This is a genomic window from Methylococcus mesophilus, assembly GCF_026247885.1.
Classification (GTDB): Bacteria; Pseudomonadota; Gammaproteobacteria; order Methylococcales; family Methylococcaceae; genus Methylococcus; species Methylococcus mesophilus.
Genome location: NZ_CP110921.1, coordinates 1,601,771 through 1,828,624 on the forward strand (window position 1 = coordinate 1,601,771; position 226,854 = coordinate 1,828,624).

The 226,854-nt window shown below is 62.9% G+C and carries 226 protein-coding genes, 5 tRNA genes and 3 pseudogenes (2 of these 234 only partly in view); 90 read left to right on the forward strand and 144 right to left on the reverse strand.

Annotated features, from left to right (window positions below; translation table 11 throughout):
* Window positions 1-434 carry the beginning of a 50S ribosomal protein L3 N(5)-glutamine methyltransferase gene (gene prmB, locus OOT43_RS07400; protein ID WP_266024198.1) on the reverse strand. 532 nt of this gene lie to the left of the window's left edge, so only the first 434 of its 966 coding nucleotides appear in the window; the start codon lies at window positions 432-434; its stop codon lies beyond the left edge, outside the window.
* Entirely contained in the window at window positions 431-1,477 is a 1,047-nt protein-coding gene (gene argC, locus OOT43_RS07405; protein ID WP_266024199.1) for an N-acetyl-gamma-glutamyl-phosphate reductase, read from the reverse strand. The genes prmB and argC overlap by 4 nt, the downstream gene beginning before the upstream one ends.
* Window positions 1,478-1,582: 105 nt before the next feature.
* Here argC and OOT43_RS07410 point away from each other — a divergent pair, with 105 nt between their 5' ends.
* Window positions 1,583-3,925 (forward strand): P-type ATPase, encoded by a 2,343-nt coding sequence (locus OOT43_RS07410; protein WP_266024200.1) that lies wholly within the window; start codon window positions 1,583-1,585, stop codon window positions 3,923-3,925.
* 20 nt (window positions 3,926-3,945) lie between these two features.
* Here the strand turns inward: OOT43_RS07410 and OOT43_RS07415 are convergent, their stop codons facing one another.
* The 22 genes from OOT43_RS07415 to OOT43_RS07520 all read right to left on the reverse strand — a co-directional run bounded on the left by OOT43_RS07415 (window position 3,946) and on the right by OOT43_RS07520 (window position 29,190).
* Window positions 3,946-4,272, reverse strand: a complete 327-nt coding sequence (locus OOT43_RS07415) for an integration host factor subunit alpha (RefSeq protein ID WP_266024201.1) — start codon at window positions 4,270-4,272, stop codon at window positions 3,946-3,948.
* Window positions 4,273-4,276: 4 nt separating this feature from the next.
* Window positions 4,277-6,649 carry a phenylalanine--tRNA ligase subunit beta gene (gene pheT / locus OOT43_RS07420; protein WP_266024202.1) on the reverse strand — a complete coding sequence of 791 codons (2,373 nt, stop codon included), beginning with the start codon at window positions 6,647-6,649 and terminating at the stop codon, window positions 4,277-4,279.
* Between the two features lie 28 nt (window positions 6,650-6,677).
* Window positions 6,678-7,703: a phenylalanine--tRNA ligase subunit alpha gene (gene pheS / locus OOT43_RS07425; RefSeq protein ID WP_266024203.1), complete on the reverse strand. Its 1,026-nt coding sequence runs from the start codon at window positions 7,701-7,703 to the stop codon at window positions 6,678-6,680.
* A 73-nt stretch (window positions 7,704-7,776) separates the two neighbouring features.
* The gene (gene rplT, locus OOT43_RS07430; protein ID WP_169604364.1) at window positions 7,777-8,124 is read right to left on the reverse strand and encodes a 50S ribosomal protein L20; all 348 of its coding nucleotides are present in this window, start codon (window positions 8,122-8,124) and stop codon (window positions 7,777-7,779) included.
* A gap of 38 nt (window positions 8,125-8,162) precedes the next feature.
* Window positions 8,163-8,360: a 50S ribosomal protein L35 gene (gene rpmI, locus OOT43_RS07435; protein ID WP_010960033.1), complete on the reverse strand. Its 198-nt coding sequence runs from the start codon at window positions 8,358-8,360 to the stop codon at window positions 8,163-8,165.
* An 18-nt stretch (window positions 8,361-8,378) separates the two neighbouring features.
* A complete protein-coding gene (gene infC, locus OOT43_RS07440; protein ID WP_449406838.1) occupies window positions 8,379-8,957 on the reverse strand; it encodes a translation initiation factor IF-3 in 579 nt (192 codons plus the stop codon).
* A complete protein-coding gene (thrS, locus tag OOT43_RS07445) occupies window positions 8,930-10,846 on the reverse strand; it encodes a threonine--tRNA ligase (RefSeq protein WP_266024204.1) in 1,917 nt (638 codons plus the stop codon). The genes infC and thrS overlap by 28 nt, the downstream gene beginning before the upstream one ends.
* Before the next feature lie 73 nt (window positions 10,847-10,919).
* A tRNA-Val gene (locus tag OOT43_RS07450) sits at window positions 10,920-10,996 on the reverse strand.
* A gap of 86 nt (window positions 10,997-11,082) precedes the next feature.
* Window positions 11,083-11,781 (reverse strand): hypothetical protein, encoded by a 699-nt coding sequence (locus OOT43_RS07455; protein WP_266024205.1) that lies wholly within the window; start codon window positions 11,779-11,781, stop codon window positions 11,083-11,085.
* Window positions 11,778-13,625: an exodeoxyribonuclease V subunit alpha gene (gene recD, locus OOT43_RS07460; protein ID WP_266024206.1), complete on the reverse strand. Its 1,848-nt coding sequence runs from the start codon at window positions 13,623-13,625 to the stop codon at window positions 11,778-11,780. Before recD ends, OOT43_RS07455 begins: the two co-directional genes overlap by 4 nt.
* Window positions 13,622-17,242, reverse strand: a complete 3,621-nt coding sequence (gene recB, locus OOT43_RS07465) for an exodeoxyribonuclease V subunit beta (protein ID WP_266024207.1) — start codon at window positions 17,240-17,242, stop codon at window positions 13,622-13,624. Before recB ends, recD begins: the two co-directional genes overlap by 4 nt.
* A complete protein-coding gene (gene recC / locus OOT43_RS07470) occupies window positions 17,239-20,667 on the reverse strand; it encodes an exodeoxyribonuclease V subunit gamma (RefSeq protein ID WP_266024208.1) in 3,429 nt (1,142 codons plus the stop codon). The genes recB and recC overlap by 4 nt, the downstream gene beginning before the upstream one ends.
* 110 nt (window positions 20,668-20,777) lie before the next feature.
* Entirely contained in the window at window positions 20,778-21,311 is a 534-nt protein-coding gene (locus OOT43_RS07475) for an REP-associated tyrosine transposase (protein ID WP_266024209.1), read from the reverse strand.
* A 184-nt stretch (window positions 21,312-21,495) separates the two neighbouring features.
* Window positions 21,496-21,924 carry a type II toxin-antitoxin system VapC family toxin gene (locus OOT43_RS07480; RefSeq protein ID WP_266024210.1) on the reverse strand — a complete coding sequence of 143 codons (429 nt, stop codon included), beginning with the start codon at window positions 21,922-21,924 and terminating at the stop codon, window positions 21,496-21,498.
* On the reverse strand, window positions 21,921-22,154 hold the full coding sequence (locus OOT43_RS07485) for a hypothetical protein (RefSeq protein ID WP_266024211.1): 234 nt from the start codon (window positions 22,152-22,154) through the stop codon (window positions 21,921-21,923). The genes OOT43_RS07480 and OOT43_RS07485 overlap by 4 nt, the downstream gene beginning before the upstream one ends.
* Before the next feature lie 56 nt (window positions 22,155-22,210).
* The gene (locus tag OOT43_RS07490) at window positions 22,211-23,149 is read right to left on the reverse strand and encodes an ADP-ribosylglycohydrolase family protein (protein WP_266024212.1); all 939 of its coding nucleotides are present in this window, start codon (window positions 23,147-23,149) and stop codon (window positions 22,211-22,213) included.
* 131 nt (window positions 23,150-23,280) lie between these two features.
* A complete protein-coding gene (locus OOT43_RS07495) occupies window positions 23,281-23,910 on the reverse strand; it encodes a c-type cytochrome (RefSeq protein WP_266024213.1) in 630 nt (209 codons plus the stop codon).
* 2 nt (window positions 23,911-23,912) lie between these two features.
* A complete protein-coding gene (locus OOT43_RS07500; RefSeq protein ID WP_266024214.1) occupies window positions 23,913-25,526 on the reverse strand; it encodes a b(o/a)3-type cytochrome-c oxidase subunit 1 in 1,614 nt (537 codons plus the stop codon).
* Complete coding sequence (locus OOT43_RS07505; protein WP_266024215.1) at window positions 25,523-26,119, reverse strand: cupredoxin domain-containing protein; 597 nt, start codon at window positions 26,117-26,119, stop codon at window positions 25,523-25,525. The genes OOT43_RS07500 and OOT43_RS07505 overlap by 4 nt, the downstream gene beginning before the upstream one ends.
* A gap of 85 nt (window positions 26,120-26,204) precedes the next feature.
* A complete protein-coding gene (locus tag OOT43_RS07510; RefSeq protein WP_266024216.1) occupies window positions 26,205-26,345 on the reverse strand; it encodes a hypothetical protein in 141 nt (46 codons plus the stop codon).
* A 203-nt stretch (window positions 26,346-26,548) separates the two neighbouring features.
* Entirely contained in the window at window positions 26,549-27,721 is a 1,173-nt protein-coding gene (locus tag OOT43_RS07515) for an HPP family protein (RefSeq protein WP_266024217.1), read from the reverse strand.
* Between the two features lie 173 nt (window positions 27,722-27,894).
* Window positions 27,895-29,190, reverse strand: a complete 1,296-nt coding sequence (locus OOT43_RS07520) for a transglycosylase SLT domain-containing protein (RefSeq protein WP_266024218.1) — start codon at window positions 29,188-29,190, stop codon at window positions 27,895-27,897.
* Between the two features lie 221 nt (window positions 29,191-29,411).
* On the opposite strand from OOT43_RS07520, the gene OOT43_RS07525 reads away from it, so the two are divergent.
* Window positions 29,412-29,714 (forward strand): c-type cytochrome, encoded by a 303-nt coding sequence (locus OOT43_RS07525; RefSeq protein WP_266024219.1) that lies wholly within the window; start codon window positions 29,412-29,414, stop codon window positions 29,712-29,714.
* Between the two features lie 287 nt (window positions 29,715-30,001).
* On the opposite strand, the gene OOT43_RS07530 is transcribed toward OOT43_RS07525, so the two are convergent.
* Window positions 30,002-30,538 carry a hypothetical protein gene (locus tag OOT43_RS07530; RefSeq protein ID WP_266024220.1) on the reverse strand — a complete coding sequence of 179 codons (537 nt, stop codon included), beginning with the start codon at window positions 30,536-30,538 and terminating at the stop codon, window positions 30,002-30,004.
* Window positions 30,539-31,260: 722 nt separating this feature from the next.
* Window positions 31,261-31,869, reverse strand: coding sequence for a GNAT family N-acetyltransferase (locus tag OOT43_RS07535; protein ID WP_266024221.1), 609 nt, complete (start codon window positions 31,867-31,869; stop codon window positions 31,261-31,263).
* 636 nt (window positions 31,870-32,505) lie between these two features.
* Here OOT43_RS07535 and OOT43_RS07540 point away from each other — a divergent pair.
* The 6 genes from OOT43_RS07540 to OOT43_RS07565 all read left to right on the forward strand — a co-directional run bounded on the left by OOT43_RS07540 (window position 32,506) and on the right by OOT43_RS07565 (window position 37,488).
* Entirely contained in the window at window positions 32,506-33,648 is a 1,143-nt protein-coding gene (locus tag OOT43_RS07540; RefSeq protein WP_266024222.1) for an ABC transporter permease, read from the forward strand.
* A 14-nt stretch (window positions 33,649-33,662) separates the two neighbouring features.
* Window positions 33,663-34,481 carry an ABC transporter ATP-binding protein gene (locus OOT43_RS07545; protein ID WP_266024223.1) on the forward strand — a complete coding sequence of 273 codons (819 nt, stop codon included), beginning with the start codon at window positions 33,663-33,665 and terminating at the stop codon, window positions 34,479-34,481.
* A complete protein-coding gene (locus OOT43_RS07550; RefSeq protein WP_266024224.1) occupies window positions 34,468-35,457 on the forward strand; it encodes an MlaD family protein in 990 nt (329 codons plus the stop codon). Before OOT43_RS07545 ends, OOT43_RS07550 begins: the two co-directional genes overlap by 14 nt.
* A 5-nt stretch (window positions 35,458-35,462) precedes the next feature.
* Window positions 35,463-36,065: a PqiC family protein gene (locus OOT43_RS07555; RefSeq protein WP_266024225.1), complete on the forward strand. Its 603-nt coding sequence runs from the start codon at window positions 35,463-35,465 to the stop codon at window positions 36,063-36,065.
* A gap of 9 nt (window positions 36,066-36,074) precedes the next feature.
* On the forward strand, window positions 36,075-37,124 hold the full coding sequence (locus tag OOT43_RS07560) for an AI-2E family transporter (protein ID WP_266024226.1): 1,050 nt from the start codon (window positions 36,075-36,077) through the stop codon (window positions 37,122-37,124).
* Between the two features lie 214 nt (window positions 37,125-37,338).
* Window positions 37,339-37,488 carry a hypothetical protein gene (locus OOT43_RS07565; protein WP_266024227.1) on the forward strand — a complete coding sequence of 50 codons (150 nt, stop codon included), beginning with the start codon at window positions 37,339-37,341 and terminating at the stop codon, window positions 37,486-37,488.
* A gap of 24 nt (window positions 37,489-37,512) precedes the next feature.
* On the opposite strand, the gene OOT43_RS07570 is transcribed toward OOT43_RS07565, so the two are convergent.
* From OOT43_RS07570 to OOT43_RS07580, 3 genes are all read right to left on the reverse strand, one after another.
* Window positions 37,513-37,737: a hypothetical protein gene (locus OOT43_RS07570; protein ID WP_266024228.1), complete on the reverse strand. Its 225-nt coding sequence runs from the start codon at window positions 37,735-37,737 to the stop codon at window positions 37,513-37,515.
* A 164-nt stretch (window positions 37,738-37,901) separates the two neighbouring features.
* Window positions 37,902-38,231, reverse strand: a complete 330-nt coding sequence (locus OOT43_RS07575) for a hypothetical protein (RefSeq protein WP_266024229.1) — start codon at window positions 38,229-38,231, stop codon at window positions 37,902-37,904.
* Between the two features lie 495 nt (window positions 38,232-38,726).
* Window positions 38,727-38,813, reverse strand: a tRNA-Leu gene (locus tag OOT43_RS07580).
* An 87-nt stretch (window positions 38,814-38,900) separates the two neighbouring features.
* Between OOT43_RS07580 and queA the strand changes: the two genes are divergently transcribed.
* From queA to OOT43_RS07595, 4 genes are all read left to right on the forward strand, one after another.
* Complete coding sequence (gene queA / locus OOT43_RS07585; RefSeq protein WP_266024230.1) at window positions 38,901-39,944, forward strand: tRNA preQ1(34) S-adenosylmethionine ribosyltransferase-isomerase QueA; 1,044 nt, start codon at window positions 38,901-38,903, stop codon at window positions 39,942-39,944.
* Window positions 39,941-40,384 (forward strand): HIT domain-containing protein, encoded by a 444-nt coding sequence (locus tag OOT43_RS07590; RefSeq protein ID WP_266024231.1) that lies wholly within the window; start codon window positions 39,941-39,943, stop codon window positions 40,382-40,384. The genes queA and OOT43_RS07590 overlap by 4 nt, the downstream gene beginning before the upstream one ends.
* Window positions 40,282-40,647, forward strand: coding sequence for a YkgJ family cysteine cluster protein (locus tag OOT43_RS20540; RefSeq protein WP_394358039.1), 366 nt, complete (start codon window positions 40,282-40,284; stop codon window positions 40,645-40,647). Before OOT43_RS07590 ends, OOT43_RS20540 begins: the two co-directional genes overlap by 103 nt.
* 87 nt (window positions 40,648-40,734) lie before the next feature.
* On the forward strand, window positions 40,735-41,610 hold the full coding sequence (locus tag OOT43_RS07595) for a L,D-transpeptidase (protein ID WP_266024232.1): 876 nt from the start codon (window positions 40,735-40,737) through the stop codon (window positions 41,608-41,610).
* 50 nt (window positions 41,611-41,660) lie between these two features.
* Here OOT43_RS07595 and secF read toward each other — a convergent pair whose 3' ends face one another.
* The 13 genes from secF to OOT43_RS07660 all read right to left on the reverse strand — a co-directional run bounded on the left by secF (window position 41,661) and on the right by OOT43_RS07660 (window position 54,769).
* Window positions 41,661-42,590 carry a protein translocase subunit SecF gene (secF, locus tag OOT43_RS07600; RefSeq protein WP_266024233.1) on the reverse strand — a complete coding sequence of 310 codons (930 nt, stop codon included), beginning with the start codon at window positions 42,588-42,590 and terminating at the stop codon, window positions 41,661-41,663.
* Between the two features lie 11 nt (window positions 42,591-42,601).
* Window positions 42,602-44,452 (reverse strand): protein translocase subunit SecD, encoded by a 1,851-nt coding sequence (gene secD / locus OOT43_RS07605; RefSeq protein WP_266024234.1) that lies wholly within the window; start codon window positions 44,450-44,452, stop codon window positions 42,602-42,604.
* 63 nt (window positions 44,453-44,515) lie between these two features.
* Window positions 44,516-44,866 (reverse strand): preprotein translocase subunit YajC, encoded by a 351-nt coding sequence (gene yajC / locus OOT43_RS07610; RefSeq protein WP_266024235.1) that lies wholly within the window; start codon window positions 44,864-44,866, stop codon window positions 44,516-44,518.
* 45 nt (window positions 44,867-44,911) lie between these two features.
* A complete protein-coding gene (gene tgt, locus OOT43_RS07615; protein ID WP_266024236.1) occupies window positions 44,912-46,024 on the reverse strand; it encodes a tRNA guanosine(34) transglycosylase Tgt in 1,113 nt (370 codons plus the stop codon).
* A gap of 74 nt (window positions 46,025-46,098) precedes the next feature.
* Window positions 46,099-46,183, reverse strand: a tRNA-Leu gene (locus OOT43_RS07620).
* Window positions 46,184-46,203: 20 nt separating this feature from the next.
* The gene (gene secG, locus OOT43_RS07625) at window positions 46,204-46,557 is read right to left on the reverse strand and encodes a preprotein translocase subunit SecG (protein ID WP_266024238.1); all 354 of its coding nucleotides are present in this window, start codon (window positions 46,555-46,557) and stop codon (window positions 46,204-46,206) included.
* Window positions 46,558-46,566: 9 nt separating this feature from the next.
* On the reverse strand, window positions 46,567-47,319 hold the full coding sequence (gene tpiA, locus OOT43_RS07630; RefSeq protein WP_266024239.1) for a triose-phosphate isomerase: 753 nt from the start codon (window positions 47,317-47,319) through the stop codon (window positions 46,567-46,569).
* An 82-nt stretch (window positions 47,320-47,401) separates the two neighbouring features.
* Window positions 47,402-51,268 carry a phosphoribosylformylglycinamidine synthase gene (gene purL / locus OOT43_RS07635; protein ID WP_266024240.1) on the reverse strand — a complete coding sequence of 1,289 codons (3,867 nt, stop codon included), beginning with the start codon at window positions 51,266-51,268 and terminating at the stop codon, window positions 47,402-47,404.
* 39 nt (window positions 51,269-51,307) lie between these two features.
* Complete coding sequence (bamC, locus tag OOT43_RS07640; protein ID WP_266024241.1) at window positions 51,308-52,015, reverse strand: outer membrane protein assembly factor BamC; 708 nt, start codon at window positions 52,013-52,015, stop codon at window positions 51,308-51,310.
* Between the two features lie 10 nt (window positions 52,016-52,025).
* Window positions 52,026-52,901, reverse strand: coding sequence for a 4-hydroxy-tetrahydrodipicolinate synthase (gene dapA, locus OOT43_RS07645; protein WP_266024242.1), 876 nt, complete (start codon window positions 52,899-52,901; stop codon window positions 52,026-52,028).
* Window positions 52,902-53,015: 114 nt separating this feature from the next.
* A complete protein-coding gene (locus OOT43_RS07650; protein WP_266024243.1) occupies window positions 53,016-53,426 on the reverse strand; it encodes an ExbD/TolR family protein in 411 nt (136 codons plus the stop codon).
* Between the two features lie 11 nt (window positions 53,427-53,437).
* Window positions 53,438-54,094, reverse strand: a complete 657-nt coding sequence (locus tag OOT43_RS07655) for a MotA/TolQ/ExbB proton channel family protein (RefSeq protein WP_266024244.1) — start codon at window positions 54,092-54,094, stop codon at window positions 53,438-53,440.
* Between the two features lie 18 nt (window positions 54,095-54,112).
* Window positions 54,113-54,769, reverse strand: a complete 657-nt coding sequence (locus OOT43_RS07660; protein WP_266024245.1) for an energy transducer TonB — start codon at window positions 54,767-54,769, stop codon at window positions 54,113-54,115.
* A gap of 187 nt (window positions 54,770-54,956) precedes the next feature.
* Here OOT43_RS07660 and OOT43_RS07665 point away from each other — a divergent pair, with 187 nt between their 5' ends.
* The 5 genes from OOT43_RS07665 to OOT43_RS07685 all read left to right on the forward strand — a co-directional run bounded on the left by OOT43_RS07665 (window position 54,957) and on the right by OOT43_RS07685 (window position 59,031).
* Window positions 54,957-55,616: a DedA family protein gene (locus OOT43_RS07665; RefSeq protein WP_266024246.1), complete on the forward strand. Its 660-nt coding sequence runs from the start codon at window positions 54,957-54,959 to the stop codon at window positions 55,614-55,616.
* A 43-nt stretch (window positions 55,617-55,659) separates the two neighbouring features.
* The gene (locus OOT43_RS07670; protein WP_266024247.1) at window positions 55,660-56,484 is read left to right on the forward strand and encodes an undecaprenyl-diphosphate phosphatase; all 825 of its coding nucleotides are present in this window, start codon (window positions 55,660-55,662) and stop codon (window positions 56,482-56,484) included.
* Between the two features lie 72 nt (window positions 56,485-56,556).
* Window positions 56,557-57,084 (forward strand): glycine cleavage system protein R, encoded by a 528-nt coding sequence (locus OOT43_RS07675; protein ID WP_266024248.1) that lies wholly within the window; start codon window positions 56,557-56,559, stop codon window positions 57,082-57,084.
* Between the two features lie 25 nt (window positions 57,085-57,109).
* The gene (locus tag OOT43_RS07680; RefSeq protein ID WP_266024249.1) at window positions 57,110-57,595 is read left to right on the forward strand and encodes a peroxiredoxin; all 486 of its coding nucleotides are present in this window, start codon (window positions 57,110-57,112) and stop codon (window positions 57,593-57,595) included.
* A 26-nt stretch (window positions 57,596-57,621) separates the two neighbouring features.
* On the forward strand, window positions 57,622-59,031 hold the full coding sequence (locus OOT43_RS07685; RefSeq protein ID WP_266024250.1) for a PhoH family protein: 1,410 nt from the start codon (window positions 57,622-57,624) through the stop codon (window positions 59,029-59,031).
* Between the two features lie 9 nt (window positions 59,032-59,040).
* Here OOT43_RS07685 and OOT43_RS07690 read toward each other — a convergent pair whose 3' ends face one another.
* Entirely contained in the window at window positions 59,041-60,129 is a 1,089-nt protein-coding gene (locus OOT43_RS07690; protein ID WP_266024251.1) for an AI-2E family transporter, read from the reverse strand.
* A 154-nt stretch (window positions 60,130-60,283) separates the two neighbouring features.
* Between OOT43_RS07690 and OOT43_RS07695 the strand changes: the two genes are divergently transcribed.
* Entirely contained in the window at window positions 60,284-61,186 is a 903-nt protein-coding gene (locus OOT43_RS07695; RefSeq protein ID WP_266024252.1) for an ROK family protein, read from the forward strand.
* A gap of 271 nt (window positions 61,187-61,457) precedes the next feature.
* A complete protein-coding gene (locus tag OOT43_RS07700) occupies window positions 61,458-61,931 on the forward strand; it encodes a hypothetical protein (RefSeq protein WP_266024253.1) in 474 nt (157 codons plus the stop codon).
* A gap of 157 nt (window positions 61,932-62,088) precedes the next feature.
* Here OOT43_RS07700 and OOT43_RS07705 read toward each other — a convergent pair whose 3' ends face one another.
* Window positions 62,089-63,063, reverse strand: a complete 975-nt coding sequence (locus tag OOT43_RS07705; RefSeq protein WP_266024254.1) for an ABC transporter substrate-binding protein — start codon at window positions 63,061-63,063, stop codon at window positions 62,089-62,091.
* Between the two features lie 114 nt (window positions 63,064-63,177).
* On the opposite strand from OOT43_RS07705, the gene OOT43_RS07710 reads away from it, so the two are divergent.
* The 3 genes from OOT43_RS07710 to OOT43_RS07720 all read left to right on the forward strand — a co-directional run bounded on the left by OOT43_RS07710 (window position 63,178) and on the right by OOT43_RS07720 (window position 65,233).
* On the forward strand, window positions 63,178-63,837 hold the full coding sequence (locus OOT43_RS07710) for an MBL fold metallo-hydrolase (RefSeq protein WP_266024256.1): 660 nt from the start codon (window positions 63,178-63,180) through the stop codon (window positions 63,835-63,837).
* Between the two features lie 112 nt (window positions 63,838-63,949).
* On the forward strand, window positions 63,950-64,225 hold the full coding sequence (locus OOT43_RS07715) for a cupin domain-containing protein (protein ID WP_266024257.1): 276 nt from the start codon (window positions 63,950-63,952) through the stop codon (window positions 64,223-64,225).
* Between the two features lie 36 nt (window positions 64,226-64,261).
* Window positions 64,262-65,233, forward strand: a complete 972-nt coding sequence (locus tag OOT43_RS07720) for a helix-turn-helix transcriptional regulator (RefSeq protein WP_266024258.1) — start codon at window positions 64,262-64,264, stop codon at window positions 65,231-65,233.
* Window positions 65,234-65,750: 517 nt separating this feature from the next.
* Here OOT43_RS07720 and OOT43_RS07725 read toward each other — a convergent pair.
* Window positions 65,751-66,347: a hypothetical protein gene (locus OOT43_RS07725; protein ID WP_266024260.1), complete on the reverse strand. Its 597-nt coding sequence runs from the start codon at window positions 66,345-66,347 to the stop codon at window positions 65,751-65,753.
* A 58-nt stretch (window positions 66,348-66,405) separates the two neighbouring features.
* Entirely contained in the window at window positions 66,406-66,792 is a 387-nt protein-coding gene (locus OOT43_RS07730) for a DUF423 domain-containing protein (protein WP_266024261.1), read from the reverse strand.
* Window positions 66,793-66,905: 113 nt separating this feature from the next.
* Between OOT43_RS07730 and OOT43_RS07735 the strand changes: the two genes are divergently transcribed.
* From OOT43_RS07735 to OOT43_RS07765, 7 genes are all read left to right on the forward strand, one after another.
* Window positions 66,906-67,388 (forward strand): TlpA family protein disulfide reductase, encoded by a 483-nt coding sequence (locus OOT43_RS07735; protein WP_266024262.1) that lies wholly within the window; start codon window positions 66,906-66,908, stop codon window positions 67,386-67,388.
* Window positions 67,389-67,452: 64 nt separating this feature from the next.
* A complete protein-coding gene (locus OOT43_RS07740; RefSeq protein WP_266024263.1) occupies window positions 67,453-67,665 on the forward strand; it encodes a DUF4266 domain-containing protein in 213 nt (70 codons plus the stop codon).
* Complete coding sequence (locus tag OOT43_RS07745; RefSeq protein WP_266024265.1) at window positions 67,652-69,103, forward strand: DUF3570 domain-containing protein; 1,452 nt, start codon at window positions 67,652-67,654, stop codon at window positions 69,101-69,103. The genes OOT43_RS07740 and OOT43_RS07745 overlap by 14 nt, the downstream gene beginning before the upstream one ends.
* Window positions 69,104-69,110: 7 nt before the next feature.
* Complete coding sequence (locus OOT43_RS07750) at window positions 69,111-70,037, forward strand: FAD:protein FMN transferase (RefSeq protein WP_266024267.1); 927 nt, start codon at window positions 69,111-69,113, stop codon at window positions 70,035-70,037.
* Between the two features lie 295 nt (window positions 70,038-70,332).
* The gene (locus OOT43_RS07755) at window positions 70,333-71,118 is read left to right on the forward strand and encodes a class II glutamine amidotransferase (protein WP_266024268.1); all 786 of its coding nucleotides are present in this window, start codon (window positions 70,333-70,335) and stop codon (window positions 71,116-71,118) included.
* A complete protein-coding gene (locus OOT43_RS07760) occupies window positions 71,115-71,954 on the forward strand; it encodes a sulfotransferase family protein (RefSeq protein ID WP_266024269.1) in 840 nt (279 codons plus the stop codon). Before OOT43_RS07755 ends, OOT43_RS07760 begins: the two co-directional genes overlap by 4 nt.
* A 218-nt stretch (window positions 71,955-72,172) precedes the next feature.
* The gene (locus OOT43_RS07765; RefSeq protein WP_266024271.1) at window positions 72,173-73,255 is read left to right on the forward strand and encodes a glycosyltransferase family 4 protein; all 1,083 of its coding nucleotides are present in this window, start codon (window positions 72,173-72,175) and stop codon (window positions 73,253-73,255) included.
* A gap of 7 nt (window positions 73,256-73,262) precedes the next feature.
* On the opposite strand, the gene OOT43_RS07770 is transcribed toward OOT43_RS07765, so the two are convergent.
* From OOT43_RS07770 to OOT43_RS07780, 3 genes are read right to left on the reverse strand one after another with little or no spacing between them, the layout of a single operon-like run.
* Window positions 73,263-74,387: a glycosyltransferase gene (locus tag OOT43_RS07770; RefSeq protein ID WP_266024273.1), complete on the reverse strand. Its 1,125-nt coding sequence runs from the start codon at window positions 74,385-74,387 to the stop codon at window positions 73,263-73,265.
* A gap of 20 nt (window positions 74,388-74,407) precedes the next feature.
* Window positions 74,408-75,076: a TMEM165/GDT1 family protein gene (locus OOT43_RS07775; protein ID WP_266024275.1), complete on the reverse strand. Its 669-nt coding sequence runs from the start codon at window positions 75,074-75,076 to the stop codon at window positions 74,408-74,410.
* Window position 75,077: 1 nt separating this feature from the next.
* A complete protein-coding gene (locus OOT43_RS07780) occupies window positions 75,078-76,001 on the reverse strand; it encodes a ZIP family metal transporter (protein ID WP_266024276.1) in 924 nt (307 codons plus the stop codon).
* A gap of 165 nt (window positions 76,002-76,166) precedes the next feature.
* Between OOT43_RS07780 and surE the strand changes: the two genes are divergently transcribed.
* From surE to OOT43_RS07800, 4 genes are read left to right on the forward strand one after another with little or no spacing between them, the layout of a single operon-like run.
* A complete protein-coding gene (gene surE, locus OOT43_RS07785) occupies window positions 76,167-76,922 on the forward strand; it encodes a 5'/3'-nucleotidase SurE (RefSeq protein ID WP_266024277.1) in 756 nt (251 codons plus the stop codon).
* Window positions 76,919-77,578, forward strand: a complete 660-nt coding sequence (locus OOT43_RS07790; RefSeq protein ID WP_266024278.1) for a protein-L-isoaspartate(D-aspartate) O-methyltransferase — start codon at window positions 76,919-76,921, stop codon at window positions 77,576-77,578. Before surE ends, OOT43_RS07790 begins: the two co-directional genes overlap by 4 nt.
* A 4-nt stretch (window positions 77,579-77,582) precedes the next feature.
* A complete protein-coding gene (locus OOT43_RS07795; protein WP_266024280.1) occupies window positions 77,583-80,261 on the forward strand; it encodes a bifunctional acetate--CoA ligase family protein/GNAT family N-acetyltransferase in 2,679 nt (892 codons plus the stop codon).
* Window positions 80,258-80,746, forward strand: coding sequence for a DUF721 domain-containing protein (locus tag OOT43_RS07800; RefSeq protein WP_266024281.1), 489 nt, complete (start codon window positions 80,258-80,260; stop codon window positions 80,744-80,746). The genes OOT43_RS07795 and OOT43_RS07800 overlap by 4 nt, the downstream gene beginning before the upstream one ends.
* A gap of 4 nt (window positions 80,747-80,750) precedes the next feature.
* Here OOT43_RS07800 and lpxC read toward each other — a convergent pair whose 3' ends face one another.
* From lpxC to smc, 19 genes are all read right to left on the reverse strand, one after another.
* Window positions 80,751-81,665, reverse strand: coding sequence for a UDP-3-O-acyl-N-acetylglucosamine deacetylase (gene lpxC / locus OOT43_RS07805; protein WP_266024282.1), 915 nt, complete (start codon window positions 81,663-81,665; stop codon window positions 80,751-80,753).
* A gap of 136 nt (window positions 81,666-81,801) precedes the next feature.
* Window positions 81,802-82,950: a cell division protein FtsZ gene (gene ftsZ, locus OOT43_RS07810; protein ID WP_010961648.1), complete on the reverse strand. Its 1,149-nt coding sequence runs from the start codon at window positions 82,948-82,950 to the stop codon at window positions 81,802-81,804.
* Between the two features lie 46 nt (window positions 82,951-82,996).
* On the reverse strand, window positions 82,997-84,232 hold the full coding sequence (gene ftsA, locus OOT43_RS07815) for a cell division protein FtsA (protein ID WP_266024283.1): 1,236 nt from the start codon (window positions 84,230-84,232) through the stop codon (window positions 82,997-82,999).
* A 131-nt stretch (window positions 84,233-84,363) separates the two neighbouring features.
* On the reverse strand, window positions 84,364-85,185 hold the full coding sequence (locus tag OOT43_RS07820; RefSeq protein WP_266024284.1) for a cell division protein FtsQ/DivIB: 822 nt from the start codon (window positions 85,183-85,185) through the stop codon (window positions 84,364-84,366).
* Complete coding sequence (locus OOT43_RS07825; protein WP_266024285.1) at window positions 85,155-86,084, reverse strand: D-alanine--D-alanine ligase; 930 nt, start codon at window positions 86,082-86,084, stop codon at window positions 85,155-85,157. The genes OOT43_RS07820 and OOT43_RS07825 overlap by 31 nt, the downstream gene beginning before the upstream one ends.
* 24 nt (window positions 86,085-86,108) lie before the next feature.
* On the reverse strand, window positions 86,109-87,026 hold the full coding sequence (murB, locus tag OOT43_RS07830; RefSeq protein ID WP_394358040.1) for a UDP-N-acetylmuramate dehydrogenase: 918 nt from the start codon (window positions 87,024-87,026) through the stop codon (window positions 86,109-86,111).
* On the reverse strand, window positions 87,023-88,441 hold the full coding sequence (murC, locus tag OOT43_RS07835) for a UDP-N-acetylmuramate--L-alanine ligase (protein ID WP_266024286.1): 1,419 nt from the start codon (window positions 88,439-88,441) through the stop codon (window positions 87,023-87,025). Before murC ends, murB begins: the two co-directional genes overlap by 4 nt.
* Window positions 88,438-89,502, reverse strand: coding sequence for an undecaprenyldiphospho-muramoylpentapeptide beta-N-acetylglucosaminyltransferase (murG, locus tag OOT43_RS07840; RefSeq protein ID WP_266024287.1), 1,065 nt, complete (start codon window positions 89,500-89,502; stop codon window positions 88,438-88,440). The genes murC and murG overlap by 4 nt, the downstream gene beginning before the upstream one ends.
* Window positions 89,487-90,683: a putative lipid II flippase FtsW gene (gene ftsW, locus OOT43_RS07845; RefSeq protein WP_266024288.1), complete on the reverse strand. Its 1,197-nt coding sequence runs from the start codon at window positions 90,681-90,683 to the stop codon at window positions 89,487-89,489. Before ftsW ends, murG begins: the two co-directional genes overlap by 16 nt.
* On the reverse strand, window positions 90,680-92,065 hold the full coding sequence (gene murD / locus OOT43_RS07850) for a UDP-N-acetylmuramoyl-L-alanine--D-glutamate ligase (protein WP_266024289.1): 1,386 nt from the start codon (window positions 92,063-92,065) through the stop codon (window positions 90,680-90,682). The genes ftsW and murD overlap by 4 nt, the downstream gene beginning before the upstream one ends.
* Complete coding sequence (gene mraY / locus OOT43_RS07855) at window positions 92,065-93,147, reverse strand: phospho-N-acetylmuramoyl-pentapeptide-transferase (RefSeq protein ID WP_266024290.1); 1,083 nt, start codon at window positions 93,145-93,147, stop codon at window positions 92,065-92,067. Before mraY ends, murD begins: the two co-directional genes overlap by 1 nt.
* 49 nt (window positions 93,148-93,196) lie before the next feature.
* The gene (locus OOT43_RS07860; protein ID WP_266024291.1) at window positions 93,197-94,654 is read right to left on the reverse strand and encodes a UDP-N-acetylmuramoyl-L-alanyl-D-glutamate--2,6-diaminopimelate ligase; all 1,458 of its coding nucleotides are present in this window, start codon (window positions 94,652-94,654) and stop codon (window positions 93,197-93,199) included.
* A gap of 47 nt (window positions 94,655-94,701) precedes the next feature.
* Window positions 94,702-96,429 carry a peptidoglycan D,D-transpeptidase FtsI family protein gene (locus tag OOT43_RS07865; RefSeq protein ID WP_266024292.1) on the reverse strand — a complete coding sequence of 576 codons (1,728 nt, stop codon included), beginning with the start codon at window positions 96,427-96,429 and terminating at the stop codon, window positions 94,702-94,704.
* 29 nt (window positions 96,430-96,458) lie between these two features.
* Window positions 96,459-96,716, reverse strand: coding sequence for a cell division protein FtsL (ftsL, locus tag OOT43_RS07870; RefSeq protein ID WP_266024294.1), 258 nt, complete (start codon window positions 96,714-96,716; stop codon window positions 96,459-96,461).
* Window positions 96,713-97,651 carry a 16S rRNA (cytosine(1402)-N(4))-methyltransferase RsmH gene (rsmH, locus tag OOT43_RS07875; protein ID WP_266024295.1) on the reverse strand — a complete coding sequence of 313 codons (939 nt, stop codon included), beginning with the start codon at window positions 97,649-97,651 and terminating at the stop codon, window positions 96,713-96,715. The genes ftsL and rsmH overlap by 4 nt, the downstream gene beginning before the upstream one ends.
* Complete coding sequence (gene mraZ / locus OOT43_RS07880; protein WP_169602797.1) at window positions 97,651-98,109, reverse strand: division/cell wall cluster transcriptional repressor MraZ; 459 nt, start codon at window positions 98,107-98,109, stop codon at window positions 97,651-97,653. Before mraZ ends, rsmH begins: the two co-directional genes overlap by 1 nt.
* Window positions 98,110-98,487: 378 nt before the next feature.
* Entirely contained in the window at window positions 98,488-100,515 is a 2,028-nt protein-coding gene (ligA, locus tag OOT43_RS07885; RefSeq protein ID WP_266024297.1) for an NAD-dependent DNA ligase LigA, read from the reverse strand.
* On the reverse strand, window positions 100,512-101,246 hold the full coding sequence (locus OOT43_RS07890) for a cell division protein ZipA C-terminal FtsZ-binding domain-containing protein (protein WP_266024298.1): 735 nt from the start codon (window positions 101,244-101,246) through the stop codon (window positions 100,512-100,514). The genes ligA and OOT43_RS07890 overlap by 4 nt, the downstream gene beginning before the upstream one ends.
* 8 nt (window positions 101,247-101,254) lie before the next feature.
* Window positions 101,255-104,767: a chromosome segregation protein SMC gene (gene smc, locus OOT43_RS07895; protein WP_266024300.1), complete on the reverse strand. Its 3,513-nt coding sequence runs from the start codon at window positions 104,765-104,767 to the stop codon at window positions 101,255-101,257.
* A gap of 146 nt (window positions 104,768-104,913) precedes the next feature.
* Between smc and queF the strand changes: the two genes are divergently transcribed.
* Complete coding sequence (gene queF / locus OOT43_RS07900) at window positions 104,914-105,303, forward strand: preQ(1) synthase (RefSeq protein ID WP_266024302.1); 390 nt, start codon at window positions 104,914-104,916, stop codon at window positions 105,301-105,303.
* A 4-nt stretch (window positions 105,304-105,307) separates the two neighbouring features.
* Here the strand turns inward: queF and OOT43_RS07905 are convergent, their stop codons facing one another.
* From OOT43_RS07905 to phoU, 7 genes are all read right to left on the reverse strand, one after another.
* Window positions 105,308-105,943, reverse strand: a complete 636-nt coding sequence (locus OOT43_RS07905; RefSeq protein ID WP_266024303.1) for an MOSC domain-containing protein — start codon at window positions 105,941-105,943, stop codon at window positions 105,308-105,310.
* Entirely contained in the window at window positions 105,940-106,521 is a 582-nt protein-coding gene (locus tag OOT43_RS07910) for a ribonuclease HII (protein ID WP_266024305.1), read from the reverse strand. The genes OOT43_RS07905 and OOT43_RS07910 overlap by 4 nt, the downstream gene beginning before the upstream one ends.
* Before the next feature lie 20 nt (window positions 106,522-106,541).
* Window positions 106,542-107,312 (reverse strand): acyl-ACP--UDP-N-acetylglucosamine O-acyltransferase, encoded by a 771-nt coding sequence (lpxA, locus tag OOT43_RS07915; RefSeq protein ID WP_266024307.1) that lies wholly within the window; start codon window positions 107,310-107,312, stop codon window positions 106,542-106,544.
* Window positions 107,309-107,749 (reverse strand): 3-hydroxyacyl-ACP dehydratase FabZ, encoded by a 441-nt coding sequence (fabZ, locus tag OOT43_RS07920; protein WP_266024309.1) that lies wholly within the window; start codon window positions 107,747-107,749, stop codon window positions 107,309-107,311. Before fabZ ends, lpxA begins: the two co-directional genes overlap by 4 nt.
* A 50-nt stretch (window positions 107,750-107,799) precedes the next feature.
* Window positions 107,800-108,306: an OmpH family outer membrane protein gene (locus tag OOT43_RS07925; RefSeq protein ID WP_266024310.1), complete on the reverse strand. Its 507-nt coding sequence runs from the start codon at window positions 108,304-108,306 to the stop codon at window positions 107,800-107,802.
* A gap of 159 nt (window positions 108,307-108,465) precedes the next feature.
* Window positions 108,466-110,856, reverse strand: a complete 2,391-nt coding sequence (gene bamA, locus OOT43_RS07930; RefSeq protein ID WP_266024312.1) for an outer membrane protein assembly factor BamA — start codon at window positions 110,854-110,856, stop codon at window positions 108,466-108,468.
* Window positions 110,853-111,581: a phosphate signaling complex protein PhoU gene (phoU, locus tag OOT43_RS07935; protein WP_266024313.1), complete on the reverse strand. Its 729-nt coding sequence runs from the start codon at window positions 111,579-111,581 to the stop codon at window positions 110,853-110,855. Before phoU ends, bamA begins: the two co-directional genes overlap by 4 nt.
* Window positions 111,582-111,864: 283 nt before the next feature.
* Between phoU and OOT43_RS07940 the strand changes: the two genes are divergently transcribed.
* From OOT43_RS07940 to galE, 3 genes are read left to right on the forward strand one after another with little or no spacing between them, the layout of a single operon-like run.
* Window positions 111,865-112,875 (forward strand): NAD-dependent epimerase, encoded by a 1,011-nt coding sequence (locus tag OOT43_RS07940; RefSeq protein WP_266024314.1) that lies wholly within the window; start codon window positions 111,865-111,867, stop codon window positions 112,873-112,875.
* Between the two features lie 5 nt (window positions 112,876-112,880).
* A complete protein-coding gene (gene mobB, locus OOT43_RS07945) occupies window positions 112,881-113,432 on the forward strand; it encodes a molybdopterin-guanine dinucleotide biosynthesis protein B (RefSeq protein WP_266024315.1) in 552 nt (183 codons plus the stop codon).
* Window positions 113,429-114,424, forward strand: coding sequence for a UDP-glucose 4-epimerase GalE (gene galE / locus OOT43_RS07950; RefSeq protein ID WP_266024317.1), 996 nt, complete (start codon window positions 113,429-113,431; stop codon window positions 114,422-114,424). The genes mobB and galE overlap by 4 nt, the downstream gene beginning before the upstream one ends.
* A gap of 11 nt (window positions 114,425-114,435) precedes the next feature.
* On the opposite strand, the gene OOT43_RS07955 is transcribed toward galE, so the two are convergent.
* Genes OOT43_RS07955 through OOT43_RS07975 form a run of 5 tightly spaced genes read right to left on the reverse strand, consistent with a single transcriptional unit; the run spans window position 114,436 to window position 117,261 of the window.
* Window positions 114,436-115,020: a CPBP family intramembrane glutamic endopeptidase gene (locus tag OOT43_RS07955; protein ID WP_266024318.1), complete on the reverse strand. Its 585-nt coding sequence runs from the start codon at window positions 115,018-115,020 to the stop codon at window positions 114,436-114,438.
* Window positions 115,017-115,586, reverse strand: a complete 570-nt coding sequence (locus OOT43_RS07960) for an SRPBCC family protein (protein ID WP_266024319.1) — start codon at window positions 115,584-115,586, stop codon at window positions 115,017-115,019. The genes OOT43_RS07955 and OOT43_RS07960 overlap by 4 nt, the downstream gene beginning before the upstream one ends.
* Window positions 115,583-116,080: a CYTH domain-containing protein gene (locus OOT43_RS07965; protein ID WP_266024320.1), complete on the reverse strand. Its 498-nt coding sequence runs from the start codon at window positions 116,078-116,080 to the stop codon at window positions 115,583-115,585. The genes OOT43_RS07960 and OOT43_RS07965 overlap by 4 nt, the downstream gene beginning before the upstream one ends.
* 3 nt (window positions 116,081-116,083) lie before the next feature.
* A complete protein-coding gene (locus OOT43_RS07970) occupies window positions 116,084-116,272 on the reverse strand; it encodes a hypothetical protein (protein ID WP_266024321.1) in 189 nt (62 codons plus the stop codon).
* A 59-nt stretch (window positions 116,273-116,331) separates the two neighbouring features.
* Window positions 116,332-117,261 (reverse strand): LysR family transcriptional regulator, encoded by a 930-nt coding sequence (locus OOT43_RS07975; RefSeq protein WP_266024322.1) that lies wholly within the window; start codon window positions 117,259-117,261, stop codon window positions 116,332-116,334.
* Window positions 117,262-117,379: 118 nt separating this feature from the next.
* Between OOT43_RS07975 and OOT43_RS07980 the strand changes: the two genes are divergently transcribed.
* From OOT43_RS07980 to OOT43_RS07995, 4 genes are all read left to right on the forward strand, one after another.
* The gene (locus OOT43_RS07980) at window positions 117,380-117,838 is read left to right on the forward strand and encodes a YybH family protein (RefSeq protein ID WP_266024323.1); all 459 of its coding nucleotides are present in this window, start codon (window positions 117,380-117,382) and stop codon (window positions 117,836-117,838) included.
* A 245-nt stretch (window positions 117,839-118,083) separates the two neighbouring features.
* Complete coding sequence (gene sodB / locus OOT43_RS07985; protein ID WP_266024325.1) at window positions 118,084-118,668, forward strand: superoxide dismutase [Fe]; 585 nt, start codon at window positions 118,084-118,086, stop codon at window positions 118,666-118,668.
* A gap of 111 nt (window positions 118,669-118,779) precedes the next feature.
* A complete protein-coding gene (locus tag OOT43_RS07990) occupies window positions 118,780-119,475 on the forward strand; it encodes an SDR family oxidoreductase (RefSeq protein ID WP_266024326.1) in 696 nt (231 codons plus the stop codon).
* Between the two features lie 27 nt (window positions 119,476-119,502).
* Window positions 119,503-119,925 carry an exosortase system-associated protein, TIGR04073 family gene (locus tag OOT43_RS07995; protein WP_266024327.1) on the forward strand — a complete coding sequence of 141 codons (423 nt, stop codon included), beginning with the start codon at window positions 119,503-119,505 and terminating at the stop codon, window positions 119,923-119,925.
* A 7-nt stretch (window positions 119,926-119,932) separates the two neighbouring features.
* Here the strand turns inward: OOT43_RS07995 and OOT43_RS08000 are convergent, their stop codons facing one another.
* The gene (locus OOT43_RS08000) at window positions 119,933-120,346 is read right to left on the reverse strand and encodes a gamma-glutamylcyclotransferase family protein (RefSeq protein ID WP_266024328.1); all 414 of its coding nucleotides are present in this window, start codon (window positions 120,344-120,346) and stop codon (window positions 119,933-119,935) included.
* A gap of 53 nt (window positions 120,347-120,399) precedes the next feature.
* On the opposite strand from OOT43_RS08000, the gene OOT43_RS08005 reads away from it, so the two are divergent.
* From OOT43_RS08005 to OOT43_RS08025, 5 genes are all read left to right on the forward strand, one after another.
* Window positions 120,400-122,550, forward strand: a complete 2,151-nt coding sequence (locus OOT43_RS08005) for an AMP-binding protein (protein WP_266024329.1) — start codon at window positions 120,400-120,402, stop codon at window positions 122,548-122,550.
* Entirely contained in the window at window positions 122,547-123,710 is a 1,164-nt protein-coding gene (gene lplT / locus OOT43_RS08010) for a lysophospholipid transporter LplT (RefSeq protein ID WP_266024330.1), read from the forward strand. Before OOT43_RS08005 ends, lplT begins: the two co-directional genes overlap by 4 nt.
* Before the next feature lie 95 nt (window positions 123,711-123,805).
* Window positions 123,806-124,159, forward strand: a complete 354-nt coding sequence (locus OOT43_RS08015; protein ID WP_266024331.1) for a DUF2782 domain-containing protein — start codon at window positions 123,806-123,808, stop codon at window positions 124,157-124,159.
* Between the two features lie 47 nt (window positions 124,160-124,206).
* Window positions 124,207-125,790, forward strand: a complete 1,584-nt coding sequence (gene gshA, locus OOT43_RS08020; protein ID WP_266024332.1) for a glutamate--cysteine ligase — start codon at window positions 124,207-124,209, stop codon at window positions 125,788-125,790.
* 27 nt (window positions 125,791-125,817) lie between these two features.
* Window positions 125,818-126,540, forward strand: a complete 723-nt coding sequence (locus OOT43_RS08025) for a phosphoadenylyl-sulfate reductase (protein ID WP_266024333.1) — start codon at window positions 125,818-125,820, stop codon at window positions 126,538-126,540.
* Between the two features lie 10 nt (window positions 126,541-126,550).
* On the opposite strand, the gene cysB is transcribed toward OOT43_RS08025, so the two are convergent.
* The 3 genes from cysB to OOT43_RS08040 all read right to left on the reverse strand — a co-directional run bounded on the left by cysB (window position 126,551) and on the right by OOT43_RS08040 (window position 128,869).
* The gene (gene cysB / locus OOT43_RS08030) at window positions 126,551-127,525 is read right to left on the reverse strand and encodes an HTH-type transcriptional regulator CysB (protein ID WP_266024334.1); all 975 of its coding nucleotides are present in this window, start codon (window positions 127,523-127,525) and stop codon (window positions 126,551-126,553) included.
* Between the two features lie 87 nt (window positions 127,526-127,612).
* Window positions 127,613-127,936 (reverse strand): ferredoxin FdxA, encoded by a 324-nt coding sequence (gene fdxA, locus OOT43_RS08035; RefSeq protein ID WP_266024857.1) that lies wholly within the window; start codon window positions 127,934-127,936, stop codon window positions 127,613-127,615.
* A 129-nt stretch (window positions 127,937-128,065) separates the two neighbouring features.
* Window positions 128,066-128,869, reverse strand: a complete 804-nt coding sequence (locus OOT43_RS08040) for an inositol monophosphatase family protein (protein ID WP_266024335.1) — start codon at window positions 128,867-128,869, stop codon at window positions 128,066-128,068.
* A 224-nt stretch (window positions 128,870-129,093) separates the two neighbouring features.
* Between OOT43_RS08040 and OOT43_RS08045 the strand changes: the two genes are divergently transcribed.
* The 4 genes from OOT43_RS08045 (at window position 129,094) to OOT43_RS08060 (ending at window position 134,188) form a co-directional block, all read left to right on the forward strand.
* A complete protein-coding gene (locus tag OOT43_RS08045) occupies window positions 129,094-130,791 on the forward strand; it encodes a SulP family inorganic anion transporter (RefSeq protein WP_266024336.1) in 1,698 nt (565 codons plus the stop codon).
* 92 nt (window positions 130,792-130,883) lie between these two features.
* Window positions 130,884-132,365 (forward strand): sensor histidine kinase, encoded by a 1,482-nt coding sequence (locus OOT43_RS08050; RefSeq protein WP_266024337.1) that lies wholly within the window; start codon window positions 130,884-130,886, stop codon window positions 132,363-132,365.
* Entirely contained in the window at window positions 132,355-133,752 is a 1,398-nt protein-coding gene (locus OOT43_RS08055) for a sigma-54-dependent transcriptional regulator (RefSeq protein WP_266024338.1), read from the forward strand. Before OOT43_RS08050 ends, OOT43_RS08055 begins: the two co-directional genes overlap by 11 nt.
* Before the next feature lie 199 nt (window positions 133,753-133,951).
* The gene (locus OOT43_RS08060; protein WP_266024339.1) at window positions 133,952-134,188 is read left to right on the forward strand and encodes a hypothetical protein; all 237 of its coding nucleotides are present in this window, start codon (window positions 133,952-133,954) and stop codon (window positions 134,186-134,188) included.
* Here OOT43_RS08060 and ribA read toward each other — a convergent pair.
* The 10 genes from ribA to OOT43_RS08110 all read right to left on the reverse strand — a co-directional run bounded on the left by ribA (window position 134,156) and on the right by OOT43_RS08110 (window position 146,581).
* Entirely contained in the window at window positions 134,156-135,370 is a 1,215-nt protein-coding gene (gene ribA, locus OOT43_RS20440) for a GTP cyclohydrolase II (RefSeq protein ID WP_317134060.1), read from the reverse strand. The genes OOT43_RS08060 and ribA overlap by 33 nt on opposite strands.
* Window positions 135,371-135,502: 132 nt before the next feature.
* Window positions 135,503-137,542, reverse strand: a complete 2,040-nt coding sequence (locus OOT43_RS08070; protein WP_266024340.1) for a thioredoxin domain-containing protein — start codon at window positions 137,540-137,542, stop codon at window positions 135,503-135,505.
* Between the two features lie 76 nt (window positions 137,543-137,618).
* Window positions 137,619-138,080, reverse strand: a complete 462-nt coding sequence (gene pgaD, locus OOT43_RS08075; RefSeq protein WP_266024342.1) for a poly-beta-1,6-N-acetyl-D-glucosamine biosynthesis protein PgaD — start codon at window positions 138,078-138,080, stop codon at window positions 137,619-137,621.
* Entirely contained in the window at window positions 138,061-139,443 is a 1,383-nt protein-coding gene (pgaC, locus tag OOT43_RS08080; protein WP_266024343.1) for a poly-beta-1,6-N-acetyl-D-glucosamine synthase, read from the reverse strand. Before pgaC ends, pgaD begins: the two co-directional genes overlap by 20 nt.
* Window positions 139,444-139,445: 2 nt before the next feature.
* Window positions 139,446-141,374 (reverse strand): poly-beta-1,6-N-acetyl-D-glucosamine N-deacetylase PgaB, encoded by a 1,929-nt coding sequence (gene pgaB, locus OOT43_RS08085; protein ID WP_266024344.1) that lies wholly within the window; start codon window positions 141,372-141,374, stop codon window positions 139,446-139,448.
* A 120-nt stretch (window positions 141,375-141,494) separates the two neighbouring features.
* Window positions 141,495-142,622: a sodium ion-translocating decarboxylase subunit beta gene (locus OOT43_RS08090; protein ID WP_266024345.1), complete on the reverse strand. Its 1,128-nt coding sequence runs from the start codon at window positions 142,620-142,622 to the stop codon at window positions 141,495-141,497.
* Between the two features lie 13 nt (window positions 142,623-142,635).
* A complete protein-coding gene (gene oadA, locus OOT43_RS08095; protein ID WP_266024346.1) occupies window positions 142,636-144,432 on the reverse strand; it encodes a sodium-extruding oxaloacetate decarboxylase subunit alpha in 1,797 nt (598 codons plus the stop codon).
* A 23-nt stretch (window positions 144,433-144,455) separates the two neighbouring features.
* Window positions 144,456-144,713: an OadG family protein gene (locus tag OOT43_RS08100; protein ID WP_266024347.1), complete on the reverse strand. Its 258-nt coding sequence runs from the start codon at window positions 144,711-144,713 to the stop codon at window positions 144,456-144,458.
* A gap of 129 nt (window positions 144,714-144,842) precedes the next feature.
* Window positions 144,843-145,136 carry a hypothetical protein gene (locus tag OOT43_RS08105; RefSeq protein ID WP_266024348.1) on the reverse strand — a complete coding sequence of 98 codons (294 nt, stop codon included), beginning with the start codon at window positions 145,134-145,136 and terminating at the stop codon, window positions 144,843-144,845.
* Between the two features lie 89 nt (window positions 145,137-145,225).
* Window positions 145,226-146,581, reverse strand: a complete 1,356-nt coding sequence (locus OOT43_RS08110) for a cellulase family glycosylhydrolase (protein WP_266024349.1) — start codon at window positions 146,579-146,581, stop codon at window positions 145,226-145,228.
* Between the two features lie 269 nt (window positions 146,582-146,850).
* Between OOT43_RS08110 and ispG the strand changes: the two genes are divergently transcribed.
* Window positions 146,851-148,074 carry a flavodoxin-dependent (E)-4-hydroxy-3-methylbut-2-enyl-diphosphate synthase gene (gene ispG / locus OOT43_RS08115; RefSeq protein WP_266024350.1) on the forward strand — a complete coding sequence of 408 codons (1,224 nt, stop codon included), beginning with the start codon at window positions 146,851-146,853 and terminating at the stop codon, window positions 148,072-148,074.
* Window positions 148,075-148,080: 6 nt separating this feature from the next.
* On the opposite strand, the gene OOT43_RS08120 is transcribed toward ispG, so the two are convergent.
* Window positions 148,081-148,899 (reverse strand): ferritin-like domain-containing protein, encoded by an 819-nt coding sequence (locus OOT43_RS08120; RefSeq protein ID WP_266024352.1) that lies wholly within the window; start codon window positions 148,897-148,899, stop codon window positions 148,081-148,083.
* A gap of 34 nt (window positions 148,900-148,933) precedes the next feature.
* Window positions 148,934-151,510, reverse strand: coding sequence for a bifunctional aconitate hydratase 2/2-methylisocitrate dehydratase (gene acnB, locus OOT43_RS08125; RefSeq protein WP_266024353.1), 2,577 nt, complete (start codon window positions 151,508-151,510; stop codon window positions 148,934-148,936).
* Between the two features lie 292 nt (window positions 151,511-151,802).
* On the opposite strand from acnB, the gene OOT43_RS08130 reads away from it, so the two are divergent.
* Complete coding sequence (locus tag OOT43_RS08130) at window positions 151,803-152,744, forward strand: histone deacetylase family protein (protein WP_266024354.1); 942 nt, start codon at window positions 151,803-151,805, stop codon at window positions 152,742-152,744.
* Window positions 152,745-152,747: 3 nt separating this feature from the next.
* Here the strand turns inward: OOT43_RS08130 and OOT43_RS08135 are convergent, their stop codons facing one another.
* The 14 genes from OOT43_RS08135 to OOT43_RS08200 all read right to left on the reverse strand — a co-directional run bounded on the left by OOT43_RS08135 (window position 152,748) and on the right by OOT43_RS08200 (window position 166,136).
* Window positions 152,748-153,833, reverse strand: a complete 1,086-nt coding sequence (locus OOT43_RS08135; protein ID WP_266024355.1) for a nucleotidyltransferase family protein — start codon at window positions 153,831-153,833, stop codon at window positions 152,748-152,750.
* Window positions 153,812-154,024: a hypothetical protein gene (locus OOT43_RS08140; protein WP_266024356.1), complete on the reverse strand. Its 213-nt coding sequence runs from the start codon at window positions 154,022-154,024 to the stop codon at window positions 153,812-153,814. The genes OOT43_RS08135 and OOT43_RS08140 overlap by 22 nt, the downstream gene beginning before the upstream one ends.
* Window positions 154,025-154,229: 205 nt before the next feature.
* The gene (locus OOT43_RS08145) at window positions 154,230-155,549 is read right to left on the reverse strand and encodes a UDP-glucose dehydrogenase family protein (protein WP_266024357.1); all 1,320 of its coding nucleotides are present in this window, start codon (window positions 155,547-155,549) and stop codon (window positions 154,230-154,232) included.
* 31 nt (window positions 155,550-155,580) lie between these two features.
* On the reverse strand, window positions 155,581-156,762 hold the full coding sequence (locus tag OOT43_RS08150) for an O-succinylhomoserine sulfhydrylase (RefSeq protein ID WP_266024358.1): 1,182 nt from the start codon (window positions 156,760-156,762) through the stop codon (window positions 155,581-155,583).
* A gap of 12 nt (window positions 156,763-156,774) precedes the next feature.
* Window positions 156,775-158,283, reverse strand: a complete 1,509-nt coding sequence (gene purF / locus OOT43_RS08155; protein WP_266024359.1) for an amidophosphoribosyltransferase — start codon at window positions 158,281-158,283, stop codon at window positions 156,775-156,777.
* A 35-nt stretch (window positions 158,284-158,318) separates the two neighbouring features.
* Window positions 158,319-158,852, reverse strand: coding sequence for a CvpA family protein (locus OOT43_RS08160; RefSeq protein WP_266024360.1), 534 nt, complete (start codon window positions 158,850-158,852; stop codon window positions 158,319-158,321).
* A 3-nt stretch (window positions 158,853-158,855) separates the two neighbouring features.
* Window positions 158,856-159,686 (reverse strand): SPOR domain-containing protein, encoded by an 831-nt coding sequence (locus tag OOT43_RS08165; protein ID WP_266024361.1) that lies wholly within the window; start codon window positions 159,684-159,686, stop codon window positions 158,856-158,858.
* Between the two features lie 8 nt (window positions 159,687-159,694).
* Window positions 159,695-160,975, reverse strand: a complete 1,281-nt coding sequence (gene folC / locus OOT43_RS08170; RefSeq protein ID WP_266024363.1) for a bifunctional tetrahydrofolate synthase/dihydrofolate synthase — start codon at window positions 160,973-160,975, stop codon at window positions 159,695-159,697.
* 3 nt (window positions 160,976-160,978) lie between these two features.
* Entirely contained in the window at window positions 160,979-161,956 is a 978-nt protein-coding gene (gene accD / locus OOT43_RS08175; RefSeq protein WP_266024364.1) for an acetyl-CoA carboxylase, carboxyltransferase subunit beta, read from the reverse strand.
* 14 nt (window positions 161,957-161,970) lie between these two features.
* Window positions 161,971-162,774: a tryptophan synthase subunit alpha gene (gene trpA / locus OOT43_RS08180; RefSeq protein WP_266024365.1), complete on the reverse strand. Its 804-nt coding sequence runs from the start codon at window positions 162,772-162,774 to the stop codon at window positions 161,971-161,973.
* Window positions 162,771-163,982, reverse strand: a complete 1,212-nt coding sequence (trpB, locus tag OOT43_RS08185; RefSeq protein ID WP_266024366.1) for a tryptophan synthase subunit beta — start codon at window positions 163,980-163,982, stop codon at window positions 162,771-162,773. Before trpB ends, trpA begins: the two co-directional genes overlap by 4 nt.
* The gene (locus OOT43_RS08190; protein ID WP_266024367.1) at window positions 163,957-164,625 is read right to left on the reverse strand and encodes a phosphoribosylanthranilate isomerase; all 669 of its coding nucleotides are present in this window, start codon (window positions 164,623-164,625) and stop codon (window positions 163,957-163,959) included. Before OOT43_RS08190 ends, trpB begins: the two co-directional genes overlap by 26 nt.
* A complete protein-coding gene (gene truA, locus OOT43_RS08195) occupies window positions 164,622-165,437 on the reverse strand; it encodes a tRNA pseudouridine(38-40) synthase TruA (protein ID WP_266024369.1) in 816 nt (271 codons plus the stop codon). The genes OOT43_RS08190 and truA overlap by 4 nt, the downstream gene beginning before the upstream one ends.
* 231 nt (window positions 165,438-165,668) lie before the next feature.
* The gene (locus OOT43_RS08200) at window positions 165,669-166,136 is read right to left on the reverse strand and encodes a cysteine rich repeat-containing protein (RefSeq protein ID WP_266024371.1); all 468 of its coding nucleotides are present in this window, start codon (window positions 166,134-166,136) and stop codon (window positions 165,669-165,671) included.
* A gap of 298 nt (window positions 166,137-166,434) precedes the next feature.
* Between OOT43_RS08200 and OOT43_RS08205 the strand changes: the two genes are divergently transcribed.
* On the forward strand, window positions 166,435-167,118 hold the full coding sequence (locus tag OOT43_RS08205; RefSeq protein ID WP_266024372.1) for a protein-methionine-sulfoxide reductase heme-binding subunit MsrQ: 684 nt from the start codon (window positions 166,435-166,437) through the stop codon (window positions 167,116-167,118).
* A 281-nt stretch (window positions 167,119-167,399) separates the two neighbouring features.
* On the opposite strand, the gene OOT43_RS08210 is transcribed toward OOT43_RS08205, so the two are convergent.
* Together OOT43_RS08210 and OOT43_RS08215 are read right to left on the reverse strand one after the other, a co-directional pair.
* Complete coding sequence (locus tag OOT43_RS08210; RefSeq protein WP_394358041.1) at window positions 167,400-167,960, reverse strand: hypothetical protein; 561 nt, start codon at window positions 167,958-167,960, stop codon at window positions 167,400-167,402.
* Between the two features lie 368 nt (window positions 167,961-168,328).
* Window positions 168,329-168,655 (reverse strand): hypothetical protein, encoded by a 327-nt coding sequence (locus OOT43_RS08215; RefSeq protein WP_266024375.1) that lies wholly within the window; start codon window positions 168,653-168,655, stop codon window positions 168,329-168,331.
* A 1,283-nt stretch (window positions 168,656-169,938) separates the two neighbouring features.
* Between OOT43_RS08215 and OOT43_RS08220 the strand changes: the two genes are divergently transcribed.
* Window positions 169,939-170,169: a DUF1353 domain-containing protein gene (locus tag OOT43_RS08220; RefSeq protein WP_266024376.1), complete on the forward strand. Its 231-nt coding sequence runs from the start codon at window positions 169,939-169,941 to the stop codon at window positions 170,167-170,169.
* Between the two features lie 473 nt (window positions 170,170-170,642).
* On the opposite strand, the gene OOT43_RS08225 is transcribed toward OOT43_RS08220, so the two are convergent.
* Window positions 170,643-171,068 (reverse strand): type II toxin-antitoxin system VapC family toxin, encoded by a 426-nt coding sequence (locus OOT43_RS08225; RefSeq protein ID WP_266024377.1) that lies wholly within the window; start codon window positions 171,066-171,068, stop codon window positions 170,643-170,645.
* Entirely contained in the window at window positions 171,065-171,310 is a 246-nt protein-coding gene (locus OOT43_RS08230; RefSeq protein WP_266024378.1) for a type II toxin-antitoxin system Phd/YefM family antitoxin, read from the reverse strand. The genes OOT43_RS08225 and OOT43_RS08230 overlap by 4 nt, the downstream gene beginning before the upstream one ends.
* A gap of 222 nt (window positions 171,311-171,532) precedes the next feature.
* Here OOT43_RS08230 and OOT43_RS08235 point away from each other — a divergent pair, with 222 nt between their 5' ends.
* The 4 genes from OOT43_RS08235 to OOT43_RS08250 all read left to right on the forward strand — a co-directional run bounded on the left by OOT43_RS08235 (window position 171,533) and on the right by OOT43_RS08250 (window position 175,842).
* A complete protein-coding gene (locus OOT43_RS08235) occupies window positions 171,533-171,886 on the forward strand; it encodes a type II toxin-antitoxin system TacA family antitoxin (RefSeq protein WP_266024379.1) in 354 nt (117 codons plus the stop codon).
* Window positions 171,887-172,084: 198 nt separating this feature from the next.
* Window positions 172,085-172,366: a GNAT family N-acetyltransferase gene (locus tag OOT43_RS20545; protein ID WP_394358047.1), complete on the forward strand. Its 282-nt coding sequence runs from the start codon at window positions 172,085-172,087 to the stop codon at window positions 172,364-172,366.
* A 278-nt stretch (window positions 172,367-172,644) separates the two neighbouring features.
* On the forward strand, window positions 172,645-174,786 hold the full coding sequence (locus tag OOT43_RS08245) for a hypothetical protein (protein WP_266024380.1): 2,142 nt from the start codon (window positions 172,645-172,647) through the stop codon (window positions 174,784-174,786).
* Between the two features lie 663 nt (window positions 174,787-175,449).
* Window positions 175,450-175,842 carry a YybH family protein gene (locus tag OOT43_RS08250; RefSeq protein WP_266024381.1) on the forward strand — a complete coding sequence of 131 codons (393 nt, stop codon included), beginning with the start codon at window positions 175,450-175,452 and terminating at the stop codon, window positions 175,840-175,842.
* An 81-nt stretch (window positions 175,843-175,923) separates the two neighbouring features.
* Here OOT43_RS08250 and OOT43_RS08255 read toward each other — a convergent pair whose 3' ends face one another.
* Both OOT43_RS08255 and OOT43_RS08260 read right to left on the reverse strand, forming a co-directional pair.
* The gene (locus OOT43_RS08255) at window positions 175,924-176,157 is read right to left on the reverse strand and encodes an addiction module protein (protein ID WP_266024382.1); all 234 of its coding nucleotides are present in this window, start codon (window positions 176,155-176,157) and stop codon (window positions 175,924-175,926) included.
* 99 nt (window positions 176,158-176,256) lie between these two features.
* The gene (locus tag OOT43_RS08260; RefSeq protein WP_266024383.1) at window positions 176,257-177,054 is read right to left on the reverse strand and encodes a hypothetical protein; all 798 of its coding nucleotides are present in this window, start codon (window positions 177,052-177,054) and stop codon (window positions 176,257-176,259) included.
* A 122-nt stretch (window positions 177,055-177,176) separates the two neighbouring features.
* Here OOT43_RS08260 and OOT43_RS08265 point away from each other — a divergent pair.
* From OOT43_RS08265 to OOT43_RS08285, 5 genes and pseudogenes are all read left to right on the forward strand, one after another.
* Window positions 177,177-177,411: pseudogene (locus OOT43_RS08265) on the forward strand (winged helix-turn-helix domain-containing protein); the annotation flags it as partial.
* Window positions 177,411-177,536, forward strand: a complete 126-nt coding sequence (locus OOT43_RS08270) for a hypothetical protein (protein WP_266024384.1) — start codon at window positions 177,411-177,413, stop codon at window positions 177,534-177,536. The pseudogene OOT43_RS08265 and the gene OOT43_RS08270, both read left to right, overlap by 1 nt.
* A 973-nt stretch (window positions 177,537-178,509) precedes the next feature.
* Entirely contained in the window at window positions 178,510-178,686 is a 177-nt protein-coding gene (locus OOT43_RS08275; protein ID WP_266024385.1) for a hypothetical protein, read from the forward strand.
* 155 nt (window positions 178,687-178,841) lie between these two features.
* Window positions 178,842-179,264, forward strand: a complete 423-nt coding sequence (locus tag OOT43_RS08280; RefSeq protein WP_266024386.1) for an SRPBCC family protein — start codon at window positions 178,842-178,844, stop codon at window positions 179,262-179,264.
* Window positions 179,265-179,421: 157 nt separating this feature from the next.
* Window positions 179,422-180,168 (forward strand): SAM-dependent methyltransferase, encoded by a 747-nt coding sequence (locus tag OOT43_RS08285; RefSeq protein ID WP_266024387.1) that lies wholly within the window; start codon window positions 179,422-179,424, stop codon window positions 180,166-180,168.
* Between the two features lie 142 nt (window positions 180,169-180,310).
* Here OOT43_RS08285 and OOT43_RS20550 read toward each other — a convergent pair whose 3' ends face one another.
* Together OOT43_RS20550 and OOT43_RS08290 are read right to left on the reverse strand one after the other, a co-directional pair.
* On the reverse strand, window positions 180,311-180,724 hold the full coding sequence (locus OOT43_RS20550; RefSeq protein WP_394358048.1) for an addiction module protein: 414 nt from the start codon (window positions 180,722-180,724) through the stop codon (window positions 180,311-180,313).
* Window positions 180,725-180,740: 16 nt separating this feature from the next.
* Window positions 180,741-181,846, reverse strand: a protein-coding gene (locus tag OOT43_RS08290) for an IS3 family transposase (protein WP_394358012.1) whose coding sequence is annotated in 2 segments (ribosomal slippage) — window positions 180,741-181,588 and window positions 181,588-181,846 — 1,107 coding nt in all. Because the reading frame shifts where the segments join, the coding sequence is not laid out codon by codon here.
* A 221-nt stretch (window positions 181,847-182,067) separates the two neighbouring features.
* On the opposite strand from OOT43_RS08290, the gene OOT43_RS08295 reads away from it, so the two are divergent.
* Complete coding sequence (locus tag OOT43_RS08295) at window positions 182,068-182,925, forward strand: tyrosine-type recombinase/integrase (protein WP_266024388.1); 858 nt, start codon at window positions 182,068-182,070, stop codon at window positions 182,923-182,925.
* A gap of 41 nt (window positions 182,926-182,966) precedes the next feature.
* Here OOT43_RS08295 and OOT43_RS08300 read toward each other — a convergent pair.
* Window positions 182,967-183,043, reverse strand: a tRNA-Met gene (locus tag OOT43_RS08300).
* An 81-nt stretch (window positions 183,044-183,124) separates the two neighbouring features.
* Entirely contained in the window at window positions 183,125-183,553 is a 429-nt protein-coding gene (locus OOT43_RS08305) for an Rrf2 family transcriptional regulator (protein ID WP_266024390.1), read from the reverse strand.
* 158 nt (window positions 183,554-183,711) lie between these two features.
* Here OOT43_RS08305 and OOT43_RS08310 point away from each other — a divergent pair, with 158 nt between their 5' ends.
* Window positions 183,712-184,116, forward strand: a complete 405-nt coding sequence (locus tag OOT43_RS08310; RefSeq protein WP_266024393.1) for a group I truncated hemoglobin — start codon at window positions 183,712-183,714, stop codon at window positions 184,114-184,116.
* 25 nt (window positions 184,117-184,141) lie between these two features.
* Window positions 184,142-185,122 carry an FAD-binding oxidoreductase gene (locus tag OOT43_RS08315; RefSeq protein ID WP_266024394.1) on the forward strand — a complete coding sequence of 327 codons (981 nt, stop codon included), beginning with the start codon at window positions 184,142-184,144 and terminating at the stop codon, window positions 185,120-185,122.
* Here OOT43_RS08315 and clcA read toward each other — a convergent pair.
* Together clcA and OOT43_RS08325 are read right to left on the reverse strand one after the other, a co-directional pair.
* A complete protein-coding gene (gene clcA, locus OOT43_RS08320; protein WP_266024395.1) occupies window positions 185,094-186,419 on the reverse strand; it encodes a H(+)/Cl(-) exchange transporter ClcA in 1,326 nt (441 codons plus the stop codon). The two genes, OOT43_RS08315 and clcA, sit on opposite strands and share 29 nt — an antisense overlap.
* Window positions 186,412-187,143, reverse strand: a complete 732-nt coding sequence (locus OOT43_RS08325) for a DUF2490 domain-containing protein (RefSeq protein WP_266024396.1) — start codon at window positions 187,141-187,143, stop codon at window positions 186,412-186,414. The genes clcA and OOT43_RS08325 overlap by 8 nt, the downstream gene beginning before the upstream one ends.
* A gap of 142 nt (window positions 187,144-187,285) precedes the next feature.
* Here OOT43_RS08325 and acpA point away from each other — a divergent pair, with 142 nt between their 5' ends.
* The 14 genes and pseudogenes from acpA (at window position 187,286) to OOT43_RS08395 (ending at window position 197,753) form a co-directional block, all read left to right on the forward strand.
* Window positions 187,286-188,806, forward strand: coding sequence for an acid phosphatase (gene acpA / locus OOT43_RS08330; RefSeq protein WP_266024397.1), 1,521 nt, complete (start codon window positions 187,286-187,288; stop codon window positions 188,804-188,806).
* 475 nt (window positions 188,807-189,281) lie between these two features.
* A complete protein-coding gene (locus tag OOT43_RS08335; RefSeq protein WP_266024398.1) occupies window positions 189,282-189,566 on the forward strand; it encodes a hypothetical protein in 285 nt (94 codons plus the stop codon).
* A gap of 275 nt (window positions 189,567-189,841) precedes the next feature.
* Complete coding sequence (locus OOT43_RS08340) at window positions 189,842-190,180, forward strand: hypothetical protein (RefSeq protein ID WP_266024399.1); 339 nt, start codon at window positions 189,842-189,844, stop codon at window positions 190,178-190,180.
* Between the two features lie 155 nt (window positions 190,181-190,335).
* Complete coding sequence (locus tag OOT43_RS08345) at window positions 190,336-192,036, forward strand: multicopper oxidase family protein (RefSeq protein ID WP_266024400.1); 1,701 nt, start codon at window positions 190,336-190,338, stop codon at window positions 192,034-192,036.
* 141 nt (window positions 192,037-192,177) lie between these two features.
* A pseudogene (locus OOT43_RS08350) lies at window positions 192,178-193,089 on the forward strand (transposase).
* A gap of 41 nt (window positions 193,090-193,130) precedes the next feature.
* Window positions 193,131-193,379: pseudogene (locus OOT43_RS20445) on the forward strand (tyrosine-type recombinase/integrase); the annotation flags it as partial.
* A gap of 250 nt (window positions 193,380-193,629) precedes the next feature.
* On the forward strand, window positions 193,630-194,832 hold the full coding sequence (locus OOT43_RS08360; protein ID WP_266024401.1) for a tyrosine-type recombinase/integrase: 1,203 nt from the start codon (window positions 193,630-193,632) through the stop codon (window positions 194,830-194,832).
* Window positions 194,829-195,260 carry a DUF29 domain-containing protein gene (locus tag OOT43_RS08365; protein WP_266024402.1) on the forward strand — a complete coding sequence of 144 codons (432 nt, stop codon included), beginning with the start codon at window positions 194,829-194,831 and terminating at the stop codon, window positions 195,258-195,260. Before OOT43_RS08360 ends, OOT43_RS08365 begins: the two co-directional genes overlap by 4 nt.
* A gap of 6 nt (window positions 195,261-195,266) precedes the next feature.
* Window positions 195,267-195,530: a type II toxin-antitoxin system HicB family antitoxin gene (locus OOT43_RS08370; protein WP_266024404.1), complete on the forward strand. Its 264-nt coding sequence runs from the start codon at window positions 195,267-195,269 to the stop codon at window positions 195,528-195,530.
* Window positions 195,531-195,705: 175 nt separating this feature from the next.
* Window positions 195,706-195,954, forward strand: coding sequence for a hypothetical protein (locus tag OOT43_RS08375; RefSeq protein WP_266024405.1), 249 nt, complete (start codon window positions 195,706-195,708; stop codon window positions 195,952-195,954).
* Window positions 195,944-196,201 carry a type II toxin-antitoxin system RelE family toxin gene (locus OOT43_RS08380; RefSeq protein ID WP_266024406.1) on the forward strand — a complete coding sequence of 86 codons (258 nt, stop codon included), beginning with the start codon at window positions 195,944-195,946 and terminating at the stop codon, window positions 196,199-196,201. Before OOT43_RS08375 ends, OOT43_RS08380 begins: the two co-directional genes overlap by 11 nt.
* Window positions 196,202-196,414: 213 nt before the next feature.
* Entirely contained in the window at window positions 196,415-196,696 is a 282-nt protein-coding gene (locus OOT43_RS08385) for a helix-turn-helix domain-containing protein (RefSeq protein WP_266024407.1), read from the forward strand.
* The gene (locus OOT43_RS08390; RefSeq protein ID WP_266024408.1) at window positions 196,693-196,962 is read left to right on the forward strand and encodes a helix-turn-helix domain-containing protein; all 270 of its coding nucleotides are present in this window, start codon (window positions 196,693-196,695) and stop codon (window positions 196,960-196,962) included. The genes OOT43_RS08385 and OOT43_RS08390 overlap by 4 nt, the downstream gene beginning before the upstream one ends.
* Before the next feature lie 143 nt (window positions 196,963-197,105).
* A complete protein-coding gene (locus OOT43_RS08395) occupies window positions 197,106-197,753 on the forward strand; it encodes a hypothetical protein (RefSeq protein WP_266024410.1) in 648 nt (215 codons plus the stop codon).
* Window positions 197,754-198,320: 567 nt separating this feature from the next.
* On the opposite strand, the gene OOT43_RS08400 is transcribed toward OOT43_RS08395, so the two are convergent.
* Window positions 198,321-199,426, reverse strand: a protein-coding gene (locus OOT43_RS08400) for an IS3 family transposase (RefSeq protein ID WP_394358042.1) whose coding sequence is annotated in 2 segments (ribosomal slippage) — window positions 198,321-199,168 and window positions 199,168-199,426 — 1,107 coding nt in all. Because the reading frame shifts where the segments join, the coding sequence is not laid out codon by codon here.
* A gap of 566 nt (window positions 199,427-199,992) precedes the next feature.
* Between OOT43_RS08400 and OOT43_RS08405 the strand changes: the two genes are divergently transcribed.
* The 4 genes from OOT43_RS08405 (at window position 199,993) to OOT43_RS08420 (ending at window position 202,274) form a co-directional block, all read left to right on the forward strand.
* A complete protein-coding gene (locus OOT43_RS08405; protein ID WP_266024415.1) occupies window positions 199,993-200,349 on the forward strand; it encodes a hypothetical protein in 357 nt (118 codons plus the stop codon).
* Window positions 200,350-200,562: 213 nt separating this feature from the next.
* Entirely contained in the window at window positions 200,563-200,952 is a 390-nt protein-coding gene (locus OOT43_RS08410) for a hypothetical protein (RefSeq protein WP_266024417.1), read from the forward strand.
* Window positions 200,953-201,062: 110 nt separating this feature from the next.
* Complete coding sequence (locus OOT43_RS08415; protein ID WP_266024419.1) at window positions 201,063-201,563, forward strand: ProQ/FINO family protein; 501 nt, start codon at window positions 201,063-201,065, stop codon at window positions 201,561-201,563.
* Between the two features lie 78 nt (window positions 201,564-201,641).
* Window positions 201,642-202,274, forward strand: coding sequence for an FRG domain-containing protein (locus tag OOT43_RS08420; RefSeq protein ID WP_266024421.1), 633 nt, complete (start codon window positions 201,642-201,644; stop codon window positions 202,272-202,274).
* A 13-nt stretch (window positions 202,275-202,287) separates the two neighbouring features.
* Here the strand turns inward: OOT43_RS08420 and OOT43_RS08425 are convergent.
* Window positions 202,288-203,393, reverse strand: a protein-coding gene (locus OOT43_RS08425) for an IS3 family transposase (RefSeq protein ID WP_394358008.1) whose coding sequence is annotated in 2 segments (ribosomal slippage) — window positions 202,288-203,135 and window positions 203,135-203,393 — 1,107 coding nt in all. Because the reading frame shifts where the segments join, the coding sequence is not laid out codon by codon here.
* 94 nt (window positions 203,394-203,487) lie between these two features.
* On the opposite strand from OOT43_RS08425, the gene OOT43_RS08430 reads away from it, so the two are divergent.
* Window positions 203,488-203,889, forward strand: coding sequence for a hypothetical protein (locus OOT43_RS08430; RefSeq protein ID WP_266024423.1), 402 nt, complete (start codon window positions 203,488-203,490; stop codon window positions 203,887-203,889).
* A 276-nt stretch (window positions 203,890-204,165) separates the two neighbouring features.
* On the opposite strand, the gene OOT43_RS08435 is transcribed toward OOT43_RS08430, so the two are convergent.
* Both OOT43_RS08435 and OOT43_RS08440 read right to left on the reverse strand, forming a co-directional pair.
* Window positions 204,166-204,241 (reverse strand) — tRNA-Thr (locus tag OOT43_RS08435).
* Window positions 204,242-204,343: 102 nt separating this feature from the next.
* Window positions 204,344-204,739 (reverse strand): cupin domain-containing protein, encoded by a 396-nt coding sequence (locus OOT43_RS08440; protein ID WP_266024425.1) that lies wholly within the window; start codon window positions 204,737-204,739, stop codon window positions 204,344-204,346.
* A 165-nt stretch (window positions 204,740-204,904) separates the two neighbouring features.
* On the opposite strand from OOT43_RS08440, the gene mutS reads away from it, so the two are divergent.
* Window positions 204,905-207,469: a DNA mismatch repair protein MutS gene (mutS, locus tag OOT43_RS08445; protein WP_266024428.1), complete on the forward strand. Its 2,565-nt coding sequence runs from the start codon at window positions 204,905-204,907 to the stop codon at window positions 207,467-207,469.
* A gap of 45 nt (window positions 207,470-207,514) precedes the next feature.
* On the opposite strand, the gene OOT43_RS08450 is transcribed toward mutS, so the two are convergent.
* The 9 genes from OOT43_RS08450 to rpsB form a co-directional block, all read right to left on the reverse strand.
* Window positions 207,515-208,264: a DsbC family protein gene (locus OOT43_RS08450; RefSeq protein ID WP_266024430.1), complete on the reverse strand. Its 750-nt coding sequence runs from the start codon at window positions 208,262-208,264 to the stop codon at window positions 207,515-207,517.
* Between the two features lie 35 nt (window positions 208,265-208,299).
* Window positions 208,300-209,658 carry an RIP metalloprotease RseP gene (gene rseP / locus OOT43_RS08455; protein WP_266024432.1) on the reverse strand — a complete coding sequence of 453 codons (1,359 nt, stop codon included), beginning with the start codon at window positions 209,656-209,658 and terminating at the stop codon, window positions 208,300-208,302.
* Window positions 209,658-210,842 carry a 1-deoxy-D-xylulose-5-phosphate reductoisomerase gene (gene ispC, locus OOT43_RS08460; RefSeq protein ID WP_266024434.1) on the reverse strand — a complete coding sequence of 395 codons (1,185 nt, stop codon included), beginning with the start codon at window positions 210,840-210,842 and terminating at the stop codon, window positions 209,658-209,660. Before ispC ends, rseP begins: the two co-directional genes overlap by 1 nt.
* A 32-nt stretch (window positions 210,843-210,874) precedes the next feature.
* Window positions 210,875-211,861, reverse strand: coding sequence for a phosphatidate cytidylyltransferase (locus OOT43_RS08465; RefSeq protein ID WP_266024436.1), 987 nt, complete (start codon window positions 211,859-211,861; stop codon window positions 210,875-210,877).
* A 45-nt stretch (window positions 211,862-211,906) separates the two neighbouring features.
* A complete protein-coding gene (locus tag OOT43_RS08470) occupies window positions 211,907-212,665 on the reverse strand; it encodes an isoprenyl transferase (protein ID WP_266024437.1) in 759 nt (252 codons plus the stop codon).
* Window positions 212,666-212,708: 43 nt separating this feature from the next.
* The gene (gene frr / locus OOT43_RS08475) at window positions 212,709-213,266 is read right to left on the reverse strand and encodes a ribosome recycling factor (protein WP_266024438.1); all 558 of its coding nucleotides are present in this window, start codon (window positions 213,264-213,266) and stop codon (window positions 212,709-212,711) included.
* Window positions 213,267-213,273: 7 nt separating this feature from the next.
* Complete coding sequence (gene pyrH, locus OOT43_RS08480; RefSeq protein WP_218807613.1) at window positions 213,274-213,993, reverse strand: UMP kinase; 720 nt, start codon at window positions 213,991-213,993, stop codon at window positions 213,274-213,276.
* 92 nt (window positions 213,994-214,085) lie between these two features.
* Entirely contained in the window at window positions 214,086-214,967 is an 882-nt protein-coding gene (tsf, locus tag OOT43_RS08485) for a translation elongation factor Ts (protein ID WP_266024441.1), read from the reverse strand.
* A gap of 94 nt (window positions 214,968-215,061) precedes the next feature.
* Entirely contained in the window at window positions 215,062-215,835 is a 774-nt protein-coding gene (gene rpsB / locus OOT43_RS08490; RefSeq protein WP_266024442.1) for a 30S ribosomal protein S2, read from the reverse strand.
* A 233-nt stretch (window positions 215,836-216,068) separates the two neighbouring features.
* Here rpsB and map point away from each other — a divergent pair, with 233 nt between their 5' ends.
* The 3 genes from map to OOT43_RS08505 are packed head-to-tail and all read left to right on the forward strand — an operon-like array spanning window position 216,069 to window position 219,825.
* The gene (gene map / locus OOT43_RS08495; protein ID WP_266024444.1) at window positions 216,069-216,854 is read left to right on the forward strand and encodes a type I methionyl aminopeptidase; all 786 of its coding nucleotides are present in this window, start codon (window positions 216,069-216,071) and stop codon (window positions 216,852-216,854) included.
* Window positions 216,832-219,465, forward strand: a complete 2,634-nt coding sequence (gene glnD, locus OOT43_RS08500) for a [protein-PII] uridylyltransferase (protein WP_266024445.1) — start codon at window positions 216,832-216,834, stop codon at window positions 219,463-219,465. The genes map and glnD overlap by 23 nt, the downstream gene beginning before the upstream one ends.
* 42 nt (window positions 219,466-219,507) lie before the next feature.
* Window positions 219,508-219,825: a DUF6763 family protein gene (locus OOT43_RS08505; protein ID WP_266024446.1), complete on the forward strand. Its 318-nt coding sequence runs from the start codon at window positions 219,508-219,510 to the stop codon at window positions 219,823-219,825.
* 7 nt (window positions 219,826-219,832) lie between these two features.
* Here the strand turns inward: OOT43_RS08505 and ald are convergent, their stop codons facing one another.
* The 8 genes from ald to OOT43_RS08545 form a co-directional block, all read right to left on the reverse strand.
* On the reverse strand, window positions 219,833-220,933 hold the full coding sequence (ald, locus tag OOT43_RS08510) for an alanine dehydrogenase (RefSeq protein WP_266024447.1): 1,101 nt from the start codon (window positions 220,931-220,933) through the stop codon (window positions 219,833-219,835).
* Window positions 220,930-221,361, reverse strand: coding sequence for a host attachment protein (locus OOT43_RS08515; protein ID WP_266024449.1), 432 nt, complete (start codon window positions 221,359-221,361; stop codon window positions 220,930-220,932). Before OOT43_RS08515 ends, ald begins: the two co-directional genes overlap by 4 nt.
* 125 nt (window positions 221,362-221,486) lie before the next feature.
* On the reverse strand, window positions 221,487-222,497 hold the full coding sequence (gene glk, locus OOT43_RS08520; protein ID WP_266024450.1) for a glucokinase: 1,011 nt from the start codon (window positions 222,495-222,497) through the stop codon (window positions 221,487-221,489).
* A 4-nt stretch (window positions 222,498-222,501) separates the two neighbouring features.
* Window positions 222,502-222,954 carry a DUF411 domain-containing protein gene (locus OOT43_RS08525; RefSeq protein ID WP_266024452.1) on the reverse strand — a complete coding sequence of 151 codons (453 nt, stop codon included), beginning with the start codon at window positions 222,952-222,954 and terminating at the stop codon, window positions 222,502-222,504.
* A gap of 26 nt (window positions 222,955-222,980) precedes the next feature.
* Window positions 222,981-223,400 (reverse strand): secondary thiamine-phosphate synthase enzyme YjbQ, encoded by a 420-nt coding sequence (locus tag OOT43_RS08530; RefSeq protein WP_266024455.1) that lies wholly within the window; start codon window positions 223,398-223,400, stop codon window positions 222,981-222,983.
* Between the two features lie 59 nt (window positions 223,401-223,459).
* Window positions 223,460-224,086 carry a DUF1826 domain-containing protein gene (locus OOT43_RS08535; protein ID WP_266024457.1) on the reverse strand — a complete coding sequence of 209 codons (627 nt, stop codon included), beginning with the start codon at window positions 224,084-224,086 and terminating at the stop codon, window positions 223,460-223,462.
* A gap of 141 nt (window positions 224,087-224,227) precedes the next feature.
* On the reverse strand, window positions 224,228-224,644 hold the full coding sequence (locus OOT43_RS08540; protein ID WP_266024459.1) for a YbaY family lipoprotein: 417 nt from the start codon (window positions 224,642-224,644) through the stop codon (window positions 224,228-224,230).
* 37 nt (window positions 224,645-224,681) lie between these two features.
* Window positions 224,682-225,818, reverse strand: a complete 1,137-nt coding sequence (locus OOT43_RS08545) for an ABC transporter permease (protein ID WP_266024461.1) — start codon at window positions 225,816-225,818, stop codon at window positions 224,682-224,684.
* 174 nt (window positions 225,819-225,992) lie between these two features.
* Here OOT43_RS08545 and OOT43_RS08550 point away from each other — a divergent pair, with 174 nt between their 5' ends.
* Complete coding sequence (locus OOT43_RS08550) at window positions 225,993-226,256, forward strand: hypothetical protein (RefSeq protein WP_266024463.1); 264 nt, start codon at window positions 225,993-225,995, stop codon at window positions 226,254-226,256.
* A 45-nt stretch (window positions 226,257-226,301) separates the two neighbouring features.
* Here OOT43_RS08550 and rbbA read toward each other — a convergent pair whose 3' ends face one another.
* Window positions 226,302-226,854, reverse strand: partial view of a ribosome-associated ATPase/putative transporter RbbA gene (gene rbbA / locus OOT43_RS08555; RefSeq protein ID WP_266024465.1) — the final stretch only. It continues 2,171 nt past the right edge of the window; only the last 553 of its 2,724 coding nucleotides appear in the window; the start codon falls outside the window, past its right edge — the gene reads right to left on this strand; it ends in the stop codon at window positions 226,302-226,304.

Here is a 226,854-nt window from a genome sequence, read left to right on the forward strand (position 1 = left end):
CAGCCGCTGCCGGTGCACAGGTCGAGCACGCCGCCGACCGCATCGGGCTCCAGCCAGGGCTGGAACTGGTTTTCGATCAGTTCGGCGATGGGAGAGCGCGGCACCAGAACCCGCTCGTCCACGTAGAATTTGAGGCCGGCAAACCAGGCTTCGTGGGTCAGATAGGCCAAAGGCACCCGCTCCTCGATCCGCCGGTCGACCAGGTGCAGGATGCGCTCGCGCTCTTCGAACGTCAGCACCGCGGAGAAGTAGCCCGAGGGCATGTCGTGCGGCTGGCGGATCACGTGCATGACCAGCGCGGCCGCCTCATCCAGCGCGGTCCCGGTGCCATGGCCGAAAAACACGCCGGCTTCGGAAAAACGCGTCGCACCCCAGCGGATGTAGTCGCGCACCGTGGTCAAGGTTTCGAGAACGGAAGGATGCGTGGTCTTCATGGATACAGGCCGATGGCTTGGAGGCCGGTGGTTTCCTCGAAACCGAATCTGAGGTTCATGTTCTGCACCGCTTGCCCTGCGGCGCCCTTGACCAGATTGTCGATCACCGACAGCACCACGATCTGGCCGCTCCCCCGGGGCTCGAACACCGCGATCTGGCAGCGGTTGGAGCCGCGCACGTTGCGCGTGTCCGGGTGGCTGCCGGGCGGCAGCACGTCGACGAAAGGCTCGTCGCGGTAGCGCTCCTCGTAAAGCCGCTGGATGTCGCCCGGCTCGTCGATCACCGCGGCGTAGAGAGTCGCATGGATGCCGCGGATCATCGGCAGGAGATGCGGCACGAAGGTCAGCCCCACCGGCTCCCCTGCCATCTGCACCAAGCCCTGCACGATCTCCGGCCAATGCCTGTGCCCCGCCACGGCATAAGCCTTGAAGCTCTCGCCGGTTTCGCTCATCAGCAGCGGGATTTCCGCCTTGCGTCCGGCGCCGCTGACGCCGGATTTCACGTCGGCAATGAGCCGGTCCGCCGCCACCAGCCGGTTTTCCAGCAAGGGCAGCAGACCAAGCTGGACCGCCGTGGGATAGCAGCCCGGGTTGGCGATCAGGCGCGCCGAGCGGATCGCATCGCGCCGGACTTCCGGCAGGCCATAGACGGCTTCGTCCAATAGCTCGGGACAGGCATGCGCCTGCCCATACCATTGCGCCCATTCGTCCGCATCCTTCAGGCGGAAATCCGCCGACAGGTCGATGACGACGACGCCCTGCTCGAGCAAAGCCGGCGCCGATTGCATGGCAATGCCGTTGGGCGTGGCGAAGAACACCACGTCGCAGGCGCCGAGATTCTCGGCCGCGGGTTCGCTGAACACCGCATCCACGTAGCCGCGGAGATTGGGATACAGATCGGCCACCGGCCTCCCGGCGTCCGCGCGGGAGGTGACCGCGCGGATGTGCACATAGGGATGCAGCGCCAGAATCCGCAATAATTCCACACCGGTATAACCGGTGCCGCCTATAATCCCGACTTCGATCGGCTTGCCTGACGCCATGTCTGTTCCGGACATCAAAAAACTGGGTATTTTCTCATACTATAACAAACTGCGCGCCAGGCAGGCCGCGCGCCGCCTTCGTTCCCCGACCCCCAGAGACCGAGCATGAACATGCAACCAAAGATCAAGGCCGGCCCGAACTGGCTGCGGATTGAAGACCGTATCAGGCTCGGCAAGGGATCCGTTTCACTGAAGCGACGGTTCGCCCGACGCGTGTTCGCCCTGCCGGAGGTGGAATCCCTCAGCTTCGATCCCGCCGCCGGCTCCGCGTTGGTCCGCTTCCGGCCCGGGGACGACGGCAAGCTGCTCAGCCTGCGCCTGGCCGACGCGGTCAGCGGACGTTGTGTCGAACTCGACGACAGCGCCCTGCCGGTCTGGCCCACCGACGAACGCGCCGAGCTGCACCGCCGCAACGGCGCGATTTCCTGCCTGCAAGTGATCCGGAAAGGTCCGCGCGAAATCGAGTTCCGCCTTCCCGGCTTTTTCACCGATGGCAAACAGGCCGCCCGCCGCATCAGTAGCAGACTGGAAGCCGAGGGCGCCGTGGAGCGCATATCGCTATCGCCGCTCACAGGCCGTCTCCGAGTGCGGCTGAAACCCGGCGCCAACGCGGAGGCCGTGATCCGGCGCACCGAGGAACTCCTACCCGCTACCCGCTTTCAGCATACCGTTCCGCGGTATCGCCCAGTCGCGTTCGGCGCCGCCAACCTCAACATGGCCCTGTGCGGCGCAGGACAGTTCGTGTTTCCGGCCATGATCCCTCTGGCCTCCGGGGTGCTGCTCGCCACCCGCCTGGGCACCTTCCGCGATGCCGGCAGCCAGTTGGCGCGCGGCAAGCTGGGCGTGCCCGTGTTCCAGACCGTCGTGGTCGCCTGCTCCGTCGCGACTGGCTCGCCGATCGCCTCGGCCCTGGCCGAATGGCTCGGCTGCTTTTGGCAGCGGCGCTGGCGCAGGAAAGTCGCCGCAGAAACGCATGCTCTGCTGAACGAGGCATTCCCTCTTACGCCGCGAGCAGTAGCAGTGGACGAGTATGGCGTCGAAACCAACGTCGCGGTCGCCGCGCTGAAACCGGGGGACAGAATCAAGGTGCGGGAAACCGAGCTCATCCCGGTGGATGGTTGGGTGGTGGCGGGCGAAGGACTCGCCGACGAGACCCGCCTTCGCGGCTCGCCCGGCCCTGCGAGAAAACGCCCGCACGACCGGGTCTTCGCCAGCAGCCTGCTGGTCGCCGGCAATCTGACCATCGAAGTCCGGGATACCCAAACCGAAGCGGCCCGATTGGCTGGCGCCATCGCGGACCGGGCCGCCGCCATGTCCGAAGACCGCGGCCTGCGGCAACAGGCAGCCGCGGCAGCCGAACGCAGCGTGCTGCCGAATCTGGCTCTCGCCGGCATCGGACTGGCGACGGGCGGCTTGCACACGGTCAGCGCCATCCTGCACCAGGACTGGATCACCGGGCCGCACGTCGCCTTCCCGACCCAGTCCTTCCGGGACATGCAACTGGCTTTGCGATTCGGCGCGCCGGTGAACTCGCCCACCGCCCTATCGCGCCTGGGTGAGGTGGATATCCTCGTCATCGACGGCGACGTGCCCGCTCTGCTGGCACCGGGCGTGGGGTTGGAGAACGTGCATGCGTCCACGGACGACACGGCCGAACTGCTGCGGCAATGCGCATCGATCGGCGTTTATCTCGGCGATGCGCGGTCCGAAGCGCTGACCGCTGCATGCCGGACTCTCGCTTTGGCCCCGTACCCGGCCGATGGCGTCCAGCTGGGACCGGGCCTGACCCGGGGCATCATCGGGAACCAAACCGTCAGCTTGACCGACGATACCGCGGATCCGTCCAACCCTGCTCCGTCCGTGCGGGTGCAAGTCGATGGCAAGGAGGCCGCACGCCTGAGCTTCCGCCTATCCGCCGACCCGAAAGCCGCGGAATCGCTGGGCGAGCTCAAGGCACTGGGATTGACGATCGTCGTGGTTTCCCGGGAAGACCACCAGAAAGCCGCCGAGCTGTCCAAGCGCCTCGGCGCCGATCTTGGCGGCGGAGAAATGGGAACTGCGGAAAAAATCCGCTTTCTGAAAAAGCTCGCCCAGTCAGGCCGCAAAGCCGCCTATCTCGGCACTGCGGACATTCCCGACGAACTCGCCGCGGTGGCCCACGTAACGCTTGGACTGGGCGGCGCCGCAATGGACGGCAGACCAGCCGATATCAGTCTGATCGGCGCCACCATCGCTCCACTGCCCAGGCTGCTCGAGCTGGGAAAAACCCAGGAAGCCAAGGTCGGCTCCGCCTGCAAACGTGCGCTCCTGCCCAACGCGCTGTGCATCGCGGGCGCTTTCACCGGCGCCCTGAACGGCACGACATCGACACTGCTCGCCAACGTCGGCGTCATGAACGTGGACCGGCGCCAGCGCCGTCTGCTCGACGGCAAGCTGGCGCCGGCCTGACAATCGACCCCGGAAGGCCGTCAGATATCCTCGTCCCCCAGCTCAGGGGACTCACCTTCGTCCTGCAGCGCTTCGACCGTGGCCTTGAGTTTCTGGCCCGCCTTGAAGGTCACCACGCGCCGCGCGGTGATCGGGATCTCTTCGCCGGTCTTGGGATTCCGACCGGGCCTCTGGCGCTTGTCGCGCAGATCGAAGTTGCCGAAACCGGAGAGTTTTACCGAACGCCCGCTTTCCAGCGAAAGCTTGATGACCTCGAAAAACTGGTCGACCAGTTCCTTGGCATCCCGCTTGTTCAAGCCAAGCTCGACAAACAACCTTTCGACCATATCCGCTTTGGTTAGCGCCATTGCCTCATTCTCTCAATTTCGCACCAAAATCAGCCGCCAACCGTTCCACGATCCGGGCCATGACCTCGTCCACCCGATCGTCGGTCAACGTATCCTCCGCATCCTGCAGGGTGACGCCGAGCGCCACACTTTTCTTGCCGGCCTCCACGCCAGCCCCCTGGTAAACGTCGAACAGCACCGTGTCGCGAACCAGGGTGCCGCCGCTCGCGGCGGCAACTTCCAGCAGGTCCGCGACAGGCACCGCCCGCTCTACGACCAGCGCCAAATCCCGCCGCACGTGCGGGAACCGGGACAAGGTCGCAAACCGGGGCAGATCGCGTTGCAGCAGGGCTCCGGCGTCGAGCTCGAACAGGAAAACCGGCTGCTCGAAGCCGAGTTCGCGCTCGATTTGCGGATGCAGCATGCCCAGCCAGCCGGCGCCGTCACCGCCGATCAGGATTTCGGCGCTCTGGCCGGGGTGCAAGGCGTGATGGGCCGCCGCCCGGAAGCGCACCGATGCCCTACCGGTCAAGCCCAGTATAGCCTCGACGTCGGCTTTCACATCGAAAAAGTCCGCCCGCCTGCCCTTCTCCCCCCATTGCTCGCCCAGCGCCGCTCCCAGCACGAGACCGGCCAGGGTGTTGCGCTGCTCCAGGGCGCCGCCGCGCCTTGCGAATTTGAGCCCCGTCTCGAAAATGCGCACCCGCTCCTGCTGCCGGCTTAAGTTTCTCTGCGCCGTATCCAGTAGGCCCGTCCACAGGCTGGTCCGCATCACTGCCAGATCGGCCGAAATCGGATTCAGCAGTGTTTCGGGTTCGAGTTGCGGATCGATCCGCCGCTGCAGATCGGAAGAAACAAAGCTGTAGGTAATGACTTCCTGGTAACCGCGGTCGGCCAGCAGGTCCTTGACCCGATCCAGCCCGAGCACAGTTTCCGATGCCGGCTGCATGGCCGAGGCCACGGCGGGGCGGCGTCGGGGGATGTTGTCGTAACCGTAGACGCGGCCGATTTCTTCGACAAGGTCGGCCTCTAGGGCGATGTCGAAACGGAAGCTCGGCGGGGTGACTGTCCAACCCTGATCGTTGGGAGCGACGTTCATGCCGAGGCGGCTCAGGATGTCCGCGATCTCGTCGCGGGCCAGGGCCAGACCGAGCAGTTGCCCGATGCGCTGCTCGCGCAGGCGGATCGGCGAACGAACCGGCAGCAGATCCTCGCGCACCGCCTCGGTGATGGGGCCGGCCCGGCCGCCGGCGATCTCCAGCAGCAAGGCCGTAGCCCGCTCGATCGCCCGAGTTTGCAACTCCGGATCGACGCCGCGTTCGAAGCGATGGGAGGAATCGGTCGCCAGGCCGTACCGCCGCGCCTTGCCCATGATGAGGGCGGGCGAGAAGAACGCGCACTCCAGAAAAATGTCGGTGGTGGCCTCGCTCACCGCGCTCTCTTCGCCGCCCATGATGCCGGCCAGCGCCAGAGCCTTTTCTTGGTCGGCGATGACCAGCACCTCGGAAGACAAGGTGATTTCTTCCCCGTTCAGCAGCTTCAGCGACTCGCCTTCACGGCCGCAACGCACATGAATCTCGCCGGAAAGCTTCGCCAGGTCGAAGGCATGCAGGGGCTGGCCCAGCTCGAGCAGCACGTAGTTGGTAACGTCGACCGCCGGCCCCAGGCTGCGCAGCCCGCTGCGGCGCAGACGCTCCTTCAGCCATTGCGGGGTCTGTGCCTTGGCGTCGATGCCGGCGATGACCCGGCCGAGATAGCGCGGGCAGGCTTCGGGTGCATCCAGGTGAACGGCGAGTTGCCGATCGGTCGCCGCCGCCGCTCCCGCTTCGACGCCCTGGAACGGCAGACGGTTGATCAGCGCCACTTCACGGGCGATGCCTTCCACGCTCAAACAGTCGGCGCGGTTGGGAGTCAAATCGATTTCCAGAATCCTGTCGTCGAGCTGCAGATAGTCGCGGACGTCGGCCCCCACTGGGGCATCGACCGGCAGTTCCAGCAAGCCCGACGCATTTTCATCGATGCCCAGCTCCTTGGCCGAGCACAGCATGCCGAAGGATTCGACCCCGCGCAGGCGGGACCGCTTGATCTTCAGTGGACCGGGCAACACCGCGCCTTCGGTCGCCAACGGCGCCACCAGGCCGGCACGGGCGTTGGGCGCGCCGCAGACGATCTGCAGAAGCTCGCCTCGACCGGCTTCGACCCGGCAGATCTGCAGGCGGTCGGCCTCCGGATGCGGGGCCGCTTCCACGATCCGGGCTACCACGACGCCGCTGAAATCGGCCGCCGCGGGCTCGGCGCCGTCGACCTCGAGCCCGGCCATGGTCAACTGGTGGACCAGCCCGGCCGTGTCGACCGCGGGATTCACGTATTGGCGTAACCAGGCTTCGCTCAGGCGCATGTCGGCTCTTCGGCGGGAACTTTTGGGATCAGAACGGCTTGAACTGCCGCAGGAACTTGAGGTCGTTTTCGAAGAACAGGCGCAGGTCGTTGATACCGTAGCGCAGCATCGTCAGACGCTCGACCCCGAGGCCGAAGGCGAAGCCGCTGTAGCGCTCCGAATCGATGCCTACCGCCTCGAATACGCGGGGGTGGATCATGCCGCAGCCCATGACTTCGAGCCAGCCGGTGTGCTTGCAGACCCGGCAGCCCTGGCCGTCGCAGATCACGCATTCGATATCGACTTCGGCCGAAGGTTCGGTGAACGGGAAATACGACGGGCGGAACCGCACCGCGCAGTCCTTCTCGAAAAAGCCGGTCAGGAATTCGTACAGCGTCCCCTTGAGATCGGCGAAGCTGACGTTTTGGTCGACCCAGAAACCCTCGACTTGGTGGAACATCGGGGTGTGGGTGAGGTCGGAATCGCAGCGGTAGACCCGGCCGGGCGCGATGATCCGCAGCGGCGGCTGCCCCGATTCCATCACCCGGATTTGTACCGGCGAGGTGTGGGTGCGCAGCAGCGTGTGCTCGCTGAAATAGAAGGTGTCGTGCATGGCGCGGGCCGGATGATGGGCCGGGATGTTCAGCGCCTCGAAATTGTGGAAATCGTCCTCGATTTCCGGTCCCTCGACCACCGAAAATCCCACGCTGCGGAACAGCTGGGTGATGCGGCGCAGGGTCAGGGTGACGGGATGCACCCCGCCGAGCCCCTGACCGCGGCCGGGGAGCGTGACGTCGATGGTTTCGCCGGACAGACGCACCGCCAGGGCTTCCGCCTCCAGGGCCGTCTTGCGCTGTTCCAGCAACTGCTGGAATTCATCGCGCGCCTGATTGACACGCTGGCCGAATTCCTTGCGTTCCTCCGGCGCAAGCGTCCCAAGCGCCTTCATCTGCTCGGTGAACTCGCCCTTCTTGCCCAGATAACGCACCCGGACCTGGTCCAGCTCGGTGACGTTTCCGGCCGCGGCCAACAGGCGTGCGGCTTGTTCCAGGGTGGACTCGGGCGAAGAACTCACGGCGGACTGTTCTTATGGGTAGCGGAGAGGCCCGGCGGAGGCACACCCTCCGCCGGAAACGGCTCGTAAGCAATCAGCCCTGCGCGATGCGGGCCAATTCTGCGAAGGCGTCCTTGTCACGGACGGCCAGATCGGCCAGGACCTTGCGGTCGATCTCGACGGATGCCTTCTTCAAACCGCTGATGAAACGGCTGTAGGACAGGCCGAACTCACGGGCGCCGGCGTTGATGCGGGTAATCCACAGGGCGCGGAACTGACGCTTCCTCTGACGGCGGTCGCGATAGGCGTACTGGCCGGCCTTGATGACCGCCTGTTTGGCGACGCGGTAAACACGACTGCGGGCGCCGTAGTAACCTTTGGCCTGTTTCAGGACCTTCTTGTGACGGGCGCGCGCTATCACTCCGCGCTTGACTCGTGCCATGGCTTATTCCTCTTGCGGTAACTCGGTAACGGGACTGTTCAGGTGTACGGCAGCATGCGAGCCACTGCACGCACATCGGACGGATGCACCATGTCCGGGCTGCGCAACTGGCGCTTACGTTTGGTGGACTTCTTCGTCAGGATATGACGGCGATGCGACTGCACGCATTTGAAGCCGCCGGAGCCGGTCCGCTTGAAGCGCTTGGCAGCGCCGCGATTGGTTTTGATCTTAGGCATTTCGTTAATCTCCAGGTATCAAGCCTTTTTCTTTTTCGGGGCAAGCGTCATGCTCATCTGCCGCCCCTCCAGTTTCGGGAACTGTTCCACCGACGCGTATTCCTCCAGATCCGTCTCGATCCGCTTCAAGAGGTCCATGCCGAGATCGCGGTGGGCCAGTTCGCGCCCCCGGAACCGCACGGTAATCTTGGCCTTGTCGCCGTCGTTCAGAAAGCGAATGAGATTGCGCAGCTTGACCTGGTAGTCGCCTTCGTCCGTACCCGGACGGAATTTGACTTCCTTGATCTGGATCAGCTTCTGCTTCTTTTTGGAAGCCTGAAGCTTCTTGTTCTGTTCGAACCGAAACTTGCCGTAATTCATGACCCGGCATACCGGCGGGTCCGAACCCGGCGAGATCTCGACCAGGTCCAGATCGGCATCGTAGGCCATCTGTCTGGCTTCTCGCGAAGAAACAATCCCGAGCTGTTGTCCATCCGCGCCTATCAGTCTGACGGCGGGGGCCGTGATCTCCTCGTTGAGTCGCGGCTCTTTCTTGTCGTTGGCAGTGATAACCCCAGTCCTCCGATGTGTTAATGACTCACGGCGCGCTTCGTCGATTCCTCAGTGAACTTCACCACCAGATCGCCGATCCCGAAACTGCCGTGATCCTTACCGTCTTGCGTCCGCAAGGTAACGCTTCCCGCTTCGACTTCCTTATCGCCAACGATAAGCAAATAAGGTACCCGCTGCATGGAATGTTCGCGGATTTTAAAGCCGACCTTCTCATTTCTCAAGTCGGCCGCGACTCTAAATCCTTTAGAGACAAACTCTTGGGCGATCCGTTCCGCATAATCGGCCTGCCGGTCGGTGATGTTGAGCACCACCGCCTGCACCGGCGCCAGCCACAACGGGTAGTGCCCGGCGTAGTGTTCCGTCAGGATTCCGACAAATCGCTCCATGGAACCGAGGATCGCCCGGTGCAGCATGACGGGCACATGCCGCGCGCCGTCCTCGGCGACGTAGCTGGCTCCGAGCCGGTCCGGCATGGAAAAATCCACCTGGACAGTGCCGCACTGCCAGACCCGGTCCAGGCAGTCCTTCAGCGAGAACTCGATCTTGGGGCCGTAAAATGCGCCCTCGCCCGGCTGCAGGTCCCAATCGAGCCCCTTCGCGTTCAGGGCCGTTTCCAGCGCATGCTCGGCCTTGTCCCACACCTCGTCCGAACCCACCCGCTTTTCCGGCCGGGTGGACAACTTGATCAGGACGTCGCTGAAGCCGAAATCGGCGTAGACCTTGAACAGCAGGTCGATGAAGCGGGACACCTCGTCCTGGATCTGCTCCTCGGTGCAGAAGATGTGCGCATCGTCCTGGGTGAAGCCGCGTACCCGCATCAGGCCGTGCAAGGCGCCGGACAACTCGTTGCGATGGCAGGAACCGAACTCCGCCAACCGCAGCGGCAGGTCGCGGTAGCTCTTCAAACCCTGGTTGTAGACCTGCACATGGCAGGGACAGTTCATCGGCTTGATCGCGTAGTCGCGCTCCTCGGATGCCGTGGTGAACATCTCGTCCGAGAATTTCTCCCAGTGGCCGGAGCGTTCCCACAGGGTCTTGGACACCACCAGCGGGGTGCGGATCTCCTGATAGCCGTTGTCGCGGAACACCCGGCGCATGTACTGCTCGATCTCCTGCCACAGGGTCCAGCCCTTGGGGTGCCAGAACACCATGCCGGGCGCTTCTTCCTGCATGTGGAACAGGTCCAGCGCCTTGCCGAGCTTGCGGTGGTCCCGCCGTTCCGCCTCTTCCAGCCGCTGCAGATAGGCGGCGAGATCCTTCTTGTCGCCCCAGGCCGTCCCGTAGATGCGCTGCAGCATCTCGTTGCGCGAGTCGCCGCGCCAGTAGGCGCCGGCGATCTTCATCAGCTTGAAGGCCTTGAGCCGGCCGGTGTCCGGTACGTGCGGGCCGCGGCACAAGTCGGTGAAATCGCCCTGGGAATACAGCGAGATGACCTCGCCCGCCGGGATCGCCTCGATGATCTCGGCCTTGTAGGCCTCGCCCATGCTCTGGAAATTGACGATGGCATCCTCGCGCGGCATGGTCTTGCGCTCGACCGGCAGGGCTTGGGCCGCCAGTTCCTGCATCTTGGCCTCGATCGCCTCCAGGTCTTCCGGCGTGAACGGGCGCTCGAAGGAAAAATCGTAGTAGAAACCGTCCTGGACGACCGGGCCGATGGTCACCTGGGCCTGCGGATAGAGCGCTTTGACGGCCTGGGCCAGAAGATGAGCGGTGGAATGGCGGATCACTTCCACCCCTTCCGGATCGCGCGCGGTCACCAGCGCGACCTGGGCATCCGTTTCGATGCGATGGGACAGATCAACGAGCCTGCCATCCACTCGGCCGGCCAGCGCCGCCTTGGCGAGCCCGGGCCCGATGGACTCGGCCACCTGCAGCAACGTGACGGGATGATCAAATTCCCGGCGGGAACCGTCGGGCAGGGTAACGACGGGCATAATATCGACGCTCGCGGTTTGACTCGAACCCACAAACAAAAAAGCATCGCCTTGCGATGCTTCCCGGGATGCTTGGTAGGCGCGATTGGACTCGAACCAACGACCCCCACCATGTCAAGGTGGTGCTCTAACCAACTGAGCTACGCGCCTGTCGTAATTCGACAAGAAGCGGGCATTATAACGATGCATTCGATTCTTGCCAACAATTTTTGTCCTCCATCCGTGTGGGCCTCCACTCAAGGCAGACGCGGGGCAAATCCCAGGACATCCCGTTGATAGACCTCGTGCACTTCGGAAAACGGCAGATTATCGCGCGTGTACAGCACGGCCCGGTGCTCGAGCAGTCCCGCGGGAACGGCCAGCCCGGCCGGAGACCGGGCGGGCGGCTCGGTTCGTCCCGCCACAGCCCAGTTTTCCGGCAGCGGCGACCACAGCAGCCGGGCGGAATAGGTCCGGCGATACGGCTCGAGCGGTGCCACCGCCTTGCCGAACGGTATGTCGGTGGTATCCAACAGCCGGTTCATCTCGGCCGTCAGCCGGGCCGGGACGTACCAGTTGTCCGCCTCGGACAGCACCCGCCCGCCGCATTTGAGCCGGACCCGGCGGTATTTCAGCTCGGCGGCGGACGCCACGCCCAGGCGCTGGAGCTGCTCGGCGTCGGGCGCCTTGTCCTCCCCCCTCGCCCGCTCGGCCACGATGCGCGGCTCGGCGGCCAGCCGGTAGTCGCGGCACCATCTTTCCAGCACCAGCGTCGCGCTGCGGCTCGCCAGAAGCTCGGCGTTGAATGTCTGAACCAGCGCCAGAGCGGCCAGCCGGCCGGTGCCGGTGTCCGGCCAGAACGGAGCCCCTCCCGGATCGGCAGACAATAGGCGAGGGACGACAACGATGACCGCAAAGATGAAAAGCTGCCTTCGGCAGCGCGTGATCCAGTTCATGACGACTCTCCTTTCATGCTTGACGGAATCTCCCCCAGCCGGTCGATCAGACCGGAATGGCGGTCGGTGCGGCGGCGGATGGCCTCCTCCAGGACTTGGGCGCCGCCGATGAGGGACACCGCGCTCCGGGCCCGGGTGATGCCGGTATAGATCAGCTCCCGAGTGAGCACCGGCGAGGTCCGATCCGGCAGCAGCAGCGCCACCTCGTCGAACTCCGAGCCCTGCGACTTGTGCACGGTCATGGCGAAGGCAGTCTCGTGCTCCGGCAGACGGGCCGGCGGAATGGCGCGGAAATCGCCTTCGGTATCGGGAAAGCGCACCCGCAGCTCGCCGGACGGCTCGGGCAAAACGATGCCGATGTCGCCGTTGAACAGCTTCAGCACATAGTCGTTGCGCAGCACCATCACAGGCCGGCCCGGATACCATTCCACGCGATCGTCCGCCGCCAGCCGGAGGCGGCGGCGGAATTCCCGGGCGATCATGCGGTTGACGGCGTCCACCCCGCGCGGGGATTCGCGCACCGCGCACAGGACACGGAAGCGGTTGTAAGCGGAGAACGCGGCCTGCGGCTCGGCCGGGCCGGCTAGCATGACGGCCAGGTAATCCGCGTAGCCCTTCAGCAGCGCCTCGAGCAGGCCCGCGCCAGGAACCGCGGCCGCGTCCTCCCGCCAGGTCACGGTGTCGTCCCCGCCGGCCCGCAAGTCCGCGATGACGGCCTCGGCCTCTCCCGAGTTGACCCGCGCCGCCAGCCGCCCGATCCCGGAATCGCTGCGGAAACGGTAATTCCGGCTGAACCAGGCCACGCAATCCTTGAGCGGGGTGGCCTGGACCGGCGCGGCGGTGACGATGCCGGCGGGATCGGTTTCCGCCAGCGCGGCAAGCTGCTCGATGACCGCCGGCGACAGCCCCGGATCGGCGCTGATTTCGGCGAACACCGCCCCGGCCTCGACCGCGGCGAGCTGATCCTTGTCTCCCAGCAGAATGAGCCGTCCGCTGGCGGGCACCGCTTCCGCCAGCTTGGTCGCGAGCCCCAGATCGAGCATCGACGCCTCGTCGACCACCAGCACATCCACCGCCAACGGATTGTCGGCGTGGTGGCGGAACTGACCGCTGCCGGGAATCACCCCAAGCAACCGGTGGAGGGTGCAGGCATCATCCGGCAGTTTCGCCCGGATGCCCTCCGGCAGATGCGCCGCCCGCTCGCGCAGGGCGTCGAGCATCCGGGCGGCCGCCTTGCCGGTGGGGGCGGCCAGGGCGATGCGGCACTCCGGATTCTGGACGATCAGACAAGCCAGCAGATTCACCACCGTCGTGGTCTTGCCGGTGCCCGGCCCGCCGCTGATGACGGTGAGCCGGCCCAGCAGGGCCAGGGCGGCGGCGAGTTTCTGCCAGTCGGGACCGTCGGACCGCCCCGGAAACAAGGCGCTCAATTGGTCCCGCACCGCTTCGGACGGCGGCGCCAGCCCCTCGCGGCCATGGGCCAAACGCCGCAGCATGCGCGCCAGCCTCCGCTCGTAGTCGAAATAGCGGTAGAGATAGAGCCGGCCGCCGGCATCGAGGATCAGAGGACGGGGCGGATCGGAAGGGCTCCCGACCACGCCGGATCCGAGCAGGATACCCCGCAGCTCGTCCTTGCTCCGCTCCGGAAACGCCTGCGACAGGGCGTCGAGATCGGTGCAGACGTGGCCCTCGGTAGTGGCGAAGCTCGCCAGGAAGGCGGCCCGCTCCAGCACCTCGGGCGGACCCAAGCCCGGCGCCCCGTCGCGCGCCCAGCGCAGGAGGCGGCGGGCGAAGCCGGCGGCGAGGCGATGCTGGGGGGAAAGAGCGGATTCCACGACGCTCATGCCTCGAGCCTCCCGCCGATCAAGGCATCCAGCGCGGCGATACAAGGTTCAGCGGGCCGATGGAAATAGACCCCGGCACCGTTCCAAGCCGGCCGGACTCCGCGCACGAACAGGTAGTACACCCCGCCGAAATGGGTGGCGTAGTCGTAGTCCGGCAGGCGCCGGGCGAGGTAACGGTTCAGCGCGGCGGTGTACAGCAGGTATTGCAGGTGATAGCGCTCCGCGGTCATGGCCTCCGCCAGTGCCGCGGCACCGTAGTCCTCGCGCGCATAGCCGAGATGGTTCGACTTCCAGTCCAGCAGGTAGTACTTGCCCCCGTGACGGAACACCAGGTCGATGGCGCCCTGCAGATAGCCGCTCAGCGTCCGGAAATCCAGCGCGCCGATCGAATAGCCGTGGCCGCCCAGCACCGCGGCCAAGCGCGCCGGGTCCAGACCCTCCGCCGGCATGTGGAAGGACAGTTCGCTCAGCCGCTGCCCGCGGCCGATTCCGCTCAGCCGCAGGCCGTCGCCCAGATCGGCTGACAGCACATCGGCCAGCATGTTTTTCAGCATGGCGGGAAGAAACGGCGCTCCGCCCTGCGGCTGCATCGCCAGGGCGCGCTCGACGGCTGTATCCCAACCGGCCGGATCGGTGAAATCGGCCCGCTCGAACAGGTGATGGATGCAGATGCCGGCCGATGCGCCGCGCGGGAAGCGCAGGATGTCGCTCTCGGGCAGTGTTGCCGACGGCTGGCCCGCCCCGACCGGAGCGCTGAAGGCGTCGTGGTCGCGCCCCTCGGCGCCGGCGTCCATGGCCCGGCTCAAGGAAGTGAAGCTGCCCATGGACCAGCCGATCGGCACCCAGGGCGGCGGCGTCTGCGCCGCCAGCCGGTCGGGGTCCGCTGTCGGCTCGGATGCTGCCGTCCGTGGGATGGCCGGCATGGGCCCGACGCCGAAGTCGGCGCCGACCGAGTCCGCCAAGCCCCGCCAGGCGGCTTCCACCTGTGCCGGTTCGATCCCGGTCTTGGAATCCTGCCATTGCCCGGGCGTGTAGTCTTTCCCGCAGGCCAACCAGTTGAGCATACTGCGGGCGCTTTCGCCGTAGGACACCGAGTTGCCATTCTTGGCGCCGTAGATCCCGGCGAACAGGTAGCAGCGGTAGACCGCACGGGTCAGGGCCACGTAGACGAGGCGCAGGGTCTCGGCGTCGTCTTCCAACCGGCGCAAACCCTTGATGCCGGCGTCGCCCTTCGCCTCCGGACGGTAATCGAGCACCGGCCGGCCCGCCTCGTCGTGGTATTCGATGCCTTCCTGCCCGCCTCTGCTGTTGCGGAATCTATCCCAGAGATAAGGGCAGAACACCACCGGGTACTCCAGCCCCTTGGACTTGTGGATGGTGACGATCTGCACCAGATTCTGGTCGGACTCCAGCCGCAACTGGGCGGCATCCGGTGCCGCGGCGGTGTCGCGCCGCCGGCCCTGCAGCCAACGCAGCAAGGCGTCCGGCGAAGTCAGGTTGGCCTGGGCCTGGTGCAGCAACTCGCCCAAGTGCAGCAAATTGGTGAGGCGGCGCTCGCCGTCGGGACGGGCCAGCGCCCGGCGGGCCACGCCTTCGTCATGCAGGAAGCGGCGGAACATCGGCCCGAAACCGCGCTCCCGCCACAGCTCGCGGTACTCGCCGAAGCGCAGCACAGTATCCAGCAGACGGCTCTCGTCGGCCGAATGCGCGGCGATCGCGGGCCCATCGAAGCCCATGATTTCGGTCGCCAGCGCGCCCCGCAACAGGCGGTCGCGGTTGGGCTCCAGCACCGCCAGCAGGATGCGTTCGATCTCCTCGGCCTCGGCGGCATGGAATACGCTGGCCTGCGACAGCTCGACGCTGCCCACCCCCAGCGCACCCAGGGCCTGACGGATGCGCCGGCCCTGCGCGTGGCTGCGCACCAGCACCGCGATGTCCGAGGCGCGCAAGCCGCGCTCGCCGACGCCGATGCGCCCGGTCCGGCCCTCCCGGATCAATCGCGCGATCTCGGCGGCGGTCGTATCCGTGCAAACCCGCATGGCTTCCGCCCGCAGCACCGGAGAACCCGCCTCGTCCTTCGGCAGCAGCCAGACCTGGAATGGCGCCCGCCGCTCGCTGGCATCGGCGAACGGTTTGCGCGGCTTGGCACCCAGCCGCACCGGATGGTAGTCGAGACCGTCGAGCATGAAGGCCCGCGGGTTGGCGCCGAACAGGCCGTTGCAGGCATCGATCACACCCGCCAGCGAGCGCTGGTTTTCCGCCAGGGTGTATTCCCGGTCGGTTTCGCGGCGGGCGCCGAGGTAGGTGTGGAGATCGGCATTGCGGAAGCTGTAGATCGCCTGCTTGGGATCGCCGACCAGGAACACCGGCCCGGCCTCCGCGCCTTCCGTCATGTACAGGGCGCGGAAGATGGCGAACTGCAGCGGATCGGTGTCCTGGAATTCGTCGATCAGCGCCGCCGGATAGCGGCTGCGCAGGGCCGCCGCCAGCCAAGGGTAGCGGCCTGACGTCAGCGCCTCGTGGACGTTCCAAAGCATGTCGTCGAAGCCGATCACCCGGCGCCGGCGCTTCTCTTCCCGCAGCGCTTGCCCGCCCTGCTCGACCAGTTCGCGGATCAGGCCCAGGCGCGCGGCTGCCAAACGCTGCTGGATGCCTTCTTTAAGCGCCAACAGGCTTTCGGCGGCATCGAAGAAAGGATGTACCGGCGTGGTTTTCCCCTTCTTCGTGCCCTTTTCCAGGGCAGTCGCCCGGTACAGCCTGACCTTGTCTTCTACGGGCGCCTGAGGATCCCGCGTCGCGAACCACGCCTCCCAAGCCACACGTGCCTGCTCGATGGAAGCCGGCTTAAAGGACACGCCATTGAGGTCTGCAAGCGCCGCTTCCAGCAGGCGGACGATGCCGGCCGAAGCCTCCCGCCATAGCGCCTGCGCCTCGCGGAAAGCTTCCGACAACGCCAGTTCGTCCCGCTCGCCCGGTGCCTCCACCGGCTCGGGCCACAGCTGCGGCGACAACGGCTTGGCCAGCGCGCGCTTAAGCAGGCCGGCATAGTACGTGGGCTCGTCGCCCGATTCGACCAGATGGGCGATCATGAGGCGGCTCAGGCTGCCGGCCGCCACGCGCCGGCGCCAGAAATCGTTGGCGACCTCCTGTACCAGCGTCTCGTCACCCTGAACGAGTTCCAGCGTGAACGGAAGCCCGGCAGCGAACGGCGTCCCGGCCAGGGCGCGCTGGCAGAAGCCGTGGATGGTGAAGATCGAGGCCTCGTCGAAACCCAGCAGCGCCCGGTCCAGCCGCTTCCGCATCTCGCCCCGCTCCAACCGTCCTTCGAGGGTCGATACCAGAGCGGGAACGAAGGGATCGCCCGCAGCGCCGCCCGCCCCGTTCAGGAACCCCAGGGTCTCGACGATCCGGCCGCGGATGCGCTCGCGCAACTCGGCCGTCGCCGCATTGGTGAAGGTGACGACCAGGATGTCCCGCACCTCCCGTTCCTGCTCCAGCAGCAGCCGCAGGTACAGGCCGCAGATGTTCCAGGTCTTGCCGGTGCCGGCAGAGGCTTCGATCAGGTTGACGCCAGCCAGCGGACAGCCGAAGACGTCGAGGGGATGTGCCGGGGTCATGGTATGCGCGGGTCGTCCAAGTGGCCCAATAGCGGACAGAATACGGTTTCGGCAGCGAGAAAGAACCCATCGTCCACGGGATCGGCGACACCCCGCAACGCCAGCCGGTAGGCGGGGTCCTCGGATTCGCCATGGCTGAAACCGGAGGATTCCCAGCGCTTGCGCGCCTCGCGCTCCGCGGCCTCCGGTTCTCCCTGCCGCAGCTTCATGGCGCAGGCCCAGGCGCTCTTGGGGAAGAAATGCAGCGGCTGCCGGAGCCCCAGGCGATAGAGGTCGACCAGCTCCTGCAATCGTTCGCGCGCGTCTGCGACCGGCTTGAGCCGGAATTCGCCGTCCCGCGAAACCCAGGTCGTGGCCGGCTCCACGCCTCGGGTAGCCATAGCATTCAGGAACAGGTGGTCGAGCCAGCCGGAAAGATAATCCGCCGGCCGGGTGTCGTCGTAGCGCCAGCGCACCAGCCCGGCCGCGCGGATATTGCCCAGCACGCCGCTCAAGGTCCAGGCTTCGCCCTCGACCCGGAATTCGAACGTACCCGGCAGCGGATCGAGCGGGTCTTCCCGCGTGTACCCGGCGATCCTGCCGGCGTAGTCCCGAATCCGCGCCAGCTCGCCCTTGAGCAGCAGTTCGCCGAAATGGCCGTGGGGGTATTCGTTGCCGGCCTGCGCGGCCGCCTCGATCACCTCCTCCGAAGCACCCGACAGGATCAGCGGCAGCAATCTCGCCGCCACCTCGCCGCGATCGAAATATCCCGGCAGGAACGGCTCATCGTCGGCCAACTCCTCCTCGCCCTCGGCCAGGGTAAGCCCTAGGCGCTGCTCCAACAGATAGCGGCAGGGGTTGCGGAAGAAGCGCTTCAAGCCGTCCAGCGTCAGCTCGCGCCATTCCGGCTCCGGTGCGGCCAGCGGTGCGGGGAAGAAGGGGGAGGGTTCAGGGTCCAGATCGTTCTGTTCCTCCTCGGCGTTTGGACCCGCTGGACCGTGAACCGTCAGTTCCCTCTCCCTCTGGGAGAGGGTTAGGGTGAGGGAATTTTTTTCAGGTTCTTGCAATTGGGCGCCATAAGCCCTCACCCCCCGCCCCTCTCCCAGAGGGAGAGGGGAACGAGCAGCCTGCAAAGCCTCGCAATATTCCGCATTGAAGCTGGCCAGACGCGGATCCTTGGGCAGCCCGGCGTCGAAATACACCGGCGAGAACGCCTGCAGCGGATGTTCGACCACCAGCCGGCGGCGGGCCTCGTCCCGGCTTTCGCCCTCCGCGGCGACCAGCGGCAGCACGTAGTCCAGCAACTCCGACAGCAGCGTCGAGGGCGGCAGGTGACTGTTGTCGCGCACGCTGCGGCCGGTATAGCTCAGGTAGAGCCGCTCCCGTGCCGCCAGGAGCAGGTCGAGGAACACGTTGCGCTCGTCGTGCCGGCGCTGGCGGTCGCCGCCGCGCGGGGCCTGGGCGATCAGATCGAATTCGGCCGGCCGGTCCGGGCTGGGGAACACGCCGTCGTTCAAGCCGATGATGCAGACCACGCGGTACGGCAGGTTGCGCAGGCTGGTCATGGCGGTGAAGGTGACTCGCCCGGAGGGCATGCCGCCCCGGGCCGGGTCGTCCAGCAACGACTCCAGCGCCGCCCGCGCCACTTCCGGCTCGATCGGCCCGGCCACGCCGGCCTCCGCCCAGTGCCGGGCCAGGGTGGCGATGGCCTCGCGGACCTCCTGCAGCGCGGTGATGCCCTCCGCCGTCTCGGCCAGAAAATCGCCCACCAGGGCATTCAGCCGCTCGACCCACCGGTCGGGCGCCACCGGCACACTCCAGGCGCGGTGCCAGTGATCCAGCGTGTCCACGAAATGGGCGAATCCGCCCAGGGCCAGCGCCTCCGACCCTTCCGCATCTGCGGCCGGCAAGCGCCCGTCGAACGGCACGGGGGTCTCCCCCATCGCATAGCCCAGAAACAGCCGGTCCAGGCCGTCGCGGAAACTGTGCTGCTCGATCTCCGGCAGCCCCGCTGCCTTCCGGTGCGCTCCGTCCAGCCCCCAGCGTATGCCCGCCGCCTGGAACCAGTCGTGGATGCGCTCCAGATCGTCCTGGCTCAGGCCGAAGCGCGCATGCACCAAGGGACGCTGCAGGAATTCGTACACCGCACTGGCCTTGCAGCGGGAGGCGAACAGATCGAGCAGGGCCAGCAGCGCAGCCGCCGCCGGATTCTCCACCGCGCTGCGCTGACCGGTGATCGTGTAGGGAATACGCCGCGCCGGCGGCACCGTGCCGAACACCGCGTCGATGAGGGGCGCCGCCTCTTCGAGCCGCGGCGTGACCACCAGGACCTCCGAGACTTTCAGCGCATCGGGCTGGGCCAGCATCGCCAGCAACTGATCGTGCAGCACCTCCAGCTCCCGCGCCAGCGAATGGCAGACATGCACCTCGATGCTGCGGTCCCCCGCCAAACGCGAGCCGCAGCCCGGCTCGGGATCGCGCAGATCGAGGATGGCCGCCTGCACCGTCGCCAGCAGGCTATTCCCGGCAGGGGACTCGAATGCGGCATCGTCGATCACCGCACCCTCCGCCCGGTCGAACAGCAGGTCGATATGCGCCTGGGTCTGCTGCCCCCAGGTCGCCAGCAGGCGGTTGCCGGTCTCGCGGTATAGCGCATCGCCCCGCGCTTCCAGATAGCTCAACCGCTTGCGATCGACGATCTCGAACCAGTACTCCCGGCACGGATTCAGCACGTACAAATGCAGTTCGGTCCAGCGCGCCAACTTGCCAAGGATGTCCAGATACAGCGGCGGAATGGTCGGAAGACAGAACAGGCGGGCCCGCTCCGGCAGCCCGGCCCGCCGCGTCGCTTCCGGGCCCATCGCCTCCACCGCCCGGAAGAACGCCACCGATGGATGCTCCCGCCGAGCGCCCAGTTCATCCATCAGCGCCCGCCACAGCGCCGCCTGCCAAGCCTCGTCTTCCCGGCTCTCGGCCAGCCCGTCGGCCGGCCTCCCTTCCAGCCACGCCGCCAGCCAGTCGGGCCGGTAGGTGATGTACTGCTCCAGCAAACGCGCCACCCGCTGCGCCAGGTCGAACCGCATCGCCGCATCGGCCCGGTTCAGGTAAGCCGCCAAGCGCGGATGCGCCGCAACCAGGGACTCGTCACCCAGTGCCCAGAACACCCGCCAGGCCAACGTCGCCGGCTCGAAAGGCGAGGCCTCCCGCACCTCGATCACGTGGCCGATCTGCGCCCACAGCCATTGCGCCAGATAGCTGAATTCGACGTTCGCGCACACCCCGAAGCGATCCGCGCAGTCCAGCTCCAGCCGCCGCCGGATGCCGACGCTGGGCACGATGAGCTGCTCCGCCACGAATGGATCCGGCGCGGATTGCGCCAGATCGTCGAACAGGCGCTCCGCCAGGGATTCGAAGCGATTGGAGAAAACGATGTTGAGGGGGGCCATGATTACGGGAAAGGGATATTGGGTATTCAACGAAGCGCCGGCAACTCATTAATCGTTCCCACGCTCCAGCGTGGGAACGCAGCCAAGGACGCTCCAGCGTCCCGTTTCCTTCAGCACCACCGGTCGATCTCAATCATTCCTGCCTGTCCGCCATAATTCCGCGCGCTCGAATACCGCCAATGTTCGGGCAAGTCGACATATCCGCGCTTCACCGGGTTTTGGTGGATATAGTCCAGCTTCTCCCGCATCACAGTGTCGCTGAAAACCATTTCGGCATGGGAGCCTTCTTGCCAGAATTGGTATTCCCGATCCTTCTTATGCGCCCGGTTGGCAAATCGCAGTCGGGCCAACAGGCGCTCCGCATTGTGCGCCTCCAGCAGTTCGATGAGCCGGGCGGCTGTGTACGATTTGAAGCTGCTCAAGCATTTATCCAACCACGGGGCCTGGCCGACGAAGTGCAGGTGGTTCTCCAATATCACATAGCCGAAGAGCCGCAAACCGTCGTTCGCGCGTTGATGGGACCAGCTATCGAGGAGTATCTGGACCGAATCCGGCCGGGTGAAGACGGAAAGCGACTCGACAACCGTGCAGGTCAGAAAATGGGGTTTGTCGGGCTCCAGAATCACATAGCGGCTTCTGCCCATGCGGTTTCTCCTTCAGGTCGGGACGCTGGAGCGTCCCCTGGTGGCGTTCCCAGGCTGGTACGTGGGAACGATCATAATGAGCTGGAGCATGACCCATTGGCGGAGGATGGCATCCTTGGGTTCGTTGCGATTGGAGTTTTATGGGGGGAGCGTATCCTGGAAATCGGTCATTCGCTGTCCTGCCTCAGGAAGGTAACCGGAAATCGGCCAGCCAGACGATCCGCCCCAAACCGCATGCCTTGTCGTAATAACGCCGGTCGGCGGTAACCAGCATGGCGCCAGGGGTGCTCAGGGCGACGGCGTGATAAAGCGTGTCGAACAGGTGATGCCGGCAGCGGATGGAAAGATCGATGGCGGTCGCATAGGTATCCAAGGTATCCGCGAAGGCGCATTCGATGCGCAGGAGATCGGCGATGTCGTCCGGGGCTTGTTCCGGCTTTTCTCGCGCGAGGACGGCAGCCACTTCCGAGATGAAGTGGGGTGGCTGGAGCAATTGAATCCGATCCTCGACCACGCCGGCCAAGATCGCCAATGCCAGGTCGCTGTCGGGCTCGTCGTCGCGGGTCCGAAAAAACCATTTGAGCGCGACGCTGGCATCGACCACCAGGATCATTGACGGCCTTCTTCCCGTGCGGCGCGCAGTTCTTCATCCGTAACGGCCGGGGCATGCCTGCGCCGCTCCAAAATCCGGTCGATCGCGTCGGCGCTGCGCTGCTTGCGCGCCGCGCGCTCCACCGCTTCGCGCATCAGCTCGGCGATGATGGCGCTCTTGTTTTGATTCTTGAAGGCTTCGTTGAAGGCGTTCTTGACGTCTTCCGGGACACTGAAATTGACGGTGGCCATGGATGGCCTCGCTTGTTGAAAATTTCAACAAAGTATCGGCCAGGGCTGGGAGAAGATCAATCGCGTGTCAGCCGCTCCAGCAGGCTTTCGACCCGGTCCCGCCCGCGCAACTCGTTTTTCCAGTCCGCCGGAATGCCCGCAATCCCGAACCGGATGCCGGCCAGGCCGCCGGCGACGCAGGCAGTGGTATCGGTGTCGTTGCCGAAACCGACGGCGGCACGGATGACGGCGTCGTAGCTGGACGACTCCAGCGCCCGCAGTGCGCTCCAGAAGGTGTCGACGACGTAGCCGGTGCCGGCGGGATGCGCTCGTTGCGGCGCAGTCATGAGCACGTCGAGTTCAGTCCGCTCGTCGTCATCGAGGAATTCACCAGCCCCACGGGCGACGGCGTCGACCTCGGCGGTTTCGCCTCGCAACAGCCGCCGCGCCAGCAGGCAATACAGTGCGCAGGCCACGCCGCTGCGGGGATGGCCATGGGTGGGCCTGCCCTGCTCGATCGCCAGCCGGACCAACTCCGCATCATCGCCCCCGTGCCAGAGCGCCAGCGGCAACACCCGCATCAAGGCCCCGTTGCCGTTGGCATGTTCGTGTGCGTCGCCGGCCCGGGCCGCGGGTATTCCGGCGCGCATCCGGCTGAATGCGCGGGCGGTCTGAATGCCGATGTCGAACACCTGCCCGTCGGGAGTGTAGGCCCCCTCGTCGCACCAAGCCAGGAGGCGGGCGCCGAAGTCGTCCAGATCGAGCCGGCCGCATTCGAGCAGCGAGTCGAGCAGGGCCAGCGCCTGGGCCCCATCGTCGGTCCAGGTGCCGGCGGGAACGAAGGAATAGGTGGCGGGATAGCCGGACGGCGGCCGCATGGCGATGGCTTCGGGCGGCGGCAGTTCCACGGCCGATTTGAATTCGTAGCAGCGGCCGACGGCATCGCCGACCAGCAGGCCGTACAGCCCGCCGGCGATGGCATCCGGGCGTGGCTGTGCGCTGGGTTCGATGGACATTCTGGACGTTCTCCCGGACCCGGAATCCGGGTACGGGAAGAAGGATACCGCAGGACGGCGACAGCTTTGGTCGCAGGTGAGCACTCGGCGGAGGACGCGCCCGAAGCCGCGTCCTCCGTAATCCCGGACCGCTATTTCAGTTTGGCATAGTAAGCGGCCAGTTGACGGATCTCGGCATCGCTGAGTTTTCCGGCGATCAGCCGCATGCGGCTGTAGATGTCGTTGGCACGCTGGCCGCTCTTGTAGGCCAGCAGGGTCGCTTCGAGATAGGCCGCGCTCTGGCCGGCGAGACGGGGGGTGTCGACCTTTTCGCCCTGCCCCTCCCCGCCGTGGCAACTGGAGCAGGCCGGCTCCATGCGCCGGCCTTCGCCGCGTTGGGCGATGCCGGTGGCATCCGCCGCTCCGCCGGCACCGAGCATCGGCGCCTGTTTGCCGTACCAGGCGGCCAGGTCGGCCATGTCCTGGTCGCTCAAGGCCGATGCCATGGAGTTCATGATCGTGGCCGGGTCCTGTCGGTTTCCGTTCTTGTAGTCCTGCAGCTGGCGGTAAAAGTAGGTCGGCAACTGGCCGTTCAGGTTGGGATTGGTACCGGTGCCGTTGTGGCAACCGGCGCAAGGGGCGGACAGCGCCTTGCCGCGGTCGGCGTCGCCCTTCTTGACGAAGTCGAGCGCCGCCGGAGTCCAGGCCACCTTGCTGGAAGGCTCGGCTTCGGCGCCGGCCGCCAGCGTCATCCCGATCGTCGCGAGTAGAATGGCTTTCATCTTCAGTATCCCCAAGCGCTCGGATTGTAGGTTTTCAAGACGAAGAACTGCAGGATGGGATAGCCGTAGCTCAATACCATCAACACCAGAATCACCCTGTTCCACAGGGTGAACCCGTTCAGCCAGGCGGGGGTCGGCCGAACGGCATCATCCGCCGCTGCCGGCTCGGCTTCCAGCTTTTCCCCGGCGGTCTGGGTCTTGTACAGGATGTAGACGAACTGGCAGGCGGAAATCAGCAGGATGAAACCGCCGATGACCATCAGCGACTCGTAAGGGTCCCAGGACAGGGTGAGGACGCTGTTGTACTGCACCGCCGAGATGCGGCGCGGCTGGCCCAGCAAGCCCAGGATATGCCAGGGCGTAGTCATGACGACCATGCCGATGAACCAGCCCCATAACTGCACCAGGGCCAGATCCCCGGAATACAGCTTGCGTCCGCACAGTTCCGGCCACAGCTTGTAGGCGACGGCGAGATACATGGTGACCACCGTGCCGGCGAAGATCAGGTGGAAATGGCCGGGCACCCAGGCGGTGTTGTGCACCATGGCGTTCATGGCATAGCTGGCATTGACGATGCCGCCGAAGCCGCCCAGCACCAGCATGAGCAGGGACAGGATCGCCGCCAGCACCATCGGGTTTTTCCACGGCAGCGCGCCGATCCAGCCGAACAGCCCGGCACCGCCCTGCCTGCGCCCGGCCATCTCCAGCGAGGCGATGACGGTGAAGCCGGTCAGCAGAGTGGGAATGGCGACGGCGAAGGTGCCGACCATGTGCAGGAATTTCCAGCCCGCGCCCTGCTCGGGGTCCATGTACAGATGGTGAAAGCCGATGGGCAAACCCAGCACCAGAATCAGCACGAACGCCGTGCGCGCCAGCAGCTCGCTGAACAGCTTGCCGCCGGCGGCCTGCGGCACGTAGCAGTACAGCGCGATGTAGGCTGGGATCAGCCAGAAATACACGATCGGGTGCAGGGTCCAGGCGAACAGGGTGCGCGCCAGACCGACGTCGATGGTATCGGTCAAGCCAAGCGCCCACGGCAGCAGTTGGAAGACCGATTCCAGGGCCACACCGACACTGGTCCACAACCACAGCAGAGCGTTGGCGGCGGTCGCGAACATGGGCAACGGCACCGTTTCGCCGGAATGGTCCTTCTTCCAGCGGGCAAGCATGACCAGCATGATCGCGCACCAGAACCACGAGCCCACCACCAGCAGAGTCGCCCCCAGGTAGAAAAAGACGTTGGCCTGGATCGGCGGATAGAACGTATACAGCACCGAGGCCTTGCCGAGCAGCAGCGGGACCGCCGCCAGCACCACCCCGACCACACAGACCCCGTAGCCGGTCCAGGCCAGCCGCGGATTCCACACCGGCTGGCGGAGGCTGTGCACCGCCGTGTAATAGCCGAAGCCCATGATGAAGAAGGTCGTCAGCACGAAGGCCATCAGCACCCCATGGGTGCTGACCGAGGCGAAATAGACGGCGGGCGACTGCAGAAAGGCGAACAGTCCGCTGCGCTCCAGAACCTGGTACATGCCGAAGAAGCAGGCCAGGCCGAATGCCCCGAAGGCCACCCAGAAATTGAAGAGCGTGAGGCGGGTCGTGGTTGCATCGTTCATGGCTGCTCTCCTCCGGTTGCGTGCGCCCGCCAGTTTTCCTGGGCGACGACGGTCACCTTGCTCCACATGTGGTCATGGCCCAGGCCGCAGTATTCGTTGCACAACATGGGATATTCCCCCGGCTTGGGGAAAACGCTGACCACCTCGGACACGTAGCCCGGCACGATCATGGTGCTCATGTTGGTCATGGGGATGTGGGCGCCGTGCAGCACGTCCATGCTGGCCATGCGGAAAACGATCCGGCGCCCGGCCGGCACCTCGATCTCGCGGGGATAGAAGCCGTAGCGGCCGGCCACCAGCCGGACCTGGAGGGAACCGTCGGCAAGCGGCGTGGGCTGCACGCCCAGCCTGTCCTCGGCGAACTCCTGGCTCAGATGCAGACTGGCGGAATCGATGGTTTCGACATGGCTGGGGGGATGTATCCCGTGGCTGACGGCGGTGACGACGATCGCGCCGACGAACAGGCCGATCATGGCGAGGGACACGACCAGCCACTTCCATTCCAGCTCATTGATTTCCAGCTGGGACATTTCTCCCCCCAGCCCGGCCAGTTTTTCGTGGAACCATTTCTTGTCTGGAAAACGTATTTGCATAACCTTTTCCTCTTATTTTTCGTTGACGCGCCTGTTTCGCGCTGCGGGGATGCGTTGCCCCGCCGCCAGGTCTGTTTCGGGATCGCTAACCCACTTGGCCGCGGGGCAGGAACACCCCGAAATAGAGGAACAACCAGGCCGCCGTCATCCCCACAGCCACCAGGCACAGCAACACCCAGGTGCCGCGCGGCATTTCGTCGTGTTCGGAATCGTGTTCTGCAGACATAAGCCCTCTCCAACGCGTTGAAAAAATCGCACCCGCCCTGGCAAGACGATCCTCCTGGAAAGCGCTCGCGGCGGCCGCGACGGCCGACTCCGGCCCGCACGACGAACGGCCGCTAGCAGCCTGCTCAGCGTACCCTACCCCGCGCGATGAGGGCAGCGAATCGAGAACACCCGCGGGAAGCCCTCCGGACTGACAAGGTTCGATCATGAGGCCATCGCCAAGCCCGGGCCGGCGAACCCGGCCGGGATGCTGCGGTACAAGGCTGCGATCAAATCGGTCTGCGTCACCAGACCGACCAGCTTGCCGCGCTCGTCGACGATGGGTACCTGGTGGATGCCGTGTTCGCACAACAGCCGAGCCAGTTCGGCGATATGCACATCCTGGCGGGCGGTAATGGCGGGCGCGGTCATGATCTGGCCTACGACCTCCGGCTTGGTCGAGGTCACCCGAGGCGAGGGCAGCAGGAGCACTTTCAGCCTCGCGCTCAGGCTATCGAAGCTGTCGGCGCGGGCGTGACGGAAGAAGTCCTTGAGCGTGACCATGCCGATGACATGCCGCCCCCGGTCCACCACCGGCAAGGCCCGGACGCCTTCGCGCTGCATCAGCTGCCAGACCGGCTCCAGATCGTCGCCGAACTCGGCGGTCAGGGGCTGGGGCGTCATGATGCAAGCGCACGTGGTCTCGCCGAAGGTGCGGCGGAAGGCCCGGCTGGCGGCGAAGTGGTAGATGTCGCTCAGTTCGTCGGCGCTGACGTCGACGAATACCCCGACGTCCTGCAGGGCCGCATGGAAATCCTCGGCGCGGATGCCGATGCGCTCCAGCGGGCTGGGCGGATGCGGCTCGGTGTTGGGAGCGGGTCTGGCGGCATGCACCCAGCGGTCGTAAAACCGGGATGCCAGCAGGATCACCGCGACGTTCAGCGCCAGTGGCGTCAGCAGGAACTGGAACCCCAGCGCTCGGATGCCGGCGTCCCCCAGCACCGGGATCAAGGCGGACGCACCGCCCGGCGGATGCAGACAGCGCGCGAGTTGCATGGCGAATATGGCCAAGCCCACCGCCAGCGCCGCCGCCGGCCAGGTGTCCGGTACCCAGCGGGCGCACAGGATGCCGATCAGGCCGGAAATCAAGTGTCCGCCGACGAGGGACCAGGGCCGCGCCATGGGACTGTGCGGCACCACGAACAGAATCACCGCCGAAGCTCCCATCGAGGCCATCAGGGTCTTCAAGCCGCCCCCCTCGATGAACCGGCTGCTGATCAGGCCGATCAGGAAGATCGCCAGCCCCGCCGCCAGCGCGGAGCGGAATTGTTCCGGGAAACTGGTCGGAAAGGGCTCGGGCCGCCACAGACGGGGAAACTTCAAGCGTTTGATTTGCATCGAGATCCCTAAGGCTGAACCTAAGCCGATGAATCCGGCCGACCCGCAGGGCATTCTGCAAACACGATAAAGCCCGCGGCAATAACATGCATTACAGGTGCATCTTATTGCGCAGCATACGCATGTCAAGCCGTTCCGGAACGGATCGCGGAGAAATCCGCGATCCACGTTCCTCAAACCGGATAGACCAGCAGCTCCTGGCCGGGTTTGAGGCGGCTGCTGGGCGTCAGGCCGTTCCAGCCGGCCAGAGCCGTTTCGGAAACCCCGACACGCTTGGCGATAACTGCAAGCGTTTCCCCTTTTTTCACCACGACGGTCTTCGCCGACACCAGTTCCGCCCCCTCGAGGCTGGCGGCCATGGCCTGTGCGTTCTTCAGCGGGAGCATCAGGCCGTATTTGCGCTGCGGTGCGTCATGGATGGATTTCAGCGCCGGGTTCAGCAGCTTGAACACCGGCTCGGGCAGACCGGCGGCGCTGCCGACGTCGGCCGGGCGGATACCGGGCTCGATCTCCACCCGCGCCAGGGCCGGCGTGCCCGGCACCGGTTCGAGCTTGAGGCCATAGCGGTCGGGGCCTGCCAGGATGCGCGACAGCGCAAGAATTTTCGGCACGTAGCCACGGGTCTCGGGCGGTAAGGGCAGACTCCAGAAATCGGTACCGCGGCCCGCCGCGCGGTTGCTCGCGATCGCATGCTGCACTGCGCCCTCCCCCGCGTTGTAGGCGGCCAGGGCCAGCAGCCAGTCGCCCTGGAACCGACTGTGCAGATGCTTCAGATAAGACAAGGCGGCGCCAGTGGAAGCGTGAATGTCATAGCGGCCATCGTAGTCCGCCGCCATCTCCACGCCGAAACGCTGGCCCGTGGCGGGAATCAGTTGCCAAAGACCGGCGGCCGTCTTCGCCGAAAGCGCGCTCGGGTCGCATGCGCTCTCCACCATCGGCACCAGCACCAGATCCAGCGGCAACCCCCGCCGCTCGACCTCGCCGACCAAATAATGCAGAAACGGCTCGGCCCGCTTGGCCAGGCCCCGAACCCGCGCCGGCCTGTCCCGAAGCCCCGCCAGCTCCGTTTCCACCGATTCATGGTTCCAGCGGGCGAGTTCGAGACGCTCCCTGACGTAATGCCACAAGCCGTTCTTGTGGGTCTTGGGCGGACCGACGGGAATCACCCGGATGCCCTTGCCCGACAAACGCTGGACCGGCTCGGGCACCGCGTTCTCCGGCGCCATCGCCGTCTGAACCGGGACGGCGTCGGACTCCAGCGACCTGAAGTAGTCCGCCAACAGGGTTTCGATCAGGTCCCCGTCGGCGGACGAATTCAGGCGCGGAATACGGTCGTCACCGGCATCGGCGTCCTCAGCCTCTTCGGCTTCGCTCGTGTCCTCCAACATGGCCAGCCGGAAAGGCGTTTCGGCGCATCCGGCAAGCAGAGACAGCATCACGGCGGCGATCGTGAATCGTGGCAAGCTCATTTCCAGCGGTCCTGTTGTGGTCTGGACGAGATTCGGCACTCATAACGTATAGCAGCGAAGTGGCACCTTTTCAAAAAATCCAAGCCACGGATTCTTGTTGCAAGCGCCGTGGCCATGCCATCATCCGGCGGGCGCGCTCGCACGGCTTGGACACCGCGCAGGACGAGCGCCGCGGTTCACCATCATCCACGTGGAGGAGAACGACCATGCCTAGAAGAACGATGAGCCTCATCCTGTCCGCCGCCCTCGGCGCCGCTGTCAGCTGCCCTGTGCAGGCAAGCGAGGAACTCGCCAAAGCCAAAAATTGCGTCATGTGCCATTCTGTCGACAAGAAAATCCTGGGGCCCGCATTCAAGGATGTCGCCCAAAAATACGCCGGCCAGCAAGGCGCCGACGCCAAGCTCGCAGAGAAAGTGATGAAGGGAGGCTCGGGCGCCTGGGGAACCATGGCGATGCCCCCAAACCCTCAGGTCAGCGAAGCGGAAGCGAAACAGCTGGTGCAGTGGATTCTGAACCTGAAATAGGGCCGATCCGGAATGAGGTTGTGAAAAATCCCCTTGGCGAAAAATCTGGATGCTTAAAACTCAACGGGTCAAACCTCTGTGAATCCCTCGGCAGCGCCGGGGGATTCACCTCGGCTCAGAAATTAAACTAAGGTCACCGGGTTGCCCGTTGCAACGGTTGGTTATCCCTTTTTCGCCTCGGCGATTAGGATAGTTGTTAAAACGGATAACGTCCCGCGTTCAGCGCCCCCCCACGGAACCCGAAAACACCAAGTCGCTCCGTGGCGCGGGTGCGCTGGAACGAGTAGTTAGGCCGCACTATGCAAGGCAATGAGCTCACTTCGACACGCCTCACTAAATACCTTAAGCGGATCGTTGGCATGGGATAGCGCAACAGCGCGGATCTCTTCTGGTGACAAATTGGATCTGTAGTATTGCTCGACGACGCGCTCTAAGGCTTGGCTCGCAGCAGCCACTACTTTGTCGGAAGAACGGAGCCTGATACGATTGAGCAGCGAATATACCTGAAATAGCTTCGCCGATTCTTCGAGGTTGTGATCTAATGCATCAACCGCGAGTTTGGAACTCTCCGCAATGAATTCTGAATAGAGGAGTTCCCGCTGCCTAATTTCAGCGCTGACCAGTTCTCGTCTACCTTGGTACCTTTGAGTAATCCATGCGGTTGCAATTGTTGCCGATCCGCCCACGAGTGACCCCAGAATAGCAGAAAGCGCGCTGACGATTGCCGGGTCCATTGCGATGCCCTTTTGTTGTTGCCTTTCACGGTAGGAACGCCAGTTACCCGGCGCCCCCAGCACAGACCCGGACGTGCAGTTTTCCCGCATCCGGTTCCTCGATTGTACTCGCTTGCGCGTCGAGCAAAGCCATTATGCAAATACCCTATGCCACCGCTTGGGCTCGTTGATCGCCGGGCGCGCTAATCCCCGTCGCTCCAGCGCTCGCGTGAACGAATCTCCATCGTCCCCGCGGGCTGGGATTTCCGCTTAGTTCCATGTCCGGGTTTCCCCTTGCGAGCCTCAATAGCGGCTTTTCCTTCGCGTGCTGTCCCCACGGCGGGAACCTCCTGGGGCTTCCCGAGTTCTACGGCATCTCTCTTCCCACATGCTACAGCCGGAGGACTCCGGCGGACCTTCGACGCGCTCGCCATTCCGGGGGTCTCTCGTGTTGCCTTCGGTGTTCGTTAATACCCTCGGCGTCCGCAACACACTCATCTCGAAGCTGTACCAGCACTTCGGGGCGCGCGCCGCCCCGACGGCCCATGGAACTCCCTGTCTACGCTTAGCCCGCCTTGTTCGCCGCCTTCCGGCGGCTCCACCACGGACCCAAGACTCGGTACGGCTGGGTGGCTGACCCTTGCCCGGCGGGGACTTCCACCCCGCAAGAAATGCCGAGCTTCGCTCGGTGCGATAACGACTGTGTTCAGCGGAAGCCCCGCCCCCGCGGAAACATCGAATCCCCGGAAAAATAGACGGCGGGGTTTTCCGCTGCAACAGCTTGTTAGGCCCGATGAATGCCAGCGATATACCGGCCTTCATGGGTCCAATTACTACGCAGGCTGGCCTAATCTTTCAATATAATGGCGTAATAGCCGGGCTGTCTCAGTTTGTGGCAAAGCAGACAAATCGCCGCCAACGGTCAAGTCCATACGATAAATGCCATTTTCGTATATCCCTACCGCACCAAGCCTACGTAGCCAGCCAATCATAACCGTGTTTTCTGGAAGAACAAAGGCTCGAAGAACATTAATTCCTTTTGTTTGCCCTTTCAGATAAAGAATAGCCATTAGGATTGTCCCCAGACCCCGTTTCTGATAACCATCGATAATCACTACCGCAAATTCGGCAATAGTGGGTTGATCCTGAATTCGGATAAAACGCGCTATACCTAGGCCCGGATGTTCAGGCGTATCATGGGCTAGCGCGATCCATGCAACATGATTATGTTGATCGACTTCTGTAAAATAGTGCAATAGAGTATCTGATAGTTTGGAAATAGGCGTGAAGAAGCGGAAACGGCGCGATCGCACGGATAAAGAAGACATTCCATTTTGTATGGTTTCACGATCATCCTGCCTAACTGGTCTAAAATCAACTAACTCGCCATCCTGCAATGCCAGGGTAAATTCATTGTCAGCATCTAAACATTTATGATTCATAGATCTTCACAATATCTACCGGGGCGATGCCGCCCCGCCTAACAATTGATTGAATGGTTTCGTATAGCTTCCGGCCATTCTTATCACGCCGCCTGCCGCTTGACAACACGCATTGAATTCCCTGGTCTATCTTTCTGTCTATCCTCCCTCTAAATCTGGATAAACTGATTTGGATTGCATGACATGCTGGTCCTTCCAACCAGCCTGATCCTTCTCCACGAGACCCTGCTGGCGCAACATGGCGTCCTTGCGCCACAGCGCCCCGTACCACGTTAAACGACGCCGTTAAATTAAGCCGTCATTCCGGCACGGATTGCCTGACCTATCCGCCGGAAGCGGATCGGCACCGCCGCGCAGGGTGCCGGGCAGGACTGCCTGACATGGATCCAGGGCACCGGGATGTGTTAGGCCTTGACCATCCTTTGTTCCTGGACCCCGGCATTCCCTGCCGGGGTGACGGCCTGGATTTTTCCCGACGGCGGTCAGGCCCCGTTGAGATGCCGGAACTACGATCCGGAAAGGTACGGCTGCCATCCGCCCGTTTTCCTCAGGCCGCGGCCGGCGACATAGCGACCGTCGCCCGATATTGCGATAATCGGCCCACTTCCTGCCTGCTCCGCGCCTGAACCTGTCTGCATGTCCAAGGAACCCGAACCGGGCCGAAAACTGAGCATCGAAAGCCGGGGGGATGCCCTGATCCTCGCTCTGAGCGGCGACTGGACGCGCGAGGGCATTGGGGACGGCGATGTCGGACTCGCCGACATCTTCGAACAAATTCCCGAATCCGCGACGGTATCCTTCCGGACCGACGCCCTGGCGACTTGGGACAGCACGCTCCTCACCTTCCTGATGCGGATCGTCGATACCTGCCGCAAACGCAGTATCGCCGTTGTGCCGGACGGCCTGCCCTCCGGCGTGCAAGGGTTGCTGAAACTGGCTTACGCGGTGCCCGAGCGCCAGGACGCGCGCCGGACCGAGGCCAATCCCGGCTTTCTGGAAGGCGTGGGTCTGCGCGCCCTGACGGTCTGGCACTTGGCAGGCAGCCTGCTCGGCTTCATCGGCGAGGCCTCGCTCAGCGTTCTCCGCCTGTTCGGCGGGCGCGCACGATTTCGACGGGTCGATTTCTGGCTGTTCGTGGAAGAGGCCGGTGCACGGGCGCTGCCGATCGTGACGCTCATCAGCCTGCTGGTGGGCATGATCCTGGCGTTCGTGGGCGCGCACCAGTTGTCGATGTTCGGTGCCGAGATTTACATCGCCGGCGCCGTCGGCATCGGCATGGTGCGCGAGATGGGGGCCATGATGACGGCCATCATCATGGCCGGCCGCACCGGCGCCGCCTATGCAGCGCAGATCGGCACGATGCAGGTCAACCAGGAAATCGACGCGCTCAAGACCATGGGCATCAACCCCATGGATTTCCTGGTGCTGCCGCGCATGCTGGCCCTCGTCCTCATGATGCCAGTCCTGTGCATCTACGCCGACATCATGGGCATCGCCGGCGGCGCGCTGGTGGGGATCAGCACTTACGGCATTTCCCGCTCGGAGTTCCTGAACGAGCTGCAGAAGTTTGTCCATTTCGGCGACATCGCGGTGGGCCTCTTCAAGTGCACGGTGTTCGGCGTGCTGGTCGCGCTGGCGGGCTGCCTGCGCGGCATGGAATGCGGGCGGAGTTCCGCCGCCGTCGGCCTGGCCACGACCTCGGCGGTGGTTACGGCGATCACGCTGATCGTGGCATCCGATGCGGTCATGACGGTGGTCACGACCATCCTTAGACTTTGAGACAAAGCCGGTCCATGGCGAAACCCCATATTCGCGTCACCGGCCTGACCCTGGCCTATGGCGACTTCGTCATCCAGCGGGACCTGCACTTCACGGTCAACCGCGGCGACGTGTTCATCATTATGGGCGGCAGCGGCTGCGGCAAGAGCACGCTGCTGCGGCACATGATCGGCCTGCAAAAGCCGGCCGCCGGCCATGTTTATTATGACGGCCAGGGACTGTGGGACGTCTCCGACGCCGAGCGGGCTCGGCTGATGCGGCACTTCGGCGTGCTCTACCAGAGCGGCGCTCTGTGGAGTTCGATGACCCTGGCGGAAAACGTCGCGCTGCCCCTGGCCGAATACACCCGGCTCGGCCCGGCCGAAATCCGCGAACTGGTTTCGCTCAAGCTGGCCCTGGTCGGGCTGGCCGGCTTCGAAGACTACTACCCTTCGGAAATCAGCGGCGGCATGCAGAAGCGGGCCGGCCTGGCGCGCGCCATGGCGCTGGACCCGGAAATCCTGTTCTTCGACGAGCCTTCCGCCGGTCTCGACCCGGTCAGTGCCAAACTGCTGGACGATCTGATCCTGCACCTGCGCGACAGCCTGGGCAGCACGGTCGTCGTGGTCACCCACGAACTGGCTTCCATCTTCGCCATCGGCAACAATTCCGTTTTCCTCGATGCCGAATCGCATACCATGATCGCCTCGGGCGATCCGCGTAAACTGTTGGCCGAGAGCGACGATCCGCGGGTGCTGGCGTTCCTGACCCGCGGCGAAGCCCAAAGCACGGCCGGTACAACGTCCGAACAAGAAACCCAGGCAGGTCCATGGTATTCCGATGAACAAGGCTAATCCCACCCTGATCGGCGGCTTCGTGGTGGGCGGCATCGTGCTGCTGGTGGTTTGCGTGCTGCTGTTCACCCAGCTCAAAGTCAGCGATGCCATGCGGTTCGTGGTTTACTTCAACGAATCCGTGAACGGGCTGAACGTCGGCGCGCCGGTGAAGGTCAAGGGCGTCGCGGTAGGCAATGTCGTCGACATTCGCGTGCTCGCCGACATGGATGGCAGCCGCGTGCTGACACCGGTGGTGATCGAAGTGGACCCTAACAAGATGGTCGACCGCTCCGGCCATGCGTCGAAAAGGCGCAACCGCAGCATCCAGCCATTGATCGAACGCGGACTGCGGGCCCAGCTTCAAGTGCAAAGCCTGGTGACCGGCCAGCTCTACGTTGCCTTGGATTTCCTACCCTACACGCCCGTCAATCTGGTCGGAAGCACCCTGGACTTCCACCCTTATGAGGAAATCCCGGCCATTCCCTCCAGCAAGGAAAAAATCACCAACACCATCGACGAGGTGGTTTCCGAATTCCGCCAACTGCCGCTGCACGAGATCGCGGCCGCGTTGGTCGCTTCCATCCGGCGGGCGGAGGCGCTGCTCAATTCGCCGAAGATCGAGTCGATACTGACCTCGACCGACCAGGCATTGCAACAGGTCAACGCCACTCTCAAGGAATCACGTGCCCGCCTGGAGCCCATGCTCGCCAACCTCGACGGCGCCATCGGCGATCACCGGCGGCTGACCAACGATCTGGACCGCCAGGTTCAGCCGACATTGAAACATCTGGACGAAGCCCTCCTCGCCGCGACCTCCGCCATGCGCCAGATCGACAGCGCCGCCGGCAGCATCAACGATCCGGTGCTCCAGCATACGGTCGATGCGGCGATCGACGAAGTCTCCCAGGCGGCGCGGGCGATCCGGGTGCTGAGCGACTTCATCCAGCGCAACCCGAATGCCTTGATCGTCGGCAAGCAAAACAACGGAGATTGAGCCCGATGCACCGCTACCGCCAGCCGGTTCCCTTCATGCTGCTCACGCTTGCCGCCTTGTCTGCTGGCGGTTGCCTGCGCAGCACCGAACCGGCCAATTTCTACCAGCTGCAGCCGCTCACAGTGTCCCGGCAACAGCCAGCCGATGTGAGGCCGGTGGTCGTCGGCGTCGGGCCGATCAAGCTGGCTTCCTATCTGGACCGGCCCCAGATCGTGGTCGCCGAAGGGCGGAACCGGCTGCAGCTCGACGAATTCCAGCGCTGGTCGGAGCCGTTGCAGGAGAATCTGACCCGGGTCCTGGCGGAAAACCTGTCCCGCCTGCATCCGGCCGACCATGTCATCATTTATCCCTGGCATCGCAACGACGGGCCTGAGCTGCAGCTCGAAGCCCGGATCGACCGCTTCCATACCGACGGCAGCGGCGCCAGCGTCCTGGACGTCGCCTGGAGCATCTCCAGAGGCGGCGCCACCGTCTACCGCAAACGCTCGAACTACCAGGCCGCCGCACAACCGCGCGACACGGAATCGCTGGTTTCGGCGCAGAGCGAACTGCTGGCCGCCTTCGCCCGGGAGGCCGGCAGCGCCCTGGACACCTTCCGCCAACCCTGACCCCGTCCTATGCCTGCAGACCGTTTTTTCGAACGCGCCATCGGCCTCCTGACGATAGGCCTCCTGATCGCCGCCTGCATCAAGATCGTCGCGCCCTTCACCGGTGCCCTGATCTGGTCCACCATCATCGCCGTCGCCGCCTGGCCGGTATTCGAACGTCTGACCCGACGCCTGGGCGGTCGTGCCGGCATCGCCGCCACGCTGATCACCGTCGCGATCCTCCTGGTGATCGCCATGCCGGTGGCCCTGCTGATCAACTCCCTGGCCGAGCATGTACAGGGGGTCCTGCACATCACGGAGGACGTGTCATCGCTCCGCCTTCCCGGCCCGCCCGAGTGGGTGAACCGTGTTCCGCTGGTCGGACCGGAAATCGAATCGCGCTGGCTGGCGGCGGTCGAAAATCTCGAAACGACCCTGACGAAGATCCGCCCCTGGATCGGCAAGGCCGCTACCTGGACGGTCAGCCAGGGCGCCCATCTCACCTTGTCCCTGCTCGAATTCCTGCTCGCCACCGTGCTCGCCGGCTTCCTGTTCGTGCACGGGAAATCGCTCGCCGGCCTGCTCGAACGGTTTGCATCCGCCATCGCGGGAGAAAGCGGAGCGGGACTGGTGCACACCGCCGGACTGACGATTCGCAGCGTCACCATCGGAGTGATGGGAACGGCGTTGATCCAGTCGGTGCTGACCGCACTCGGTTTGCTGCTGGCGGGCGTACCGGGCGCACTGCTGCTCTGGTTTGCCAGTTTCCTGCTGGCCACGCTGCAGCTCGGCACCGCGCTGGTGTGGATTCCGGCGGCGATATGGCTGGAAATTCAGGACCAGACCGGCTGGACGATTTTTCTGGTGGTCTGGGGGTTGTTCGTCAACACCATCGACAATTTCATCAAGCCCTATCTGATTGCCCAAGGCAGCGGCACGCCGCTGGCGATCGTGTTCCTGGGCGTGATCGGCGGGATGCTGGCCTGGGGCTTCATCGGCATCTTCATCGGCTCTACCCTCCTGGCCGTGAGCCATGCGCTGCTGAAAGCCTGGCTCGATGCCAAGCGTGAACCCGGCTAGGGCCGCATCCGTCCAGCGAGCAATCCGCGGCCAGACTGGCCATCGATGTCTCCCGGCCATAACCCCGTCGCCGGGAGACCGCGTTCAGGCAAGGATCGATTCGTAGCAACCCGGAGAATATCTAGAGTGCATCGGGGAAACCTTCTGTAAAAAACCTACCCGAATGCTGTAGATTGTCTCCATTCCCTCGCCTTGGATTTGTTCAGGTGCACCGATGGTCAACTACGCAATCATCGTAACCGCCGCTCTCGCCGGCATCGTCCTGGTCGACGATGACCCCACCTCGGTATCGGTCGAGGAATGGATTCTTTTCGCCGTGATGATCTATGCCGCGTCATCTTTCATGCGGTTGTATCGGCGGTAAGCACGTCGAAACGCGCAGAGGGTACTACCGCTTTTCCAACTCCGATATCAGCCGCAACGCCTCCATGGCCTGCTTCATGGAGAGGGGTTCATCGATTCCCGGTTCGAACGCCATGCGGACGATTTCCCCCTTCATCGCGATCAGCGCCGCCTCGGCAGTCTCACCGCGCATCCCGCCGTCCGTTTCCCTTCGCCAAGCACTGCCGTCCTCTACCAGACCCAGTGCAAGCAGAAATTCCTCCGTATTCATATGGCTCCCCAGCTCAGGATCACCTTGGCCCCCGGAACGCCACCCGTCCGGATAGTCCCATCATATTCCGCTGCGGCGCCTGAATGAAGAAAACGGGGTCTGGAACCACGCCAGCGACACTGGCTCCGGTTCAAAGAAAATCAAAGAGCCGTCGGGTCGTGGCTTCAATGGATCCGGTCCGGCTGCCCGGGTGACTGCGCTGCCATTACGAGCTGCGCCAAAAGGTCATTCGCTATGGCTTCCCATTTCTGGCATGCGTCAAACAGCTTGCGGATCTGACGACGGCATTCCTCCAGTTCCAGCAGCGCGGCATCGGTCTGATCCTGGGCCTTGTCAGCCAGTTCCTGGGCGCGTTTGGCTTGTTCGGTGAACATTAGCAACGACTCCATCGCGATGCTGAGCTGCTCTCGCTCTGAAACATTGGCAACCGCATCCGGGGACAGCTTCAGCACACTCGCGAGGATTACGGCCGTGCTTTCGGTGCTCTCGGTCATGGCATTTTTCTCCATTCGGACAAAATTACGGCGGGCTCATTAACGGGGGTCACTTGCCCTAATCATCAGATAAGCAAGAATCCGTCCAGATGGCAAACCCGCCGGAATGCCCATTCCGGCCAGTTCCCACCGTGTCAGCAGCCCCACCAAGGCGCCGAAGCAAGCCTCCGTTTGTCAGCTTTCCCTCAGGTCGGACAGATAGAGAACGCGTTCTCACGGAAAACCATCGAGCCGAGACATTTCTCGAACGCCTTCGGCCGCATCTCGCGGGGGCTATGTTGCAGGATCAGGGACAAATCTCCCCGGACTTCGCCCACGATCGACAGGAACTCAACCACATTCGGCAGCCCCGCAGTCCACTTAATTGCACAGGGTTAGACCGGCGAAAGGAATCTAGACGGCGAACCTGCGGCGATCGCAGAAACTGTAGACGCATGAAAAAGCCCGCGTGGTGCGGGCTTCGTGGACGTTGGTGGACGTCCTTGGATGTTCGGATGGTGCCGGGAGTCGGAATCGAACCGACACAGTGTTTCCACTACCAGATTTTGAGTCTGGCGCGTCTACCAGTTTCGCCATCCCGGCAATCAAGATCCTTAAGTATAAGGAACTTCCAGGCTCGGCGCCAGCTCCCGTCGTTTGGCCTCCCTTGAATTCTGTTAACATGAGGCGATGTTGAAAAGTGAGTTCCATTACGACCTGCCCGAAACACTGATCGCCCAATCGCCACTGCCGGAACGGTCCAGCAGCCGCCTGCTCTGCCTCGAGGGCGCGACCGGCGCTCTGGAAGACAAGGTCTTCCGCGATCTCGAGAGGCTCTTGCGCCCGGGCGACCTTCTCGTGTTCAACGATACCCGCGTGCTCCCTGCACGCCTTTTCGGCCGCAAGGAAACCGGCGGCGCCGTGGAGATATTGCTGGAGCGACTCCTCGGCGAGCGGCTCATGCTCGCACAGGTGCGGGCCAGCAAGTCGCCGAAGCCCGGCACTTGGATTTTCCTGGAAGCAGGCCACCGGGCGATGGTGCTCGGACGCGACGGCGATCTGTTCCGTCTCGAACTGGCTGGAGAAGAACTGCTCCAGGCCGTGCTCGAGCGAATCGGCCACATGCCCCTGCCGCCCTATATCACCCGCCCCGATACGTCTGCCGATCTCGACCGCTACCAGACGGTGTACGCGGCGAGGCCGGGAGCGGTAGCCGCCCCGACGGCAGGCTTGCATTTCGATGCAGACCTGCTGGAGCGGCTCGGCGAGGCCGGCGTGGACACGGCTCGGGTGACTCTCCATGTCGGAGCCGGCACCTTCCAACCCGTGCGCGTCGAGAACCTCGAGGATCACCGCATGCACGCCGAGTATTGCGAAGTGGGGCCCGACGTGGTCGAAGCCGTGAGGCGCGCCCGCAGCCGGGACGGCCGGGTGATCGCGGTCGGTACCACTTCAATGCGCAGCCTGGAGACTGCGGCGAGTTGCGGTGAGTTGCGGCCCTATGCCGGCGACACCGCCCTGTTCATCAAGCCCGGATTCCGGTTCAACTGTGTCGATGCGCTGGTCACCAATTTTCACCTCCCGGAATCGACCTTGCTCGTCCTGGTCTGTGCCTTCGCTGGCTATCGCGAAACGCTCGCCGCCTACCGCCATGCGGTTAGTCAGTCCTATCGCTTTTTCAGCTACGGCGACGCGATGTTCGTAAGCCCGAAAGAGCCCGCGGCCGGCCGATGACGACAGAATTCGCGCCGAATTTCGTCCTGCACGAACGCCTTGCGCAGGATTGCCTTCTGCTCGGCCGGTTCCCTCTCTGCCGGCTGCTGCGGATGAATGACAGCAGCTATCCTTGGTTCATCTTGGTGCCGGAGCGCGCCGGCATCCGCGAGGTCTACCAACTCGCCGAGCCGGACCGCGTCCGTCTCTGGGAGGAATCGGCCGAACTATCGACACTGCTGGCCGACATCTACCGGCCGGACAAGCTCAATGTCGCCGCGATCGGCAACCTGGTACCGCAGCTGCACATTCACCACATCGTGCGATACCGGGACGACCGCGCCTGGCCGGGCGTGGTATGGGGCCGTTTCGATCCCGTGCCCTACGCCGACCCCTTCGATGGCAGACTGCGGGAACTGCTGGAACGGTTGCCCCGGTTCGCGGCGAATCCGCTGCCGTGAACTGCCGGCCGGGCTGCGGCGCCTGCTGCATCGCCATCTCGATTTCCAGTCCGATACCGGGTATGCCCCAGGGCAAAGCCGCCGGGGTTCCCTGCGTCCAACTCCGCGACAACATGGAGTGTGCCATCTTCGGAAAACCCGAGCGTCCCGGCTGTTGTTCCGGCCTTCAGCCTTCAGCCGAAATGTGTGGAGACGACCACCTGTATGCCATGGCTTCGCTGGCATGGCTCGAGCGGGCCACTCTGCCCGCCTGTAAGGATTGATCCCGCGAGATGCCTTGAGCAACGCTCCCCCGCATGGGCTAACATAGTCCCAGGGAGTTCCCCGTTGCCAGGGAGCAAATCGTGAGAATGAGGCCGTTCGTTCCGGGTATACAACGAGGCGCGGTATTACTCCTGTTGACCTTGGTGGAACTGGCCTCGCCGTCCGGGGTTTCGGCTGGCGCCTGGGAGGGCTATGGCCGCAGCGTGCCCAAGCCCCGCTATGAACAGGACGAAGGAGCGAATTTTCAGTATAGATTCGGTGTGCACGAAGCCTTTACGCCCTACCGGGACCCGGACAGGAGCGAAGCCGAATCCCTGCCCGATCCGCTGCTCGATCCCGCCTTCAGCAGCTACCGGCTGATCGTCATCGTCAACAAAGCCGACGACGCGTTCTGGGGCAGAAGCCAGACCCTGCGGGTCTACCGGCGGGGAGAGGGGCTCATCTACTACTGGCTGATATCCACCGGCATCCCCGGATTCGAAACGCCTTCCGGCTATTTCATCCCCCAGGGCTTCTCTTACCGGCATTGGTCCGGCCCTTACGATGCGCCGATGCTCTGGTCGGTGTTCTTCACCGGCGGTGTTTCCCTGCATTCCTCGCTGGATCGCGATGCGCTGTACCAGTTGGGGCGGGCCGCCGACTCGCACGGCTGCGTTCATGTCGAGGACCATCGCGCCGAGGAACTCTACCATCTCGTCGGCCAGAGCGGATACGGCTTGATCGACCAGATCGGCCGTCATAACGGGCGCCCTGTGCGAGCGGGAAAAGCCCGGAAAAAAATCAGTGGCTACCGGACGCTCATCATCGTTGCACCGACGGCGCACTATTCACAGGCCGGCGAAATCTCCGATTCCAGCCAGCCCGAGGAACCCGCAGAACCCGCCGGCGCCGTGCAGGCGCCGCCCGAACCCGACGCGCGGGACACGCCCGACCCGCCGGCAAACTATCTCGACCTCTTCTGAAAACAAAGAGGCCGCGCAAGGCGGCCTCCGGGAAGCGGGACGGCTCCGACTCAGGGCCGGTTATCGACCAGCCCTTCCTTCTCGGGCAGCAGCAGATCGGCCCGGCTTACGCCCAGCGCCAGCACGACGGGGCAGGCGACCAGCACCGAGGAATAGATGCCGAATACGATGCCGATGGTCAGCGCCAGGGCGAAGTTGTGCAGGGCGTCGCCGCCGAAAAAGAACATCGCCAGCACCATCAGCTGCGTCATGGAATGGGTGATGATGGTGCGGGACATGGTGGCGGTGATGGCGTTGTCGATGACCTCCGTCACCGCCGCCTTGCGCATCTTGCGGAAGTTCTCCCGGACCCGGTCGAACACCACCACGGACTCGTTCACCGAGTAGCCCAGGATAGCGAGCACGCCGGCAAGCACGCTGAGCGTGAATTCCCACTCGAAGAAGGCGAACATCCCCAGGATGATGACGATGTCGTGCATGTTGGCGATCATCGCCGCGACGGCGAACCGCCAGGCGAACCGCATCGCCAGATAGGCCATGATGCCGGCGGCCACCAGCATGAGCGCCAGTCCACCGCTTTCATACATTTCCTTGCCGACCTGCGGCCCGACGAACTCGACGCGCTTGAGTTCGGCCGTCCCGTCCTGGGCCTTGAGCGCCGAGAATATCTGGTCGCTCTGCCTGGCGCCGGTATCCTCTTGCAGCGGCAGGCGAATCAGGACGTCGCGGGAAGTGCCGAAATTCTGCACGGCGGCTTCGGCGATCTGTTGCTCCTCCAGCGTCTTGCGTATCGCTTCGAGGTCGGCGGGCTGGGCATAGCGGACTTCCATCAGGATGCCGCCGGTGAAGTCGATGCCCAGGTTGAGGCCTTTGAACCCCAATGCCAGGACCGCGAGAATGAAGGTCACCAAGGAGATGGTCGTTGTGAGCCTCCCGTAGCGCATGAAAGGGATGTCACGCTTGATCTTGAAGAATTCCATGGCTGCTATCCTCAGACTGCGATCTTGACCAGCTTGCGCTGCCGGCCATAGGTGAAGTTGACCAGCGCCCTGGACACCAGAACGGCGCTGAACATGGAGGTCAGGATGCCAATGCACAGTACCAGCGCGAAGCCGCGCACGGGACCTGCGCCCAGCAGGAACAGGGCGACGCCGGCCACGAAGGTCGTGACGTTGGAGTCCAGAATCGTGGCGAAAGCGCGTTCATAGCCTGCATGGATGGCGGCGTGGGGCGTGCTTCCCACCCGCAGTTCCTCGCGGATGCGTTCGTTGATGAGCACGTTCGCGTCGATAGCCATGCCCACGGTCAGAGCGATACCGGCCAAACCCGGCAGAGTCAGGGTTGCCTGCAGCAGGGAGAGCACGGCGACCAACAGAAGTACGTTCGTACCCAGCGCCAGGATGGAGAACATGCCGAACGCCCGGTAATAGAGAATCATGAACACCGCGATGGCGATGAACCCGTAGCCGTTGGACTTGACGCCGCGGTCGATGTTTTCCTTGCCCATGCTGGGGCCGACGGTGCGCTCCTCGACGATGTCCACCGGCGCGGCCAGGGCGCCCGCCCGCAGCAAGAGGGCCAGGTTCCGCGCCTCCTCGGTGCTGTCCAGGCCGGTGATCTGGAAGCGCTTGCTGAAGCGGTCGCGGATGGTGGCGATGTTGATGACTTCTTCGACCTTCTTCTTGGTCGTCACCTTCTGGCCATTGACCTCTTTAGTCTCGGACTTGTTCTCGATGTAGACCACCGCCATGGCGCGGCCGACATTTTCGCGGGTGGTGTCGCCCATCTTCTTGGCGCCCACGCTGTTGAGCGTGACGTAGACCGCAGGCTGGCCACCCTGCTGGTCGATGCCGGAAGCCGCGTCCACGACCTGATCGCCGGTGACGATGATCTTGCGTTCGAGCAGGACCGGACGGTTCTGGCGGTCGCGATAGAGGTGCGAGCCCAAGGGCGCTTTCTCGCCCTCGGCCGGCACCGGATGTTCGTTGTCGACGAGCCGGAACTCCAGGGTCGCCGTGGCGCCGAGAATTTCCTTGGCCCGCGCGGTGTCCTGGACGCCGGGCAACTGGACCACGATGCGATCCTCACCCTGCTGCTGGATCACGGGCTCGGCCACGCCGAGTTCGTTGACGCGGTTGCGCAGCGTCGTCGTGTTCTGGGCCACGGCGAAGCGCTTGATCTCACGCCGCTCGACTTCGGACAAGCGCCCTTCGAGCAGATTTTCGCTATCCTTGACGTCGATTTGTAACCCGCGCAGTTCGCGCTTCAGCAGTACCTGCGCCTGCGACAGGGTATTGGAATCCGGCAGCCGGACCTGGATCACACCGTTCTGTTTTTCCACCGACTGGTAACGGATCTTGTTTTCGCGCAGCAGGCTGCGGGCGTCTTCCGCGTAGCGGTCTTCCGCCTGCTTGACCGCGGCGTCCATGTCGACCTGCAGCAGGAAATGCACGCCGCCCCGCAAGTCGAGGCCCAGATACATGGGCTTGGCGCCAAACGCGCGCAGCCAGGACGGCGTCGACGGCGCCAAGTTCAGAGCCACGGTGTAGGCCTCCCCCAGTTTCTCGTTCAGCACGTCGGATGCCTTGAGCTGCGAATCGGTATCGCTGAACCGGATCAGCATCCGCTTGTCGGCCATCTCTAAGGCTTTTGCCTTGAGCCCGACGGCATCCAGCAGGCCCTGCACCTGCACCTTCAGGCTGTCGTCGACTTTCGCCGCACGAACCGCCGACAACTGAACGGATGGGTCTTCACCGAAAAAATTGGGCAGCGCGTAAATGATCCCGAGGATCAACACGGCTGCGACCATCAGGTTTTTCCATAAGGGAAAACGGTTTCGCATGCTCGGAACCTATTTGGAAACGGGAGTATCCGGCGGATTGGCACATCCGCCGGAGAGGCGGGTTTACTTGGATTCGGGTTTGCGCTTGGCCGCTTTGTAAGTGCCCTTGGGCATGAGCGAGGCCACGGCGTTGCGCTGTACGCAGATCTGGACGTTTTCGGCCACTTCCAGCGTGACGAAATTATCGTCGACCTCGACCACCCGGCCCAGAACCCCCCCCGTCGTGACCACTTCAACCCCCTTGACGAGCGACTGCAGCAGCTTCTTGTGTTCCCTCTGGCGGCGGTTCTGCGGCAGCACGAACAGCAGGAAGAACACGGCAAGAACGGCCATGGGCAGAATCAAACCCGCGGCCCCGGGTTCCTGCGCCGCTGGAGCGGCCTCCGCCAAGGCGTCGGCAATAAAGAAACTCATGGTCAACCTCTAGTTCTTATTTGACGAATTCAAAGTTGCGCATTATCACACAAATGCGTTACCCGTGGAGCGGAGGGCATGGAATCGCTCGACGAACCGCTCGAGGGTTCGTTCCTCGATGGCAGCCCGCAGACCTGCCATCAGTTCCTGGTAATAGAACAGGTTGTGGATGGTGTTCAGACGCGCCCCGAGAATCTCGCCACAACGGTCGAGATGGCGCAGATAGGCACGGGAATAGTGACGGCAGGTGTAGCAGCCGCACTCCTCGTCAATCGGCCGCAGATCGTCCCGATACTGGGCGTTGCGGATACGGACCGCCCCGAAGCGGGTGAAAAGATGGCCGTTGCGTGCATTGCGGGTCGGCAGCACGCAGTCGAACATGTCGATGCCGCGCGTCACCGCGTTGACGATGTCTTCCGGCGTGCCCACCCCCATCAAATAACGAGGACGCTCGGCGGGCATCTGCGGCATCAGCGCCTCCAGTACCCGCTGGCGGTCCTCCTTGGGCTCTCCAACCGAAAGGCCGCCGATCGCGTAGCCGTCGAAGCCGATCTCCTGCAAACCCGCGATCGAACGGGCCCGCAGGTCTTCGTACATGCCGCCCTGGACGATGCCGAACAGGGCGGAAGGGTTATCCGCGTGCGCCGCCTTGCTGCGCTCCGCCCAGCGCAGGGAGAGTTCCATCGAGCCGCGCGCCTCGCCGTATTCCGCCGGGTATGGCGTACATTCATCGAAGATCATCACGATGTCCGAGCCCAGCGCGCGCTGGACGGCCATGGACTCTTCCGGCCCCATGAAGACGGGGCTCCCGTCGATGGGCGAGCGAAACAGCACGCCCTGCTCGCTGATCTTGCGCATCGCACCCAGGCTGAACACCTGGAAGCCGCCCGAGTCGGTAAGGATCGGTCCGTCCCAGTGCATGAACCCGTGCAGGTCGCCGTGGGCCCGGATGATGTCCACGCCCGGACGCAGCATCAGATGGAAGGTATTGCCGAGGATGATCTCCGCCCCGCTGTCACGCAGCTCCTCGGGTGTCATGGCCTTGACCGTGCCGTAGGTGCCCACCGGCATGAAAGCCGGCGTCTGCACGCGGCCGCGCGGAAACGAAAGCTCACCCCGGCGAGCCGGACCGTCGCAGCATTTGACAGCGAATTCCATGGATTCTCTGGCCAGAATGAAAAAAGCCGGCCTGAACGTAAACGCGTCAAGGCCGGCTTTAGGGATCTTCAAATTGGTGCCGATGGTCGGACTTGAACCGACACGACTTGCGTCACCACCCCCTCAAGATGGCGTGTCTACCAATTCCACCACATCGGCAGGCTGTTCGGGAACGGACGTTATTGTGCAGGCGGTGCCGGCACGTCGGATCCGCTCTTGGCGGGCTCCGGAGCCACCACTGGCATGTCCGGCTGGGACTGCTGGGCAGCGGGAACGTCCATAATGTCGAGCCGCTTATTATCCACATGCCCAGACAGATAAGCAAGCGTCAGGCTCGTTCCAAAAAACAGGGTGGCCAGAATGGCCGTGGTCCGCGACAGGAAGGACGCCGCGCCGCGCGCGCCGAACAGGCTGCCGGACGAGCCTCCGCCGAAACCGGCACCGGCATCCGCCCCGCGCCCCTGTTGCAGCAGCACCAGCCCAACGATACTCAAGGCGAGCAAAACATGAAAGACAGTCAACGCTTGAATCATAAAAAGCACCTAAACTGAAACTGAATGACAGATCGACAGAAATGCCCGCGCATCGAGCGAGGCGCCGCCGATCAGGCCACCATCGATATCGGGCATCGCAAACAATTCGGCGGAATTCTCGGGCTTCACGCTTCCACCATAAATAATCTGTACCGCTTGAGCCACCTCCGGATTCCACCGGGCGATCAAGCTCCGGATGTGATAGTGCACTTCCTGAGCTTGGCCGGTGGTCGCGCTGCGCCCCGTCCCCACCGCCCAGACCGGCTCGTACGCAATCACCGCGTGCTCCAGGGACTGGACGCCGGCGAATTCGAACACGGTGTCGATCTGTGCCCCGATCACCGCAAGAGTCCTGCCCTGCTCCCTCTGCTCCAGCGTTTCGCCGACGCAGAGGATCGGTTTCAGATGGCCCTGGATCGCCTGTTCGTAACGGGACGCCACCAGTTCGTTCGATTCGCCATAGAGCAGGCGCCGTTCCGAGTGCCCGACGATGGCCAGTTCACACCCGAACTCGCGCAGCATGCCTGCCGATATCTCGCCGGTGAACGCCCCGGAGTTGTGGTCCGCGACGTTCTGAGCGCCCAGCATCACCTTGGTGCCCTTGAGCGTCTCGGATGCCTGGGGGATGTAAACGAACGGCACGCACACCCCGACTTCCGCCTTGCAGTCTCCGATGCCGGACAGGATGTCGTTCAGCAGGCGAGCCACGCTTGCGCTCCTGCCGTTCATCTTCCAGTTTCCAATCACCAGAGGACGACGCATCGATCCGGGCTCCTCGGAAAAATCGATCGATTATACCTTCGGCCAAGACCTTTTCAATGCCGGACCATCATCCCAAGCCTTCCTACCCGACCCACCGCCTGGCGTTGCGGAACATTCGCATCCACGGACCGTATTCGCCCCACCCTCTGGCCCGCCAGGAATTCTGCACGCTGCGGAAGCAGCGCTCCGGATGCGGCATCATGATGGTGAAGCGCCCGTCCGGCGTGGTCAGACCGGTGACACCGCGGGGCGAGCCGTTAGGATTGAATGGGAACGCTTCGCTAATCCGGTCGTAGTTGTCGACGAAGGCCACCGCCACGAGTTGGCCCCCATTGCCTGCTCCGGCACGGGACTCGACACGGCCCTCGCCGTGCGAGACCACGACCGGCAGCCGCGACCCCGCCATGCCATCGAAGAAGATCGAGCGGGAGGGCTGGATTTCCACCATGGCGACCCGCGCCTCGTACTGCTCGGAACGGTTGCGGACGAAGCGCGGCCAGTTCTCGGCCCCTGGGATCAGTTCGTGCAACTGCGAAAGCATCTGGCAGCCGTTGCAGACCCCGAGTCCGAAGGTATCCTCCCGCCGGAAGAAGGCCGAAAATTCGTCCCTGAGCCGTGCGTTGTAGAGAATCGACTTGGCCCAGCCGCCGCCCGCACCGAGCACATCGCCGTAGGAAAATCCGCCACAGGCCGCCAGCCCCCGGAAATCCGTCAGGCCGATCCGGCCTTCCGCCAGATCGCTCATGTGCACGTCGACGCAGGCAAAGCCCGCGGCGTCGAACGCCGCCGCCATTTCCAAGTGACCGTTGACACCCTGCTCGCGCAGTATCGCCATCCGCGGTCGTGACAGATTGAGATAGGGGGCCGCCACATCGGCGTTGGGGTCGAAGCTCAGCTTGGCGTGCAAGCCGGGGTCGCTGTCATCGAAGAGGGATTCATACTGCTGCCGTGCGCAATCCGGATTGTCCCGCAGCGCCTGCATGCGGTAGCTGGTCTCGGACCAAATCCCTTGCAGTTCGGCGCGACCGGCGCTGAACACCGGCACGCCGCCATGATGCACTACGATCCGGCTGTCCGAACGCGGCGCACCGACTACCCGGCTGCAGGCACCCAGGCCGGCATCCTCTAGCCGCACCATGACAGCGGGCAGGTCATCGCTGGCCACCTGGATAACCGCGCCCAGCTCTTCTGCAAAAGCCGCCGCCACCGGATCTCCGAGGTGATCGAGGTGCAGGTCGATACCGGTCCTCGCGGCGAAGGCCATCTCCACCACCGTGGCGAACAGGCCGCCGTCGGAACGGTCGTGGTAGGCGAGGATCAGCCCATCCGAGTTGAGCAACTGCACCGCCCCGAAAAATGTCCGGAACAAGGCCGGATCGTCCAGATCCGGGCAAACCTCGCCCATTTGTCCATAAACCTGGGCCAGCGCCGATCCGCCCAAGCGGTTACGCCCATGACCCAGATCGATCAGAACCAGCACCGAGCCGCCGGCGTCGAGCCGTAATTCCGGCGTCAGCGTCCGCCGCACGTCGGTCACCGGCGCGAATGCCGACACGATCAGCGACAGCGGCGAAGCCATGGCCACATCCTTGCCGCCCTCGCGCCATACGGTGCGCATCGACAGCGAATCCTTGCCAACGGGGATGGCGACACCCAGCGCCGGACACAGATCCAGACCCACCGCACGTACGGTATCGAACAAGCGGGCATCTTCGCCGGGAGCACCGGCCGCGGCCATCCAGTTCGCTGACAGCTTGACGTCCCCCAGCGAGGCGATCGGGGCCGCCAGGATGTTGGTCAACGCCTCCCCCACCGCCATGCGCCCGGACGCCGGAGCGTCGATCACGGCCATGGGCGAACGTTCGCCCATGGCCATAGCCTCGCCGGTGACTGCGCGGAAACCCGATGCCGTCACTGCCACGTCCGCTACGGGCACCTGCCAGGGGCCGACAAGCTGGTCCCGCGCTACCAGGCCGCCCACGGAGCGGTCACCGATGTGGATCAGGAAACTCTTGTCGGCCACCGCCGGCAGACTCAGCACCCGCTTGACGGCGTCGCGCCAGTCGAAGCCGGCGAAATCCAGTGGCTTCGTCGCCGCCGGAAGCCGGGCGACGTCACGCAGCATCCTGGGAGGTTTGCCGAACAGCAGGGACATCGGAATTGCCACCGGATGGTTGGCGAACTGCAGGTCGTTGACCACCAGGTCTTCGTCCGCCGTCGCATGGCCGATCACCGCGAACGGACAGCGCTCGCGTTCGCACAACGCCTGGAAGCGTTCCAGCCGCTCCGGTCGCAGGGCGAGCACGTAGCGCTCCTGGGACTCGTTGCACCAGAGCTGCATCGGCGAGAGGCCCGGCTCCGCGCTCGGAACGTTGCGCAGCTCGAAACGCCCGCCCCGTCCGCTGTCGTGGATGATTTCCGGAACCGCGTTGGACAGCCCTCCGGCGCCGACATCGTGGATCGACAGAATCGGGTTGTCCTCGCCGAGGGCAACGCAATGATTGATGACTTCCTGGCAGCGCCGCTCCATCTCAGGGTTGTCGCGCTGCACCGAAGCGAAGTCGAGGTCTTCGGCACTTTCGCCGGAGGCGACCGAGGAGGCGGCACCGCCGCCCAGACCGATCAGCATGGCCGGACCGCCCAGCACCACGATGGGGGCGCCCGGCAGGATTTCCGATTTGCCGAGATTGACTTCGCGGATGTTGCCCACGCCACCGGCGAGCATGATCGGCTTGTGGTAGCCGTACAGGCTCGCGCCATCCGGCGACAACTGCTGGAAGGTTCGGAAATAGCCGCACAGGTTGGGGCGGCCGAATTCGTTGTTGAACGCGGCACCGCCGATCGGCCCCTCCAGCATGATCTGCAGCGGCGAGGCGATGCGGCCGGGCTTGCCACTGTCGGTCTCCCAGGGCTGGATGAAATCCGGGATGCGCAGATGCGAGACCGAGAAGCCGCACAACCCTGCCTTGCTGTGCGAACCGCGTCCGGTCGCGCCTTCGTCGCGGATTTCGCCGCCGACGCCGGTGGCGGCGCCCGGGAAGGGCGAGATCGCGGTCGGATGATTGTGGGTCTCGACCTTCATCACCAGATGGGCCGGCTCTTCCCGGTAGCCGTAGGCGAAGCTGCCGGGCTCACGGAGCAGCACCTCGGCCCGCGCCCCTCGCACCACCGCGGCGTTGTCGCTGTAGGCCGAGACGATGCCCTCGGGACTCGCCTGGCTGGTGTTGCGGATCATGCCGAACAGAGTCTGATCCTGCGCCTCGCCGTCGACCCGCCATTGCGCGTTGAATATCTTGTGGCGGCAATGCTCCGAATTCGCCTGGGCGAACATCATCAGCTCGATGTCGCTAGGGTTGCGCGACATCGCCCGATAGCTGTCCTCCAGATAATCCAGCTCGTCTTCCGACAGAGCCAGCCCCAGGGCGGCATTGGCCTTGACCAGCGCCCACCGGCCTTCCTGCATGAGCGGAACGTACTGCAGCGGCTCCGGTTCGCGGTGGCGGAACAGCATTTCTTCCTGCCCGCGGCTGAGGACGGTCTGCGTCATGCGATCGTGCAGAAGCGCCCTGACGGCGTCGCGCTGCGTCGAGGACAACTCGCCGTCGAGCTGCAGCGCGTAGGCGATACCGCGCTCGACCCGGCAGACCGCCTCCAGACCGCAGCGGCGGACGATCTCGGTCGCCTTGCTGGACCAGGGCGAAATCGTCCCGATCCGCGGCGTCACCAGGAAGGTTTCCCCCGCCTCCGGCTCGCTCTCGACTGTCCCGTAATGCAAGACTTGCCGCAGCAGCCGGCTCTCGGCTTCGTCCAGGTCGCGCGCCAGCTCCGCGAAATGGACGAATCTGGCGTCGACCTTGCGGACGACCGGAGCGACGGCGCGCAGGGAAGCCAGCAGGCGGTTGGCACGAAAAACGGACAAGGCCGATGGCCCCGGAATACAGACAACCATGGCTATGGCTCGCAGACTGTACAAAAAATGATATCCGCCTTATTCGGCGGGCTTGAGAGACTCTTCCGACTTCCCGGCGTCGCCCTCATTGCCGGACGCCGGCGGAGTGCTTGCGGACTTCTGGAACTGCGCGTGTATCGTCTTCAGCAGTTCGAGCCCCAGCCCCGATTGCTGCGGGTCGTCCCGGCCATCGGTCACGAAAACCTGGGTGATCTTGCCCTTCTGCTCGACATGGACCCGGAACGCCGACGCCGTGTTGTCGCTGCTGCCGCCGAACAAGCCGGAGAACAGCCCCACGTCTTCCGGAGCGCGCTGACCGGTGCCGTTGTAATAGACCTCAAATATGCCTTTCGCCTGGTCCTCCCCGACCACTTCGAGCTTGGCCCGGCCAAGGGCGCGGTTGACCGAGCGCCAGGCGTCCTCGAACGGCGCTTCGACCTCGATCAGGGGTACGTCGCTCAGGTCCTGGGCCAGCGTGGTCTTCGGATCCGGCTCCTCGGGCTCGGGTTCGGAAGCGGCCCGCGGAGCCGAGTCCTCCTTCGGCTGGAGGGCTTCCGCCTGGGCAGCGGAAGTCACCGCCCCTTCGATGGTCGACGAGCTCAGGTCCGGCGGAATTTCCAGCGGCGGAATTTCCGAATGATAGCGGTACTGCTTCTGCTTGTCCGGGAACAGGCTGGCGATATAGGTACAGCCGCCCAGCAGCCAGAGCGCACTGCCGAGAGCCACCCACCTCAATGCATTGCCCATGGAATGCCCCTCAGATCACGCCGGCCTGGCGCAAGGCTTGGCGCACCGCATCCTGGCACGACGCGTCCAGCCAGGTCAGCGGCAGGCGGATACCCTCCTGGATCAATCCCATTTCGTGCAACGCCCACTTCGCAGGTATGGGATTGGACTCGATGAACAGATCGCGGTGCAGGGCTTCGAGCCGGCGGTTGAACGCCTCGGCGCTGGCCCGGTCTCCGGCGATGGCCGCCCGACACATTTCGTGCATGAGCCTCGGCGCCACGTTGGCCGTGACGGAAATCACGCCGTTACCGCCCCTCAGACAGAATTCGCAAGCCGTCGCGTCATCACCGGAATACAAGGCGAAGCCCTCGTGGCACAGTGCCCGGATCTCGGCCAGCCGTTCGAGCTTGCCGGTCGCTTCCTTGATGCCTACGATGCCTGGAACCTGCGCCAGCCGCCCCACGGTTGCCGGCAGCATATCGCAGCCGGTGCGGCCGGGCACGTTGTAAAGGATCTGCGGAATGTCCACCGCCTCGGCCACCGCCCGGTGATGCCGGTACAGGCCCTCCTGAGTCGGCTTGTTGTAATACGGTGTGACGAGCAGGCAGGCATCCGCGCCAACGGCCTTGGCCTTGGCGGTCAGGCTGATGGCCTCGGTTGTCGCATTCGCGCCGGTACCGGCGATGACCGGGACTCTGCCGGCGACCTGCTCCACCACCAAACGGATGACTTCGGTATGTTCTTCTTCGTCCAGTGTCGCCGATTCACCGGTCGTCCCCACCGCCACGATGGCATCCGTTCCCTGTTCGATGTGGAACTCGACGAGTCGCCTCAGGCCGGGGATGTCCAGTCCCCCGTCGGGCTCCATGGGAGTTGCCAGGGCAACGATACTGCCTTGAATCATTCGATGCGTCCGCTAAAAAATGTCGATGGTAGCGTGTCGCCCATATCGCTGACAACACGGGGAAAGGGATTCCGGAACGGCTTGGAACATGCTCCGGACGAAGTGATCAGACCGCTACTCCTGAACCGTGGCCAAGGACAGCCGGTTGACCCCGGCCTTGTGGGCGGCGGCCAGCACCTTGGCGACGACGGCATAGGACACCGCCTGGTCGGCGTGGACGATGTACAGGCCTTCCGGATTCTGCTGCACCGCTTCCCGGAGCTTGGCTTCCAACTGCGCCAGATCGGCGATCTCGGTCTTGTCCAGCACGATGCGCCCCTGGGCGTCGATGCCGATCGGGGTCGATTTGTTGTCGTCCGAGGCGGCCACCGCGCCGGTCTTGGGCAGGTTGACGTTCATGCTCTGGGTCAGCAGCGGCGCCGTCACCAGGAACACGATCACCAGCACCAGCATGACGTCGACCAGCGGGGTGACGTTGATCTCGCTCATCACTTCGTCGTTGTCGCCCCCGGTTTTCATGGCCATGGCGGTCTCCTTCAGCGGTTGGCGGTTTCGGCGCTGACCAGGTGCAGGAAGTCTTCGGCGAAGATTTCCAGCGCCTGCTGCCGGCGGCGCGATTGCCGCATCAGAAAGTTGTAGGCCAGCACGGCGGGCACCGCGACGGCGATGCCGATGGCGGTGGCGATCAGCGCCTCGCCGATCGGGCCGGCCACCACTTCCAGGCTGGCCTTGCCGCTTTTGCTGATGTCCTGCAGGGCCCGCATGATGCCCCAGACGGTCCCGAACAGCCCCACGAAAGGCGCGGTGGAACCGATGCTGGCAAGCACCGTGAGTCCGATGTCCGACAGCCGCGATTCGCGCTCGAGCTGGCGTTTGAGCTTGCGTTCCAGGGTGGCGAGCAGATCGCCCCGGTATTTGAGGGCCGGCGGATGACTCTGTCCGGCGCTGTCGAGCACTTCGAAGCCGGCGCCGACGAGCCGGACGACGGGAGCGGTCTTGCCGGCGGCGATTTCCCCCCGAGCCTCGTCGAGGCTGGAGGCGCTCCAGAACCGTTCTTCGAAACTCCGGTTGGCGAGGCTCTGCCGCCAGTACTGCCAAACTTTGAGAACGATGAGCGTCCAGGTGAGGACGGAAAAGGCAATCAGGACCCAGAGGGTGGCATTGATGATGAGGGTGGAGGAATCGGTAACCATGATTGCGACCGGCTAGGGTTAATGGGAGAGTGAAAATTCCAGCGGCACCACGACCCAGCTTGCCACCGCCTTGCCGCCCTTGGTGGCCGGGACGAAGCGCCAGCGGCGGACAGTTTCCACGGCGGATTCGTCGAGGATGTCGTGGCCGCTGCTGCCTTGCAGCTCAACCTCCGCCGGCAGGCCCGTCGGCAAGACGTGGACCTTGAGCATGACCTTGCCCTGCCAGCGCTGCTTCTTGGCGAACGCCGGGTATTCCGGCACGGGATTGTGCAGATAATTGGCGCTGAAGTTCGCAGGCGTCGAAGGCGGGACGGCCGGCGCGCTTGCTGCTCCGCCTTCCGACCGGGCCGCCGAGGCGCTTTCCGGTGGCGGCGCGCTGGAAACCTCACTCTTCGTCGAAGCTTCCTCGGCCGGCTTGACCGGCAGCGGCTTGGGCAAAGTCTTGGTCACCGGCTTGGGTTTGGCGACGGGTTTCGGCTTGGGCGGAGTCACCGGCTTCGGCGGCGCGGTCGGCGCCGGCGCGGGAGATGCAGCCGGTTCCTGGGCCTTCGGCGCCAGCATCTGCAGGGAAACCTCGATGGCCTGCTGCGGCACGCGCGCCGGCTCCAGCCGCTTCATTTCCCGCCAGGCAAGCCACAGGCCGAGATGCGCCGCGGAAACCAGCAGCAGGATCACTGCGCCCGGTCGATAAAAAGATTCGGTCGTTGGCGGCAAAGGGCTGAGAGCGGGCAAGGGAAGGATCGGAACCACACGAGATGAACTATCATACAGGGTCTCCGATACCGATTCCTAGTCGCGACTCCCCGGCTCAATTCCGCCGTTTCAAGCCTATTTCCAAGACCTTACCCATACTCGGACCATCATGCCTGAATTGACCAGTTATCTGGACTACATCCTCCATCTCAACCGGCATCTGCCGGAGCTGGCAGCGGCTCACGGCAGCCAGATCTACTTGAGCCTGTTTCTGGTCGTGTTCTGCGAAACCGGCCTCGTCGTCCTCCCCTTCCTGCCCGGCGATTCGCTGCTGTTCGCCGCCGGCGCGGTGGCGGCTACCGGCGCCATGGACGTCTCGACCCTGGGCCTCGTCCTCGCCACGGCGGCGATCGTAGGCGATGCCGTCAACTACCTCGTAGGCTATTTCTTCGGATACAAGCTCCACGACCGCAATTTCCTGCGCTTCATAAACCGGAAACACATCGAGCGCACGCACAGCTATTTCGAGCACTACGGAAAGATGACCATCATCATCGCCCGCTTCGTGCCCATCGTGCGAACCTTCGCCCCATTCCTGGCCGGCGTCGGCAGCATGCGGTACGTCGAATTCGCCAGTTTCAACGTCATCGGCGGCCTGCTCTGGGTAGGTCTCATGGTCGGAGCGGGTTACGGCTTCGGCAACATTCCCTGGGTCAAGGACAATTTCAGCATCGTCGTTCTATCAATCATCGCCGTCTCGGTGCTGCCCCTGGTGATCGGCTATCTGCGCGAGCGATCGGCCCAAGCCGCACCCGCGCCGAAAAATTGATCCCTGCCGTTTCCAAATTCCTTCATAGCCATCCGATTCCGCCATGCTGCTTCCTGACTGGCTCAATGCCCTGATCCTCGGCCTCGTCGAAGGCCTGACCGAGTTCCTGCCGGTGTCGAGCACCGGCCATCTCATCCTCGTGGGCGAGTTGCTGAAGTTCAACGACGACCGCGGCAAACTCTTCGAGGTCGTCATCCAATCCGGGGCGATCCTCGCCGTGTGCTGGGAATACCGGCGCAAGCTCATCGAACTGCTGTTCGGCCTCGGCCACAGTCGGCAGGCCCGCCGTTTCGTCATGAACCTCATCATCGCCTTCATCCCCGCCGGCGTCGTGGGATTCCTGGCCGGCAAAGCCATCAAGGCCCATCTCTTCAACTCGGGTGTCGTGGCTTCCGCATTTATCGTCGGCGGCTTCATCATTCTCTGGGTCGAGAGGCGGAGGCGGCCCGTCCGCGTCGATTCCATCGACGACATCGACTGGGGCCTGGCCCTCAAGCTCGGCCTGTTTCAAACGCTGGCCATGCTGTTTCCCGGCACCTCGCGCTCCGGCGCCACCATCATCGGCGGCCTCCTGCTGGGTCTGTCACGGCGGGCGGCGACCGAATTCTCGTTCTTCATGGCCATCCCGACGCTGTTCATCGCCACGGCCTACGACCTCTACAAGACTGGGGGAATCCTCCAGGTGGAAGACATCTCTTCCTTCGGGATCGGCTTCGCGGCCGCCTTCGTCAGCGCCTTCCTCGCCGTGCGCGGGCTGCTGCGCTACATCGGCGGACACGATTTCACCGCCTTCGCCTGGTACCGGATTGCCTTCGGTCTGGTCGTTCTGGCTACAGCCCATTACGGGCTGGTCGCCTGGAGCGCCTGAGCGCCTGAGCGCCGGGCAGGACGTGGTAAACTTTCCGCAAAACTCCTGCACAACGAACCCAACCCTCACCGAATGCAAATCGTCGCAACCCTACTGGGCGCCGACCGCCTGAATCTGATCGCCGAAATCAGCCAGGTGGTGAGCGAGTGCAAATGTACCCTGCTCGAAAGCCGCATGACCGAACTCGGCACCGAATTCGCCGGCCATCTGATGGTGGAAGGCAACTGGAACCACATTGCCCGGTTCGAAAGCGCGCTGGAAAACCTGGCCGCCCGCTATGCGCTCAAGATCCACATGCTGCGGGCCCCCGAAGACAAGCCGCGGGAAGACGACGCGATTCCTTATGCCGTGGACGTGGTGGCCGGAGAGAACGGCAGCCACCTGTTCGAACTCGCGGATTTCTTCGTCGCCCGCAACATCAAGATCCTGGACGTCAGCACCAGCCGCCCGCCTGCACCCTACAGCGGGACGCCGATGTTCATCGGCCACCTGACCGTGATGATCCCGCCGGACCTGAAAATCATCCCGTTGCGGGACGAATTCGTCGAATTCTGCGACCGGCAAAACCTCGATGCCATCCTGGAGCCGGTCAAACGCTGACCCGTTTTTCCACAGGAGCCTCCCCATGAGCACACCGACGATCGGACAACCCGTTCCGGACTTCCGGGCCGAATCGACCGTAGGCCAGCCGTTCCAACTGTCCGACCGGCGCGGCCGCCACCTGATCTTCTACTTCTATCCCAAGGACAGCACACCGGGATGCACTCAGGAAGGCCAGGATTTCCGCGACCTTTACCCCGAGTTCCAGAAGCTCGGCGCGGACATCGTGGGGGTTTCCCGCGACAGCCTGAAATCGCACGAGCGCTTCCGCTGCAAGTACGAATTTCCGTTCGAGCTGCTCTCCGACGGCGACGAAACGCTGTGCCGGCTGTTCGACGTCATCCGCCTGAAAAACATGTACGGTAAACAGGTGCGAGGCATCGAGCGCAGCACTTTCGTGATCGACGCCGAAGGACGGCTCGCCGCCGAATGGCGCAAGGTCAGCGTCAAAGGACATGCCGAGGAGGTGCTCCGGGCCGTCGCAGGGCTCGCCGCGAACACCTCCGCTTGATTGCTTCTCAAACGGAAATCCGCCCCATGACGTCTGCCGCCGATCGCAAGCTGTTCGTGCTCGACACCAATGTGCTGATGCACGATCCCGCCTCCCTGTTCCGCTTCCAGGAGCACGACATCTTCATCCCGATGATCGTGCTGGAAGAGCTCGATCACGGCAAGAAGGGCTTGTCCGACGTGGCGCGGAACGCCCGCCAGGCCAGCCGCTTCCTCGACGAACTGGTCCACCTGACCGCCCTGGACGACATCGACCAGGGCATCCCGCTGACGCGGACCGACTATGCCGGCCGCATCGACGACCGTTGCCAGGGCCGATTGTTTTTCCAGACGCGCCGTCTCGCCGCCTCCCTCCCCGTCAGCCTGCCCGGCGACATTCCGGACAACTCGATCCTGGCAACGCTCCTGGCGCTGTCCGAAGAATGCCCCAACCGGCAGGTGGTGCTGGTGTCGAAAGACATCAACATGCGCATCAAGGCCACGGTGCTTGGCCTTCGGGCCGAGGACTACCACAACGACCAGGTCCTGGACGACGTCAACCTGCTTTACAGCGGCGCCATCGAGCTGCCGCCCGACTTCTGGGACACCCACGGCGGCAAGATGGAATCCTGGCAGGAACGCGGCCGTACTTTCTACCGGGTCCAGGGCCCGCTGGTGAAGGACTTCTTCCCCAACCAGTACGTCTATCTGGCCGACGACTCCCAGTTCGAAGCCATCGTGCGCCGGCGCGAAAACGGCAGCGCCGTCATCGAGCTGGCCCGCGATTTCCGCACGCCGCAGCACGCCGTCTGGGGCATCCAGGCCCGCAACCGCGAACAGAATTTCGCCCTCAACGTCCTGCTCGATCCGGACATCGACTTCGTTACCCTGCTCGGCAGCGCCGGCACCGGCAAGACCCTGCTGGCCCTGGCCGCCGGTCTGGTCATGACGTTGGACCAGAAGCTGTACCGCGAGATCATCATGAGCCGGGAAACGATTCCGCTGGGCGAGGACATCGGCTTCCTTCCCGGCACGGAGGAAGAGAAGATGACGCCCTGGATGGGCGCGCTGCTCGACAACCTGGAACTGCTCAGCAGCCATGAGAACGCCGGCGCCTGGGAACGGGCGGCGACCAACACCCTGCTGCTCAACCGGGTCAAGGTCAGATCGCTCAACTTCATGCGCGGCCGCACCTTCCTCAACCGGTACATCATCCTCGACGAGGCGCAGAACCTGACGTCGAAGCAAATGAAGACCCTGATCACCCGCGCCGGCCCCGGCACCAAGATCGTCTGCCTCGGCAACATCGGCCAGATCGACACGCCCTACCTCACCGGCACCACCTCCGGCCTCACCTACGTCGTCGACCGATTCAAGCAATGGCCGCACGCGGCCCACATCACGCTGCGCCGGGGCGAGCGTTCGCGGCTAGCGGATTTTGCCTCGGATACCCTCTGACCCCCGGGCTTACTGTCCACCGGCGGCGGACATTTCGCCTTCCCCCAACCGCGGCCACGCACTGAGCACAGCCTTCACCAGCGTCGCCAGCGGGATGGCGAAGAACACGCCCCAGAATCCCCACCAGCCGCCGAAGAAAAGGATCGCCACGATGATGGCCACGGGATGGAGGTTGACCACCTCGGAAAACAGCAAGGGCACCAGCATCACGCCGTCCAGCGCCTGAATGATGGCGTAGGCCAGCATCAGGTACCAGAAATCGTCCGAGACGCCCCATTGGAAGAACGCGACGATCATGACGGGAAAGGTCACCAGAGTCGCGCCGACATACGGGATGATGACCGAAAGCCCCATCAGCACGGCGAGCAGCAGGGCGTAGTTCAAGCCCATCAAGGAAAAGGTCACGAAGCTGGCCGCGAACAGGATGACAATCTCGACGAATTTTCCGCGCACGTAGTTGCCGATCTGCATGTCGACCTCTTTCCACACGCGGTTGGACAGGTTGCGGTCGCGCGGAAGGTACTGGGTGAACCAGCCCAGGATGCGGTCCCGGTCCTTCAGGAAGAAGAACACCAGGAGCGGCACCAGGATGAAATAGACCACCACGGTGATGAGGCTGACCAGGGAAGCATAGGAATAGGTCAGCATGGACTGCCCGTAGGAGATCAGCTCCGCCCGGATCACGCCGATCAGATCGTTCACCTGCTCCTGGGTGACGTAGTCCGGATAGCGCTCCGGCAGTTCCATGATCAGCACCTGCCCGCGGTTGACCCAGCTCGGTGCCTGCTCGATCAATTGAAGGGTCTGCTGGTACAGAAGCGGCAGCAGGCCGACGAAAATGACCAGCAGCAGCGTCAGGAACAGAAGATAAACCGCGATGACCGAGACCAGCCGCGGGAGCTTCCTCTGCTCGCCGACCTCCACCAGGCCGTCCAGCAGGTAGGCGATGACGCCTGCGGCGAACACCGGCATCAGCATCTTGGCCAGGCTGACCACGACGATGAAGCCGACTACCAGCAGAATCGCAAATGAGACGGCCTGGGCGTTGGGAAGTATCCGCCTGAACCAGTCGCTGAGCCATTCGCGCAAATGCTGCATATCCCCTCCCTCACATTTTTTTAATTATTGGACGCCCGGCCGGGCTTTTGGCCTGCATGGTACTACACGCCCGCCGGGTCTTCCCTCTCCGCCGCTTGCGCATGAACGCCGGTCCTGGCTACCCTCACGGTTTTTTGACTGACACCTTGACTTCATGAGCTTGCTGCTGGGCGTCGACCTCGGGGGAACGAAGGTCGAACTGATCGCCCTGACCTCCCATGGCCGGGAACTGCTCCGGCGCCGCGCCGATACGCCTCAAGGCAATTACCCGGAAACCATCCGGACCATCGTGAAACTGGTCGAGGAAGCCGAAGACGAACTGGCCGAGAAAGGCACGGTGGGGATCGGCACGCCGGGCGCGGTGTCGGCGGCGACGGGGCGGCTGAAGAACTCCAATTCAGTGTGCTTGAACGGCATGCCACTGCGGGAAGACTTGGCGCGGGCGCTGGGCCGGCCAGTGCGGCTGGCGAACGACGCCGACTGCTTTAGCCTGTCCGAAGCCGTGGACGGCGCCGCGGCCCGCGCCGAAATCGTGTTCGGGGTGATCCTGGGCACCGGTGTAGGCGGCGGCATCGTGGTGCGGGGCAAGCTGCTCAACGGCGCCAACGCCATCGCCGGAGAGTGGGGCCACAATCCGCTGCCCTGGCCGCAAGGCGTCGAACGCCCCGGGCCACCCTGCTACTGCGGCAGGAGCGGCTGCATCGAGACCTTCCTGTCCGGTCCGGGCCTCGCCCGCGACCACGAGCGCCGGACCGGCGAATCCCTGGACGCCAAGACCATCGCCGAACGCGCGGAAGTCGGCTATTCGACCTGCCGCGGCAGCATGGCGCTCTACGAAGACCGGCTGGCCCGGGCACTGGCCCACGTCATCAACATCCTGGACCCGCACGTCATCGTACTGGGCGGCGGGCTTTCCAACTGCGCGCGGCTGTACGCCAACGTACCGCGGCTGTGGGGAAAATACGTATTCTCCGACCGGATCGACACCAAGCTGGTGCCGCCGCGCTACGGCGATTCCAGCGGGGTACGGGGAGCAGCCTGGCTGTGGAAGCGCTGAACTACCGGGCCGGCGCGGACCAGAACAGGATCAGCGTGTAACGCTAGTGGCTGCGCCCTCTGTCGTCGTTACGGTGTTCATCCGGGCTCGGCCCTCTTCAGCGCCAATGCGCTCCAGACAGTTTTTGCTGTCGCTCCGGCGCTTCCGTACCACTGGGCGGCGGGGTTAACTGGTTGATCTTTCTTGCATCTCGTCTAATGTTATCGTTGTTTTTGATCGAGAAATTCAGCGAAGGGCGCTTTTCAACCTTAACCAGAACGAGGGGATGCCAATGAATGACTGGGCCAAGATATTGGGAACGAGCAGCGTCATGGCTGCCTTGGTAAGCTGGTTCGCCGCCTCGTATAAAGTCGATCAGGAATTACGTAGCAGACAAATCGAGGCCGGATATGAATCACTGGTCAAAGCTAATACCCTGGCATGGCAATCACTAGGCCTGAAGGAAGAGGCTGAACGAGAGAAAAATTCGGCGTTGACAGACGAATCGCAGCGGTTAAAGAGAGAGTCAGATGCTTTGTATATCAGCGCTCGACAAACAATAACTGCATTTGGAGATGAGCGTGTTGTTAAAGCTTTGAGTGACTACTACGCCATGTATAAGGGAGCTTCAAAGCCTTGCCCCGATAAGGAGAGATTCATGGTCGACACGAAGATATATAAAGCGATCCGGGAAACATTAGGCGTTGGTGGAAATGTCACGGACGAACAGATAGCCAATCTCATGTATACGTGCAGCCTAAAGTGACGTCGGCCAGCTTAGTGGGTGTTTCAGGGAGTCATTGCCGATCCCGACGGAAACCAGGATCAATAATAAGATCAACCAAACCCTCCTGCTTCTCCGCCGCCGCGCTATGGCGCTTCCAGCGGGGTACGGGGAGCGGCCTGGCTGTGGAAGCGCTGAACTACCGGGCCGGCGCGGACCAGAACACACCGGGCGGCAGCTCTGCTCCACCCTGTGCGAACTCGGCTCCGCCGAACCCGCGCAGCAGCGCATAGACCTTTTCCGCGCTGGCGGTTTGGGCCGCGCCGGTCTCGGTGATCCGGCCCTCGCAGTAACCCTTGCGCAAGGCCGCCAGCACTTCCGGCCTGGATTCGCCGCTCAAGGGAGCGACCTTCGCCCAAGCGTCATCGGAGGTGCAGAGCGCTTCCCTCGCACCATCCATGCCCTTGAGCAAACCATCGAGCGCCGCGCGGTTACGTTGCGCCCAGCCTTCGCGGAACACCAAACCGAGGCTGGCCATCCCCGGATCGACGCCGAGTTCGCGCAAGACGTCCCGGCCGTCGATGAGGCGGCGGAAGCCCTCGCTTTCCAGCCTGGCAGCGAAATGCCAGTAGGTGAGCAGCGCATCGAGCCGCCCCTGCTTGAGCTGCTGCGCCAGCAGCGGCGGGGCGCCGAACACCGGCTCGGCCTGGGTCGCCAGATCGAGGCCATATTTCTGCTGGGCCGCACCTTTGAGCAGCAGCCAGTTCTTGTCCAGGCCGCCGCCGACCACACCCACCCGCTTGTCCTTGAGATCGGCCAGGGTCCGGATTGCGGAATCGGCCTTCACCATCACTACACCCTGATGGCTGGAATAGGGCACGAAGCTGTAATCCGCCCCCTTCGCCCGCTGTCGCGCTACCCAGATCCAGTCGGTCGCGATCAGGTCGACGCTGCCGCCCTGCAAGGCGATCTTGCCAGCGTCGGGCCCTGCCAAAACCGTGATATCCAGCGCAACACCGTTGGCCTTATCCAGCCCGGCGTGGCGCATCGCCGCCATTTCCCAGTTGACGGTGCCGGTGGCGAGGATCCCGATGCGGACGGTTGCCTGCTCGGCTGCGAAGGAAAACGATGCGCCGAGTAAACCGGCAATAAACGTCAGGCGCTTCAGGATCATCGGGCAGGCTCCCAAAAATTGCGCATTATGAGTCCGCCGCCATATTGAAACCATGCCCTCCGACATTTTCGATTACCATGGCCGCGTCCCGCCCACCCGCTCAATCGAATCTCCATGAAAGCCATCATCATCCCCGTCACCGCCTTCCAGCAGAACTGCACCATCCTCGGCTGCGAGGCCACCGGCCTGGGCGCCGTGGTCGATCCCGGCGGAGAGCTGGACCGGGTGATGGCCGCCGCAGAAGATGCCGGCATCACCCTGAGCAAGATACTCCTGACCCATGCCCATGCCGACCACGCGGCCGGCACCGCCGCCCTCGCAACACGGCTCGGCATCCCGATCGAAGGCCCACACCGGGACGATGAGTTCTGGATAGAAACCCTGCCCCAGCAATGCCTGATGTTCGGCCTGCCGCGGACGACGGTCTTCACCCCCGACCGCTGGCTGGAGCACGGCGACACCGTGAGCTTCGGCGCGGAGACCCTGGAGGTGCTGCACTGCCCCGGCCACACGCCCGGCCATGTGGTGTTCTTCCATCGCAGCCAGCAGTTGGCCCTGGTCGGTGACGTCCTGTTCAAGGGCTCGATCGGCCGCACCGACTTCCCCCGCGGCGACTACGACACCCTCATCCGCTCGATCCGCGACCGGCTGTTTCCGCTCGGCGATGACGTAACCTTCATTCCCGGCCACGGGCCGACTTCGACCTTCGGCGACGAACGGCGCTCCAACCCATTCGTGGGAGAGGGCTTCAGCCCTCGATCGGCTGCGGGCTAGAGAGTACCTCTCCGCACATCTCTCCCAACTAAGCCCACTGAAATCTCGACGCACCTGCGACATTTGGGCTAGATTTTCCGCTCCCTCCCACTCGAAGACAGGAGCCGCCCCCATGTCCGCGATCAAAGTCGAAAACAATGCCCCGGAAACCCGCCTCGGCGAACTGGGCGTCAGGCGCTGGCCGACCTGGAGCTGCGGCGTCTCCTCCTTCCCCTGGACCTACGACGAAAGCGAAACCTGCTACATCCTGGAGGGCGAGGTCACCGTCACCCCTGAAGGCGGCGAGGCGGTCCGCTTCGGCAAGGGTGACCTGGTCACGTTCCCCACCGGCTTGTCCTGCACCTGGGATGTGCACATGCCGGTGACGAAGCACTACACCTTCGGCTGAGCCGAAGCAGCCTTCGCGGACCCGGGCTCCGCCCACATGGACCGCACCGAGCGCTTCTACCGGATCGAACAGATGCTGCGCGAGCGGCGCACCGTGCCGCTCGGGGAGTTTCTCGACGTCCTCGGGGTCTCGCGTGCCACCTTCGTCCGCGATCTCGAATACCTCCGCGAGCGGCTCAACGCCCCCATCGAATGGGACCGCGAACTGCGCGGCTACCGGCTTGGCGAACCCGACGGACGGACCGGCCACGAGTTGCCCGGCCTGTGGTTCAACGCCTCGGAAATCCATGCCCTGCTCACCATGCGCCGGCTGCTGGCCGAACTCCAGCCCGGCCTGCTCGAACCGCACGTGCGCCCCCTGCTCGACCGCCTCAACGGCCTGCTGGAACGGGGCGATCGCAGCCTGGGCGAAATCGAAAAGCGGGTGCGCATCATCCAGACCGCCCAGCGCACCGTCGAGCTGCGCCACTTCGAGCCGGTCGCCACCGCCCTGTTCGAACGCCGCCGGCTGAACGTCGGCCATTTCAATCGGGAAACCGGCGCCACCCTCAGCCGGATCGTCTCGCCCCAGCGCCTCACCCATCACCGCGGCGCCTGGTATCTCGACGGCTGGTGCCACCTGCGCGACGCCCTCCGCCGCTTCGCAGTCGATGCCTTGACCACCGCCGAGGCGCTCCCCGAGCCCGCAGTGGACATCGACCCGGCCCGCCTCGACGCCCATCTGGACCGCGGCTACGGCATCTTCTCCGGCCCGGCCGGACAATCCGCCCGACTGCGCTTCACTCCCCAACGGGCCCAATGGGTCAGCCGCGAAACCTGGCATCCCCGGCAGCACGGCGAATGGGACGCGGCCGGTCACTATGTGCTGACGATTCCGTACGCCGACGACCGCGAACTGGTCATGGACATCCTCAAGCATGGCGCCGACGTGGAAGTGCTCGAGCCGCAATCCCTGCGCCGGAAGGTTCAAGACGCCATCGCCGGCATGGCATCGCTCTACCGGGATTGAAAAAATTTTTCACTGCCTCACGCCATGAGGCAGTAGGCGCCGTATCTTCCATCCTGCCTCTTTCCTCAACCAGGAGCAGAACGATGAAAGCCATGTCTTGCAGCCGTGAAATGCTTGTCCCGCCGTACCGTCAGGCCTCCCTTCCCTGTTGCGCCCAGGCCGGCGCAGCGTCGAACCCCAGAGGCTCGAATTTCACCGATCGCTGGAATGACTACGACATCCCGACGTTCATCCGACGCGGGATCCGGCCGGCGTGGCGTGAAGTGGGAGGGATGAGTCGGAGGGCGAGACCGTGACACAACCGCCGATCGCCCATTGCCGGCACGATGAAAACGGCGACCGGCATCTCCACGCTCTAGACGACCACTTGCGGGTATCGGCCGCCTGGCAGACGATTAGCAACTCGCGGAATCTCCCGGCCGATTGCCGGGAGCGGACTCTAACGCCGCGATGGCCCCGCATGGGAAGGGCGGTTCAGCGTATGTCCCCTCTCGGCTACCCAAAGCAAACGGCGTGATCATTGGGTCTTCATAAACGTCGCGCTGAGCAATTCGCTGCCGGTGGCGTCTTTCAATAGGACGACGTCGCCGGGCTTTACGTCGGGGATGGTCTGCTCGGCGACTTCGGTCGCCGTATCCGGATCGCATACGCCGGACTTGATTTGCAGTATGCCGCGCCGATAGAGTTCCTTGGCGGCAAAAACCGCCTGTTTCTTCTTGGCCTGTTTGACGTCGAGGTCGCATTCGGCAAACGCCGTTCCATCGGAGTGCCGGAATTGCAGCAGGAGATCATGGCGATTCTTCGCGTCCTCGGCCGTCGGAAGCTTCAGGGTATCGTTTGGTATTTTGACGGTGAGGGAAGCCTCGATCTGGTCCTTCTTGGCGGACCACCAGGTTCGCTTCACCGTCAGCACCGCCCCGTCCTGCTTCTGTTTGGCCAGGGTTACCAGGGGCTGGGCTTGCGGCTGGGGCGTCGGCGTCGCCACGGGAGTCGTGGCGCTGGCGACGGCGTCGTAAGCCGGGAAGTCCGCCTGCAATGTGCTTGCCGCGGCCAGCAGTGCGGCCGTACCGCTCAGCGGCATCCACAAGCGGCTGATACGCATTGATCGTGACATCGAATTACCTCTTCATCGTGGTTTTACGCAAAACGCCCGCGAGCACCGGAATCCCGCCTCACGGTTGGCGCCAGCCATGAGCCGCTACACAGGCCCAGGCCGCGAGAAAAGCCATGCCGCCGAAGGGTGTGATCACGCCCAGCCAGCGGATGCCGGAGACAGCCAGCAGATACAGGCTGCCGGAGAACAGGACGATACCCGCGAGCATCAGCCATGCCGCCCAGGCCAGCGTCCGGAACTGGGGAGCCTGACGCATCAGGAGGGCGACCAGGCCCAGCCCCAGCGCATGCCAGAAATGGTACTGCACGCCGGTCTGGTAGACCGCCAGCATCTCCGGCGCGATGACATTCTTGAGGCCGTGCGCGCCGAAAGCGCCCATGGCTACCCCGGTGAAACCGGCGACACCCGTCGTCACGAGCCAGCCGTTTGTTCCTCTCTTTTCCATTTCATCTCCTAGGGTCCTGGCCCTTGCCTTGGCGGCAATTGCGCCCTGCCGCAAAATGGTTCAGGCTACTCACCCACAATTTCAGCGCCCCGCTTTTCCGTGCCTTGAATACCATGAACAGACACCTCGTTTGCGGATTTCTCTCCGCCTTTTTCGCCGCCACGGTCTCAGCCAACCCCGCGCCGGACTGCCGGCTGAACCGGTACCAGGACGGAACTCCGCTGAATATCGCCGGTTTCAAAGGCAAAGTGGCCTATGTCGACTTCTGGGCCTCCTGGTGCGGCCCCTGTCTGCAATCGTTCCCGTTCATGGCCGAAACCTACAAGGACTTCAAGCCGAAAGGCTTCGAACTGATCGCGGTCAACCTCGACGAGGAGCGGGAAGGCGCAGACGCTTTCCTGGCGAAACAGCCTGTCGACTTCACCATCGCTTCCGACCCGGCGGGCGATTGTCCCAGACAGTACGACGTCCAGGCGATGCCGTCATCGTTCCTCATCGACCGGAAGGGCAACATCCGCCATGTCCACCTGGGGTTCCGGGAAAAGGACAGGGCGGAAATCCGCGCCCAGATCGAAGCGTTGCTCAACGAACCGTGAAAGCTCTCCAAGAATACGACAACGAAGGCCTTCCCGAGTTCGACAGCAGCGGCGGGCCGCCGCGATGAAACGAGCGATTCTTCTGTCCTGCCACCTCGCGCTTCTGCCCGGCTGCGTGCAGACGGTCGCTCCGTGGGAGCGAGGCACGCTCGCCAAACCGCAGATGGCATTGGTGCCCGATGCCCAACATTCGGCGCTCATGCTACATACCTACAGTTCCAAGGAAACCTCGTCGGGCGGCTATGGCGTGGGCGGTGGGGGCTGTGGCTGCAACTGACCGGCTGGCGGCCTTCACGGCGGCGGCCCTGGCGCTGCCGGGCATGGCGGCCGCGCAAGGGATGGACCTCAGCCCGGAAGCGCTGGCCATCGACGGCAGTTATTCGAACTACCAGGAAAGCAACGGTCGGATGTCGGTGCAGGCGTTCCAGAACGACGCTGCGCTCCGGCTGGGCGAGGACGTCAATTTCCGGGTGAACAGCACGCTGGACTTCATCGGCGGCGGCTCGAATCCGATGAACCTCAACCAGATCGGAGGCGCCTCCCCCACTTTCTACTGGGGGCGGAACAACAACTACGGCAGAAAATATGGCGAACTGGAACTGTCCCAGGCCACCCAGGGCCCGCAGCAGGGCCGGCAGGGCGGGATCCACGACCAGCGCCTGGCCATCGACGGCGCCCTGAACGTGGCGCTGGACGACCTGACCCTGGGCGTCGCCGGCGGCAACTCCACGGAGTGGGACTACATCTCCAACTTCTTCAACCTGGATGCGCGCTGGGACCTCAACCGGAAGGCGACGACCCTCGCCGCCGGCTTCGGCTATGCCTCCGACACCGTGTGGGCGGACGGCGGCAACCAGGGCCGCATCCACCAGCAGTACACCGACGGCACGGTGATCGGCGGCGACAAGAACACCTACCAGGGGCTGCTTGGCCTGACTCAGGTGCTGGACAAGAATTCGCTGATCCAGGTCAATCTGACCGTCGGCAACAGCTCCGGCTTTCTGTCCGATCCGTACAAATCGGCCTGGGTGAACAACGTTCCCGCGGCCCGCTCATCCTCCACCCGCTCCGCTTCGGCGCAGGACGCTCCGGACATGTCGACCCGCAGCGGGGCCAGTGGCGGCAACCCTGAGCCGTCGCCGACGCCCGCTCCCTCAACCGGCCAGCCGGTCGAGGCTCCCGAAACGCTGGTCAACACCTTTTGCCGGCAAAGCGTGCCCTTTTCCTTCCAGGCCAATCTCTGCGCCGACACCCGTCCCGGCTCGCGCATCCAGTCCGCAGTGCTGCTGCGCTATGTGCGGAACATTCCGGAACTGGATGCCGCCGCGCTGCACCTGGACTACCGGTTCTATTCGGATAACTGGAACATCGACTCGCACACCTTCGAAGCCGGCTGGCTGCAGCCGCTGCCCTACGAGACGATGCTGACGTTCCGCCTCAGGTATTACACCCAGAGGTCTTCGTACTTCTATCAAACCGTCTACGACAACCCGACCGCCGACGGCCTGTATTCCTCCGACTACCGGCTCGCCAGCTTCGGCGCGGTCGGCGGTGGACTCCAGTTGAACAAGACCTTCTTCGGGATGCTGCAGATCGGCGGCGGGGTGGACCTGTACCAGCGCACCCAGGGCATGGGCTTCATGGGCGGCACCGGCAGCCACGTGGACAATTTCAGTTTCGCCCTGTATTCGGTCAACCTGAATCTCAAGTTCTAGCGAGCCGTTGAACCTGCATCCCTTCCGCTTCCCGTTCCGGGCGATGGGTTCGCCCTGCCACCTGATCCTCTACGCCGCAAGCGAAACCGAGGCGCAGCCCGTGGCAAGGGAAGTGATCGAGGATGTGCAAGCCCTGGAAGCCCGCTACTCGCGCTACCGGCCGGACAGCCTGCTGTCCAGGGTCAATCGCCTGGCCGGCCGGAAAGGCGGGGTGGTTGTAGACGAAGAAATGGCGGCCCTCCTCGACTACGCCCGGACCTGTTACGAACAGAGCGATGGCCTGTTCGACGTGACCTCCGGCATCCTGCGCCGGGCCTGGAATTTCTCCGGCAGCCGGCTGCCCGAGCAGCGCGACATCGACGCCCTGCTGGAACGGGTAGGCTGGGACAAGCTGCGCTGGGAGCCACCGGTGCTGAAATTCGAAATGCCCGGCATGGAGTTGGATTTCGGCGGCATCGGCAAGGAATACGCCGCCGATCGCGCCGCGACGCGCTGCCTCGAACGCGGCATCACGGCCGGCGTGGTCAATTTCGGCGGCGACCTGCGGGTGATCGGCCCGCACCCGGACGGCACGGCCTGGGAGGTCGGCATCAACCACCCGCGCGAACCCGGAAAGCTCCTTGCCACCCTCAGCGTCCGCTCCGGCGCCGTCACCACCAGCGGCGACTACGAGCGCTGCATCGTCGTGGACGGCAAACGCTACGGCCATATCCTCGACCCCAGGACCGGCTGGCCGGTAGAAGGATTGGCGTCGGTGAGCGTGGCCGCTCCGCACGCCCTGGTCGCCGGCAGCGCCTGCACCATCGCCATGCTGAAGGCATCCGACGGCCCCGAATGGCTGCGGACCCTGGGGCTGCCGGCGTTGTGGATGGATGTGGAGGGTCGCGTTGGCCAACTGGCAGCGAACGCAGGACAGGCTTGGTTCGAAAAGTAAGTCAAAGATTGCTGTCATGCCGGATCGGACTCCGGCATCCAGTTCCCAGGGACGGGATGCCGACCGGGCCGGTACCAATCGAAACATCCGCCGGGCCGTACCGGCGTCTGTGCCAACCCCCAACCTCGCCCTCCCTGGCGCTGGATTGCGGCTCCCCGGCCGGAACGACGGCGATCGTGCCGGACCGGATTCGGGCTACCAGGCCCCGGGCGGGAAACTGGGCGGACTCTGCCGATGCAGGATCAGCGCCTGAAGTAGAATACGCCCCTTCAGAACTGGCGGACTCCCCCACCCCATGTGCGAACTACTGGGCATGAATTGCAACGTGCCGACCGACATCTGCTTCTCGTTCCGCGGCTTCACCCTGCGCGGCGGATGCACCGGCCACCATACCGACGGCTTCGGCATCGCCTTCTTCGAGGAGCGGGGCTGCCGGGTGTTCCTGGACTACGAGCCCTCCGCCGGGTCGCCGATCGCCGAACTGATCCGGAACTATCCGATCAAGTCGACCAACGTCATCGCCCACATCCGCAAGGCCACGGTCGGCGAGACCACGCTCGCCAATTGCCACCCTTTCCAGCGGGAGATGTGGGGGCGGAACTGGATCTTCGCGCACAACGGCAACCTGGAAAACCTGCCCGCATTGCGCCAGCGCTACTACCGCCCGGTCGGCACCACCGACAGCGAACAGGCTTTCTGCCTCATTCTGGAGACCCTGCGCCAGCGCCATCCCGAGCCGCCCGGCAGCGCCGATCTGGTCCGCACGATCGTGGAGGTGACGCGCGAAATCGCCGGACATGGCACGTTCAACTACGTCCTGTCCGACGGCGAGCTGATGCTCGCCCATTGCGCCACCCACCTGCACTACATCGTCAGACAGGCGCCGTTCAGCCATGCCCACTTGGTCGACGAAGATCTCACGGTCGATTTCGCCGATCTCACCACCCCGGACGACAGGGTATCGGTCATCGCGACCCAACCACTGACCGACAACGAAACCTGGACTGCCATGGCGCCGGGCGAATTGATCGTGTTCAAGGACGGGGCGCCGGCGGCTTTTCCGACCCGAGACATCGAATGACCCATCGCATCCACATCGTCGGCTGCTCCCCCCGCAGCGGCACGACCCTGCTCAACGAACTCATGGTGACCTGCTTCGAGATCGGCGGCTATGCCGAGCACGAGCAGAGCATCTACAAGCCGTACGCCTACAGCGACGAGATTCTGCTGACCAAGTATCCGCTGCAGACCGCCGTGGTCGCCCCGTTCCTGGCGGTGGACCCCGACCTGTGGGTGATCTATTTGCTGCGCGACCCGCGCGACGCCGTCTCCAGCCGCAGCCACCGCAAGGACACCCGGCGCTACTGGAGCAACCTCGGCCTCTGGCGCGAACTCCACGGCGCGGCCACGAAGCTCATGCGCCATCCCCGCTACCTCACCGTGCGTTACGAGGATCTGGTGTCCGATCCGGACGCGGTGCAGCGGAACCTGATGGAACGCATGCCGTTCCTGCGCCTGCGCCATCCCTTCAGCGAATTCCATCGCCATGCCCGGCCTTCCCAGGATTCGCTCGATGCCTTGGGGAGTCTGCGGCCGATCGATCCCGGCAGCGTCGGCAATTGGCGCCAGCATAAGCCGCATCTGGCGGCGCAGATGGCGAAGTACGGCGATCTGTCCGATCTGCTGATCGAACTCGGCTACGAAAAGGACAAGGCCTGGCTGGCCGAGCTGGAAGGCGTGACGCCCGACGACAGCGGCGCCCTGGTGCTGCCGGAACGGACCTGGTATTGGCATCTGGGCAAGCGGCTGGACCTTTACTGGCGCGCGGCGATCTATTGGCTCACCCGACAGCCGGCTCTGACCCAGCCCATCTACAGACTACGTACCCGCCGCCGGGCAAAGAAAGCCGAACGATAACCTCAACTTCCTTCTCTCTCTGCGAGCAATGGCGTTAAGTTAAGCCGTCATTTCGGAATGGATTGCCGGAATCCAGCGCACAAGGATATGTGAGGCCGAAACCGTCCCTGGTTCCTGGACCCCGGCTTTCCCTGCCGGGGTGACGAGACAACCCTACCTTAACGACATCGCCTCTGGGAAAAGAGATTGGGACAAACGCCCAAACTGTGGGATATGCGATGAACCAAGCCCCCCTGATCTACCCCGCGCGCTGCCGTTTGCACCGCAACGGCGCCAACCTGATCCAGGCGCTGCACGTGGTCGAAAGCTTCGACCGGATCGGTGTGCCGACCCGGCTGTACCTGCCGCCGGCCAAAGGCGTCACCGTAGCGGCGCGCCTGCGCGACTTCGGGATCGACGAAGAGATCGACCTGAGGTTGGACCCCTGGCTGCACACCCGCTTCGGCCTATGGCCGTTCTTCGTCCGCCGTCTGGGCGAGCTGCGCACGGCCCGCGGCATCTTCACCCACAACCTGATCGTCAGCCGCTGGCTGGCACGGTTCGGGCTGCGCCACGTGCTGGAAATCCACGACGCCGACCGCGACCTGGTCCAGGGCGGCTGGATGGATCACGTGGTGGGCTGCCACCGCAGCCGGATCATCGACTGGCTGGTGCCGGTCAGCCGCGCCGCCGCCAAGGTACTGATGGAATCCGGCGCCGATCCGGAACGCGTGCTGGTCGCACCCAACGCGGTCGACTTGAAGGCCTATGCCAGACTGCCGAAATTCGACCCGGCCCGGCTCGATCACCCGACCTTCGTCTATCTGGGAACGCTGGCCGCGGACCGCGGACTGCATGTCTTCGACGCCCTGGCGCGGCGCGGCATCGGCCAAGCCGTGCTGATCGGCGAGGCCGAACCAGGCTCCGATTTCGCCGTGCCGGACAGCGTGGAATCCCGCCCTTTCGTGCCGCACCACGAGGTGCCCGGCTGGTACGGCCGCACCGATATCACACTGCTGCCCTACCCGCCGCAGCTCGCCACCGCCGATTCCATGAGCCCGATGAAGCTGTTCGAGGCACTGGCCGCCGGCCGACCCATCATCGCCAGCGACCTGCCGGTGCTGCGGGAACTGTTGGAACACGAGAAGACCGCGCTGCTGGTCGACCCGGAAGACGTGGAAGCCTGGATCGCCGCGGTCCGGCGGCTTCAGTCCGACCGCGAACTGGCCGTCCGGCTTGCCGGCGCCGCCGCGGAGCGCGCCCGCGATTTTTCCTGGGAGAAACGGGAAGAAAACATCGCTGGGGCCTGCGGCTGGCTGTGACGGTCCGTCAGGGGAAGAACGTCTCCAGGTGCATCCGGATGCTGTTTTCGACAGTATAGCCCTGCACCGCTTCGCGGAGTACGGCGGGGGGCAAAGGACGATCGAGCGTCGCCGCCATCGCCCCGGCCATCGCCTCCGCCTCGCGCATCGGCACCAGCGGGCCGAACCGGCCGCCCTGCAGGATCTCGCGCGGTCCGCTGCGGCAATCGGTGGCGACCACCGGGGTGCCGACGGCCATCGCCTCGATGAGCACGTTCGGGCAGCCCTCCCATAGCGAGGACAGCACGAACAGACTGGCCCGCGCCATGTAGGCGTAAGGATTGGAGACGAAGCCGGGCAGCTCGAAATCCGCTTCCACCCCGAGTTCCCGCGCCTGTGCTTCCATGCGCTCCTTCTGGCGCCCCTGGCCGAGGATCATCAGCCTGCATGGGCGTTTGCCATGCAGTAAGGCGAAGGCCTTGAGCAGCGTCCCGAAATCCTTGGCCCGCCCCAAACGGCCGGCGCCGAGAATCACCGGCGGCTCGCCGGGCGCGAACCAGGGATGCCCGATGGGCTCCTGAGCCGCCGCCAGGAGTTCCGGCGTGATGGTGGGATTCGGCAGGACCGCGACTCCCTCGCGGGGCAGATCCAGGAACGCCACCAGGTCGTCCGCCACCCCTTCGGAATTGCAGATAACCCCGTCGCAATGGGTGTAGATCTGCCGGAGCCTGCGGCGGTATAGGGCGCGGTTCAGCCGGAACCGGTACTGGTTCGCCAGCCGCACCGACAAGGTGGTGACCATGCGCAGGAAGAAACGCACCCGGGCGTCCTTGAGTTCTTCGCGCACCGCCACGGCGATGCCGTCGTCGCGTTCTTCGGTCGTCAGCACGACATCCGGCCAATGCGCCCGAATGAAGGCCAGCAGTTCGCGCGCCAAGCCCCGGTCGCTCCGGCTCGGCAACACCACTTGGCGCACCTGCGGACACAACTGCTCGGTGAACAGTTCGTTCGGGCGGTTCACCAGGACGCTGACTTCCATGCCGGCCCGGACGAAGCCATTGGCGAGATTGACGATGTCGCGCGCGACGCCCCCTTCGCCGAAGCTCGGGCCGAACAGGACGATGTGGCGGGATTCGCTGGCAAGCGTCTGCATGAGGAAAATCCGCTTAACCTTCAGCGGAAGGCGCGGATGACTTCCAGCGCCGCCGGCATGGCCTCCATGCCCGCATAAACCGCCAGCGCCAGAAACAGAACGCCGCTGAGCCTGTGCAGCCAGACCAGCGGGATTCTCTGAAGGACGGTGCGCCCGGCCCAGATGCCCAGGACGGAAGTGAGAACCAGGGCCAGCGAAGCACCCGCCCACACCGCGGAAGGCGAGGCCGAGGTGCCCAGCCCGGCCACGGCCAGCTGGGTCTTGTCACCGAACTCGGCAAACAGGATCATCAGGAAGGTCGTGACGAAGACACCGTGTCCGGGCTTTTCCTCGACCGATTCATCCTCCGCTTCCTCCCGCGCCAGCACCGATTTCAGGCCGAATCCCAGGAACAGGAGGGCAACCACCCCGGCCACAACGGGCCGCGGCACCCAGTGGACCAAGGCCGCGCCGAACAGCACCGCCGCCAGGTTGAGCAGCCCAAAGGCGACCGTTGCGCCCAGCAGCACCGGCAGGCCGCGGTGGCGGGCCGCCAGGGTCATGCAGACCAGCTGGCTCTTGTCGCCGATCTCGGCGGCGGCGATCAGGGCGAAAGTGGTGGCGGAGGCCGTTGCCCATTCGAGGGCGCCGGACGGCAGCGACGGTGAGCCCACCCATTCCGGCAGGCTCCAGGACCAGAAGCAGGACATGTCAACTGAACAGGTTATCCAGGATCATCATCACGATGAAGCCAATCATGACGGCGAACGTCGCCGCGCGCATCTTGCCGCGGGACTGGGTCTCGGGAATGATGTCGTCGCTGATCACGAACAGCATCGCCCCAGCGGCGAACGCCATGCCCAGCGGCAGCAGCGGGAAAAAGGCCGAGACCATGCCCAGCCCCAGGACCCCGCCGATCGGCTCCACCAGCCCGGTCAGCGTCGCGATAAGCACCGCCTGCCGGCGGTCGTATCCCATGCCGACCAGGGGCATGGCGACCGCCAGCCCTTCGGGAATGTTCTGAAGGGCTACGGCGATCGCCAGGGTGACGCCGTTGTGCCAATCCCCGCCGCCGAAGCTGACGCCGACCGCCATGCCTTCGGGAAAATTGTGCAAGGTGATGGCGACGATGAAGAGCCATATCTTCCGGAGCGAACCGATCAATTCGCCCTTCTCCGCCAGAAACCGCTCATAGGGCAACAGGCGATCGGCGGCTTCCAGGAACAGGGCACCGGTCATCATGCCGAGCGCCACCGCGAAGATGCCTTTGCCCGGCCAGACCTGATTGCCGTACTGGATGCCCGGCACGATCAGGGAAAATGCCGTCGCCGCCAGCATGACGCCTGCCGCCCCGCCCAGCATGATGCAGAGGGTGCGGTGGGAAACGTCGCGGACGAACAGCGCGGGCAAGGCCCCCGCCCCGGTCGCGAGTCCCGCCAGGATGCTGGCGAGAATCCCGCCGGCGATCACCGGGCTGACGTAGATGTAGACCAGGGCCAGAACCAGCGTGAGCGATATCACCGCCGAAGCGACCGCGACCAGCCGCTGCATCAGCGGCGGCAGGGCGCGGTACCGCTGCGCCAGAGGCCAGGTGCCGATACGTTCGCCCAGTTGCTTGAAGACAGTCGCCGCCATGTTCGCCCCCGCCCGATGCGTAAAAATATGGTTGACGCCGAAACACGGCCGCGACGGCCCCCTGCTCCGGTTCCCCGCGGATTATACCTTTATGCCAGGATGCTCAACCGGCATGGGCGTTTTCTGGTTAGAATGAGGATCATTGGTTCGATCCCTCCGCCCTCCATGCACATACTCCTCAGCAACGACGACGGCTACGCCGCCCCCGGTCTTCGCGCCCTGGCCGCCGCCCTTTCCCCGCTCGCCAAGATCACGGTCGTCGCCCCCGAGCGCAACCGCAGCGGCGCCAGCAACTCCCTGACCCTGGAGCGGCCCTTGCGCGCCTCGCGCGCCGAGAACGGCTTCATCCGGGTCGACGGCACCCCTACGGACTGCGTGCACCTGGCCATCACCGGGCTGCTGGACAGCGAGCCGGACATGGTGTTCGCCGGCATCAACCACGGCGCCAATCTGGGCGACGACGTCATTTACTCCGGCACCGTCGCCGCGGCCACCGAGGGCCGTTTCCTCGGGCTGCCTGCGGTGGCGATCTCGCTGGCGGCCCACAACCCGGAGCACTTCGAGACGGCGGCCCAGGTCGCCGTCGAACTCCTGGGGCGCATCCGCGAAAACCCGCTGCCGGCGGACACCATACTGAACGTCAACGTCCCCGACATCCCCCTGGAGGAACTTCGGGGCTACCAGGCCACGCGGCTCGGCGCCCGCCACAAGGCGGAGGCGGTCATCCGCAGCCGCGACCCGCGCGGTCGGGAGATTTTCTGGGTGGGCTGCGCCGGCCCCGAGGCCGATGCCGGCCCCGGCACCGATTTCCACGCCATCCGCGAGAACTGCGTGTCGGTCACCCCGCTGCAGATCGACCTCACCCGCTACGAGCGGCTCAATCAACTGGGCGCGTGGCTGCCCGGCGGAGTCGCCGCATGAATGCCCGCCTGCGGGGCATCGGCATGACATCGCCGCGCACCCGCGAGCGCATGGTCAACCGGCTGCGGGAGCTCGGGATTCGCCACGAGCGGGTGTTGGACGCCATGCTGAACGTCCCCCGCCATATCTTCGTCGAAGAAGCCTTCGCCAGCCGGGCCTACGAGGACATGGCCCTGCCGATCGGATTCGGCCAGACTATCTCGCAGCCCTACACGGTCGCCCGCATGACCGAATTGCTGGTCGAGGCCGGCCCGCTGCGCCGCGTGCTGGAAGTAGGCACCGGCTCCGGGTATCAGACCGCTGTCCTGGCCCATCTGGTCGGGATCGTCTATTCGGTGGAACGCATCCAGGCCTTGCAGGAACGGGCCATCCGCAGCCTGACCGATCTGAGCCTCCGGAATGTGCGGCTGAAGCACGGCGACGGTCATTGGGGCTGGCGCGAATCCGGCCCCTTCGACGGCATCATCGTGACCGCTGCCCCGATACGCCTGCCGGACGCCCTGCTGGACCAGCTCAACCCCGGCGGCGTACTGGTCGCCCCGGTCGGAGCGGGCCGGGAACAGACGATCGAACGCATCGTGCGCACCGGCTCGGGCTTTGACGCGTTGTCCGTGGAACCGGCCGTGTTCGTTCCGCTGCTGGCCGGCATGGCCTGACGGCATGGCGGGCCCCTACCTCGACACACTCTTCCGGCCTCGCGCCGTCGCCGTGTTCGGCGCCAGCGAGCGGCCCGATTCGGTGGGATTCCGCATCTTCGGCAACCTGCTCGAAGGCGGCTTCCGCGGCCCGGTCCATCCCGTCAATCCCAAGCACGAACAGGTCCTGGGCCAGCGCTGCTACAAGTCGCTGAGCGAGATCGACGGCGCCGTCGACCTGGCCCTGATCGCCACCCCGGCACCCACCGTCCCCGCCATCCTGAGAGAATGCGGCGAGCAGAGCGTCCGCGCCGCGATCGTGTTCTCCGCGGGTTTCGGGGATGGCGACAGCCAAGGCCGCCGCCTGTCCCAGGCGCTGCTCGCGGAAGCCGGAAATCAAGGCGTACGGCTGCTCGGACCGAACTGCCTGGGGCTGATGCGGCCCAGCCTGAATCTCAACGCCACCTTCAGCAACAATGTCGCTCTGCCGGGCGGGCTCGCCCTGGTGTCCCAGTCCGGCGCCCTGTGCACGGCAATCGTCGACTGGGCCAGCGCCCACCGGATCGGGTTTTCCGTGGTCGCCTCCATCGGCTCGGCTTACGACCTCGATTTCGGCGACATCCTGGATTACCTGGCGCTGGACCAGGAGACCCGCAGCATCCTGTTGTATGTGGAAGGCATCCGCGATGCCCGCCGCTTCATGAGCGGCTTGCGGACGGCAGCCCGACTCAAACCCGTCATCGTCATCAAGGCCGGCCGCTACGCCGAAGGCTCCCGCGCCGCGGTCTCCCACACCGGCGCCCTGGTGGGCGCCGACGACGTATTCGACGCCGCATTGAAACGCGCCGGCGTGGTCCGCGCCAAAACGATCGAGCAGTTGTTCGCCGCGGCGCAGTTGCTGGCCGGTGCTCACCCCGTCCAGGGCGAACGTCTGGCCATCGTCACCAACGCTGGGGGCCCCGGTGTGATGGCGACGGACGCCGCAGTCGAACGCCGTCTGCGTCTGGCCGAGCTGTCCCAGAGCACGCTGCAGCGCCTCGACCAAGCCCTGCCGGCTTTCTGGTCTCACGGCAATCCGATCGACATTCTCGGCGACGCCACGCCGGAGCGCTATGCCTCAGCGGTCGAAGCCTGCCTGGGCGATCCCGGCGTCGACGGCCTGCTGGTGATGCTCACGCCGCAGGCCATGACCGATCCCACCGGCGCGGCGAAGCGGACGCTCGAAGCCATCGGAGATTCGAAAAAGCCGGTTCTGGCTTGCTGGCTCGGCGAAACCCAGGTCCGGGAGGGCCGGGCGCTGTTCACCGAACATGGCATCCCCTCCTTCCCCAACCCGGAAAGCGCGACCGAAGCCTTCGGCTTCCTCGCCGAACACCATCGCAACCAGCAAATGCTGCTGCAGGTGCCCGGCCCCCTGGCCGAACTCGGACCGCCCGATATCGCCGGCGCCCACCTGATCGTGGAAGGCGCGCTGGGAGACAAGCGGAGCCTCCTTTCCCCGCTGGAAACGCGGGCCATCCTCGGAGCCTTCCGCATCCCCATGCTGCCGGCTCTCCCCGCCCATTCCCCCAACGAGGCCCTGGCGGCGGCGGAGTGCCTCGGATTTCCCGTGGCCCTGAAAGTGCTGTCGCCCGACATCACCCACAAGTCCGACGTGGACGGTGTGGTGCTCAACGTGACGCATGCCGAATCGGTGCGGCAGGCCTACAACGACCTGCTGGCGCGGGTCGGCCGGCGCAAACCGGACGCCCGCATCGAAGGGGTGTCGGTGGAAAAAATGTACACTGGCCGGCACGGGCGCGAACTGCTGGTCGGCGTGATCGACGATCCGGTTTTCGGGCCGGTGATCGGTTTCGGCGCTGGCGGCACGGCGGTGGAGATCAGCCGCGACCGGGCGATCGGCCTGCCGCCGATCAACGCCCACATCGCCCGCACCCTGATCGGCCAGACCCGCGTCTCCGCCGCCCTCGGTGCTTTTCGCAACCTGCCGCCGATCCGTATGGAATCGCTGGTCCAGACCCTGCAGCGGGTATCGGAGATGGTATGCGAACTGCCGCAAATCCGCGAAATGGACATCAATCCACTGATGGCCGACGATACCGGGGTGTATGCGCTGGATGCCCGAATCGTCGTGCGCCACCCACCGCCCGGACGCAGGCGCTACGATCACATGGCGATCCATCCCTATCCCGCGCAGTGGGTCGGCCGGTTTCAGCTCAACGACGGCACCGCCGTCACCCTCCGCCCGATACGGCCCGAGGACGCGGCGATGGAGCAGGAATTCGTCCGCGGCCTGTCGGAGGAGGCCAAGTATTTCCGCTTCATGCAATCGGTCCAGGAATTGAGCCCGGACATGCTGGTGCGCCTGACCCAGCTCGATTACCACCGGGAACTCGCTCTGATCGCGACCGTCGAGACCGGAGAAAGGGAGACGGAGGTGGCGGTCGCGCGCTTTTTCAGCAATCCGGGCGGAAAAACCGCCGAATTCGCCATCGTCGTCGCCGATGCCTGGCAGCGCCGCGGCATCGGTGCCCGCCTCATGACAACGCTGGCGGACGCGGCGCGAGAAAAAGGAATACAGAAGCTGCAGGGCGAGGTACTGGCGGGTAACGGCAAGATGTTGCACTTCATGGAAGCGCTGGGCTTCTCGGCGGCCCCCGCGGCCGAAGATGCCTCGATCGTGCAAGTGTTCCGAAACCTATGACACCGATGAACCGCCCCGCGCAGCCGGCCGAGGAGCGGCCGCATCCTCAGCGGGTTTCCGAACTCGTCCCCAGAAAAGCCCTCGAAGCCTGCCTGGCACGCATCGAAAACCACCGAAGGCTGCTGGAAACGGTACGGCGTCTGCTGCCGCCCCCCTTGGCCGCCCATTGCCGGGAGTGCGTGGCGGGAGACGTCACCCTGGTGCTTTACGCCGAGTCGGCTGCCTGGGCTTCGCAGTTGCGCTTCTACCTGCCCCGGATCATCGAAGAACTGGCGCAGGAAGGCCATGGCCAGTTCCGCCAGGGCAAGGTCAGAACGCTCTCCATGGCCATGGAAGCAACGCACGCCGGCCCGCCCCGACCGGCCCCGCACCGTCCCCTCCCGGCGACGATCGCCGCGATCGAAGCGGCGGCGCGGGCCAGCGAGGGTGAAATCGGAACCGCCCTCGCCCGCCTGTGCGGCACCCTGCGCCGGTTGCCGCGTTGAATGGTCAGCGCGCCGCCGGCGCCGTCCGCATATAGGAGATCGGGGCGTACCCCTCGTCCTCGAAGCTCACCATTTCCCAGGCGTCGCGCGCCTTCAGGAGTTCGCACAGCAGGTGATTGTTGAGGCCGTGGCCGGATTTGTAGCCGGTGAACGAGCCGATCAGGCTGTGCCCCAGGAGATAGAGGTCGCCGATGGCGTCGAGGATCTTGTGCTTGACGAACTCGTCGCCGCTGCGCAGGCCGTCCTCGTTGAGCACCCGGAATTTGTCCACGACGATGGCATTGTCCATGGAACCGCCCAGGGCCAGACGGTTCTTGCGCAGCATCTCGATGTCGCGCATGAAGCCGAAGGTACGGGCACGGGCGATCTCCTTGACGAAACTGGTCGAGGAAAACTCGATGCTGGCAGTCTGCGAGTCCTTGTCGAAAACCGGATGGTCGAAATCGATGGTGAACGTCACCTTGAAACCGTCATGAGGCTCGAACCTGGCCCATTTGTCGCCGTCCTCGACCTGGAGCGGCCGCTTGATGCGTATGAACTGCTTCGGCGCTTCCTGTTCCTGTACGCCGGCGGACTGGATCAGGAACACGAAGGGCCCGGCGCTGCCGTCCATGATCGGCACTTCCGGCGCGCTGACGTCGACGTAGGCATTGTCGATCCCGAGGCCGGCGAACGCGGAAAGCAGATGTTCCACCGTGGAGATGCGCACGTCGCCTTTCACCAGCGTCGTCGACAAGGTGGTGTCGCCGACGTTGTCGGGCCGGGCATCGATCACCACCGGCTCGGCGAGGTCGACCCGTCTGAACTTGATGCCTGAATTGGGTGCCGCCGGCCTGAGCGTGAGATAAACCTTTTCACCGGTGTGAAGGCCCACGCCGGTGGCGCGGATGACGTTTTTCAAGGTTCTTTGTTTGATCATACAGGTGTCCCCCATACTAAGGGGCCGCCGTGCGGCGGCCAATCCGGTAGGTCGTTCGATGCGTCACCCGGGCCACGGTCCGCGTGTTTCCCGGATGAGCTTTTCAGGGCGTGGAAAAAGAACAGGAATTGGAAATTCAATCGGCTTGGCGGCGCAGGAATGCGGGGATGTCGAGATACTCGAGATCCATTTCCTTGCTGGGTTCGCCGCGCGGCTCGTGTTTGGGCTGCTTGCGCAGCACCGTGGGGCGCTGCATCTGTTCGTAGTCGATTTCGCCGGTCTGCTTGTGCACCAGTTTCAGCGGCGCCTCGGAGACCATCTGGGACTGGCCCGAGAGTCCGGTCGCCACCACGGTGACGCGGACTTCGTCCTGCATCTCGGGATCGATCACAGTGCCGATGACGACCATCGCCTCGTCGGAGGCATAGTCCTTGACCGCATTGCCCACTTCGTCGAATTCGCCGATGGCAAGATCGAGACCGCCGGTGATGTTGACCAGGATGCCCTTCGCGCCGGAGAGGCTGATGTCTTCCAGCAGCGGGCTGGCGATGGCCCGTTCGGCGGCGTCGCGCGCACGGGTCGGACCGCTGCCCACACCCGTACCCATCATGGCGACGCCCATTTCCGACATGACGGTGCGAACGTCGGCGAAATCCACGTTGATGAGGCCCGGGCGGGTAATCAGCTCGGCGATGCCCTGCACCGCGCCGAGCAACACATCGTTCGCCGCCGCGAACGCGGCCATCAGACTCACGTCCTTGCCCAACACGGGCAGGAGCTTCTCGTTCGGAATGGTGATGAGGGAATCCACGAACTGGCTCAGTTCCGCGATGCCCTTGTCGGCGACCAGACGGCGCTTGCGCCCTTCGAATGGGAATGGCTTGGTCACGACCGCCACGGTGAGAATGCCGGCTTCCTTGGCGATTTCCGCGATGACGGGCGCCGCGCCGGTGCCGGTGCCGCCGCCCATGCCCGCCGTGATGAACACCATGTCGGCGCCATCCAGCACTTCGAGGATACGCTCGCGGTCGTCGAGCGCGGCCTGCCGGCCGATGTCAGGGTTGGCCCCGGCGCCCAGGCCTTTCGTCAGATTATTGCCCAGTTGGATGACGGTGCGCGCACCGAGGTTGCGCAGCGCCTGGGCATCGGTATTGGCGCAGATGAAATCGACGCCCTCGATCTGGCTGCTCACCATGTGATTGACGGCATTGCCACCGCCGCCGCCGACGCCGATCACCTTGATGACCGCGTTCGGGCTAAACGAATCTACAAGTTCAAATTTCATGTTCCCATCCCCTCTGAATACGGGCTATCCGGAAAAACCGAAAATCTCAGAAATTTCCCTGAAACCAATTCTTCATGCGCAGCCAGATGCTCCTGAAACCGCCACCTCCCAGCATGGGGCGCTCCCCGGAAAACAAATGCTGCCGCCCATGCAACAACAACCCCACTCCGGTGGCGTAGGCCGGGTTGCGAATCACGTCGTTGAGGCCGGAAACCGTATAAGGCACACCTAGCCGCACCGGCATGTGGAAAATTTCTTCCGCCAGATCCACCAGCCCCTCGACCCGCGAACTGCCGCCGCTCAGTACGATACCCGCCGCGATCAGATCGTCGAAACCCGCCCTGCGCAGTTCCGACTGCACCAGCAGAAGCAACTCTTCGTAGCGCGGCTCCACGATCTCGGCGAGATTGAGCCTGGAAATCTGCCGGGAAGGCCGGTCGCCGATACTGGGCACTTCGATCGTGTCCTCGATGTCGGCGAGCTGGGTCAGCGCGCAGGCGTGCTTGAGCTTCAGCGTCTCGGCATGGGGCGTAGGCGTGCGCAGCGCCACGGCGATGTCGTTGGTTACCTGGTCGCCGGCGATCGGGATCACCGCGGTGTGGCGGATGGCGCCGTCGGTGAACACCGCAATGTCCGTGGTGCCGCCGCCGATGTCGACCAGGCACACGCCGAGTTCCTTCTCGTCATCCGTCAGAACGGCCTGGCTCGACGCCAGTTGTTCGAGCACGATGTCGTCGACCTCCAGGCCGCAGCGCTGGATGCATTTCTGGATGTTCTGAGCCGCGCTCACCGCGCCTGTGACAATGTGCACCCGAGCCTCGAGGCGTATGCCCGACATGCCGATGGGTTCCTTGACGCCCTCCTGCCGGTCGATGACGAACTCCTGGGGCAGGATGTGCAGGATCTTCTGATCGGCGGGAATAGCGACCGCCCTGGCGGAGTCGATGACACGGTCGACGTCCCCCTGGGTGACCTCCTTGTCCCGGATCGCGACGATGCCGTGCGAATTCATGCTGCTGATGTGGCTGCCGGCGATGCCCGCGTAGACCGAGTGGATGCGGAAACCGGCCATCAGCTCCGCTTCCTCGACCGCGCGCTGAATGGAATGAACGGTGGTTTCGAGATTGACAACGACGCCCTTCTTCAGTCCACGCGATGGGTGGGTGCCCAGTCCGACCACATCGATCTGGCCATCCTCGTTGACCTCGCCCACGAGACAGGCCACTTTGGAAGTGCCGATGTCCAGCCCTACGATTACGTTCTTGTCAGACTTTTTGCCCATGAAGTGATATTCGAAGGATGTGTCAGACGCATGCCCAGCCTATTGCGTTCAATAGCCGACCCTGCCGTTCCCCGCCCGACCGGGCACGTTGTGCGGAAAAAGATTCCCTATCGCCGATGCGCGGCCGCCCCTCATGCGGGAGGGACCGTCCCAGGCTGCTCGGGGGGAACCTCCACGTCGGGCGGGTATGTTTTCCAAACCACCGCGAAGCCATAAGGATACCTCAAATCGATACTTTGGAGCAGGGCCATCCGTTCTTTTCCCAACAGCGGCAGAAGACTCAGGAGACCGGGGAGGGCCTCGGCCGGCTCCTGGCGCCCGAACTCGATCCGGACGTCCGATTCCAGTCGCAGCGACCATGACCAGCGGTCGGTCAATCTGAGTTCGGCGACCCGCGTTCCCCAAACCTCGAAACGCTCGTCGAGATCGATCAGCACCTTGACCAGCCGCTGTTCCTGGCCATCCGGCCCCGTCAGCAACGGCAGATGCTCGAACCCTTGGGTACTCCCGACACGAAAACGGTCCATCCGGTCGTCGATGAAATCTGCATTTCCCCAGCGTGCCACGGGGCGATGCTCCCGCACCTCCACCTCGATGCGGTCCGGCCACCGGCGTTCCACCGAAGCCTCCGCTACCCAGGGGATGGAGGCCACCGCTTGCCGGATTTCGGCCATGGGGATTCCGAAATAAGTATTGTCGCGGGCCAGCCTGTCCCTGACGAGGTTTTCCACCGCCGCCGGATCGATATAGCGAAAAGCGCCCTTCACACGGACGGTCTGCACCCGTCGCTCGGCAACCCACGACACCCCCCAGCCTACTCCTCCCCATATCAGGCAAAGAGCGAGCAGCGCCGTGAAAGAGGCGCGCAAGCTGCGCCCGCTTGGGACGGCCGCACCGCCGGCGCCATTCCGCCCTTCCGGTTTCAGGCGACGCTGGTTTCCAGGATGTGCCACACCAGCTCCTGAAACTCGATGCCCGCAGCCTTCGCGGCCATCGGAACGAGACTGTGATCCGTCATGCCGGGGACGGTATTGACCTCGATCAGCCAGGGTTGGCCGCTGCGGTCGACCATGAGGTCGACCCGGCCCCAGCCGCCGACGCCGACGATCTGGCAGGCCCGCAGCACCAGCGCCTGAAGTTCGGCTTCACGCCCGGCGTCCAGCCCGCAAGGGCAGAGGTAACGGGTGGTTTCCGCCCGGTATTTGGCCTCGAAATCGTAGAAAGCATGCGGGGTTTCCAGGCGGATCAGCGGCAACGGCACACCCTTGAGCATACCCCCGGTGTATTCGACGCCGTCGATCCAACGCTCGGCGAAAACGGCACAGCCGTAAGCGGAGGCGCGCTCCCAGGCCTGCGCCAGTTCTTCGGCATCGGCCGCACGGCTCATGCCGATGCTCGACCCCTCTTCCGCCGGCTTGACGATCACCGGAAATCCCAGGGCTTGCCGGCAACGATCGAGATCGGCGGACGAACCCAGCCGCAGCCAGGGCGGGGTCGGCAGACCGGCTCCCGTCCAGCACAGCTTGGTGCGCAATTTGTCCATGCTCAACGCGGAGGCCAGTACGCCGCTGCCCGTGCAGGGGACGCCCAGGCAGGCCAGCGCACCTTGCAACACGCCGTCCTCACCGCCGCGTCCGTGGATAATGTTGAACACGCGATCGAAGCGGCGCTCCAGCAACGGAGCGATCATGTCGCGCCCGACGTCGAAACCTTCGGCGTCGATCCCGCCGGCCTGCAACGCATCCAGGACGGCCTTGCCGCTTTTCAACGAAATCTCCCGTTCGGCCGCGGCCCCACCCATCAGGACTGCGACCTTACCGAACTCCGATGCCTGCTGAATCCGTTTTTCCACTCGATTCCTCATTTCTAAGGGTTTCTATACTAGCGACTCGCCCACGATCCGGACTTCGGGCTCGAGCCAAATGCCGGAGAGGAGGGCCACCCGGTTCCGTACCTCCGAGATCAACGTCTCGATGTCAGCCGCCGTCGCTCTCCCTGAGTTGACGATGAAATTGGCATGCTTGGCGGACACTTGAGCGCCGCCCACGGCGAGCCCCTTGAGCCCACAGGCTTCGATCAGGCGTGCCGCAAAGTCCCCGGGCGGATTCCGGAACACTGACCCGCAGCTCGGCTGATGGGTCGGCTGGGTCGCCGAGCGTCGCGCCAGCAGAGCCTTAATGCGTTCCCGCCCGGCGCGTCCGTCACCAGGCGAAAGCTCGAGTTCGGCTGCCAGGAACCACTCGCCTTCCGGCCCGTGCACATGGCGGTAACCCACCTCGAATTCCTCGGGTGCCCGCCAGATCGTCCGTCCGCTGCGGTTCACCGTCAGCGCGCGCCGCACCAGGCTCCAGGTCTCGCCGCCGAAGGCACCGGCATTCATCGCCAGGGCGCCCCCCAAGGTGCCCGGAATGCCGGCCAGAAATTCGGCACCGACCCAATCCCGGTCGGTGCAGAAGCGGGCGACATGGGAGCAGGGAATACCGGCTTCGGCGTAAACGCAGGCAGGATCACGGGCCTCGATGGCACGCAGGCGATTCTTGGTGCAGACCACCGTGCCGCGGATACCGCCGTCCCGGACCAGCACGTTACTGCCAAGGCCCAGCCAGAACAGCGGTTCCTGGGGCGGCAGGGCGCGCAGGAACTCGACCAGGTCTTCGAGGTCAGCGGGCTGATAGAAGCGTTCCGCCGGTCCGCCCACCCGCCAGCTGGTATGCTCGGCCAGCGGCTCGTGTTCGAGCCAGGTTCCGCGCAATGGCACCGCCGGGGCGCCGGCAGCGAACCCCTGGGTGGTCAAGGAATCGGCTCCGGGCCCAGGCGCTCGGGCAACTGCTGGGCGAGCGCGCCGACGCTGCCCGCGCCCAGCGTCATCACGACGTCGCCCGGCTTCAATACGTTCGGCAGGATGTCGAAGACTTCCTCGGGGGTTTCCGCGAAGATCGGATCGATCTGTCCCCGCACGCGGATGGCCCGGCTGAGGGAACGCCCGTCGGCGCCCGCTATAGGCGCTTCACCGGCTGAATAAACGTCCAACAGGATCAGCACGTCGACCCGGGACAGGACCTGCACGAAATCCTCGAACAAGTCGCGGGTCCGGGTATAACGGTGGGGCTGGAATACCACGACCAGACGCCGGTCGGGCCAGGCATTGCGGGCAGAATCCAGGGTCGCCGCCAATTCGCTCGGGTGGTGGCCGTAATCGTCGACGAATGTGATTTGGCCGCCGCCGAAGCTCAGGCTGGCGTTGATCTGGAACCGCCGGCCGATGCCGCGGAACCCCGCCAGCGCCCGCTGGATCACCGCATCGGCAACGCCCAGTTCGGTGGCGACCCCAATCGCCGCCAGCGCGTTGAGAATATTGTGGTAGCCCGGCAGATTGAGCGTGATCTCCAGCGGTTCGGCGCCCTGCCTCAGCACGCTGAACCGGCTCTGCAGGCCGAGTCGCCGGATGCCGACCGCGCGGATGTCGACGCCCTCCCGCTCGCCGTAGGTGCGGTACGGCTTGCTCAGCCGCGGCAGGATGTCGCGGACACCGGGGTCTTCGGCACATAGTACCGCCGCCCCATAGAACGGCACGTGGTGGAGGAACTCGACGAACGCGTCCTTGAGCCGGCCGAAATCGTTGCCGTAGGTGCCCATGTGATCCTGATCGATGTTGGTCACCACGGCGATCATGGGCTGGAGGTGCAGGAACGAGGCGTCGCTCTCATCGGCTTCGGCGACCAGATACTCGCCTTGCCCCAACTGGGCGTTGGCGCCCACGCTGTTCAGCCGCCCGCCGATTACGAAGGTCGGGTCCAGACCCCCTTCGGCCAGGATGCTGGCGGTCAGGCTGGTGGTCGTAGTCTTGCCGTGGGTGCCGGCCACCGCCACGCCGTAACGGAAGCGCATCAGCTCCGCCAGCATTTCGGCCCGCGAAATGACCGGAATCCGGGCGGCCCGGGCGGCATCGATCTCCACGTTGGACTGCGCCACCGCGCTGGAAACCACCACCACGTCCACCGCCTCGACGTGCCGGGCCTCGTGCCCGATCGAGATCACGGCACCCCGCTCCTCCAGGCGGCGGGTATTGGCGTTCTGCTGCAGATCGGAACCCGATACCCGGTAGCCGAGGTTCAGCAGGACCTCCGCGATACCGCTCATGCCCGCGCCGCCGACACCGACGAAATGGATGCGGGTGATTTTCTTCATGCCGTCGGTTCGGGGCGTCATGCGCCGGCCTCCTCCAGACAGACCTTGGCGACGCGGTCGGCCGCATCGTAGCGGGCCAAGTTCCGGGCCGCCACGCTCATTGCCTGCAGCCGTCCGCGCTCGTCCAGCAGGGCGCGGATCTCAGCCGCCAGAGATTCCTCGTCCAGCGTGGACTGGGGCATCAGCACCGCCGCTCCCGCCTCCGCCAGATAGCCACCGTTCGCGGTCTGATGATCGTCGATGGCATAGGGGAAAGGCACGAGTATGGCTGGCAGCCCCGCCGCGGCCAGTTCGCTCACGGTCATGGCACCGGCGCGGCATACCGCGAGGTCAGCCCAGCCGTAGGCCTCCTCCATGTCCTCGATGAATGCGTCCACTTTCGCCGGCAGTCCGAACTGCCGGTACAAGTCTTGGGTTTCCTGGAGCATGGCCTGCCCGGTTTGATGGCGAATTTCGACTGGCTCCCCGCCCAGGACCGCCAGGGCCCGCGGGACGATGCGGTTCAAGGCCTGCGCCCCCAGACTCCCGCCCAGGACAAGCACGCGTCGGGATTCACGGGGCGCATGATGGTGGTGAAAGGATTCTATGTTCTGCCGCAAGGGATTGCCGGTGCAGACCGCGCCGGAAGACGGTTGGAAGGCGCCGGGAAAGGCTTCCAGCACCTGGTTGGCAATATGGGACAAAAATCGATTGGTGGTGCCGGGAATCCGGTTCTGCTCGTGGATCACCAGGGGAATGCCCAGCACCCGAGCCATGAGTCCGCCCGGACCGGCGACGAAGCCGCCCATGCCCAGCACGGCGTCCGGCCTTCTGCGGCGAAGTATACGCAGTGCCTGCAGACAGGCCAAGCCCAGCATGGCCGGGGCCTTCGCCTTGGACGCCAAGCCCTTGCCGCGTATGCCGCTGACGCTGAGCCAGTCGATCGGATAGCCGGCTGCCGGCACCACCCTGGCCTCCAGGCCGGCCCGGGTCCCCATCCAGGAGACTTCGGCGCCCGCGCCGCGGAGCTTGTCCGCGACCGCGAGCGCGGGAAACACGTGCCCGCCGGTCCCCCCGGCCAGGATCGTTACGCGCTTGGCCATACGCCCTTCCGGCCGTTGCCCAGGAAGCTCGCCACCGCCTCACTGCGGATCCGGAACAGCAATCCGATCGCGGCGCAGACCACCATCATACTGCCGCCGCCGTAACTCATCAGCGGCAGAGTCAGTCCCTTCGTGGGCAGCATGCCCATGTTCACCCCCATGTTGATGAAGGACTGTAGGCCCAGCCAGATGCCGATGCCGTAGGCGAGGAAGGCTGCGAACAGCTTGCCGCTGCGCTCGGCGAGCCGGCCGATCGCCAGCGCCCGCCAGACCACGACGGCGAACAGCACGATGACGGTAGTCGCCCCCCAGAGCCCCAGTTCCTCGCCGATGACCGAAAACAGGAAGTCAGTATGGGCTTCGGGCAAATAGAACAGTTTCTGGACGCTGGACCCCAGCCCCACCCCCTGCCAGTCACCCCGGCCGAACGCGATCAACGCCTGGGTCAGCTGAAACCCCGAGTTGAGCGGGTCGGCCCAGGGATCGAGAAAGCTGAGCACCCGTTTCAGCCGATACTCGGCCGTATAGATCAATAACGTCCCGGCGACGGCGACCAGCCCCAGCAGCGAGGCGAATACCCACAGGCGGGCGCCCGCGAGAAACAGCATCCCCAAGGCGGTCGCCATGACCACCGCGGTGGCGCCGAAATCGGGCTCCTTCAGCAGGAGGACCCCGCCGATGGCGAGCAGGCTCAAGGGAAAAATCATCCCCTTTACCGATGTCCTGACGGTTTCCAGATGCCGGCTGATATAGCCGGCCACATAGATCGCCGCCACCAACTTGAAAACCTCGGAGACCTGGACACGAAGCCCGAACAGGTTGATCCAGCGCACGCTGCCGTTCACTGATTTGCCGATGCCCGGAATGAGAACCAGGACCAGCAAGGCGATACCCACCCAGAACAGCGACCTGGAATGCCGCTCCAGCGTGTCCAGCCGCACCTTTGCCGCCGCCCATCCCGCCACCAGCCCCAGCACAATATGCGCGAGCTGATGCTTCGGAAAATAGAAGCTGTCGCTCGCCATCTTTTCGCCGAGATGCAGCGAGGCGGAGGACACCATGACGAAACCGAAAAGCATCAACCCCAAGGACACCGAAAGCAGGATGGTGTCCAGATAGAAGCGGTTGGGGCCCCATTTCAGCACCAGACCCCGGCTGCCGCGAATCGCTTGCGTAGTCATGACATGGTCCTCACCGTTGCGGCGAAATCTCTTCCGCGCTCTTGATAGTCCTTGTACTGGTCGAGGCTGGCGCAGGCCGGTGCCAGCAGCACGGTATCGCCGCGCCGTGCTACCCCGCGGGCGGCCCGAACCGCCTCGAACATCGTGTTGACCCGGATCGTGGGTACGACGTCCTTGAGCACCTGCTCGATCAGCGGCCCGTCCCGCCCCATGAGGACAGCGGCCCGCAGCATTTCCGCCGCGACCGGCGCGAGGGAGGAAAAATCGGCGCCCTTGCCGTCTCCGCCGGCGATGAGCACGGCCTTGCCTTCCAACCCGGAAAGGGCCGCGATGCAGGCGCCGACGTTGGTCGCCTTGGAATCGTTGACATAAGCGACACCGTCGATATCGGCCACCCATTGCATGCGGTGATCCAGCCCCGGAAACGTCCGCAGCACCTGCACGACCGCTTCGCGGTCGAATTTGCACGCGTCTGCGATCGCCACGGCAGCGAGGGCGTTGGCCAGGTTATGCCGGCCCTTGATGCGAACCTCGTCGGCCGGGAGCAGCGGAACCCCTTGCGCCAGAATCCAGGCCTTCCCTTCGTTGAGGCCAAGCGTATAGTCCAAGGCCGCCGCGTTCCCCAATCCGAACCGCACGGCGTGCCTTCCCGGCTCGCGCATTCCGGCGACGAGCGGATCATCCTGGTTGAGCACCATCAGCCCATCGCCGCGAAACACCCGCCGCTTCGCCTCGGCATAGGCCGCCAAGTCGGGATAGCGGTCCATGTGGTCCGGGCTGATATTGAGTACGGTCGCGACGTCCGCCTCGAACAATTCCGAGCGTTCCAACTGGAAGCTCGACAGTTCGAGGACGTACAGCTCCGCAGCCGCGTCCAGCAGGTCCAGCATCGGCGTGCCCAGGTTGCCGCCCACCGCTGCCCGGATTCCGGACGCCTTCGCCATCAGGCCTACCAGGGTCGTGACCGTACTCTTGCCGTTCGCGCCAGTGATGGCCGCTATCGGCGCCCGCGCGCAGCACGCGAAAAGGTCCAGATCGCCGAACACGCGCACCCCGCGCCGCCTGGCTTCGCGGATTTCGTCCCGCTCCAGGGAAAGTCCGGGGCTGACGACGAGATGCGTCGCCGCTGCCAGCGCATCTTTGCTGAACTCCCCGAGAAACAAGGGAACGTCGGGAAATGCCTCGCGCAGTTCTTCCAGGCCCGGCGGAGCGATCCGGCTGTCCATGACCGCGCATTCGAATCCTTGCCGGCGCAGGAAGCGGACGGTCGACAGACCGGTCGAGCCCAGGCCCAGGACGAGCACACGCGAACGGCCGTCCAGGCCGAGACCGGCGAATTCGCAGGGCAGCTTTTCAGCAACGGCGCGGGGGTTCGTGTTCATCAACGCAGCTTCAAGGTTGCCAGCCCGATGAGCACCAGAATGACGGAGATGATCCAAAACCTCACGATCACCCGTGGCTCCGGCCATCCTTTCAATTCAAAGTGATGGTGGATCGGCGCCATCCGGAAAATGCGCCGGCCGGTCAATTTGAAAGACAGCACCTGCAGCATGACCGAGACCGTCTCCATGACGAAAATCCCGCCCATGATCATGAGCACGATTTCCTGCCGGACCAGAACGGCCACCATCCCCAGGGCGGCACCGAGCGCCAGGGCCCCGATGTCGCCCATGAAGACCTGGGCCGGGTAAGTGTTGAACCAGAGGAACCCCAGGCCGGCCCCGACCAGAGCGCCGCAAAACACCACCAGTTCCCCCGCCTTCGGCAGATAAGGAATTCCCAGGTACTCCGAGAACTCGCTGTGGCCGGAAGCATAGGCGAAAATCGCCAGTCCCCCCGCAACCAGCACCGTCGGGAGAATCGCCAGCCCGTCCAGGCCGTCGGTCAGGTTGACCGCATTGCTCGACCCCACGACCACGAAATAGACCATGGGGATGTACAGCCATCCCATGTTCAGTACCACGTTCTTGAAGAACGGCACAATGAACTGGGTTTCCTGCGGCGAACTCGCGGTGTGATAGAGAAACAACGCCACCCCGAGGCCGAACACCGATTGCCACAGGTATTTGTGGCGTGCCGCCAGCCCCTTGCTGTTCTTCAGAACCAGCTTTTTGTAATCGTCGATGAAGCCGATGAATCCGTAAGCCAGGGTCACCAGCAGCACCGCCCAGACGTAGCGGTTGCCGAGATCCGCCCACAGCAAGGTGCTGATGGTGATCGTCACCAGAATCAGCGCCCCGCCCATCGTGGGCGTGCCTGCCTTCGACAAATGGCTTTGCGGGCCGTCATCGCGGATCGTCTGCCCGATCTTGTAGCTTCCCAGATGCCGGATCATCGCCGGGCCGACGATGAAAGAAATCACGAGCGCGGTCAGGACACCCAGGATCCCGCGGAAGGTGAGATAGTGAAAGACCCTGAAGGCGTCGAAATAATGCTCGAGCCAGTTCGCTAGAATCAGTAGCATCGTATTTCCTTAAACTGCTTCCAATACAGGGCGTATCGCCTCTGTGACCTTATTCGGTACCGCGGTGCCGGGCCGACAGCGCTTTCCCTACCTCTACCCGATCGGAAAATTCGCGGGCCACGCCGCCGACGTCCTGAAATGCTTCATGCCCCTTTCCTGCCACCAGGACAATGTCGCCTTCCCCTGCCTGTGCAATGGCCTGATGGATGGCCGCACGGCGGTCGCGCACGACCGTGACGGTGGAACCGGTGCAACCCTTGAGAATGTCCTGGACGATGGCATCCCCCGACTCGAGGCGCGGATTGTCGTCGGTCACGATCACGCTGTCCGCAAGGCGCTCGGCGACGGCCCCCATTTCCGGGCGCTTGCCCTTGTCCCGATCGCCGCCGCAACCGAACACCAGCCGCAGCCTGCCCCGGCAATGGCGGCGCAGGCTCGTCAGCACGTTCCGCAACGCGTCCGGAGTATGGGCATAATCGACGACCGCGGTCACGCCATCCTCGCAAAACCGCTCCATGCGCCCGGCAACTGGACGGACCTTGGCGGCCCGCGAGGCGGCAGCGTCGGCGGAATACCCCAGCCCCAGCAGAACCGCCATCGTCCCGAGCAGATTCTCGGCGTTGAAATCACCATAAACCGGGGCATCCACGTCGACGGAACGCCCCTCCCAATTGACCCGCAAATGCAGGCCCTCAGGCGTCTGCTCCAGGGCCTCAGCATAAATCACGGGAAAGTCCGCCGAACTCCCGCCCTGCAGGCTGTAGCCGACGACCCTCACCCCGGCGGGGACGCTCGCCAGAATGGTATCCACGGAAGGATCGTCAAGCGTGACCGCGACGAACTCCAACGCGGGGTTGGACAGCAAGCCCAGCTTGGCATTCAGATAGGACTCGAAAGTACCGTGATAATCAAGGTGGTCCCGCGTAACGCGGGTGTACAGTGCACCTCGGCAACAGACGCCGTTGATGCGCCCCTGCGCCTGCCCGTGCGATGAGGCCTCCAAAGCCACCAGCCCGATCCCTTGCGCCTTGAGGGTTGCGAGTATGGCATGAATCTCGATGGCATCAGGGGTCGTATGTGCGATCCGCCGCAGCCTTTCGGGCTTTCCCCAGCCCAGGGTCCCGATGACCGCCGCCGGATGTTCATCCCGCAATGCATCGGCGATGAAATGGGTGCAGGAGGTCTTGCCGTTGGTCCCGGTGACCGCGACGACCTTCAGGGTCTCCGAGGGATGGCCGAAAAAACGGGCAGCGATGCTGCCCACGTGGCGTCCCAGATCGGTAACCGGCACGGCGAAACCGGGTTCCGGTTCCGGCGCACAGGCGCCGCCCCCCGAAGAGTCATAGACGACTGCGACTGCCCCCCGCCCTGCTGCCTCTTCCGCATACCTGAGTCCGTGCTCCCGGCTTCCCGACAGCGCGAAAAATGCATCGCCGGTGCGAACCGACCGGCTGTCGAGGCTCAGGCCGAATACCGGAATATCCGGCACGGTCTGAGGGTCGGTCAAGCCATCCAACAGCCTCCGCAGGGAAGCGCCGGCACCATCGCCGCCGCTCAAAAGATTTCGTCCTTCTGGGCTGAAAGGATGGACTGGCCCATGTCCTGATCCGGCAGGACGTTGAGCAACCTCAACCCCGGCTCCATGACGGCGGCAAATGCCGGCGCCGCCACTGCGCCGCCATAATATTCCCCGGCCAAAGGTTCATCGATCATCACGACGGTGACCACCCGTGGATCGGTCGCCGGCGCCATGCCTGCGAACACGGCGATATGGCGCGAGGTCTGATAGCCGCCGCGTCCGGCGCTTTTCTTCACCGTCCCGGTTTTTCCGGCGACCCGGAAACCCGGAATGCTGGCTTTGATCGCCGTGCCATCGGCCGAAACCACGCCTTCCAGCATGTTGCGCACCGTCGCGGCGGTCTTTTTCGACATCACCTGGGTCGCCGCCGCCGGGCGATCCTGCTTCAGCATGCTGACGGCCGGCATCGCGCCGTCGTTTGCCAGCGCCAAGTAAGCCCGCGCCAACTGCAATGGCGTCGCCGACACCCCGTAACCGAAGGAGAGCGTAGCCTGCGCGAACGGCCGCAGCCCCTTCCGGTCCGGCATGCGCCCTTGCGCTTCTCCGGGAAAACCGGTGCCCAGCCCCTGGCCGAACCCCAAGTCGCGGTAAAACCCCCAGAACTTGTCGGGAGGCAAGGCCAAAGCCATCTTGGTGACCCCCACGTTGCTCGACTTGCGCAGCACTCCGGCGACGTCGAGCACGCCGTAGTTGTGTACGTCCTTGACCACATTGGAACCGACGTGCATGACGCCCGGCGAGGTATTGATCACCGCGTTGGCTCGGAATGCCCCCATTTCCAAGGCGCAGGCCACCGCGAACGGCTTCATCGTCGATCCCGGCTCGAACAAATCGGTGACCGCGCGGTTGCGGGTCGAGCCGGGCACGGTGCCGTTGCGGCCATTGGGATTGAAGGACGGCTGATTGACCATCGCCAGCACCTCGCCGGTCTTGGCGTCGAGCATGACCAAGGCGCCCGCCTTGGCCCGGTGCTGCTGCACAGTCTTCTTCAGCTCGCGGTAGGCCAGATACTGCAGGCGCTGGTCGATGCTGATGCTCAGGTCCTTGCCGGCCACCGGCTGACGCACGCTGTCGACATCCTCGATGACCCTGCGCTTGCCGTCCCGGATGATGCGCCTGACACCCTCGATGCCCTTCAAATGCTCATCGAAGGCGAGCTCCAGCCCTTCCTGTCCCTGGTCGTCGATGTCGGTGATACCGAGCACGTGGGCGGCGACCTCGCCGGTCGGGTAGTAGCGCCGGTACTCTTCTTCGGCGTAGACACCGGGCAGGCCCAGCGCCGTCACCTGATCGGCAAGTTCGGGACTGACACGGCGCTTGAGATACACGAAGGCCCGATTGGCGCCGTGGTCGCCGAGGCGCCGTTTCAGGTCGTCCGGCGTATCTCCGATCAGCCCGGCCAAAGCCTCGTACTGCGCTGCGTTTGCCTCGAACTCCTTGGGATTGACCCAGATCGATTTCACCGGACAGCTGGTCGCGAGCAAATCGCCGTTCCGGTCCAGGATCCGGCCGCGATGCGCCGGCACCGGAACCGCGCCCATGTGGCGCAAGTCGCCCTGATGCTTGAGAAACTGCCGATCCACGACCTGCAGGTTGACCGCACGCCCGACCAGGACGAGCATGGCCGCCATCATGCCGATCAGCAATAGCGACCAGCGCGCCCCGTAATCGCTCTCTTTTTGCGGATTCGTTATGTACATCATCGCAGACACCCCCTCATCCCCACATGAGCTCAGGGTTTGATGTAAATGATCGACTCGCGCGCCGGCAGGGTCATCCCCAGCCTGCTGCGAGCCAGACGTTCGACGCGGCCATGCTCGGCCCAGGTGTTCTGCTCCAACTGAAGCTGGCCCAGTTCCACATCGTATTGATTCAGGGCCAGTTCCAGACGCTGAACCTCAGCGAACAGCATGCGCGTGCGGTACTTCGCATAAACCACGCCCAGCGCCGAACAAACGGCAACCACCGACAGCAGGAGTACTCGTGTCATGCCGCCCGCTTTTCGGCTGCGCGCAATATCGCGCTCCGCGCCCGGGGATTGACCCGGATTTCGTCCTCTTCCGCCTTGAGCGGCTTTCCCAGGCCGATGAGGCGCGGCGTCGAGCGGGATTCGAAGATTCCCACCGAAATCTCCCTGCCGCGCGCCTCATCCCGCATGAACCTCTTGACGATCCGGTCTTCGAGCGAATGAAAAGAGATCACCACCAAGCGCCCCCTCGCGGCAAGAACCTCTACCGCCTCGTTCAATCCCCGCTCCAACTCACTCAACTCATCATTGACAGCGATCCGGATCGCCTGGAAAGTGCGGGTCGCCGGATGCTTGAACTTGTCTGCGAATGGAATCGCGGCCTCGATCAACCTGACCAAGTCGGTTGTCGTGGCGATCGGCCGCTGTCTCCGTTCCTCGACCACCGCGCGGGCGATGCGTCCCGCAAAGCGCTCCTCGCCGTATTCCCGCAACACTCGCGCCAGTTCCCGTTCCGGAACCTCGGCGAGCCAATCCGCCGCGCCGGTCTTCTGGCTCGGATCCATCCGCATGTCGAGCGGCCCTTCTCTCAGGAAGCTGAAGCCGCGCCGGGCTTCATCGAGCTGTGGTGAGGACACACCCAGGTCCATCAGGATGCCGTCTACCCGGCCCGCCCATCCTCTCTCACCGACGAATCTGACGAGGTCCGAAAAGCGGCCGTGCTCAATAGCGAACCGGGCATCTCCGGGCAGCCCGGAAGCGCCGGCCGCTGCCACAGCCTCCAGGTCCCGATCGATCGCCAGAAGACGACCCTCCGCGCCCAATCGCCCCAGAATCGCCCGGCTGTGCCCGCCTCGACCGAAGGTGCAATCCAAATAAATGCCGGCCGGCCGGATCGCCAGCGCCTCCAACACCTCGGCCAGCATGACGGGACGGTGTCCGTTTTCGGCTTCCGGCATCAAAACGCCAGCGCCCCGAGCTCCGGCCCCATATCCTCGAGACCTTCCAGGCTCGCTTCTTCCAGCCATTCCTGGCGGCAGCGCTCCCAAAGGCCTTCATCCCAGATTTCGAACTTGTTGCCCTGGCCGATCAGGACGACCTGTTTGTCCAGGCTGGCGAACCGGCGTAACGGCTCGGGTATGAGGAAGCGTCCCTGGCCGTCCAGCTCACACTCGGTGGCATGGCCGATCAGCAGACGTTGAAGCCGCTTCACCTGTTTGTTCAAGGCCGGCAATTTCACCAGCTTCCGTTCCAACTCCTCGAACTCAGGCAAAGGGAAAAGCAGCAGACAGGTATCGGTTCCAACGGTGACCACCAGTTGCCCCTCGCAGGACTCCCGGAGTTCGGACCTGTAACGGGTGGGCACCGCCATGCGCCCCTTTTCGTCCAGGCTGATGGAATTAACGCCTCTGAACAAGCCGCCCCCAAGCTCCACATTCCCCCAAAAAAAACCACTTTCCACCACCTGGGAAGCACTATAGAAACGCGTTCGAGGCAAGTCAAGATGAGTTGCAAAAAAAACTCACGGCATTGTTTGGCAGAGGTTTTTCAGAGCTTTGACGGAGCCGGGAGTGGCGCCGGCCACCCGCTCGGGTGCAGCATCTTGGCATGGAAAATCCGGGGGCAAGGACATCGAAAGCGGGGACGGATCGATTGGAAAAGCACAACGAAACCTGGATTTCCGGACCGGTACGGGAGTTGGAACAGCGACGGCCGGAAATCCGGAGCGAGAGAGGGTGGATGGGGAAGTTTGTTTCAGTCGCGCGGAGCCGGGTATGCTAAAAGAGGAGAAAACTTAAGGCCGTCCGCGTTCGAGCATCGCCAGAAAGGCGTCCTCGTCCAGCACCGGAATGCCGAGTTCTGAAGCCTTGGCCAGCTTGGAGCCCGGCTCCTCGCCGGCGACGACATAGTTGGTGTTCTTGGAAACGCTGCCGGTGCATTTCGCCCCGAGAGCCTCGAGCCGGGCACGCGCTTCGTCCCGGCTCATCGCGGCGAGCGTCCCCGTGAGCACGAAGACCAATCCCTGCAGCGGCAATTCGCTGGCTTCAGGGGCGGCTGCCGGCGTTTCCCAGCCCACGCCGCAGTCCAACAGTTGGGCGATCACCTCGCGGTTGTGCGCCTGTGCGAAAAACAGCCGGATATGGCCGCTAACGACCGGACCGACGTCCGCGACCGCCACAAGTTCGTCTTCCGTGGCCGCCATCAGGGCGTCGAGAGAACCGAAATGATCCGCCAGCGCCTTGGCCGTCACCTCGCCGACATCGCGGATGCCGAGCGCGTAGAGGAAACGCGCCAGCGTGGTGCGCTTGCTACGCTCCAGCGCCTCCAGCAGATTGGCTGCGGACTTCGTTCCCATCCGGTCCAGCCCCGCAAGCTGGTCCAGGCTCAGGCGGTAAAGGTCGGCCACTGTTCCGATCAGCTTCCTGTCCACGAGCTGATCCACCAGCTTGTCCCCCAGGCCTTCGATGTCCATCGCCCGCCGGGACGCGAAATGCTTGATGGATTCCTTGTGCTGGGCCGGGCAATACAGGCCGCCGCTGCAGCGGGCCAGCGCCTCGCCCGGCTCTGTTTCCACGGCGGAACCGCATTCGGGACAGCGCTCAGTCAGGTGAAACGGCTCCGCCCCCGGCTCCCGCAGCTCGGGAACGACCCGTACGACTTCGGGGATCACGTCGCCGGCCCGCCTCACGACCACTGTGTCTCCCTGCCGGACATCCTTCTTGCGGACTTCGTCGGCATTGTGGAGGGTCGCGTTGGTGATGGTCACCCCGCCGACGAATACCGGCTCCAGCCTCGCCACCGGGGTCAGCACGCCAGTACGACCCACCTGCACGTCGATCGCCAGTACCCGGGTCCTCGCCTCTTCGGCGGGAAATTTGTGCGCGATGGCCCACCTCGGCGCACGTGAGACGAATCCCAGCTCGACCTGAAGCTGCAAGCCGTCGACCTTGTACACTACCCCATCGATGTCGTAAGGCAGGCTGTGGCGGCGCTCCCCCAGCGAACGGTAGTACTCGAGGCAGCCGGTCGCTCCCTGAACGACGCGAAGTTCCGGCGAAACCGGCAGGCCCCAGCGCTTAAACGATTCGACGAGCTCGTGCTGCGTGGCAGGTAAACGGTCGTCCGGAAAGGCACCGATGCCGTAGGCATAAAATGACAACGGGCGCGAGGCCGTGACCCGGGCATCGAGCTGGCGGAGGCTGCCCGCCGCGGCGTTGCGCGGATTCACGAACACTTTTTCACCATTGCCGCGGGCGCGCTCGTTGAGAGCCAGGAATCCCTGTTTGGGCATGAAAACCTCGCCCCGCACCTCGAAATGAGCCGGGAAACCGTCGCCCCTCAGCCGCAGGGGAATCGCCCGGATGACCCGGACATTGTGGGTCACGTCCTCGCCGACCGCGCCATCACCGCGGGTGGCGGCCCTGACCAGGACACCGTCCTGGTACAGCAGATTGACCGCGAGCCCGTCCAGTTTGGGCTCTGCGACATATTCGACCTCCTCCCGGGACAGCTCCTTGCGAACCCGCCTGTCGAAAGCGGTGAGATCTTCATCGCTGAACGCGTTCTCCAGCGACAGCATCGGCACTTCATGGCGAACCTCGGCAAAGGTTTCGACCGGCGGGGCGCCGACGCGCCGGGTCGGCGAATCGGGGGTGACGAGCTCCGGGTATCGTGCCTCGATGGCGAGCAGTTCCGCCATCAGGCGGTCATACTCGGCATCGGTGATCAGGGGGTCGTCGAGCTGGTAGTAGCGGGCGTTGTGAAACTCGATCTCCTCGCGCAGCTTGCTGGCTTTCTCGATCAGTTCGGCAGGAGCGCTCACGGCTGTTCGCAGGCCTCCACCAGAATTTCGCGCATTTCCGTCACCCGTGCGTCGGTAAGCTCGGCGCGGCGTTCGTCCAGTACGGTCCCGTCCAGCGCCGCCGCCAGCCCGCGGCAGGTGTCCACCAAGTCGTCGAAAACTTCCAGGGGATCAGACACCTTGGCAGGCTGGAAAAAGAAGACGACACCGGGCGTGCGGAAATTCTCCATGTCGTTCACGGGGAACGTGCCGGGCTCGACGAGACTGGCCACGCTGAACAGAGGCTCGCGGTAAGCGCTGTCGTAACGATGGAATATCCCCATTTCGCCGTATACCAGATCCAGATCGATCAGAGCATCGCGCAGGCCCTCGCCCGGAAACCGGGCGCCGCCGCCCTTGACGACACTGAACTGGATGAGAAACGGGGCTCCCAAAGCCGCGGAGTGTCTTGCCGGCGGCTCCTCACCCGACTCCGGCAGGGGCTCAGCCACCGCCTCCGTCGCGGTTGCCCCACTCTTTGCAGGCGCTGGCCGCTCCGCCGCTTCGGCGAACTGACCGCCTGCCTCGTCTTCCTGTTCCGTGGCCGGCCAGGGCAACTCCTCCGCTTCCTCTTCGCTCTCGAAAACGTCGAATTCGCTGGACCGTTCCAGGGTATCGAGGATCTTTTGCTTGTAACGGCCCCATACATAGATGCCGGCGATGACCAGCACGCCGACGACCAGGATGATGATCCGGACTGTGTCTCTATCCATTGCGCCCCTCAAACCGAAGCCAGTTCAACCGCCGCATCGATGTCCACCGCCACGATGCGCGACACTCCAGGCTCCCGCATGGTGACTCCCGCCAAGTATTGAGCGATTTCCATCGTGACCTTGTTATGGGTAATGAAGAGGAATTGTACTTTTTCGGACATCTCTTTCACCAATTGGCTGAACCGCCCGACGTTGGCATCGTCCAGCGGCGCATCCACCTCGTCCAGCAGGCAGAACGGCGCGGGGTTCAGCTCGAAGATGGAGAATACCAGGGCCGCCGCCGTCAGCGCCTTCTCGCCCCCGGACAACAGGTGGATCGAACTGTTGCGCTTGCCGGGCGGCTGGGCCATGACGCTGACCCCGGTACTCAGCAGGTTGTTTTCGGTGAGTTCCAGCGTTGCCTTCCCGCCGCCGAAAAGCTTGGGAAACATACGCTGGAAACCGGCATCGATCTTTTCGAACGTTTCCTTGAAGCGCGCCCGGCACTCGCGGTCGATTTTTTCGATGGCTTGCTCCAGGGTTGCCAGCGACTCGGCGAGATCCCGGTCCTGCTCCTCCAGATAGCGCTGGCGCTCCTCCTGTTCTTGATATTCCTGCATCGCCGTGAGGTTGACCGGACCGAGGCGGTCGATTTCCTCGCCGACACGGGCCGCCGACGCTTGCCAGACGCTTTCCTCAGCGTTTTCCGGCAACTCGGCCACAATCGCCGCGGGCGCCGCATCGAATTCCGCAAACTGCTCCTCGATGCCCTGGCGGCGGACCTCGGCGGTCTGCCAGGCCAACTTGATCTGACCCACGCCGTCCCGCAAGGCCGCCAGTTCGTGCTCCGCACGCTGGCGCTCTCCCGCGACGCGCCGGATGTCGGATTCAAGTTCGGCGAGCCGGCGGCGCTGCCGGGTCATTTCCGCTTCCAGAGCGGCGCGCTCCTCCATCAATGCCTCGAGACGAAACCGTTCGTCTTCCAGGGGAGTCTCCGATTCCTCCAGCTTCCGAACGATGGCGCCAAGCCGGTCCGCAGTCTGGCCGTGCTGCTGTTCCAGCCGCTGCAGATGGGAGCGGGTCAGCGATTCGTTCGATTCGAGCGTGGCGGCCCGGCTGCGAAGCGTGCGAACTTCCTCATGCAATGACTTCTCCACCGCTTCGGCGCCGGCGAACGCATCCTCCAGCACCTGCCGCTCTGCCATCTGCCGCGCCGCCGTGTCCTGCAGCCGGAGCGAATCGCGCTCAGCCGCCAGCAAGACTTCGTCGGCTTCGGCGCGCTTCTCGGCGAGTTCGACGCCCTGATCGGCCAACTCATCGAGCTCGTGGCCGAGCTGGGCCAGACGATGCCCCAACTGCTCGCTCCGCGCCTCCGCCGCGGCGAGCTCCGCCTGCAATCGGGAAACCTGTGCGGAAAGTTCGTCAGCCTTCTTCCTCGCCTCCCGCCGCGCTGCCTCCAAGCGTTCGAGTTCCGTCTCGGCCTGGCCGGTCTCGGCCTCCAGGACCTCGGCCTGCGCTCTCATCTCGTCGGCCTGCCGCCGGCATTCGCGCAGTTCCCGTTCACGGGCGAGCGCCCCGGCATGGCCGGCATCGGGCTTTTGCACCAGCATCCAGCCCACCCCGATGCGGATGCCCTCGGGTGTTACCACGGACTCGTGCGGCTGCAGCGACCGCGCCCTCCCCGCCGCCGCGACCAGGTCGGAAGCGCAGTACACACCGCCCAGCAGCCCTTCCAAAGCCAACGGGGACTGAACCCGATCCAGCAGACGCTCCCCGCCGTCTGACTCACCGGACATCACCCCTTCGCGATACTCGCAAAACGCCAGGGACTCCGCCGGCTGCTGCGTCTGGAGACTCTCCGCATAAGGCGCCAGATTCTCGACACATACCGCTTCGATATGCAACCCGAGCACCGTTTCTACGGCGGTCTCCCAACCCGGCGATACTTCGATCTGTTCGCCCACGCGTTCGGCGCCCGACAGCTGCCATGCGTCGAGCAACGACTCCAGGGCACCGCGGTCACGCCCCATTGCATGACGTTGCAGCGTCTCGAGCGACGCGACCTTGCCCTGCAAGGCGTGCAGGCCGGCACGAACCTGGTTCAGGCGTTCACGCGCGGAGCGCAGCCGCTCACGCTGCAGCTCCGCCTCCCCCGACAGCGCTTCGGCCGCACCGAGCACCTCCTCCCGCTCCACCTCGATGCCGGCAGCATCCGCGCGGAGCGCCTCCACATCGAGGCCGGCAAGTGCGCTCTCCAGTTCCGAATGCTGCTGCGACAGGCGCTGGCGCCGCCCGCCGAGGTGCTGCTCCTGCTCCCGCAACTGCTGCAACTGCGAACGCTGCAAGGCCATCTGGCCTTCGAGCTTGTGCTGATCGCCAGTCAGCGCTTCCCAGCATTCACGGCACTGCTTCAGATTCGCTTCCGCGGTTCGCCGAATGGACACCGCTTCCGCCTCCTCCCGCTCCAGAAAGGCCAGCCTCCCGACGAGTTCGGCCACCTCTGCACGCACCTCCTCGAGCCGCAACCGGTCTTCGTCGCGGTCGGATTGGGCTTTCCGCAATTCGGCCTCGACCCGCTCCCGCTCCTCAATCAACTCCTCCCTCGATTTCTGGGTGTGGCGTATGAACTGATCCAGGCGGCTGATTTCCGCCCCGAGTTCGTAGAATCGTCCCTGCTGGACATCGAGTTGCTCCTGAGCTGCACCGCGGAGCTGGCCCAGCTCCTCCAGCCGCCCCTCGCAGGCACGCTCCTCGCCTGTGAGACGACGGAACCGCTCCTCCGAGTCCGCCAGCTCCGCTTTGAGCCGGTCGAGCTGCTGCTCCAGCGCGCGCCAGCGCAGCCCCAGCAGTTCGAGCTTGAGCCGGCGCTCCTCGTCGCGCAAGGCTATGAATTTCTCCGCCTTCCTGGCCTGGCGCTGCAGATTCCCGAGTTGCCGCCCGACTTCCTCGCGCAAATCGGACAGTCGCTCGAGATTCTCGCGGGTATGGCGCATCCGCTGCTCGGTCTCGTGCCTGCGCTCCTTGTACTTGGAAATGCCAGCCGCCTCTTCGATGACTTCGCGCATTTCGTCCGGCTTCGCCTCGATCAAACGGGAAATCGTGCCCTGCTCGATGATCGCATAGCTGCGCGCACCCAGCCCCGTACCCAGGAACAGATCGGTGATGTCCTTGCGGCGGCAGCGCGTGCCGTTCAGGAAATAGCTCGACTGGCCGTCGCGGGCAACCTGGCGCCGGATGGCGATCTGCTGATATTTCCCATATTCGCCCCCGACGCGCCCGGACGAGTTGTCGAAAACCAGCTCGACGGAAGCCAGGCTCGCGGGCTTCCGGGTGCTGGAGCCGTTGAATATGACGTCCGCCATGGTTTCGCCGCGCAAATGGCGCGCCGAGCTTTCCCCCATGACCCAGCGCACCGCGTCTATGACGTTCGACTTACCGCAGCCGTTCGGCCCCACCACCCCCACCAGGTTGCCCGGCAAGGGAATGGTCGTCGGATCCACGAAAGACTTGAAACCGGCGATCTTGAGCTTTTCCAGTCGCATGGGGGATTCAGGGAGATGGCACTGGAAGGGCGTAAGGACGGGCGATTGTTCGGGGCTGGATCAACACGCTATTATACAGGGCAAAGCCGGCACCCGCCCGAATGGTGGGCGCCGGATGCACCACCGCAACACACGAACGACGCCCGATGCCTTCTCAACCTAGCAAGACCCTGGAAACCTTCGACAATCCCCGTCCGGAACACGACTACACGATCCGAATCGAAATCCCCGAATTCACCTGCCTGTGCCCCAAGACCGGGCAGCCCGACTTCGCGACGATCCTGCTGGAATACGTCCCCGATCGACACTGCATCGAACTCAAGTCGCTGAAAATGTACGTCTGGTCCTTCCGGAACGAAGGAGCCTTCCACGAAGCCGTCACCAATGCCATTCTGGATGACCTCGCCCGCGCCTGCACTCCGCGATTCATGCGCGTTACCGCGAGATTCAACGTACGCGGCGGCATCTATACGACGGTAGTAGCGGACCGGCGTGCACCGGGCTGGGAACCAGCCGCGCCGGTCGCCCTGCCTTAAGGCGTCATTTCAGCTTTTCGCTTAGGCTCTGGCGCCAGGCCTCGGACAGCGCATCCAGGCTCAGCAGCCTGGAAATGACCTCCTGCTGCCGCGACCCTTTCACCAGAGCCAGCATGGCTTCACGCACGCTGACGCCTCCTGCGTCCGTCGCGATGCACTCCAGCCAGTCGCCGACCCGAAGCTCCCCTTCTTCCAGCACCCGCAGGTAAAACCCGACCCGGCCGGAAACGAGAAAGCGTTTGGGGAAGGTGTTGTCGCCGACTTTCAGGCCGAGCTTGAAGCAGGGAACCCGGGGCTGGGTCACCTGGAACAGCACCGGCCCCGCCCGGAACTTGTCGCCGATATGCACCTTGTCGTCACCACCACCGGCGAGGGTCAGGTTCTCCCCGAAATAACCGTACGGCAGGGTCTCGATGCCAAGGTCTTCCCGCCAGTGGCCATAGTTGTCCGCACTGTAGGCGTAAACCGCCTTGTCGGGCCCGCCGTGGTTTTCCCGGTCGACCTGAACGTCACCCTCGATGCCGGTCCTTCCGACTCTGACGGGATGATCGACCGGAATCTTGAAGATTCCCGTCCCGACGCGGCGGCCGGCGTGTTCGATCGGGCGTTCGCTGCCGATGCTGATCCCTACGATTTTCATGAAGCCGGACCTCGACCAATAGCGTCCCGAACCGGCGCAAAACTGCGCCGATGGCAGATACTTGCGCCCAGGCTGGCCAAGCGGTCTACGTGCAGTCGCGTCGGGTACCCCTTGTGCACGCCCAGCGCATAGCCTGGACAAAGCCGGTCCAGCACCTGCATTTCCCGATCCCTGAAGACCTTGGCGAGAATCGATGCGGCCCCGATTTCGGCCACCGACGCATCCCCACCGACGATCGCCTCCCCTGGGAAATCCAAGGGGGGATAACGGTTGCCGTCCACCTTGACCCAGTCCGGTGGAATGGGCAACGCCGCGACCGCCCGACACATGGCCAAATGGGTGGCTTGCAGGATATTGAGCCGGTCTATTTCAGCCACTTCCGCTCGCCCCACCGCCCAGGCCAGGGACGCCGACCTGATTTGGCCGGCCAGCGCCAGTCTGCGTTGCGGGCTCAGCCGCTTCGAATCGTCGAAGCCGCCGGTGTCCTGGCCGGGTGCGAATATTACCGCCGCGGCGATCACCGGGCCGGCAATACAGCCGCGCCCCACCTCGTCGATGCCTGCAACCAAAAGTGCCACCCCAAGCCTCTTTACAGCATTCAGCGGATGATGCTACGCCCCTTCGCCCTCAAGAAATCCACCATGCACGCGACCTCCGGCCCATCCTCGCTCATTTCCTCCAGCAGACGGATCGCTTCCTCGAACTTGAAACCGGTCTTGTAGACGATTTTGTAAGCTTTCTTGATCTGCCTGATCGCCACCGAATCGAATCCGTTCCGCTCCAGTCCAACGGCGTTGATTCCATGCGGCTTGGTCGGACGTCCGCCCACCATCACATAGGGCGGTACGTCGCGGGAGATCACGCTGCCCATGGCGGAGAAGCTGTGCTGCCCTATCCGGCAGAATTGATGGACCAGAGAGAAGCCGCCGAGGATGGCGTCGTCATCGACCCTCACGTGGCCCGCCAGGGACGCCGCGTTGGCCATGATGACCCGGTTTCCGATCACGCAGTCATGGGCCACGTGGGTATAGGCCATGAAGAGGTTGTCGTCGCCGATGCGGGTCGCCCCCTTGTCCTGGACCGTGCCGCGATGGAGAGTTGCGAACTCGCGTACGACGTTCCGGTCCCCGATTTCCAGCGTGGTCGGTTCACCGCGGTACTTCTTATCCTGCGGATCCTCGCCTACCGAGGCAAACTGGAAGATGCGGTTGTCACGGCCGATCCGGGTCGCGCCCCGGATAACGACGTGAGGACCGATGACCGTTCCCGCTCCGATACTGACGCTGCTACCGACGATGGAATAAGCGCCGATCTCGACACCTTCTCCGATATCCGCCGCCGGATCAACGATCGCCGTCGGGTGGATCAAGAGCCCTGCTCCGCAGCTGCACACATGATCTCGGCGCTGGCCACGAACTCGCCTTCGACGTCGGCCCGGCAGGCGAACGCCCAGATGTTTCGCTTATGGCGCAGATAGGTCGCCTCGAGCCGAAGCTGGTCTCCCGGCACGACGGGGCGCTTGAAACGCACCTTGTCGAGCCCGACCAGATAGTAAGTTGCCCCCTTGCCGAGCACGTCAGGCGCCGTCTCCGAGGCGAGCAGGCCGGTCGTCTGCGCCAATGCCTCGATGATCAGCACCCCCGGCATAATCGGCACATGCGGAAAATGCCCCTGAAAAAAAGGTTCGTTATAGGTGACGTTTTTTATGGCGAGCAGCCGGTTTCCGGGTTCGCACTCCAGCACTCTGTCTACCAAAAGAAACGGGTAACGATGAGGTAAAAAGTCCTTTATCGCTTGAATATCCAATACTTTTTCCTTCTCGGGTTTCGTCGTCAGGCCATCAACCCGAATCCGGACTATTTCTTGCCCGAAGGGCGGTAGCTTGCAACCAGCTTCTTCTCGACTTTATCGGTCACGTCGATGCTTTCCGCCGCATAGACCACACCGTCGGTCAGCAACAGATCGAAGCTTTCCTCCTTCGCAAGCGACTGGATCGCCTCGAAGATTTCCTTCTGGAGCTGGGCCAGTTCCTCATTTCTCCGCAAGTTGAAGTCCTCACGGAATTCGTCCTGCGCACGTTTGGCTTCGCGCTTGCGGTTCATGAGATCGCGCTCCTGCTCCTTGGAAATCTCCCCGCCTTTCGCCAGACGCTCTTCCAGAGACTTGATCTCCTTCTGCTCCGCAACCAGCTTTTTGTCTCTGCCGGAGAATTCCTTCTCCAGCTCCTTCTTGGCGGCTTCAGCCTGCGGCGCCTTTTCCAGCAAACGCCCCACGTTGACGAAGCCGATCTTGATGTCAGCCGCGCTGGGTTCGGCAAAAACCGCCGCCGACACGAGCAAAGGCAATAAAATTTTCCGTACCATACTCCTCTCCGATGATGAATGTTGACCGGGACCAAAATGTCACTGATTCGGGAACCTGCCCTTACCCCCTAAGCCGCGATGGGCGGGGCCGGGCTTTCAAAGACGCAGGGAAACCCGCGGCATTATACAAAAATACTCGTCTCTGCCCGAACCACAGGATCACATGCCCTGGAATCCGGAGCCGAAATTGAACTGAAAATGCTGAATTCTGTCCCCGTCTTGGGAGTTGAGCGGCTGGGCGATGGAGAACATCAGCGCACCGAAAGGCGACAGCCATTTGGCCGAAATTCCCGTCGAAAAACGAAGATCCGAGAGTTCGGGCGAATTCGCGAACACATTGCCCCCATCGACAAAGGTTCCCAACCGGACGCTCTTCAGTTTGTCACCGGCGAACGGCACCGGGAACAGCAACTCCACAGAGCCGGTCAGTTTGCTGCTGCCGCCGTAGGCATAGCCTCGGCTGTCTCTGGGTCCCAATGAATTAGGCTGGTATCCGCGCACGGAATTCGGGCCGCCCGCGTAAAAATGCTCCCAAAAAGGAAGGACGCTGTTGCCGCCGCCGCCATAGCCGCCGCCATAGCCGATATCGCTATTCAGCCACAGCGTCAGATCCTGGGTCAGAGGAAAATACTGCTCAAGCCGCACGTTCGCCTTGTAATATTGCAGAGTACTGAATGGAAGCGCAAACAGCCCCGTCAGACGCTGCGCGCCGCCGCTCGTGGCGAATACTGCCCGATTCAGGGTGTCATGGGTCCAGCCGAGAGAGGACGAATAGGTCGAATATTCGCTACCGTGCTCATCAATGAAATCGATGATCTGGGTGGACGACTGGCTCGTCGTCTTCAGCTTGGTATTGCTGTAGTCGAGGTTCGTACGAATGCTGTCGAACTCTCCGATGGGGAGACCCCAGTTGCCTCCGACCTGGAATACGTTGGTAATATAGTTTGCTACGTAATTAGAATAGCCCGTATTGGTATCACGATAGCTGACGTCGAACCCGCTGCTGATACCATCCAGCGTAGCGTAGGGATTGAAATACCCCAAAGCATAGATCGTGTTGATCTGGCTGTTGTTGAAATTGAAACTGACCCGTTTGCCGCTACCGAAAATATTGTCCTGGGTTACCGCAGCGTTGAAAATGATGCCTTGGAACTGGGAATATCCCACGCCCGCCGTCAAATTGCCGGAGGATTTCTCTGTCACGCTGTAGTTGACGTCGATCTGGTCCGTCGTCCCCGGCACCGCCGGTGTTTCCACGTTGACATCCTGGAAATAGCCGAGACGCTCGAGCCTGGTCTTGGAACGCTCGATCTTCGTGGTCGATGCCCATGCAGCCTCCATCTGCCGCATTTCCCTGCGCAGCACCTCGTCCCGCGTCTTGGTGTTACCCTGAAAATTGATTCGCCTGACGTAAACCTGCTTGCCCGGATCGACGAAGAAAGTAATATTTACGGTTTTCTTCTCCTGATTGATGTCCGGCACCATATTCACGTTGGCGAAGATATAGCCCTCTTCGCCCAACCGGTCGGATATACCCTTCTGGGTTTCCGTAGCCAGCTTCCGGGAAAAAGTGTCTTCCGGCCCGATACGCACGAGGGGGACCAGTTGCTCCGGCGGCACGATGGTCTTGCCGGTCAGCCTGACCTGTTCCACCTGAAAGATCTCGCCCTCCTTGACGTTGATGGTGATGTATATTTCCTTCTTGTTGGGCGTGATCGAAACCTGGGTGGACTCGATTTCGAAATTGATGTAACCGCGATCGAGATAGTAGGAGCGCAGCCGCTCCAGGTCGGCCGACAGCTTCTGCTTGGAATATTGGTCGTCCTTGGTATAGAACGACAAGAGGTTGGAGGTGCTCAGCTCGAAGTCCTGGGTGAGTTCTTCGTCGTTGAAGGCGTTGTTGCCGATGATATTGATTTGCTTGATGCGAGCCACACGACCCTCGGCGATATTGATATTCACCGCCACGCGGTTCCGGGGAAGCTCGGTCACCTGAGAATCGATTTTCAGGCTGTATTTGCCCCGGCTGTAATACTGGCGCCGCAGTTCCTGTTCGACCTTGTCGAGAATCTGCCGGTCGAATACCTTGCCCTCTGCCAGACCGATCCCCTTGAGCGCCTTCAGCAGATCTTCGCTCCCGATGTCGTGGTTGCCGTCGATCTTTACGCTGGAGATGGAAGGACGCTCTTCGACGGAGATGATCAACCTGCCGTCATCCTCTTCGAGCCGGACGTCCTTGAAAAAGCCCGTCTTGAACAGCGCTTTGATCACCTCCGCCGACTGCTTCTCGTCGAGGGTGTCGCCCTCCCGAACCGGCAGGTAGTTGAACACCGTGCCCTCAGAGATCCGCTGAAGCCCTTCGATCCGGATGTCCCGAATGACGAACGACTCGAAGGCGAACAGGAGGGAGGGCCAGGTCAGTATCAGCAGCCACGCGCAAAGGCTGCGCACGGATTTCGCCGCGCCCGGAAATGCAGCAAAACTATCGTTCAAGGGCCTGGCCGGAAGCGGTGGGATAGGGCATGCGGGACTTCGGAACCAGCCGGTCATTCACTTCGCAGATCTTCCTCGAGCTGCTCGAGACTGATATGCCGAATGATCTTCCCTTTGGCGTAGTAGATGACGTATTCGCCGATGTTGCAGGCACGGTCGCCGACGCGCTCGAGCGCCCGCGCGGACCACATGATGTTGAGGGACACGGGAATGGTGCGGGGATCTTCCATCATGTAGGTAATCTGCTGACGCAGAATGGTCTCGTACTCGCGGTCCGCCAGACGGTCGTCCTGCACCACTCGGAGGGCGGCATCCACGTCGATACGCGCAAACGAGTCCAGAGCGCCGCGCAGGAGGTTACGCACGTATCTGGCCAACTCTTCGATCTCCGAAAGCTGGTTCCTGCGGGGAAAGTGCCCGACCATGTCCAGGGTATGGCGCGCGATCCGTTTCGCCTCGTCGCCGATCCGCTCCAGATCGGTGATGGTCTTGATGACGACCACGACGAGCCTCAAGTCCCGAGCCGTCGGCTGGCGCCGGGCCAGGATCTGGGTGCACTCGTCGTCGATGGACACTTCCATCGTATTGACTTTGTAATCGTCCGCAATGACGCGCTCAGCGAGTTCAACGTTTCCTTCCAGCAGCGACTTCACTGCCGAAGCCACTTGCTCCTCTACCAGCCCCCCCAGAGCCAGAACCCGGCTGCGAATATCCAGCAGCTCGTGATCGAACTGCTTGGAGGTATGCTGATGCTGGTGCTCAGGGTCGATGAAGGACGGCATGGCTTGGCTGGAGGCTGTCTCGGATGGCGAAGCTGCGGACGAATGGGCAACGATTCTACCAACTCGGCTGGCGAGGTAAAAGACGACGAGGCATTGAGCGTTTCCCAATCTTCCGGAAATTCACGGCTATCCTATAGAATCTAGCCCTTTCAAAAAAACCCGTGCCCCATTCCCGCCTTCAACCCGGCATCGCCCGTACACAATACCTGCAAAACCTGGAGACCTCGGAAAATATGACGTTTTCATTAAAGCGGCACCGGCTGGGCTGCTCCCGGCGGAATATATGAAAATACTGGTCACCGGCACCGCCGGCTTCATCGGATCGCATCTGGCTCACAAGCTGCTGGACCGGGGCGATGAAATCATCGGCATAGACAACGTCAACGATTACTACGACGTCAGCCTCAAAGAAGCGCGCCTCGCCCGGCTTCGCGCCCGCCCCGGCTTCACCGAGGTACGGAGCGCCTTGGAGGAGCGCGAGAAACTGTTCGCCGTATTTGCCCGGCACCGTCCCGAGCGCGTAGTGAACCTCGCCGCCCAGGCCGGCGTGCGCTACTCGCTCGAAAACCCGCACGCCTACATCGACGCCAATCTGGTCGGCTTCTGCAACATCCTGGAAGCCTGCCGCCACCACGAAGTGGAACACCTGGTCTACGCCTCCTCCAGTTCGGTCTACGGCGCCAACACCGCGATGCCGTTTTCGGTGCATCACAACGTCGACCATCCGGTCAGCCTGTACGCTGCGACCAAGAAGGCCAACGAATTGATGGCCCATACCTACAGCCATTTGTTCGGGCTTCCCACCACCGGCTTGCGGTTCTTCACGGTCTACGGTCCTTGGGGACGGCCGGACATGGCGCTGTTCAAGTTCACCCGCAGCATCCTGGCGGGGCAGCCGATCGACGTCTACAACTACGGCCATCACCGGCGGGATTTCACCTATATCGACGACATCGTGGAAGGCGTGGTGCAGACTTTGGACAAAGTCGCCGCGCCCAACCCCCAATGGAGCGGCGACGAGCCCGATCCCGGCACCAGCCGGGCGCCTTACCGGCTCTACAACATCGGGAACAACGAGCCGGTCGAGCTGCTGCGCTTCATCGAGGTACTCGAGCAATGCCTCGGACGCCGTGCCGAAATGAACCTGCTGCCGATGCAGGACGGAGACGTGCCCGACACCTATGCCGACGTCGACGACCTGATGCGCGATACCGGCTACCGGCCGGCAACTCCGATCGAAACCGGGATCGCGCGCTTCGTCGCGTGGTACAGGGACTACTACGGGGTTCGCTGACTCCGATGGATACGCCGGTTCTTGGCTTCGCCGCCTTCAGCGGTACCGGGAAAACGACTTTGCTGAAAATCCTGATTCCTCTGCTGAAACGGGCCGGCTTGAAGGTCGGCGCGATCAAGCACAGCCACCACAGCTTCGACGTAGACCACCCCGGCAAGGACAGTTTCGAACTGCGCGCGGCCGGCGCCACGCCGGTGATGATCACCTCGTCGAAACGCCGGGCCATCATCACCGAACGCGAAGCGCCGCAGGAGCCCTGCCTCGCCGAGGAACTGGCACACCTGGAAGGCTCCGGACTCGACCTCATCCTGGTGGAGGGGTTCAAACACGAGCGCTACCCCAAGATCGAGCTGCATCGTCCGGCCTTGGGCAAGCCGCTGCTGTTTCCGGAAGACGACTCCATCATCGCCCTCGCAACGGACGGCGGGACCTTCCCCGATACTGTCCCGATTCCGCGGCTCGATCTTAACGATCCCCGCCAGATCGCCGATTTCATCCTGAACTGGCTGCACACGCGCAGCGGTTCGAATCAACCTCTGAGACCCTATACCCTATGAAACGCAAAGGCATACTCGTCACCGGCGGCGCCGGCTACATCGGCAGCCATATCGTCAAGACGCTGGGCGAAGCAGGCGAACGCCTGGTCGTGCTGGACAACCTGTCGACCGGCTTCCGCGACGCCGTCCTGTACGGCGACTTCGTCGAAGGCGATACCGGCGACAGCGCCCTGTTGGACACGATCCTGCGGGACTACGAGGTCGAGGCAGTCATGCATTTCGCCGCCCATACCATCGTGCCCGAATCGGTCGAAAACCCGCTGAAGTACTACGGCAACAACACCTGCAAGACCCGCACCCTGCTGGAAGCCTGCCAGAGGGCCGGGGTCAGCCATTTCATCTTCTCCTCGACCGCGGCCGTCTACGGCATCCCGGAAAGCGAATACGCGCTGGAAACCTCGCCACTCGCGCCGATCAATCCCTACGGCACCTCGAAGCTGATGAGCGAGATGATGCTGCGCGACCTGTCGGCCGCCAGCCCTTTGCGGCACGTGGTGCTGCGTTATTTCAACGTCGCCGGCTCAGACCCCGAAGGCCGCATCGGCCAGAGCACGGCCAAGGCCACGCTGCTGATCAAGGTCGCGGCCGAGGTCGCCACCGGCAAGCGCGATCGCCTGTGCATCTTCGGCACCGACTATCCGACACCGGACGGCACCGGCATCCGCGACTACATCCACGTGTCGGACCTGGCCGCGGCGCATGTCGCCGCCCTCGCCTACCTGCGCCGCGGCGGAGCATCCTCCACGATGAACTGCGGCTACGGCCACGGCTACAGCGTGCGGGAAATCGTCGACACCATGAACCGGGTCAACGGCACCCCCATCGCGGTGGAAGAGCAACCTCGCCGGGCCGGAGACCCTCCTCGCCTGATCGCCGGTGTGGGGCGCATCCACGAAACCCTGGGCTGGGCACCACGTTACGACGACATCGAACTGATCGTGCGGACTTCGCTGGACTGGGAGCGCAAGCTGACCGCTCGAGGCAGCGCCTGAAAAAAAAAGGATCAGCGGGAAACGCCGGCCCGGTAGCTGGCGGCCACCGCGAGAAACGCGACGCTGTCGTACAGCGAGTGGATCAGGATGGGAACCAGCAGATTGCGCTCGCCCCCGACATCCAGCGCCAACCCCAGATAGATGCCGGTCAGGCCGGCCAGCAGGGCATACAAGGGAGAGACCCAATGCACCAGGGCGAATACCAGGTTGCTGAAGACCAGTCCTCCCAGCCAGCCCCAGTTGGCTTCGAACCAGGGCTGGAAAAATCCGCGGAACAGGATTTCTTCGGTGATGCCGGCGAGGAAGCCGAGGAAAAGCAGGTCGGCCACTCCGCAGGCCGCAAGAAAAGGCCCCAGGCGGTCCACCAATACCCGTTTGATTTCTCTCAGGCCCGCGACCCGGGTGCTGTAGGACCACTGGAATACCAGGCACAGCGGCAAGGTTCCAACCAGTCCGTAGGCCAGACCCTCCAGATCGAAACGCAGCGCAGCGATCGGGTCTATTCCCGCCAGACCGCCGAAGCCGAATGCCAGCAGCAGCAAGCCGCCTTCGAACACGGCCGCGAACTTGAGAAAGCCGCCGCGAGGCGTCCTCACGCATCCACCCCGCCGACGTCGCTGTCTTCCAACTTAAGGCTCAAATGCTCGGGTTTTGCCGGACTGTCCAGGACCCGCGCCAGCGCGAGCAGGAATACGTCCATGACACCGTGGTAGGACAGCGCGTAACGCACGAAGAACCGGAACGCCGGATGGAAAATACTGTCGCGTTCGGTGATCGTCAGAACCGTTCCTTCCTCGCCATCCGCCTCGAGTTCGTACACCCAGACACCCCGCAACGGCAGATGTTCGCCCGCCAGCGCAGTGACCAGACGCCTGGGCGGCGCGGCCTCCAGCACCCGGAACCGCACCCTCGCCCCCGCCGCGCACACTTCGTTCCAACTCGGAAGCCCGTCGACGTCCGGGGCCAGTTCCACTGCGGCGAGACCCGGCCGCCACAGCGGGAAGTTCCCGAAGTCAGTCATGATCTCCCAGACCCGTTCTGGAGTCGCCGGTAGCCTGATCCTGCTCGCGGCCTGATGGGTTTTCGGCAAGCGCATCCCGAGCAGAACCAGGGCGGCCACCGCCAACAGCAGAAAACCAATGACGACCAGCAACGCGATCATGCCAGAGCCGATTTCTGGTCCTGTTCAGGCCACCGGCTGAACGGCAGCGTCGACAAGCAGGTGTTGTAATAGCGAGGATCATGGGTGACTTCCTCGCCCGCCCACTCCGGCAGTTCGAAGGGCTCGTCAGGGTCATCGAGTTCGAGCTCGGCCACCACCAGGCCTGCGTTCTCTCCTTCGAACACATCGACCTCCCACAGCCTGCCAGCCACCGGGACGAAATAGCGCATCTTCTCGATCAACGGCTTGCAGCTCAGTTCCTTGAGCATGGATTCGCCGTCGGCAGCCGGTATCTCGTATTCGTATTCATGGCGCTGGGCTCCGATCGTTGCACTCTTGATGTTGAGCCAGGCCCGCTCGCCGCTGATACGGACCCGCACCGAACAGCGTTGTTCGTCGTTCAGATAGCCCTGGCAGATGCGCATGGAATCGCTCACGGCCTTGCGCCAACCCTCGCCGCGTACCAGGAACTTCCGTTCGATTTCAAGCGCCATGCTTCACCGCCGTCCACGCCTGCCGCGCCACCACCGGCGCAACTGCTTCTCGTTGAAGAACATCAGCGCCAGCCCCGAATAGCCGGTCCCCGCCAGCCAATTGCCGTGGTAAAAGGATCCCACCGCCGCCATGATCGAAAACAGCACGATGATGTCTTTCAGTGCCGCCACCAGACGATCATGCTCGTCCATCGCCTACCCCCTTCGGCCCGTGCCGGACAAAGACATCAAACCCTGCGCACCCTCGGGACTCACTCGCCGCCCTGCGGATGCATCCACTCCTCCCAATAAGGTGTGGGATGAAAGCGCTCATGGAGGAAGTCCACGAAAGTGCGCACCTTGGCCGACAAATGCTTGCGGTGCGGGTAAACGGCATGAATGTCTGCCGCAGCCGGCACATAGTCGGTCAAGACCGCCTGCAATCTGCCCTTGCGGATGTCCTGTCCGACCATGTAGGTCGGCAGCAGGACCAGGCCCAGGCCACTGATCGCCGCCATGCGCAAGGCATCCGCCGAGTTCGCCTCCAGGGTGCCGGAGACCTTGATGACCGTCGACTTGCCGTCCTGCGACACGAACTGCCACTGATCACGAGGCGGCAGGCTCGAATTGCTCAGGCAGTTGTGCTTCTTGAGGTCCTCCGGCGTTTTGGGCACGCCGCGTTTCTCGAAATAGCCCGGCGCGCCGCAGACGATGCGCTGGGATGTGCCGAGTTTGCGGGCGATCAGGCTGGAGTCGCGCAGTTCGTCAAGGTGAATGGCGAGATCGAAGCCTTCTTCCACCAGGTCGACATAGCCCGCCTGCAGCACCAGCTCGACGTTGACGTCGGGATAGATTTCCAGATAGGCCGCGATCGCCGGCGCCAGATGGTAGGCGCCGAAAAACGGTGCGGCATTGAGCTTGAGCGTCCCTCGAGGCTCGGTCTGCAGGCGCGTCACGGCCAGCTCAGTCTCTTCCAGGTCGTCCAGGATCTGCAGACAACGCTCCAGATAGACCATGCCGACCTCGGTCAGGCTCAAGTGGCGCGTGGTCCGGTTCAGCAGCCGGACTCCTAAGCTGTTTTCGAGCTGCATCACATGCTTGGTCGCCATGGCCCGCGACAACCCCATTTCCTTGGCGGCAGACGCGAAGCTTCCTGCTTTCGCGACCTTGGTGAAAACGACCATGCTCGTGAGTTTGTCCATGTCCTTTTCCGACTAAAGTTCTATTTATTGAAACAATTCGTAAAATTTATTGGATATTGTAAACCATAGCGTGGTTTCCTATAGTCAGTTCAAACCCTACCGACAATGGAGACCCCCCATGCGTACTCAAATCCTCTTGCTGGCGGCCGCCTTAGGCCTCTTGACCACCCCTGGATGGGCACAGGAAGACATCCGGACCATCGCCGCGAACAACGCCGCCGAATGGAATCAGGCGTTCGCGGATGGCAAGGTCGATGAAATCGTTTCGTTGTACACGACGGATGCCATTTTGGTGCAGCCGAACGGAAAAGTCTCCCGCGATCCGGGCGAAATCCGCAACTTCTGGCGGACCCTGATCGACCAGGGCGCCTTCAAAATCGATATCGTAGATGTTAAAGGCGAAAAAGACGACACCATCGTCACGACCACTACCCTGTCCGACATGAAGACTCTGCAGGATTCGCACCAGACGCTCCGGTACCACTACGACGGCGTGCTGTACAGCGTACTCAAACGCCAGAGCGACGGCAGCTGGAAAGCCCAGGTCCAGCAGTGGTCGGAACGGTCCCGCGGCTGATGCCGAAAAAACGCAGGTTGCCCGCCCCGACACATGCCAAGGTTCTTCCCGCTTCCTGAGAACGGGCTTCCCCTGAAGCTCGTTCTTGCTTTCCCCCGACCAGGCGGTCCATCTCCCCGACTCTGATCCCTCATGGCCGCTCCCAAGGCCGGCTTTTCCTAGTAAAATACCTGGAATTTATCCACCCGAAGGCGTCCCCGCCGTTCGGGCGATTTGCCACCACCCACCCAACGAGGAGACTCCCGATGACCCATGAACTGCCCGCTCTGCCCTATGCAAGAAACGCCCTGGAACCGCATATTTCGGCTGAAACGCTGGAGTTCCACTACGGCAAGCATCACCAGACCTACGTCACTAACCTGAACAATCTGATCCCCGGCACGGAATACGAAAACCTCTCCCTGGAGGAGATCGTCCGCAAGGCGCCGGCCGGCGGCGTTTTCAACAACGCGGCCCAGATCTGGAACCACACCTTCTATTGGAACAGCCTGTCCCCGAACGGCGGCGGCGAACCGACCGGCGCCCTGGCAGAAGCCATCGTCAAGAGCTTCGGCTCGTTCGAGAAATTCAAGGAAGAGTTCACCAAATGCGCGGTAACCACCTTCGGCTCCGGCTGGGCCTGGCTGGTGAAGAACGCCGACGGCAGCTTGGCGCTGGTCAGCACCGGAAACGCCGGCTGCCCGCTGACATCGGGCCAGACCCCTCTGCTGACCTGCGACGTGTGGGAACACGCCTACTACATTGACTACCGGAACGCCCGCCCGAAATACGTGGAAGCCTTCTGGAGCCTGGTGAACTGGGAATTCGCCGCGGCCAATTTCGCCGGCTGAAGCGTTTCCCCGCGGGCAAGAGAGCCCTTGTCCTGACGGACAAGGGCTCTTCTGTGCCGGCCGGTATAATAGAATTCGCGTTCACGACATCCACCGCTCGAGGGTTCAACCGTGCTTTCCGTCCTGGTGACCGGCGCCAACCGTGGACTCGGTCTCGAATTCACCCGCCAATACCTCGACGCTGGCTGGCGCGTGATCGCCACCTGCCGCCATCCTCATGATGCCGCCGAACTGCGCGAACTGGCCAAGCGCCACGAACATCTGGCCATACATGCGGTCGACGTGCGGAATTTCGTCGCGATCGATCAACTGGCCTCGGCCCTTGCCGGTCAACCGATCGACGTCCTCATCAACAACGCCGGCGTCTATGGCGACGAGCCCGGCAACGGTTTCGGAGCCATCGATTACGATCTATGGCAGGACGTCTTCAGAACCAACGCCATGGCACCGGTGAAAATGGCGGAAAGCTTCCTGCCCCATCTGGAGCGGGGAAGCCGCAAGCTGATCGTCGGCATCACCAGCCTGATGGGCAGCATGGGAGATAACACCAGCGGCGGCGCGATCTACTATCGATCCAGCAAAGCGGCGCTCAACGCCGCGCTCAAGAGCCTGTCCCTGGACCTCAAGCCGCGCGGCATCGGCGTGCTGATTCTCAACCCCGGCTGGGTGCTGACCGACATGGGCGGCCCCAGGGCGCCGACGACGGCGGAGCAAAGCATCGGCGGCATGCGTCGAATCATCGACGAATACACGCCGGCGCTGTCCGGGCGCTTAATGAATTTCGACGGCAGGGAATTGCCGTGGTAACCGATCATCGAGTTTAAGGACGCCGCCATGCAGAATAAAGCACTCTCCCTCCCGACTCTGCTCCTGCTGGCGGGCCTCGGCGCCACCGTCCCGGCAGCGCAAGCCGACGACTACGGCACCGCCACATCGCTCAAGCTGGGCAGCGGCCTGTCGAACCTGACCACGGGCTGGCTGGAGATCCCAAAGAACATGATCAACACCAGCAACCAGACGAACGTCCTGTTCGGCATCTCCGGCGGCCTGCTCAAGGGACTGCTGCACACGGTCGGACGCACACTCACCGGCGCCGTGGACTTCATCACCTTCCCGGTTCCGACTCAGCCGATCGCCCACCCGGAATTCGTGTGGCAGAAATTTTCCGAAGAAACGACCTACGGCCCGGCATTCACCGCGGGGACCTTCAAGGAGCCGAAGCCGGCTCCGGCAGCCTCGCCCTACTCGAAGATGTGAGCCGCTGTTAGCGGAACCGCCGCCGACAGCGCCGGACATAGGCCTGGCCGCGCGTCCTGATGAAATCGTCCAGGCTCCAGCCGCGGTAAACCAGCAGATACTCGCTGCGAGGCGGGATCAGGTAGACTTGGGCCGCTAGACAATCCAGCGCAGCGGTTGAAACCGTAACCTCGATCCTTGTATAGAACGCATCTTCGAAACGGTCCAGGCGAGCGAGATCGCGAGGACCGAGCCCGAGAAACAGGGTTCCCGGAGTGATCACCCCGGTTTCGCGCCGCAAGCCCGGATAGACTCGGTGGCGAAGGCGATAGCACGCGTGGTCAGACAGCCATGCCGGCACGGCATCGAACGTCCGCCCAGCCACGGCGGCCATCACTTCCGGCAACTGCAGAGTGCCATAGGCGAACAGCGAAACTCCCATTATTTCCCGAATCCGAACAAGTCCAACCCCAGCCGGCGAAAACCCAGCCCACAATGATCAAGCCGATAATCCGATTCCTACTCAAAACCCTTTACCAGGTCCAGGTCAAGGGCATCGAGCATTTTCACAGCGCCGGAGAGCGGGTGCTCATCGTCTCAAACCACACATCGTTCCTCGATCCCATCCTGCTCTGGGCCTTTCTGCCGGACGAAATCACCTTCGCAATCAATACCCGCATCGCCGAAGCCTGGTGGGTCAAACCGGCCCTCCGCTGGGTTCGGACCTTTCCGATGGACCCCATCAATCCCATGTCGGTCAAGGCTCTGACTCACCACCTGCGCCGCGACCGAAAAGCCGTGGTGTTCCCGGAAGGCCGCATCACCGTGACCGGCTCGCTGATGAAGATCTACGACGGGTCCGGCATGGTAGCGGACAAGGCCGATGCCGTGGTCCTGCCGATCCGGATCGACGGTGCCCAGTACTCACCGTTCTCCCGCCTCAAGGGCGTGGTCCGGCTGCGCTGGCTGCCCCGGATCACCGTCAACCTCCTGCCGCCGCGAAAGATCAGCCCATCGCCGGACATCCATGGCGAGGAACGCCGCCGCCATGCCGGACTCGCACTGTCGGATATCATGAGCGAGATGATATTCGCCACCGGCAACCACCATGGCACCTTGTTCTCGGCCCTGCTCGATGCCCGCAAGGTGCACGGCGGCAAGACTCTCGTGCTCGAAGACCCCGAGCGCAAGCCGGTCAGCTACAACCAGCTGATCGCCCGCGCACTGTTCGCCGGCGAAAGACTCGAACGCCTGACCGAAGCGGGTGAAACGGTCGGCGTCCTGCTGCCCACCGCCATCGGCACGGTCGCCACGCTGCTCGGGTTGCAGCACACCGGCCGCGTCCCCGCCATGCTCAATTTCAGCACCGGCGTTTCCGTTCTGTTGGCAGCCTGCGAAACTGCGGCGATCCGGACAGTGCTGACCTCCCGGCGCTTCGTCGAGGGGGCCAAACTGGAGGACGCCGTCTCCCAGCTTGAAACCAAGGTCAAGGTGATCTATCTGGACGACGTCTTCCGGGACGTGTCGGCGCTGGAAAAGTTGCGGGCGCTGGTGAAAGGACATGCGGTTGATTACCGTTACCGCAACCGTGTATCGGCGGATTCGCCGGCCGTGATCCTGTTCACCTCGGGCTCGGAAGGAGCGCCCAAGGGCGTCGCGCTCTCGCACGCCAACCTGCTCTCCAACCGCGAGCAGTTCGCCGCGCGCGTAGACTTCGGGCCACAGGACGTAATCCTCAACGCCCTCCCCCTGTTCCACTCCTTCGGCCTCACCACCGGCACCCTGCTGCCACTGCTGTCGGGCACCCGGATATTCCTTTACCCCTCGCCGCTGCATTACCGGATCATCCCCGAGGTCGCCTACGACATCAACGCCACCATCCTGTTCGGGACCAACACCTTCCTGAGCGGCTACGGCAAACACGCCCACCCTTATGACTTCTACAGTATCCGCTACGTGTTCGCCGGCGCCGAAAAAGTCCAGGCGGAAACCCGCAGGCTGTGGGCCGACAAATTCGGCATCCGCATCATGGAAGGCTACGGCGTCACCGAAACCAGCCCCGTGCTGGCGGCCAACACAGCGATGCATTACCGGGAGGGCACGGTCGGCCGCCTCATGCCGGGCGTCGAATATGCCCTGGAACCGGTGGAAGGCATCGCAGAGGGCGGGCGGCTGCACGTGAAAGGCCCGAACGTCATGCTCGGCTATCTCCGCGCCCATGCGCCGGGTCGGATCGACCCACCTGCCTCCTGCTTCGGCGCCGGCTGGTACGACACCGGCGACATCGTCAGCGTGGACGAACACGGCTATGTCACCATCAAGGGCCGGGCCAAGCGCTTCGCCAAGATCGGCGGAGAAATGGTCTCGCTGGCGGTCATCGAAGAACTGGCGGCCAGGGTGTGGCCGGACGCCCTGCACGCCGTGATCAACCTCTCCGACCCGCGCAAGGGCGAGCAGATCGTCCTGGCAACCAGCCAGCCGCAGGCCGACCGGACCCCACTTTTCGAACGGGCGAGGGCCGAAGGGCTGGGCGAACTCTACCTGCCCAAGCAAATCCGGATTCTGCCGGCCCTGCCGCTGCTCGGCTCAGGCAAGATCGACTATCCCGCGCTCACAACCCTGCTGGTGGCGGAGACCGGGGCATGATCAAGGGGCTCGCTCCGCTGGTCGTCGCCCAGTTTCTCTCTGCATTCGCCGACAACGCCATCCTGTTCACCGTCATCGCCATCGTGCTGCAGGGAGGCGGACGCGGAGACTGGTACGTCCCGGCTCTGCAGAGCGTCTTCCTGGTCGCCTACGTGACCCTTGCACCCTGGGTCGGCATCTGGGCCGACCGGCTGCCCAAGCCGCGGGTCCTGATCATCGCCAACCTGATCAAAATGGCGGGGGGGTTGTTGCTGCTGGGAGGCGTCGAACCGCTGATCGCCTACGCCCTGGTCGGCGCCGGCGCAGCCCTGTACAGCCCCGCCAAGTACGGCATACTGCCGGAAATCGCCGACAAGGATCATTTGGTCAAAGCCAACGGCTGGGTGGAGGGGGCCACCATCGCCGCCATCCTGCTCGGAACCCTCGGCGGCGCCAAAATCGCAGACCAGTCGATCCCGCTAGCCATGACGGTCATTTGCGGCTGCTTCCTGCTCTCGGTCCTGGTAGGTCTGCTTCTGCCCAGGCTGCCGGCGCGCCACCTTGCCGAAGTCTCCGCCGTCCGCCAACTGGTCGTACAGAGCAGGGACTTGCTGAAATCCCAGCGCGCGCGGCTGGTGCTGTTGGGTCTGGCGATGTTCTGGGCCGCCGCAGCGACTTTGCGCGTCGTACTGGTCGCCTGGGCACCCGCCGTACTGCACACCCGGACAGCCACCGACATCGCCGAACTGACCCTGTTCACGGCCATCGGCATCATCATTGGCTCCGCTCTCGCCCCACGTTGGATTCCACTGGCGGAAATCCGCCGGACCCGCTATGCAGGCTACGCGATGGCGCTCATGCTCGGCCTGCTCGCGGCGGCGGCCGATTTCTGGCCGGCCCGCGGCGCCCTGCTCGGCATCGGCATCGCCGGTGGTTTCTTCGTGGTGCCGCTCAACGCCGCCATCCAGGACATCGGCCACCGCAGCGTCGGCGCCGGCATCGCCGTCGCCATCCAGAATTTCTTCCTGAACGCCGCCATGCTAGTCGCCGTCGGCCTCTACACTGCCGCCGCCGCGCAAGGCGCAGACCCGGTCATGGTGCTACTGGTCATGGGCGCGATCGTACTCGGCTGCGTCATCAGGATCGCTCTCCGGCTCCCCCCAAAAGCGGCGGACGGCTGACGGTCCTGCGGCAAAGCGGCGGCGGGACCGAATCTATAATCCTAAAATAGGATAATATGATTGACGCCCTGCAGACTTAAGACCTCAAAGCATCCATGCCATTCCCGACCCACCGACTGCCATTGCTGCTCCTGCTGCTCACACCGCTTGCCTGGGGCATCGATTCGCCCGAGGAAGGGAAGCTCCAGCCCGTACCCGATCCGCCGGACATCCCGGGGCCAGTCCAGAGCGGGGAGGAGCTGGAGCCGGATGTGACCATCATGCGCAAGGGCGAAGACCTCTACGAGGAGTACCGCATCAACGGCAGGCTCTACATGGTCAAGGTCAAACCCAAGATCGGCCCACCCTACGTCATGATGGACAAGGACGGCGACGGCAACATGGACGTCCGGACGACCGACATGGCCCGCAGCATGGACATCCCGCAATGGGTCCTGTTCAGCTGGTAAACCGCCCCTAGCGATCACGGCAACACGTCTTTTCAGGATTTCCGGGCTTGAGAAAACTCATCGACTCGCGGCTCGAGCAGCTCGCCCGCGCCGGGCAGGCGCATTTGCTGCGAAAAGGATTGAAGGGGCTGGAAAAGGAGAGCCTGCGGATCACGTCCGCCGGTGAAATCGCGCAAACCCCCCATCCGAAAGCGCTGGGCTCGGCGCTGACCCATCCCGCCATCACCACCGACTATTCAGAAGCGCTTATCGAGCTGATCACCCCGCCTTTCGAGGACAGCGCCGACACCTTGGCGGCGATGGAAGACATCCATCGCTTCGTTCACGCCAATATCGACGGTGAACTGCTGCTGGCAACCTCGATGCCCTGCCGGATCGGGGGCGACGAGAGCATACCGATCGCGGTCTACGGCAGCTCCAACATCGGCCGGATGAAGCACGTTTACCGACGCGGCCTGGGCTACCGCTATGGCCGGGCCATGCAGGCCATCGCCGGCGTCCATTTCAATTACTCGGTGAGCGAAGAGCTCTGGCCGGTCCTGCAGACGCTGGCCGGCGACCGCCGCTCGCTGGCCGAATTCGTCGCCGACCGCTATTTCGGCATGGTGCGCAACATTCAGCGCTTCGGCTGGCTGGTCCTGTTCCTGTTCGGCACTTCGCCCGCGATGTCCAAGTCCTTCCTCACGGGGCGGGAGACGCCGCTGGCTTCGAGTTTCACCGAATTCGACCCCGCCACCTGGCACCGTCCCTATGCCACTTCGCTGCGCATGAGCGATATCGGCTACCGCAACGACAACCAAGCCAGCCTGGACATCTCGGTCAACCGGCTCGACGACTACGTCCGCGATCTGAGCCATGCCATATCGACGCCCTATGCGCCCTACCGGGCCATCGGTGTGGAAGTGGACGGAGAATACCGCCAACTCAACGCCAACATCCTGCAGATCGAAAACGAGTACTACAGCACGGTGCGGCCGAAACAGGTCACCCGCTCCGGCGAGATGCCCACCCTGGCGTTGAAAAAGCGCGGCGTCAGTTATCTCGAACTTCGCTCGGTGGACCTGAACTGCTATCACCCGGCCGGAATCAGCCTCGAGCAGTTGAGGTTTCTGGAAACCTTCATGCTGCTGTCCCTGCTCGCCGAAAGCCCGCCGATGAGCATCGAGGAGAAGAAAACCGCGGCCAACAACGTGCTGGCTACCGCTTGTTGCGGGCGCACACCGGGGATGGCACTGATCCGGGGCGATGCCGCCGTGGATCTTCGAGCCTGGGCCAGGGAGCTGTGCGAATCCATGGCGCCGATCGCCGCCATGCTGGATGGCGATTCGAATGGCCGGGCGTTTTCCGCCGCCCTGGAGCAGCAGTATGTGGCGGTCGCCGATCCCGAACAGCATCTGCCGTCGGCCCGCATGCTGCGGGAGATGCGCGGCAACCACGAATCCTTCGCCGAATTCGCGCAGCGGCTGTCGGCGCAGCACGCCGACGCCATGCGCAGCCTTCCCCTCGAACCCGAAAAAGCCGAGGCCATGCGGCGCAAGGCCGAACAGTCGCTGGCGGAACAAGACGCCATCGAGGGAGAGGATTCGGCAGCCTTCGCCGACTATCTGGAGCACTACTTCGCCCAAACCTGAACGTATGCAACCCATTCCTCGATCCTCATGACGCACACCGACATCGACACACTCCAGGCCGAACTGGCCGGCTGTTCCCCCCGCGCCGTGCTGGAAGCGGCATTGGGCCGCTTCCAGCGGATCGCGGTATCTTTCAGCGGGGCGGAAGACGTCGTGCTGGTCGAAATGGCCTCGCGTCTTCGTCCTGGCATCGAAGTCTTCACCCTCGACACGGGACGTCTGCACACGGAAACCTACCGCTTCATCGAGGAAGTGCGCGAGCGCTTTCCCATCAGCCTCGAAGTGCTGTCGCCGGATGCCGCGGAACTGGAAGCGATGGTGAGGGGAAAGGGACTGTTCAGCTTCTACCGGGACGGCCATCAGGAATGCTGCGGAATCCGCAAGGTCGGGCCACTGCGCCGCAAGCTGGCGACGCTTGACGCGTGGATTACCGGCCAGCGCCGGGACCAGAACCCGACCCGGCAGGCGGTTCCTGAAGTGGAGGCCGATCCAGCCTTTGCGAGCGAAAGCCGCCCCCTCGTGAAATTCAATCCGCTGGCCGGCTGGACTTCTGCCCAGGTGTGGGATTACATCGCGGCTTGCGAGATTCCGTTCAACGCTCTGCACCTCAAGGGGTACGTCAGCATTGGCTGCGAACCCTGCACCCGCCCGATCCGCCCCGGCCAGCACGAACGCGAGGGCCGCTGGTGGTGGGAGGATGCGCTCAAGAAGGAATGCGGCCTGCACATCGGCGACGCATCCAAGGCCTGACGGCCCGAAACTACCGGACAGGCAGCGTCAGCCCAGCAAACAGGGCTTCGAGTTCCTTGGGTTCGCGCAAGGCCAGCGCCCGATCCACTACCTCGCGGGTCAGATGCGGCGCGAACAGTTCGATGAAATCGTAAAGGAAGCCGCGGACGAATATGTCCCGCCGCAGGCCGATGTTGGTCACGCTGCTTTCGAACAAATGGGAGGCGTCGAGCGCCACCAGATCCGCATCGGTTTCCGGGTTGTAGGCCATCTTGGCGATGATGCCGACGCCCAAACCCAGCCGCACATAAGTCTTGATGACGTCGGCGTCGACGGCGGTCAAGGCCAGCCGCGGCTTGAGGCCCGCCCGGTTGAACGCCTGGTCCAGATGCGACCGGCCGGTGAAGCCGAAGACATAAGTGATCAAAGCGTGCTCGCCGAGGTCCTGCAGGGTAAGGCTGGGCTTTTCAGCCAGGGGATGGCCTTTTGGCACCAGCGCGATCCGGTTCCATTTGTAGCAGGGCAACATTACCAGATTGCCGAAGAGCTCGATCGCCTCGGTCGCGATGGCGATATCGACCAAGCCGCGCGAGGCCTCCTCGGCTATCTGGACCGGCGTACCCTGATGCATGTTGAGCTTGATGCCGGGATAGCGCTGCATGAATTCGCGCACCACTGGCGGCAGGGCATAGCGGGCCTGGGTATGGGTGGTGGCGATGGACAGCGAGCCAACGCGGTTGTCGCGGAATTCCTGGGCGACGCTGCGGATGTCCTGAACCTTGCTCAGAATCTGCCCTGCAAGTTCGACCACGTGTTTTCCTGCCGGAGTGATCTCGGTCAGATGCTTGCCGTTGCGGGCGAAGATGGAGATTCCCAGCTCCTCTTCCAGCAGCTTGATCTGCTTGCTGATACCGGGCTGGGACGTAAACAAGGCGTCCGCCGTGGAGGAAACGTTGAGATCGTGCTGGGAGACCTCCCAGACGTAGCGCAGCTGCTGCAGCTTCACCGCTGAACTCCGGGAATCGAGCCGGCACGCGCCTCGCACCGATTGAGCGTGGGCGCGCGCCGGTAAGGCGAAACTCGAGCGGGACGGTCAGCGCTCAAGATGCTGCAGCTTGTCCGGCTTGCCATTCCACTCGTCGGCGTCCGGCAGCGCCTCCTTCACCTCGGAAATGCCGGGCCAGGCTTTGGAAAGCTCGGCGTTCAGCTGGATGAACTGCTCCTGCCCTTCCGGCAGTTCGTCCTCGGAATAGATCGCATGAGCGGGACATTCGGGTTCGCACAGCGTGCAATCGATACATTCGTCGGGATCGATGACGAGAAAATTGGGGCCCTCGTGAAAACAATCCACTGGGCAGACATCAACGCAATCGGTGTATTTGCATTTGATGCAGTTTTCAGTCACAACAAAGGTCATCTGAGCAATCCTAAAGGTCGAAGGTCGTTCGCTTGAGTGAAGCGTTGTCATCTCGGGAGCGGCCAAGTCCGGTCCCGCATCGTGGGCACGCATTTTACATGCGCGCCCCCTTTTTCCCAAAACCGCAGATTACCCCTCCGATGGCGCTGCGCCGAGCCACGACACCCATTGGACAAACAGTTCGGGATCCAAGGCGGCCACGGCCGACCGCACGCCCATGTCCCCCGCGGCGGCCACTTCCCGGGCAAGGCGGGTCGCCCGGCCGCCTGCCTCATCCAGGATGAGCATTCCAGCGGCATAGTCCCACAGCTTCTGGCCGCCGTGCAGATAAAGATGGTAGCGGCCCGCCGCCAGCCAACACCACTCGAGGGCCGTGGATCCGAAGTTGCGTTGCGAGCTGAACGGCGGCTCGTCGACCAGCCGGCGCCTCAAGGCACGGTCGAGGCGCTTGAAGTCGACCACGGCGATGCAGCGCGGCAGGGGCAAGCCGACACGCCGCGTCAGCAGGCGCTCGCCGTTCACCCATGCCCCCTCGCCGGCCCTGGCTGAGAAGCATTCGCCGCGCACCGGATCGTATACCAAGCCCAGCACCGAACGCCCTTCCCGGATCAAGGCCAGCGATATGGAAAAGAAAGGGATCCCGGCGGCGAAGTTGCTGGTTCCATCCAGGGGGTCCAGGCACCACAGGCCGGCGCCGGCGCGCGCCAGGAGCCTCTCTTGCTCGTCCCGCCGCATTTCTTCCCCGAGCACGTCGATGTCGGGTGTCAGCCTGCGGAGCTCTCCGACCAGCCGCTCCTGAACGGCCAGATCGGCCTCCGTCACGATGCTGCCGTCCGGCTTGACCGACCTAAGGGACCGGGCGAAACGGGGAAGCAGTTCGTCGCGCGCGATGTCTTTGAGCAATGCCTCCAGGGCTGCGATTTCGGGGAACATTTTCCGGCCAAGCCTCTCTAATCTTCAGGCAAGTTTACGCGAAAAGTCGGGGGACACGGCGGCCCCTGGTGGATAACCACCCTTCATTATGGGTGGTGCAAACCACCGTTGCCGGATGCCTGCCACCAACCTGCCTCCATCAGGCCATTTTTCAATAAGACGAAACATGGCGCGATTCTCGCTTGTCGGAAATTCACCAACCCCGCATCCGACGCGAGACCGCCATGAACACATCGACGATTGCCGAGAGCACGCCGCCAAGCGGCGTTGCCGGCCTGCGAGCACACTGGAAAGACGACCTGATCTCGGGCTTCCTGGTGTTTCTGATCGCCTTGCCCCTTTGCCTCGGCATCGCCATGGCTTCCGGCTTCCCCCCGATGGCCGGTATCGTTTCGGCCGTAGTCGGAGGGCTCCTGGTATCCCGGATCAACGGCTCCTATGTAACCATCAACGGCCCCGCCGCCGGGCTCATCGTGGTGATTCTTGCCGCGACGCAGACACTGGGCCAGGGCGACGCGATGCAGGGCTATCGCTGTACGCTGGCCGCCATCGTGGTGGCTTCGGTGCTGCAGATAGCGCTGGGACTGTTCAAGGCGGGACGCCTCAACGCCTATTTCCCTGCATCGGTGGTCCACGGCATGCTCGCCGCAATCGGCATCATCATCATGGCCAAGCAGTTCCACGTCATGGTGGGTGTCAAGCCGGAAGCCGCCAGCGACGACCTGCTTGCGACGATTGCCGAGATTCCCCGCAGCCTGCTCGATCCCAACCCGGAAATCGCGCTGATCGGCGCCGTGGGCTTTCTGATCCTCGTCGCCTGGTCGCTGATGCGAAACCGCTATCTCAAGATGATCCCGGCACCGTTGCTGGTCGTGATCGCGGGGATGGCCCTCGGTAAATATTTCGACCTGGATCACGAACATATTTACATGTTCCATCCGGACAATCCGATCCTGCCCCACCACGAATACACCATCGGCCCCAAATTCCTGGTGACCATTCCGGAGGACTTTACCGCGGGATTCTATTTCCCGGATTTTTCCAAGGTATGGACGGCGGAATTCTGGGGTGCCGTTATCAGCATCTGCCTGGTCGGCAGCCTGGAAACGCTGCTCAGCGCGGTAGCGGTGGACAAACTCGACCCCTACAAGCGCTATTCCGATCTTAACCGCGATCTCACCGCCGTCGGAGCCGGCAATCTGCTCTGCGGCATGATCGGGGGTCTGCCGATGATCGCGGAAATCGTCCGCAGTTCGGCCAACATCACCAACGAGGCCAAGACCGGCTGGGCCAACTTTTTCCACGGCGCCTTCCTGCTGCTGTTCGTGGCATTGTTTCCGCACGTCATCCACGAGATTCCGCTGGCTTCACTGGCAGCGCTGTTGGTGTACACCGGCTTTCGCCTGGCCTCCCCTAAGGAATTCGCGAAGACCATGGACATCGGCTGGGAACAGTTGACGCTGTTCGTGATCACCATCTTCGGCGTGCTTGCCACGGACCTCCTGATCGGCGTCGCCATCGGCATTCTCGCCAAGCTGGTCATCCACATGCTGCGCGGCGTTCACCCGAAACATCTGCTCAAGATTTCCTACCGGATCGACGAGCGCCCGGCCGACACCTTCGTGATTCATGTGGACGGCTCGGCGATCTTCTCCAATTTCATCGCGCTGAAAAGCGAAGTCGCGGATTTGCCCGTCGGCAAGACGGTGATCTTCGACCTTTCGGATGCCGATTTCATCGACCACACCGTCATGGAATTCATCGACCACTTCCGGCTCGACTATGCACAGCGGGGCGGACGCTGCGAGATGCGAGGCCTCGAATCCCACGTGCCGTATTCGAACCATCCCCTGGCTGCGAGAAAGCGAAAACCGCAAGCGAAAGGCCCGGGCAAGGTCAGATTGGGCAGGCAGGCAGGCTGAAGCCGCGGCTACGGAGAACCGCTGCCGGCACCCGCCGCAGGCGCTGGAGCGATAAAGGGACTGGGCTATAATGCCCGCAGCCTCCATTCCCCATGTCCGTCGTGAAACCTCTGGTCTACCGCGCGGCCCAGCTTCGCGGCTGGGCTCTCCTCGGCCTGCTCGTACTGATCCTGACCGTACTGGTGGGCATGATCTGGCGCAACCTCGACCGGTTCGAGACCATCCGCGCCCATGTCAGCTATGCCCACCGCATCATGCAGACCGGCCTGGATCTCCAAAAAGCGCTGACGGATTCGCTGCAGGACAACGAAAAGGCGATCCGGCCCGGGCGCTTCGACGCCCTTGCCCGCGACCTCAACCAGCTCCGCCAGTCCGATCAGCATTTCGATCCCGACACGCCGCGCAAGCTTCAGATCGTCGAAACCTATCTCGCCGATCCCCTCCTCGGCCAGTTGGGCCCCCGCCCCCGGCGAACAAGACTGCTGCTCGCGCTCCATGTGATGAGCGAGATGCTGGATGCGGAAACCGCACGCCGGGAGGAGCTGCTGGAGGACATCAGCGCGAATACCCGCAGCGAGATCACCCTGGCCAGCCTGACGCTGGCCGCCATCCTGCTGGTGACCATGCTGTTCCTCACCCGCCGCATCCTGACACCCTTGCGGAATTTGCGGGAACTGCTGTCTCGAATCGCCCTCGAGGACTTCTCGCCGATCGCCACCCGCAACCTGGACCCGGTGCTGCTGCCGGTTTTCACCAGCTACAACGAGATGGTGAGCCAGCTCGCCGAGCTTCAGGAAACCAAGCGGCGTTATGCGGAATCTCTGGAAGCGGACGTGCGCTCCGCCACCCAGGCCCTGCTCGAACAGCAATACAGCCTCGCAAGGGCCGAGCGCTTCGCCGCGCTGGGCGAACTCGCCGCCGGCATCGCGCACGAGCTGCGCAATCCGCTGGCGGGCATCCAGATGAGCTGCAGCAACCTCAAGAATGAGGTGGGCAACCCGGAACACGTCGAACGGCTGGAACTCGTCATCGACGAACTCAAGCGGATGGGCCGGCTGCTCAACGAGCTGCTCGCCCAGGGCAAGCACACGCCGGCTCCGGCGCGGGATTTCAATCTGGCCTCGATGCTTCACGATCTGGCGGCGTTGACGCGCTACCAGGTTCCCACGCATGTCGCTCTGAGCTACGAAGTGCCCGAGGGGCTCGCCTGTCATCTGCCGGACAGCAGCTTGCGGCAGGCCTTGCTGAATCTGATTCTGAATGCCGCCGCGGCCATCGGCCCGGCACCGGGCGAGATCGGCATCAAGGTGCATACCGAGGGCGAGCAATTGATCATCCAGGTCTGCGACAATGGTCCCGGGTTTTCGGACGAAATCCTGAAACACGGTGTCCGTCCGTTCGGAACCGGCCGCCCCGGCGGAACCGGCCTCGGCCTCGCCATGGTGCAGCGCTTCATCCGCGAGGTGAACGGCCGGATGCATCTGGCCAACCGCACCGAGGGCGGCGCCTGCTGCACGCTCATCATCCCGCGCCACATCGCTTCTGCCGGAGAAAAACCCGCTTATGGCCTATAGCTTGCTGATCATCGAAGACGAGAAACTGCTCGGCTCGGAACTGGTCCGGCATTACGAACGGGCAGGCTGGGACGTCGATTGGGCCAAGACCTTGGCCGAGGCGCGCAACCTCTTCACCAAGAAAGCGGTCGACCCCCTGCTGGTGCTGTCCGACCGAAGCCTGCCGGACGGCAATGCGCTGGACCTGATGGAGGAGATGCGCGGCCAGGGCAATACTTCGGAATGGCTGCTGCTGACCGGCTACGGCAGCGTGCCGGATTCGGTCCGCGCCCTGCGCCTGGGCGCTTACGATTTCCTGGAGAAGCCCTGCGAACTCGAGCGCCTCGACTTGGTGGTCGCCAGTGCCACGCGTTCCGCCCAGGCGCAGCGCCGCCTGCTGGAGCAGGCGCAAGAACGGCACCGCCGCTATTCGCCCGAGGCCTACGTCGGCCGCAGCGAAGCCGCGCAGCGGGTACGCGACATGCTGGAGCGCCTCACCCGGGTGCCGTTCAGCGCCCTGATCATCGGCGGCGAAAGCGGCACCGGCAAGGGACTGGTCGCCCGCATCCTGCACTACTCGGGCAAGCGCGCCCAGCACCCGCTGATCGAACTCAACTGCGCCGCCCTCCCCCACGACCTGCTCGAATCCGAGCTGTTCGGCCATGAGGCCGGCGCTTTCACCGGCGCCATCGGCCGCCACCGCGGCCTCATCGAGCAGGCCGACGGCGGCACCCTGTTCCTGGACGAGATCGGGGAAATGCACCTCGATCTGCAGGCCAAGTTGCTCAAGGCGATCGAAGACCGCAAGATCCGCCGGCTGGGCTCGGAAAAGGAAATCAGCGTCGACGTCCAGATCCTGGCGGCCAGCAACCGCAACCTGGAAGACATGGTGCGCAACGGCAGCTTCCGCGGCGACCTTTTTCACCGGCTGAGCGTCTTCCGGCTGCAGCTGCCGCCACTTCGCCAGGTCAAGCAGGATCTGGAGGAGCTGGTGCCGTTGCTGATCGCGGAATTCAACGCCAAGGCGGGAAAGCAGGTGAAGGTCGTTCCCGACGACGCCTGGAGCCTGCTACGGACCTACGACTGGCCCGGCAACGTCCGTGAACTGCGCAACGTCATCGAGCGCTGCGTATTATTCGCCGAAGGCCCGGTCTTCCCCGCGCAGTGGCTGCAGTTGCCGGGACACATCAACGTTCCGCCGGCCGCATCAGCGGCCCCATCCGGAACCGAGTGCATCGTGCTGCCCCTGGACGGCAGCATGGCGCTGGACGACATGGACTGCTACATCATCCGCAGCACCCTCGAACGCTATGGCGGCAACGTCACTGCCGCAGCCCGCGCCTTGGGCGCCACCCGCGAGACGCTGCGCTACCGCATCCGCAAGTACGGCCTCAAGGAAACCGCCTGAGCCGCCTGCGGCGCTGTCGGATTCCCGACAATTCGCCGCGCTATCCTGGTGCGCTCACTCCACATGCAGCTGCCTCGACGGCGCCTAGGCCCTGATTGCCAAGGCTTGGCTGGGACGGCATGAGATATGCTTGACACAGAGCAAGGACCACCGCGCTACGGAACGGCTTCGACCTCACCGATGACCGGAGGACATGCCGATGACCACGCCCATCGCAAGCCGCCTGCACAAGGCCAAGACCTTCCTGATGCTTTGGGGCTGCGGCTGGAAACGCCGAAAGCTCCCCTCAGCAACCTCATACCGCATCGAATGGCAGGACCCCGCCTCCGGCGCCTGGTACGGCGACCGGACCGCCCTGCGCTTGTTGAAAGTCCAGGCCCTGGCGCCCTATGACCGGCCGGACTCAACCCGCGGGCGTTATTGCCGGCACTTTTGATCCCTCGGCGCGCAACGGACCGTACACGACCAGATCCCGACCCAGCGGCTGACAGCCGCAGTCGGCGATCCTGGCGGATCCCAGCCCGGAACCGCCGGTGCCGGTTTGGCCCCGGAACTGGGGCACGACGGTGATCACGCAGTAGTCCGCCAGCGCCCCCTCGAGGAAACGGCCGATCAGGCCGGCATCGCCGTCGACCAGGAGGGAACGCACCCCGAGGCCGAGGATCGCCGCCAATGCTGCCGCAAGGTCGATACCGCCTCGGGCGTCCGCGGGTACCGCAACGACATCGCCGGCGGTTGCCGGCGTGCCGGCCACGGCGAGCCTCACGGGCGCTTTCGAACCGTCGCGCAAAGCGAGCCGCAGCTCCGGCCCGGCCGGCTGCAATACCGCATCATGAGCAGCCCGCAGGGCAGCGGACAGCTCGCACGCCTCCGGCCCGGAAGCCTGCGCGTCCCCTCCGCCCAGACTCTGGGCGTGGCTCAGCGTCACGAACGGCCGGGCGGGCGGAAGCGGGCCTTCGGCCAGGCGTTCGAACAGGGTATCGAGGAACGGAAAACGCGGCCGCTTCCGCTCGAACGACAGCATATGTGCCATCTTCTCGACCTTGGCCCGGAGGTAACGGACGTTCTCCGGATGGCTGGGCGCCTCGATCGGCACCCGCGCGCCGATGGGTATGCCGTAGCGGCGCAGTTCGTCCAGCTTCTTCGGATTGTTGGTCATCAGCCGCACGCTCTTCACGCCCAGGTCTTCCAGGATGCGCGCCGCGACGTAATAGTCGCGCTCGTCGGCCTGATGGCCCAGGCGCAGATTGGCCTCCACCGTATCGAGCCCCTCGTCCTGCAGGTTATAGGCCCGCAGCTTTTGCACCAGGCCGATGCCCCGCCCTTCCTGACGCAAATACAGCAAGACGCCGCATTCCGCCTCGCCGATTGCGCTCAGCGCCAGGTCGAGCTGTTCGCCGCAGTCGCAGCGGCGGGAACCGAACACGTCGCCGGTCAGGCACTCGGAATGGACGCGGGCCAGCACCCCCTCCTGCCCCCGGACCTCGCCTTTCACCAATGCCAGATGCTGCTTGTCGTCCTGGGTGCCGCCGTAGCAGTGGATGACGAAATCGCCGAAGCGGTTGGGAAGACGGGTGCTGACGAGTTCGTGAACGACGGGGGCAGTCCGGGTTTTCATGCAGGCGGTGAATTCCGAAGAGAGTGCGGCTGAGCGAGCGGCACCGGAACCGGGTTCCGGGAAGCGCGCTCAAGGTGAAAATCTACGCTTATACACAAATTTGGCAGTGCATGCCAAGGGCGGGGCGTGGGATCAGCGGGCCGACAAGATTTCATTCAGGGAGTCGAGGGACTCCGCCGGTGGCGCGCAAACCCGCCCACGGCAGACATAGGCCAGCGGCCCGCGCGCACCCGGAACCCGTGCCGCCAGTTCCGGCGGCAGCCCGGCCGCATCGGAGGGAATCGCGTAGACCAGGGATTCCGGAGCGGCTGCGCGCGCCTTTGCACACCATTGCTCCAGCGCTTCGCCTTCGCCCCGCAGGATGCACAGCGGCGGCGGGTTGAGCCAGTCCCGGGCGGCATTCATCAAAGCGCCGTGGGCATTGGGGTGCTGGGCCATCGCACCCCGCGCCGCCCTCAAGCCCCGTTCGGCCGCATCGGCATAGCGCAGATCCCCCGTCAGGCCGGCGAGCCGGATCAGCGCGCGGATCGCGACGCCGTTACCGGACGGCATGGACTCGTCCATCCAGGGCTTGGGACGCTGGATGAGCGCCTCGTGATCGGACGAGGTGAAGAAGAAACCGCCGTATTCGGCATCCTCGAAACGCTCCAGCAACCGGTCCGCCAGCTCGACTGCCCAGGCCAGGTCGTCTGAGTTCCAGCGCGTCTGCAGAAGCTCCAGCGCGGCATCCAGCAGGAAAGCATGATCGTCGAGATAGGCGTCGAACCGCGCCCGCCCGTCCTTGTACACCGACATCAGCCGGCCATCGGCGTCCATGGTCCGACGCACGAACTCGAAGGCCCGGTCCGCGGAATCCTTGAAATCGTCCCGTCCCAACAAACGCCCAGCCACGGTCATGCCCCGGATCATGAGGCCGTTCCAGGAAGCGATGACCTTGTCGTCCCTGCCCGGCCGGACCCGTAGCTCCCTCGCCCGGCGAAGGCAAGCCCTGGCCGAGCCGAGCAGCCCAGCCACCTCGCCGCCGGTTTTCCCGGCCTCCGCCGCGACGGCTTCCAGGGACCGGGCAACGTGCAGATGCCAATGGCCTTCGAAATTCGGGGGCTCGTCCAGGCCATAACGACGGGAAAACACTGCGTACTCGTCCTCGGTGAGCAGCGCCTGCGCTTGCAGGCGATCCCAGACGTAGAACCTGCCCTCCTCGCCCTCTGAATCCGCGTCGAGAGCGGCGTAATAGCCGCCCTCCGGGGATTGCATCTCGCGGATCGCCCATTCGGCGGTTTCGATCGCGACGGCGGCGTAGGCCGGATCACCGGTGTGCGCCGCCATCCTGGCATACAGCTCGAGCAACGGACCGTTGTCATAGAGCATCTTCTCGAAATGGGGAATCTCCCAGCGTTCGTCCACCGAATAGCGGGCGAAGCCACCGCCGAGATGATCGTAGATGCCTCCCCGGGCCATGCCGTCGAGCGTCGTGCGCAGCATCTCGAAACCCTCGCCATCCGAGTGCATCAGGAATTCGAGCTCGGCCGTGTGGGGGAACTTGGGCGCGCCGCCGAATCCGCCGTGGACGGCATCGAAGTTCGTCCGAAGCGCATGCTTCGCCCGCGCCAGCAGTTCGACATCCGGCAGCATGGCGCCGTTGCCTTCACGGCCCAGGGCCTCCAGGGCCTCGCGCAATACTTGGCCGTTTTGGGCAAGATCGCCTCGGTGCTCGGCATAAAAGGCGGCCAGCTGGTGCAGCACGGACACGAAGGCCGGCATGTTGTAGCGCGGTTCCTTGGGGAAATAGGTGCCGGTGAAGAACGGCACCAGATCGTGCGGATTCAGGCATACCGTGAGCGGCCAGCCCCCGCCGCGGCGCGATAGCATCTGATGGACGGTCTGGTAGATGCGGTCGAGATCGGGCCGCTCCTCCCGATCCACCTTGATGTTGACGAACAGCCGGTTCATGACTTCCGCCGTCGCCTCGTCCTCGAACGACTCGTGCGCCATGACGTGGCACCAGTGGCAGGCGGAATAGCCGACGGACAGCAGGATCGGCCGGTCGGAACGGCGGGCTTCTTCCAGCGCCTCCGGCCCCCAGGGATACCAGTCCACCGGATTGTGGGCATGCTGCAGCAGATAGGGACTGGTCTCGCCTGTGAGGCGGTTGGAGCGCTGTGGGTCGCGCATGCTCGGGCGGCTTCTCGGAAGGGGAGTGCGGCCCAGTGTACCAGCTCCCCCGTATTTCCGAGTATCCCGCTGGGACTCAAAGGTCTGTTTCCGGACCTCGGCCCTGCAGCCGGGTGATCCGTCCCTGGGCGTCGAAATGAACTTCGACGTACCGGCTGCTCCGGCCTTCGGCGAGGCTGGGAAAATCGAGCTGGAAGGCTTCGCACAGGGCCTTGGCGGCAACGGGCGCCGGCAAGGGCGGTGCACTCCCGCCCGCGGCCGCGCCGGACAGGCCATAGGCAACGCGGAGCATCCACAACCCCGCCAAGCCCCCCACAGTCGCGGCATAGAGCTGCAGCAACTGAGTGAGACCCAGGTAACCGCCGGAAAGATTCACCCATACCGAGCAGAGCCGGATGTCCAGCCACCAGCCGCAAAGTTCCAATACCGGGAACAGGAAATAAGCCCACAGCAGCCAGCCCGCCGCGGCCACGGCAAGCGCGCCGAAGCGCTGGCGACGAGTCTGCAGCTCCGGTGCGTTAATGACGAGTTCGGTCACTCCTCAAAACTCCTCTGTCCAAAGTCACCCAGACCGCGCGCTGGCCCTTCTTTTTCCTGACGGCCCGCAGGAAACCGGCCACCGTGGTCGAAACATTGATGAGCCAGTACACCAGCGGGTACCAGACCATCCAGTAGTAATAGCGGCCCATGCCGCCGATCCTGGCTTCGTAGCGCGAATCGATGGCGAGGCTGACCGCGAACTGCGCCAGGCAAGTGATGCTGAGCAGCATCCCGGTCCAGCTCGGCACCAGTTCAGCGAGAACCCCGCCATCCAGGTCGAAGACCTGGCCGAGTAGCCAGGCTACGGTCGCTGCGAGCACGAGGTGAGACCACAGGATGCCGGCCAGCGTTTCGGCGTAGAGCGGCCACATGCGCCGGGCCGGCCAGGAGAGAACCGGCCGGATATAGCGCATGAGCACCTCGACGCCGCCCTGCGCCCAACGGCGGCGCTGCTTCCACAGGCCTGCCAGGGTTTCCGGCATGAGCACCCAGCACAAAGCGTTGTGCTCGAAGCGGATGTCCCAGCCGCCGAGCTGGAGCTTCCAGCTGATGTCGATGTCTTCCGTGATCATGTCGTTGCTCCAGTAGCCGACCTCGTGCAGGGCGCTCTTGCGGAATGCGGCGATTACACCGGAAACCGTGAAGACGCAGCCATAAACCCGCTGCGCCCGCTTGATGAGTCCGACGATGGCCGAGAACTCGCCGACCTGGATTTTGCCGAGCAGCGTGGAGCGGGTGCGGATGCGGGGATTCCCCGTCACCGCGCCCACCCGCGGGCCGGCGAGGAAATGCCGCAGCATCCAGCGAGCCGCTTCCGGCGCCAGCAGGGCATCGCCGTCGATGCAGATCAGGTATTCGTATTTGCTCAACAAGGCGCCGGTCTTGAGCGCCGTGGCCTTGCCCTGGTTGGACGCCAGGTTCACCACCCGCAGACGTTCGTATCGCCCGGCGAGCTCGTGGAGTATCTCCAGGGTGTTGTCGGGGCTGCCATCGTTGATGGCGATGATTTCGTAATTGGGATAATCCTGCTTCAGCAGGTATTCCACGGTTTCGTGGATGTTCCCGGCTTCGTTGTAGCAGGGAATCAGGAACGAGACCCCCGGATAGTGGGAAAGACCCGGAGCATCATCGACCGGATCGCCGTCGGGCCGCTCCCAGCGCAGCCAGTAGATGCCGGCCCCTATCATCCAGACATAGGCCATGAACAGCGGATAGAAGAAGATGAAACTGGAAATCCAGTCGCCCCACGCCTGCCAGGGCAGGCTTTCCACCTTCGGGGCCGCACCGGCGACGAACCCTGCGATGGCCTCGCCGGCCTGGGCGAGGGCCACCCGCCAGGCATCCGCCGCAGAACCGGACACGCTCACGGCGCCCACGGTGCAGTGAACACGGATTTGGCGGACGCCAGCCGCGGCTGGTCGTGGAACGGGTTGTCCGGGTAGTAGCCCAGGTGCACCGCGCCGGCCTTAAGGAGCAGATCCGCCTGCCCCAGGAAAACCTCCATGGGAATATCCTGCTGGGTATTCCAATCGACGCTCTGGAGTTCGAAGACCGTCTTCTTCAGTCCGTCCGGATAGGCCGCCACCTTCTCGACGAGCGACTTGAGCCACGCGTCCGGCCGCTCGGCTTTCTCCATGAACGGCATGGCCTCCAGCGCGATGTAGTCGTAATGTTTCAACGCCTCGGCGAAATTCTGCGCGTACCATTCCTCGCTGTCCGGCATGAACACGGGCAGGGCATAGAGGTTGCGCGCCGTCTTCAACTCGGGCCGGAACGCACGGACGCGGGATGCCAGCTCGTCGGTGAAATCGTGCAGCACCGCCGTCTTGCGCTGCGCCCAACGCATCCGCATGCCGGCGGGTTCGTGCAGGTGCTCGAACCGGTCTGGCAGGCCCCAAACCTTCTTGCCATAAGTTAGGGCTACCCGCGAGACATCCTCGAAATCGGACAGGATCGCGTCGTCGTGGAACAGGAGGCCGTTGAAATTGCAGTGCTTGGCCAAGTCCTCGTAGATTTCCCCGACGAGCTTCCGCGCCTTCGCGTTGAAGGGCGACAACCGGTGGTAAATGTGGCTGCTGGTGCGCGCCTTGCCATCGCGCCACTCCCGCACGAACCAATCCTCGGGCACCTTGGCCCGGTAAGCCAGCACCGGCATCCAGGCATAGACCCGCACCCTGGCGCGGATGTGGAACTGCCAGGCCGCCCGGTTGAAAAGATCGGCTCGCATCGGCAGGTGCCGGTTGGGAAAATACAGCGCATCGGCATTGCCGTCGCCGTCCGGGTCGGCATAGGCCTGCAGATAAACCGCGTTGACACCCATGGCATGGATCCGCTCCAGTTCCTCGCCGAGGTTGCGCTCGGTCTGCGCCGGATCGGGATCGTATATGTAATCCAGGTCCACATGGGCGACCCGGACCGGCCGGTCCGCCCGCAGGCGGGTGAGTATGTCGGCGAATTCGTCCACTTCGGGGTCGGCGGTGAGCAGCATGCGCTTGACCGCCGCCAGCTCGGACGTGTCGTTGCGCCCTTCCCTCAAACCCATGGTGACGACCATGCCGAGCCTGGCGGCCTCCTCGATCAACGCCTGATTGTATTCGCCGTAGGGCCAGACCATGACCCGCGGCTTGACGCCGGCGTGGCGGGCGATCCCGTCCGCGCTGCTCTGCAAGTCCTCGCGGATGCGCTTGCGGTAGGCTTCGTCCGATTCGTAGCTTTTCGAAGCCGGGTCGTAGATCCGGGTCACGCCGGCGGGCTGCAGGTTGCCTTGGGGATTCCCCGGCAATCCCCGATGCATGTCGTAACTGTGGGAGGCGATTTCAACCAGCCCGGAACGCGCCAATTCCCGCACTTGCTCCCAGCTCAGCAGCGATTCGCGCTTGAGCACGAACTCCCCGCCCAGCGGCACGACGGCGCCATCCGGCAGGTCCATCCACGATCCCACCAGCGCGACGGTGGCGGGATAGCCATACCTTTTCAGCAGCGGAAATACGGTGTGGTAGAAGCTGGCGTAACCGTCGTCGAAGGTCAGCACGACGGCTTTATCCGGCAGTCCCGCCTGCTTGCCCGCCTTCGCGTCCAGCAAGTCCTGTATGCCGACCACATGGTAGCCGTTGTCCTTCAGCCATTGGAAATAGGCCTCGAGATGGGCCGGCGTGACGACGGTGGAACCGCCGGTATAGTCCAGCCGCACGTCCTCCCTCACGTCGTGGAACGACGCGACCACGAACGAAGACCCTGCCTGTGCCGTCGAGGCAAGAACCAGGGCGAACGCCATCAGGAGGCGGGACAACATCGAGACTCCGAAAGAACTGCCAAGGAAATGCAAAAAAGGCGGCGGAACCACCCGAGGACCGACGCGCCGCGAACGGCGCGCTATTTTAGCGGCTTCCCGAAAGAGCGCAATTCGCGCGGATTATTGGACCAGCGCCAGCAGCACGCCCGCCGCCACGGCGGAGCCGATGACACCGGCCACGTTCGGCCCCATGGCATGCATCAAGAGGAAGTTGTGGGGATTGCTCTCCTGACCCACCTTGTTGGCCACCCGTGCCGACATCGGGACGGCGGAGACGCCTGCCGCGCCGATCAGGGGATTGATCTTATGAAGAGTAAAGCGGTTCATCAGCTTCGCCATCAGCACCCCGGAGGCCGTGCCGAAGCCGAATGCGATCGCGCCGAGCACGAGAATTCCCAGGGTCTCCGGGCGGAGGAAGGCATTGGCGCTCAGCTTGGAACCGACCGACAGTCCCAGGAAGATCGTAACGATGTTGATCAGCTCGTTCTGCGAGGTTTTGCTCAGCCGCTCGACCACGCCGCATTCGCGCATCAGGTTACCCAGGCAGAACATGCCGATCAAGGGCGCGGCCGACGGCAGCAGCAAGGCGGTCAGGATCAGCAACACGACCGGGAAAACGATCTTCTCGGTCTTGCCGACGACGCGCAACTGGGTCATCTCGATCAGGCGCTCTTCCGGCGTGGTCAGGGCACGCATGATCGGCGGCTGAATCAGCGGCACCAGGGCCATATAGGAATAGGCCGCGACGGCGATGGCGCCGAGCAGGTCGGGCGCGAGCCTGGAGGCCACATAGATGGCAGTGGGGCCATCGGCACCGCCGATGATGGCGATGGCTGCCGCATCCCTGAAGCTGAACTGCAGGCCGGGTACCAGGTTCAGCGCCAGCGCGCCGAACAGGGTGCCGAAGATGCCGAACTGCGCGGCCGCCCCCAGCAGAAGGGTCTTGGGGTTGGCCAGCATGGGACCGAAGTCCGTCATGGCCCCCACACCCATGAAGATCAGCAGCGGGAATATCCCGGACTTGATGCCGAAATACAGATACGCGAGCAGCCCGCCCTCTTCAGCGATGCCGGCGACCGGGATGTTGCTGAGCACCGCGCCGAAGCCGATGGGAAGCAGCAGCAAAGGCTCGAAGCCCTTGCGGATGGCTAGGTAGATTAGCAGAAACCCCACCGTCATCATGACGACCTGTCCCCACTGAAAGTTTGACAGGCCGGTGCTGCTCCACAATTCGACGAATCCGTTCATGGATCGGCCCGCCTCAGCCCAGCGTGACCAGCACGTCGCCGGTATTGACGGTATCGCCCGGCTTGACGGCGATGCCAACCACGACGCCGCCGCTGCGCGCCCTCACTTCGGTCTCCATTTTCATGGCCTCCATGACGACGACCACCTGGCCTTCGGCCACTTTCTGCCCTTCGGTGACGTTGATACGCAGCACGTGCCCCGCCATCGGCGCGCTGACCGACTCGCTGACGGCCCGCGCGGCGAGGATCTGCGCCGCCGCGGACGGCGAAGCCGCGCCGGCCGCCGGATTGATCGCCCCGATGGCGCCGCCCGGCGCCACCTCAACCTGATAGCTGCGGCCGTTGACCGTGACGGTGTAGAGCCGGGCGCCATCCGGCGCCACCGTCTCGCCCGTGACTTCAGCCACGGGTGCGGCGGGCTCGGTGCCGGGCGCCGGCTCGAAGGCCGCCGGATTACCCCGGTTCTGCAGGAAACGCCAGCCGACCTGGGGGAACAGGGCGTAGGTCAGCACGTCCTCGACCTGCGGGGAGGAAAGCTTCACGCCGTGCTCCTTGGCCAGACGCTTCAATTCGTCCGTCAGCTTCTTCAGTTCGGGCTCCAGGAGATCGGCTGGGCGGCAGGTGATCGGCTCGTCGCCTTTCAGCACGCGGGACTGCAGTTCGGCATTGACCGGCGCCGGGGTGGCGCCGTATTCGCCCCGCAGGACACCCGCGGTCTCCTTGGTAATGGTCTTATAGCGCTCCCCTGCAAGCACGTTGAAGACGGCCTGGGTACCGACGATCTGAGAGGTCGGCGTCACCAGTGGAATGAAGCCCAGATCCTCGCGGACCTTGGGAATCTCCCGCATCACTTCGTCGAAGCGCTCCAGCGCCCCCTGCTCCTTAAGCTGGCTTTCCATGTTGGTGAGCATGCCGCCCGGCACCTGGGCCACCAGAATGCGGCTGTCGACGCCTTTCAGGCTGCCCTCGAACTTGGCGTACTTTTTCCGGACCTCGCGGAAATAGGCTGCGATTTCCTCCAGCAGCTGGATGTCGAGGCCGGTATCGCGCTCGCGTCCCTGGAAGATCGCCACGACCGCTTCGGTGGGGCTGTGACCGTAGGTCATGCTCATGGACGAAATCGCCGTGTCAACGTTGTCGATGCCGGCCTCGACCGCCTTCACGATGGCCGCCGTGCTCAAACCCGTGGTCGCATGGCATTGCATGTGGATCGGCACGCCGACCTCCCGCTTGAGGCGGCCGACCAGTTCCTCGGCAACATAAGGCTTGAGGAGACCCGCCATGTCCTTGATGCAGATCGAATGGGCGCCCATGTCCTCCAGGCGCTTGGACAGGTCGACCCACATGTCGACCGTGTGCACCGGACTTACGGTATACGAAATCGTGCCTTGGGCATGCTTGCCCACGGCGATGGTCGCGCGGATTGCCTTTTCGAAGTTGCGGAGGTCGTTGAGCGCGTCGAAGATGCGGAACACGTCGACACCGTTTTCGGCCGAGCGCTCCACGAATTTCTCCACCACGTCGTCCGCGTAGTGGCGATAGCCCAGCAGGTTCTGGCCGCGCAGCAACATCTGCAGACGGGTATTCGGCAAAGCCTTCTTCAACGTCCGCAGGCGCACCCACGGGTCTTCGCCCAGATAGCGGATGCAGGCATCGAAGGTCGCACCGCCCCAAGCCTCCAGGGACCAGAATCCGACCTTGTCCAACTTGGGACAGATCGGCAGCATGTCCTCAAGACGGAAGCGGGTGGCCAGCAGGGACTGATGTGCATCGCGCAGGACGACGTCAGTAATGCCCAAAGGGGTTGCCATGCAAAAACTCCTTAGAATGTGCCTTACTTGTTCTGGTAGCGGTGGATTGCGGCCGCGACCGCGGCGACGATCTCCGCCTCGTCCTCACCGCCAGCGCTCCTGACGGGCACGGCGCTCGCGGGCTTCAGCGCGACCGGCTCCTCCGGCGAATAACGGCCGATCAGCCGCGAAGCCGCGTGGATGACTCCCACCAGCAGAGCCAGAAACAGGAACACGATGGTCATGCCGATGAGCATGAGCCTGCTCCCGGCCACCAAGAGCTCTGGGATCGACGATTCCATGCGGGAAATTCCAGGTTAGCGACAAAACGCTGGAATGATAAAGCGCTGCGGCGGGAAAGTCGAACTGCGCCGCGCGGCGGCCTCGCGCCCACGGCGTACATTCGGGATTGGCGGAAGGAATTGTTAGCGTTAGCGGTTGAGTTGAAGCATGTTTTGATCGTCCCTCGAACCGCGCTCCTCTTCGTGATGCTGCTGCAGTTCCTTCGGCTTGAGCGTCAGCTTGGCGATGCCGGTCCAGCCGGCCATGAACATCAGCATCGCGATCGTCGACACCGTCACCACCGCTGTCAGCCGGTCCGGACTTTTCGCCCAGAACAGCACCCACTTGGGCTTGATAAAGCTAAGGATCATGCCGATCACGAAAAAGGCGGCGGCGAACGCCACCAGAATTCTTAAAATCATCACCTTGGTAGCCAAGTCCATACGCTCGTCCTCGAAACGAGTAACCGGGAAAAGCGCGATTAAACCGGATTCGATGAATCCGCGCCACTCGCCCGCCGTGGCGTGCGGACTCAGCGCTCGGCGCAGAATTCGAAACGGGCAGCTCCGCCCACCGGGATCACCCGGCTCCAGCCATCGCCTCTGGCGGTCAGCGTGCCGCCCGCCTGACCGTAAAGAGCACCGCGCATCCTCGTCACGGTCGCCTCCTCCGGCAGGCTGATTTGCCACAGCCTGGGAACCGAGGCCGTGTTCCGCACTTCGACTCGGGTGCAGTGGGTGCTCCCGAGGTCCGGCGCCGGAGTCAGTAACGCGATCAGGCCAGCGCCCGACGGGATGGCGGAATCGGCTTCCTCGTTGCCGGCGGGCGACGCACAGCCGCCAGCTTCGATGCCCTCCCCACAAGCCGCTGCCCCTGCCGGGCCGCCCCACAGCCGCGTCAACAGACCCAGCTCACCCTGCCTGACGGCCTGCCAGTCCGCCTCGAACAAGGAGCCGCCGGCATCCCACGACGCCAGGAATGCACTGCGGATACCCCGTGAGATCAGATCATCCACCAGCGCCTCCGCCGCCGCATCGCCGCGCAAACTTCCGCCACGCCCGGAAACCCCGCCGGTTTCCACGGGAACGACGGCATAGCCGGCATCGCGGAATCCTTCGATCCGCGACAGCCATGCTCCAGCCGGACCGTCCGGAAATTGGCTGGCCTCGGCGCCGATATCCACGGCGGGCGACAGCACCAGGCGGTCGGCCGGAAACTCGGGCAGGAAGCACCATGGAACCAGGCCGTCTCCCGATGCCTCGGCACAGGTCGCACCGGATGCATCGACTTCCAGGAACACCAGCAGATCGGGCGCCGTCTCCAGCACCGCCGCGGCGGCCCGCTCGGTACCGCTCCGAGTGAGGTCCGCCGTGCTTCCCCCCGCGTCCTGCAGGCCAAGGCCGAGAAAGTGGCCGAGCGGCCCGTAGCGTGAGGCCATGAACGCCAGATCGGCGAGCCAGGACTCTGCCGAAGCGCCTCCGTCACAATCCGAGCGGCGGTGGTCGAGGGCGAAGTAGATGCCCCGGCGGTCGAGCGCGGCCAGCACGGCATCCAGGACCTCCAGGGCATTTTTGCCGGCAAGGTCCGGATTCAACGATGGCTCGACAGCGCTGACGCCGCTGGCCGTCAGGCTCGCCGGGCACACTGGAATCCGCACCGCATTGAATCCGAGGAACTGCATCTGTTCGAGCATGTCCTCCAGACTGCGGACGGAAAGTCCCCGTCCGGCGTGTTCTTCGCTCTCGAAGCCGGACCAGCTGACGCCTCGCAGGTAAACCGCCTGTCCCGCCGCGTCGTAGATGACGCCGCCCTCCACTTTCCAGGCCAGCGCGTCGGCCGCCGCCAGCAATTCCCCCAGAAAAACCATCGCCCTGAACAGCACCTTCATGTGATTCATCCGTATGACCCGCGTAGGAACGAGATGTCATCCGGCCCCCACCGGAACGACGATGCCGATGGGGCAAAGGCAGTGCCAAGCTGCCGCATCCCTTGTAATTCGGGCGCCGCGGCGAATCAGCAGGATCTGGAAACGGATTTTTCGACGCCTTCAGGCGACAGGATTCGGGGATTGACACCCGAGTAAGGAACTAGGAAATTAGCCGGACACGCGGCAACTGGTAAAATCGTCCGGTTAACACCCACCTCTTCAGGTAACGCATGATGAATCGCAAACAGACTGTCGGCGTGCGCGTCGGTTCGGTACAGATAGGGGGCGGCGCGCCCATCGTGGTCCAGTCCATGACCAACACCGACACCGCCGACGTGGCGGGAACCGTCCGCCAGGTCATCGACCTGGCCCGGGCCGGTTCGGAACTGGTTCGCATCACGGTCAACAACGAAGAAGCCGCCGAAGCCGTGCCCCGCATCCGGGAACAATTGGACCGGCAGGGCTGCAGCGTGCCCCTGGTCGGCGACTTCCATTTCAACGGCCACAAACTGCTCGACAAGTACCCCGCCTGCGCCGAGGCGCTGGGCAAATTCCGCATCAATCCGGGCAACGTCGGACGCGGCTCCAAGCGCGACCCGCAGTTCGCCCAGATGATCGAATTCGCCTGCCGCTACGACAAACCGGTCCGCATCGGCGTCAACTGGGGCAGCCTGGACCAGTCGGTGCTGGCCCGTTTGCTCGATGAGAACGCCCAGCTCGCCGAGCCGCGGCCGTTGCCGGAAGTGATGCGCGAAGCCGTGATCACCTCGGCGCTGGAAAGCGCGGAAAAGGCGCAGAGCTTCGGCCTGGCGAAGGATCGCATCGTGCTGTCGTGCAAGATGAGCGGGGTGCAGGAGCTGATTTCGGTCTACGAGTCCTTGTCGAGCCGCTGCGACTACGCCCTGCACCTGGGACTGACCGAGGCCGGCATGGGCTCCAAGGGCATCGTCGCCTCCACTGCCGCGCTGTCCGTGCTGCTGCAGCAGGGCATCGGCGACACCATCCGGATATCGCTCACCCCCGAGCCCGGCGCCGACCGCACCCTGGAAGTCATCGTCGCCCAGGAAATCCTGCAGACCTTAGGTCTGCGCTCGTTCACCCCCATGGTGATCTCCTGCCCCGGCTGCGGCCGCACCACCAGCGATTATTTCCAGAAGCTGGCCCAGCAGATCCAGTCGCACCTGCGCCACAAGATGCCCGAATGGCGCAAGCGCTACCACGGGGTGGAAGACATGCACGTGGCCGTGATGGGCTGCGTGGTGAACGGCCCAGGCGAAAGCAAAAACGCCAACATCGGCATCAGCCTGCCCGGCAATGGCGAACAACCGGTCGCGCCGGTGTTCGAGGACGGCGTCAAGACGGTGACGCTGAAAGGCGACCGCATCGCCGAGGAATTCCAGGAACTGGTCGAGCGCTACATCGAGTCACACTACGGCAGCCGGGCCGAAGCCTGAGCCGCCTCAACTCTCCGCAGCAGGCGACCCGGAAACTCCCAAGCGCTCGAGTTCACGCGCACTGAATCCCGCGCGCCGGCGGAGTTCGGCATTGAAAGGCCCTCGGACCTGGCCGCGCAGATGGCGCTGCACCAGGGAAAAATACTCCTCTTCGGGATCGACGCCGCGCTGACCGCAGATCCACCGGAACCACTGCGAACCCAGGGCCACGTGGCCGACTTCGTCGTGGAGGATGCGCTCGAGGATGGCGACGCTCCGTTCGTCGCCGGCCTGCCGCAGCCTCTCGATCATGCCCGGCGTCACGTCCAGCCCGCGCGCTTCCATGAAGCGCGGCACCAGCGCCATGCGGGCGGCGGCGGCGTAGGCCGTGTCCTCCGCGAGGCTCCACAGGCCGCCGTGGGCAGGGAGATCGCCGTAATCGGCGCCAAGTTCGCGCAGCCGCTCCCGCACCAGGGCGAAGTGCTCGGCCTCCTCCGCTGCCACCCTCAGCCAATCGCGATAGTAGGCTTCCGGCAGCCCGCGGAAGCGGTAGAGATGATCCCAGGCCAGTTGGATCGCGCTGAACTCGATGTGGGCCACTGCATGCAATAGCGCCACCCGCCCCTCGAGGGTGTTGATGCCTCGACGCGGCAGATCGCGCGGATCGACCCGCCGCGGGCGCTCGGGGAAACGGGCGAAGCCGATCGGCAGCGGTTCGCCTTCCGCGCCGAAATCGAGCTCGCCGGCCAGACAGGCCTGCCAGGCCTCGTGGGATACCGCCAGCTTGGTTTCGACGTCGGGCGAACCGAGACAGCGCTCGGCGTACGCGTAAACGTTCCCAGTCATGCCCAACGTCGCAACGAATCCCTGCCGACCGCCCTCAAGCCGCTTCCACGTCCGTCACCTCCGCCGCCCGCTCGGCGTAAGCCGGCGTCCGGTCGAAATTCAGATAGCGGTAGGTGTCGGCCGCGGCCTCATCGATCTTGCCGGCATAGGCCATGTACTCCTCCACGCTCGGAATCCGGCCCAGCATGGAGCACACCGCCGCCAGTTCGGCCGAAGCCAGGAACACCCGGGCGCCGGCCCCGAGGCGGTTGGGGAAGTTGCGGGTGGAGGTCGACACCACCGTGGCATTGTCGGCCACCCGCGCCTGGTTGCCCATACACAAGGAACAGCCGGGCATCTCGGTGCGGGCGCCGGCCTTGCCGTAGGTGGCGTAATAGCCTTCCTCGGTGAGCTGGGCCTGATCCATGCGGGTGGGCGGAGCGATCCACAACCGGGTCGGGGTGGGCTTGCCGAAAGCTTCCAGCAGCCTGCCCGCGGCGCGGAAGTGGCCGATGTTGGTCATGCAGGAGCCGAGGAATACCTCGTCGATGTGGGTGCCGGCGACCTGCGACAGCGGCTTGACGTCGTCCGGATCGTTCGGACAGCAAAGCAAAGGCTCGGTGATCTGGTTCAGGTCGATCTCGATGATTTCGGCGTACTCGGCGTCCGCGTCGGCCTCCAGCAATTGCGGATCGGCCAGCCAAGCCTCCATCGCCGCGATGCGCCGCCGCAGGGTGCGCGCATCGCCGTAGCCTTCGGCGATCATCCAGCGCAGCAGGGTGATGTTGGAATGCAGGTATTCTTCGATCGGCGCCTTGTTCAGCTTGATGGTGCAGGCCGCCGCCGAACGCTCGGCCGAGGCATCGGCCAGCTCGAAAGCCTGTTCGACCTTGAGATCCGGCAGTCCCTCGATCTCCAGGATGCGGCCGGAGTACACGTTCTTCTTGCCCTGCTTCTCGACCGTCAGCAAGCCCCGCTGCAGCGCCGCGTAGGGAATCGCATGCACCAGGTCGCGCAGGGTGATCCCGGGCTGCATCTCGCCCTTGAAGCGCACCAGCACCGATTCCGGCATGTCCAGCGGCATCACCCCGGTAGCGGCGGCGAAGGCCACCAGCCCGGAACCGGCGGGGAATGAGATGCCGATCGGGAAGCGGGTGTGCGAATCGCCGCCGGTGCCGACGGTATCCGGCAGCAGCATGCGGTTGAGCCAGGAATGGATGATGCCGTCGCCGGGCCGAAGCGACACGCCGCCTCGGTTCGTGATGAAATCCGGCAGGGTATGGTGGGTCTCGATGTCGACCGGCTTGGGATAGGCCGCGGTGTGGCAGAACGACTGCATCACCAGATCGGCCGAAAAGCCGAGGCAGGCCAGATCCTTCAACTCGTCCCGCGTCATCGGGCCGGTCGTGTCCTGCGAGCCCACCGTCGTCATGTGCGGTTCGCAGTAAGTGCCGGGACGGATACCGGCCACGCCGCAGGCCTTGCCGACGATCTTCTGCGCCAGGGTGTAGCCCTTGCCAGCATCGATCTGCGCCTTGGGCCGGCGGAACACTTCCGAAGGCAGCATACCCAAAGCCCTGCGGGCGCGGTCGGTGAGGCCGCGGCCGATGATCAGGTTGATGCGCCCCCCGGCCCGCACTTCGTCCAACAGAATGTCGCTCTTGAACGCGAACCGGCACAGCTCGGCGCCGCTACCGTGGTTCCGCACCACACCCTCGTACGGGTAGATGTCGATCACATCGCCCATGTGCATGGCGGTGACGTCGCATTCGATGGGCAACGCGCCCGAGTCTTCCATGGTGTTGAAGAAGATCGGCGCGATCTTGCCGCCGATGCAGACCCCGCCCTGTCGCTTGTTGGGCACGTGGGGAATGTCCTCGCCGGTGAACCACAGCACGGAATTCGTGGCCGACTTGCGCGACGAGCCGGTGCCGACCACGTCACCCACATAGGCCACCGGGAAGCCCTTGGCCTTGAGTTCGGCGATCTGAGCTTCGGCATCGTGGATACCCTCGCGCGGCACCTTCAGCATGGCCTTGGCGTGCAGCGGGATATCCGGGCGCGACCAGGCGTCCTGGGCCGGCGACAGGTCGTCGGTGTTGGTCTCGCCGGCCACCTTGAACACGGCCACGGTCAGCTTCTCGGGCACCTCCGGGCGGGAGGTGAACCATTCGGCTTCGGCCCAGGAGCGCAGCACGGCCTGGGCGTGGATGTTGCCGGCTTCCGCCTTGACCTGCACGTCGTGGAAGGCGTCGAACATGAGCAGGGTGCGGGACAAGCCGTGAACCGCAACCGGGGCCAGCGCCGGATGGTCCAGCAACTCGATCAGCGGCGCGACGTTGTAGCCGCCCAGCATGGTGCCGAGCAGCTCGGCGGCATGCCTGGGCGAAACGATCGGCGAAACCGCCTCTCCCCTGGCGACGGCAGCCAGAAAACCCGCCTTCACGTAAGCCGCCTCGTCCACTCCCGCCGGCACACGGTTGCTCAGGAGATCGAGCAGAAACGCCTCCTCGCCGACGGGCGGCGCCTTCAGCAATTCCACCAGGGCCACGGTCTGTTCGGCGGTCAGCGGCTTGGGCACCACGCCCTGTGCGGCACGTTCGGCCACGTGCTCTCGGTATTCGGTCAACATGTTCAACCCCAGATAAGTAAAGAAACCGGCCCCGCCCTCTTAACTCAACCCACTGCGGTAAAGCGATGCCGCTCCGGCAGGGAATGCCGGAGCCCAGAAGTCATGGACGACACGAGCTTGGCATTCCCTGTGTAGTCACGTAGGTCGGAACCGGCTTCATCGGGTTCCGACGCTAGGAAACCCCGCTTGGCGAAACCCAAAAAGACGGTTCCGCCCTACGCAACCGGAGCTGGGCGGGAAATATTAGGGCTATTATATGGAATAACCCGCTCCGAAACGGCATGCGCAGACGATGACGACGCTCTACATCGGCCATCCGGTCTTTCTCCGCCATGACACCGGCCCAGGCCATCCGGAAGGCTCGGTGCGCCTGAGCGCTGTCGAAACCGCCCTGGCGGCGCCGGAATTCCAGGGCCTGCGGCGTCTGCAGGCACCGCGCGCCGAAACCGCCCGGCTTGAACTGGTCCATTCCAAGAGGCACATCGAACGGGTGTTCGCCGCGATTCCGCAAACCGGCCATCACTTCCTCGATGCCGACACCGTGGTCTCGCCGGAATCGGGTGAAGCCGCCCTGCATGCGGTCGGCGCGGTATGCCTGGCCGTGGACGAGGTGATGGCCGGCACCGCGCGCAACGCCTTCTGCGCGGTGCGCCCGCCGGGACATCACGCCGAACCGGACACGGCCATGGGCTTCTGCCTGTTCAACAACGTCGCCATCGCCGCCGCCCATGCCCTCGCCAACCACGGGCTGAAACGCGTCGCCATCGTGGATTTCGACGTGCACCACGGCAACGGCACCCAGGCCGCGTTCAGGCGCAACCCGGCCGTCCTGTATGTCTCGACCCACCAGTATCCCTGGTATCCAGGCACGGGCAGCGCCAAGGAAACCGGCGTCGGCAACCTGGTCAACATCCCCCTGCCCGCGGGCACGGGCTCCGCGGCCTACCGCAGGGCCGTCACGGATATCGCGCTGCCCGCCATCGACAACTTCCGTCCCGAGCTGGTGCTTATCTCCGCCGGCTTCGACGCCCACCGCGACGACCCGCTGGCCGACCTCGCGCTCACCGAGGACGACTACGGCTGGATCACCGCGGAACTCGTGAAGCTGGCGGACCTCCATGCCCGCGGCCGCGTCGTCTCGGCACTCGAAGGCGGCTACGACCTGAATGCGCTGGGCCGGAGCGTCGCGGCGCACGTGCGGGAACTGCTCGCGGACCGGCGGTTTCAGAGCTGAAGCTTACAAAGGCTCGCCGGCGCGAAGGGCTCGATATTTCAACAGGAACCACGAGGGCGTCATCAGCCGATACGGCAGCTTTAATACCGCCGGCAGGTAGCGCCGGGTCAAAAAATAGGGGCTGAACGCCCGCGACCAGGCGCCGGAAGTCTGAACACGCCTGGCGAGACCGAATGCCGACCGGCTGCCCCGGGGCATGGGCAATTCGGCGGGATAGGGCTGTCCGTACCAGTACTCGGCCAGGAGCAGATACACGGCCAAGTCGCGCCTGCGCCCCGGCTGCAGCCGCTCCGCCAGCACTCGCCAATCCAGGGCCCCGGCGAAATCCCGCAGACGGACGAATTCGAGCAACTGGCGATGGTTCACGGAAAAATAAACGTTTCCCCTATCCTGAATGTGGGTGTGCAGGAAATTATGGAGCAATCGTGTCGCCAGATCGGGAACCCGGATCCGCGCGCCGTTCAGCGATGACAACGCAGGCTCGCCCATTCCGGCCCGGAGGCAAGCGTCGTCGCGCTCATCGCGCAGCATGCGGACATGGAGCTCCACCGTGACCGGAAGCCCCGGATGCAGCAAGGGCTGGACATGGTGCATGTCTTCCCGGTCCCTCGCCAACATCCGGTCCTTCGGCGCGCGCCGATAACCGGATCGCAGGAGGGTCTCATGCGCCTCCCAGACTCTGTCCCCAGGCACCAGCAGATCGAGATCGCCGATAACCCGGTCTTCCGCTCCGGGATACTGGTCCGGTACCAGGGCAATGGCACCCTTGAGCGCGACCGGCTCGATACCGATACCGTTGAGCAATCCGGCGATATTGGTCAGCTCGTCCCGAAATGCCCGGTTACGGACGCGGTTGAGGGTCGTGACCGTCTCCAGGTATTCCTGAATGTCCTCAGGCAGCGCATCGAACAAACCGTGGCGCCTGAAGGCGTCGGCGAGGCTCGGCGTGACGAGATGATTTCCTGCAAGCTGCATCGTAGCTCGCCAGCTTACCGAACCGGTGAGAACCTGAGGTTTCACTCCCTCGCTTACGCCAACTGCAGGAGTGAGGCATCGGCAGAGGAATTTCAGGTTTCCGGCGGTATCCATACCTGCACTTCCCGCACTGGCAACCAGGACCGGCCGGTTTGAGTGCACACGGCGAATTCGAAACGCTCGCGCGCCATCGCCACGCCGATTTCCACACCCGGATAGACCAGGGCGTATCCCTGCACCGAGGAGACCCAACTCGCCAGGGCATCCGGCCTCCTCCGACAGTCATTCTCACCACTTGTCCCCATGCTTGCTCCGTCATCAGGTGCCGCTGATGAATCTAGATGCTTACATTTGAGGATAAGTTCCCTTGACTTTTAACAAATTTGCTCTACGTCACCCTCTTCATACGGGATCAATACGTTGGAACATCCCGTGAGTTCCGTTCCGGCTTAGCGAAACCGGAGCCAAAATCGGGATGCGGCGAAAAAATCCGGCCGGACGTCCTGGCCGTCACCGCCCGATGGCGAAATAATCGAAGCCCTGCGCCTTCATGTGCGCAGGGTCGTAGATGTTGCGGCCGTCGAAGACCGCGGGGCGCGTCAGGGTCTGCTTGATTTCGTCGAAATCGGGGCTCCGGAACACGTTCCATTCGGTGACCACCGCCAGCGCATCGGCGCCCTGCAGGGCCGATTCCGGCGAATCGCACAGGATCAGGTCCGCCCGCTCACCGTAGACGCGATGAGCCTCCTCCCTCGCCACCGGGTCGAAGGCCCGTACTTTCGCTCCCGCCTGCCACAACGCTTCCATCAGCGTGCGGCTGGGCGCTTCGCGCATGTCGTCGGTGTTCGGCTTGAAGGCCAGGCCCCAGACGGCGATGGTCCTGCCGGCCAGATCGCCGCCGAAATAGGCACTGATCTTCTCGAACAGCTTTTCCTTCTGGCGGTCGTTCACCGCCTCCACCGCCTGCAATAATTGGGCGGGATAGCCGGCGTCACGGGCGGTGCGCTCGAGCGCCTTGACGTCCTTGGGGAAGCAGGAGCCGCCGTAGCCGCAGCCGGGATAGATGAAGTGGTAGCCGATGCGCGGGTCCGAACCGATGCCGACGCGGACCTTCTCGATGTCGGCGCCGAGCCGCTCGGCGAGATTGGCCAGCTCGTTCATGAAGCTGATCTTGGTGGCCAGCATGGCGTTGGCGGCGTACTTGGTCAGCTCGGCGGAGCGGATGTCCATGCACACCATGCGGTCGTGGCTGCGGTTGAACGGGGCGTAGAGCGCGCGCAGCAGTTCGGTGGTGCGCGGGTTGTCGGTGCCGACCACGATCCGGTCCGGCTTCATGAAATCCTCGATGGCCGCGCCCTCCTTGAGGAATTCCGGATTGGAGACCACGTCGAACTCGATGGCGGCGCCGCGCCGGGCCAGCACTTCGCTCACGGCCCCGCGCACCTTGTCCGCCGTCCCCACCGGCACGGTGGACTTGTTGACGACGACCCGGTAGTCCTGCATCCGCTCGCCGATGCTGCGCGCCACCGCCAGCACGTATTGCAGGTCGGCCGAGCCGTCCTCGTCAGGCGGGGTGCCGACGGCGATGAACTGGAACAGGCCATGGCTCACGCCGAGGTCGACGTCGGTGGTGAACTGCAGGCGGCCGGCCGCCATGTTGCGCTTGATGATGGTATCGAGGCCCGGCTCGTAGATCGGCACTTCACCCTGGTTGAGACGCTGGATCTTGTCCGCGTCGATGTCGATGCAGACGACGTCGTTGCCGACCTCGGCCAGACAGGCGCCGGTGACCAGGCCGACATAGCCGGAACCAAAGATGGTGACTTTCATGCGGTTTCCTTGGAAATAAGAAAAAAGGACTTTAGGCGAAGCGGGATAGATCGGCCTGAATGTCGGCAAGGCTCTCCAGGCCGACGGCAATGCGCACCAGCCCGTCGGCGATGCCGGCCGCAGCCCTGGCTTCCCGGCTCAGGCGGCCGTGGGTGGTGGTCGCCGGATGGGTGATGGTGGTCTTGGCGTCGCCCAGGTTACCGGTGATCGACAGCAGCCGGGTACTGTCGATCAGACGCCAGGCGGCTTCCTGCCCCCCCTTCACCTCGAAGCTGACGATGCCGCCGAAGCCGGATTGCTGGCGGGCGGCCAGTTCGTGCTGAGGATGGCTGGCGAGCCCCGGGTAATGCACCCGCGCCACCCAGGGCTGCGCTTCCAGCCAGCGAGCCAGGCCGAGCGCGTTTTCGCAATGGGCTTTCATCCGCAGACTCAGCGTTTCCAGGCCTTTGAGGAACACCCAGGCGTTGAACGGGCTCATGCTGGGACCGCCGGTGCGCAGGAAGGGATAGATTTCGGCATCGAGCAGCTCGCGCCCGCCGACGATAGCCCCGCCCACGCAGCGGCCCTGGCCATCCAGGTACTTGGTGGCGGAATGGATCACGATGTCCGCGCCCAACGCCAGCGGCCGCTGCAAGGCGGGGGTGCAGAAGCAGTTGTCCACCACCAGCAGGCAGCCGCGGGCGTGGGCGATTTCAGCGAGCCGGGGGATGTCGGCGATTTCGGTCAACGGATTGGAGGGCGTCTCCAGAAACAGAAAACGGGTCTCGGGCCGGATGGCCGCTGCCCAGCCTTCGTAGTCGGTGAGACCGACGAAAGTCGTCGGCACCCCGAACTTGGCCAGGTAGTTCTGGAACAGCATGGTGGTGTTCCCGAAAACGCTGCGCGAGCACACCACGTGATCGCCTGCCTTCAGCAGGCCGAACGCCGTGCTGGCGATGGCGGCCATGCCGGAGCCGACGGCGACGCAGCGCTCCCCGCCTTCCAGCGCGGCCAACCTTTCCTCGAAGGTGCGCACCGTGGGGTTGGTGAAGCGCGAGTAGATGTTGCCCGGCGCCTTGCCGGCGAAGCGCTCGGCCGCCTCGGCGGCACTCCGGAATACGTAGCTGGAAGTGGCGAAGATCGGCTCCGCGTGCTCCTGCTCCATCGTCCGGCGCTGCCCGGCGCGCACGGCCCGGGTTTCCATGGCGAATTCGTTCCAGTCCAGATCGTCCACGTGTCCTGCTCCTCAGACGGTGTTGTAAAGGTCGATGGCCGTCGCGCCAACTTCCCGCAGGGCCTTCGCCCCGTCCGAGCGGTGCTTGCTCAGACGGTCCAGGTAGGCTTGGTCGATGTCGCCGGTGACGTAGTCCTTGTCGAAGCACGAAGTGTCGAATCTGGGGATGAACGGGTTGCCCTTCTGCACCGATTCGACCAAATCGGCCAAGTCCTGGTAGACCAGCCAATCCGCCCCCAGCTCTTCCCGCACTTCCTCGTCGGTCCGGCCGTGCGCGATCAGTTCCTCGACCGCCGGCATGTCGATGCCGTACACATTGGGGTAGCGCACCGGCGGCGAGGCCGAAGCGAAATAGACCTTGCGGGCGCCGGCATCGCGGGCCATCTGGATGATCTGGGTCGAGGTGGTGCCGCGCACGATGGAATCGTCCACCAGCAGCACGTTCTTGCCCTTGAACTCCAGGTCGATGGCATTGAGTTTCTGCCGCACCGATTTCTTGCGCAGGGTCTGGCCCGGCATGATGAAGGTGCGCCCGATGTAGCGGTTCTTGATGAAGCCCTCACTGTATTTCACCCCCAGCCGGTTGGCGAGCTGCAGCGCCGAAGTGCGACTGGTATCCGGGATGGGAATGACCACGTCGATATCGTGCTCGGGGCGCTCCCTGAGAATCTTGTCGGCCAGCTTGTCGCCCATGCGCAGCCGGGCCTTGTAGACGGAGATGTCGTCAATGATGGAGTCCGGCCGGGCGAAATAGACGAATTCGAAGATACACGGCGAGTACACGACGTGTTCGGCGCACTGCCGGGTATGCAGGGTGCCGTCCTTCTCGATCAGAATCGCCTCGCCCGGCGCCACGTCCCGGACCAGCTCGAATCCCAGCACGTCCAGCGCCACGCTCTCGGAGGCGATCATGTATTCCTTGCCGTAATCGCCGTCGCGCTCGCCGAACACCAGGGGACGAATGCCATGCGGATCGCGAAAGCCGACGACGCCGAAACCCGTGACCATCGCCACTACGGCGTAAGCGCCCCGGCAGCGCCGGTGCACCGCGGAGACGGCGCGGAACACGTCGTCCGCCGACACGCGCAGCTTGCCGATGCCCTGCATTTCGTGGGCGAAGACATTGAGCAGGACTTCCGAATCCGAATCGGTATTGATGTGGCGCTGGTCCTGCCGGAACAGCTCACGCTTGAGCGTTTCCGCGTTGGTCAAGTTGCCGTTGTGAGCGAGCGAGATGCCATAGGGCGAATTGACGTAGAACGGCTGGGCTTCCGCGGTGCTGGCACAGCCCGCGGTGGGATAGCGCACATGGCCGATGCCCATCGAGCCCTTCAGCTCGACCATATGGCGGGTGTGGAACACGTCCCGCACCAGGCCGCTTTCCTTGCGAAGATGCAGCCGCTCCCTTTCGCAGGTCACGATGCCGGCGGCGTCCTGGCCGCGATGCTGAAGCACGGTAAGCGCCTCGTACAATTCCTGGTTGACCTCATCGTTGGAAACGATACCGGCAATTCCGCACATAGCCTGAACCTGTAAAGCAATTGAACGAGGGGTTGTTAAGGATAGGCCACCTGGCCTGCGATTTCAGCCGGCAGCAGCGTCTTGATCCATAAAGCCATGGACTGGAACGGCGGGATCAGGCGCGACTCCCGCCACCACGGGTCCCTGGGCAGCGGCGTGAACCCGGCCAGGAGCACCAGCACCGATACCAGCAGCACGCCGCGCGCCAGCCCGAACACCAGCCCGGCCAGCCGATCGGAGCCGCCCAGCCCGGTGCCCGTCACCAGCCGCCCGAGCAAAAAACCCGTGAGGCCGCCCGCCATCAGGCTGACCAGGAAGATCGCGACGAAGGCGGCGCCGAGCCGCAGCGAGGGCACCGAGATCAGGTTCTCGAGATGGACCGCCAGGTCCTGGCTGAACCGCAACCCCAGCCAGATCGACAAAGCCCAGGCTCCCAGCGAGAACACCTCTCGCACCAAGCCGCGGACCAGCCCGACCAGTGCGGACAGGCCCATCAACGCGATGATGAGATAGTCGGCCCAGGTCAGATCACCCGCCACCGCCGTGCCCGGCGCGACCTGCGGAAACATCGCCTAGCGGGCGCGGGACGGCACCAGATAGCCGCGGATGCCGGCGACCGATTCGAGTTGGCGCAGCGCCTGCTCGGCCTTGGCCTTGTCGGGCTCCGGCCCGATTCGAACACGGTAGGTCACCTTCCCGGTGCTGCCGCGGACGGTTTCGGCAAAGGCCGGCAACTTGTTCTGACGCAGCTTTTCGACCAGCGCCTTGGCGTTGGCCTCCTCGACGAAGCTTCCCGCCTGCACCAGCCAGGCTGAAGCTCCGGCGGCCGGCGTCGCAGGCGGTGCGTTTTCCGGCTTGCGGATCGGCGGCTCCACCGGCACCGCTTTCGCTTGGGGTTTGGCTACCTTGTCTGCCGGCGGTCTGCTCTCGGCCGGCGCGGCGGTCGCCGCGGGGGTCTTCTTCGGTGCGACCGGCTTCGCCGTGGGCTTGACCGTCGGCGCCGCTTCCTGGGGCGGCATGTCCTCTTCAACCAGTCCGTCTGCCGGCGCTTCTTCCCCTCCGGTGGGCTGGCCGGGTTTCTCCGTCAATGGGGCCCCTCCGCGTCTCGCTGCCGGCGAAGGCGGGGCCGCGCCCTCCCCGGCCGCACCGTTTTCGCCGCCCGTGATCGGAATAACGCGATCCGCCCCTTCGGCTTCCACCGGCTCGGCCGTCGCGACCTCGTCCACCGAGCGCGGCAATTCGACCGGCTGTTCCTCCATATCCTTCGGCATCGGCGGAATCTCGCCCACTTCCGCATGGGAAGGCTCGTCCAGTTTCTCGTCGAACAGCATGGGCACGAAAATCACGGCGAAGGCGACGATGACCGTTGCGCCGATCAACCGCTGTTTCAACTGTTCATCCATACATTTCCTCAGACATTGAGCGCATTTGCTTCGATTCGGGCCAGATACTCGGCGACCAGGAAAAAAGAACCGAAAACCAGAACGATGGATTCATTCTCGGCATTTCGATGCACCCTTGCAAACGCCTCGGCGGCGTCGGCAAACCCCTGATGCACGCCTTCCACGCCGAGTCCGGCGAAAACCGGCATCAGGATGTCCGGCGTCGCCGCCCGCGGCAGTTGCAGGGGCGCGAGATACCAGTCGTCGACCAGATCGCGGATGCACCCGACCACGCCGCGGATGTCCTTGTCGCGCATCATGGCGAACACCGCGTGCACCGGGCGCTCCCGCTTGAACTCCCGCAGGAACTCCGCAAGCACGCGGACGGCATGGGGATTGTGAGCCACGTCGAGCAGCACGGTCGGCTCACCCTCCATTATCTGGAACCGGCCCGGCAGGTAAATGTTCGCCAGCCCCGACCGGACGGCCGCCTCCGGTACCGGGAACCGCGGCCTGATGGCCTCGATCACCTGCAACACCGCGGACATGTTGAAATACTGATGGTCGCCCCGCAGGCAGGGCTTGGGCAGCGCCGTATGGCTTTCGCCGCGTCCGTACCAAGTCCAGTCGTCGTCATCACGCCGGAAGAAAAATTCGCGCCCCTGCATCAGCAAGTCCGCACCGATATCCTCCGCGTATCGCAATACCGTGGCCGGAGCATCGGGATCGCCCAGGACGCAGGGTCGCCCTTCCCGAAAGATGCCGGCCTTCTCCTGTCCGATGGCCTCGCGGGTCAGGCCCAGCCATTCCTCATGGTCAATGCCGATGCTGGCGACCAGCGCGGCATCGGTGTCGACGATGTTGACGGCATCGAGCCGCCCGCCGAGGCCGACCTCGAGGATCTGCACGTCGAGTTCGGCGCGGCGGAAGATGTCCAGCGCCGCCAGCGTGCCGAACTCGAAGAAACTCAGCGTGGTGTCGCCGCGCACCGCTTCGATCCGTTCGAACGAAGCGCAGATGGCCGCGTCGTCGACCGGCATCCCGTCGATGCAGATGCGCTCGTTGTAGCGCAGGATGTGAGGCGAGGTGTAGGCGCCGACGCGGTAACCGGCCCGGCGCAGGATGGTATCCAGCGCCGCGACGCAGGAGCCCTTGCCGTTGGTGCCACCGACGGTGATGGTGAAGGGCCGGTCCTGGTCCGGATTGAACGCGCGGTAGACCCTGCGAACCCGCTCCAGGCCGAGATCGATGGCCTGAGGGTGGAGGGTCTCCTGCCAGGACAGCCACTCCCCGAGAGTCGAGAAGCGCATCGGCTATTCGGCTTCCGGGTCGTCCACCGGCAACGCGGAAAGATAATGGGCCAAATCGGCATCGCTGCCGGCCTCCCCGATAACCGGAGACACAGCCTTCTGCACCGCTGGAGCGATCGTCCGGCCGTCGCGCGTCATAAGCCCCAGCAGGGCGGCGATGCGTTCGCGCAGGTCGCGGCGGTCGACGATCATGTCGACGGCACCGTGTTCGAGCAGGAACTCGCTGCGCTGAAACCCTTCCGGAAGCTTCTCCCGCACCGTCTGCTCGATCACTCGGGGGCCGGCGAAACCGATCAGGGCACCTGGTTCTGCAATGTTGATGTCGCCCAGCATGGCGAAGCTGGCCGAGACCCCGCCCATGGTCGGGTCGGTCAGGACGGAGACAAATGGAATCCTCGCCTTGGACAGCCGCCCCAGGGCGGCGCTGGTCTTGGCCATCTGGAACAGCGACAACAGCGATTCCTGCATGCGGGCGCCGCCGCTGGCGCTGAAAATCACGAATGGCACGCCATGCTCCAGGCTGTGGTTAACACCGCGCACGAAGCGTTCCCCGACCACCGAGCCCATGGAGCCGCCCATGAACTCGAAATTGAAAGCGCCGGCCACGACCGGCAGGCCCAGCAGTTGGCCGGCCACCACGATCAGCGCGTCCTTTTCGCCGGTCGCCTTCTGCGCCTGCAGCAGACGGTCCTTGTACTTCTTGCTGTCCTTGAATTTCAGCGGGTCCTGAGGTGCCAGGCCATCGCCGATTTCCAGCCGATTGCCCGGATCGAGAAACAGGTGCAGGCGCTTGCGTGCGGAAATGCGCATATGGTGCGAGCACTTCGGACAGACCTCGAGATTGCGCTCGACTTCCGACTTGTACAGGATCGCATTGCAATTCGCGCACTTGCACCACAGCCCCTCGGGCACCGTGCTCTTGGTCGAAGCCTCGGTGCGGATCTTGGACGGAACGAGTTTATGGAACCAGCTCAAGGTCATGATCTCTCCCGCATTCAGGCATCCAGCGCCCGCCGCATGGCGGCGAGCAGGTCGACGATGTCCTTGCGCGCCTGTTCGGGCCGGTCCTGAGCCGCCGCGATCTTTTCCACCAGGGCACTGCCCACCACTACGGCATCGGCGAACCTGCCGATCGCCGCCGCGATCTCGGCGTTCTTGACGCCGAAACCGACCCCGACGGGCAGATCGGTCAGCGACTTGATGTGGGCGATCCTGGTTTCGACTTCGCCGAGGTCGAGGTGCGACGCCCCGGTCACCCCCTTGAGGGACACATAGTACAGATAGCCGCGACCGAGCGCCGCCATCTGCCGAACCCGCGCATCAGAACTGTTGGGCGCCAGCAGGAAGATCGGATCGATTCCCGCCTGGTGCAGCATCGGCACGAATTCGCCCGCCTCTTCCGGCGGCATGTCGACGGTCAGCACGCCGTCGACGCCGGCCGTCTTGGCGCGGTCGGCGAAGGCTTGGTAACCCATGCATTCGACGGGATTGAGGTAGCCCATCAGCACGATGGGCGTTGCCTGGTCGGTGCGACGGAACTCAGCCACGAGATCCAGGGTCTTGCGCAGGCTCATGTGATGGACAAGCGCCCGCTCGCTGGCTTTCTGGATCACCGGGCCGTCGGCCATGGGATCGGAAAACGGCACGCCCAGCTCGATGATATCGGCCCCGGCTTCGACCATGGCGTGCATGACCGGCACGGTAAAGCCGGGTTCCGGGTCACCTGCGGTGATGAAGGGGATCAGAGCCTTGCGCCCGTCCTGGCGCAGCGCTTGGAAAGTCGAGGTCAGACGGCTCACAGGACGATGCCCTCCCGGGTGGCGATGGTGTGGATGTCCTTGTCGCCGCGGCCGGACAGGTTGACCAGGACGATCTTGTCGGAACTGAGGGTCGGCGCCAGCTTGAGGGCATAGGCCACGGCATGGCTGGATTCCAGCGCCGGGATGATGCCCTCCAGCCGGGTCAAGATATGGAACGCCTCGAGCGCCTCGGCGTCGGTGGCACTGACGTAGGTCGCGCGGCCGGAATCCTTGAGCCAGGCGTGTTCCGGGCCGACGCCGGGATAATCCAGGCCTGCGGAAATGGAATGGGTCTCGATGATCTCGCCGTCCTCGTCTTCCATCAGATAAGTGCGGTTACCGTGCAGTACGCCGGGACGACCGGCGCTCAACGGCGCCGAATGGCGGCCGGTCTCGATGCCGTCACCGGCCGCTTCGACCCCGTACATGGCGATATCGCGGTCGTCGACGAAGGGGTAGAACAGGCCGATGGCGTTGGAACCTCCACCCACGCAGGCGACCAGAGCATCCGGAAGGCGCCCGGCCAGTTCCAGCATCTGCCGGCGCGCCTCACGCCCGATCACGGCCTGGAAGTCGCGCACCATGGTGGGATAGGGATGGGGGCCCGCCACCGTGCCGATGATATAAAAGGTGTCATCGACGTTGGTCACCCAGTCGCGCATGGCTTCGTTCAGGGCGTCCTTAAGCGTCCGGGAGCCAGACTCGACTGCCACCACGGTGGCGCCGAGCAGTTTCATCCGGAATACGTTGAGCGCCTGGCGCTGGACGTCGACCGCGCCCATGTAGACGACGCATTCCATCCCCAGCCGGGCGGCCACGGTGGCGGTTGCCACGCCATGCTGGCCGGCGCCGGTTTCGGCGATCACCCGCCGCTTGCCCATGCGCTTGGCCAACAGTGCCTGGCCGACGGTGTTGTTGACCTTGTGCGCGCCGGTGTGATTAAGGTCTTCGCGCTTGAAGTAGATCTGCGCGCCGCCGAGTTCCCGGCTCAAGCGTTCGGCGTGGTAGATCGGCGACGGACGGCCGACGTAATGGTTCAGATCGTGATCCAGCTCGGCGAGGAACTCCGGGTCCTTCATGTAGCGATAGTAGGCGGCTCTCAGCTCCTCCAACGGACCCATCAGGGTCTCGGCGACGAAAATGCCGCCGTAGGGTCCGAAATGGCCGCGTTCGTCCGGCAGGTTATAGGGCTGAATCTCGTCTCGCATAGTCAAAGTCGTATACCTCGCGTAAAAACGCCGCCATTTTGTCGTGGTCCTTGATTCCCTTCCGCTCACTTTCCACGCCGCTCGAAACATCGACCGCGTAAGGCCTCGCCGTCTCCAGGGCCTCTTTCACGTTGGCCGGGGTGAGCCCGCCCGCCAGGACCAGCGGCAGCGCACACCCAGCTTCCACCCTTCGCCAGTCGAAGCTCATGCCGGTTCCACCCTGCTCCCCCGGGTGGTAGGCATCCAGCAGCAGGCCGGCGGCCCCGGCGTACCGGCGCGCTTCGGTCCCGACGTCGACACCCGGCTTCATCCGGAGAGCCTTGATGTAGGGCCGGCCGAAGCCAGCGCAATACTCAGGGGATTCTTCGCCGTGAAACTGCAGCAGATCGATCCGTACGGAACCGCAGATTTCCCGAACCCGCTCCGGCTCGGCGTCCACGAACAGGCCCACCACCGTGACGAATGCCGGCACGGCCGAGGCAATAACCCGCGCCTGCGCGACACCCACGTTGCGCGGACTGGAACCATAGAACACCAGGCCCAGTGCATCGGCGCCGAGAGCCACCGCGCAAGCTACGTCCTCGGCCTGCGTGAAACCGCAAATTTTAACCCGAGTTCGCCCGGAGGGATATGCCGACATCATGATTCGTCATCCGGCTGATAGCGGCGGGCGTCCGCCGGCAGATGTTCGAAAGCGGGGTCGCGCGCCAGGCCGAATTCCTCCGGATAACACACACCGCCCAGGTAAAGCCCGTCCGGCGGCGCCGTGACCCCACCCTGGGCGCGGTCCCGCATGGACAGAAGCTCGCCAACCCAGGCCGGATCGTGCTTGCCCGCGCCCACCGCCATCAGTACCCCGGCGATGTTGCGCACCATATGGTGCACAAAAGCGTTGGCGCCAATTTCCATGACCACCCTTTCGCCTGCCCGGCGCACGTGCAGGAAATGCACGCGGCGGAATGGGCTGCGGGACTGGCACTGCTGAGCCCGAAAGGATGAGAAATCATGTTCCCCGATCAGGTGGGCCGCTCCTTCCCGCATCTTCTCGACGTCCAACGGCACGTGGCACCAAGTCAGCTGGCGGGGCCGCAAAGCGGAACGCATGGGGCGATTCAGTATCTCGTAGCGGTAATAGCGGGCGATGGCGCTCAACCGGGCGTGGAAATGGGGTTCGGTTTCCCGCACCCACAGGATCCGCACATCCTCCGGCAGCGCGGTATTGGCGCCAAGCAGCCAGGAGCGCTCGCTGCGCCGGCTTTCGGTATCGAAATGCACCACCTGCTCGATGGCATGGACGCCTGCATCGGTACGGCCCGCGCAGACGACCCGCACGGGAGCGTCGGCAACCCGGCTCAGCGCGTGCTCGACCACCGCCTGAATGGTGCGCTTGCCGTTCTGCCATTGCCAGCCGGCGAAGCCGCTACCGTCATATTCTATGCCTAGGGCGATCCTCATGTTCCGAGCCTGGGTCGGGGCGCGCTATCGTACCAGAAACGCCCCTGCCGGTTTATCCACAGATTCTGTGGATAATTCTGTGAACCCCCTGCAGACTGCCCGCGTAACACATTGATTTTAAAAAGCCCAGCCCAACCTGACAAAATCAAGACACCGCTTGTGCAGGCTCTTCGGGTGAGCCTGTATCGGCAAGGCGAAGGGGCTGTGCCGATACAGGCGGAATCGACCTTCTTATTTGATTTTGTTCAAACCCGTGTCTTGGATCGCCTGCTCACAACGCGAACTGACCTTGGCTTCGTTCTTTTCGAGGCAGGCCAACAGCCGACCTTCGCCGGGCTCGACGTTGGCGCAGTACTTGTCCAGATCGTCGTCGCACTCCGCAGCCACATAGCTCAAGGCATTGACTTCACGCTGAAGCTGAGCGGCAGCATCATAAATGGCGTATTCACAGCGCGTGGAAAGCTTGTCCTGGTAAGCGTAAAGACAAGCCAGTTGGCGTCCGTCGCCCGGCATCACGTCCTTGCAGAATTTTTCCAGTTCGGCCTTGCAGCCGGTCTTGAAAGTTGAAACCGGGTCTTCGGCCTGGGTCTGCTCGGCGGGCGCCGGAGCTTTAGTCTCAGCCTTCTTTGCCGCACAAGCGGGCTGCGTCATGAACGCCGCCAGCAGCAGGCCGGCGAACAGATATCGTGCACTGTACATGAGATGTTCCTGATTGATGGGTAATGTGAGGAATCGCGCACCCCCTTGCCCGCAAGTTCCGACCCGAACCGGTCCTTCCGTTGGCGGCGCACGCCCGGCATTGTAGCCAGACGTCCCGGGAAAACCTATCCGGCTTGAGGAACGGCCATCGTCCGAGGCAGTAGGCCGCCGTTTTGCAAAACGAAGACGGCGGACGGAAAATATCTGAGTGGAACACTCAACCATCCGAGCCATCTTCCGTTGCGGCCGCTCCTTACCAAAAAGGACAGGAGATCTCCTTCCGTACGCCCTCAAACACATGAGCAACTCGTCCGAACCCGCGACCCGGTTGCTGAACCGAGGACTCGTCGTCGCGGGGATATTCCCTTTCCTCTCCTTAGCGCTGGGTGCCGTTACCCACGGACTGGGCGCCAACCCCGTGGAGACCATTTCCCACAGCAGCGGCATTTGGACATTGAGGCTGTTGCTGTGCGCCCTTGCCATCACGCCTCTGGCCAAACTCCCCGGCGGACACTTTCTCAATCGCCTGCGTCGCACAGTTGCCCTGCTGGCTTTCTTCTACGCCTGCCTACATGTCTCGAGTTACCTGCTATTCGATCAGTTTTTCGACGCACGCGAAATCTGGCGGGACATTGCCAGGCGCCTCCCTGTTGCTGCCGGCATGACGAGCTTTCTGATAATGGTCCCCCTGGCCGCCACATCCAACCAGGCCATGATCCGTCGTCTCGGACGCGGCAACTGGCGCAGGCTGCACCGGTGGGCATACGCCGCCGCTGCGGCGGGCGTATTCCATTATTTCTGGCTGGTAAAGCGGGATACATCGGGGCCGGCATTCTACGCCGCGATCCTGGGGATCCTGCTGTGCCTCCGACTGAACGATGCAACCCGACAGCGAGCCGGCCGCGGCGGGATCGACCATCCTTCCGCCGGTCCGCACCGTCCTCCAACGGCAGACTCTTCGGAGCCACAGCCAACGGATTAGCGCCGGAACCGGCTGCCAAAGAACACGTCCTCACTGGCGCATCATGTCAATTCCCTTGAGTTCTATTGAGTTACTCGACGCCGTCCATGTAACAAGTTAACTACCTAATGCACATATCTGAAAAACAAAACCGCGCTATGTTTCTTGCCGTGGCCGGCGGTGGTTCCCCAGCCATATGAAATCTCAAGTTTCATGTCATGGAAACCAGTTGGCGGCGACCGGCGGCCCCCTTCAGTCGCCGGCCGCCGCCGCTTAGCTCCTCCGGCCCGGCGCTCCGGCCGTCAATGCTCCCCCACCTCCCTTGCGGCTTCGTTCCAAATCGGATTGTCCCGGTCCTGAGGATCGAGTTTGACCACGTCCACAGGGGAAATATGCCAGAACGAACGGTCGATCGTGCCCTCCTGATAATGAGCCTCTTTCCTTCCATGATAAAAGGGACACCACCAGTTCTCCACCAGCTTGACGAGATAGGCGTGCCATTCGAACAACCCGACACTGAACGGGCAATACCACGTACAGTTAAGTATCCAAAACAATTTGGACTGGGTTGGGCTAAGCCTGTAGCCAGGCTGCATGACGATTTGGTTCGAGAGCTTATATCGGAAGCTGGCTCGATCCGGGAGAAAATCTTTCAAAGTCTTTATATTTTCAGCCCCCATCAGCCTCAGATGGAAATAACTGATGTAGGCGCTGATTACTACAAAAGGCAGCGTCAGAATCGGCAAATAAATCAGAAGCACTCCGAATACACGCTTCGCATACGAGATGTCATTATGGTTTTTCCCGATTACGACGCAGCTCCCGTCCACCCCCGACGGACCACAAGTTTCGCACTTTTTCATTTTCAGCCTCAGCCAAAGCGTTCTAATTTTTATGAATGCGGCCCAGACATGCCTGAGACGCGGCCACATCCCCTCTGCTTTCGACGCCGGCAAGGACCTTTGCTGGCATCGCGGCGGAGAAACTATGAGGTCGAAAGCTCCGCGTCAAGCGGCATCGCGCCGCAGCGGCCCGGACTACCGGGATCGTGCACGAACGAGCCGCAGCAAACGCCATGGAGGGACAGCGCAACGATCGTACGGGTGCCGAATAGCCGCTGGCAAGTTCTTGAGCCGAGATGGCGAAGCATCAGGGGCGGAGCCTCCGTCCGGAACCCGCCCCCATTACGTGTCTGACCGGAGTGAAACAACCAGCCCGGCGATGAGAAGGGCTATTGCACGCCTTTCTTCAACGCATCGAGCAATTTGCTGCCGGAAGACGCGTCATCGCTGCCCACCAGTACCATCACGGTCATGTGATCGCCCATTCGAATGCATTCAATCACTGCCAGGGTCTTGTCCGTCCAGGAACGGACGGAGTCGGCATCCTTACTGATCCGTCCTGTCGTCTGCGCGGAAATGAGCGACTCGCCCCGGCTCACGCACTCGGCTTGGCTCAGAACCGACTGCATATGGTCCCAGTACATGTTAGGGGTAGCCAATGCAGCTTGGGACACGCCCCACAGGGCGACCAGCATCAAAGAACATTTTGCAAACATGGTCGGTCCTCCTCGTCTTCTATATCAAAAACGGGACCCGCTTCGGGAGCGTTTGCCGGATGAAGCGGAGACTGTCCTTGCAAGTTGCATATTACGGCAAGCATCACGAACTTGCCCAGAGGCCTATCGGGCAGTGACAGGATCGGACCGCTACCGGTGATTCCGGCCGCCTTCGCAGTCAGGCTTCGAAGGATTTACAGCCATCCAAAGTACCTGGCTTCAGGCTCGACAAGCTGCCGTCGGCACCCAGGGCGGTTCAATGCTGAAAAATTGATGCAATATGTCGCGATTTTCAAAATGGCTCCCGTTCTCCGCCCTGAAACAAAGCCTGCTGGCCATCCCGGATCATCGCCGCGCCCCAGGGACGGCTGTTCGACCTAACGCATCTGGCGCTGTTCGGCATCTTGGCGATCATGAGCGGCGCGACATCCTACCGGCGCATTCGTCAGGTCCTGCACACCCATCAGGCGGCTTTGAACGCGGCTTTCGGCTGCCGATGGCGCCGCGCGCTTGGCCGAAAGGGCGGATCGTACAGGGCCAGATCCTGATTGAGGAGGGGGCAAGAACCATGAAATCCAGACGGCCCAGCGCCTCATCGAAACCTTAGGATCGAGCGGGCGGCTCTATACGCTCGAAGCCCTCCACCTTCAAAAAACGGTTGAAACCGTGCGCGCCATCGGCAATAACCGCTTGGTGCGGCTGACTGACCAGAATCGTCATTACGAAAGCGCAGCCTCCTACATGGACACGCCAGGGAAAACTGGATGGACATCGAGCGGCTTGCGCACGCACCGCGGATTTCAACTTCTTGAGGATGCACCCGATCGCCATTCATTTGCTCATGACCCTTGCCCATAGTCGCGTCTTCGACGGCTTGCCCCTTCCGTGGCTGCCCTTGATGCTTTATACGATTGATTTGCGGGGCGATCATCGCCTCTCATCCTCTGCGACTGCCGCGGGCGGCGGCGAGCCGCGTCCATGAGCTGGAATATATCGAGTCCGCCCGCGCCAGGGCCATGCTGCCGGCGTTGTGGAACTCCAGGCGATCATCGAGAATGCGAACAAGTTGGACAAAGGGCCTTCGCACCATTTACCCGGCGAATTGGGTTCAGACCTTGCTGGCTCTGGCAGGAAGCGCATCGGCCTATACACTGCTGGATTATTTCCAGCTCGGCTGATCCATTTATTGTTCGATCCGATAAACACCGGATCACGGTCAAACCTTGACAGACCGCACCGCACGCGGGGCCGCCAGCCCCGATTTTTGACGAGAGGGGATCGCTATGAGCCAGTTTCTGAATGATTTGGAGGTACGTCTTTACGGCTGGGAAGAAGGCAGCGCCAATTGGATCACCCTTGCTTCTCTCCGCTACGAATCAACCTTTCTGGGGGATGCCGTATCCATTCCGGAAGAATTCGTCACGGATTTCGCGTCAGTGCCACGCCTTCCGCTTGCCTATCTATTGGCGCGAGGACGAGCGATACGTCCCGCCGTCATCCATGACTATGCCTAGCAAACCCACAGGCGCCCTCTGGAAATAGGCGGCAGCCGCCCGGTTACGCGCGAGGAGACGGATAACGTATTCAAGGAAGCCATGGAAGCCGACCCTTGGTCGGGCACGGGACCATGTACTCAGCGGCTTATGTGGCGGATGGTCCGGTGGTTTGGAGGCGCAATCTGGGACAGGCACGGAGACCGCCAAAGCCTCCTCAACCCGCTGTGGACCAGGAGTGGCTGGCCGGATCTGGCGAGATGACACGAAATGGCTATGCCGAAAATGAAAAAGGCTTGCCGGAGCATGCAAGCCTTTGAATTTTGGTAGCGGGGGCAGGATTTGAACCTACGACCTTCGGGTTATGAGTCCGCCACTCTCTAGATATTGGATTACAAATCAAAGCCTTACAAACGCCCGCAACAAAAAACGAAGTCTTGTAAAGCCTTGATTTAACGTAATCGTAGCCTCACGACGGTTACGAAATGGCTACGCTATTCCCTCACCCAAGGATTGAGCAACCGGACTGGCATCCGCTCAAAGTCGGCCGTGTTTCGAGTCACCAAAGTCAGATTGTGGCAAACCGCCGTCGCCCCGATCAGGCTATCGATGACAGGCAAAGACAAGCCCGATTTCGCCGCAGAGCCTTGGAGTACCCCCCATTCCAGCGCCACGGCCGCATTGACCGGCAAAATCCGCCCTTCGAATCGTCCCTGCAAATCCTGTTCAAGCCAAAGCTGCAAAACCTGGCTTCGTCTTGCGTCCTCCAGCTTTGCGATGCCCTTCTGAATTTCGCCCAGCACGATAACGCTGATAAACAGCCTCGACTCGTCGACCGCCTCAACCCACGCGGTCACGTTCGGATCAGGCGCCGGTTTTCGTAACTCGGACAGAACGCACGTATCGAGCAAATAGCTCACAGCTCGATGTCCCGGCCGACGTCCTTTGAGCGCGTCAGGTCCAGCTCTACTTCGGCCCACGGCGAAGCCTGGAAGAAGCTGACGAGCGATCCGCTTTTCATCGTCAACCGCCGGTAATCCTCAGCCGAAAGGATCACCGCCGTTTCCCTTCCCCGAACCGTAATAGCTTGCGGACCCGATTTCTGGGCCGCCTGAATCACTTCGCTAAGTTTGTTCTTTGCCTCTTGCAGTTGCCAACACATTGCCTTCTCCTCCTCATAACAACCTAGACAGTCTAGCTTGTTTCGAGGGCATCAACTATACCTGTTCCCGCACCTTCGGCGGTCATTGAACGTTGTGGGCTGGTCGCCTAAGTTGAATGGTGCGCCTCATGCTTCAGCGCACGCTACGCGGGCTCCAGCTTTAGCGATATAGCTTGTATCGATGCTTTCATAGCAGGGTGTCGCACCCCATGTATTGACAGCGTGCGCACATGGCAGCACCATAGCAAAGCCGAATGCCACGAAATAGGCACGCCCATACAGCCGACCACAACGCCTGAAAATAGCGGCCAAACCCGTGACATCAACATCAACATCCGAGCCAAGCGGAAACAGCGCGACCTCATCGACCAGGCCGCCGAGCTGCTGGGCAAAACACGCTCGGACTTTATGCTTGAAACCGCCTGCCGGGAAGCCGAAGACATACTTCTCGATCAGCGCGTCTTCACGCTCGATGCTGACACCTTCGAAAAATTCCAGGCCCTGCTCGACTCACCGACCGGCGACAACCCCAAGCTCCGGAAACTGATGGCAACCAAAGCCCCGTGGGAGCCGTGATTTGTCGGAAGGTCCGAGATGGAAGGCACCCGAGCCGCTTACCGTAGCTCATCAACTCGCCGGCTTTGTAAGCGGCGAATCAACCCTAGACCACTGGCTAAGACACCGCACCTTGCGTAACCAAGGTAGTGGTGCCTCCCGCACCTACGTCCTCTGTGCCGACGGCCAGGTGATTGCCTACTACTGTCTGGCAACCGCATCCATCATGAGCGAGCAAGCCTCAGGGCGAATCCGGCGCAACATGCCCGACCCCATCTCGGCCGCCTCGCGGTCGACCGCCGGTGGCAAGGACAGGGCATCGGCAAGGCTCTGCTGCGTGACGCCATTCTCCGCACGGTCCGAGTCTCGGAAATCGTCGGCGTCAAAGCGCTCCTGGTCTATGCGCTGACCGAGTCCGCCGTCAACTTCTACCTAGCCGACGGCTGCCACCCCTCGCCGGTTAATCCAAGGACGCTTTTTCTGTCGGTTTCGGAGGTTTGAGTATCACCCGGTGCGCTTCATACTTCAGCGCACGCTACGCGAGCCATCCTCTCAACACATGGAGTCTCCGGAAAATTCAGGACGGTTCACTTCTATGGTGGCCGTGGCACTGTCTTTAAGTTAGCATCGCCGTAGCGTGGCAAGCGACAGCTGATTTGATGAAATATCTATGCCCCGTCATCTCACTTCGCATCGGAACCACTCCTATACTTGCGCTGTCAAAGAATATGAAAATTAATAAAATAATTCGATTCTCAAGGAGAAATGGAGCAATATAAATGAAAACAAATATTCAACAAATTAGATTGTGGTTGCTAAGCATCTCTTTTCTTTTCTTAACACCTTGCCTCTTACAGGCACAGCAAGGTGAGGTTTGGCAGAGTGTTATTACTCATCTCCCACAAAAAGAAGCGCCTAAAATTACAGTTCACGCCCCTACCGATCCCTGGCAACGGTATTTTAGATTTAAGAATGACTCAAATATCACGGTTTACCCCGTCTTTGAAAGCCCGGTTGGTCCCAACCTTGGCCCAAATAATGAGTGCAAAACTGAAGGCCTACCCAACGACTCCGTAAGGCGTATTCTCGTTAACTATCAGCAAAAAGGGGCTGGTCTACCGCCGGGCATGGAGGTCACGGTTAATCTTCCAAAGGAAAAGCCGTGTTGGTATATTGCATCTAGACTATTAATCTTTACGGCAAATATTGACGAATTCAATGCCAATTTGCCGCAGGCAGCGCAAAATCAAATTACGGTGCCTGACAATCTTGGGCTGAGCAATATCTGTGGCGGTGATGCATGCTGGACGGGAACAGCCGGCGCGGCGTACCAGAACGACGCTCCAGCCCAGTTGATAGAATTTAATGTAGATAATATCAATATTGATAATGGACAAGACTTTCCCGATCGCAATAATAAGTCCGGGCTTCCCGCAATTGACTTTGATGTATCTTATGTTGATGACGCATATATTCCAGTCGCGCTCAGTATAGATGATGGTGGCGCAACATATTACATGGGCACCGTGATTCCATTCGAAAATTTTTATCGAGCGAAGCAGGGATTCTTGGCCGGTGGTGCCGACTGGGTGCAATATTCGGCATTTTCAGAAGAAGCTTGGCCTTATAATATATTTCATGAGCTTGTTACTAATACATATAAGATTCCTTCGGCAGATATTTTTGCCGTGGGCACTTGGACCTCTGGGCGTTCAAATTATTATGCTGTGCCTCCCAACGTAGGGGTGCGCGCATGCTCTGCTAATCCGGCTTGCGTGGAGGCTGGTTTAAGTGGAAATTGCTGCCCGAATGATAACAATGCTCAGCTCGGGTGCTGTGATGTGCAAGCATATATAATAGAGGGGACGGAAAAGAAATATGACAATCAAAACAACGTATATTATACGAGCCAGGCATTAAAATCGCTCACAGAGCGTTGGACGCAATGGCTTCACCCCAAAGGTGACCCGAAGGACCCGTGCACCAGCATCAGCAAAATTAATACTTGGCCACCTGCTAACGCTTTAGTGTTCAACCAGCAAGTAAAGCAGGCCTTTTGCGATTCATTCAGAGAGACAGTACAGTTTGTTTGGGGTCAATTTAGTCAAGCAAACTGCACCACTATCGTGATTCCAGAAGAGAAAAACCAATGCCTAGTGGCGGCCATTGTTGGGTACACTTCACAGTCCGGGGGACAGCTGAACGAGAGTGTACAGGCCTTACAAAGAAGCTTGCCATGGAACCCTTCCTCGCCGAAGTATCAGGATGATAAATTTGTTCTTTACTGGGCTCCAGTTGACAGCGTTTTCAACCTAAACCCTTATGCTGGCTTCGTGCATAATACCATCGCTGCTCCGGGAGCTTACTCCTTCTCTATCGATGATCGTTATGGGAACTTTGGAGGTAAGGGCTCAGGGTTGCTTGTCGATATCGGTGGCTCATCGATTTTGGCGAATAAAGCGCCGTACGATCCTTATGAGCAATTTTCCGTGAACTTGGCAGCGGGATGGCATCATGCCAATATCTGCGGCAGAGAGGTGCAATTTCCGCCACAAGCCCAGATTTTACCGCCAAATGGCAAAGGAATTTCCTACCCGTTCAACTTCTGGAACAGTGGGAATCCGACGAATCAATGTACAATTATTCTGTATGCGGATGCGGCAGGGACGAAATATACGAAATATCAGGTCAATAAAAATGTGACTACCGTCATAGACACATATACTGGGTTATCACATAAGGTGACTGGAGTTTCCTTTGACCTAACCAAGTGTGCACTAGCTTCGACGCTTCCCCTTGTGTGCAAGGGGACCAACCTCGCAGCTCCATCGAATAACGGAAATATCGTCTATGAGAGCGTTCTAAAGATGTCCAGGCCTAATATCTATTTAGCAGTTCCCCAACCGAATTGGCCTCAGTAAGTTGGGAAAGGGACAAGTTCTCTGGAGCGTCGCCATTTTTCGCGAAACCCGACAGGACATCCAAGTCACTCTCGGGAGCGAATCGTGGCGACGACTTTGCCTGCGTCCGCCTCGGCTCCGTCCGTCTCTCCGCGACGCACTCCGCTAAGGCTCCCATAATGACTTGACGCTGTGTCGGGTCCCTTATGTTTTGTCTCCGCCTGCGATGGCGCCGCGGACTCCGACAAAACACTCGGGCCTACGGCTTTGCGGGAGCGTCGCACTCGCTCGCTTCGCTCAACCTCATGGGACGTGCCGGCGAGGTGGGCCGCTTAGCCATAAACTGCCAAGTGGTTCGGGATCGGTTGCAAGCTAGAGGATCGCAGCTTTGATTCGGGCGTAACAGCTTTCGGAAAGTTTGCCAGTTCCTTCTGGGCACGTTTGAGAATGACGATGGTAAGGTGCGTCACCGTCAATGGTTCCTTTCGATCTCCGCTGTCGCCACATCGAACGGCACCTCTTCATCTCCGGAAGCCTTTGCCGCTTCGTAAGCCCGGATCGCTTCCAGCTCGTCCAAGTCTTTAAGAATCCTTCGGTACTCCTTCAAGCTCAGTAGGACAGCTTTCCTTTACGATTCCGTGCATGTCGATTTCATCATTTAGGCAGCGTGAGTTTTAACTGAACATGAATAAACACGAAGTCATCGACGCTATTGAAGCAGCAGACCAAGCGATAAATGCTCGGGACCTTATAACGCTCATGGACTTCTATGAAGAGGACGCAACCTTAGTGATCGAACCCGGAAGATATGCGCATGGAAAAGACGCGATAATGAAAGCTTTCGAGGCAATATTCGATTTTTTCAATCAAAGCTTACGCATCTCTCAAAGTGACTTCCAGGTTGTCGAAGGAGGAGGGGTCGCTCTGGTGATCTGTAAACTGAAATTGTCGGCTGATGGTTTAGGTGAAACTAAGGTTTCGATCGAAAGAAAGCCAACGTATATTTTCCGGAAGTCTGTAGACGGAAAATGGCGATGCTTGATCGACAACTCCTATGGTGTAGAGCTAGTAGCCTAAGCGGCACCCTTGATGCTTCAGCGCGCCTTATACCTTTGGCGATTTCCTGTTCCGCCTCCGGCGTAAGAAGCACAGTGGCCGTCATCGGCCGTTCGTGATTCGCTGCCTTACCTCATCCCAGGAAGACAGTGGGCTTTCGTTCTTCTCCAGCGCATCGATTCGCTTCTCCAACTCCCGCGCCTGGGCCTCGGGCAAACCGAAATTCTCCTGCGGAATAGCAATGCTATCCCACAAGTCCTCCACGATCTGGATACGCTCCGGGATCGAAAGCCCCTTCAAGGATTCCAGGAGTTGGGTGCTTGGTATTTCTGGCATCTTCTAGCCTCGTCTATGTCGTTCGGGATGAGGCCTGCTTTCACCTGAACGGTACACTTCATGCTTCAGCGCACCCAACTCGGGCTTTGTTGAAGCTTATTACATGCTCGCGGGTTCCGTCGCTGTGCAAGAAATTGAACCGTCTGCTCCCTCTATGCACTTGCATTCGCAACTGTTCACCGCTTGAGGCTTCCCATACAGGACGACGTTTGCGATATCGGGTGCGCCAGCCGCTACGCCGACGGGGATGCTGCTGCCGTTTGCGGTTGGCGAGGGCACGCTGCACTTCGCGCAGCCGCTGTCGTCACATCTCCGCCCTACGGGGGCATAGGGTGAATAGGGGCCACTTACCTGATACCCAAGCGAGCTCGTACTGCCAGGTGTCGATGCGTTCGAGATCTGAGACGAGCAGATGATTTCACCCTTTTTGAGCCGCCGCTCGAAGCCGGGGAATCGCTGGCCTTTCGTGCTCGTAAAGCAGAACGCGCCATCGGCTTGGGCGTAAGCAACCGGCGCCTCTATTCCGCCCTGGGTGTTGGCCGATCCCGGACATGTATACATCGCTTGGCTTCCTCCTTTTCTCACCTCGGGTGGGAGGCTGTATGTACTCAGCATATAACCGTTGAAGCGGCCTTGCCGATTAATGTCGCAGCCGTTGACTTCCTCACCTGATAATGCCGTATAAGAGGCGCTACTGCTGATGCTATCTCCGAACTTAATGTCGCACTTACAGTACGCAACATTGTCGTAGACGAAGCACTCCGCCGATGCGCAAAGTGCATAGGTTTGATTTTTGCAAATATTGATCGGGGGCTCTTGGGACTGTTCCGAAACAGCCGGCTCTGCAACCGCTAAAGAGGCCGAAATCAGTGTTAACCAAAGCAAGAAACGGATCATCGAAATTTCTCCTCTTAGTGTTGTGTAATCGGTTGGGGTATAGGAGTTGAGGTGGAGCCTTTCCTAATATTAAACCAAGTAATGTCACATACAAAGCGTTGCGTGAAGGGCAAACGGTGCAGAGCGTGGCGGCGGTAAGGCGAATCATGAAGCTGCTGCGGTTTACGGCGCAGAAGCCGCTGTATCAGGCCTGGCAACAGGATGCCGCTCCGGTCCGCCAGTGGGAAACCGACACCCCCCCCGGCTCTTCGAGCCGAAGCGCAAGCCACGGGGGCCAGGATCTACTTCGCCGACGAATCGGGGATGCGGTCGGACTATCACACCGGCACCACCTGGGCGCCGCCGGTAAGCCGCCCATGGTGATTCTCGGTGCCATGATGCGCAAGCTCGGCCGCCTCGCCGTCGACCCTCGGGGGCAAGGACAGGGCATCGACAAGGCTCTGCTGCGTGACGCCATCCTCCGCACGGTCCAAAGTCTCTGAAATTGTCGGCGTCAAGGCGCTATCGGTTCACGCGCTTTCGCAGTCTGCCGTAGCCTTCTACCAAGCCTACGGCTTTCAGCCCTCGTTGGCTAATCCAAGGATACTTTTCTTGTCGATTTCCGAGATTCGAAGTAAGGATTTGTATATCTGAATCTATTGGGGTTTCTATCTATATCGATTAGCGATAGGGATTTTTTCCCTTTATGTGAATTTGGTTTTCCTCTCAGACAACGCCACTTTGCCAAAGCACTGATCGTCGTCTACCGGCGACATGCGTTAAGCTAAGCATGAGCGCAGCAAAAAAAAAGGAAAATCAAAATATGCACCCAGTTCGAAGGCGCCGAAGTCGCGCCGGAAGAATTAAGCGTGCATTCAAGCTAAGAAGGAGTCACGTATTTCCTTTCTTGATTGGTCTGGTTCTAATCTTTATCTTAATCGTAGTGTTGCTAGGGCGTGTTAACACTAGATTTGATCACGTTTGCTGACGGGAATCAGCAAGTCCTCCACGATCTGGATACGCGCCGCGATCGAAAGCCCCTTCAAGGATTCCAGGATTTGGGTGCTTGGGATTTCTGGCATCTTCTTGCCTCGTCGATTTCGTACCGGGTGAGGTCGATGGCCTAGTCGGTGCCGCGACAGCAGACCCAATCTTCCTCATCAAGATCCAGCGAAGGGTAAGCATCGATTCGGGCAGAGTAATGAGGGGCGGTTCCGTAAAGGCCATCGTACTGCGGCATAGCCGCCTCGCTAGCGCCGAGTTGGCACGGCTGACGCCTATGCGATCTTGCGGCAAACTCTCCCTGTTGTTCCTGGGGACGTGTGAACGTCGAAGACGAATTACGTTGGGACATCCTACTTAGTGCGGTTGTGAAGACAAATAGGGCACATGCATCATTCATGCCGAATGACTAACTGTCGAAACATCTATGAGTTACAGGTGCAACGACAAACACAACCGCGAAGGATGGTGAAAATGCCCCGTTCGTCCCGGCTGTCGCGGCGCTTTGAGTTGGAAAGAGACAGCCCGGCGCTGTCGGAGACGTGGGTGCCCCAGGGGTGGGGCGAGGCGCGGGAGCCGACCCGCTCGGCCCAGCAGGTAACGTCCATCGCGACGCGGGTGTCAACCAACCGGGAGCCGTCGGTAATTTGAACGCCCCCGCAACCGGTCGTAACCCCGGTGTCACTCCGCCCGGCCCGGTCGGAAACTGGCGTCGGAATCGGTAAACGGGACCAGTACAATTGATGGGCTTCGTACCTCGGCCCATCTACGCGGGTTTGTTAGTCACCCAGGGTAGAATTGTCCACATGTTGAAAATCACGAAAACCATCCAGATCAATGCTCCAGCGAAGTTGGTGTTCGATGCACTAACAATCCCCGAGCAGATCAAATCCTATTTCCCTGTTGACTATGTTGAGTCAGATCGGTGCGAGGGCGGGCGATTCGTTCTTCACGGTCAAGCAGATGGTCAGCCATTTACCGACTTTGGAACCATCGATCGTTTCGAGACAGGGAGAGAATTTCAATACACTTACTGGAGCACCAATCACGGCACAGATCGCCTCCCCGAAAATTACATGACTATCCGATATGTGCTGAGTGAAGTTAACGGCGGAACGAATCTAGAGCTTCAGCATATCAATTTGTTACACGAAAATCGGCTTCAGGTCATGCTCGGAGTTTGGGAGTTCTTGCTTGGTAATCTCAGGGCTTACGCCGAGGGCGCCTAACGCTGGCTCAACTCGGACCCCGCCTGCATTGCCATTTTTCCTCTCTCGTGTCTCGTCTTCCTCGTCTCTGCTCATCGCTTCGCCGCAAGCTGGGCCGGTTAGCCGTATCCGTTAGGCCCTCACCGAATCTACTCACACCACAAGGAAATTTCCCACAGTGGATATCCCACGAATATTCAACATCACTGAAAGCGCACACCGCATCCACAACCCCATCACACCCGAAAAGCTAGCCACTCTCGGTGCGGCGCTGCGTCTGGAATCGGGGGCGCGAATGCTGGACCTCGGTAGCGGTTCGGGCGAGATGCTGTGCACTTGGGCACGCGATCACGGCATCATTGGTACCGGCATCGACATGAGCCAGTTGTTCACCGAGCAAGCCAAACGCCGTGCTGAAGAACTCGGCGTCGCCGACCAAGTCAAGTTCATCCATGGCGATGCGGCCGGCTATGTCGCTGACGAGAAGGCCAGTGTGGCAGCCTGTGTCGGTGCCACTTGGATCGGCGGGGGAGCCGTCGGCACTATCGAGCTTCTGGCGCGGAGCCTGCGCACTGGAGGGATCATCCTCATCGGCGAGCCCTACTGGCGGCAGTTACCGCCGACGGAAGATGTTGCCAAGGGGTGTCTTGCCAACTCAATCTCCGACTTTCTCATGCTTCCAGAACTTCTCACGTCTTTCGGCCGCCTTGGCTACGACGTCGTCGAATTGGTTCTGGCAGATCAAGACGGCTGGGACAGATACGAGGCGGCTAAATGGCTCACCATGCGCCGATGGCTAGAAGCCAATCCCGGCGACGAGTTCGCGAAAGAGGTTCGAGCCAGACTAACCTCGGAACCCAAGCGCTACGCCGCTTACACGCGGGAATACCTCGGCTGGGGTGTGTTCGCCCTGATGCCACGGTGAAGCGATGACGAGTAGTTTGTGCGCTGAACTGCCCCCTTAGCTTAGCCATCCGCTTCGAGGGGACTGCCGAGAGGCTGCGCTTCTCGGTTCCCCGTCGGCTTCGTCGGCGAGCGGCGCCTTCAGTTTTTTTCGACTCGTTGAATTAATACTTTCGGATCTCTTCGCCCATGGAAGCAGGCCAACACCACGATCCTGTGGGCGACTGGCTTAAAGAAGATAGCGTAAGGGAAACGCCGCAGCAGAACACGCCTTGCGCCATGGTGGCCCGAAGGGTACAGCGTCGGATTCCGGGCCGCTGAGGAAAGCGCGACCTCCACAAATCATAGGAACTCCGAGCCCAAGCCGGTTGCCCGTTGCTCGTACCACTCGAACGCCTCGGCGATTTCCCGTTCCGCCTCCGGCGTAAGCAGCATAGTGGCCGTCGTCGGCCGTTCGTGATCCGCTGCCTTACCTCATCCCAAGAAGACAGCGGGCTTTCGTTCTTTTCCAGCGCATCGATGCGCTTCTCCAACTCCCGCGCCTGGGCTTCGGACAAACCGAAATTCTCCTGCGGAATTGACCTGCTCCCCGATTTAGTCCGAAACGGACATAGAGTCTGCGGTTAAAAATGTGTCTGCAAACTGATCTGGCGTCAGGTAAGCCAACGAACTGTGGGGGCGTTGCTCATTGTATTCCCGACGCCACTCCTCAATGACTTGGCGAGCATGGCACATCGAGACGAACCAATGCTCGTTCAGGCATTCATCCCGGAATTTGCCGTTGAAGCTTTCGATGTAGGCGTTCTGCTGTGGCTTACCTGGCTGGATGAAGCTCAAGCACAGTCCTTGGCTATCGGCCCATTCATCCAAAGCCTTGCCGGCAAACTCGGGGCCGTTGTCGACGGTGACTGATTTGGGCAATCCGCGGATCTCTGCCAGCCGTTGCAGCACACCGACTACACGTCTGCCAGGCAGCGAAGTATCGACTTCGATGGCCAAGCACTGCTTCGTGAAGTCATCGACGATATTCAGGCACCGCAGCCGCCGACCATCGGCCAAACCGTCCGAAACATAGTCCATAGACCAACTCTCGTTAGGCGCCGATGGCGCGACCTTGATTTGGCGCTCCACGCCGGCAATGCGCTTCCGCTTTCGTTTGCGGACCATCAGGCCGGCCTCGTGATACACGCGATAGGTGCGCTTTCGGTTGATTTCCCAACCCTCTCGGCAAAGTAGCACGTGCAGCCGGCGATACCCATAGCGCCGCTTCTGCGCTGCCAATTCGCACAGTCGTTCCTTGAGCTCCTGGTCTGCTGGCCGCTTAGCTTCGTAGCGATACAGCGACCGAGAAATACCGATCAGCCCACAAGCCCGCGTGACGCCCATCTGGTGCTTTGTCATCAGATGGGAGACCGCCACCCTCTTGGCTTGTGGGCTTACCACTTTCGGCCTACAACCTCTTTCAACGCAGCATTGTCCAGCATCGCCTCCGCCAGCAGGCGCTTGAGCCGGGCATTCTCGGTCTCCAGTGCCTTGAGCCGCTGCGCATCCGACACTGTCAGGCCGCCGTATTTCGCTTTCCAGTTGTAGTACGTCGCCTCGCTGAGCCCGTGCTTGCGGCACAGCTCCGCTACTTTTAGGCCGGCTTCGGCTTCCTTCAGGATGCCAATGATCTGTTCTTCGGTGAAACGCTTCTTCATGCTGCCTCCTATCGAGGCAGACTCTACATCACGACCGGACTAATCTCGGGGAGCAGGTCAGTGGCTAGCTGTTCCCTTTCTTTGTCCTGTTCAGGGCTAATGTGTCCCGCTTGGGGTTGCGTTAGTCCCGTTATCAACCAGTAGGCGTACTGGGGCCATCGTCGGGCAATCGCCTGTAGGTGGTCTTCGTTTGCCTTCTGTGGGAACAAAGCCGCCTCGGGGTGAAACCGGGGTATTCCTGGCAACAGGCGGTTTTGCGGTGGCTCGACGAAACCAAGGACAAGGCCTCACGCCGTGATGATCTGGTCCGCCTCAAATGGCTTGATCGTCATCTGGGGAGGTTATCGCTTCAGGAAATTGATCGCGACGTACTCGAAAGCATCATCGAGTCAAAACTTACGGAAGGGACAAGAAACGCCACGGTTAATCGACATCTGGAACTCGTCCGGGCAGTTCTTCGTAAAGCTCTGCAAGACTGGGAATGGATTGATCGTATGCCGAAGGTTCGAATGCTTTCCGAGCCAAAGCAACGCATCCGGTTTCTGAAAGAAGACGAAGCGGAAAGGCTCCTCGCTGCACTGCCTGTGCACCTGGCCGACATGGCGCGGTTCAGCCTGGAAACGGGTTTGCGCCAGGCCAACGTGACCGGCTTGCTCTGGAATCAGCTCGACCTTGTCCGCAAGGTCGCCTGGATTCACCCGGACCAGGCCAAGGCACGGAAAGCTATCGCGGTGCCGCTGTCGGATGTCGCGGTCGAAATCATCCGGCGCCAGCTTGGGAAGCATCACACCCAGGTGTTCAGCTTCCGGGGAAACCCAGTGATTCAAGTGAACACGAAAGCCTGGCGGGCAGCGCTCGAGCGCTGTGGGATCGAGGACTTTCGGTGGCACGATCTCCGGCACACATGGGCCTCCTGGCACGTACAGCGCGGAACGCCTTTGAACGTGCTTCAGGAACTCGGCGGATGGGAGTCGGTGGAAATGGTTCGGCGGTATGCCCATTTCGGTGGGAACCACCTTCAGGACTACGCCAAGAACATGACCGGAGGCGCGTCCGTGGTTACGAAATGGCTACGCTGAAAATGAAAAAGGCTTGCCGGAGCATGCAAGCCTTTGAATTTTGGTAGCGGGGGCAGGATTTGAACCTACGACCTTCGGGTTATGAGCCCGACGAGCTACCGGACTGCTCCACCCCGCGTTCGAGAAAGAGAAGTATAACTACATTTTTCAAACTTGCAAGCCCTGCTGGAGGCATACTCTCAGGCAGCCCCCTTGGCGCCTAGGTCCTGCTTTCCGTTCCGGAACCCATGCGGGCCGCATCAGCCAGCGTGTGACGTTCAAGCGCAGCCAGGAAATCTTTCCGCGCTTCGTACAGGATGGCCTTGAGGAAACAGCCCCGGTCGATCCGGCAGTGGCTGGCCTTCGGATCGAAACATTCGACCAGGTTCATGTTCGGCTCGGTCAGCCGAACCACCTCGGCAATGGTGATGGTGTCGGCCGGACGCGCCAGCCTCAGCCCTCCACCCTTGCCGCGCATCGTCACGAGCAGGCCCGCGTTGGCCAGGGTGTTCACCACCTTCACCAGGTGATTCCGCGAAATCCGATAGTAGTCGGCGATTTCCGGGATCGTCGCCATGCCGGGCTCCGGCAGGCGCACCAGATAAATCAGGACCCGCAGCGAGAAATCCGTGAACTGCGTCAGTTGCATGGCTGATACCTGTTTTGGCTGCTGCCGATAGCATAACACGCTCTGAGAGAGGGACTTGACACAAGCTTGTATCGACTCTAAACTTGTACTTGCAATACACCTTATAGCGGTATCAACACCGGTGCATCGCATTCGCATAAATCGACTAGGAGAAAATCATGACCGATAAGAAACTCGCCGACTGGTGGACCGAATCCCATGCCTCGCTCTACGCAAAACTGGGGGGAGAAGCCGCGGTGAATGCCGCCGTGGACATCTTCTACCGCAAGGTGCTGGCGGACCCGCGCATCAACCGCTTTTTCGAAGGAGTCGACATGGAGAAGCAGGCCGCCAAGCAGAAGGCCTTCCTGACCATGGCGTTCGGCGGGCCGCACAACTACACCGGCATGGACATGCGGCGCGGCCACGCACACCTGGTTCAGCAGGGCCTGAACGATACGCACTTCGACGCTGTCATGGAACACCTGGGCGCCACCATGAAAGAGCTGAACGTGCCTGGCGAGTTGATCGCACAGGCGGCGGCGATCGCCGAGAGCACCCGCAACGACGTACTCGGCCGCTAGTAGCGGCATCGACAGGAGCGCCGCCATGACGAAAATCAAATACGGCAGAGATACCTACCCCCTCGGCAAGGACCAGTCCGTCCTGGATTGTCTCGTCGAACACGGCGCACCTGTCCCCTTTTCCTGCCGGAGCGGGGTGTGCCAGACCTGTCTGATGCGAGCCTTACGCGGCGTCCCGCCGGACGCTTCGCAGCAGGGGCTGAAAGACTCTTTGAAGCTCCAGAACTATTTCCTCGCCTGCGTCTGCCACCCCATGGAAGACCTCGAAGCGGCACTTCCGCACGAAGTCCTGAGTTCGGTCCCGGCGACCGTCGCAGCACTGGATCCGCTCAACGGCGAAATCATGCACGTGGCGCTCGAATGCCACGATCCCCTGGAATACCGCGCAGGACAGTTCATCAATTTGTTCCGCACCCCCGCGCTCGGGCGGAGCTATTCGCTGGCCAGCGTGCCGCAGCAAGACGAGCATTTGCATCTGCATGTGCGGCGGCTGCCGCAAGGAAAAGTCAGCGGCTGGATACACGAAGAACTACGTACCGGCCAGACAGTGGAACTTCGGGGTCCGAGCGGCGACTGCTTCTACGTGCCCGGCCGGCCCGAGCAGGAAATCGTGATGATAGGCACAGGCTCCGGGCTGGCTCCGCTGTACGGCATCCTGCGCGACGCCCTGCATCGAGGACACAGCGGGCCGATCCGATTGTTCCACGGCAGCCGGAGCCGCGCCGGCCTTTATCTGACCGGCGAGCTGCGGGATCTGGCGAGGAAATATCCGAATTTCGACTACGTGCCCTGCGTTTCCGGCGAGAGGCCGGCACCGGGCCTGGCGGGAGGACGCGCCCATGAGATGGCTTTCAAGGAGGTCACGGATTTCAAGGACAAGCGGCTGTTCCTCTGCGGCCATCCGGAGATGGTGAGCGCCGCAAAAACGCGCGCCTTCCTGGCTGGCGCCGCGATCAAGGACATCTACGCCGACCCCTTCAACGTGAACGCCGCGGCCGCGCCTTAGACCCGCGTAGCTCCCGCTCCAGCAGCGCCTCGTAGATCGGCAGATCGTGCAGGCGGTCGGCGACCACCAGCGCCGCAAAGCAGGCAACCAGCAGCGGCAGGATGAGCGCATAGTTGCCGGTCATTTCGATCATCAGCACCACGCCGGTGAGCGGCGCCCTCACCACCCCGGTGAAATACGCCGCCATCCCGGCCACCGCGAAAGCCCTGGGCTCGACGGGCAGCAGCGGCGCCATCTGCTGAATGAGCATTCCGGAACCGAGCCCGAGCAGAGCACCCAGCAGCAGGATCGGCGAGAAGATGCCACCGGCCGCGCCGGTGGCGTAACTGCCGATAGTCAGAACGAAGCGGACGGCGAAGTACAGCGCGACCAGACTCAGCGCTGGGCTGGCGTCGCCGTCCAGCAATCTGCCAACCAAGCCCTGGCCACCGCCCAACAGTTCCGGCGCCAACCAGCCGACCAGCCCGATCAAGCCTCCCCAGCCGAGCCAGAACGCTTTGCGCGGCCCTGACCCGCTCGGGCGCAGCCGCTGCACCGCCAGCAAGGCGCGATTGAAAGCGACGCCGAGCAAACCGCAAGACACGCCCAGGCCGGCGAACGCCGGCAGCAGCGAAAGCGAGGGGAGAGCGGAAATCTCGACCCGGAACGCCGGCAACTCGCCCAAGACCAGACGGCAGACCGTGTCCGCCGTCAGGCAAGCAATCGCCGCGGCGAAAAACTCCAGGGAAGAACATTGTCCGCGCAGTTCCTCGACCACGAATATCAGCCCCGAAAGCGGCGCATTGAAGGCCGCCGCCAAACCAGCGCCGGCCCCTGCCGCGATCAACGCGCGGCGTTGGTCGGGGGAGGAGGCAAACGTCGTCGCCATGCCCTCCGCGACCGCCCCACCCATCTGCACGGTCGGCCCTTCCCGCCCCAGAGCGAGTCCTCCGCCGATGCCGATCAGTCCGCTCAGGAACTTGACGGCCAGCACCCTGCCCCAACGGAACCCGCGCAAGCCCATCAGCACCGCCTTCACCTGCGGGATGCCACTGCCGGCCGCTTCCGGCGCGAACCGCTCGACCAGCCAGGCCGCCAGGAATATGCACAGGGCCGATACCGCCGCCGCGACGGCCAACCCCGGTACGCCGTAGCCGTGCGCGAAGTCCTGCAGTCGGGCGCGCCATGCTTCGCCGGCATCCATCCCGAGATGGAAGCCGACCGCGGCACACCCGGCCAGCAGGCCCGCCAGCAAGGCGCGCGGAAACAGACGCCGCCGCTCCCGATTCAGGCGGACGAACCGCTCCTCTTCAGTCATCCGGGAGGACATAGTGAAGGTCGAACTGAATGTTGTGCGTCCAGACATCGGCGGTGCCCGGCGTACCTGCCATGTATTGGCCCAGATAGCCGAAATCCACGCCGAGATGCCGTGTCACGCGATAGGTCACGCCGGACAGGATCCGGTTCTGGCAGAATCCGGCCGGTCCGAATACGCTGTAGTTCGGACACACCATGAGCTCGTCCCCGACGTAAACGTCCATTCCATCCGCCAAGAAGCGCAAGGGATGGCTCCAGGTCACCGCCTCGCGGAAGCGGACTCCGACCTCGCCGCCCTGCTGCAGCACCCGCTCCTCGAGCCGGGTCCTGCTGACCAGTTTCCCCCCACCCGCTTCGTGGGTGAGCACCGCCTCGAGATACGGGCGATTTTCCTGATAAGCCGGCTGGCCCAACGGATGCAGCCAAGTGTGAGCGTAACCGATGCCGAGGAGGAAGTGGGGGTAGACCTGATAGCCCAACCCCACCCAAAGCAAGTCCTCGTACATGCGCCAGGCGTTCGGCGGATTGTCATCGCGCAGACGGACCTGATCCCGCACATACCACTTGAATTTCCGCCAGTCCGGAGACACGCTGCCCAGGCTGCCCAACAAGCTGAGCGAAGCCCAGGCGCCAGCCATGCCCTCGATTCCGTCGGCATTGACGGGTTGGCACGATGCCATCAGCAGCGATGCCCCCAGCGGAAAAGCGACTCTCGAACGCCTCAAACCTGCCTCTTAAGTTCGAACCGCTGAATCCAACGCATTCATGTTCACACAGCGCGTTTGAATTGTGGTGACCGATGGGCTCTACTTTGGACTTCGCTCCGCCGTCGACCCATTCGAAAAAACGCGCATTAGGATAACCCACATGCCCCTCTCCCAATTCAAGCCCTGGCCCCTCGCCTGCATCATCAGCACCCTGCTGGCCTGTTGCGGCTGCAGTTCCGGGGCACAACAGGCCAAGCGCGAATCCGCCGAGGACGATGCCCTCAGCCGTATCGAGCACATCGTCGTCATCTACGCCGAAAATCGTAGCTTCGACAATCTCTACGGCCTTTTCCCCGGCGCCAACGGCATCGCCAACGCCGGCGAGGAGGCCAAACGGCAGATCGATCATGACGGCTCGGTACTTCCCTATCTACCGCCGGTATGGCTGAGCGGCGAGGCAAAACCCGATCCGGCTTTTCCTGCCCGGATATCGAACGGCCCGTTCCGGCTGGATGCGCCACCCATAGGCATGGCGCTGTCGCAGAAGACGCGGGACCTGGTCCACGCCTTCTACCAGAACCAGGAACAGATCAACGGCGGCAAGATGAACCGCTTCGCCGCCGTCTCCGACGCCGGCGGCCTCTCCATGGGCTACTACGACGGATCGAAACTCCCCTTGTGGGAGGTCGCCCGGGAATTCACCCTGGCCGACAATTTCTTCATGGGTGCCTTTGGCGGCTCGTTCCTCAACCATTTCTGGCTGGTCTGCGCGTGCACTCCCGTGTTTCCGGACGCGCCGCCGGATCGGGTCGCCAGGCTCGACGCTTCCGGCCGCCTGCTCCGCGCGCACGACTCCCCGCCCGGCGCGCTGCTGGGACCGGCCAAGTACACCGCCTCGCGCATTACGCCGGACGGCTACGCGGTGCTAAACGAGCAGCCGCCCTATCAACCCAGCGGCATTCCGCCCGCTGCCGGCGGCGACCGTCGCGTGGCCGATCCGTCCAAACACCCCTTGCCGCCGCAGTCATTCAAAACCATCGGCGACACCCTGAGCGCGAAAGGCGTGACCTGGGCCTGGTATGCCGGCGCCTGGAACGCCGCCGTCGAAGAAGGCACGCGGGGCGTGCAGCCGCGCAAGGTGATCTACGGCAAGGGCGAAGGCTCGCCGAACTTCCAGGCCCACCACCAGCCTTTCAATTATTTCGCCCGCTACGCGCCCGGCACGCCGGAACGAGCCGGGCACTTGAAGGACGGCGCGGATTTCCTGGCCGCGATCGAAGCCGGCAGCCTGCCCCAGGTCAGCTTCTACAAACCGCAGGGCAGGCTGAACGAACACCCAGGCTACGCCGACGTCCTCTCCGGGGACGCCCATATCGCCGAATTGGTGAGGAAGATCCAGGCCAGCCCGCTCTGGACTTCGACGGCGGTGATCGTGACCTACGACGAAAACGGCGGCTTCTGGGACCATGTCGCTCCGCCCAAAGGCGACCGCTGGGGCCCAGGCGTCCGCATCCCAGCCATCGTCGTGTCCCCCTTCGCCAAACGCGGGCAGATCGACCACACGCTGTACGACACCACTTCGATCATCAAATTCATCACCCGCCGCTTTGGCTTAGAACCACTGCCTGGCGTGCGCCCGAACGCCGGGGATTTGAGCAATGCCTTCGATTTCGGCTCCTGAAGCCCCCTATACCTTAGCCGCTTCGGCTCGCGATCTTCCGGGTTTGGCCACGCCGGAAGCGACACCTTGTCCTGGCGCAAAGTTGAACAGCCGCCGGCTGAGCCTTAGAGCGAAGACCAAGGACGGTATTCGTAGAAAGCGCAAAGGCTCTCGCGGTTGTTGTGTTGCCAGGCAGCGTTTATGGAGGCGGTGTAAATAGGCGAATAGAGATGGGATATCGTCGTGAACGCCGGTAAATGGGCCAGGAATCAAGCGGAATGTAAAGGTGAAACCTCCCAGTCGAGCAACTTCCCCGGAGACGCCGACTCCCCTCCTTCGTAGCAGCAAGGGCGCCCCCAGTTCTTGCATCAGCATCTTCTTGGCGTTTTGCCAAGTTTCTCTCAACCCCACCCTGGCCAAGTTCAGAACAACGACTACGCTGGTAAGTAGGCCTTCTACGCAGGATGAATCCTGATATTCATCCAGCGAGGATAATGTGTGCATCACAGAAAAGCAGCTTGACCTTCTCGAACGAGCCTATGCTGATCAATCGCTTCACCTTGATGGCCCACAGGTTCTCCGGCTGGACGCCGCTACGCTCGAAAACCTCCTGGAAGCCGGCCTGATCGAGCCGACAACCTCATCGACACATGGAAGTTACGTTCTCACCGACTTGGGCAGGTTCGTTCTGCGCCGCCGCTATCTTAAAGCGCAGTCCTCCGATCTCTTCACCGCAATCCGCCGGAATCTGCCGCTGATCGATGTCGACCACTTCGAGTAAGAGCGCGCCGGCCACTCCGTACGGATAGAACATCAACGTCTCGCGACCCCGAAATCACCGCGAGTTCTGGACCAAACCGCCAAGACACCGGAATCATGCGCCGCCCCGGCCGATCGCGGAACCATCGCTCATGCTGTCGCTTGGCGGCGACGCAAAAGCCCATAAAAGACCGGTGCGGAACTGTGTGAGGCCTCCCATGTCGCTTGAGCGGCCCCAAAAAGCCGAGTGGAACGCGATGTGCTTAAGATCGGAAAAGGGCGGCTGGAGAAGTAGTGGTGTTGACGAGAAATATTGTTACCGGAGGAGAACTGACTCTCTCTGTCACCACGGCTTTCGAGAAGTCGCCCTATGGCCTGCCTGTCGTAGTAACTCAGGAAGGCGAGAGATTGGATCCAACTTCGTTCGCCCGGCATCAGATCATCGAAGCCGACGCATATGAACTCGAAGACCTGCAGTTAGGCGGCTACCCGATACGGTGGGCCGAAGCAGCCCCGCCTCACGGCGCAACCATCGCATTCACTCATCGCGACGTTTTCCAAGACAGCTTCGGATTTGCTTACCGGGTGCATTGCAATATCTTGATGCGTGCCAGAAAGAGCGCCCAGAAGTCCTGAACTTCCAAGCTCACGATCCTCGCGTTTCCCGCCACCCCCCGATGCAGCGTTCCGCAGGTTGTTGATCGTTCCCTGCACGGCGAAAGGCACCCTCCATTTTTACAATGTAAAACTAATGTAAAATCAGCCGGCAGCCCGCCATCATCGCTACCAACATGAGTGGCCCCACGGCTCAACCCAATTTTACCGACCTCCAGGAAATCCGGGACGGTTCAGATTGCCCAAAAAAATGCAAAAAGAACAAAGACCGAACGGACATGTTAAACGCTTTACGTGAAATCGCTCCGCCCGCTGTCGTGCTCAGCGTCCTGTCAAACTCAGTGAATGGGGAAGTGCTGTCGATCGAGCAGCCACCAGTGGAGCTCAATGCATCATTCGCTGCTCTGAACAGTTCTGCGCATGCTTCGCATGGCGAAGCGGCCGCTGAGAAGCTCGCTCCATTGCCGCCGCCAATTCCCGACCCGGCTTCGGGACCCATCATCACAGGTCTGCCCTTTGTTGAGCCACCGATCATCCGGAGCCGCAATGGCGTGTTGAAGCTTGGGCTGACCGCTCAGGCCACGCCTGTCCGGATCAGCGGAAAGTTGGTCAACGCGCGGGTGTATTCCGCTTCGGCCTTTGGACGAGAATATCCGCCTTCGTACGTTCCGCCGATCCTTGTGTTGGATCCGGGCGACAACCTGCAGGTCACCCTGAAAAACGGATTAGGCGAACCGACCAATCTGCACACCCACGGCTTCTTCATCTCGCCTTCGGGAAATCAGGACAACATTTTCGTCGATCTGCCACCTGGCGGAACATTTCTCTATAACTACGATCTTCCGAGCGATCTATCTCCTGGGCTCTACTGGTACCACCCTCACCTCCATCCACTGGTAGAAGAGCAGGTATTCGGCGGCATGGCGGGTTACATCTACGTGCGGGGTTTGAAAAAGCTGCTCCCCGAGTACCTGCAGGACATTCCAGAGCGATTCGTGCATCTGAAGGACTTTCAAGTCAACAAGCTAAACACCATTCCTGCCGTCAACATCAATTCCGACGCACCCACGAATCGAACGGTGAACGGGCTTGTGCAGCCCATCATGAGCATGAGAGCCGGCGAGACCCAGCTCTGGCATTTGGGCAACATCGGTGCCGATATCTGGTACAACCTCGAGATGCCGGGCTTGGAATTTACCGTCATCGCTGAGGATGCAAATCCGGTGGACCGCACCTGGACCACGGCTCAGCTCCTAATGCCTCCGGCGAAACGCTATGACGTCCTCGTTCAGGCCAAGAAAGCCGGAGCCTATCAGCTCATCACCACGCAAATGAACACCGGGCCATGGGGCGATTCCTACCCGGAAACTCTCTTGGCCACATTGAATGTCACCGGGCCGGCCAAAACACCGGCCATCCTGCCGACCCATATCAAGCCGTTCGACAATCTTGCCCATGCCACGGTGAAGCAGGTCCGAGTCTTCGACCTGTCGGAGAATCCCAACACCAACCGATTCTTCATCAACCGTCGGACGTTCAAACCGAATCACGTCGATGCCACGCCGGAAACGGGAACGGTCGAAGAGTGGATTTTTCGTAACGCGTCCCTCGAGTTACACCCGATTCACCTCCATGTGAACGACGCTCAGGTCATGAGCGTGAACGGAATTGCGCAAGACGCGCGCTCGTGGGTGGATACCATTCCCATACCCTCCGCGACCAAGGATGCTCAGGGTCACCTGATTCCGGGGGAAGTAGTCATGCGATTTAAATTTCGCAAGTTCGTGGGTCCTTATGTTTTTCACTGCCACATCCTCGCTCACGAAGACCATGGGATGATGTCCGTGATCAACGTGACGAGCCCAGGATCCGATTAACGGTTTGTCTCTCCACATGCACGATAGTGGATCAGTTGCGCATCTGCCGACAATCGGATGGAAATGTATGGGGCTGCCGGTTCAGGAAGATTGAACCGCCCCGGGTTTGGTGGAGGCTCCACCCGTTGAGAATATGGAGCCATGAAAAAGTCTACGAAGTTTTCCCCCGAGGTGCGCGAGCGCGCCGTTCGTCCGGTGTTGGAGCTCCGCAACGAGCACCCCTCGCAATGGGCCGCCGTTGAATCCATTGCCGGCAAGATGGGCTGCACGCCCCAGACGCTGCTGGAGTGGGTGCGACGGCATGAACGCGACGCCGGGCAACGAGAGGGTGCGACCTCCGCTGAGCAGCAACGCCTCAAGGAGCTGGAGCGCGAGGCGAAGGCACTGCGCAAGGCCAATGAGATCCTCAAGCTCGCCAGCGCTTTTTTTCGCCCAAGCGGAGCTCGAACGCGTCTGGCAGGCCAACCTGCAGGTCTATGGTGCCGACAAGGTTTGGCGGCAGTTGAACCGAGAAGGTATCGCGGTGGCTCGCTGTACGGTTGAGCGGCTCAGGCGACGTCAGGGTCTACGCGGCGTCATCCGTGGCAAGTCGGTGCGCACCACGATCAGCGCCCCTGAGGCGCTCTGCCCGCTGGACCGGGTCAACCGGCAGTTCAAGGCCGAACATCCTAACCGGCTTTGGGTGGCGGACTACACCTATGTCTCGACCTGGCAAGGTTGGCTGTACGTGGCGTTCGTCGTCGACGTGTTGGCCCGGCGCATCGTCGGCTGGCGGGTGAGCGCTTCCATGCACACCGATTTCGTGCTGGATGCACTGGAGCAAGCGCTGTACGCCCGCCAACCAGGCCGAGACGATCAACGGACGGTACAAGGCCGAGTTGATCCACCGGCGGGCGCCTTGGAAGACCCGGGAATCCGTCGAACTGGCCACGCTCGAATGGGTGTCCTGGTTCAACCACTCCAGGCTGCTTGAACCCTCGGGTATATCCCGCCGCAGAAGCTGAGGCAAACTACTACCGCCAACTCGCCACTCAGGCCGCCATTCCAGCCTGACTTAAACCAACCCGCCTCCACGATTCCCGGGGCAGTTCACTCAGGTAAACACGAAAGCATGGCGGACAGCGCTGGAGCGATGCGGCATCGAGGATTTTCGGTGGCACGATCTCCGGCACACCTGGGCCTCCTGGCACGTACAGCGCGGAACACCGTTACATGTGCTTCAGGAGCTGGGAGCGTGGGGATAGGCGGAAATGGTTCGTCGCCATGCCCACCTCAGTGGTGAACACTTGGCAGAGTACGCCATGAACATGATGGACGAACCCCGGCAAGGGGTTACGAAATAGCTACGCCGGCTTGGAGAGGTTCAAGGGCTCTCAGCCTAAGTCATTGATTTCTTGGAGCCGGTGATAGGATTTGAACCTACGGCCCGCACATTACGAATTTGTGCTCCTGGCATTTCCTCACTTTTCCATCCCTTCACGATGCTTTATTTTTCAGCAGGTTGCACTTACAATCTTTGCATCTGGATTTACCATTTTGGACCTAGAGCGTGGCCCCAGCGTGGCCCCGCCGTGGCCCCGGAGAGCAAAGACGATGAGCACCAAAGTCAACTTCACCAAGCGATGGTTAGATAGCCTGACCCCAGCGTCAGCGGGAAACAGAGAGACATACCACGACGCCACCGCCCCAGGTCTTCAGGTTCGCGTCACGCATACAGGGCAGAAGACCTTCTATGTACGTCGGAGGATTGACGGCAGACCTGAGCGGGTGAAGCTGGGAACCTTCCCGCAGATGACCGTAGAACAGGCCAGAAAGGAAGCGGCCAAAGTGAATGGCTCCATCGCCAAGGGTGACAACCCGGCTGCCGTGAAACGGGCCATCAAGGAAGAGCCCACCTTCGGCGAATTGTTCGACCACTTCATCAAGCACAAGCGCAACCGGGCCGGGCAACCCTTATCCGCCCGAACCGTTGAAGAATACCGGAAGGCAATCAATACCCATGCGGCCAGCCTTCTGAAGGAGAAGATGTCCAGCCTCACCGCTGAACGGCTCAAGACGATTCACAAGAAAGTTGCCTCACCCGCCCAGGCCAACAAGGTGAAAGCCATCGTGTCGGCAGTGTTCAACCATGCCAACCAGGAAGGCATTACCGACCTGCCCAATCCCGCAATTGCACTTAAGTGCAAATTGATCCAGAGCCGGGAGCGGTTCCTAGAGCCTGCCGAGTTGCCGCAGTTCTTTGCAGCCGTAGCCGATTCGCCGCTTGCAGACTTCTTCCTTCTTGCGATACTGACCGGGGCACGGCGCTCAAACGTTCAAGCCATGCGCTGGCAAGACATAGACGCAGCCGGAGCCGTCTGGCGCATTCCCAAGACCAAGAACGGTATGCCACAGACCGTACCCCTGCCCCCGGAAGCCGTGGCGATCCTGGAGCGCCGAAAGGGCGAGGCAACCCACAGGGAACCCTTCGTGTTCCCTGGCTCGGGCCGGACGGGGCATCTTGTTGAGCCCAAAAAGGCATGGGGTACGCTGCTCAACAAGGCAGGCATAGAGAACCTTCGGGTTCATGACCTACGCCGCACCTTGGGAAGCTGGCAGGCCCGCCAAGGCGCAAGCCTCGCCATCATCGGGAAGAGCCTGGGCCATAAATCGCACCAATCCACGGCGGTTTATGCCCGGCTGGACTTGGACCCGGTACGGCAATCCGTGAACGCGGCCACATCGGCAATACTGGAGGCCGGGGGCGTCAAAGCGGGGGCGCAGATTGTCCCGCTCAAGAAGACGGTAAAGGCATGAACGCACGACTGCACGATGAAGACTTTTACACCTGGACCCACACCCAAGCCGGATTACTGCGGGAAGGGCGGCTTGCTGAACTGGACACGGCGCACTTGATTGAGGAGCTTGAAGCGATGGGAGCACGCGAGCGGCGCGAACTGGTAAACCGGTTAGCCGTTCTGCTGGCGCACCTGCTGAAATGGACCCACCAACCCGACAGGCGGGGTAACAGTTGGCGGCGGACGATCCAAATTCAACGGAGCGACGTGGCGGACGTGCTGGACGACAACCCTGGCTTGCGTCCGGAGCTGGGCGCGATATTCGGCAAAGCCTACGCCAAGGCCCGGCTACTGGCGGCCAACGAAACCGGCCTTGACGAACGCGCCTTTCCGGCTGATCCGCCTTTCAGCGTGGACCAAACCATGACGGATTACTGGCCTGAGTGACTGAGCATGATCTACCCGGTTTACATTCACCCTGGCGATGACAAGCACGCCCATGGCGTCACCTTCCCGGACTTTCCTGGCTGCTTTGCTGCCGCTGATACCTGGGAGGAGTTGCCGGCAAAAATTCAGGAAGCCGTAGAGTGCCATTACGGCTTGGGTGATGAGGCACTTCCTCCCCCGTCCCCGCTTGAGGACCTCCAGAAGCGGCCAGAGTTCCAGGGAGGGGCGTGGTTCCTAGCCAGCATTGACGTGGCCCCAGAGGACTCCTAGGTGGTTTACACAACGCTCAAGCTTTCCAGGCCCCCCGGCCGCGCGGGAGGTCCCGCTACACCGAGGGCAAAATTCCCCAGCCTTTGCAGTTAATTGCACATGAAACCATCCGGTCGTGCGCGTTGTACTACAAGAGAATACAATTAGGCTCCCCTCAACCACACCGGAGGCCGTCATGTCTACCCCAGCGCCCAGCAAGAACCCTTCCGCGATCCGCCTTCCCCCGGAGCTACTCCAGCGCGTGGACCATTACGCCCACCAACTCGAAGCCGAGCTGCACGTCAGTGTGTCCCGTTCCGATGCCATACGCCGCTTGATCGTATTGGGGCTGGAAGACGCCGAGGACATTCGAGACGCCGAACAAGCCTTGCACGAAGATGGGGGCGTGACATTGGCTGCCGCAAAGGCCGAATATGGCCTATGAAGTCGTCCTGAAGCCATCTGCCAAGAAAACCTTGGATGGCCTACCCAGGCAAACGAAATCAAGAATCGTCACGGCGCTGGAAGGTTTGGCGGAGAACCCGCGCCATCACGGCGTTATAAAGCTCGAGTCAGAGCACGACCTGTACCGCGTACGGATCGGCAGTTATAGGGCCGTCTTCACAATCGAGGATGACCGTCTTGTCGTGCTGGTGCTGAAGATTGGCAATCGGCGAGAAGTCTACCGATAACGACAATCTACACAACGCGGCGCTTTTCCCGTCCCCCGGCCAGCCTGAGCGGCACCCACCACCGGGGGCAAATTTCCCCAGCCTTTGCACTGTCCTCCGGCCTGGGTGAAGTCACGAACGTAAATCGAGAAACAATTTCGAAAAGACTGACTTTGGAGGTTCTAGCCGCGCATATTATCGGTAACCGTTATTCACCAAGAAACGGTTACATCCATGAAACACGATCCAAATCTAAGTTCCTCCGCCGCGCATCAGAACATCCCCAGCCTTGACGCGCTGCCAGATTCCGCCCTTCTAAGCCCTGAGCAAACCGGCGAAATCCTATACGTCAAACCCAGCACCCTGGCAGTTTGGCGCTGCACTGGCCGCGTAAAGCTCCCCTTCGTCAAAATCGGCAAGTTCGTCAAGTACCGGGCTGGCGACATTCGGGCCTTCATCGCAGCGAACGCGCACCTTCATACCGGTGCGGCAACGGAAAGCGGGGGGCCGGCATGAATACCCCGCACACCAATCCCTCCAAACTCGAATCGGTAAAGCAGCAGCTCTTGTCCGGGCGAACCATCACGCCGTGGGATGCGATTTCCGAGGCGCGATACACCCGCCTACCGGACGCGGTCTACAGGCTGAAGGCGTTAGGCTGGGACATCCAGACCGACTATCGGACGACAGTTGATCCCGAAACGGGCCACAAAGACCGCTATGCGGCCTACTACCTCCCAGCCGACCGGCTGAAGGAGCATCAGGCCGCGTTCTCATACTAGAAGCCGAGGGCTATCCTCGGCCGATCCACGAGCCCGGCGCAGAACGTCAGGCACTCTTGAAAATACCAAAATGAGCCCATAAGAAAGGGCGTCGGCCTGCCAGCCACGCCCCATTCCGAATCACCTAATTTACGGAGTTCATTATGTCCGATGACCAAGGCTATGACTACCCGCTTCATGAATCGACAATTTGCAACTTCATAGGGGTCAAATCCGAGCCTAGAGTGTATGAGGTGTCCATTGCCGAGCACTTTGGTGGTCCGACTAACGCCCTTGTGCTACAGCAGTTTTTCTACGCACTGAAAATTTATAAGGGCAAGCGGGCAGACAAGAAAAAGTGGGTGTATCTCTCCTGTGCCGACCTACATAAGAAGCACTTCCCGGACTGGAGCTTGCGGCAGTTACAGCGGATTGTTGCTGATTTAGAAAGACGGGGGGCCCTGCTGAGCCGATCCGACCTTAACGCCCTGCGGTTCGACAAAACGAAATGGTATCGACCCAACTTTGAGCTTATCCGGAACACGATCCTAAGAGGGGAAGAGCTCGGCCCCCGGCCACTGCTCACGCCGGGCCAAAATGGGCGGAAAGACTACGCCGACATGTGCGAAATTATGCGGCGCCTCGGTTACGACGAGACGGAGTACAGATCCAATCCAGAGGTGATGGCCGAGGTTGACGCCGCATGTGAGGAGTCCTTCCAGGAGGGTCTGAAATGGCTAGCGAAGCAGGAGGAGCTCCGTAATAGACCCCCCGAGACGGTCGAGCCTGCAACGGGGCCTGAGTCCCCTTAATGCCAGATTGGCCCCATCGATTACGACATTTTGTCGCAACGCATTACGACACTTTGTCGCAACGTATTACGACATTTTGTCGTAAGCAATACCAAAAGAGTTCTTCTTTAAGAGAGCTTTAAAGCTTCTAAGAGAACAAAGACGAAGCGCCTACGGCGTTCGCCGGGGCAACCCCAAAGAGAGAAAAACAAAAAAGCCAAAGCCCTCGGAGAGCCGGTTCTAAGCCGCGTAGAGAAGCCGTACACGGAGCGATGGAAGTATCCCAAGTCTGACGGGAGTCAGTCCCGGTATCGACGGGAGGAGGGCTGGCCCATTAGAGGGCGTCTACACAACGCGACCGAATCTCCGCCCCCCGGCCCTCGAGGGAACGCCCTCCGCAACGGGCGCAAATTTCCGGGGCCGTAATCACTCTCGCGGGACAGTCTGGAAGGGCGGGCGTTCAACTAATTGATTGAATTGATGTTTTTGATTATATCGGAGTATGTCGCGTCGTCAACATTCAGCACATATAAGGAGGGCTACCACCGTTTAAAAAAGAGCTTGACTTACCCTGACCTGCTCCCCGATTTAGTCCGAAACGGACATAGAGTCTGCGGTTAAAAATGTGTCTGCAAACTGATCTGGCGTCAGGTAAGCCAACGAACTGTGGGGGCGTTGCTCATTGTATTCCCGACGCCACTCCTCAATGACTTGGCGAGCATGGCACATCGAGACGAACCAATGCTCGTTCAGGCATTCATCCCGGAATTTGCCGTTGAAGCTTTCGATGTAGGCGTTCTGCTGTGGCTTACCTGGCTGGATGAAGCTCAAGCACAGTCCTTGGCTATCGGCCCATTCATCCAAAGCCTTGCCGGCAAACTCGGGGCCGTTGTCGACGGTGACTGATTTGGGCAATCCGCGGATCTCTGCCAGCCGTTGCAGCACACCGACTACACGTCTGCCAGGCAGCGAAGTATCGACTTCGATGGCCAAGCACTGCTTCGTGAAGTCATCGACGATATTCAGGCACCGCAGCCGCCGACCATCGGCCAAACCGTCCGAAACATAGTCCATAGACCAACTCTCGTTAGGCGCCGATGGCGCGACCTTGATTTGGCGCTCCACGCCGGCAATGCGCTTCCGCTTTCGTTTGCGGACCATCAGGCCGGCCTCGTGATACACGCGATAGGTGCGCTTTCGGTTGATTTCCCAACCCTCTCGGCAAAGTAGCACGTGCAGCCGGCGATACCCATAGCGCCGCTTCTGCGCTGCCAATTCGCACAGTCGTTCCTTGAGCTCCTGGTCTGCTGGCCGCTTAGCTTCGTAGCGATACAGCGACCGAGAAATACCGATCAGCCCACAAGCCCGCGTGACGCCCATCTGGTGCTTTGTCATCAGATGGGAGACCGCCGCCCTCTTGGCTTGTGGGCTTACCACTTTCGGCCTACAACCTCTTTCAACGCAGCATTGTCCAGCATCGCCTCCGCCAGCAGGCGCTTGAGCCGGGCATTCTCGGTCTCCAGTGCCTTGAGCCGCTGCGCATCCGACACTGTCAGGCCGCCGTATTTCGCTTTCCAGTTGTAGTACGTCGCCTCGCTGAGCCCGTGCTTGCGGCACAGCTCCGCTACTTTTAGGCCGGCTTCGGCTTCCTTCAGGATGCCAATGATCTGTTCTTCGGTGAAACGCTTCTTCATGCTGCCTCCTATCGAGGCAGACTCTACATCACGACCGGACTAATCTCGGGGAGCAGGTCAACCCGATCACAGCATGCCAGCATATTCTAACGCAAGGACATATACCCTGATCTCCTGATCCAACTACATACGCCGACATCCGTAGACTGCATTGTATCTCTCGAAATTCGCCGATTAAGCCGACCAGACAAACCGCCGATGAATACCAAGAATCCACCGATGAGACATACCCCGAGTCTCCCGATGACCACTAAAGAAGTCGCCGAATTCTTCCGAGTATCAACCCGCACCGTCGAGCGGTGGTGAAAAGATGGACGACTACCAGCCCCGACTCGGATTGGTAGAAAGCCACTTTGGGACGTCACCGCTATTGAGAAAACCTTGCGCCACAAGTGAAGTTAATTTCATTCCGAGGCTGCCGCGCTGTCTGGGGGATATCAAGAAGTATCGACGATAACGCCCCGCCCGAACCTTCCGGTAGCACCAACAACCGGGGGGGGCCACTCTGAATTTGCAATCAATTTCACTTTTCGCCCCACCAGGGGCTCAACCGAAGAGGTAACGCTATGAGCCTAGATACGCTCGCCGAACGCCTTGTCTTCGATTCGAAGGTGGGTCACATCCGAACCGCTGTAGCTCCGGAACGGCTTTTCTTCGTCGGCCGATTGGCCCAGGACGCACGCGCTGTGCTGGATGGGTTCATCGCTCCTGGGATCATGGACGGCTGCATCGTGGACGAAATCGGAGCCGAGTACATCACCCCCGAAGGCTTCGAATGGACCCCCTCCGAGCCCTGTAAGGAGTTCTCCGTGAGTCTCGAAGGAGACGGCCGCCTGCAATGCTGGGACGTCACGGGCCTGTCGGAAGACGTGGTTAACGCCATCGCCAAAGCGATGCAGACCAAGCTGGGAACGGTTCACTAATCGGCACACAACCTCACGAAAATGGCTACCAGCCCCCAAGACCATGACGACCCGGTAAGTCTGTCTATCCGACAGCAGCGGGCAATTGTCGCCCTTGGGGCTGGTGCGTCCAAAGTGGAAGCGGCCAAGGCTGCGGGTGTGGCGCGGGAGACGGTTCACGAATGGCTCCGTAATCCGCAATTCCGGCAAGCTGTTCAGCTTGAGTCTGACGCCATGCTCGATGCAACCCGTACAAGGTTCCGGGGACTTGCCGATAAGGCCGCTGACGTGCTCGAACGCCACCTGGATCACCCCAACTTTGAGGCCGCCCTACGGGCTGCGGGCATCATCACGAAAGAGCTGAAGCTGTTCTCATCCAGGAAGGAAGTCACTCACATCGGCATCGATCCTGAGGTTGCAACCCAGCAGCTCATGGAAGCCATAGAGGAGGTGAAGGACATCTTGAATGAAGTGGTACCCGGTTCCCTGGAGCAGGCGGAGGCAGACGTTAAGGCGGCCGAGGCAGCCCTAGAGGCTGAACTGAATGCCAAGACAGCCGAGGAGCCCGAGGAAGCCGGGGATACCCCCGCCGATGCCTCTACCGCGGCCCCTGAACCGTCCTAGGCGGTTTACACAACGCTCAAGGTTTCTGCCCCCGGCCCTCGCGGGAACGCCGACACCGCCAGGGGCAAATTTTCGGGACCTTGTGAAATTAACTGCAATTCGAGCCACCCATGACCGTCACCACTACCTGCCTCCGCCGAACCCTGGCCTATCTGGCCGAGCGATACCCGAACGTCTTCCCAAGCGATCCGAAGCAAGTGCGGCCCCTGGCCGTGGGCATCCATACGGCCCTTGCCGTCGCCGAGGAGGGCACCTTGTGCGAGACGCGGATACGCCATGCCCTCCGCTACTACTGCGGGAACATGGCCTATCTCGCGGCGGTGGTGCGGGGAGCCCGCCGCATTGGGCTGGACGGACAGGAGGGAGAGCGGCCGACCCCCGAGGAACAGCAGCAGGCGCGGGACCGGCTCTCCGAAATCCGGAAAGCTCTCAAGGAGCGGAAGGCGACTGCAAAGCAGAAAGGCTCCCCCGAGCGAGCAGCATCACCAAAGCCCGCGCCACGGAAAAGTGCAATTGATTGCACACGGCCGGGCGTGGCTTCGCGGGGAAAGGCTGTAGCCGTTCGAGTAAAGCGGCGGGTTCATGTCCCGTCCGGCCTGCAAACCCCATAGAGACAAATTTTGGTTCTGATCCGAAGTTGTCCGTCTATGTTAGTGTTTTTGATTCGGAAATAATGTCCAGGTAGACATATGGTCCTGCGAGAAAACGAGATGCGGTTACCGACGTTATCTGAATATTTGTGGATGCTCAATCCAATCTGTGATAGCAACGATAATGGGGAAATCAACACTATTGGTTTTGTAACGACAGGATGTATGGATGAATTCTACCTTGTTCAAACATCGGAACATGGATATCGCATGATGCCAGGGCCTGAATTCGGCCCCAGGCTCTACAGAGGGCAAACAAAGCGCTATCCGACCTGCAAGCCGCAAGTCTTTCGTAACTTAACTCCTTTCAATTACGGTCAGAAATATATCGAGGCAATCTATTGGACAGCGAAGCGGGTTGAGCTTAGCGTTCTTCTTGAACATCACCCGGCTATAAGAGACATTATGGCTTGGGATTTTGACGGGTTATCATTTGATCTTGATATTCAGGCACTTGCCCAACACTACCTATATCCGACTCAGATGTTGGATTTGAGCCGCAGCAAAGATGTAGCGATGTTCTTTGCTACACACGAATTCTTCGGCGATGTAAAGCATCCGACGGCCGCCATTGGAAGCAACGCGGTGATCTATACGATAGATATCAAGAAAATGCTCCACGATCAAGACACTAATTATCGCCTTGTGCCGGTCGGTGTAGATCCTCTGTGACCTGCTCCCCGATTTAGTCCGAAACGGACATAGAGTCTGCGGTTAAAAATGTGTCTGCAAACTGATCTGGCGTCAGGTAAGCCAACGAACTGTGGGGGCGTTGCTCATTGTATTCCCGACGCCACTCCTCAATGACTTGGCGAGCATGGCGCATCGAGACGAACCAATGCTCGTTCAGGCATTCATCCCGGAATTTGCCGTTGAAGCTTTCGATGTAGGCGTTCTGCTGTGGCTTACCTGGCTGGATGAAGCTCAAGCACAGTCCTTGGCTATCGGCCCATTCATCCAAAGCCTTGCCGGCAAACTCGGGGCCGTTGTCGACGGTGACTGATTTGGGCAATCCGCGGATCTCTGCCAGCCGTTGCAGCACACCGACTACACGTCTGCCAGGCAGCGAAGTATCGACTTCGATGGCCAAGCACTGCTTCGTGAAGTCATCGACGATATTCAGGCACCGCAGCCGCCGACCATCGGCCAAACCGTCCGAAACATAGTCCATAGACCAACTCTCGTTAGGCGCCGATGGCGCGACCTTGATTTGGCGCTCCACGCCGGCAATGCGCTTCCGCTTTCGTTTGCGGACCATCAGGCCGGCCTCGTGATACACGCGATAGGTGCGCTTTCGGTTGATTTCCCAACCCTCTCGGCAAAGTAGCACGTGCAGCCGGCGATACCCATAGCGCCGCTTCTGCGCTGCCAATTCGCACAGTCGTTCCTTGAGCTCCTGGTCTACTGGCCGCTTAGCTTCGTAGCGATACAGCGACCGAGAAATACCGATCAGCCCACAAGCCCGCGTGACGCCCATCTGGTGCTTTGTCATCAGATGGGAGACCGCCACCCTCTTGGCTTGTGGGCTTACCACTTTCGGCCTACAACCTCTTTCAACGCAGCATTGTCCAGCATCGCCTCCGCCAGCAGGCGCTTGAGCCGGGCATTCTCGGTCTCCAGTGCCTTGAGCCGCTGCGCATCCGACACTGTCAGGCCGCCGTATTTCGCTTTCCAGTTGTAGTACGTCGCCTCGCTGAGCCCGTGCTTGCGGCACAGCTCCGCTACTTTTAGGCCGGCTTCGGCTTCCTTCAGGATGCCAATGATCTGTTCTTCGGTGAAACGCTTCTTCATGCTGCCTCCTATCGAGGCAGACTCTACATCACGACCGGACTAATCTCGGGGAGCAGGTCATCTGCCCAGAGCTGCTGCTCAAAAGGCATTCGCTTTGGAACTCGGCATCTTTGATGATCTTGAAAAGATCAGCGGCGTGAGCATAGATGAATTCGAGGTTACGGAAGAACTAGCGTCTAATGCAGCAATGAAGGTTGGGAGAGTTGACGCGATATTTCCGTATGATCCGTTTGAGGAACACATAGCGACCGTAAGAAAGAATGGAAGAATCGCAACAGAAGCAATAGAGACCGCCATGTCGCTTGAAATTATGCCTCCTGGGCATAACGCCTCGACAATATCTAAGCTGTTGGAGAGCGCCGGCTACCAGCTATGTTCATCACGCTCCATTCTTCCGGAAAAGGAGATCATCGACAAAGCCGCCAGCGAATGGGATAAGCGCCGAGACCAATACATCAAAATGATCAGATGGCGCGGGGTTTCTGACCCCTTATAACATGCGGAGGCTGCGGGGTGGGCGCGGTCCACGAGGAGGTTACCGGCGGGACGTGCGGTAGCATATCGTATCAGTCGATACATACTTCCGAGACTGAAGGGAGAGTGATTTACACAACGCGGAGCATTCGGCCGGCCCCGATCCGCTTGGACCGTCCACCGGATGGGAGGAGTTTTCTGGGGGCCTTAAAGGTAGGGCATTTCAGATTCACCGTGGCCCCAGTGTGGCCCCGAACTTTTTTCCCCTTCAGCAATCAATCCCAAGTGATTGATTTTATGGAGCCGGTGATAGGATTTGAACCTACGACCCGCACATTACGAATGTGCTGCTCTACCGACTGAGCTACACCGGCTTTGTTTCCTAGAACGCGCATTATAGGCAGACTACTTTACTGACACAACTGCGGGTGTTCCAAGCTAGGAACGTGTCCCGTCGTAGGACGCATCATCGTCCTTCATGGCCGCTGAACCTCGTGCATTCCATCGGCATCGATGGCTTCGTATGCTTCCGGAATGAACCTCGGGGTACATATGGCAAGAAAAACCAGATCGCCGCCGCCCGTGTTGGAGACGCGCTGGGAAACACCCGGCGGTATGACAACCACGTCCCCCGGCCCAACGACAGAAGGCGCCAAACCGTCGATTTCAACCCGGCCCTGGCCCTCCAGGATCAGGTAACGCTCTGTCGTGTTACTGAGGCGGTGCAACCGGGTGGTGACGCCGGGTTCAACTCTGGCTCGTGCGACCGAAACATCCGCATCGTCGGCGGAATTCCACCATTCGGTGATATAGCAACGTTCGTCGAAATAGTACTCCATTGCCGATCCGCAATAGATGCCTGCCTCAGTCATGACGAGTGCTCTTCGGGGTTGCTGGTGGCGGCCTGAAGCGGCTGCGGGGCGGACTGCAGTATACGCGATCGCGCCCCGAAGGCCGGCGATGCCCTCGCGATTCGGTTAAAATTCGCAATCTTGCCCTGGCTCCACGGCGCGCTGCCCCACCCGAAGTTCCAACCGATGACCGATCCGTCCGACCTGTCCAGACACACGCCGATGATGCAGCAGTTTCTCCGCATCAAGGCGGAGCATCCGGACCGGCTGCTGTTTTACCGGATGGGCGATTTCTACGAGTTGTTCTTCGAGGATGCCCGGCGGGCGGCGAAGCTGCTGGATCTGACCCTGACCAGCCGGGGCGAGTCGGGCGGCGAACGCATCGCGATGGCGGGGATTCCCTACCACGCAGCCGACGGCTATCTGGCGCGGCTGATCCGGCTGGGCGAATCGGTGGCGATCTGCGAGCAGATCGGCGATCCGGCCACATCGAAGGGGCCGGTGGAGCGCAAGGTGGCACGCATCGTGACACCGGGCACGGTGACCGACGAGGCGCTGCTGGAGGAGCGCCGCGACAACCTGCTGGCGGCAATCGCCTGCGATGGCTCAGTGTATGGGCTGGCGGTGCTGGACCTGTCCGGCGGACGTTTCACCCTGCAGCAGCCAGAGTCGGCCGCGCAGCTTCTAAACGAGTTGGAGCGGCTGAATCCCGCCGAGCTCCTGGTCAGCGAAGACGAAACGCCGGCGGAGGGGCTGTCCGGGCGGCGGGGCCTGACCCGGCGTCCGCCCTGGCATTTCGATCCGGAGAGTGGCCGCCGCCAGTTGCTTAACCAGCTCGGCACCCGTGACCTGTCTGGCTTCGGTTGCGAGCATCTGAGCTTGGCGCTGGGCGCCGCCGGGTGCCTGCTGCAATACCTGCGCGACACCCAGCGCAGCGCCCTCCCCCACATTCGAAGCGTCCGTGCCGAGACCGGCGCGGAATACGTCGGCCTGGACGCCGCCAGCCGGCGCAATCTGGAGCTGGACCGGCATCCTTCCGGCCAAGGCGAATTCACCTTGCTGGGCATCCTGGACCGGACCGGATCGGCGATGGGCGGGAGGCTGCTGCGGCGGTGGCTGCATCAGCCTTTGCGCGACCGGACGACCATCCGGCTACGCCAGGAAGCGATCGGCGAGTTGCAGGCGGACCGCCGCTTCGAAGTCCTGCACGATCTGCTGCGCGGCGTGGGGGACGTCGAGCGGATCGCCGCCCGCATTGCCCTGAAATCGGCCAGACCCCGAGACCTTTCCACACTGCGCCAGACCTTGCACACCCTGCCTGCAATCCGGGACAGCTTTGACTGCTTCGAAGGCGCACTGCTGAGCGGGCTGGCGCGGCGCATCGTCGATCAGCCCGAGCTGAGCGGCCTGCTGCAGCGGTCCATCGTCGATAATCCGCCGATGCTGATCCGCGACGGCGGTGTGATCGCCGACGGGTACCACGGCGAACTCGACGAGCTGCGCCAGTTGAGCGAGAACGCCGACCAATTCCTGGTCGATTTGGAAGAGAAGGAGCGCGAGCGAACCGGCCTCGCCGGCCTCAAGGTCGGCTACAACCGGGTTCAAGGATTCTACATCGAACTACCTCGGACCCAGGCCGACAGAGCGCCTGTGCAATACACTCGCCGCCAAACGCTGAAGAACGCCGAGCGCTACATCACGCCGGAGCTGAAAGCCTTCGAAGACAAGGTACTGAGCGCCCGCGAAAGAGCGCTGTCCTGCGAGAAGGCGCTCTACGACGAATTATTGGAAACGCTCGGGAATTGGCTGCCTGCGCTGCAAGACTGCGCGGCGGGACTGGCCGAACTGGACGTGCTGGCGACCCTGGCCGAACGCGCCGAGCGGCTGAACTGGGTTGCGCCGCACCTGATGGAAGCGCCGGGCATCCGCATCGTCGGGGGACGCCATCCGGTGGTTGAACAGGTCGGCGGCGCACCGTTCGTGCCCAACGACCTGGAATTCGGCCCGGATCGGCGCATGCTGGTCATCACCGGCCCGAACATGGGCGGCAAATCGACCTACATGCGGCAGGCCGCGATCATCGTGCTGATGGCCCACATCGGGAGCTATGTGCCGGCGGCGGAAGCGGAAATCGGCCCGATCGACCGCATCTACACCCGCATCGGCGCCTCCGACGACCTCGCCAGCGGCCGCTCCACGTTCATGGTGGAAATGACGGAGACCGCCAACATCCTGCACAACGCCACGGCGGAAAGCCTGGTACTGATGGACGAGATCGGCCGCGGAACCAGCACCTTCGACGGGCTTTCGCTGGCCTGGGCCTGCGCCGAGCACTTGGCACGCGAAACGCGAGCCTATACGCTGTTCGCCACCCATTATTTCGAGCTGACGGCGCTGGCCGAGGAATGCGACGGGGTCGGCAACGTGCACCTGGACGCCGTGGAGCACGGCGACAAGGTGGTGTTCCTGCATGCGGTCCAGGACGGGCCCGCGAGCCAGAGCTATGGTCTTCAGGTGGCTGCGCTGGCGGGGGTTCCACGGACGGTGGTCGACAACGCCCGGCGAAAACTGGAGCAACTGGAACGGCAGGCGCGTTCGGCCCATCAGCAAGCTGCGCCGGTAACCCAGTTCGATTTGTTCCTGGCGCCGGAGCCGCACCTCGTGGTACAGCGGCTGGAAACCTTGGACGTCGACGGCCTCAGCCCGCGCGAGGCCTTGAATCTGTTGTTCGAGCTGAAGCAGTCGCTGTGAAGACGGCCCGGCGGAACGGTTCGCCGCCGGGCTCGGAAAGGGAGGTTACGGCGTTTTTGCCTGCTTGCCGCCTTCGTCCTTTTCATGCTTCAGCATGCGGGCAAGCTGCTCGGCCGGAACGTAGCCCGGCAGCACGTTGCCGCCGCCGGTCACGATCATCGGCGTGCCCTGGGCACCGATCGCGGTTCCTAGCGCCATCTGCTCCTTCACGGGGTTGTCGCAGGCCTTTTCTTCCACCTTCTCGCCCTTCTTGGCCTTGGTCAGAGCGGCGTTGCGGTCCTTGGCGCACCATACGCTGACCGCCTTGTCCCAGGAATCCGAGCCTTCGCCGGCGCGCGGGAAGAACAGGTACCGGATCTCGATGCCTTCCTTGAGATAGTTGTCCATCTCCGAATGGAGCTTGCGGCAGTAGCCGCAATCGATGTCGGTGAACACGTAGGCCACGTATTTGCCGAGCTTCGGTTTGAACGCGATCATGTTCTTCTCACCCAGCTTTTCCAGCGCTCCGATCCGCGCATTGGCCAGCTTGGGCTCGGTGAGGTCTTCGCGGTTCTTGAGGTCGATCAGAGAGCCCTGGATCAGGTACTTACCGTCGTCGGAGACATAGAACAGCTTGGGACCGACGATGACCTCGGAAATGCCGGCCAGCGGCGAGGGCTTGATGGAATCGGGCTTCACCCCCGGCAATGCCTGCTTGATCGCATCCTCTACGGCTTTGGCGTCCGCCAGGATGGAAGAGACGGGTACCACCAGGAGTGCGAACAAAGACAACAGGGAACGGAACGCAGGTTTCATCAGGGAATACCTCGGGATGGGAAGGAGTTGGGAGCTTAGGAAAACAGCCGTTCGATGTCGAGCATGAAGGCAAGCGCCATCAGCGCGATCAGGATGAAAAGCCCCACCTGCTGCGCCAGCATCTGGGTCTTTTCAGAGAGTGGACCGCCTTTCACCGCTTCGATCAGATAGAAACTCAGGTGGCCGCCGTCCAGCACCGGGACCGGCAGCAGATTGAGCACACCGAGGCTGACGCTGATCAAGGCCAGGAACTTGACGAAATGCCACAGACCCAGCTTGGCGGACTGCCCTGCGTACTGGGCGATGCTGATGGGGCCACTCAAGTTCTCCACTGTCGCCTTGCCGATGAGCATGCGTCCGATCATCTTGAGCGAGAGCCAGGCGTAATCGCCGGTGCGCTCCACCGCCGCGCCCAGGGCCGGCAGCACGCCCAGCCGATACTCCACTTCCATCGCGGCCCGTACCGAATCGGGTATCCGGGCCGCCGCACCTATCCTCCCGACCGGGCCTTTCGGCCCCTTGACGGTGTCGGGCCGGACGTCAAGGGAGACGTGAACGCCATCGCGCTCAACCACCAGTCCGACGCTCTGGCCGGGACGAGCACGCACGATATCGACCCACTGGCGCCATGTGCGCAGGGCTACGCCGTCCGCGGAAAGCAGCAGGTCGCCGCCTTTCATGCCGGCCCGCTCCGCTGGGCTGCCCGGTTCGGTCCGCTCCACCACAGGCGGCAGCTCAGGCTCCCAGGGCTGCAGGCCGAGCCGCTCCCCCAGGATTTCCGGGGTGTTGAGCATGTGGGCCGGGATGCTGAGAGTACGGATCGCACGTCCGCCATCGCCGGTCTTGACCTCGACCTCGACGGCTCCCTCGTCCATAACCCGCTCGAAGATCCGACCGACGGCGAGACCCCAGGTCGGCGTCGGATCGCCGTCGACGACGAGGATCTCGTCCTCCGGCTCGAACCCTGCCTCGGCGGCGAAGGTGCCCGCTTCCACCGGCCCGAGCACCGGCCGTATCCCGGTCTCGCCAGCCATGAACACGCCCCAGTAAAGCACGATGGCCAGGAGAAAATTGAAGATCGGTCCCGCCGCGACGATGGCGAACCGCACCGGGAGCCGCTGCCGGTTGAAGGCGTAAGGAAGATCGGCCGGAGCGACCGTCCCTTCCCGCTCGTCGACCATGCGGACGTAGCCCCCGATCGGGATTGCAGCCAGCGTGAATTCAGTGTCGTCCGGTCTCCTTTGCCAGCGCAGGAGCGGCGTGCCGAAACCGAGGGAGAACCGCAGCACTTTTACGCCGAGTTTGCGCGCCACCCAGTAATGGCCGAACTCGTGCACCGCGATGAGCAGCGCCAGCGCGACCAGAAAATAGAAAACCGTATGGATGAGAGACATTAAGCCCTACAGTTGCCGATGTACGTCTCCGCTACCTTGCGGGTTTCCGCGTCCGCTTGCAAGACAGACTCGATCGCATCCGCCACTCCAGCCGCAACCGTCGCCATGCAGTGCTCGATTACTCGCGGTATGCCGGTGAAAGCCAGCCGTCGATCCAGAAACGCCGCGACCGCGACCTCGTTGGCCGCATTCAAGATCGCCGGTGCCGTGCCGCCCGCCCGCACCGCCTCGTAAGCCAGGCGCAGACAGGGGAAACGGGCTAGGTCAGGACGCTCGAAGTTCAATTGGTTGACAGCGAACAGATCGAGAGGTTCGGCGCCGGATTCGAAGCGCTCCGGCCAGGCGAGCGCGTGGGCGATCGGAATGCGCATGTCGGGGGTCCCCATCTGTGCCAGCACCGTGCCGTCGACGTAGTCCACCATGGAATGGATCACGCTTTGGCGGTGCACGACGACCTGTACGTCGTCGGGATTCGTATTGAACAGCAGGCAGGCCTCGATCACCTCCAGACCCTTGTTCATCATGGTGGCCGAATCGACCGAGATCTTGCGGCCCATGACCCAGTTGGGATGCGCCACGGCCTGCTCCGGCGTCACCGACTCCAGTTCGGCGATGGGAGTGTACAGGAACGGCCCTCCGGAAGCGGTGAGCAGGATGCGGCGCACCCCGACGGCCTCAGTGCCTGCGCGATACGCCGCCGGCATGCACTGGAACACCGCGTTGTGCTCGCTGTCGATCGGCAGCAACCGGGCCCCCGCCCGAACCACCTCGGCCATGAACAACTGGCCGGACATCACCAGCGCTTCCTTGTTGGCGAGCAGAACATCCTTGCCTGCCCGCGCCGCCGCCAGCGTGGGCAGCAGCCCCGCAGCACCGACGATCGCCGCCATCACGCTGTCCACCTCCGGCAGGGAGGCGACCTGCTCCAGCGCCTCCGGACCGGACAGGACTTCGATGCCGCCCAGACCCGCCGCCGCCAGCCGCTCCCGCAGATCCGCGGCGGCCTCGGCCCGGATCGCCACCGCATAGCGCGGCCGGTGATCGCGGCATTGTTCGAATAAGCGGTCGATGTTGCCGTTGGCGGTCAGCGCCACTACGCGGTAGCGGTCGGGGTGGCGCGCCACCACATCGAGCGTGCTGACGCCGATCGAGCCGGTGGAACCGAGTATGCATATGCCTTTCACGGAATTCTCCAGAGTTCTGCCAGCGCCGCGGTTTATTCTTCCGGCGCCGATTCGTCGGTCCCGGAATCCGTGGGCCCCGGTTCGGCCTCTTCCTGCTCCATCGATTCCGGAGCGGCTTCATCGCTTTCCAGCGGAATCGGCTCGACCTGAACCGGCGCGCCCTCCATTTCGGTAGGCACTTCGATCGTCACGGGCTCAGCGGTCTGCAGGAACAGACCGAGCAGCATGGAGCCGGCATAGAACACCGCGACCGAAGCCAGCAAGGCGTCGATCCTGTCGAGCACCCCGCCGTGACCGGGCAACAGCGAACCGCTGTCCTTCACGCCTCGCTGCCGCTTGAGCAGGCTCTCGAACAAATCGCCGCCCACGGAAATCACGACGGTGACGAGGGAGAGGATGGCGAAATCCGCGATGGTCAAAGGTTCCAGCTTGAACCACAGACCCACGGCGACTGCCAGGATGGCCGACACCGCCAGGGCCCCGTACAGCCCCTCGACCGTCTTGCCGGGGCTGATTTCCGGCATCAGCTTGGTGAAGCCCCAGTTGCGCCCGACGAAATAGGCGGCAATGTCCGCGAAAGAAATCAGCACCAGCAGGTACAACGCCTGCACGGCACCAAAATTGAAGCGCAGCCAGATAAAGAGGATCCAGGAGGTGAGCAGGATGAACCAGCCCAACCCCAGCTTCAACCACACCGGCAACCGGATCGCCAGCGCCTTGTCCGGCTTGGCCCGAAGCAGCATGCCGACGGCGAACCACCACGCCACCACCGGCCACATCAGCCAGTCGACCGTGTAGGGCGCCCACCAACCGGCGAAAGCCATGGGCAACCCGAGGGCGGCGAGGAAAGCGATCCGCCCCGTGCGGTTGTCCACACCGGAGACGCCCGCCCACTCCCAGGCGGCGAGCAGGATCACACCACCCCACACCGCCGAAAACGCGGTGGGCTTAAGCAGCAGGACGGCCGCGATGACCAGTGGCGCCAGGACCAGTGCCGTAATCAAGCGATTTTTGAACATGGCGGAATCGGATTGGGTGAGTTGGAAAATCTTAGCGGCATGAAATCAGGGCATCTGGCCCGCGACCTGTTCGCCGGTATAGCCGAACCGGCGCTGCCTGCCGGCGTAGTCCTCGAACGCGAGATCCAACGCCTCCTCGTCGAATTCCGGCCACAGTACGGGCGTGAAATACAGCTCCGTGTAGGCAAGCTGCCAGAGGAGGAAGTTGCTGATCCGGCGCTCTCCACCGGTGCGGATGAAAAGATCGGGCTCGGGGAGGTCGGCCAGGGCGAGCTGTTGCTGCAGCATTTCCGCCGTGATCCGGTCTGGCGACAGTTCGCCCTGCCCGACCTTTGCCGCCAGCGTCTGGGCCGCCTGGACGATATCCCAACGCCCGCCGTAATTCGCCGCGATCGCCAGTTGCAGACCGGTATTGTCGCGCGTCAGCGCTTCGGCAGCATCCATCCGCTGGCGCAACGCCTCCGCAAACGCCGTGCGGTCGCCGATGATGCGCAGGCGCACGCCGTTCTGGTGCAGCTTTTCCGTTTCCCGTTCCAGCGTCGACAGGAACAATTCCATCAGCACGGAGACTTCCTGCTCGGGCCGCCGCCAGTTCTCGCTGCTGAACGCGAACAGCGTCAGCGCTTCCACGCCGCGCTTCGCGCAGTGCTCCACCACCTTGCGGACCGCGCCGACGCCGGCGCGATGGCCGGCGGTTCGGGGCAGGTAGCGCTCCTGTGCCCAACGGCCGTTGCCATCCATGACGATGGCGACATGGCGTGGGAGGCCGCGCATCCTGGCGCCGTCTTCCGGGGCAAGCGCCATCGGCTTGACATTATCCGGCGAAAAGACCATCGATCGCAGAGTGCTAAACAGCAAGCAGGTCGGCTTCCTTCTGCTCCAGAAGCTTGTCCACTTCCTTGATGAACTGATCCGTGGTTTTCTGAATCTGCTCCTGGCTGCGACGGTCCTCGTCCTCGGAAATCAGCTTTTCCTTGAGCGCCGCCTTGAGTTCGTTGTTGGCGTCGCGGCGGATATTCCGGATCGCCACGCGGCCATTCTCGGCTTCATGGCGCACGACCTTGATCAGGTCGCGGCGGCGCTCCTCGGTCAGCGGCGGCAGCGGCACCCGGATGACGGTGCCGGCGGTGGAGGGATTGAGTCCCAGGTCCGAGGTCATGATCGCCTTTTCGACGGCTTGCACCATGTTCCGCTCCCAGGGAGTGACCGCCAGACTGCGGGCGTCTTCCACCGCAACGTTGGCCACCTGGGTCAGCGGCACCTCATTGCCGTAGTAAGACACCCGGATATGCTCCAGCAGGCTCGGGTGGGCACGCCCGGTGCGAATCTTCGCGAATTCATGCTTCAGGGACTCAATGCTCTTCTGCATCCGCTCCGCGGTACGTTTCTGTATGTCGTTGATCATATGTTCATTACCCCGTTACCAGCAAAGATCCGATGTCCTCTCCCCGAATCAGGCGCATTACCGCGCCCGGGCGAAAAACGTTCATGACCCGCAGCGGCATCTTGTAATCGCGGCACAACACCAACGCCGTCGTATCCATGACATTGAGGCGTTGATCCAACGCTTCGTCGTAGGTCAGGCGCGAATAGAATTTCGCTTCGGGATCTTTCAGGGGATCGGCCGAATAGACGCCGTCGACCTTGGTCGCCTTGATCAGCAGATCGGCGCCAATCTCGATGGCTCTGAGGCTGGCGGCGGAATCGGTGGTGAAGAACGGATTGCCGGTGCCGGCGGCGAAGACCACGACCCGCCCTTTTTCCAGATGCCGGACTGCACGCCGGCGGATGTAGTCTTCACAGACCTGGTTGATCTTGAGGGCCGACATGACCCGCACGGGACGCCCCAGGTTCTCGAGGGCATCCTGCATGGCCAGGGCGTTGATGACCGTGGCGAGCATGCCCATGTGGTCGCCGGTCACGCGATCCAGTCCTTCGGAGGCTTTTTCGGCGCCACGGACGATGTTGCCGCCGCCGATGACCAGGCCGACTTCGACGCCGGCACGGCACAGCTCGTCGATTTCCGTCGCGAGCCGCTTCAGGATGTCGGCGTCTATGCCCGCACCCTGGTCTCCCATCAAGGCTTCGCCGCTGAGCTTGAGCAAGATACGCTTGTATACCGGTTCTGTCATAAACTCGTCGGAAGCTGGTTAATCCACTCTGATCCGGACCACACCCGGCCCGGAAGCGCGCCCGGCGCGCCTAGGCGCCGGGCTACGGACCCTCAGGAAGCGCGCACCTGCGCCATCACTTCCTCGGCGAAATTGGTTTCTTCCTTCTCGATGCCTTCGCCGACTTCGAAGCGGACGAAACGCACCACCGAAGCGCCTTTGGACTGCAGGAGCTTGCCCACCGTCTGGTCGGGATCCTTGACGAACGGCTGTCCTACCAGTGTGATCTCGCCGAGGAACTTGCCGATCCTGCCCTCGACCATTTTTTCGATGATGTTCGCCGGCTTGCCGCTGGTCTGCGCCTGGGCGCTGAAGATTTCCTTTTCCTTGGCGATCACTTCGGCGGGTACGCCTTTTTCGTCGCAGCACAGGGGCTTGCTGGCCGCGATGTGCATGGCGATGTCCTTGCCCAGTTCGGCATCGCCGCCGACCAGCTCGACCAGCACACCGATCCGGGTGCCGTGCAGATAGCTCGCCACCCCGCCTTCCTGGCTGCTCAGGCGCTCGAAGCGGCGCACGTTAATGTTCTCGCCGATCTTGGCAATCATCTCCCGACGCGCCTGCTCCACCGGGGTACCGTCCGTCATCTGCCCGGCAAGGAACTCTTCGACGGTCGCCGCGGAGGAAGCCAGGGCCGAAGCGGCGACATCGTCGGCGAACTTGACGAAATCATCGCCCTTGGCGACGAAGTCGGTTTCGCAGTTGACCTCGACGATAGCCGCGGCCTTGCCGTCCGCACTCACCTTGACGCAGACGCGGCCTTCAGCGGCGGTACGGCCGGACTTCTTGTCGGCCTTGGCCAGCCCCTGCTTCCTCATCAGCTCGACTGCGGCATCCAGGTCCCCGCCGGTTTCCGTCAGTGCCTTCTTACACTCCATCATGCCGGAGCCGGTACGCTCGCGCAGCTCCTTCACCATTCCTGCAGTAATGCTCATTACAGCCAACCTCTACGAATAAAAACCGTTAATCAATCTCAAAAAAACGCCTCCAGGCGGAGGCGTTTTTCACGACACTGCCGGGTACGGACTCTTAGCCTCCCAGGCTCTCGCCCGTGGCCTCCTGCTCCGCTTCCGGCTCCATTTCCACGAATTCATCCGCCGCCGCGGTGCCGAAATCCACCCCGGACGCCTTGCCACGCAGAATCGCCGTGGCGGCGCTCTGGGCATACAACTGGACCGCGCGGATCGAGTCATCGTTGCCCGGGATCACGTAGTCGATTCCGAATGGAGTGTTGTTGGTGTCCACCACGCCCACGACCGGGATGCCCAGCTTGCGCGCTTCGCTGATGGCGTTCTTCTCGTAGCCCGTATCGATGATGAACATCACGTCGGGAAGGCGATCCATGTCACCGATGCCGCCGACGTTGCAATCCAGCTTCTCCAGCTCGCGCATCATGCCGAGCGCTTCCTTCTTGCTGAAACGGTTGAGACGGCCATCGTCGCGCATGGCCTGCAGATCCTTCATCCGGGCGATGGATGCCTTGATGGTCTTGAAATTGGTCAGCATGCCGCCCAGCCAGCGGTGGTTGACGTAGGGCATGCCACAGCGCCGGGCTTCTTCCTCGATGACCTTGCGCATGGTCTTCTTGGTGCCTACGAACAAAATTTTACCGCGGTTGGCGGCGACCTGCTCCAGGTATTTCATGGCATCGTTGAACAGGGGCAGCGTCTTTTCCAGATTGATAATATGGATATTGCTGCGCGCGCCGAAGATGAACGGGGCCATCTTCGGATTCCAGTAACGCGTCTGGTGCCCGAAGTGAACGCCCGCTTCGAGCATCTGGCGCATGGTAACTGAGGTCATCGGTTTCTCCGTATAATGTCTTGCCGGGCTGGCAGAGCCCAGCGGTAGGGTTGCGCCTCCACGCATCCCGGCCGGCGACCCTCCCCGAGGGGACGGCACCCCACCGGCCGTGACGATGCATGTGTGGTGTGTTGCCAAATAAAGCTGTGCTTTATACCATAGCAGCACCGTTTGGACAAACAGCCCTCCCTCCTGCCACGGACCGGGAGCCCTCCCGTTTCCGCCGTAATTTCATGAGCATCAGCATCAAGAGCGCCGAGGAAGTCGAAGGCATGCGCGTGGCCTGCCGGCTCGCCGCGGAAGTCCTGGACATGGTCGCGCCCTACGTCAAAGCCGGCATTACCACCGAAGAACTCGACCGGATCTGCCACGACTTCATCGTAGACGAACAGCACGCCGTCCCCGCTCCGCTTAATTACAAAGGATTCCCGAAGTCGATCTGCACCTCGGTCAACCACGTCATCTGCCACGGCATTCCGGGCCCCAAGAAGCTGAAGAACGGCGACATCGTCAACGTTGACATCACGGTCATCAAGGACGGCTTCCACGGCGACACCAGCAAGATGTTCCTGGTCGGACAGGTCAAGCCCTATGCCCGGCAACTGGTCGAGGTTACCCGGGAGGCCATGTACCTGGGCATCCGCGAAGTGCGGCCCGGCGCCGCCTTGAACCGGATCGGCGCGGCTATCGAACGGCATGCCGGCCAACATAACTATTCCGTGGTGCGGGAGTTCTGCGGCCACGGCATCGGCCGCGAATTCCACGAGGAGCCACAAGTGCTCCACTATTTCGAACCGAAGCTGGACATCCGGCTGGAAGCGGGGATGATCTTCACCATCGAGCCGATGATCAACCAGGGAAAGCGGCACGTGCAGATGCTCTCCGACGGCTGGACCGCTGTCACCAAGGATCACAAGCTCTCGGCGCAGTGGGAGCACACCGTGTTGGTGACGCCGACAGGCTACGAGGTGCTGACGCTGCGGCAAGAGGAAGATTTTGGGCGAACCGAACTCGGATAAGCCGCACGACGTCCCAGCGCCGGAGCGGATCGCGGTCTGCAAGGCGCAGATCCAGCGCAATGCCGCCGAACTGGGCGAGCGGTTACGGTCCGGCACCCCCGTCGCCGAGCTGATACGAGAACGCACTGCTTTCATCGATGGCCTGCTCGCCGACGCATGGAACCGGCGCCTCGGGCAGAACTCCAGCGACGTCGCGCTGGTGGCCGTCGGTGGCTATGGCCGGGGCGAGCTGCTGCTGCATTCCGACATCGACCTGCTGGTGCTCCTCGACGATGCCGCACAGCCGTCGCGCCAACAGGACCTGTCCGATTTCCTGCGTTTTCTTTGGGACATCGGCCTGAAGCCGGGCCACAGCGTAAGGTCGCCGGCCGAATGCGCAAACGAAGCCCGCGCCGACCAGACTGTCATCACCAACCTGCTGGAGGCCCGTGTGCTGGCCGGCTCGGCAGCGCTGTGGGAAGGGGTGAGGAGCGAGATCGCCCCGGAACGCATGTGGTCTTCCGCCGCGTTCTTCGAGGCCAAGATGGCGGAACAGCGGGTGCGCTATGCCAAGTACCACAACACCGCCTACAACCTCGAACCCAACGTCAAGGAAGGACCGGGCGGCCTGCGCGATATCCAGCTCATCGGCTGGATCATCCGCCGCCACAGCGACGCGCAGGGACTGCAGGACCTGGTCGCATACGGCTGGCTGACCGACGCCGAATACCGGGAGCTGAAGGAGGCCCAGGAGTTTCTCTGGCGAATCCGCTTTGCGCTGCACGCCCTCACCGGACGCTGCGAAGACCGCCTGCTGTTCGATTACCAGCGCGAACTTGCCGGGCTTTTCGGCTACCGGGGCGACACCGGCAATGAGGTCGTCGAAGGCTTCATGCAGGACTACTTCCGCACCGTCACCGGGGTGGAGCGCCTGAACGAGTTGCTGCTGCAACTGTTCAACGAGGCCGTCCTGCACCGCGAGGAAGAGTTCTCGCCCACCCCCGTCAACGACCATTTCCAGGCGGTCAACGATTACCTGGAAGCCGTGCATCCCGAGGTTTTCCGCGAGCACCCCCTGGCCCTCCTGGAAGTATTCCTGATCCTGCAGAAGAACAGCACGCTGGAAGGGATCCGCGCCGCCACCATCCGCCTCATCCGCCAGCATATCCATCTGATCGACGACGCCTTCCGCAACGATCCGGAAGCCTGCCGGCTGTTCATGGCCATTCTGCGGCAGCCGGGCGGCATCACCCACCAGTTGCGGCGGATGAACCGCTACGGCGTGCTCGCCGCCTACCTGCCCGAATTCGGCCGGGTCGTCGGCCGCATGCAGTACGACCTGTTCCACGTCTACACGGTGGACGAGCACACCCTGTTCGTGGTCCGCAACCTGCGGCGCTTCGCCCTCGAAGAGTTCCAGCACGAAATTCCGCTGTGCTACGAACTGTTCCAGCTCATCGAAAAACCCGAGTTACTCTATATCGCCGCGCTGATGCACGACATCGCCAAGGGCTCGGGGGGCGACCACTCGGAAGTGGGCGAGAAGGTCGCGGAGGAATTCTGCCGGCGCCACCAGATCGTCCCGCGCGAGACCCAGTTGGTGAAATGGCTGGTGCGGCACCATCTGGTGATGTCGATGACGGCGCAGCGCAAGGACCTGAGCGACCCGGAAGTCATCCACGAATTCGCCCGGATCGTGCGCAACCAGAACACGCTGAACCATCTTTATCTGCTCACCGTCGCCGACATACGCGCCACCAATCCGTCCCTGTGGAACTCCTGGAAGGGCGCCCTGCTGCAGGAGCTCTATACCAGCACCAGCTGGACTTTGCGGCGCGGACTCGATACGCCCCCGGACCATGCCGAACAGATATCCGCCGCCAAGGATGAAGCGCGGGCGCTGCTGCAGCGCTTCGGCCTGGCCGAGGACGCCATCGCCGCGGTCTGGGAAAACAACGGCGACGATTATTTCCTGCGCTTCCTGCCCGAGGAAATCGCCTGGCACACCACAGCCATCGCCGCCTGCCGGCCGGAACATCTGCCCCTGGTCCTGCTGCGTCCGGAAAGCCTGCGCGGCAGTGCCGAAGTGTTCATCTACGACCGCAACCGCGACTTCCTGTTCGCCCAGAGCACCGCCGTGCTCGACCAGCTCGGCCTCACCGTGCTGGATGCCAAGATCATCGCCTCGCGCCAGGGATTCGCGCTGCTCAGCTTCAATGTGCTGGAACAGTCCGGAGCCGCACCCGAGGGGCTGTTCCGGCTGGCCAACATCTGCGACCGGCTGAAGGAAGTCCTGAGCGGCGGTAGCGCTCCGCCGCCGCCGGTCAGCCGGCTGGCCGCCCGCCAGATCCGACACTTCACCGTGCCGACCAAGGTATTCTTCCACGACGACCCGCAAAACCGCTTCAGCATCCTCGAACTGATCGCCACCGACCGCCCCGGCCTGCTGTCCAAGGTCGGCCAGGCTTTCATGCAGACTGGCATACGCCTGCACAATGCTAAGATTTCCACCATCGGCAGCCGAGCCGAAGATATTTTCTTCATCACCGACCGGAAGGACCGACCGCTGAGCGATGAGGCGGACCGAGCGGCATTGCGGCAGGCGCTGATAGAATTCGTGGGCGACCACTGACCGCGGCAGCACGCTGCCGGCACGATAAGCAGGAGAATCCGCATGGCAATCGCAATACCGTTGGTAGACAACTGGTACGAAGAGCGGGAAACCGGCAGACAATTTCGAGTCGTGGCCCTGGACGACGCGAGCGACACCATCGAGATACAGTACCTCGAGGGAGAATTGAGCGAGTTGGATCGAACTTCCTGGGGCGAGGCTGCGATCCTGGAGATCGAAGCCCCGGAAGACTGGAGCGCGCCTTTCGACGATGTGGAAATAGACGATCTGGGCTACAGCGACCCTGATCTGCACCTGCCCGACACGGACGATCTGACGCTGGACGACGTGCTGGAAGACGAGGACAAAGAGCCTTACTGAGGGCCAATTACGCGGCAAACGGGCGATAGCGCTCCAGCAGCCCCAGGTCCTCCGCCGCCGCCCGGCAGGTGATGTAACCGTCGTAGGCATTCACGGCCTTGGCCAGGCCAGGATCGGCCCGCAGGCAGGCCTCGCCTTCATCGGCCAGACGCAGCAGATAAGGCAGGGTCGCGTCGGTCAGCGCCAGAGTCGAAGTGCGCGGATACGCCCCCGGCATGTTGGTCACGCAATAGTGGATCACCCCGTGCTCAACGTAGACCGGATGGGAATGCGAGGTCGGCCTGGACGTCTCCACGCAGCCGCCCTGGTCGATGCTGACGTCGACGATCACCGAGCCCATCGGCATCGACCTCACCATGGCATCGGTCACGATGTAATCGGCACGGGCGCCCGGCTGCAGCACCGCCCCTACCACCAGATCGGCGTCGCGCACGGTCTCCGCCAGGCGGGCGCTGTCCGAGAGGAAGAACTCCAGCCCCGGAGCCCGCCGGCACAGGGCTTCGCCCTTCGCCGGCACCAGCCCCATGACCTGAACGTTGGCGCCCATACCCCAGGCAGTGAGGGCGGCATGCGAGCCGACCACGCCGTCGCCGATCACCACGACCTTGCCGTGGCGCACGCCCATGACCTCCCCGAGCTGGACACCTCGGCCGCCGTTGAAGCGCGCCAGATAATAGGCGCCGACCTGGGCGGCCATGTTGCCCGCCACCGCGCTCATCGGCGCGAGCAGCGGCAGGCGCCCTTGCTCGTCTTCCAGCGTCTCGTAGGCCACCGCCGTGGTGCCGCCGTCCAGCAATGCCCGGGTCAGGCCGGGATCGACGCCGGCCAGGTGGAAGAACGTGAACACCAGCTGCCGCTTGAGGTAAGGGTATTCCGACGGCACCGGCTCCTTCACCTTGACCACGAGGTCCGCGGCCCAGGCATCGGCTGCGTCTCCCAGCCGCGCTCCCGCCGCCAGATATTCCTCGTCGGCGAATCCCGAACCGAGGCCGGCCGAGATCTCCACGAGCACTTCGTGCCCGGCCCGCACCAGGGCCGCAACCCCTTGCGGGGTGACGGCCACACGGTTCTCCAGGTCTTTGATTTCTTTAGGTACGCCGATTTTCATGAGAAAAGGTAACTGCGGATTTCCTGTTCGGTTTTTTGCACCAGATTCTTGTCCAGAGTCTTGCTGACCAGCTTGGCAGTGGGGCCGCTCAATGCCTGGCGCAGCAATCCGAGAAACTCGGGCCCTGCGATCAGGATGAGCGACAGACAATCGCCGCTGACCCGCGCCTGCTCGAGGCGCTCGGCCACCCGCTTGGCGAACACCTGCGCCTCATGCTGCTTGGCATCCTGCGGCTTTTCGTAGTCGTGGCGCCCTTCGGTCGAACTGTTCAGCATCCGGCCCGGCCGGTCCGAGATCAGATCCTGCTCTTTGGCTCGACCCTCCGCATGCACCAGATCGTCGATTTCCTTGAGCGGGCTCAGTCGATTGTCGATGGCGAAGATCCGCGCACGGCTGCTCTCTGCGGCAACCACCCATGTCTTGAACATAGTTTCCTCCATGTTCCAATGGTGAATAAAGGGTGCAATCGCAAACGGATTGTTTCCGGTCTGCGCCGGATCCGCTTGACTGCATTCTGCCACAATCGATCCGATTTGGAGCGCCTTGCGGGCCGCTAAAGCATGGCCGAAGCGGTGTGCGCCGCCCCCAGCAGGGCCGGCTGGGGATGAACGGCCACCCGCACGGGAAGTTCTCCCAGGAGGAGGGAAAGCCTTCCCTTTGCGGTGAAGCCGGCCATGAAGTTCCCGGCTTGCAGGACGGGGAGAATTTTCGGTGCAATGCCTCCGCCCAGGATCACGCCGCCGAGCGCGAGCGACTTGAGCGCCAGATTCCCGGCCTCCGCCCCGTAGATCGCCGCAAACAGATCGAGCACCGCGGCGCAAAGCGCATCGCGCCGTTCCAGCGCCCACTCGGCGATGATCGGCGCTCGATCGGGGGCGCCGGCCAGCGCCGCCTGCAACGCCTCGCTTTCCGGAGCCGCGCCGGCCTGGCGCAGATAGTCGTAGAGGTTGGCCAGCCCGGATCCGGACAGTATCCGCTCATAGCTGACGTGCCCGTGGAAGCGGTCCCGCAGAAAGGTGAGCAGCCCATCCTCCAGCGGCCCGTTCGGAGCGAAGTCGCTGTGCCCCCCTTCGGTCGGCAAGGCGTGGTAACGCCCGCCGTCCCAGTAAAGGATCGCCTCACCCAGCCCCGTCCCGGCGGCGATGACCGCGATGTTACCGGGACGAGGCCGAACGGCATGAGGGTTCAGCTCCACCCAGTCACCTTCGCCCAACCGGTAAGCCATGCCCAGGGCCATGGCCTGGACGTCGTTCAACAGGCGGACCTTGCGCACCCCCGTTGCCTCCGCCAGTTCCCGCTCGGACAGGACCCACGGCAGATTGGTGATTTCGCAACGGCCTTCGCTCACGGGTCCCGGCACGCCGAAACAGGCGACTTCGGGCATCTCGCCACCCTGTCCCCGCAGGAACTCCGCCACGACCGCCTCCAGCGAGACATAGTCTGCGCTCGCGAAAATCGCCTCACTCAGACTGACCAGCCTGTCGCCCCAGCAGTCGAACAGCCCGAGGACAGTCTTGGTGGCGCCGATGTCGCCCGCCAGCAGCACGCTCTTCGCCCCGATCAACGGATCAGTCCCCCGCGTAGTCGTGCACGGACTGGACGCTGCCGCCCGGCCCGAAACCGACGACGCTGTAGGCGTCCTTGCGTCCGCCCGCTTCCATCCCCGGCGTGCCGGCCGGCATACCGGGCACGCTCAGGCCCAGGAGCGGCGCCTTGGCGTCCAGCAGCTTGCGGATGTCCGCCGCCGGCACATGGCCTTCGATGCGATAGCCGCCGATCACCGCGGTATGGCAGGAGGCAAGGTTCTCCGGTACGCCAAGTTCGCGCTTTACCGCCGCCATGTCATCCTTGACGATGTCCTTGACGGCGAAGCCGTTCGCCTGGATGTGTTCCACCCACTTCTTGCAGCAGCCGCAGGTCGGGCTGCGGTATACCGTCGCCTCGACAGGCACGGGCTTTTCCTTGGCGGACAAAGGAAGGGCTGCGCACAGTGCCAGCCCCCAAATTATCGTTCTGCGCATATCGGCCTCGGTGCTTGGTTTGCGGATCAGTCGCCGTGCAAGGTGGCGACGAGGGAGCGGGCGCCGCCGTGCGTCCGGTGCTCGCCCAGATAGATTCCCTGCCAGGTTCCCAAGGCCAGCCGGCCTTGCCGCATGGGAACGGTCACGCTGTTGCCGACCAGGACGGCCTTGATGTGGGCCGGCATGTCGTCATCCCCTTCCAGGGTATGGCGGTAATAGGGGGCCCGCTCCGGCACCTGCGCCAGCAGATAGGATTCGAGATCCCGGCGCACGTCGGCGTCGGCGTTTTCGTTGATGGTCAGGGAAGCGGAGGTGTGCTGGATGAAGAAATGGGCGAGGCCCTGGCGAAACCGCTCCACCTCGGGCAGGTTCGCCGTAATTTCCGCGGTGATCAGATGGAATCCCCGCGAGCGGGGCTTGAGAACGATCGTCTTCTGAAACCACATGAATGCGCCACCGCCGCCCTACACCCGGCGTAATCTACCACAGGGCGGCCGGAAGCGGGTCAGGCGCCGCGCTGCCCGTCGACGGTCAGCAGCAAACGCCGGGGCATTTGACCCAGTCCGCGGGGGAAATCCAACACCTGCCTCGCTTTCGGGGTGGTGATGGCGACAGCATAGGGCGGCACCAGATCGGGGGATGCCGCGACGCGGTACATGCCGTCAGAGGTCTCCGTGTTCCCATCTCCCCGCGCCATATCGAAGCGCCGCGGTTTGGGGACGCCTCCGTAAAGGCAAGCCAGTTGCAGACCGCCGGTTTCCTCTTCAATGGCACCGGCGTCCACGATGCGGAGCCGCAACACCGCATATTCGGTCCGGTGCCAGTCGCACCAGCGGCAGGTCAGCTGGGTGACGTCCCACACCCACGCCCGGTAGCCCGGAATGTCCTGGGCCCAGGCAAGCAAGGAACGGAAATCGAAATTTTCGAAATCGATACTGCGCGTCACGTCGAGCCGCACCATCTGCCGCAGCACGGTATCGACGAAACCGCCCATGGCCGCGTCGGGCTCGCGGTGACAGACCCGCAGGTCCACACCGGACTTACTCTCGCGGAACAGTTCGTCCGCGTCTTCGGCTATCGCTGCCACCAGATCCGCATCACCCTGTGCGATGACTCTCGCCAATGCCGCCATGTCTTGCCTCCATCGAACTGGAACCGCTCGAGCGCGTATCGTTTCCCAAGCAAGGTTCGCTCCAAACTTGGAGCAAGCATAGCCGGGGAATGTGACAGCTTGTATTCCTCCGCGGCGAACCGGCATGTTTGGAACCGGCCCCTAGGGGCCGGTAACGCGGTGCAGTTCCAGATCGGCGCGGTCGGGATGACCGAACGTCAGCACCGGCACGCCGTGCCGGGACGCGAGCACCGTCTCGCCGTCCTGCTTGACCACGGCCCTCACGCGGTAATGCCGGTCCTCCGCCACCACCCGCCGGTCGAACGACACTTCGAAGGACACCGGCGACGAACCGGGCCAGGTGTCCTCGGCCATGCCGACCAGCACCGGCCGGACATCATGGCGTGTCACGTCTTCCAGACTGACGATCAGTTCCGCGTTCGGATTCAGTTCCACGCGGTCGCGCCAGCTCACCGTGCCGGTGACTTTGGCGAAATGGGGATTGGTTTCATCGCTATGGAACAGGCTGCATGCGGGCAGGAACAGCGAGGCGGCCAGAGCGAAAGCCGGGAATTTCATCGGGACTCCTTAGGGAATGTGAGAAAAGAAACGCAGTTCAGCCCACCTGCCGCGCAACGGTATGCCTGAAGCGGGCCAGAGCCAGCAGAAAAAACAGCGCGCCGATGCCGGCCATGATCAGGAACTGCGGCCAGACGGCGGCGAAACCCGCGCCGCGGTAAAGCACGGCCTGCGCAATTTTGACGTAATGCGTCGAGGCGAAAAACGCCATCACCCGCTGAATCGGTTCCGGCATGCTGTCCAGCGGAACGGTATTGCCGGACAGCGTGGTGATCGGAAACACCACCAGGATGCACAACAGGCCGAGTTGGGGCATCGAACGGGCCACCGTGGCGAGGAAGATGCCGATCGCCGTACAGGTGAACAGATACAGCGCCGTCGCGGCCAGGAATAACGGCAGCGATCCCGCCAGCGGCACGCCGAGCACGCCTTCCACGACCAAGGTCAAAGACAGGCCGACCGCCACGACCACTACCAGACCGTTGGCCCAAATCTTCGCGCACACGATTTCGAACGGACCGAGCGGCAGCGTCAGCAGATGCTCGACCGTGCCGCGCTCGCGTTCCCGCATCAGCGCGGCACCGGAGGTGATGATGGATAGCAGGTTGACCACGTTGATGAGAACCATCACCGAGACGAACCAGCTTTCCTGGGCGTTGGGATTGTACAGGGTACGTATCGCCAGATTGACGCCGGCGTCCGCGGCAGCCACTCCGTTCCTGCCGAAACCGGCAGCCTCGTCGCGGATGATCCGTTCGATGTACCCTGCGCCGATCCCGGCTTGGCTCATCGCGGTCGCATCGACGTTGACCTGGATTTCCGGCTGTGTTCCGGCCAGATAATCGGCCTGGAAACGGGGCGGGATGTCGATCACGAAGGCGTAACGCCCGGCATCGAGCATGCTGTCCACGCGGTCCAGCGGCAGTGGATCGGGCAGCAGGAAATAGGGCTGCGGCAGGGCGGCGACGATCTGCCTGGACAACTCGGAGCGGTCCTCGTCCACCACTGCCACCGCGCCGTTCCGGAGCTCCAGCATGCCACGGCTGGCCGGGATGTAGATCATCACGGTGAATCCGTAGACGATCAGAACCAGCATCGCCAAGTCGCGGCGGAGGCTGGCCAGCTCCTTGAGACCCAGCCGGAAGATCGTGCGCAGACGCCCTTCTTTCCTCATCCCGGTAGTCCGGTCCGGAACTCAGCCGGGCAGCGGAAAGCGGCATTCACATAAAGATGGTGTGGTTTTTCCGTCTGGTCCATAATTGCCACACGATTGACGCCGTATTTCCCCTTCATGACACAATGCGGCGCATCGTTCACACGTCGATATACAACTATATCAGGAGGACCGATGGACCTTTCAGTTATCGCAATCGCGGTGGGCCTGCTGGCTTATGTGCTCTATGCAGTCTATTCGTCGCCCGCCGCCGCGAAAGCGGCGGCGCCGGCAAACGCCGCCGAACCCGCCAGGCCGGACGAACCTCCGATTCTGGCTCAAACCGCGTCGGTACTGGCGGAAACCGCCCCCGAGGAGGTGGAACCGGCAGCCGCTGATACCGCTGACACCGTGATGTCCCTGGAAACCGAAGCAGCCACAGAGGCCGCGGCAGGCTGATCGATCGTCATGCCGCCGGGCGGGGCTGCCATCCGCCCGGCCGACTCAACGTCCACGCGTGGGGAGCAGCATGAGGCTCAGCCCCAGGTAGGCCAGGACGAACACCAGCAGCACCGCGTGGTTGAGATACAGCTCGGGGAAACCCAAAGCCTTAGTGAACGCGCCGACGCTGATGGTCAAAAACCAGGAAGTCGGAAACCCATAGCCCATCACGGCCGCGGCGCCCGTCTGCGAAGCCACGGGCGCCAGGAAACCGGAAAAATTGATGGCGGGCACGATGGACAGCAGGAACGCGGCGAACAGGGCGGCGATCTGCGAGCGTGTGAATGCCGAGATCAGCAAGCCCCAGCCAGTCGTTCCCGCAACTGCCAGCGCAGCGCCCAGCAGCAAAGCCGACAGATCCCCCTTCACCGGTACGCCGAACAGCCACAGCGCCAGCGCAATCAAGGACAAGGCGTTGACCAGGCCCACCACGACGTAGGGAAGCTGCTTGCCCAGCAAGAACTCCAGACGGGTCGAGGGCGTGGCATACAGATTCGTAATCGAACCCATCTCTTTTTCCCGCACTACGCTGACCGCCGTGAGAATCGGCGGAATC

Coding starts and splice junctions, on each gene's coding strand:
- rsmH (WP_266024295.1), bottom strand. CDS start 97,651: ATGCCGGAAGCCGAAAACGGACACCGTCCCGTCATGCTGGCCGAGGTG.
- OOT43_RS07490 (WP_266024212.1), bottom strand. CDS start 23,149: ATGTCCATCGAACCCAGCGCACAGCCACGCCCGGATGCCATCGCCGGC.
- frr (WP_266024438.1), bottom strand. CDS start 213,266: ATGATCAACGACATACAGAAACGTACCGCGGAGCGGATGCAGAAGAGC.
- OOT43_RS08110 (WP_266024349.1), bottom strand. CDS start 146,581: ATGAAGGTGCTGTTCAGGGCGATGGTTTTTCTGGGGGAATTGCTGGCG.
- OOT43_RS07970 (WP_266024321.1), bottom strand. CDS start 116,272: ATGGACGAGCATGATCGTCTGGTGGCGGCACTGAAAGACATCATCGTG.
- OOT43_RS07590 (WP_266024231.1), top strand. CDS start 39,941: ATGACGACAGAATTCGCGCCGAATTTCGTCCTGCACGAACGCCTTGCG.
- OOT43_RS07865 (WP_266024292.1), bottom strand. CDS start 96,429: ATGATGTACATAACGAATCCGCAAAAAGAGAGCGATTACGGGGCGCGC.
- OOT43_RS07690 (WP_266024251.1), bottom strand. CDS start 60,129: ATGCAGCATTTGCGCGAATGGCTCAGCGACTGGTTCAGGCGGATACTT.
- OOT43_RS07735 (WP_266024262.1), top strand. CDS start 66,906: ATGAACAGACACCTCGTTTGCGGATTTCTCTCCGCCTTTTTCGCCGCC.
- OOT43_RS08305 (WP_266024390.1), bottom strand. CDS start 183,553: ATGCAACTGACGCAGTTCACGGATTTCTCGCTGCGGGTCCTGATTTAT.
- OOT43_RS08260 (WP_266024383.1), bottom strand. CDS start 177,054: ATGATCCGTTTCTTGCTTTGGTTAACACTGATTTCGGCCTCTTTAGCG.
- OOT43_RS08200 (WP_266024371.1), bottom strand. CDS start 166,136: ATGTACAGTGCACGATATCTGTTCGCCGGCCTGCTGCTGGCGGCGTTC.
- OOT43_RS07525 (WP_266024219.1), top strand. CDS start 29,412: ATGAGCCTCATCCTGTCCGCCGCCCTCGGCGCCGCTGTCAGCTGCCCT.
- OOT43_RS08380 (WP_266024406.1), top strand. CDS start 195,944: ATGGCCTATGAAGTCGTCCTGAAGCCATCTGCCAAGAAAACCTTGGAT.
- ftsW (WP_266024288.1), bottom strand. CDS start 90,683: ATGACTACGCAAGCGATTCGCGGCAGCCGGGGTCTGGTGCTGAAATGG.
- OOT43_RS08270 (WP_266024384.1), top strand. CDS start 177,411: ATGGTGATTCTCGGTGCCATGATGCGCAAGCTCGGCCGCCTCGCCGTC.
- acnB (WP_266024353.1), bottom strand. CDS start 151,510: ATGTTGACCGAATACCGAGAGCACGTGGCCGAACGTGCCGCACAGGGC.
- OOT43_RS08105 (WP_266024348.1), bottom strand. CDS start 145,136: ATGGACTTGGCTACCAAGGTGATGATTTTAAGAATTCTGGTGGCGTTC.
- OOT43_RS07730 (WP_266024261.1), bottom strand. CDS start 66,792: ATGGAAAAGAGAGGAACAAACGGCTGGCTCGTGACGACGGGTGTCGCC.
- OOT43_RS08515 (WP_266024449.1), bottom strand. CDS start 221,361: ATGTTCAAGACATGGGTGGTTGCCGCAGAGAGCAGCCGTGCGCGGATC.
- OOT43_RS07530 (WP_266024220.1), bottom strand. CDS start 30,538: ATGCGGGAAAACTGCACGTCCGGGTCTGTGCTGGGGGCGCCGGGTAAC.
- secD (WP_266024234.1), bottom strand. CDS start 44,452: ATGCGAAACCGTTTTCCCTTATGGAAAAACCTGATGGTCGCAGCCGTG.
- OOT43_RS08530 (WP_266024455.1), bottom strand. CDS start 223,400: ATGTGGTTTCAGAAGACGATCGTTCTCAAGCCCCGCTCGCGGGGATTC.
- OOT43_RS07960 (WP_266024319.1), bottom strand. CDS start 115,586: ATGATCGCGTTGCTGGTCGTCATTGGTTTTCTGCTGTTGGCGGTGGCC.
- OOT43_RS07480 (WP_266024210.1), bottom strand. CDS start 21,924: ATGATCCTGGTGGTCGATGCCAGCGTCGCGCTCAAATGGTTTTTTCGG.
- galE (WP_266024317.1), top strand. CDS start 113,429: ATGAAACGCAAAGGCATACTCGTCACCGGCGGCGCCGGCTACATCGGC.
- OOT43_RS08505 (WP_266024446.1), top strand. CDS start 219,508: ATGGCAATCGCAATACCGTTGGTAGACAACTGGTACGAAGAGCGGGAA.
- lpxC (WP_266024282.1), bottom strand. CDS start 81,665: ATGATCAAACAAAGAACCTTGAAAAACGTCATCCGCGCCACCGGCGTG.
- OOT43_RS08220 (WP_266024376.1), top strand. CDS start 169,939: ATGAGCCAGTTTCTGAATGATTTGGAGGTACGTCTTTACGGCTGGGAA.
- queF (WP_266024302.1), top strand. CDS start 104,914: ATGCCTTCTCAACCTAGCAAGACCCTGGAAACCTTCGACAATCCCCGT.
- OOT43_RS08370 (WP_266024404.1), top strand. CDS start 195,267: ATGATCTACCCGGTTTACATTCACCCTGGCGATGACAAGCACGCCCAT.
- mobB (WP_266024315.1), top strand. CDS start 112,881: ATGGATACGCCGGTTCTTGGCTTCGCCGCCTTCAGCGGTACCGGGAAA.
- OOT43_RS08215 (WP_266024375.1), bottom strand. CDS start 168,655: ATGTTTGCAAAATGTTCTTTGATGCTGGTCGCCCTGTGGGGCGTGTCC.
- mutS (WP_266024428.1), top strand. CDS start 204,905: ATGACCGATCCGTCCGACCTGTCCAGACACACGCCGATGATGCAGCAG.
- OOT43_RS08535 (WP_266024457.1), bottom strand. CDS start 224,086: ATGGCGGCATTGGCGAGAGTCATCGCACAGGGTGATGCGGATCTGGTG.
- oadA (WP_266024346.1), bottom strand. CDS start 144,432: ATGGCAACCCCTTTGGGCATTACTGACGTCGTCCTGCGCGATGCACAT.
- murD (WP_266024289.1), bottom strand. CDS start 92,065: ATGAACACGAACCCCCGCGCCGTTGCTGAAAAGCTGCCCTGCGAATTC.
- OOT43_RS07565 (WP_266024227.1), top strand. CDS start 37,339: ATGGTCAACTACGCAATCATCGTAACCGCCGCTCTCGCCGGCATCGTC.
- OOT43_RS07925 (WP_266024310.1), bottom strand. CDS start 108,306: ATGGTACGGAAAATTTTATTGCCTTTGCTCGTGTCGGCGGCGGTTTTT.
- folC (WP_266024363.1), bottom strand. CDS start 160,975: ATGCGCTTCTCGACTCTCGGGGAGTGGCTGTCCTGGCAGGAGACCCTC.
- rseP (WP_266024432.1), bottom strand. CDS start 209,658: ATGTCTCTCATCCATACGGTTTTCTATTTTCTGGTCGCGCTGGCGCTG.
- OOT43_RS07535 (WP_266024221.1), bottom strand. CDS start 31,869: ATGAATCATAAATGTTTAGATGCTGACAATGAATTTACCCTGGCATTG.
- OOT43_RS08410 (WP_266024417.1), top strand. CDS start 200,563: ATGCTCGATGCAACCCGTACAAGGTTCCGGGGACTTGCCGATAAGGCC.
- ftsA (WP_266024283.1), bottom strand. CDS start 84,232: ATGGGCAAAAAGTCTGACAAGAACGTAATCGTAGGGCTGGACATCGGC.
- OOT43_RS08310 (WP_266024393.1), top strand. CDS start 183,712: ATGACCGATAAGAAACTCGCCGACTGGTGGACCGAATCCCATGCCTCG.
- tgt (WP_266024236.1), bottom strand. CDS start 46,024: ATGGAATTCGCTGTCAAATGCTGCGACGGTCCGGCTCGCCGGGGTGAG.
- pheT (WP_266024202.1), bottom strand. CDS start 6,649: ATGCGCCTGAGCGAAGCCTGGTTACGCCAATACGTGAATCCCGCGGTC.
- rpmI (WP_010960033.1), bottom strand. CDS start 8,360: ATGCCTAAGATCAAAACCAATCGCGGCGCTGCCAAGCGCTTCAAGCGG.
- OOT43_RS07495 (WP_266024213.1), bottom strand. CDS start 23,910: ATGAAAGCCATTCTACTCGCGACGATCGGGATGACGCTGGCGGCCGGC.
- OOT43_RS07570 (WP_266024228.1), bottom strand. CDS start 37,737: ATGAATACGGAGGAATTTCTGCTTGCACTGGGTCTGGTAGAGGACGGC.
- bamC (WP_266024241.1), bottom strand. CDS start 52,015: ATGGGCAATGCATTGAGGTGGGTGGCTCTCGGCAGTGCGCTCTGGCTG.
- OOT43_RS07800 (WP_266024281.1), top strand. CDS start 80,258: ATGACACCGATGAACCGCCCCGCGCAGCCGGCCGAGGAGCGGCCGCAT.
- OOT43_RS07700 (WP_266024253.1), top strand. CDS start 61,458: ATGAATGACTGGGCCAAGATATTGGGAACGAGCAGCGTCATGGCTGCC.
- lplT (WP_266024330.1), top strand. CDS start 122,547: ATGATCAAGGGGCTCGCTCCGCTGGTCGTCGCCCAGTTTCTCTCTGCA.
- OOT43_RS07670 (WP_266024247.1), top strand. CDS start 55,660: ATGCTGCTTCCTGACTGGCTCAATGCCCTGATCCTCGGCCTCGTCGAA.
- OOT43_RS07980 (WP_266024323.1), top strand. CDS start 117,380: ATGCGTACTCAAATCCTCTTGCTGGCGGCCGCCTTAGGCCTCTTGACC.
- phoU (WP_266024313.1), bottom strand. CDS start 111,581: ATGCCGTCCTTCATCGACCCTGAGCACCAGCATCAGCATACCTCCAAG.
- OOT43_RS08550 (WP_266024463.1), top strand. CDS start 225,993: ATGGACCTTTCAGTTATCGCAATCGCGGTGGGCCTGCTGGCTTATGTG.
- argC (WP_266024199.1), bottom strand. CDS start 1,477: ATGGCGTCAGGCAAGCCGATCGAAGTCGGGATTATAGGCGGCACCGGT.
- pyrH (WP_218807613.1), bottom strand. CDS start 213,993: ATGACAGAACCGGTATACAAGCGTATCTTGCTCAAGCTCAGCGGCGAA.
- OOT43_RS07510 (WP_266024216.1), bottom strand. CDS start 26,345: ATGTCTGCAGAACACGATTCCGAACACGACGAAATGCCGCGCGGCACC.
- OOT43_RS08050 (WP_266024337.1), top strand. CDS start 130,884: ATGTCCGTCGTGAAACCTCTGGTCTACCGCGCGGCCCAGCTTCGCGGC.
- secF (WP_266024233.1), bottom strand. CDS start 42,590: ATGGAATTCTTCAAGATCAAGCGTGACATCCCTTTCATGCGCTACGGG.
- surE (WP_266024277.1), top strand. CDS start 76,167: ATGCACATACTCCTCAGCAACGACGACGGCTACGCCGCCCCCGGTCTT.
- ispG (WP_266024350.1), top strand. CDS start 146,851: ATGATGAATCGCAAACAGACTGTCGGCGTGCGCGTCGGTTCGGTACAG.
- OOT43_RS07560 (WP_266024226.1), top strand. CDS start 36,075: ATGCCTGCAGACCGTTTTTTCGAACGCGCCATCGGCCTCCTGACGATA.
- OOT43_RS08315 (WP_266024394.1), top strand. CDS start 184,142: ATGACGAAAATCAAATACGGCAGAGATACCTACCCCCTCGGCAAGGAC.
- OOT43_RS08060 (WP_266024339.1), top strand. CDS start 133,952: ATGACCACGCCCATCGCAAGCCGCCTGCACAAGGCCAAGACCTTCCTG.
- murC (WP_266024286.1), bottom strand. CDS start 88,441: ATGACGCCCCGAACCGACGGCATGAAGAAAATCACCCGCATCCATTTC.
- OOT43_RS07595 (WP_266024232.1), top strand. CDS start 40,735: ATGAGGCCGTTCGTTCCGGGTATACAACGAGGCGCGGTATTACTCCTG.
- OOT43_RS08245 (WP_266024380.1), top strand. CDS start 172,645: ATGAAAACAAATATTCAACAAATTAGATTGTGGTTGCTAAGCATCTCT.
- OOT43_RS08415 (WP_266024419.1), top strand. CDS start 201,063: ATGACCGTCACCACTACCTGCCTCCGCCGAACCCTGGCCTATCTGGCC.
- queA (WP_266024230.1), top strand. CDS start 38,901: ATGTTGAAAAGTGAGTTCCATTACGACCTGCCCGAAACACTGATCGCC.
- tpiA (WP_266024239.1), bottom strand. CDS start 47,319: ATGCGTCGTCCTCTGGTGATTGGAAACTGGAAGATGAACGGCAGGAGC.
- OOT43_RS07685 (WP_266024250.1), top strand. CDS start 57,622: ATGACGTCTGCCGCCGATCGCAAGCTGTTCGTGCTCGACACCAATGTG.
- OOT43_RS07720 (WP_266024258.1), top strand. CDS start 64,262: ATGGACCGCACCGAGCGCTTCTACCGGATCGAACAGATGCTGCGCGAG.
- OOT43_RS07665 (WP_266024246.1), top strand. CDS start 54,957: ATGCCTGAATTGACCAGTTATCTGGACTACATCCTCCATCTCAACCGG.
- OOT43_RS07575 (WP_266024229.1), bottom strand. CDS start 38,231: ATGACCGAGAGCACCGAAAGCACGGCCGTAATCCTCGCGAGTGTGCTG.
- OOT43_RS08390 (WP_266024408.1), top strand. CDS start 196,693: ATGAATACCCCGCACACCAATCCCTCCAAACTCGAATCGGTAAAGCAG.
- OOT43_RS08005 (WP_266024329.1), top strand. CDS start 120,400: ATGATCAAGCCGATAATCCGATTCCTACTCAAAACCCTTTACCAGGTC.
- murG (WP_266024287.1), bottom strand. CDS start 89,502: ATGGCCAAGCGCGTAACGATCCTGGCCGGGGGGACCGGCGGGCACGTG.
- ftsL (WP_266024294.1), bottom strand. CDS start 96,716: ATGACACGAGTACTCCTGCTGTCGGTGGTTGCCGTTTGTTCGGCGCTG.
- OOT43_RS08045 (WP_266024336.1), top strand. CDS start 129,094: ATGAACACATCGACGATTGCCGAGAGCACGCCGCCAAGCGGCGTTGCC.
- recC (WP_266024208.1), bottom strand. CDS start 20,667: ATGGCCCCCCTCAACATCGTTTTCTCCAATCGCTTCGAATCCCTGGCG.
- OOT43_RS07770 (WP_266024273.1), bottom strand. CDS start 74,387: ATGCAGACGCTTGCCAGCGAATCCCGCCACATCGTCCTGTTCGGCCCG.
- OOT43_RS08345 (WP_266024400.1), top strand. CDS start 190,336: ATGAGTGGCCCCACGGCTCAACCCAATTTTACCGACCTCCAGGAAATC.
- OOT43_RS07520 (WP_266024218.1), bottom strand. CDS start 29,190: ATGAGCTTGCCACGATTCACGATCGCCGCCGTGATGCTGTCTCTGCTT.
- bamA (WP_266024312.1), bottom strand. CDS start 110,856: ATGACCGGCTGGTTCCGAAGTCCCGCATGCCCTATCCCACCGCTTCCG.
- OOT43_RS07710 (WP_266024256.1), top strand. CDS start 63,178: ATGAAAGCCATCATCATCCCCGTCACCGCCTTCCAGCAGAACTGCACC.
- OOT43_RS07705 (WP_266024254.1), bottom strand. CDS start 63,063: ATGATCCTGAAGCGCCTGACGTTTATTGCCGGTTTACTCGGCGCATCG.
- OOT43_RS07415 (WP_266024201.1), bottom strand. CDS start 4,272: ATGGCGCTAACCAAAGCGGATATGGTCGAAAGGTTGTTTGTCGAGCTT.
- OOT43_RS08465 (WP_266024436.1), bottom strand. CDS start 211,861: ATGTTCAAAAATCGCTTGATTACGGCACTGGTCCTGGCGCCACTGGTC.
- OOT43_RS08470 (WP_266024437.1), bottom strand. CDS start 212,665: ATGGCGCTTGCCCCGGAAGACGGCGCCAGGATGCGCGGCCTCCCACGC.
- OOT43_RS07765 (WP_266024271.1), top strand. CDS start 72,173: ATGAACCAAGCCCCCCTGATCTACCCCGCGCGCTGCCGTTTGCACCGC.
- trpB (WP_266024366.1), bottom strand. CDS start 163,982: ATGCGAGACGAGATTCAGCCCTATAACCTGCCGGACGAACGCGGCCAT.
- OOT43_RS08255 (WP_266024382.1), bottom strand. CDS start 176,157: ATGCCAGAAATACCAAGCACCCAACTCCTGGAATCCTTGAAGGGGCTT.
- sodB (WP_266024325.1), top strand. CDS start 118,084: ATGACCCATGAACTGCCCGCTCTGCCCTATGCAAGAAACGCCCTGGAA.
- OOT43_RS08440 (WP_266024425.1), bottom strand. CDS start 204,739: ATGACTGAGGCAGGCATCTATTGCGGATCGGCAATGGAGTACTATTTC.
- OOT43_RS08375 (WP_266024405.1), top strand. CDS start 195,706: ATGTCTACCCCAGCGCCCAGCAAGAACCCTTCCGCGATCCGCCTTCCC.
- OOT43_RS07550 (WP_266024224.1), top strand. CDS start 34,468: ATGAACAAGGCTAATCCCACCCTGATCGGCGGCTTCGTGGTGGGCGGC.
- OOT43_RS08230 (WP_266024378.1), bottom strand. CDS start 171,310: ATGTGTTGGCAACTGCAAGAGGCAAAGAACAAACTTAGCGAAGTGATT.
- yajC (WP_266024235.1), bottom strand. CDS start 44,866: ATGAGTTTCTTTATTGCCGACGCCTTGGCGGAGGCCGCTCCAGCGGCG.
- OOT43_RS08000 (WP_266024328.1), bottom strand. CDS start 120,346: ATGGGAGTTTCGCTGTTCGCCTATGGCACTCTGCAGTTGCCGGAAGTG.
- OOT43_RS08145 (WP_266024357.1), bottom strand. CDS start 155,549: ATGAAAGTCACCATCTTTGGTTCCGGCTATGTCGGCCTGGTCACCGGC.
- OOT43_RS08135 (WP_266024355.1), bottom strand. CDS start 153,833: ATGGATACCGCCGGAAACCTGAAATTCCTCTGCCGATGCCTCACTCCT.
- OOT43_RS08165 (WP_266024361.1), bottom strand. CDS start 159,686: ATGGATGAACAGTTGAAACAGCGGTTGATCGGCGCAACGGTCATCGTC.
- acpA (WP_266024397.1), top strand. CDS start 187,286: ATGCCCCTCTCCCAATTCAAGCCCTGGCCCCTCGCCTGCATCATCAGC.
- OOT43_RS08385 (WP_266024407.1), top strand. CDS start 196,415: ATGAAACACGATCCAAATCTAAGTTCCTCCGCCGCGCATCAGAACATC.
- OOT43_RS07680 (WP_266024249.1), top strand. CDS start 57,110: ATGAGCACACCGACGATCGGACAACCCGTTCCGGACTTCCGGGCCGAA.
- OOT43_RS08070 (WP_266024340.1), bottom strand. CDS start 137,542: ATGCGCGACCCACAGCGCTCCAACCGCCTCACAGGCGAGACCAGTCCC.
- accD (WP_266024364.1), bottom strand. CDS start 161,956: ATGACCTTGAGCTGGTTCCATAAACTCGTTCCGTCCAAGATCCGCACC.
- recB (WP_266024207.1), bottom strand. CDS start 17,242: ATGACCCCGGCACATCCCCTCGACGTCTTCGGCTGTCCGCTGGCTGGC.
- OOT43_RS08525 (WP_266024452.1), bottom strand. CDS start 222,954: ATGCGCAGAACGATAATTTGGGGGCTGGCACTGTGCGCAGCCCTTCCT.
- OOT43_RS08545 (WP_266024461.1), bottom strand. CDS start 225,818: ATGAGGAAAGAAGGGCGTCTGCGCACGATCTTCCGGCTGGGTCTCAAG.
- OOT43_RS08100 (WP_266024347.1), bottom strand. CDS start 144,713: ATGGAATCGTCGATCCCAGAGCTCTTGGTGGCCGGGAGCAGGCTCATG.
- ribA (WP_317134060.1), bottom strand. CDS start 135,370: ATGAAAACCCGGACTGCCCCCGTCGTTCACGAACTCGTCAGCACCCGT.
- OOT43_RS08450 (WP_266024430.1), bottom strand. CDS start 208,264: ATGAAACCTGCGTTCCGTTCCCTGTTGTCTTTGTTCGCACTCCTGGTG.
- purF (WP_266024359.1), bottom strand. CDS start 158,283: ATGTGCGGAATTGCCGGTATCGTTTCCAACGATGAGGTCAACCAGGAA.
- OOT43_RS08025 (WP_266024333.1), top strand. CDS start 125,818: ATGACGCACACCGACATCGACACACTCCAGGCCGAACTGGCCGGCTGT.
- rpsB (WP_266024442.1), bottom strand. CDS start 215,835: ATGACCTCAGTTACCATGCGCCAGATGCTCGAAGCGGGCGTTCACTTC.
- OOT43_RS08360 (WP_266024401.1), top strand. CDS start 193,630: ATGAGCACCAAAGTCAACTTCACCAAGCGATGGTTAGATAGCCTGACC.
- OOT43_RS08140 (WP_266024356.1), bottom strand. CDS start 154,024: ATGGGGACAAGTGGTGAGAATGACTGTCGGAGGAGGCCGGATGCCCTG.
- OOT43_RS20540 (WP_394358039.1), top strand. CDS start 40,282: ATGGGGCCGTTTCGATCCCGTGCCCTACGCCGACCCCTTCGATGGCAG.
- OOT43_RS07940 (WP_266024314.1), top strand. CDS start 111,865: ATGAAAATACTGGTCACCGGCACCGCCGGCTTCATCGGATCGCATCTG.
- OOT43_RS08190 (WP_266024367.1), bottom strand. CDS start 164,625: ATGATGTCGGCATATCCCTCCGGGCGAACTCGGGTTAAAATTTGCGGT.
- OOT43_RS08250 (WP_266024381.1), top strand. CDS start 175,450: ATGAATAAACACGAAGTCATCGACGCTATTGAAGCAGCAGACCAAGCG.
- dapA (WP_266024242.1), bottom strand. CDS start 52,901: ATGATTCAAGGCAGTATCGTTGCCCTGGCAACTCCCATGGAGCCCGAC.
- thrS (WP_266024204.1), bottom strand. CDS start 10,846: ATGCCCGTCGTTACCCTGCCCGACGGTTCCCGCCGGGAATTTGATCAT.
- OOT43_RS07890 (WP_266024298.1), bottom strand. CDS start 101,246: ATGGATAGAGACACAGTCCGGATCATCATCCTGGTCGTCGGCGTGCTG.
- purL (WP_266024240.1), bottom strand. CDS start 51,268: ATGGTTGTCTGTATTCCGGGGCCATCGGCCTTGTCCGTTTTTCGTGCC.
- OOT43_RS07650 (WP_266024243.1), bottom strand. CDS start 53,426: ATGGCCATGAAAACCGGGGGCGACAACGACGAAGTGATGAGCGAGATC.
- OOT43_RS07675 (WP_266024248.1), top strand. CDS start 56,557: ATGCAAATCGTCGCAACCCTACTGGGCGCCGACCGCCTGAATCTGATC.
- OOT43_RS07515 (WP_266024217.1), bottom strand. CDS start 27,721: ATGCAAATCAAACGCTTGAAGTTTCCCCGTCTGTGGCGGCCCGAGCCC.
- clcA (WP_266024395.1), bottom strand. CDS start 186,419: ATGACTGAAGAGGAGCGGTTCGTCCGCCTGAATCGGGAGCGGCGGCGT.
- fdxA (WP_266024857.1), bottom strand. CDS start 127,936: ATGACCTTTGTTGTGACTGAAAACTGCATCAAATGCAAATACACCGAT.
- OOT43_RS08205 (WP_266024372.1), top strand. CDS start 166,435: ATGAGCAACTCGTCCGAACCCGCGACCCGGTTGCTGAACCGAGGACTC.
- OOT43_RS08395 (WP_266024410.1), top strand. CDS start 197,106: ATGTCCGATGACCAAGGCTATGACTACCCGCTTCATGAATCGACAATT.
- OOT43_RS07965 (WP_266024320.1), bottom strand. CDS start 116,080: ATGGCGCTTGAAATCGAACGGAAGTTCCTGGTACGCGGCGAGGGTTGG.
- OOT43_RS08015 (WP_266024331.1), top strand. CDS start 123,806: ATGCCATTCCCGACCCACCGACTGCCATTGCTGCTCCTGCTGCTCACA.
- OOT43_RS07695 (WP_266024252.1), top strand. CDS start 60,284: ATGAGCTTGCTGCTGGGCGTCGACCTCGGGGGAACGAAGGTCGAACTG.
- OOT43_RS07655 (WP_266024244.1), bottom strand. CDS start 54,094: ATGGTTACCGATTCCTCCACCCTCATCATCAATGCCACCCTCTGGGTC.
- OOT43_RS08130 (WP_266024354.1), top strand. CDS start 151,803: ATGACGACGCTCTACATCGGCCATCCGGTCTTTCTCCGCCATGACACC.
- OOT43_RS07740 (WP_266024263.1), top strand. CDS start 67,453: ATGAAACGAGCGATTCTTCTGTCCTGCCACCTCGCGCTTCTGCCCGGC.
- OOT43_RS08090 (WP_266024345.1), bottom strand. CDS start 142,622: ATGAACGGATTCGTCGAATTGTGGAGCAGCACCGGCCTGTCAAACTTT.
- OOT43_RS07790 (WP_266024278.1), top strand. CDS start 76,919: ATGAATGCCCGCCTGCGGGGCATCGGCATGACATCGCCGCGCACCCGC.
- OOT43_RS07795 (WP_266024280.1), top strand. CDS start 77,583: ATGGCGGGCCCCTACCTCGACACACTCTTCCGGCCTCGCGCCGTCGCC.
- rplT (WP_169604364.1), bottom strand. CDS start 8,124: ATGGCACGAGTCAAGCGCGGAGTGATAGCGCGCGCCCGTCACAAGAAG.
- OOT43_RS07780 (WP_266024276.1), bottom strand. CDS start 76,001: ATGGCGGCGACTGTCTTCAAGCAACTGGGCGAACGTATCGGCACCTGG.
- mraY (WP_266024290.1), bottom strand. CDS start 93,147: ATGCTACTGATTCTAGCGAACTGGCTCGAGCATTATTTCGACGCCTTC.
- OOT43_RS07725 (WP_266024260.1), bottom strand. CDS start 66,347: ATGTCACGATCAATGCGTATCAGCCGCTTGTGGATGCCGCTGAGCGGT.
- OOT43_RS08540 (WP_266024459.1), bottom strand. CDS start 224,644: ATGAAATTCCCGGCTTTCGCTCTGGCCGCCTCGCTGTTCCTGCCCGCA.
- ald (WP_266024447.1), bottom strand. CDS start 220,933: ATGAAAATCGGCGTACCTAAAGAAATCAAAGACCTGGAGAACCGTGTG.
- OOT43_RS07545 (WP_266024223.1), top strand. CDS start 33,663: ATGGCGAAACCCCATATTCGCGTCACCGGCCTGACCCTGGCCTATGGC.
- recD (WP_266024206.1), bottom strand. CDS start 13,625: ATGAGCGTCGTGGAATCCGCTCTTTCCCCCCAGCATCGCCTCGCCGCC.
- OOT43_RS07905 (WP_266024303.1), bottom strand. CDS start 105,943: ATGAAAATCGTAGGGATCAGCATCGGCAGCGAACGCCCGATCGAACAC.
- OOT43_RS07715 (WP_266024257.1), top strand. CDS start 63,950: ATGTCCGCGATCAAAGTCGAAAACAATGCCCCGGAAACCCGCCTCGGC.
- OOT43_RS08280 (WP_266024386.1), top strand. CDS start 178,842: ATGTTGAAAATCACGAAAACCATCCAGATCAATGCTCCAGCGAAGTTG.
- OOT43_RS08405 (WP_266024415.1), top strand. CDS start 199,993: ATGAGCCTAGATACGCTCGCCGAACGCCTTGTCTTCGATTCGAAGGTG.
- OOT43_RS07540 (WP_266024222.1), top strand. CDS start 32,506: ATGTCCAAGGAACCCGAACCGGGCCGAAAACTGAGCATCGAAAGCCGG.
- ftsZ (WP_010961648.1), bottom strand. CDS start 82,950: ATGAAATTTGAACTTGTAGATTCGTTTAGCCCGAACGCGGTCATCAAG.
- OOT43_RS07555 (WP_266024225.1), top strand. CDS start 35,463: ATGCACCGCTACCGCCAGCCGGTTCCCTTCATGCTGCTCACGCTTGCC.
- OOT43_RS07775 (WP_266024275.1), bottom strand. CDS start 75,076: ATGTCCTGCTTCTGGTCCTGGAGCCTGCCGGAATGGGTGGGCTCACCG.
- OOT43_RS07975 (WP_266024322.1), bottom strand. CDS start 117,261: ATGGACAAACTCACGAGCATGGTCGTTTTCACCAAGGTCGCGAAAGCA.
- OOT43_RS08420 (WP_266024421.1), top strand. CDS start 201,642: ATGGTCCTGCGAGAAAACGAGATGCGGTTACCGACGTTATCTGAATAT.
- OOT43_RS08160 (WP_266024360.1), bottom strand. CDS start 158,852: ATGTTTCCGCAGGTCGCGCCGGGCACGGCGGTGGCGGGTGATCTGACC.
- OOT43_RS07760 (WP_266024269.1), top strand. CDS start 71,115: ATGACCCATCGCATCCACATCGTCGGCTGCTCCCCCCGCAGCGGCACG.
- OOT43_RS07485 (WP_266024211.1), bottom strand. CDS start 22,154: ATGGCCACCGTCAATTTCAGTGTCCCGGAAGACGTCAAGAACGCCTTC.
- pgaB (WP_266024344.1), bottom strand. CDS start 141,374: ATGTTGTCCCGCCTCCTGATGGCGTTCGCCCTGGTTCTTGCCTCGACG.
- OOT43_RS07455 (WP_266024205.1), bottom strand. CDS start 11,781: ATGAACTGGATCACGCGCTGCCGAAGGCAGCTTTTCATCTTTGCGGTC.
- OOT43_RS07410 (WP_266024200.1), top strand. CDS start 1,583: ATGAACATGCAACCAAAGATCAAGGCCGGCCCGAACTGGCTGCGGATT.
- OOT43_RS08120 (WP_266024352.1), bottom strand. CDS start 148,899: ATGACTGGGAACGTTTACGCGTACGCCGAGCGCTGTCTCGGTTCGCCC.
- OOT43_RS08055 (WP_266024338.1), top strand. CDS start 132,355: ATGGCCTATAGCTTGCTGATCATCGAAGACGAGAAACTGCTCGGCTCG.
- OOT43_RS07995 (WP_266024327.1), top strand. CDS start 119,503: ATGCAGAATAAAGCACTCTCCCTCCCGACTCTGCTCCTGCTGGCGGGC.
- OOT43_RS07755 (WP_266024268.1), top strand. CDS start 70,333: ATGTGCGAACTACTGGGCATGAATTGCAACGTGCCGACCGACATCTGC.
- OOT43_RS08040 (WP_266024335.1), bottom strand. CDS start 128,869: ATGTTCCCCGAAATCGCAGCCCTGGAGGCATTGCTCAAAGACATCGCG.
- OOT43_RS08275 (WP_266024385.1), top strand. CDS start 178,510: ATGCCCCGTTCGTCCCGGCTGTCGCGGCGCTTTGAGTTGGAAAGAGAC.
- OOT43_RS07500 (WP_266024214.1), bottom strand. CDS start 25,526: ATGAACGATGCAACCACGACCCGCCTCACGCTCTTCAATTTCTGGGTG.
- map (WP_266024444.1), top strand. CDS start 216,069: ATGAGCATCAGCATCAAGAGCGCCGAGGAAGTCGAAGGCATGCGCGTG.
- smc (WP_266024300.1), bottom strand. CDS start 104,767: ATGCGACTGGAAAAGCTCAAGATCGCCGGTTTCAAGTCTTTCGTGGAT.
- truA (WP_266024369.1), bottom strand. CDS start 165,437: ATGAGGATCGCCCTAGGCATAGAATATGACGGTAGCGGCTTCGCCGGC.
- OOT43_RS08365 (WP_266024402.1), top strand. CDS start 194,829: ATGAACGCACGACTGCACGATGAAGACTTTTACACCTGGACCCACACC.
- tsf (WP_266024441.1), bottom strand. CDS start 214,967: ATGAGCATTACTGCAGGAATGGTGAAGGAGCTGCGCGAGCGTACCGGC.
- OOT43_RS07475 (WP_266024209.1), bottom strand. CDS start 21,311: ATGGGCAGAAGCCGCTATGTGATTCTGGAGCCCGACAAACCCCATTTT.
- OOT43_RS08210 (WP_394358041.1), bottom strand. CDS start 167,960: ATGAAAAAGTGCGAAACTTGTGGTCCGTCGGGGGTGGACGGGAGCTGC.
- secG (WP_266024238.1), bottom strand. CDS start 46,557: ATGATTCAAGCGTTGACTGTCTTTCATGTTTTGCTCGCCTTGAGTATC.
- OOT43_RS07505 (WP_266024215.1), bottom strand. CDS start 26,119: ATGCAAATACGTTTTCCAGACAAGAAATGGTTCCACGAAAAACTGGCC.